We start from the raw sequence: 228,389 nt of genomic DNA, 5'->3' as shown, positions 1-228,389 counted from the left end.
CGGTTGCTGGCCACGCTGGCCGACCCGGCGCTGTTCGCCGGGGCCGTGCTGGCCCTGCTGGTGGCGTTGAACAAGGTCGAGAACGACCTGGTGCACGTCTCGCGGGGGCAGTACGGGATGACCGCCATGAAGGACGCCGAGGCCGTGCGGGTGCCCACGGTGGGACTCGTCCGGCGGCTACGGGGTATGGCCAAGATCGTGCCGTTCCACCGCGTGTTCCACTCCGTCGAGCTGTCCCTGCTGGTCCTGGCCGCCGCCGTCGTCGACCTGGCGCTCGGCTCGCACACCGCGACCCAGGTGCTGCTCGGCGGCCTGCTGGTCGCCGCGCTGGTGACGGTCGCGGGGCACCTGGCCGCGGTGCTGAACTCGGCGCGGCTGCGGTGAGCGGGGTGGACGAGGCCGTGGATCCCACCGGCACCGCCGAGGCGGCGCCGCCGCAGGTCGCCCGGTTCGGCGTCGTCGTCCTGACCCAGGGCAAGCGCCCCGACGACCTGCACCGCGCGCTCGAGTCGCTCCTCGCCCAGCGCGGCGTCGAGATCGACGCGGTCGTGGTCGGCAACGGCTGGGAACCGACCGGGCTGCCGCCGGGCGTACGTGGGCTGGGCCTGCCCGAGAACCTGGGCATCCCCGCCGGCCGCAACGCCGGCGTCCCGCACGTGCGCGGTGAACTGCTGTTCTTCCTGGACGACGACGCCTCGCTCCCGACCCCTGACACCCTGGCCCGGCTGGCCGCCAAGTTCGCGGCCGACTCGTCGCTGGGGCTGATCCAGCCCCGGGTGGAGGCCGCCGACGGCACGCCGGCCCCGCGCCGCTGGACGCCGCGGTTGCGGGTGGGTGACCCGGCCCGCAGCTCCGACGTGGTGGCCGTCTGGGAGGGCGGCGTGGCCATGCGCCGCTCGGTGTTCGACGCGACCGACGGCTGGCCCGGCGAGTTCTGGTACGCCCACGAGGGCATCGAGCTGGCCTGGCGGGTCTGGGACGCCGGGTACCGGGTCTTCTACGACGGCGACATCGTGGTGAACCACCCGGTGATCGCGCCGACCCGGCACGGCGAGTACTACCGGCTCTCGGCCCGCAACCGGGTCTGGTTGGCCCGGCGGAACCTGCCGTTCCCCGTGGGCGTGCTCTACGTGAGTGTGTGGGCGCTGATCACGGCCGTGCGGCTGCGCAAGCGGGCCGACGCGCGCGAGGTGGCCAAGGGCTACTGGGAGGGCGTCCGCGACGAGGCGGGCGGGCGACGGCGGATCAGCTGGCGCACCGTCTGGCGGATGACGCGCGCGGGCCGTCCCCCCGTCATCTAGTTCGTGATCAAGGAAAGTTCCAGTCTGACCCGAAGTGTTCGTCGTGGGGCGGGTGCCGTATCAGACTGGAACTTTCCTTGATCACGAACAGAGGTTCGTAACACGGCTGACCTGTGCGTTCGGCCATGATGAGCGCGTGCCCGAGCCGCTCAAGGACCACGTCATCGTGTGCGGGCTGCACGAGGAGGGGCTGCGCACGATCGAGCAGATGCACGGGTCGGGCGTACCGGTCGTCGTGGTCGACGACCACCCCGACCGGCGGCTGGTCCGGATCGTTCAGGGCTGGGACGTCCCGTGGCTGGAGCTCGACGCCCGGCTGCCCGAGACCCTGCGCGCCGCCGGGATCGAGACCGCGGTCGCGCTGATCTCCGTCGACAGCGACGACCTGCACACCCTCGAGACGACCCTGCTGGCCCGGGAGCTGCGCCCGGACCTGCGGATCGTCGTCCAGATCCGCAACCCGGCCGTGGGCCGGGCGGTCGCCGCGACCGGGGCCGCCGTGCTCGACGTGGCCCGGCTGTCGGCGCCGTCGCTGGTCGAGGCCTGCGTGCGCGGCGGCGCGCACGAGCTGGAGCTGGCCGGGCAGAGGTTCGTCGTGGCCACCGTGCGGCCGCCGCGGCGCGCCACCCTGCGCGAGCTGTACGGCGACCTCGCCCCCGTGGCGGTCGAACCGCGGGACGACGGTCCGCCCGTCCTCTGCCCCGGGCGCGACGTGTCGGTCGGCCCCGGTGATTCCGTCACCGTCCTCGGTTCGCCGGCGCAGCTGCGGGCGGCCGGCGTACGGGTGGCCCGGTTCGCCGAACCGGAGGAGCCGGCGGTCGGGACGACGGGGGCCCGGTACGGCGGGGCCGCGGCGGCCGCGCGCCGGGCCGAGAGCGATTCGTCCTCAGCCGGTTTCGGGGCGGTCCGGCAGTGGTTCGCGCAGTTGCAGCGGTCGGCGGCGCAGGCCCTCGACGCCCGGCTGCGGTGGATCCTCGTCGGGTTGGTCGCGCTGATCGCCCTGTCGACGACCGTCCTGCACCTCGGGTACCGCGAACCCGAGGGGGAGGGCATGTCGGTGCTCGACGCGCTCTACTTCACCGTCGAGACGATCGGCACCGTCGGCTACGGCGACTTCTACTTCCGCGACGAGCCGACCTGGCTGCGGATCTACGCGATCTGCCTGATGCTGGTCGGCGCGATGCTGGCCACGGTGTTCTTCGCGCTGATCACGAACGTGCTGGTCAGCCGGCAGATCCAGGAGTCGCTGGGCCGGTTGCGGGTGACCCGGCTGTCCGGGCACGTGGTGGTCGTGGGGCTCGGGGCGATCGGCATCCGGGTGGTCGAGCTGCTCGTCCGGCAGGACCTGAAGGTCGTGGTGGTCGAGTCCGACGAGGGCAACCGGTACCTCGCGCACGCGAAGGCGCTCGGGGTCCCGGTGGTGGCCGGCGACGCGACGCAGCCCGACACGCTGGCCGCGGTGCACCTCACCCACGCCCGGGCGGTCGCGGTGGTGACCAGCAACGACCTGGTCAACATCGAGACCGGGCTCGCGGTGAACGACGTGCTCGGTGACCGGCGCAGCGACGTGCCGCTCGTGCTGCGGCTCTTCGACCGCAACCTGGCCCGCACGGTGGAGCGCAGCTTCGGCTTCGACTCGGTGCGCTCGACCGCGGCGCTGGCCGCCCCCTGGTTCGTCGGGGCCGCGCTCGGTCTCGATGTGCAGAACACCTTCTACGTCGCCGATACCCCGATGCTGGTCGCCGCGTTGACCGTGGCGCCCGGCAGCGGTCTCGACGGGCTGGCCATGCGCGAGCTGGCGGCCAGCACGCGGGTGGTCGCGCTGGCCCGGGCCCACGGGGCGCTGGAGTACCCGCCGCGGCGCGACACCCGGTTCGCCGCCGGAGACGTCGCCTACCTGGTCGGCCCCTACGACGAGCTGCTCGCCGTCCTGCGTACGGACCGCTCCCGCGAAGCCTCCGCGCGCGCTAACCCCCGAGACCCAGGCCGCCGGCGACCTTGATGTTCTGGCCGGTGACGTAGCTCGCGCCGTCCGAGGCGAGGAACGCCACCACCTCGGCGATCTCACGTGGGGTGCCCAGGCGGTCGAACTGCTCGGGCAGTACCCGCCGGCCGAGGCGCTGCGCCGCTGGAACCACGACTTCGTGGACTGGGCCCGGACCAAGCACGGGATGACCGAGACCCTGCGCAGCCTGATGGCCGCCGGCCGGCTCGAGGCGGGGCCGATGCGCGCCAACCCGGTCCGCGTCGTCGAGCGGTTCCTCAGGGCCGGCGCTGTCGCGGGCGATCTGCGCCCCGACGTCCGTGCCGACGACGTCGCGGCGCTGCTGGCCGGGGTGATGGCGGTGGCCGCACCCGAGCACCGGGCCCAGGCGATCCGGCTCTGCGACCTCGTGACCGACGGGCTCCGCAGCACCTGACGCCGAAGATCACCGGGCCGGTGCACCGAACTCGAGTCGTACTCGCGATCGGCGCACTCGAACGGTGATCTTGGAGTGGGGTGGCAGGGTGGAGGAGTGAATCGCCTCGGGCAGTCCACCTCGCCGTACCTGCAGCAGCACCGGGACAACCCGGTCGACTGGTGGGAGTGGTCCGACGCGGCGTTCGAGGCCGCCCGCGAGCGGGACGTACCCGTCCTGCTCAGCATCGGGTACGCCGCCTGTCACTGGTGCCACGTGATGGCCCACGAGTCGTTCGAGGACGAGGCGACCGCGGCCCAGATGAACGCGTCGTTCGTCAACGTCAAGGTGGACCGGGAGGAACGACCGGACGTCGACGCGGTCTACATGGCGGCCACCCAGGCGCTGACCGGCCAGGGCGGCTGGCCGATGACGGTCTTCCTCACCCCCGAGGGCCGGCCGTTCTACGCGGGCACCTACTTCCCGAACCGGCCGCACCCGCAGCTGCCCTCGTTCCGGCAGCTGCTCACGGCGATCGAGGAGACCTGGCGCGACCGGCGCCCCGAGGTCCTCCAGGCCAGTGCGGGGATTGCGGAAGCGCTCGCCGAGCGGACGATTCCGACCCTGGACGGCGTCCCCTCGCCCGGGTTGCTGGCCGAGGCGGTGCGCATCCTGGCCGGGCAGGAGGACGCCGCGCGCGGCGGGTTCGGCGGAGCGCCCAAGTTTCCGCCGTCCATGGTGCTGGAGTTCCTGCTCCGGCACGCCGCGACACCGTCCGAAACAGCCTCCACCGCAGGCGGTATCGCCGACCGGACGCTGACCGCGATGGCCCGCGGCGGCATCTACGACCAGGTCGCGGGTGGGTTCGCCCGCTACAGCGTCGACGCCGCCTGGGTGGTGCCCCACTTCGAGAAGATGCTCTACGACAACGCCCAGCTGGCTCGCGTCTACCTGCACCACTGGCGGCTCACCGGCAGCCCGCAGAGCGCCCGGATCGCGCTCGAGACATGCGATTTCATCGTCCGCGACCTCAGCACCGCGCAGGGCGGGTTCGCCTCCTCGCTGGACGCCGACACGGACGGCGAGGAGGGCCTGACCTACGTCTGGACCCCCGAGCAACTGGTCGAGGTGCTCGGCCCGGACGACGGGGCCTGGGCGGCCGAGCTGCTCGCCGTCACCGGCCGGGGCACGTTCGAGAAGGGCACCTCCACGCTGCAACTCACCCGCCTGGTGGACGGCACGCCCGACGCCGACCGCTGGACCGATGCCCGCGCCCGCCTCGCCGCGCACCGGGCCGGCCGCCCGCAGCCCGGTCTTGACGACAAGGTGGTGGCCGCCTGGAACGGGCTGGCCGTCGCCGCGCTGGCCGAGACCGGCGTCCTGCTCGAGCGACCCGACCTGCTCGAGGCGGCGACCCGCGCCGCCGACCTGCTGCTCGGCGTCCACCTGGTCGACGACCGCCTGCGCCGGGTCAGTCGCGACGGCACCGTCGGCGCGCCGGCCGGTGTCCTGGAGGACTACGCCGACCTGGCCGAGGGCCTGCTCACGCTGCACGCGACGACCACCAGCGAGACCGGCGCCGCCCGGTGGCTCGCGGCGGCCGGAAGCCTGCTCGACGTCGTCCTGGCCCAGTTCCTCGACGCCGACGGCCTGCACGACACCCCCGCCGACGGCACGGACGCGGCGCTGGCCGCCGTCCGCCGCCCGGCCGACCCGTCCGACAACGCCTACCCGTCCGGGACGTCCGCGGCGGCCGGCGCCCTGCTCGCCTACGGCGCGCTGACCGGCTCGGCCCGGCACACCGAGGCGGGAGAGCGGGCGCTCGGGGTGACGAAGGCGCTGGCCGCCCGCTCACCCCAGGCCGTCGGCTGGGGGCTGGCGGTCGCTCAGGCCCTCGTCGCGGGGCCGCGGGAGGTGGCCGTCGCGGGCCCCGCGGGCCCGGGACGCGACGCGCTGCAGGGCGCCGCGCTGGCCTCCACCCGCCCGGGGCTCGTGATCAGTGCCGGGACGCCGGACGCGGCCGGGGTGCCGCTGCTCGCCGACCGGGGTGGCTCGGACGCGCCCCGGGCCTTCGTCTGCGAGAACTTCGCCTGCCGGCTGCCCGTGGGCACGGTGGCGGAGCTGACCGCCCAGCTCAGTTCGTGATCATGCAGAAACGTTGACGCCGGAGCGCGCGAGACCGGCCGGGCGTGTCCCAGCGCGTCAACGTTTCTGCATGATCACGAACCGGGGGGCTAGAGGCGTCAGCTGGGGACCGACCCCACGGCGATGGCCGCGCCCACCCAGTGGGCCAGGAACGCGGCCACGGTGAAGGCGTGGAACAGCTCGTGGAAGCCGAACCACCGCGGGCTCGGGTTGGGCCGCTTGGTGCCGTAGATGATCGCCCCCACGGTGTAGAAGAGGCCGCCCACCAGGATCAACGTGACGATGGCGACGGCGTGCCCGGGCGCGGCCCAGAACTCGGGCAGGTAGACGACGGCCACCCAGCCGAGCGCGATGTACACGGGCACGTACAGCCAGCGCGGGGCGCCGACCCACAGCACCCGGAAGGCGACCCCGGCCAGGGCGCCCGACCAGACGATCCACAGCAGCGTGCGGGCCGGGCCCGGGGCCAGGAGCAGCACGCTGAACGGCGTGTAGGTGCCGGCGATGATCAGGAAGATGTTCGCGTGGTCCATCCGCTTCAGCAGGCGGGTGGTCCGGGGGCTCCAGTGGCCGCGGTGGTACAGCGCGCTCACCCCGAAGAGCAGGGACGCCGTCACCGCGAACACCGCCGAGGCCACCCGGACGCGGCCCTCGGGGGAGACCAGCACCAGGACGGCGCCCAGGGTCACCGCCAGCGGGAAGGTGCCCGCGTGCAGCCAGCCCCGCAGCTTGGGTTTGACCAGTTCGGCCTTCTCGCGGACGGTCTGCTGGGCCAGTTCGGCCTTCTCGCGGACCTGATCCTTGACCTCGCGGACGGTCTGATGGGCCTGACCGAGACGGTCCTCGAGGCGCCCCACCAGCCGTTCCGGCGGGTTCTCACCCGTCCGTTCGTTCTCGCGCTCGACCTCGCCCATCCGCCCACGGTAGCGAGGTCTGCTGTGAGTGACATCCGGCGGAGGCGCCCCATCACTCGTTCGTCTGCCGATACCGTGGCCGACATGGGCCTGCGCCAGCTGCTGTACCGCGCCTACGAGCGCCGGATCACCGCGGTCCTGACCCCGTCGGCGGTCCCCCGGCACATCGGGGTCATCCTCGACGGCAACCGCCGCTGGGCCAAGCAGCTGGGCGCCGCGACCGCCGAGGGGCACCGGGCGGGCGGCGACAAGATCCTCGAGTTCCTCGGCTGGTGCGACGAGCTCGGGGTCGAGGTCGTCACCCTGTTCATGCTGTCCACCGACAACCTGGTCGGCCGCTCGCCCCGCGAGCTGACCGACATCCTGGGCATCAGCGAGGACGTGGCGGCCCGCATCGCCGGCACCGGCCGCTGGCACGTCCACCCCGTCGGCGCGCTCGACCTGCTGCCTGCGGCCACCGCCAGCCGGTTGAAGGAGCTGGAGGCGGGCAGCCGGGCCAACACCGGCGGGCACGTGAACATCGCCATCGGCTACGGCGGCCGGCGCGAGATCGCCGACGCCGTGCGCTCCCTGCTGCAGTCGCACGCCGCGCAGGGCACCTCGATCGAGGAGCTCGCCGAGATCCTCGACGTCGAGCACATCGCCGAGCACCTCTACACGCGCGGCCAGCCCGACCCCGACCTGGTCATCCGCACCTCGGGCGAGCAGCGGCTGTCGGGGTTCCTGCTCTGGCAGAGCGCGCACAGCGAGTTCTCGTTCGTCGAGGCCCTGTGGCCCGACTTCCGCCGGGTCGACTTCCTGCGCGCGCTGCGCAACTACGCGGAACGCGAACGCCGCTACGGCGCCTGAGTTCCCGGCTCCTCGTGCGGGGTGGACTTGTCGCCCTCCGGATGGCCGGTCATGGCCACCGCGAGCTCGCCGGGCACGACGTCGGGCCCGATGTGCGGCAGCCGGACGCCGACCGGCGAGTGCTGGCGGTGCGCCTCGACGGCGGTGCGGTGGTACTCCTCCAGCTCCTCGCGGACGCCCTCGGCCCGGTAGGGACGGCCGTCCACCAGCGGGCCCTGGGTGCCTTCGAGAACGGCGACGACGTCCTCGCCGGTGAGGGTCTTGTGGAACTCCAGCGCGTGCGTGAGAGCCAGCACCTGCAGGCGGTTCTCGGTCAGGATGGCGGCGGCCTGCTCGAGGTGCTTGTGCAGGTTCCGCTCGATCCGGGCGCCCAGCGCGCCGCCGCCCGGCTCCTCCTTCTTCGCCGCCTCGGCGTCCGGCCCGTCGCCCTCGGGGCCGCCTGGACCGCGGCCCGGTTCGGGGCCGCCGCCCCCGCCGCCGATGCCCAGTCGCTGCAGCGCGGGCAGCGAGCTGATGCCCGCGCCCATGCCCCAGTGCGACTCCATCAGGGCGGTGAGGTGCGTGGCGCTCTCGAGGTCGCCCGACACCCCCGAAGAACTGTCGCCGCCGAAGAACATCCGCTCGCCCGCCAGCGACGCGACGCTCACGAGGATGTCGCTCTCGTACTCCGACCGCCACCGGGTGAACAGTTCTTCGGACGGGATCGACTTCACCATGCCGAGGTAGTCGCTGCCCTTCTCGATGGTGGCGAGGTCGATGTCCAGGTGCCGGCGCGTGGCCCAGGCGAGCACGGCGTGGCAGGCCTCGTGCAGGGCCGTGGCGTGGCGTTCCCGCTCCACGTACTCGACGTCCTCGCCGGGCCCCAGGTCCTTCAGGTGCTTGGCCCGGATCACGTCCTTCCAGACGATCGTCTCCCGGCCGTCGCGGATGGCGCTGATCAACGCCTCGTTGACGAGGTCCTTGATGGTCGCGCCCGTGGCGTAGGGGGTGATCGTGGCGAGCTTGTCGATCTGCTCGTCGGTGAGTTCGTGCGTGGTCTTGTCGAAGTACCCCTGGTACGTGCGGATGCGCCCGGCCTTGCTCGGGTAACCGACCCGGTAGATGCGGTCGATGCGGCCCGGACGCAGCAGCGCCGGGTCGAGCGAATCCGGCTGGTTGCTGGCCATCATCACGAGGATCCGGTACTTCGGCGGCGGTTTGGGACGCATGCCCAGCGTGCGCCGGACGACGCGGTTCACGAAACCGCGCGGCTTCTTCAGCCCCGACAGTTCGCTCAGCAGGGCCTGCAGGGTGCCCATGTCGCCGCCGAAGCCGCCGCGACCGCCACCGCCGGGGACGACGAACCGCGACGAGCCCGGGCCCGTCGCGTTCGGGCTCATCCCGGCGCGGGCCAGGACCTCCTGGGCGTGGCCCGACAGATGACCGAATCCGTTGCAGCCGGCCGCGTCCCACGCCGCCGACTGTGCGCCCGCGGGGGTGGCGGTCGCGACCGCGCCGCCCCGGTTGCCCAGCGAGTCGGCCTCGTCGAAGAAGACGATGACGCCGCCGTAGCGCAGCGCCAGCTTCCGCAGCTTCCGGAACAGCGCCTTGACCTTCAGGATGCCGACGCCGAAGAACATGGCCTGGAACGCGCCCGGGTCGACGGCCACGTACGGCTTGCCCGTCTCACCCGCGACGGCCTCGGCCATCAGCGTCTTGCCGGTGCCGGGCGGGCCCCACAGCAAGATGCCCGACGGCACGTGGCCGCCGCGGTCCTCGATCGACTCGGGGTTCTCCAGCAGCAGCATGTTCTCCTGCACGCGAGCCACCACGTGGTCCTGGCCCCACACGTCGCTGAACCGGGTCTCGATGTCGTCGGGGAAGTGGGTCTCGACGCCGCCCCGCGACATGAACCAGAAGATGGCGACGAACTGCATGATCCCGAAGACCATGATGAACACGATCTGCGCGATCATCGGCATCGCCTGCCAGATGAGCGCCGGGGCCTGGAAGAGCGCCCCCACCGGTGAGGTGCCCAGGACCTTGCCGAGCACGATCGCGATGACCACGATCCAGAACACCCAGGTGATCGCCCGGGTGAGACGGAACCGGGTCCACGCCGTGAACCGACGCTGGGTCCACCTCTCGAAACCGGCGAAGACGCGCTCGGTCCAGAGCCGGTTGTAGGCCGGGTTCCGCTCGCTGATCAGGAAGTGCAGCTGTCGCACGGCCTCGAGGCCGAGCAGCCACAGCAGCCACTGCTGGCTCGCCGTCTCCTGCGCGAAGGCGTCGCCCCACGACCCGAGTGGCTCGATCTGCAGGTACTCGTTCCAGACCAGGACGCCGAACAGCGCCGCGATCAGCAACAGGAACTTGAATCGGTCGAACGGCGTCATCGGCTTGCGGGTGCCGCGCCGCTTCCAGTCCGGCTCCGGGCGGGTCTTCACTTCCCGCTGCGAACCGCTCAGCTGACTGGGGGTGCTCATCGGTTCCTCCGGAGGTGGCTGATGCGCTTCGGGGTGCGGTCGGCTGTGCTCACAGCTTCACCCGCAACGAGGACACGACCTGGTCGATCTCCCGGCCGCGGTCGCTGAAACACGCCTGCGAGCAGTGCACCATGACGATGTGGACGCGGCTCAGGCCCGGGTCGGTGACCGCGATCTTGTCGTAGATCTCGGTATGGCCCAGCAGGGTGCGGCTGAATACGAGGTGGACGCCGCGCTCGGTCGGCGTGGTGATGGTCTTGTAGCGCAGCAGCAACGACGTGACGTACGTGTCTCCCGTCGTCCCGCTCGTGGCCTCGGTGCCGTCGGTCGTCGCGGCACCGGTACTGGCACCGGCACCGGCACCGGCACTGGGGGTGGCGCCCGGCGCGGCCGTCGGTGTGGGGCCGGGGGAGCCGCTCGGGCTGGTGGCGGGTGTGGTGGCGGGTGTGGCGCCGGGGCTCGCCCCCGGGCTCGCGCTCGCGGAGGCGCCGGCCGCGGCCTTCTCCTTGGCCTGCTCCTGCTCGATCTGCTGCACGAGTTGCTGCGCGGCCTGCTGCTCGGCCGCGTCGGGGACCACCGGCACGATGACGTCGCGCAGGAAGTCACCGGTGAGCGACGAGCGTGCGTCGTCGGGGACCTGCAACGTCTGGGCGACCAGCACGGGATCGTCGGCGTACTGCCGGGCCACGTTGTCGATCGACGGCTGCTTCGAGGCGTCGAAGAAGGTCAGCCAGCTGGTCTCCTCGGACGCGGAGTCGCCCGAGGACTTGAGGACGTCGTCCGCGTTCACCTCGGTCCAGCCGGCGGGTAGGCGCATCACGCTGTCGTGCTTGGAGTCGCCGACGAATTGGTAGGCGGGCCGGGAGCAGCCGGCCAGCGCGAGCACGCCGACGCCCACCAGGACGCCGACCCGAACGACGGTCCGCACCGTCACCTCCAGCCTGAGCACAAGCCTGTCCGACGGCAACGGCCGTGCTCGAGCATCGACCGTTGTCGCACGTGAACTTAAGGGTCACTCGCAGGAGTCGATTTCGCACCCCCTCGGAAGACCTTATTCACGTGGACGTAATCCACCCACGTGACCGGCTTGGTGCGGCTGTGAATTGTCTGTTGCTCCGGATGGGTTGACGTCGGCCTGTCGCAATGGCGACGGTTGTGCCACCGCGTAGCGTCGTCGTACCGCCAGGTAACAGCGTCGTCGCCCGGCAGTGCGCTCGTCATCCTCCACCGAGGGGAGTCACCGTGACAGGTTCCGAGCAGAGATCCACCACCCAGGCAGACGCCACGGCCCAGGAGCCGGGCAGCCGGAGAACCTTCGTGCTCGACACGTCGGTCCTGCTGTCCGATCCGCGGGCCGTGCTTCGTTTTGCCGAGCACGAGGTGGTGCTACCGGTTGTCGTGATCATGGAGTTGGAGGGCAAGAGGAACCACCCCGAACTGGGGTACTTCGCCCGGCAGGCCCTGCGCCTGCTGGACGACCTGCGGCTCAAGCACGGCCGGTTGGACGCCCCGATGCCGGTGGGGGAGGTCGGCGGCACGGTCCAGGTCGAGCTGAACCACATCGACGCGACCGTCCTGCCGGCGGGTTTCCGCACCGGTGACCACGACAGCCGGATCCTCGCCGTGGCGCGGAACCTGGCCGACGAGGGGCGTCGGGTCACGCTGGTCAGCAAAGACCTGCCGATGCGGATCAAGGCCTCGTCCGCCGGGGTCGCCGCCGAGGAGTACGAGGCCGGGCAGGCCGTCGAGGTCGGCTGGACCGGCCTCGAAGAGCTGGAGCTCGGGGCGGAGGAGGTCGCCGCTCTCTACGCGGGGGAGTCGCTCGACCTGGACGCCGCCCGCGACCTTCCCTGCCACACCGGCCTGGTCCTGGTCTCACCCAACGGGTCGGCCCTGGGCCGGGTCACCCCGGAGAAGCGGGTCAAGCTGGTCCGCGGCGACCGGGACGTGTTCGGTCTGCACGGGCGCAGCGCCGAGCAGCGGATCGCGATCGACCTGCTGCTCGACTCCGACATCGGGATCGTCTCGCTCGGCGGTCGGGCCGGCACGGGCAAGTCCGCGCTCGCGTTGTGCGCGGGCCTGGAGGCCGTGCTGGAGCGCCGGCAGCACCGCAAGGTCGTGGTGTTCCGCCCGCTGTACGCGGTCGGCGGCCAGGACCTCGGGTACCTGCCGGGCAACGAGGCCGAGAAGATGAACCCGTGGGCCCAGGCGGTCTTCGACACCCTGGGCGCGCTGGTCTCGGAGGAGGTCGTCGACGAGGTCATGGACCGCGGCATGCTCGAGGTCCTGCCGCTGACCCACATCCGCGGGCGGTCCCTGCACGACGCCTTCGTGATCGTCGACGAGGCGCAGAGTCTGGAACGCAACGTCCTCCTGACGGTGCTCTCCCGGATCGGGCAGAACAGCCGCGTCGTGCTCACCCACGACGTCGCCCAGCGGGACAACCTCCGGGTCGGCCGGCACGACGGGGTGGCCGCCGTGATCGAGGCGCTGAAGGGGCACCCGCTGTTCGCCCACGTCACGCTCAACCGCTCGGAGCGCTCGCCGGTGGCGGCGCTGGTCACCGAACTGCTGGAGGGCTTCGTCCCCTGACGGCTGTTCGTGATCATGGAAGAAAGCGGCCCCGGTGGGTCGGCGAGTTCCCCTCGCCGCTCGCTGGGGCCGCTTTCTTCCATGATCACGAACAGGGTGACTGGTGACGCTCAGTGTCCGGATGTGTGCCGGTTGTGGCACTCCGGTCAGGTGGATGTAAAGAGTTCGCTAATCGCGCAGATTCCGGCTGTTTTCTCCGCATAGGACTTGTGTCCGGGTCACGAATTGGCCACCTTAGAGCGCGTGCCGACCGCCCTTCGTGACCGTGACGTGATCACGGAGAGTTGGTTGGCCACTGATGCGCTGCGGCTGGCCCACCTCCACGGTGCGGCCGCGGAGGAGCTCCCGGAGCTGACCGAGACCCGCGTCCAGCGTCCCGTCGCCGTCTACCCGAAGCGCTCTGAGCTGCGACGGGCCGAGGGTCGCTCCGGCGCCCGACGGCCCCGCCGTGACCCGGAGACGCGGGCCATCGCCAAGCCGTCCCCGCATCGCGACGAGGCGCCGGAGACCCGGGCCATCGGCGGCCTGCTGGGCCACGCGGTCGAGGAGTCCCCCGAGACCCGCGCGATCGGCATCCTCGGCAACCCGTACGACGCGGCCCTCGAGACCCGGGCGCTGCGCCTGCCGGTCGAGGTGCCCGCCGAGTCGGTCGCCGAGGGGCAGCAGCCCTACGCGCTGCGCCCGAGCGCCGCCGTCCTGCCGCTGCCGGGCGGGGTGGAGACGCACCCGACCGGGCTGCGGATGGCCCCGCGGCACGGGCCCAACGCCTTCCGGCCGGCGCCGTCCGAGCAGACCGTGCCGATCGCCGTCCCGGCCCCCGCCCGCGAGGCGCACTACGACCTCGACGAGGCGCCCGAGACCCGGGCGCTGGACGTACCGGGCTGGGGCGAGGGTCTCGCCGCGGACGGCGTGCAGGCCCCCGCGCCCGCCCCCGCCGGCCTGGCCGCCCATGACTACGGCAACCCGTACTACGACCCCCAGGGCGACGTGCCCGGCGGGCTGGCCGCCCAGCCGATGCGGGCCCCGGGGCGGGCCCGTCAGTCGGGTCGCCCGCGCACCGCGCAGGACCGCAAGAAGATCGGCGCCGCCCGGTTGCTGGTGCTGGCCATGGTCGTCAGCGCCGAGGGGGTCGCGCTCACCTCGATGGGGGGCACCCCCCACTTCGGTGGCAAGACCTCGAGCGAGCTGACCGGGTCGCTGTCGGCCAGCGCCGTGCTCGCCGACTCCGCCCAGCGCGAGGATGCGCAGCTCGCCGCCCAGCAGCAGGCCAGCCAGGTGGCCAGCCTCCAGCTCGCCTCGGGCGACAGCAAGGTCAACGCCGCGCTGGCCCAGGCCGAGGCGGCCGCCGAGCGGATCCGGCTCGCCGAGGAGCGCCGCGAGCGCGCCCTGCGGGACGCGCAGCGCAACCCCAAGGGCATCGCCAAGCTGCTGGCCGCCGACCGGGGCTGGGGCACCTCGCAGTTCTCCTGCCTCGACAAGCTGTGGACGCGCGAGTCGCAGTGGAACTACCGGGCCTACAACCCCTCCTCGGGCGCCTACGGCATCCCGCAGGCCCTGCCCGGCAGCAAGATGGGCAGCGTGGCCTCGGACTGGAAGACGAACCCGGTCACGCAGATCAAGTGGGGCCTCAGCTACATCGCCGACCGCTACGGCACCCCCTGCGGCGCCTGGGCGCACAGCGAATCCGTCGGCTGGTACTGAGTTCTCCCGGCCCGACCCCGGGTCAGGGGTGGGTCATCGTCGAGACGTCCAGCGCGGCGTCCAGCTGCTCCTCGGTCATCGCCCCGTCGGCCACCACGCCGGCGCGCAGCGCGGCCTCCTTCACGGTGATGCGTTCCGCCACCGCTGTTTTCGCGATCTTCGCCGCCGCCTCGTAGCCGATGGTCCGGTTCAGAGGGGTCACGATCGAGGGTGACGACTCGGCCAGCGTGCGGGCCCGTTCGACGTTCGGCTCGATCCCGGAGACCGTCCGGTCGGCCAGCAGGCGGGTGGCGGAGGCCAGCAGCTCGATCTGCTCCAGAAGAGCCTTCGACAGCACCGGGACCATCACGTTCAGCTCGAAGTTGCCGCTCGCCCCGGCCCACGCGATCGTCGCGTCGTGGCCCACGACCACCGCGCAGACCTGCAGGACCGCTTCCGGCACAACGGGATTCACCTTGCCCGGCATGATCGACGAGCCGGGCTGCAGGTCAGGCAGGTGCAGCTCGCCGAGCCCCGCGTTCGGGCCTGAACCCATCCAGCGCAGGTCGTTGCAGATCTTGGTCAGGCTGACCGCGACCACCCGCAGCGCCCCGGAGAGTTCCACCAGCGCGTCCCGGGCGCCGTGCGCCTCGAAGTGGTCGCGGGCCTCGGTCACCGGCAGGCCCGTGAGCTGGCCGAGCTCCTCAATCACGGCCGCCGCGAACCCCGGCGGCGTGTTGATGCCCGTGCCGACCGCCGTCCCGCCCAACGGCACCTCGGCGACCCGTGGCAGCGCGGCCTGCACCCGCTCGACCCCGCGACGCACCTGCGCCGCATAGCCGCCGAACTCCTGGCCGAGGGTCACCGGCGTCGCGTCCATCAGGTGGGTGCGCCCCGACTTCACCACGTCGGCGGTGCGCCCGGCCTGGTCCTCGAAGGCCTCGGCCAGGTGCTCCAGCGCCGGGACCAGGGACTCGGTCACGGCCAGGGCCGCGGCCAGGTGGACGGCGGTGGGCACGGTGTCGTTGCTCGACTGGGAGGCGTTCACATGGTCGTTCGGGTGCACGTCGCGGCCCAGGCGTCGCCCGGCCAGCGTGGCCACGACCTCGTTGACGTTCATGTTGGTCGAGGTGCCCGAGCCGGTCTGGAAGACGTCGATCGGGAACTGGTCGGCGTAGGCGCCGTTCGCGACCTCCCGGGCGGCCGCGACCACGGCTTCGGCGACGTCCTCGTCGAGGACGCCGAGGCGGCTGTTCACGGTCGCGGCGGCCAGCTTGATCAGGGCCAGGGCCCGGATCACGGCGGGGGCGATGCGCGTGCCGCTGATCGGGAAGTTCTCCACCGCCCGCTGGGTCTGGGCGCCGTAGAGCGCATCGGCGGGTACCCGGACCTCGCCCATCGTGTCGTGCAGGACCCGGAACCGCTCCTCAGCCATGGCTACATCGTCGTACCCGGCGCCCGGCTGCGCGACGCGGGGTACCGGCTTGCAGGCTGCCGCTGCCGGCTCAGCGGTTGAGGGCGTCCATCAGAGTCTGCATGCCGGTCGTGCTGACCTCCGCGAGCCGCCCGGCGGCGAGCATGCCCGCGACCCCGATCGAGATCAGGAGAGCCTGCCCGACGGCCTCGTGCCCGGCGTCGCTACGCTCGAGGTTTGAGGTTCGGGCCCGCAGGGAACTGATGATCTTGCGGAACATGTGGTCCTCCCCGAGTGCCGGCGCCGATTCCCCCGAGGTCTCGGCGGCCCGAGCCGACGACCTGAGCCCAGGGCGGGTCTCCGCAGGTCGTCGTCGGTCACCACGGTATGGGCGGGTAGGCCCGCCCGCGCCTGCCCCACGCCGGGCGTCGACCGAACGCGTCCGTGCCCATGGGCCGTCCGCAGGAGGCCGAACGGGGACGAAGCGTCAGCCGGACCCTTCCCGAGGCCCCGCCCGCCGATATGCTCACGCACGTGACGCCCCCTGACGCTCCCACGGACACGTCGACGGGCACGGCGCGCGGTGGGCGCCGCTCGTTCGCCGAGGTCTTCGCCGCCCTCTCCGACGTCCAGGGCTGGATGACCCAGGCCCAGGCCGAGCGGCTCTGGGCCGCCGCCAGCCGCCTGGGCGCGGGCGCCCGGATCGTCGAGATCGGCAGCTATCACGGCCGCTCGGCGATCGTCCTGTCCAGCGCCTCGGTGCCGGGGGTCGAGGTCTACGCGATCGACCCGCACGGCGGCAACGACCGCGGCCCGCAGCAGATCCACGGCGAATTCGCCGAGGGCCAGGCCGACCACGAGACCTTCATGGCCAACCTGGCCCGGGAGGGCGTCCGGGAGCGGGTCACCCACATCCGCAAGCCGTCCCAGGACGCGACCGACGACGTCCCGGGCCTGCTCGAGGTCGTCTACATCGACGGTGCCCACCGGTACGAGCCCGCCCGCGCCGACATCGTGCGCTGGGGCAGGAAGGTGGCCCCGGGCGGGACGTTGCTGATCCACGACTCGTTCAGCTCGATCGGCGTCACGCTGGCCCTGCTGACCACCCTCGTGTTCGGCGCGAAGTTCCGCTACGTCGGGCGCTCCGGGACGATGACGGAGTACCGGCGCGAGGACGTGCGGGGCCCGGCCTACCTCTCCAGCGTGCTGCGTCAGCTGGCCCAGCTGCCGTACTTCGCCCGCAACGTGTTCTTCAAGGTGCTGATCGTCCTGGGCCTGCGCCGGGTGACGAGGCTGCTCGGCCACGGCGGCGAGTGGCCCTACTAGACCTGCGGGGCATCCGCGTCCGTTTCGGTCGCCATGAGCGCGCCGACGGCTCGCGTGGCGACAGAAACGGACGCACTTGTACGGTCAGGCCAAGGCGGGGGCCTCGAGGACGCGGACCTCGCCGTCCGCGAGCCGGTAGGCCATCGGGACGACGGCCAGCGTGCCGTTCGCGACGCGCTTGGCGAGGGCGGGGGACCGCTCGACGAGCAGGTGCGCGGTCTGGACGGCGTGCTCGGCCACGATCTCGTCGATCTCCTCGATCCCGCGCCGTCGGGCGCTGATCAGGCTGGGCGTGACCAGCTCGACGATCTTGCGCAGGTACCCGCCCGGCATCTCGCCGCTGCTGTAGGCGTCGGCGGTCGCCTTCACGGCGCCGCAGCTGTCGTGCCCGAGGACGACGATCAGCGGCACCTCGAGCACCTCGACACCGAACTCGATCGAGCCCAGCACGCCGTCGTCCACCACGTGCCCGGCGGTGCGGACCATGAAGAGGTCGCCCAGCCCGCGGTCGAAGATGATCTCGGCGGCCACCCGGGAGTCGGAGCAGCCGAAGATGAGCGCGAACGGCTTCTGCCCCGACGCCAGCTCGGTGCGGCGGTGCGCGTCCTGGTTCGGGTGCGCGGGGCTGCCCGACAGGTAGCGGGCGTTGCCCAGCAGCAGCGTGTCGAGGGCCGTGTGCGCGGTCGTGATGGGCCCGGTCGCCGGTTCGCTCATGGGACTGATGATTCCAGCGGTGCCGCGGCGCCTGACAGGCCCCCGGATGTGACGCGCGTCCAAGCCCGTCGCCGTCGCCCGAACGGTCGACTTCGGTCGAACACGCCCGGATCAATGGCGACTATAAGCAGTCAATCAATTACCTTCGGTCACCAATGGACTGAGCCCGCTGAAAGGGGACGTGGTGGTTCCGGACACCGCACTCGCGACCGTACCGAGCATCGATGGCCGAACCGGGCATCAGGTCGACCGCCTGCGCCGGCAGGTCGAGGTGATGCTTGCGCACGCGCTCGACAAGGGGCTCACCCCGGCGCCGCAGGCGTGGATGTTCGACGCGGTGCGCGACCCGAACGCCATCGTCGACCTGGCCGCCGAGGGCTGGAACCCGACCACCACCGACGACGACCGGCGGCAGAACGTGGAGGCCCTGGTCCGGGCCCACCGCGACCTGTCCCGCCTGGTCGCACCCGCGCGCCCCGCGACGCTGGAGCTGCTGGCCGACTACCGCGAGCGGCGTCGTCCGGCCCGGCGCCTGCCGATCCCCCGGCAGAAGGGGGCCGCCGCGCCGACGCCGCCCAAGCCCGGTGGACGACGTCCGCGCACCCTGGGCACGTCCGTGCCCCTCGTGCGCTGGTTGCTGTTCGCGACCCTGGTCGCCCTGGTCGTGTTCGTCGGCTTCAGCGCCGTGCCCCAGGCGCGGGCCGCCAGCGCGGGAGTGGGCCTGGGAGAGGGGATCTCGGGGATCAGTGAGCTGAGCTTCGGCACCCTGCTGCTCCGTGAGCTGTTCCTGCTGGTGGGGGCCGGGCTGGGCGCGTGCCTCATCTCGCTGTACCGGGCCGGCAAGGAGGTCGGGCGCGGGACGTACGACCCGGAGTTCGACCACACGTACCTGCAGCGGATCCTGCTCGGGATGGCGACCGGGCTGATCCTGGCCGAGCTGCTGCCGCTGGGCAGCGGGTCGGACACGCCCCTGTCGGGTCTCGCGCGACCGGCGGTCGCCCTGCTGGGCGGCTTCGCGGCCGAGGTCGTGCACAGCGTGCTGAACCGGGTGATCGGTGCCCTGGAGGCCCTGTTCAACGGCGACGCCGAGGAGCAGGAGGAGGCCCGGCGCGAGCTGGCCCAGAAGCGGGCCGACGAGGTGCTGGCCCAGGCCGAGCGGGCCACGCTGACCAAGCTGCTCGAGATCCGGCGGATCGCCTCGTCGGGGGCGCCGGCCCGGGCCGTGATCGACGAGATCGACCGCGTGATCAGCCTCGTCTCGCCGTCCTGACCGAGCGTCTGAAGGCGGTCTGACGGCGTTACCCGGACCCGCTCCCCGAGCCTGCGCCCGCCCCTACACTCACGGCCGTGGTGAGCCAGGGAACTGCGGTGCGCACGAGGCCCGCCGGGGTCGCGCTGCCGGGCCTGGTCGACCGGCCGCGCAGTGTCCCGTCCACCATCGCCTGGCTGGTCCGGTTCAGTGCCGTGCTGGCCTTCCTGACCGAGGCCGCGCCCGGCCACGGTGTGGAAGGCGGCCCGTTCGACATCATCTCGGACGGGGTCGGCTTCGCGACCGCGATGGCCTCGGCGGCCGCCATGCTGCTGCTGGCCGGTGGACTGCGCCGGCGCAACCGTCGCGCCTGGCGGTTCGCCCTCGGGGTGGTCGCCGCGGGGGTGCTGGCGCACCTGCAGACCCAGCGGTTCGCCGTCGCGGCGGTCTACCTGGTCGTGCTGGTGGTGCTCGTCCACGGGCGCGACGAGTTCACCGCTCGCTCCCAGCGCCGCAGCCGGCTGGCGGCCATCCGGGTGTTCCTGGTGATGGGGGGCGGCTCGATGGTGGCCGGTCTGCTGCTGGCCTCGCGCACCGCGCCACACAGCGCCTTCGGCGACCGCGTGGTCGAGGTGTTCTTCGGCCTGCTCGGGTTTGCTCCGCAGTTGCGCTTCCGCGACTCCGGCCTCTCCGAGCTGACCGGAATCGCTCTGGGTACCCTCGGCGCCTTCACCGCCCTGTTCACCCTGGCCGCCATGCTCGCCCCGGTGCGCAAGCCGCCGGTGCGTACCGCGGACGACGAGCAGCGGCTGCGTGACCTCCTGGCCCGGTTCGGCCAGCACGACTCCCTCGGCTACTTCTGCCTTCGTTCGGACAAGTCGGTGATCTTCTCGGCGTCCGGCAAGGCGGCCGTGGCCTACCGGGTGCTCGGCGGGGTCAGCCTCGCCTCGGGGGACCCGATCGGTGACTACGAGGCCTGGCCCGGGGCGATCGAGGCGTGGCTGGCCGAGGCCGAGCTCTACGGCTGGGTACCCGGTGTGGTCGGTACCTCGGAGGCCGGGGCGCTGGTGCTCAAGCGGTACGGCTTGGACGCACTCGAACTCGGCGACGAGGCGGTCGTCGACCTGGCCGGGTTCACCCTCGAAGGGCGCGCGATGCGTGGCGTCCGGCAGGCCGTCAACCGGTGTGTCCGGGCGGGGTACACCTGCCGGGTGGACCGGCAGAAGGACCTGGCCCCCGCCGTCCTGTCCGAACTGGGCGCGGCGGCCGAGGCGTTCCGCGGCGAGGAGGTCGAGCGGGGTTTCTCGATGGCGCTGAGCCGCCTCGGCGACGTGGCCGCCGACCCCGACCTGGCCCTGGCCCAGGTGCGCGACGCCGACGGTCGGCTGGTCGCCGTTCTCGGGTTCGTCCCGTGGGGGGCCACCGGGTTGTCGCTCGACCTGATGCGCCGGGCCCGCGGCAGCGAGAACGGCACCGTCGAGTTCGCCGTGGCGCAGGTGGCCGAGGCGACCCGCGGCTGGGGCGTGAAGCGGATCTCCCTGAACTTCGCGGTCTTCCGGGCCGTCTTCGCCCGTGGGGCACGGGTGGGGGCCGGGCCGGTGCTGCGGCTGTGGCACCGGGTCTTGTTGCTGGTCTCCCGCTGGTTCCAGGTCGAGTCCCTGTACCGGGCCAATGCGAAGTACCACCCCGACTGGGTGCCGCGTTTCGTCTCCTTCCGGCGCAGCCTGGACCTGCCCCGGATCGCGCTCGCCGCGCTGGAGGCGGAGGCCTTCGTGGCCCGCCCGCACCTACCGCGCTGGCTTCACCCGCAGCGTGGACGCTGAGCTACCCTTCCAGCCGTGCCAACTGCCGACTTCGCGTACACCGATCTGCTGCCCGCCGCCAAGTTGCCCACCGAGTACCGGCTGCTCGGCACCGACGGCGTGCAGGTGGTTGAGGCCGCCGGCCGCCAGTTCCTCGAGGTGGCGCCCGAGGCGTTGTCGCTGCTGACCGACACGGCGATGCACGACATCGCGCACTACCTGCGCCCGGCCCACCTGGCGCAGCTGCGGCGCATCCTCGACGACCCCGAGGCCAGCCCCAACGACCGGTTCGTGGCGCTCGACCTGCTGCGCAACGCCAACGTCGCCGCGGGCGGCGTGCTGCCGATGTGCCAGGACACGGGCACGGCGATCGTGATGGGCAAGCGCGGGTCGCAGGTGCTCACCACGGGCGCGGTCAGCGACGAGGAGGCGGTCTCGCGGGGGGTGTTCGACGCCTACACGCGGCTGAACCTGCGCTACTCGCAGATGGCGCCGTTGACCATGTGGGAGGAGAAGAACACCGGCTCCAACCTGCCCGCCCAGGTCGAGATCTACGCCGACACCACGCCGGGCCACGAGTCGGAGTACCACTTCCTCTTCATGGCCAAAGGCGGCGGCAGCGCTAACAAGTCGTTCCTCTACCAGGAGACGAAGGCGGTGCTGAACCCGGCCGGGATGATGAAGTTCCTGGACGAGAAGCTGCGTTCGCTGGGCACCGCGGCCTGCCCGCCGTACCACCTGGCCATCGTCGTCGGCGGCACCAGCGCCGAGTACGCGCTGAAGACCGCGAAGTACGCCTCGGCGAAGTACCTGGACGGGCTGCCCACGTCGGGATCGCCTGCGGGGCAGGGCTTCCGGGACCTCGACCTAGAGCTCGAGGTGCTGGAGCTGACCCGGCAGTTCGGCATCGGCGCCCAGTTCGGCGGTAAGTACTTCTGCCACGACGTGCGGGTGGTGAGGCTGCCGCGCCACGGTGCCTCCTGCCCCGTGGCGATCGCCGTCTCGTGCAGTGCCGACCGGCAGGCGGTCGGGAAGATCACCGCGTCGGGCATCTGGCTGGAACAGCTGGAGACCGACCCGGCGCAGTACCTGCCCGAGACCACCGACGAGCACCTCGACGACGAGGTGGTGCGCATCGACCTGAACCGGCCGATGGCCGAGATCCGGGCCGAGCTGACGAAATACCCCGTGAAGACCCGGCTCTCGCTGACCGGGCCGCTCGTCGTGGCCCGCGACATCGCGCATGCCAAGATCAAGGAACGGCTGGACGCGGGCGAGGAGATGCCTCAGTACCTGCGGGACCACGCCGTCTACTACGCGGGCCCGGCCAAGACCCCGGAGGGCTACGCGAGCGGCTCGTTCGGGCCGACCACCGCGGGCCGGATGGACTCCTACGTCAAGCAGTTCCAGGCCGCCGGGGGCTCACTGGTGATGCTGGCCAAGGGCAACCGGTCGGGCCAGGTGACCGAGGCCTGCGCGGAGTTCGGCGGGTTCTACCTCGGTTCGATCGGCGGCCCGGCGGCGCGGCTGGCCCAGGACTGCATCAAGCACGTCGAGGTCGTCGAGTACGCCGAGCTCGGCATGGAGGCGGTCTGGAAGATCGAGGTCGAGGACTTCCCGGCCTTCGTCGTGGTCGACGACAAGGGCAACGACTTCTTCGCCAAGGTCGCCCCGCCCGTCGCGATGAGCATCCCCCGCCGACCGGGGCTGTAGCCCGGTCGGTGGCTAGGCGACGGCCTCTGCAGCGTCCGCCTGCGTCCCGGCCACCGGGACCTCGTGCGGGCGGATCAGCAGGAAGCTGATCACCGAACCGGCGAGGAAGATCGCCGCCGAGGTCAGGAACGCGACCTTGTACCCGTGGACGGCACCGGCCGCCTGGGCCAGGGCGGTGGCCGCGCCGTGGTCGGCCAGGTAGCCGGTGGTGGCGTGCGCGGCCACGGTGCTCAGCAGCGCCGTCCCGATCGAACCGCCCACCTGCTGCGAGGTGTTGACCAGGGCCGAGGCCACTCCGGCGTCCTGCGGCGCGACGTGCGAGGTCGCGGTGTTGAACACCGTGGCGAAGATCGCGCCCATGCCGAGACCGATGATCGGCAACGCCGGCAGGACGTGGCTGACGTAGCTGGAGTCCACCTCGACCCGCGACAGCAGGGTGAGCCCGGCGGCGGCCAGCAGCATGCCCCCGCTGATCAGCCCGCGCGCGCCGACGATCGGCAGCAGCCGGACGTTGGTCAGGATCGAGGAGATCAGCACGCACAGGATCATCGGTACGAACGCGAAGCCCGCCTTCAGCGGCGAGAAGCCGAGGATGACCTGCACGTAGTAGGTCAGGAAGAGGAACAGCCCGAACAGGGCGATCGCGCCGGTGGCCATGGCCAGGTAGGCGCCGCCGCGGGCGCGGCTCAGGACGATGCGCAGCGGCAGGAGCGGGTGCGCGACGCGGGTCTCGGTGAACACGAAGGCGGCGATCAGCAGAACGCCGACCGCCAGGCTGACCAGCGTGCCGGTGGCGCCCCAACCGTCCTGCTCGGCCCGGGACAGCCCGTACACCAGCATGAAGGCGCCCGAGGCGGCCAGTGCCGAGCCGAGCAGGTCGACCTTCGGCTTGTTCGGGTGCGGCTCGTTGCGCAGCAGCACCAGGGCGCCGACGGTGGCCACACCCGCGAAGATCAGGTTCACGAAGAAGCACCAGCGCCAGGTCGTGTACTCGGTCAGCGCGCCGCCGAGCAGCAGGCCGACGGCGCCCCCGCCGCCGGCCATCGCCCCGAAGATCCCGAAGGCCCGACCGCGTTCGGAGGGGTCGGTGAAGGTGTTGGCCAGCGTCGAGAGGGCGGCCGGGGCGAGCAGCGCACCGAACACGCCCTGCAGCGCCCGGGCGGCGACCAGGGTCTCGAAATTGGTTGCGGCGCCGCCGATCGCGGAGGCGACCGCGAAGCCGACGAGGCCCGCGACGAACGCCCACTTGCGGCCGAACAGGTCGCCCACCTTGCCGCCGAGGAGGAGCAGGCTGCCGAAGGCCAGGGCGTAGGCGGTGATGACCCACTGCCGCTGGTCGTCGGCGAAGTCGAGCGCGCTCTGCGCCGTGGGCAGCGCGATGTTCACGATCGTCGCGTCGAGGACGACCATCAGCTGGGCGACGGCGATGACGGCGAGAATGGCCCAGCGGTGCTCGTGGTGATGCCGCTGGGTGTCGGTCATGGTGGACATGGTGGACATGGACATCCCTTGTCTCGGAAGGATTCTGAACCGGTCAGCCCTGGGCGGGCGGCGGTTGAGGGTTCGCGTCCAGGTGTTCGTTCACCCGGGTGAGGATGCGGATCAGGTTCTGGAGGTCCTCGTCGGGCAGGTCGCCGAAGACCTGGTCCATGACGGTGCTGCGGACATGCGCGGCCCGGTCGTGGGCCTCGCGGCCGTCGTCGGTCAGGGTCACCCGGCGCACGCGCCGGTCGTCCGGGTCGGGTTGGCGCTCGACGTAGCCGGCCCGCTCCAGGCCGTCGACCAGTTCGGTCACGGTGCGCGGGGCCAGGTCGAAGTGCGCGGCCAGGGCGGCCTGCGGGCACCCCTCGTCGCCGAGGGCGCCCAGCACCTTGGCCCGGGGGAGGGTCAGCCCGTGCTCGGTCAGCGCGTCGTCGACCCGTCGGCGCATCCGCTTCATCACGCGCAGCAGCAGTTCGGCCGCCTGCACGCCCTGCTCAACGGATGACATTCCCTCATCATGAGGGCCCTCACTAAATCCCGTCAAGCGGGGGACCGCCGTCCGGGTGAGCCGGAACGAACCCCGTCAGCGGACGAAGGAGGCCAGCTGTCTGCGCGTCGGCGGGTCGGCGCCGGGCCGCGTGCACGTGTAGGCGGCGACCTTCACGGCGTGCGTCAGGATCGGCGCGAGCGCGCCGGGAACCAAGCCGTGCAACGCTTCTCGGCCGGACGGCTCGAGCAGGCCCCGCTGGGCCAGGGCGTCCAGCAGGCCGGACATGAAGGCGTCGCCCGCGCCCACCGTGTCGGCCACGGTGATCGGTGGCGCCCCCACCTCCACCACTCCGGACGACAGGACGCCGCTCGCCCCGCGCCCCCCACGCGTGACCACCACCAGGGCCGGACCGTCGGTGCGCCACTGCTCGGCCACGGCCAGCGGGTCCTGCCCGGGCAGCAACCAGGCCAGGTCCTCGTCGCTGACCTTGACGACGTCCGCAGTGCGGATCAGGCGCTGCATCGTGGCGAGCGTGCTCACCGGGTCGCCGACCGGGTCACCCATCAAGGCGGGCCGCGCGTTCGGGTCGTAGGTGATCACCGCACGACCGGCCGCCTCCTCGACGATCCGGGCGACGGCCTCGGCGCCCGGGCCCACGGCCGCCGCGATCGACCCCGTGTGCACGGCGTCCACGTCCCCGGCCCGCGCGTCGGGCGGCAGGTCCCAGAGCAGGTCGAACTCGTAGCTGGCGACGCCGTCCGGGTCGAGTCGGGCGGTCGCGGTGGAGGTTCGAGCGTCGACCACGGAACCGGGGGCCAGCCGGACGCCCGACCGCTCGAGGTGGGCGGCGACGTCCCGCCCGCGCTCGTCCTTCCCGATCCGGGTGAGGAGGTCGACGGACCGGCCGAGCCGGGCCAGGCCGAGGGCGACGTTGGCCGGGCTGCCGCCGGGGTGTTCGGCCACCGCGCCGTCGGGTGGGACGACCACGTCCACCAGGGCCTCGCCGATGACAAGGATGTCTTTCACGGCTGCCTCCTTGCGCCTCGGCTTCGTCGCCCCCCGGGTGACCCGGGGCGAGCATGCTATCCGGCCCCTGTCGGCGGCGCCTGGCACCATGGGGCGGGTGAGCGCAACCGCGTCGGCCGAGGCGACGCCTGCTGTCGCCGGGGGGCGGCGTGCCCTGGGCCTGGCCGCGCTGACGCTCGTGGTGCTCCTGGTGAGCGGGGTGGCCCTTCTCCTTCTGCCGAGGCCCAACGGGGTGCCGGTCGAAGGGGTCGACGTCGCGGCGGCGGCCGCCCGCGACCGCGCCGAACTGGGTTTCGCCCCGACCGTGCCGGCCGGGTTGGGCGCGGGCTGGGTGGTTCGAGGGACCGACGTCCAACGCGGCACCGACGGCCGGCCCACCTGGCACCTGACGTACGTGACGCCCAGCGGTGAGGTCGCGGGCCTCCAGCAGACCGTGGAGGCGACACCCGCCTGGGAGTCGCGGCAGGTCACCGACGGGCGGGACGTCGGGACGCGGCTGGTCGCGGGCGTCGCCTGGGTCGTCCGCAGCCGCGAGGACCGGGGCATCATCAGCCTCGTCCGGCGCCCGGAGCCGGGGGACCGGGCCGGGGCGACGACGGTCGTCAGTACCAGCGGCAGCCAGGCCGAGGCCGACGAACTCGCGACCGCCGTGGTGAGAGCCCAGGGAGGCTAAGGCATCTCGACGGTCTCCGCGCGGGTCAGCTCGGCGACGGCGACGTCCAGGTCGCGGGCCGCCTGCTCGGGGCCGGCGCCCAGTTCGGCCAGCAGCAGTACCGCGTGGACGGCGATCTGCGCGGCGGGTAGTTCGGGCTCCTCATCCGGGTCCTGCATTCCGAGGGCGCCGGTGACGGCGAGGACGAGAGCCGGTACCTCGACGTCCGGCAGCCAGGCCAGCCCCGAGCGCACGCACCGTTCCAGCAGGTCGCGGGCCACCTCCGAGTCGAGGCCCGCGGGATGCGCGCGTTCCAGGGCGACGCGGACGGCCCCGGCCAGGAGGACCCGCTGGAGTTCCGGGTCGGTGCGCGCCAGCAGGTCAGAGGCTTCGTCGAGCGCCGCCCGGTCCTGCGCGGCGACGGCGCGCGCGGCCGCGTCGACCGCCTCCTGGACGCGGCGTACCGGCGCGGGAGTACTCACTCGGCCGCGCTGCCGGTGGCCTCGTCGATGCGCTGGCGGGCCCCGTCGAGCCACGTCTCGCACCGCTTGGCCAGGGCCTCGCCCCGCTCCCAGAGGGCCAGCGACCCCTCGAGGCTCTCGGTGCCCGACTCCAGCCGGCGGACGACGTCCAGCAGTTCGTCACGCGCGGCCTCGTAGCTGAGCTCCGCGACGTCGGCGTTCGGGTCGTTCTTCGCCGTCGACGACGCTGTCTTCTTGGCGGCCGGGGTCACGGTGCCCACCCTAGAACTCGACAACGGGTGGATTCCGTCAGGTCGGAGCCTGCGCGATTCCACCCGGTCACGAGTCGTCCCCGGTCACGGCGGCCGTCAGCTCGCCGTCGGCCACCCTGACCCGCAGCCGGTCTCCGGGGGAGACCTGGCCCGGCGAGCGCAGTACGGCACCGTCGGGGCCCTGCACCACCGCATACCCGCGGGCCATCGTCGCGGCCGGCGACAGGGCCCGGACCCGTTCGCGCAGGTGGACGACGTCGGCGCCGGCGTGCTCCAGGCGCGCCCGCAGCGCGCGCCGGGCCCGGTCGCGGGCCAGCGAGACCCGCTCGTGCGCCTCGACCAGGCCCCGCGCCGGATCAGCCAGCACCGGACGTTGCCGCAGCTGGGCGACCAGCGCCGCCTCCCGGGCCAACCGCCCCTCCAGGGCGCTCAAGGACCGCGCCCGCACCTGTCGGATGCCGGCCAGTTCGGCCTCCATGTCGGGCACGATCCGCTTCCCGGCGTCGGTCGGCGTCGAGGCCCGCAGGTCGGCGACCAGGTCGAGCAGCGGGTTGTCGACCTCGTGCCCGATGGCGCTGACGATCGGGGTGCGGCAGGCCGCGACGATCCGCAGCAGCGCCTCGTTGCTGAACGGCAGCAGGTCCTCCACGGAACCACCGCCCCGGGCGACGACGATCACCTCGACGCCCGGGTCGGCGTCCAGCTCGCGCAGCGCCTCGGTCACCTCGGTGACCGCGGAGGTGCCCTGCACCGCCACCTCCCGGATCGCGAACCGGACCCCGGGCCAGCGTCGGGTCGCGTTCTCCACCACGTCCTTCTCGGCCGCGCTGGCCCGACCGCAGATCAACCCGACCAGGCCGGGCAGGAACGGCAGCGGCTTCTTACGGGTCGGGTCGAACAGGCCCTCCGCGGCCAGTACCCGACGCAACTCGTCGAGCCGGGCCAGCAGCGCACCGACGCCGACCGGGCGCAGCTGGTCGGCCTGCAGCGTGAGCTGCCCGCGCCGCGGCCACAGGGCGGCCCGCACGTGGACGACGACCCGGGAGCCGTCCGCGAGCGGCGCCCCGAGCCGGTCGAGCAGCATCGTGCTGACCGTGACCTGGAACGACAGGTCGGCGTCGGGGTCGCGCAGGGTCAGGTAGCAGGTGTTCTGGCCGGGCCGCCGGACCAGCTGCACGACCTGCCCCTCGACCCAGACGGCCGGCGCCTTATCGATGTAGTCGGCGAGCTTGGACGACAGGAGCCGCAGCGGCCACGGCTGCTCGGCCGACGTCTCCCCGGCGGTGGCGGGGATCGGCCGGCGGGCCGGTGGGCCGCCCGGTCGGGAGGTGGTCTCGCTCACGGCCTCACCGTAGCCAGGCTCACCGACAACCGGGCGCCACCTACGATGGAGGGCGTGACGGACAACAAGCGTGTGCTCCTGGCCGCGCCCCGCGGCTACTGCGCCGGCGTCGACCGGGCCGTGGTGGCCGTGGAGAAGGCGCTGGAGCTGCACGGCCCGCCGATCTACGTGCGCAAGGAGATCGTGCACAACCGGCACGTGGTCAGCTCGCTGCAGGCCAAGGGCGCGATCTTCGTCGACGAGACCGACGCCGTCCCCGAGGGCGCGACGGTCATCTTCTCGGCCCACGGCGTCTCCCCGGCGGTGCACGCGGCCGCCGAGCGCCGCATGCTGAAGACGATCGACGCGACGTGCCCGCTGGTCACCAAGGTGCACAAGGAGGCCGTCCGGTTCGCCTCCGACGACTACGACATCCTCCTCATCGGCCACCAGGGCCACGAGGAGGTCGAGGGCACGGCGGGTGAGGCGCCCGAGCACATCCAGCTCGTGGACGGGCCGTCCGACGTCGCCAACGTGACGGTGCGCGACCCCGAGAAGGTGGTCTGGCTGTCGCAGACCACGCTCTCGGTGGACGAGACCATGGAGACCGTCCGGCTGCTGCGGGAGAAGTTCCCCAAGCTCTACGACCCGCCGTCCGACGACATCTGCTACGCCACCCAGAACCGGCAGGTGGCGGTCAAGAAGATCGCGGCCGACAGCGACCTGGTGATCGTCGTCGGCTCCCAGAACTCCTCCAACAGCGTGCGTCTCGTCGAGGTGGCCCTCCAGCACGGGGCGGGCGCCTCGTACCGGGTGGACTACGCCGCGGAGATCGACGAGAGCTGGCTGGACGGCGTGGTCACCGTGGGCGTGACCTCGGGCGCCTCGGTGCCCGACGTGCTCGTCAAGGACGTCGTGGCGTGGCTCGCCGAGCGCGGGTACGGCGAGGTCGAGGAGGTCGTCACGGCCGAGGAGGACCTGCTCTTCTCGCTGCCCAAGGAGCTGCGGCGCGACATGAAGGCCAAGGCCGCTTCGTCGTCCTGAGGTCGGCCTGGTGGTCTGCCGCTAGTCCGTCGAGCGCCGCAGGCGCTTGGTCTCCGACCGCTGCTTCTTGCCCGCGATCCGGCGCTCGACCGAGCCCCGGGTGGGGCGGGTCGGACGACGGGTGCGCGGGGGCGGCGCCAGGGCCTCCCGGACGGCGGCCGCGAGCCGGGTCGACGCGGCCTCCCGGTTGCGCTTCTGCGAGCGGTACTCCGCGGCGGTCACGGTCAGGACGCCGTCGACCAGGCGGTTCCCCAAGCGGGTCGACAGGCGCTCACGCTGGACGTCGGTCAGGGCGGGGCTGTTCGCGACGTCCCAGCTCAGCTGCACGCGGCTGTCCGTCGTGTTCACGCCCTGGCCGCCGGGGCCGCCCGCCCTGGAGAACCGCCACTGCAGCTCGTCGGGCGCGATGACGAGGCTGTTCGTCACCTCGATCGCGCCGGCCATGGGGCCAGTCTGACGGAACCGCGCGCTCGGGCCGACCGGCCGAGAGGTGCATCAACGATCGTTGATGTGTCCGGGACGCGGCCGCCGCAGCCGGGAGCCAGGGGCGAGTGAGTCGGCTGACTAGTCAACGCTTGACGTCCACTGGCGCCATCCTCGATAGTCAAGGCATGACTGGTCGCGCCGTGACTCCCACGCCGTTGTACCTGCTCATCCTCGGCTCGCTGGACGAGGCACCCATGCATCCGTACGAGATCCAGCGCCTGGCCGTGGAGCGGGGCAAGACCGGCATTCATGGCGTGAAGCGGGGGTCGCTGTACCACGCGGTGGCCCGGCTGGAGGGGGCCGGGCTGATCGAGGCCGCCGAGACCAACCGCGAGGGCCGCCGCCCCGAACGCACCGTCTACCGGCTCACCGGGGAGGGGAGCGAGGTGGTCCGCGACTGGCTGGTCGGCCTGCTGCGTGACCCCTCCACCCGCGGGAGCGACCTGGTCGCCGCGCTGGAGTACATGGCCCTGCTCGAACCCGCCCAGGTGCAGAACGCCTTCCAGTACCGGGTGCTCCTGCTGGACGGCGAACTGGGCGCCCTGCGCGCGGCGGCGGAGTCGATCGGCGACCAGCTGCCCCGCATCTTCACCATCGAGTCGGAGCTGCAGACCGTGCTCCGGCAGGCCGAACGTGACTGGGCCGCAGGGGTTCTCGAAGACCTCAAGTCGGGCGCCTTCGCCTGGAGTCGGGCCGGGCTGCACGCCTGGGCGCAGCAGTCGCCGTTCGCCAACGGACGACGCCGCGACAGCGTCGAGGACGGGAGGACGACGTGAGCTGAGCCGACCTCGCCGGCTCCCTCGGAGGCCGGGCGGCGTGCGCCAACACGCCGCCCGACCGGGCCCGGCGTCCGATCTGTGAGTAGCCACCCGCAGCACGAAACCCCGAACCGACAAGGAGTCTCCCATGTCCACGCCCACCACTCCGGCGGCCGCGACACCCACGTCACCGCCCGGCGCCCGGACCGGCCCCGTGATCGCCGTCCTGGCCCTCGGGCTCTTCATGACGCTGCTCGACCTGACGATCGTCAACATCGCCATCCCGGACCTGGTCGACAGCCTCGGCTCGTCGCTCGACCAGGTGCTGTGGGTGCTGAACGCCTACAGCCTCCTGTACGCGGTCCTGCTGATCACGACCGGCCGGCTCGGCGACCTGATCGGGCCCAAGGCGATGTACCTGACCGGGATGGCGGTCTTCGTGGCCGCCTCGGCGGGGAGCGGATTCGCGCGCACCACAGCCGTTCTCATCGCCTGCCGGGCCCTGCAGGGGGTCGGCGCGGCGATGCTCGCCCCGCAGACGCTGGTGTTCATCACCGCGCTGCTGCCCCCGGACAAGCGGGCCGCCGGGTTCGCCGCGATCGGCGGGACGTCGGGGCTGGCCGTGCTGGCCGGGCCCACCCTGGGCGGGTTCATCGTCACCCACCTCGGCTGGGAGTGGATCTTCTTCGTCAACCTGCCGATCGGCCTGCTCACCATGGCGCTGTGCGTCCGGCTGGTGCCCGACGTCCGGCCCGGAATCCGGCACCGGCTCGACCTTCTCGGCGTTCTGTTGCTGACGGCCGGGTTGTTCGGGGTCGTGTTCGGGCTGATCGAGGGGGAGCGCTACGACTGGGCCACGATCACCGGTGCCCTCACGATCCCCGAGGTGATCGCGGCCGGCGTCGCGGTGCTCGTGCTGTTCGGCGTGCGGGAGGCGCGCCGCCAGGGTGGCGAGCCGCTGCTGCCCTTCGAGGTGTTCCGCAACCGCAACTTCACGCTGATGGCCGGCGTCCTGGCGATCATGGGGTTCGCCATGGTCGGTCTCTACCTGCCGCTGACCATCTACTTCCAGTCGGTGCTGGGCCTCTCGGCCGTCGCGGCCGGGCTGGCCATCGCCCCACAGCCGCTGGCCATGATGTTCTCGTCGATGCTCGGCGGGGCGTTGTCGGACCGGATCTTCGGGAAGTACCTGCTGGTGCCCGGCCTCGTGCTGTTCGGCGCCGGGTCGGCGTGGGTCGCCCTGGCGGCTCATGCCGACAGTGGACGGCTGGTGTTCGTGCCGGGGCTGGTGATCGCGGGGCTCGGCATGGGCTGGGTGTGGGTGCCGGTGTTCAGCCTCGCCACCCGCGACCTGCCGCCGCGGCTGGCCGGGGTGTCGTCGGGAGTGCTCGACACCGTGCAGGAGCTGGGTTCGGTGCTGGCCACGGCGGTGATCGGAGCGCTGCTGTCCAGCCGGTTGGCCAGTTCGCTGCATGACGAGGCGGTTTCCCGCTCGGCCGGGTTGCCCGACGGGGTGCGGTCGCGGTTCGTGGCGGGATTCGACCAGGCCGGGTCGTCGGGGTTGCAGGTCGGGGCCGGTTCGGGCTCCGGTGGCGGGACCGGCCGGTTGGCGCAGCTGGGGCACGACGTGTTCGCGCACGGGTTCGTGACCGCGATGCGGCCCACGATGCTGGTGCCGGTCGCGCTCATGGCGCTGGCCGCCTTCCTCGCGCTCGCCGTCCGGCGCCCGGCCGATGTGGCCGATGTGGCCGAGGTCGTCGAGGGGCGGACGGACGCCGAGCGGCCGATGGCCTAGTGGACGACCGCCGGCCCGTGCTCGCGGTTGAACTGCTCGACCCACACCGGGATCGGCATGCCCGCGCCACCGTCCGCCCGGGCCGCCGCCTTCGACAGCGCCATGGGCGCCTCGAGGGCGGCCGGCTCGGGCAGCGGTCGGCCGGGGCAGGTGGTGTCCTTGGCCGGCAGCCTGCCCTGCAGCAGGAAGGTGTTGGCGTAGCCGTCGGCGCAGTCGTCGCCGTAGGCGTAGATCGTGTGGTCCGGCTGATCCTTGACGACGACCAGCCGCGCGTTCGGCGTGTGGGCCCGGGCCAGCACGGCGTTGGCCAGCGGCGTCGCCGGGTCGTCGGTGTTGTTCAGCATCAGCAGCGGCGGGAGCTTCGCGCTGTTGATCTGTGAACCGGTAGTGGGCAGCGTGAAGAACGGGCAGGGGTAGGCGTTCCAGTTCGCGCCCGCCAGCGGGTACGCGGTACGGAAACGGTTCGTGTCGTCGACCACCCGGGCGTAGCTCGGCGACGGGGTGTCCTGGCACTCGGTGGCCCAGAAGACGTCGTCCCCGTTGCCGCCGTCGCTGCCGCTGCCGAACCAGTCGGCTACGACCTGCTTCTCGTCGTCCGTGGCGGTCGCGTAGCGCTCCAGGATGCTCAGCGGGGTGGCCACGCTGTCGTAGTAGCCGGTGTAGTAGAGCGCGCCGATGATGCCGCTGTCGTAGCCCGAGGCGGTGAGCGTGGAGCCGTCGGCCAGGGGCAAGGCGTGCTTGGCCAACTGAGCCCGGCGCTTCTCCAGCGTGGCGTGCACCGCCTTGGCGGTCGCCCCGAGACCGTAGACGCCGTCGTACTTCGCGATCCACGGCTCGAGGAACCGCTGATAGCTGTTCTGGAAGCCCAGGGGCTGCCGGATCGCGCTCGAGTACGAGGTCGAGGACGAGAAGTCGATGTTGCCGTCGAGGACGAACCGGTCGGTGCGGTCGGGGAAGACGCTGGCGTAGGAGGCGCCGATCCAGGTGCCGAAGCTGAACCCGACGTAGCTGATCTTCTTCTCGCCCAGGACGGCGCGGACCAGGTCGAAGTCGCGGACCGTCTGCGCCGTCGTGATGTACCGGGCCAGCGGGGTCTTCGAGCACTGGTTCGCGTAGTCGACGTCGAGGGTCCGGAACGCCTTCTGGTTCGCTGCCGACGTGTCCCGGCCGTCGAGGTCGTACAGGGCCCCGAGGGTCGAGCCGGCCCCGCAGTCCAGATTCGGCGTCGAGGCACCGACGCCCCGGGGGTCCAGGCCGATGACGTCGTAGGCGGCCGCGACGTCCGGCTCGTAGTACTCGATCGACAGGGGCAGGGCGATGCCCGAGCCGCCGGGACCGCCGGGGTTGGTGAAGAGGACGCCCCGGCGCTTCGCCGGGTCGGATGCGACGATCCGGGAGATGGCGACCGTGATCGTGGGGCCGTTCGGGCGGGCCCAGTCCTGCGGGGTCTTCACGGCGGCGCACAGCAGTTCGGGATAGCCGGCGTCGGGGTAGCACTCCGACCACGTCAGCTTCTGCTTCACCAGCGCCGGCGGGTACCCGCCGGTGGACGGGCTCGGTGCCGGGCCCGCCGCGGACGCCGGACCCGGGGCCACGGTCAGGAAACCACCGGCCAGCGCCGCGAGTGAGAGCGCGATCGCGCTCGCTCTGCCGAGGCTCATGAGTCGTCCCCTTCGTCCGGTCCGGCACTGCCGCAGCCGGCCCGAGTCGGCCGGTCGAGGGGACTGTGGCAGATCGTTGTGGGCAGCGGTGAAGGATTCGCCTAATTCCCGGCCGACCGGGCGCAGTCGATGCAGGTACGCGACTGCGGCCGGGCCTCCAGCCGTTCCGGGGCGATCGGCCGGCCGCAGCGTTCGCAGACGCCGTAGCGGCCGTCGGCGAGTTCGGCCAGGGCGGTGCGCAGCTCGTCGCCGGTCCGCCGGGTGCGCTCCAGGGCGGCCGTGAGCTGCTCGCGTTCGAACGCGATGGTCGAGCCCTCCGGGTCGTGCTCGTCGTCGGCGTTCGAGCCCTCGGCGGCCTCGACCATCCGCTCGTGCTCGCGTTCCAGGCGGGCCAGCTGCGCCTCGTTCTCAGCCAGCAGCCGCCTCAGCTGCTTCTCCACCCGCTCATACTCCCCGGAGCCGCCGCGTAGGGCCGTCGCAACCGTCCCCGGAGGTCGCCTCGGGGAGTATGAGCGCGTTCGGGTCGCCCGAATGGGCCGGCGCGCCCCGCTCGGGCCTGCGTCAGGCCCAGGCCACCGCACCGGCGACTATCGCCCAACCCCGATGGGCACGGTGTGACACCGCGCTCACCAGGCGGGCGCGGTGTCACACCGTGCCCATGTGACACGCTCGAAGTCATGGGGTCTGACTGGTACGGGGGAACGATCGTGGGCGGGGACGACGAGGGTGGCGGACGGGAACGGCCGACGTGGTCGGCGCCGGAGAACGAGGTGCCGGTCCCCGTCGACGTCTCAGCAGTGATCGGTCGGGCCGATGATCTGGCCATCTTCGTCGGCGGGTTCCGGGTCTACAGCAACGGCGTCGAGTTCACCGTGTCGTTGCGGCGGCGCCGGACTCCGACCCGGCGGCACGACGTGATGGACCTGTTCATGGGTCACTACGGCGAACTGACCGACCCGGAGGACCAGTTCCTGCTCGGGTTCGAGTTCGCCGACGGGACCCGGGTGACGTCCGGGGGCTTCGGGCGCCCGGAGCGCGGGCCGCAGCTGAACTCCCACGGTGGTGGCGGCGGGGGGCGCGGCTACGACAAGACGATGTGGCTGACTCCGCTCCCACCGCCCGGGGAGCTGCTGCTGGTGTGCACCTGGCTGCGCCTCGGCATCGAGGAGACCCGCACCGTGCTCGACGCGACGGCGTTCGTCACCGCGGCGGCCGGGGTCGAGGAGTTGTGGCCCTGGGAGCCGGAACCCGACGAGCAACCCGAGCCGCTCGCCGACGTGCCCGTCCTGCCGGGGTGGTTCGGTGAGACCTCAGGCTGACTCGCGGTCGACCGGGTCCAGCAGTTCGGCGGCCGTGAGCGGACGGGGCACCGCCTCGATCGGCGCCGGTGACGGGACCTCGCCGTCGGTCAGGTCGAGCTGTTCCATCCGGCGGGCGGTGACCAGCACCCGGCGCTCGAGCGTGCCGACCCACGAGTTGTAGTCCTCGACGGCCCGGTGCAGGGACCGGCCGACGCGGGTGGTGGCCTCCGAGAGCGTGCCGAGCCGCCCGTGCAGCTCGCGGCCCAACTCGAACAGCGCTCGTGCGTTGCCGGCGAGCGCCTCGGACTGCCAGGTCAGGGCCACCGTGCGCAGCAGGGCCAGCAACGTCGTCGGCGTCGCCAGCACGACGCGGCGGCCCATCGCGTGCTCCAGCAGGCTCGGGTCGGCCGAGCAGGCCGAGGCCAGGAACGCCTCGCCGGGCACGAAGCAGACCACCAGTTGCGGGCTGGGCTGGAACGCGGCCCAGTACTCCTTGGCCGCCAGCGCGTCGACGTGGGCCCGCAACGCCTTCGCGTGCAGCGCGGCCGCGCGCGAACTCTCGGTGCCGGGCTGTTCGCTGGCCTCGAGGAACGCGGCCAGCGGCGCCTTGGCGTCGACCACCAGGTGCTTCCCGCCCGGCAGGTGCACCACGAGGTCGGGGCGCACCCCCACGCCCTCGGGCGTCACCCCGCCGACCTGCGTGCTGAAGTCGACCCGGGCGAGCATGCCGGCGTGCTCGACGACGCGCCGCAGCTGCACCTCGCCCCAGGCCCCGCGGGCGGTCGGTGAGCGCAGGGCGCCGGCCAGCGCCGCCGTCTGCTGCCGCAGGGCCTCGCCCGACACCCGGACGGCGTTGAGCTGCTCGTCGAGGCGTGAGAACTGTTCCACTCGATCACGTTCCAGGGCGGCGACCTGGCGCTCGACCCGCTGCAGGGTCGACGACAGCGGCGACAGGGTGGCCACCAGCTCCGTCTCGGTGCCGGCCGCCGCCTCCAGGTCGGTGACCCGCTCGCGCAGCAGGTCCCGCTCCGCCGCCAGACCCGCCGCGCGGGCACGCGCCACCGCGCCGCCGACCACCCACGTCAACGCGGCGGCGACCACCGCCCCGAACAGCACCCCGAGCGCGAATCCCGTCATGCGGGACACGGTGCCAGTGACCACCGACAATCAGGGGTCGGCAAGCCCACGAGGCATGGGAGGCAGCAGATGTTCCTGCGACGCATCGACGAGTCGGAGGCCGAGGGCGACGCGGCGGCCTGGTACGCGAGCCAACGCCAGGCCTGGGGATACCTGCCGAACTACGCGCCCGCCTTCGCGACCCGCGGCGAGGTGGGTCTCGCCTGGACGAACCTCAACCTGACCGTGCGGGGCGGCATGGACCGCCGCCGGTTCGAGCTGGTCACCACCGCCGCGGCCCGGGCCCGCCGCAACACCTACTGCCTGGCCGCGCACGCCTCGTTCCTGCGGGACGTGGTCGGCGACGAGGCGGCGATGCGCGCCGTGGCGCTGGGCGACCTGGAGCGGCTGGACGACGTCGACCGGGCCCTGATCGCCTTCGCGGCCCGCATCGCGACCGACCCCGCCGCCACGCGGCAGGAGGACGTCGACGACCTGCGCGCCCTCGGCCTGAGCGACGCCGAGATCGCCGACGTGGTCTTCGCCGTCGCCGCACGGCTCTTCTTCGCGACCGTGCTCGACGCGACGGGTGCGCTCACCGACGCGCAACTCGGACAGACCTTCCCGGACGACGTCCGCGCGGGCCTGACGGCCGGCCGCCCCTTCGCCGAGAACTCCTGAGAGCGAAGGGAACTCAGGGTGGTGGGTCACCGTCGAGAGCCCGGTTCAGGAGGGCGGCCGCCGACCAGCGCATGAGGTGAGCGGCGTCGTCCCGACTCAGCCCGGCGACGTCCACCAGCCAGACGAAGGTCTCCACCCCGGTGGCCGAGCGGATCGCGACGGCCAGGCGGTCGACGTCCACCTGCCCCCGTAGGGGCGAGAGCGCGTCGGCGATCCAACCGATCGCCCGCCCGCCGCGCAGCGTCGGCGGCTCGGAGCCGGGTTCGAGCGACGCCCGTAAAGCCGCGCGCAGCTGGGGTTCCCAGGTGAGGGTCAGCTCGGTGAAGGCCTGCATCACGAGATCGAGACGCGCTCCGGTGTCGGACGGTGCGTCGTCGGGCAGGAGTGAGGTCTGCAGCGTCTGCGGGTGGGCCGCCAGTACGAGGCTCTGCCGGGTCGGGAAGTAGCGGTAGGCGGTCGTGCGCGACACCTTCGCCTCGGCCGCGGCCTCCTCGACGGTCGGCTCGTGACCGGACGTCAGGATCCGCCGGGCCGCCTCGAGCAGGGCCTCCCGGGTGCGGGCCTTCTGGTGGGTCCGCCCGGTCTGCTCGTAGGGGGTTGCCATCCGTTCATGGTACCTGCGTACTCTTATGGGACTGCAATCCCATGAAGGAGCCAATCATGAGCAGCGATCCCGTGGTGTGCTGCCCCGACCTGTACTCGGTGGTGTTCGAGAACGAGCGGGTCCGGGTGCTGGAGTACCGCGACGTCCCGGGTGACCGGACGGCCCCGCACCGGCACCCTGACTCCGTGATGGTGTCGCTGGCCGCGTTCTCGCGGCAGGTGAGCGCGGGCGGGCGCTCGGTGGACGTCGAGCTGGCCCCGGGGGAGGTGCGCTGGGTCGCGGCGCAGGAGCACGTGGGCGAGAACACGGGGACGACGCCGAGCTGGTCGGTCTTCGTCGAGCTCAAGGAGGGGGCGGGTGGGCTGAGCGACGCCCTGGGTCCAGACCCCCGATAACCTGGCGGGGTGGCACTCACCATCGGCATCGTCGGCCTGCCCAACGTCGGCAAGTCCACCCTGTTCAACGCCCTGACCAAGGCGGAGGTGCTCGCGGCGAACTACCCGTTCGCGACGATCGAGCCCAACGTCGGCGTGGTCCCGCTGCCCGACCCGCGGCTCGGCGAGCTGGCGAAGATCTTCGGCAGCGAGCGATTGGTGCCCGCCACGGTCTCGTTCGTCGACATCGCGGGCATCGTCAAGGGGGCGTCGGAGGGCGAGGGGCTGGGCAACAAGTTCCTCGCGAACATCCGCGAGGCCGACGCCATCTGCCAGGTCGTGCGGGCCTTCGTGGACGACGACGTGGTGCACGTCGCGGGGCGGGTCGACCCGGCCGACGACATCGAGATCGTCCACACCGAGCTGATTCTCGCCGACCTCCAGACGCTGGAGAAGGCGATCCCGCGGTTGGAGAAGGAGGTCAAGGGCAAGAAGGCCGACAAGGCCGTGCTCGACGCCGCCGTCGCCGCCAACACCCTGCTGGAGGCCGGGACGACGCTGGCCGCCGGGGCGGCCCAGGCCGGTGTCGACCTCGAGCTCCTGCGCGAGCTGTCGCTGATGACGGCCAAGCCGTTCATCTACGTGTTCAACGTCGACGAGGACGGCCTCACCGACGAGGCGCTGCAGGACAAGATGCGCTCCCTGGTGGCCCCCGCCGACTGCGTGTTCCTCAACGCCAAGCTGGAGTCGGAGCTGATCGAGCTGTCCGACGAGGAGGCCGCCGAGCTGCTGGAGTCGGTCGGGCAGACCCGCTCCGGGCTCGACCAACTGGCCGAGATCGGTTTCCACACCCTGGGTCTCCAGACGTACCTGACCGCCGGGCCCAAGGAGTCGCGGGCCTGGACGATCCGGCAGGGCTGGACGGCGCCCCAGGCCGCCGGGGTCATCCACACCGACTTCCAGCGAGGATTCATCAAGGCCGAGGTCATCGGTTTCGACGACCTGGTCGCGGCGGGGTCGATGGCCGAGGCCAAGGCCCACGGCAAGGTGCGCATCGAGGGCAAGGACTACGTGATGCGCGACGGCGACGTCGTGGAGTTCCGCTTCAACGTGTAGGTGCACCCGTTTCGGTTGCCATGGGCGGCGGATCGGTCGTTGTGGCAACGAAAACGGGGACGGATGTCGCGGGCGCTGACCTACGATCGCAGGCGTGCCCAGCATCCGGCTCACGACCGACGTCCCGGCGTCGCCGAAGGCCTGTTTCGCGCTCAGCCTGTCGGTCGACGCGCACACCGCCTCGATGCGCGATTCGGGGGAGCGGGCGGTCGCCGGCGTCACGTCCGGGGTGATGGAACTCGGGGACACCGTGACCTGGCGCGCCCGGCACTTCGGTGTCCCGTTCACGATGACCTCGCGGATCAGCGCCTACGACGCCCCTTTCCGGTTCGTCGACGAGCAGGTCTCGGGACCGTTCGGCCACTGGTACCACGAGCACCTCTTCGAGACGTCCGTGCAAGGCACCCGGATGGTGGACGTCGTCGACTTCTCGTCGCCCCTGGGGATGGTGGGCCGCTTGGTCGACCGGCTCTTCCTGACCCGCTACATGACGGGCCTGCTGGAGCAGCGGAACCGGTGGCTGGTGGAGGAACTCGCCCGAACCGAGGGGCGCTGACGTGGACGAGGAGACCGCGAGGAGTCGTGCCGACGCCGAGGTGGCGACCTGGCACCCGCACCGCACGGACCCGGACGACGAGGTGGTGGTCTGGAAGTTGGAGGAGCACTCCCGGGCGTGGGTCGCCTACTTCGCGACTCGCCGGTGGCTGCGGTCCCGGGACCGGCGCGACCAGCTGGTGGGCAGCTGCCCGCTCGTGATCGACAAGGTCACCGCCCACGTACACCGTTACGGTTCAGCGCCGGCTCAGTACGCCTTGTACGAGGCGTGGCTGGACGCGACGGACGATTGAGAAGTCCGGTGTCTCAGTCGGTCCAGGGGCCGACGCCACCGACCCGCTCGATGCGGTACCGGATGATGAACCCCGGGCCCTTCGGCGCCGGGAACGTGGCGTCGGGCGACATGTAGACCTTGGTCAGGCGGTCGAGCAGATCCCAGGCGGCGGTCTCCTCCGGCTCGACCGTGGCCTGGGCATAGACGACCGCGTACGGGTTCAGGACCTGGCTGGCGTCGCGCGGTGCCTCGAACGTCAGCACCACCCGGGGGTCACGTTCGACGTTGCGGACCTTGGCGTAGCGGGCCAGGTGGCCGGAGACGATGTCGTCGCCGTCGAGGCCGATCCAGATGACGCTCGCCTGCGGCGACCCGTCGGCGTTGAGCGTGGTGAGGTGGGCGAGCGGGCCGGCCTCGATGAGGCTGCGTAGTTCTTCGTTCACCTGATCAACCCTAGGAGCGCGGGACGACGTGACGCACGTAGATGCTGGCTTCGACGTCCGTGCCGCTCTCGTCGGCAGCCGTTCCGTGCGTCAGGTCAGGAGCCCCGCGGCGACGCCGATCTCGCGGTAGGCCGCCGCCAGGTCGTCGAGCGACGAGTGCGCGTTGAGGCCGCTCGGGTTGGGCGCCACCCACAGCTGCGCGCCGGCCAGGGTCTCCGGCTGCCGCCCGACCTGCGCCGACCGTCGTCCGAACGCCACCCGGTAGGCCGTCACCCCGAGCACCGCGACCACCCGTGGCCGCACCGCCGTCACGAGCGATTCGAGCCGCGCCGACCCGGCCCGCAGCTCGTCGTCCGACAGCTCGTCCGCCCGGGCCGTGGCCCGCGGCACCAGATTGCTGATCCCCAGGCCACTCTCGAGCAGTAGGGCCCGGTCCTGCGGGGCGTACCCGCCGGAGGCGTCGATGAGCCGGTCGACCAGCCCGGCCCGGAAGAGCGCGGGGTAGAACCGGTTTCCGCGCCGGGCGAAGTGGGCCTGGGTGGCCGCCGTCCACAGGCCAGGGTTGATGCCGACGAACAGCAGCCGCGTCGACGGGCCCACGAGGTCGGGAACCTCCGCGTCCCGGAACGACTCCAGCTCGGCCCGCGTGAACCGCGCCATCTACTCCACCAGCTGCATGATCTGGATGAGGTTGCCGCACGTGTCGTCCAGCACCGCGGTGACCACCGGTCCCATCTCGGTGGGTTCCTGCGTGAAGACCACGCCGAGCGCGCTGAGCCGTTCGTGCTCGGCGCGCACGTCGTCCACCGTGAACGAGGTGAACGGGATGCCGTCGTCGACCAGCGCCGCCTTGAACGGCCCCACGGCCGGGTGGGCATCGGGCTCGAGGACCAGCTCGACGCCGCCCGGATCCTGCGGCGAGACCACAGTGATCCAGCTGTGCTCACCGAGCGCCACGTTGGTCTTCTCCACGAAACCCAGTACGTCCGTGTAGAACTGCAGCGCCCTGGCCTGGTCGTCGACGAGCACGCTCGACAGGGTGATCCTCATGTCGGCCCCTTCCCGGGCGTCAGCCACCGCTCGACGATCGGTTCGAGCGGTGACGTGTCGATGTGGTGCAGCTTGTAGCGACCCTCGCGCCGGACCGAGAGCAGGCCCGCCGCCTCCAGCACGTCGAGGTGCTGCGAGATGGCCTGCCGCGACGACCCCAGCCCGTGCCGGGAGGCCAGCCGCGCGCAGATCTCGAACAGCGTCTGACCGTCCCGCTCCGTCAGCTCGTCGAGGATCGTGCGGCGGGTGGGGTCGGCCAGAGCCTTGAAGACGTCACCCACCGCGGCGACATTAGGCAAGTGACTGCTTGCATGTCAAGACCGGATGGTCGCCGTCCACCGGGCGGAACCGGTGCGCACGTCGACCTCCAGGTCACCGGCCGCCCGGTCCCAGGTGACCCGGCCGTCGTCACCGACCGGGTACAGGGAGAACGTGAGCCGCCGCGCGTCCGGGGGCAGGGGCCAGTCCCCGCGCGACCCGTGCGTGCTCGCCCCGCCCGCCGGGGAGGCGATCGCCCCGCCGTCCGTCGGCTCCCACGGCAACGTCACGTCCGCCGCGTAGGCGACCCCCACGAGATACGGGAAGATCGGGTCGCGCGGGTCCAGTGGCGGGAGGCCGGGGACCAGCTCGTACTCCAGCGAGAAGCCCGGGTAGGACCCGCGGTCGACGAACGGCAGGATGCGCTCGTACTCCCCGTCCGTCCCATCCCAGTCGGGCGGGATCGGCAGCTCGTAGGGCCCGCCCAGTCCGCGCGCGACGAAGCGGTGGCCCGGCAGGAGTTCGCCGCAATCGATGTCGAACGAGGCGATCAGGGCGCGGCCCTGCAGTGCGGGCCCCCGGGCCGGCAGTCGCTTCATGCGCCCATGATCGAGGCCTGCGCCGTAGGCGGGCGAGGCATTTTCGGGTCTTCGAGCCGCCGCATCCGTGATTGGCTGAGCCCGTGAGGATCGTCATCGCGGGCGGGCACGGGAAGATCGCGCTGCTGCTGGAACGGCTGCTGGCCGACGCCGGGCACACGCCCGTGGGGATCGTGCGCAACCCCGAGCACGCAGCAGACGTCGAAGCCGCGGGGGCCGCGGTCGTCGTCCTGGACCTGGAGTCCACCGACCCCGAGACCCTGGCCACGCAGCTGGAGGGGGCCGACGCGGTGGTCTTCGCCGCCGGAGGCGGCCCGGGCAGCGGGGCGGCGCGCAAGGTGACCGTCGACCGGGACGCCGCGGTCCTGCTCGCCGACGCCGCCGAACGCGCGGGGGTGCGCCGGTACGTGATGGTCAGCGCGATGCGCGCCGACGACTTCGTCGAGGGTTCCGACGACGTCTTCCAGATCTACCTGAAGGCGAAGGCCGAGGCCGACGCGAACGTCCGCGCGCGCCGCGGGCTGGACTGGACGATCGTGCGGCCCGGTGGTCTGACCGACCACGACCCCACCGGCCTCGTGCAGATCGGGGAGTCGGTGCAGCGCGGGAAGATCCCGCGGGCCGACGTGGCCGCCGTGCTGGCCGACGTCCTGACCCGGAACCGGTTCGTGGGCAAGCAGTTCGAGCTGATCGAGGGCAGCACCTCGATCGCCGACCTCGAACTCACCTGATCTCTCAGGGGCACAGGCTCACCGGGGCCCGGGATGTCCGGTCGAGCGGTCGAAGGCCCAGTACCGGGTGCCGCGCAGGGTGAGCCGCCCCCGGTCGCCGACGGTGAGCCGCCGCCACACCGACTCGGCGACCAGGGTCTCCACCTCGTCGCCGGAGTCGAACCGGAAGGTCAGGTAGTACAGCGTGCCGAGCGGGCGGGGGTCGCTCCCCTCCTGATGCTTGGCCACCAGCGTGGCCGGCGAGGTGACGGGGGACGACCGGTTGTTGCGGTGCCACTGGACCAGCCCCTCGACGAGGACGCCGAACGAGCCGACCACGAGGATCAGGGAGCCGGCCACGACGGCGATCACCAGGCCGACCAGGGCCACCTCTCGCATGATCCGGACTCAGGTGCCGGCTCAGCGGCTGCGGTCGAGCCGGTCCCGGATCGAGCGGTGCCCGATGTGCCAGCCCTTCGACTCGGGGCAGGCGTAGTAGCTCATGGCGCCCGGTTCCAGGCCCTCACGCACCTCGACGTCGCGCGCCGCGGCCAGGGCCGCGCCCTGCGTCCGGTACACGGACTTGCCGTGCGCCGGACAACTGAGCAGACCCTGGTTGGGGGCCGGCCGCCAGCGTTTCGCCATGCCCACGATTGTGCTGTATGAAGCGCGGACCGGTTCGGGGCGATGTCGCTACCTTGGCCCCATGAGTGAACCCGGGGGTCAGGTGCCGCAGCAGCCGCCCTACGGGCAGCCCCAGCCCTACGGGCAGCCCCAGCCCTACGGGCAGCCCCAGCCCTACGGCCAGCCCCAGCCCTACGGCCAGCCCCAGCAAGGGCCGCAGCCGCAGTACGGGCCGCAGTACGGCGCGCCCGTGCCGGTCGTCGGCAATCCCGGCCGCACCGCGGTCGTGGTCGGGCTCGTGCTGCTCCTGATCTCGGTCGTGGCCGGCGTCACGGCCGGCGTCGTGGGCGTCCGGTCGTTCGTGGGGCCGCTCAAAGAGGCGTTGACCACTCCGGTGCTGACCACCCCGGTGGACCGGACGCTGACCCTGCGGGCGGGTGAATACACCGTCTACCAGGAGAGAGTCGGTGGCGACTTCTCCGATTCGACGTCCGGCGACCCGTTCGACGACCCCTCGTTCGACGACCCCTCGTTCGACGACACGGGCTTCGAGAACGTCGCGACCGGACCGGTGCTCGACGTGACGGTCGCGGGGGCGGGCGGCCGCGTCCTGAAGATCCGCGAGCCCGGATCGGGCACCGAGACGCTCGACCGCAACGGCACGCGCTTCGTGGGGGTGGCCCGGTTCACGGTGACGGCACCCGGTGCCTACTCGGTGTCCGCACAGTCCGTCGGGGAACCGGCGCGTTTCGTCGTCGCGCCTTCGTTGACCGGTCTGATGAAGGACTCGGCGGGGTCCATAGCCGCCGCGGTGGGCCTCGGGTTCCTGAGCTTCGTGCTCTTCTGGGCAGGGCTGATCACGCTGATCGTGGGGTTGGTCAAGCGCAGCAAGGCGAAGCAGGCGCGGACCGCCCTGCTCTCGGCGCCCGGCGGTCTGGCGCCGCCGAGCGGCCCGGTGGTCGGCTAGCGCCCTCAGCCCGTGGCGCCGCCCACGAGCGTACCGACGAAGTAGGTCACACCCATGGCCAGCAGGCCGACGGCCACATTGCGGACGACGGCGGGCCGCCGGTGCGCCGACCCGAGCCAGGCACTGGTCGCGCCGGTGATCGCCAGGGCCACGGCGACGGCGCCCACGCACAGCCAGGCCCGCACCGACGGCGGCGGCAGCAGGATGACGATCAGCGGCAGCAGCGCCCCGACGGTGAACGACACCAGCGAGGCCCACGCCGCCTGCCAGGGGCTGGTCAGCGCGTCGGGGTCGATGCCGAGCTCGACCTCGGCGTGCGCCGACAGCGCGTCCTTGTCGGTCAGCTGACGGGCCACCTCACGCGCCAGCTCGGGGGTGAGACCGCGCTCCTCGTAGAGCTCGGCCAGCTCCTCGAGCTCCTGCTCCGGGAGGTGCTTCAGCTCCCAGCGTTCCTTCTCCAGCAGGGCCTGCTCGGTGTCGCGCTGGGTGCTCACCGACACGTACTCGCCCCCGGCCATCGAGAGGGCGCCCGCCACGAGGCCGGCCGCTCCGGCCGTGAAGATGGTCGTCCGGTCGCTCGTCGCACCCGCCACGCCCATCACGAGGCCGGCGGTCGAGACGATGCCGTCGTTGGCGCCCAGCACCCCGGCGCGCAGCCAGTTCAGCCGGCCGCCGACGTCCCCGTGGTGCTGCTCGCCGCGGTGCTCGGCGTTCTCCCCGGCCTCGGGGGATCCGGTCGATGTGTCGCTCACGGGGCCCATGGTGTCAGGGCACGCAGACGCACAGCTCATTGCCCTCCGGATCGGCGAGAACCCACCACCGCGGGGCGAACTCGTCGGTCACGAGCCGTCCTCCGGCCGCCACGACGGCGGCCACCCGCCCGGGGGCCTCGTCGGCCGTCACGTGGACGTCGAGGTGGAACCGGCCGCGCTCCGTGCGCGGTGGGTCCATGGTCTGGAACCACAGGACCGGGCCCTGGCCGCTCGGATGGTGCAGTTCGACGTCCCCGTCGGTGAGCTCGGCCACCACGTACCCGAGCCCGACGCGCCAGAACTCCTGCACCGCAGCCTGCTCGACGACGTCCAGTGCGATCTCGACCCGCCCGGGCGGGGGGACGACGGTCGCCCCCGCCGCGCCCGCGGCGTCCACGATGCGGCGGGCCAGGTCCAGGTCGAGGGTCGTGACGCCGCCCGCCGAGTGGGTCGCGAGCGTGAACGTGACCGTGCGCCAGCGGATGTCGATGTCGGGATGGTGGTTCAGCCTCTCCGCCGTCGCCCCGACGGCGGCCACGAGCTCGAGGGCGGCCGGGAAGGACGGCGCCTCGACCTGGAGCCGGATCTCGTCCACCCCGCCCCGGTGGACGCCGGGGAGCCCGGTCAGCGCGGCCGTCACCTGTTCGCCGTTGAGCCGTTCGGGTGTCTGATCAGGCATGCGTCCACCGTGGCCCGGCGATGCGCCGCGGGCAAACGCGGGCGCGTGTGGCACGCTCGTGATCCGTGACCGAGCCCCAGCTCGTGGTCGGCGCCGCGATCGTCGACGACCTGACCTCCCCGAACACCCTGCTGGCCGCCCGCCGGACCGAACCGCCGCGGCTGGCCGGCGGCTGGGAGTTGCCCGGCGGCAAGGTCGAACCCGGCGAGGCCCCCGTGGACGCCCTGCACCGGGAGATCGCCGAGGAGCTGGGCGTGAAGATCGAGCTCGGCGAGGAACTGGTCGGGCCCGTGGACGCCATGTGGCCGATGGCCTCCGGCTACCGGATGCGGGTCTGGCTGGCCCGGGTGACCGACGGCGTCCCGGCGCCGATCGAGGACCACGACGACGTCCGCGTGCTCGGCCCGGGGGAGTGGCTGGACGTCTCCTGGCTGCCCGCGGACATCCCGATCGTCCGGGCACTGCTCAACCGCCACTAGACTGTAGGCGTTCCCACCCCTTCTTCCGGAAGATCAGCCATGCCTACCCGCACCCGCGACGACCTGCGCAACGTCGCGATCGTCGCCCACGTCGACCACGGCAAGACCACCCTCGTGGACGCCATGCTCTGGCAGACCGGCTCCTTCGGCGAGCACCAGCACGTCGACGAGCGCGCCATGGACAGCAACGACCTGGAGCGTGAGAAGGGCATCACCATCCTGGCCAAGAACACGGCCGTGCGGTGGCAGGGGGCGGGGGCGCCCGAGGGCGGGGTGACCTTCAACATCATCGACACCCCCGGCCACGCCGACTTCGGCGGTGAGGTGGAGCGCGGGCTGTCCATGGTCGACGGCATCGCCCTGCTGGTCGACGCCTCCGAGGGCCCGCTGCCGCAGACCCGGTTCGTGCTGCGCAAGGCGCTGCAGGCGCACCTGCCCGTCATCCTGGTGGTGAACAAGGTCGACCGGCCCGACGCCCGGATCGCCGAGGTCGTCGACGAGGCCTACGAGCTGTTCATGGACCTGGTCGACGGCACCGGGGTCGACCCGGACACCGTCCTCGACTTCCCGATCGTCTACGCCTCGGCGAAGGCGGGCCGGGCCTCCCTGACCCGTCCGGCCGACGGCGAGCTGCCTGACAGCGAGAACCTCGAGCCGCTATTCCAGACGATCATGGACGCCGTCCCGGCGCCGTCCTACGACGACAAGATGCCGCTGCAGGCGCACGTCACGAACCTCGACGCCTCGCCGTTCCTGGGCCGGCTCGCGCTGTGCCGCGTGCACTCCGGCACGATCACCAAGGGCCAGCAGGTCGCCTGGTGTCGCAGCGACGGGTCGATCCAGCGGGTGAAGATCACCGAGCTGCTGGTCACCAAGGCCCTCGAGCGGCTGCCCGCCGAGGAGGCCGGGCCGGGCGACATCATCGCCGTGGCCGGCATCCCGGACATCACCATCGGCGAGACCCTGGCCGACCCGGAGGACCCGCACCCGCTGCCGCTGATCACGGTCGACGAGCCGGCCATCTCCATGACGATCGGCGCGAACTCCTCGCCCCTGGCCGGCAAGACGGTCAAGGGCACCAAGGTCACCGCGCGCCTGATCAAGGACCGGCTCGACCGGGAGCTGATCGGTAACGTCTCGATCCGGGTGCTGCCCACCGAGCGTCCGGACACGTGGGAGGTCCAGGGCCGTGGCGAGCTGGCGCTGGCCATCCTCGTCGAGACCATGCGCCGCGAGCAGTTCGAGCTGACCGTCGGCAAGCCGCAGGTGGTCACCCGGCAGGTGGACGGCAAGCTGCACGAGCCGTTCGAGCGCCTCACCATCGACGCGCCCGAGGAGTACCTCGGCGCGGTCACCCAGCTGCTCGCCGTCCGCAAGGGCCGGATGGAGCAGATGGTGAACCACGGCACCGGCTGGGTGCGGATGGAGTTCCTGGTTCCGTCGCGCGGCCTGATCGGGTTCCGCACCGAGTTCCTCACCGACACCCGCGGTACCGGCATCGCGCACGCCACGTTCGAGGGCTACGAGCCGTGGGCCGGCGAGATCAAGACCCGCCCGTCGGGTTCGCTGGTCGCCGACCGGGCCGGCGCCGTGACGGCCTTCGCGATCACCAACCTGCAGGAGCGCGGCACGCTGTTCGTCGAGCCGACGCAGACCGTGTACGAGGGCATGATCGTCGGCGAGAACTCCCGCTCGGACGACATGGACGTGAACATCACCAAGGAGAAGAAGCTCACCAACATGCGCTCGTCCACCTCGGACGAGTTCGAGCGGCTCATCCCGCCGCGCAAGCTCTCGCTGGAGCAGTCGCTCGAGTTCTGCCGGGACGACGAGTGCGTGGAGGTCACGCCGGTCGCCGTCCGGATCCGGAAGGTCGAGCTCGCTCAGGTCGACCGGGCCAAGGCGGCCGCGCGGGCCAAGCGGGGCTGATCTCCCGCACCCGCCAAGCACCCACCTCGATGCGCCCCGCGGTTCCCGCGGGGCGCATTGCATCTCCGTAACACCACGGGAACCGGCTTGCGCCGAGAGGTGGCGCACCGCTTTGCTGTTTCCCGCTCGGGGCGACTGCGGTCGACGACGGAGTCGATGGGGACAGCCGGTTCAGCCACTCGGGTACCGGCAGTCTCGATCCCCAAGTCGATCCCCAGGAGGATGCAGCGTGAGGAGCCCCCGCACCGGCCTGAGTGTGCTCGTCGCGGCGGTGCTCGCGCTCAGCGCCTGCACCAGCAGCGAGTCCGGGGGTGAACCCGCCGCCAGCACCGCCCCGGTCACCGTCACGTACGCGCACGAGCAGGAGTTCCAGTCCTACAACAACAACACGTCGGAGCAGTCCTCCGTGGGCAACGCCGTCGTGCTGAACCAGGTGCTGCGCGGCTTCTACTACTACAGCCCGCAGGGTGAGGTCGCACCGGACGACGAGTTCGGCACCTTCACCAAGGTGTCGGACAACCCGCTGACCGTGAAGTACACGGTCGACCCGAAGGCCGTGTGGTCCGACGGGGCGCCGATCGAGTGCTCCGACTTCGTCCTGACCTGGGCCGCGCAGAGCGGGAAGTGGCCGGCGTTCCAGGCCAACGGCAACGCCGGGTACGACCTGGCCCGCATGCCGCAGTGCAACCCGGGGGACAAGTCGTTCACGGTCGTCTTCAACACCCCGTTCGCCGACTGGAACTCCCTGTTCGGCGACGGGGAGGTGCTGCCCGCGCACGTCGTGGAACGCGAGTCCGGCGTCCCCGACCTGATCGCGGCCCTGAAGGCCGACGACGAGGCGAAGATCAAGAAGGTGGCCTCGTTCTGGTTCTCCGGCTGGGTCTTCAAGCCCGGCCAGTACGACGCCGCGGTCTCGCCGTCGGCCGGCCCCTACGAGGTCTCGGCCTGGGAGGCCGGGCAGTCGATCACGTTGACCGCCAACCCGAAGTGGTGGGGCACGCCGCCCCAGGCCAAGAACATCGTGATCCGGTTCATCCAGCAGGACCAGCAGGCGCAGGCGTTGCAGAACGGCGAGATCCAGGTGATGGACCCGCAGCCGAACCCCGAACTGCTCGGCCAGCTCGACAAACTCGGCGCCTCGGCGACCGTCACGACGAACGACCGGCTCGACTGGGAACACCTGGACGTGAACTACACCCGGATGTTCAAGGACGCGGCGGTGCGCGAGGCGTTCGCGAAGTGCATTCCCCGGCAGACGATCGTCGACAACCTGATCAAGCCGTTGAACCCGCAGGCCCAGGTCCTGGAGTCCCGGCAGCTGCTGCCCTTCCAGAAGGGCTACGCCACGCTCGCGGCCACCGGTGGGCAGGCTTACGACACGGTCGATATCCCGGGGGCGAAGAAGCTGCTCGCCGACGCGGGCCGCACCGGCCTCAAGGTGACCATCGGCTACCAGACGCCCAACCCGCGCCGGGCCTCCGAGGTCGACCTGATCCGGGACTCCTGCGCCAAGGCCGGTTTCACCATCAAGGACGGCGGCGCGCCCGACTTCTTCGACCACATGACCAAGGGCGACTTCGACGTGGCGCTCTTCGCCTGGTCGGGCACGGCGCTGGTCAGCCAGAACCAGTCGATCTACGCCGCGGACGGCGGGACGAACTTCACCGGCTACGACAACGCCGAGGTCACGGCCTGGCTGAAGCAGCTCAACGGCACGCTGGACGAGAGGCAGCAGCTGGCCCTGCAGCAGAAGATCGAGACCCAGCTCTGGAAGGACCTGGCGACCATCCCGCTGTTCGCCTTCCCCGGCGTCCTCGCCGTGGCCAAGAACGTGCAGGGCGTGCAGTTCAACGCCAGTAACAACGGCCTGACCTGGAACGCCGACCGGTGGAGCCTGGCGGGCTGAGCCCACGCGCGGTGGGACGGTAGACGGGTGTACATGCTGGCGTTCGTCGCGCGCCGGTTCGTCGTATCCGTCTTCACCCTGCTCGCCTCGACCCTGCTCGTCTACTTCCTGGTGGCCCGCGCGGGCAACCCGTTGACCCCGCTCTACACCGACCGGTCCGCCCAGCGCGACGCGAAGATCGCCGAACGCATCCAGGTGATGCACCTCGACCAGCCGCTGCTGGAGCGCTGGGCCGGATGGCTGTGGCGGGCGAGCGGGTGTGTGCTGCCCGGCCGGGCGTGCGACCTGGGCCGCACCGCCGACGGGCAGGACGTGCTGGCCCTCCTGCGTCTGGCGCTGGGCTCGACCGTCCGGCTGGTGCTCGTCGCGGCCGTGCTCGCCGCGGTCCTGGGGGTCGCCGCCGGCGTGGTGTCGGCGTTGCGCCAGTACTCGGGGGTCGACCACGCGGTCACCTTCGCCGCGTTCCTGTTCTTCTCGTTGCCGGTGTTCTGGGTGGCGGTGCTGCTGAAGCAGTTCCTGGCCGTGGAGTTCAACGACTGGCTGGTCGAACCGCACATCGGGCTGCCGACCAGCCTCGTCCTGAGCGCGGTCTCGGCGCTCACCTGGAGCGCCCTGCTGGTGGGGCGCCGGGACGACGCCCGGCGCCGACGATGGGTCGTGCGCGGCGTCGCGTTCGGGTCGAGTCTGGCCGTGCTGCAGTACCTCTCGGCGGTGGAGTGGTTCCGTCGGCCCGGCCTCGGCGCCGGGGTGGTCCTGCTGCTGGCCCTGGCCTCCGCGGCCGGGGCGGCGGTGCTGTTCGACGGCTTGCGGCGCGGTCGCCTGCTGTACGCCTGCCTGGCCACGGCGGCGGTCGGGGGACTGGTGCAGTTCGGCCTGGGCCCGGTGCTGCGCGACCCGAGTTGGTTCACGCTCTTCCTGTTGCTGGTCGCAGCCTGGGCCGTGGGGGCCGCGATCGGGTGGGTGGCCGGTGCTGCGGATCGGGCCCGGGCGGTGCGGGCCTGCGTCCTGACCGCCTCGATGACCGCGCTGTGGGTCTTCACCGACCACGTGTTCGCGGCCGTACCCGCCTACTCCCGCCTGGTGAACGGCCGGCTCGTGGCCACGATCGGTTCCGGCACACCCAATTTCGCGGGCGACTTCTGGGAGACGTTCCTGGACGACGCCACGCACCTGCTGCTGCCGACGGTCGCGCTCATGCTGGTCTCGTTCGCCGGGTACAGCCGGTTCGCCCGCGCCGGGCTGCTCGACGTCCTGGACCAGGACTACGTGCGCACGGCCCGGGCGATCGGACTGAGCGAGCGGGCGGTCGTCGTCCGGCACGCGCTGCGCAGCGCGCTGATCCCGGTCACGACCGTGCTGGCGCTCGACCTGGGGACCCTGATCGGTGGGGCGGTCATCACCGAGACCGTCTTCGGGTGGCGGGGGATGGGGGCGTTCTTCGTCGAGGGGCTGGCGCTGCCCGACCCGAACCAGGTGATGGCCTTCTACCTGGTCACGGCGGTCGCCGTGGTGGCCTTCACCACGGTGGCCGACATCGCGTACGCCTACCTCGACCCGAGGGTGCGGCTGTGAGCGCGCTCGGGCCGGCCGGCGCCGTCCAGCCGGTGGCGTTGCGGGGGTCGGCATACCTGGTGCGGCGCAGGTTCTTCCGGCACCGCGCCGCCCTCGCCGGGCTGGTCGTGCTGGCCGGGGTGGTGCTGCTGGCCTTCAGTTCGATCGGCTTCGGACCGGTGCCCGGCTGGTGGGGGCTCGACTACTCCTCGACGGGGCTGGTGGTCGACCGCGGACGGATGTCCCTGGACGTGCTGCCCCCGTTCCTGGACGGTGACTGGTTCGCGTTCGGCCCGCACCCGTTCGGCCAGTCCAACACGGGCGCGGACTATTTCGCCCTGACCATGCGCGGCACCCAGCAGAGTCTGGTGATCGCCTTCACCGTCGGCGCCCTGTCCACCGCGCTGGGGGTGCTGGTCGGGGTCGTGGCCGGCTACTTCCGCGGCTGGGTGGAGACGGTCCTGATGCGCCTGACCGACGTCGTCCTGACCGTCCCCCTGTTCGTCATCGGTGCCGTGCTCGCCCGCAGCGTGGCCGGTCGGGGCGTCTTCGCCCTCGCCCTGGCCCTCGGCCTGCTGCAGTGGTACCAGCTGGCCCGGATGCTGCGGGCCGAGATCCTCTCCCTGCGGGAGCAGGAGTTCGTGCTGGCGGCCGTCGGGCTGGGCGCCTCGCCCGCCCGGATCATGACCCGTGAGCTGCTCCCGAACACGGTGGGTACCGTGGTGGTCAACGCGACCCTGATCACGGCGACGGCCATCCTCCTCGAAACCACGCTCAGCTTCCTGGGTCTCGGGGTCAGACCACCGGACACCTCGCTGGGCCAGCTGGTCAGCGTGTACCAGGACGCCTCGCAGACCCGGCCCTGGCTGTTCTGGTGGCCGGGCCTGTTCATCGTGGCGATCACGCTGTCCGTCAACTTCGTGGGCGACGGCCTGCGCGACGCGTTCGACCCGAGATCCGGCCGCGCGGGCGCGGCCCGGAAGGAGATCAGGTGAGTGGGTTGCTGGTGGTGCATGCGCACCCGGACGACGAGACCATCACCCAGGGTGCGACTCTCGCGCTGCACGCCGCGGCCGGCGCCGGCGTGACGGTGGTGACGTGCACGCGCGGTGAGCAGGGCGAGGTGATCCCGCCCGAGCTGGCCCACCTGTTCGGCTCGCCCGAGCTCGGCGCCTGGCGGGTGGGGGAGCTGCACGCAGCTCTGGCCGCCCTGGGGGTGCGCGACCACCGGTTCCTCGACGGTGACCGCCCGCCCCTGTACGTCGACTCCGGGATGGCCTACGCCGCGGACGGTTCCGTCGTCCCGGTGCCCTCGCCGCCCGACGGCGCCTTCGCACTGGCCGACCTCGAGGCGGCCGCCCTGCGGCTGGCCGCCGTGCTGCGCGACGCCGAGCCCGACGCCGTCGTCACGTACGACCCGGTCGGCGGGTACGGCCACCCCGACCACGTGCGCGCGCATCACGTGACCATGCGGGCGGTCGAGCTCGTACCGGTGCCCCGCGTGTACTGGATCGTCGACGAGGCCCGCGCCACGACGAGCGTCGACGGGACGGCGTTCGTGGCCGCCAAGGTCGCCGCGCTGCGGGCCCACGCCACCCAGGTCACCGTGGCCGACGACGAGCAGACCTTCGCGCTGAGCAACGCCGTCCCACACCCCCTGAGCGCCGTCGAGCACTACCGCCTGGTCCGGGGCACCCCCGTCCCCGGCCCCCTGCTGTGACCCGTGCCAGTCGTTTACGAGGCGGTTTCGGCTGGCTATGGCATTCGAGATTGCCTCGTCGATGCGCGCGCCGGTGCTTCAGGTGAGGGTCATGACGAGGGAAGACAAGTCGCATGTCGGTCCGCAGGGGGTGCCCCAACCGTTCCACCCGTGCGCCCGGAGGATCTGGCAGACCTGGAGAGCGCTCAGGCACGGTGTACCGACCACCTCGGGCCACCCGAGCCTGAGCGTCGTCTCGCGAGCGATGGTGGCCAGGTTGTCCCGCCGTCGGTCCCGTGCGCGGAACTCACCCGGATGAGCATCGCGGCCGTCCAGCTCGACCAGCGTGTTCCAGGGGCGATAGCGCACGTCCCGGTAGACCGAGCGACCGAGCGCGTCCTTCTCGGGCTCGTTGCGCTCGCCGACCGGGAGGCCGTGTCGACGTTCCACGTCGATGAGATAACGCCTTTCGAGCTCGGATACGACGCCTGCCTCGGCGTCGGCGAGCAGGCCGGCCATCACGACCCGCCACCTGATGCGCAGCCGTCGCTCGAGGGCGGCCCGCAACCGTGCGGGTGTCGTCAGCCGACGTTGGAGCGCGGCGAAGACCGTGGTGATCACGGCCTGAACGTCGTGACAGGCGTCGCACGCGTCCAGCACCGCCTCTTCGAACCGGGTGATCGGCAGGCCGCCGCGGGTGTGTACGAGCGGCTCCAGGCCGCGGCGCCGATGGACAGTCATCCAGGCTGGGGTTCGTAGCTGACGATCGTTGGGTATCGAGACGTGAACCGTCGGTGGAGGTTCCGCGTGCATTCCGGCCAACCAGAGGGCCGTCCCATGGCTGGCGGCGGCGCCGTTTCCGGAATACAGCACGGCCGCCCAGGTCCGGGTGATCGGTGGGATCGGCCCCGTGAACGTCACGTAGACGCCCCGCAGAAGAGCGCGCCATCGCTCGGTGACCACGTCGTTGCGGGCCTGAGTACCGGACATTCCGAGCCCGATGAGCTGGCGGCGTGTGACGACGCCGGCCTGCGCCTCGGCCAGCGCGGCGATTCGCGCCTGCAATTCGTCACTGCGCACGGGGAAATCCTTGCGCCATCCAGGGCGTCCCTCTGATGTGCCTGTGGATAACCCGCCTTCGTTCGTCGACGAGGCGATCTCAGCTGGAAATGGCACCTGAGATCGCCTCGTCGACGATCGAAAGGAAGCCCCGACGACTCAGAGTCACGACGTGCAACTCCTCGTCAGAGGCACGTCCAAGTGGGTGCCGCCGACGGGGTGGACGGAGCGTGACGGGGAAACACAGCTCAGCCGCGAGAGGTGTGCTGGTCGGGTGCAGCCAGACTTCCGCGTGGACGCCATGCTCAACGACGTCGCCCTGCCCACCGGCGCCGGTGGCCCGCTGAGGGTCCGCACCGTGGCGGAGGCCCGCGAGGTCCGCCGCCAGGCCCGGCTGCGCCGCATCGCGTTGTTCGGCCTGCTGGTCAACGCCTACCTCTGGTACCGGGTCGCCCAAGGGCTGCCGCTGCCGCGACCCCAGCTGCCGTACGTCGACCCGCTGTACCTGATGACCGGCATCTTCTTCGGCGTGATGCTGGTCGTGCTGCTCGGCACCAGCTGGTTCGCCGGCCGCTCGCCGCACCTGACGTTCCGCCCCGAGCAGCTCGACGTGACGCTCGACGACGTGAAGGGCCTCGGCCCGGTCACCGACGAGGTCCGCCGCACGATCGACCTGTTCCTGGCCGGTCGCACGTTCCGGCACGAGATGGGCGGCCGCCCCCGCCGCGGCCTGTTGTTCGAGGGCCCGCCCGGCACCGGCAAGACGTACATGGCCAAGGCGATGGCGGCGGAGGCGGGCGTCCCGTTCCTGTTCGTCAGCGCCACGTCGTTCCAGTCGATGTACTACGGCGCGACCGCGCGCAAGATCCGTTCGTACTTCAACGCCCTGCGCAAGGCGGCTCGTGCGGAGGGTGGTGCGATCGCCTTCATCGAGGAGATCGACGCGATCGCCACCACCCGCGGCGGGATGGGCGGTCCGGCGTTCGCCAGCACTCCGACGACCCTCGCCTGCGGCGGGCTCGAAGGGCTCAGTGCCGGGACGACGAGCGCGGCGTCCCGGCCGGTCGTCCAGAACGCGGTGAGCACCGAGGGCGTCGGTGGCGTGGTGAACGAGCTGCTCGTGCAGATGCAGTCGTTCGACACCCCCACCCTGGGCGAACGCCTGCGCGGCTGGGCGGTCGAGACCGTCAACACGGTGCTGCCCGCGAACCGGCGGATCCCGAAACCGCGCCCGGTGAGCCCCGACGTCCTGGTGATCGCCGCGACCAACCGCGCCGAAGCGCTCGACCCGGCCCTGCTGCGCCCCGGCCGGTTCGACCGGCGCCTCGGCTTCGAGCTGCCCGACAAGGCGGCCCGGCGCGAGCTGATCGACTTCTTCCTCGAGCGCAAGGCGCACGAGCGGGTGCTGGACGACGTCGAGCACCGCGACGCCCTCGCGGGCGTCACGCAGGGGTACTCGCCCGTGATGATCGAGCACCTGCTGGACGAGGCGCTGGTGAACGCCGTCCGGCGGCAGGCGCGGGGGATGTCGTGGGCCGACGTCGAGCAGGCGCGGCTCGTGGTCGAGGTCGGCCTGGGGCATCCCGTGGGCTACACGGCGCACGAGGAGCGGTTGATCGCCACCCACGAGGCCGGTCACGCGGTCACCGCCTGGCTGGTCGCCCCGCAGCGCCGGCTGGAGATCCTGACCATCGTGAAGCGGGCCGGGTCGCTCGGCCTGTTGGCGCACGGCGACCGGGAGGACGTCTACACCCGCTCGCGGTCCGAGCTGGAGGGCATGATCCAGATCGCCTTCGGCGGCCAGGTGGCCGAGGAGCTGTTCTTCGGCGACGTGTCGACCGGACCGGCCTCCGACCTGGCCTACGCGACCGGGGTGGCCGCGCAGATGGTCGGCTCGGCCGGGATGGACGACTCGCTCGTGTCGTTCGCGGCGGGGTCGGCCGGTGCGCTGGGCGGCGACATCGTGTCCCGGGTGCTCGGCGACCAGGACGCGCGGGCCCAGGTCGAGGCGTTGCTGGGCCGGCAGAAGGCCCAGGTGCGCACGCTGCTGGCGACCAACCGGCACCTCGTCGAAGCCCTGCGCGACGCGCTGCTGGAGCGGCACGAGCTGATCGGCCGCGAGATCGAGCGGGTCCTGCTCGACGCGGGCGGCCGCCCTGACGCGGCGGCGGACTCGGCCTCCGCTTAGTCTGGCGCCGTGCCTGAGGACGGAGTCGAGGTCGGGGCCGGTGCGGAGGTCGGTGTCGAGGTCGGTGCCTATCGCCGGGCCGTCGGCCGGTTCGCCACCGGTATCTGCGTGATCACCACCCGCGCCGGCGAGCAGGATCACGCGATGACCGTGAACACGTTCACGTCGGTCTCGCTCGAGCCCGTGCTCTGCCTGGTCAGCGTCGAGACCGAGGCCCGCTTCCACGACGCCGTGCTGGCCGCCGGGTTCTGGGGGGTCAGCGTGCTCGACGGCACGGCCCGGGCGACCGCCGCCTGGCTGGCCACCCGTGGACGGCCGCTGCACGGGCAGCTCGACCGGGTGCCGTTCCACCGCGGCCCGGTCACCGGCACCGCGCTGCTCGACGCCTCGCTGGCCACGCTCGAGTGCCGGACCTGGGCGGTGCACCCGGCGGGCGACCACAGCATCGTGGTGGGGGAGGTGGTCGGCGTGCACGAGTACGACCCGGCGCCCGGCGCGCTGGTCTATCACCGGGGCGACTACCTGCGCCTCGAGTAGAGCGGCCTCAGGCCCCTCTCATAACCACCTCTTAGGATTCGGCTCATGCCGAGCGTTTCTGTCCCCCGTCGGGTGTGGTTGATCGCGGGGGCGGTCGCCGGGACGGCGGTGGTCGCCTACGGGGCGGCCGCGCTCGCCGTCGCAGGCAAGGTGCCGAAGGGGACGACGGTCGCCGGGCTGGACGTCGGCGGCCTCAGCCGGGCGCAGGCCCAGACCAAGCTCGCCGCCGCCCACCGCGAACTGCGGGGAACCCTGCCGGTGAAGGTGGGGGAGTCAGCCGAGAGTCTCGACCTGGCCAGGTCCGGGCTGGGCCTGGACGCCGAGGCCACCACCGGGCAGTTCAGCGGCTTCTCGCTCAACCCGGCCCGGGTGGTCACGCACGTCACGGGGGGCCGCGCGCACGAGGCGCTGCCCCGGGCGCCGTTCGCCGCTCTCGACACCGCGCTGCGCCCGCTGGCCGCCGACGTGCTCGAACCGGCCACCGAGGCGGGGGTCGCGTTCAAGGCCGGGAAGGCCAAACTCGTCGAAGGGGCCCCGGGTCTGCGCCTGGCCCCGGACGCGACGTCGGTGCTGCGCTCCTCCTGGCTCGGCCCGGCCCACCCGGTCACGTTGCCGACCGCGCCGCTGGCCCCGAAGATCACCCGTGAGACCGCGGAGCAGGCGCTGGAAACCGTTGCGGAGAAAGCAGTCTCGGGCCCCCTGACGCTGGCCGTCGGCTCGCACGAGACGGTGCTGGCGCCGGCTGCCTTCACGAAGGCGCTGTCCATGACGCCCGACGCGCAGGGCGACCTGCAGCTCGCGGTCGACGGCGAGGTGCTGCGTGACGCGATCCTGAAGCAGGATCCCGAGATCGGTACCGCCCCGAAGGACGCGACCTTCAAGCTCCAGGGCGGCCGGCCCGTCGTCGTCCCCGGCGTGAACGGCGTGACGATCGACCCGAAGTCGCTGTCGGCGTCCGTCGTCCCGGCCCTGACCGGTCCGGAGCGGAAGGCGAGCGTCGAAACCGCCGTCGAGGAGCCGGAACTCAGCACCGCCGAGGCGCGCAAGCTGGGGGTCAAGGAACGCATCTCGACGTTCTCGACGATCCTGACGGCGGACAGCAAGCGCACCGAGAACCTGCGGATCGCCGCGCGCACGGTGAACGGCACGGTGGTCCTGCCCGGCGAGACCTTCAGCCTGAACGGGGTTCTCGGCAAGCGCACGCCGGAGAAGGGGTACAACGAGGCGCCGGCCATCCTCGGGGGCCGGTTGATCAAGGACTACGGCGGGGGCGTCTCGCAGATGGCCACCACGATCTTCAACAACGTCTTCTTCTCCGGCCTGCAGGACGTCTACCACAAGCCGCACTCGTTCTACATCTCCCGCTACCCCGAGGGGCGCGAGGCCACCGTGAACTACCCGACGGTGGACATGAAGTGGCGCAACGACTCCAAGTACGCGGTGCTGATCCAGGCGAACGTGACGGACACGGTCAACGTCAGCTTCTGGAGCACCAAGGTCTGGAAGGTCACGGCCACCAAGGGCGATCGCACGAACCAGCGGGCGCCCAAGACGATCTACGACGACAAGGACGGGTGCGTGGCGCAGGCCGCCAACCCGGGCTTCGACGTCACGGTGACCCGCACGATGCGCCGGGTGTCGAACCCCGGCGACGTGCGCAAGCAGACGTGGAAGACCACGTACATCGCCGAGGACAAGGTGGTCTGCGGCCCCCAACCCTGACAGTGATCATGCGCAAACGCAGCATGCGTACGACCAGGTGAGGGCCCTCACGAAGCCGGCCTGCTGCGTTCGCGCATGATCAACGGGGGAGGGGCTACCAGGCGGACTCGGCGACCTGGGTGCGCGTGGCCTCGTCGATCTTGGCCAGCAGGGCCGAGGCCACGAAGGGCTTGGTCAGGTACAAGGCGCCGAGGCTGTGACCCGCTTGGATGTCCTCGGGGGTGACCCGGGCCGAGAGGAAGATCACGGGAATGCTCTGGAGCGCCTCGGTCTGGCGCAGTCGCCGGGCGAGCTCGAGGCCGTCCATGTCGGGCATGGAGACGTCGGCCACGACCACGTCGGGGGCGCCCTTGGTCTGCATGATCTCCAGCGCCTCCGTGCCGGAACCGGCCCCGATCACGCGGTGCCCCCGCTCGCGCAGTCGGAATGTCACGATCCGCACCATGTCGGGATCGTCGTCCACGACCAGAACACGTGTCATGTCGCCTGACCCCCTTCGCCTCGTCGTCAACCGTCGGACCCTGGCTTCTCGGCAGGCTCCCCGCCCGACTTGAGTCCCGATGCGACGGGGGGCCCGGCTTCATCGGGGGCGATCGCGTGCCGATGGGGGGACGTGGCCCGCGTCCTTGCCCGGAACCCCACCCCGATCGGCCGGTGGAGCCGGCTCGTCGCCGCCCAGCTGCTGTTCACCGTCGCGGTGGGTGCGGCCGTGGGCGGGGTCTCGCTCGCCTACAACCAGATGGTCCGCCGTGAGGCGCACGAGCAAATGGTCGACACCGCCGAGCTGGCCTCCGTGTTCCTGCGTCAGGAGATCGCCCAGAACGGCGAGGTGTTGAGCCGGCTGGGGGAGGACCCGGCGCTGGTGCGGGCCCTGGAGCGCCCCGGTCGGGCCGGGGCGCAGGCCACCCTGGACCGCGCCGTCCGGGGCATGCTGCTGTCCGACACGGTGGTGAAATCGGCGGCGATCCTGGACGTCGACGGCACGGTCCGGGCGAGCAGCGACCACGTCTTGCCGATCGGCTTCGACGCCCACACCGTGAGCTGGTTCCAGGAGGCCGTCGCGCACCCTGCGACGGCCGGCCTCTCGCCGGTCTTCGAGAGCGTGACGGCCCCGGGCACCCCGGTGGTGGCCTTGTCGGTGGCGGTGCGCAGCGGGTACCGGACCGTCGGGGTGCTCAGCGTCGAGCAGGACCTCACCTGGTACGAGGGCCTGGTCTCCGGGTACGGCCACGCCCAGCGGGTCAACCTGGCCGTCGTCGACCAGACCGGTGGCGTGGTGGCCGACGGCGGTAACCGGGTGCTGGAGACGGCGAGCCTGCCGCGTCGGGCCCAGGTCGGGCGCCTCCTGCTCGGCGAGCCGGACGGCATGATCCGGGCCGTCTCGGCGGCCGACACGAACGGGTCGCCGGCCCAGCGGTGGCAGGTGGTCAGCGAGATCCCCGAAGCGATCGTGATGCGCCCGGCCCGGCTCTTCGACCTGGTGGCCGGGATCCTGGGGCTGGCGGTGGTCCTGGGCGTGAACCTGCTGCTGTGGCTGCGGCACCGGGAGCGGCGCGAGCGCGACCGCGCCACGCGGCGGATCGAGGAGAGCACCCGGCGGCTGCGCGAGATCGCCGACACCAGCGCGGACATGCTGTTCCGGATGGAGGTCGACGGCACGGTCCGACTGGCCTCGCGGGCCAGCGAGACCCTGCTCGGGGTGACTCCCGAGGCCCTTGCCGGTACCGATCTGGTCTCGCGGCTGGAGGTCCCCGGTGAGGTCGACCTGCGGCAGTTGCTGGCCGAGGTGGACCGCACGGACGAACCGCTATCGATCGAGGTGCGCTCCGGTGAGCTCGGCCGGCGACGCATCCTGGAGCTCGAGGTCCGCGCCGGGCTGCCCGGTCGAGGTGGCCGCCTGATCGGTCTGTTGCGCGACGTCACCGAACGGCGCAGCGCCCAGGACCAGGTCGAGCAGCTGTTCCAGCTGACCGAGCAGTTCATGGCCGTCATCGACTTCGAGGGCCGGTTGGTGCAGATCAACCCGGTCTGGGAGTCGCTGCTGCAGCGCAGCTCCCGTGAACTGATCGGCCGCTCGTGGTTCGAGTTCTTCCGGTTCGACGACCCGGGCCGGGTGGCGGCCGAGTTCGCCCGCAAGAGCCGGGACGGCACGGTCCTGGCGGTCGAGAACCGGTTCGTGCCGCTCGACGCCCCCGACAACGCCCGCTCGCTGTTGTGGACCATGGCCGCCGACCTCGACCGGCGCCTGGTCTACGCCGTCGGGCACGACATCACCCGGCACAAGGACCTCGAGGCGGCGCTGGCCGCCGCCCGCGACGAGGCCGTCGCCGCCTCGCGGATGAAGTCGGACTTCGTGGCCACCATGAGCCACGAGATCCGGACGCCGATGAACGGTGTCATCGGCCTCACCGATCTGCTGAACGGCACCCCGCTCGACTCGACGCAGAAGCGGTACGTCGCCGGCGTGCGGGCGGCCGGCGAGGCGCTGCTGTCGGTGATCAACGACATCCTCGACTTCTCCAAGATCGAGGCCGGGCGGATGCAGCTGGAGCAGGTCGACTTCGCGCCGCGCGAGGTCCTCGACGAGGTACTCACGCTCGTCTCCCAGTCGGCGTCCGAGAAGGGCCTGGAGCTGGAACTCCTCGTGGATCCGGGCGTCCCCCAGGTGGTCAACGGCGATCCCGGCCGGCTGCGGCAGCTGCTGCTGAACCTCGCGCACAACGCCGTGAAGTTCACCGCCGAGGGCGGCATCACGCTGCGGGCGATGCCCGGCCGGGCGGGCCCGGGCAACCGGTTCCCGATCACGTTAGACGTGATCGACTCCGGCATCGGGATCGACGCCGACCGTCTGGAGCACATCTTCGAACCGTTCGCCCAGGCGGACGCGGGCACCAACCGGGCCTTCGGGGGCACCGGGCTGGGCCTGTCGATCTGCCGCCGGCTGGCCGAGCTGATGTCCGGGGTCCTGACCGTGGCCAGTGCCCCGGGCGAGGGCACCACGTTCAGCGCCGCCCTGGTCTTCGACCCGCCGAGCGACGAGATCGTCACCGCGGGAACGGATTCCCGGAGCCTGACGGTTCTGATCGTCGACCCGTCGGCCGAGGGGCGCGACGCGACCTCCCGCCAGCTCGCCGACTGGAACATGCGCCCGATCGCGGTGTCCAGCGCCGACGAGGCCGTGATGGCGTTGGCCTGGGCCGGACCGGCGTTCGGCGCGATCGATCTGGCCATCGTGTTCCTGCCGTCGCCGCGCCGCGCGGCTCCCGGCGAGGCGCCCGACGAGTCCGGGCCGCTGCTGGTCCGGCAGTTGCGCACGGTCGAGGGGCTGGGTGCCGTGCCGTTCGTCGTGGTTGCCGAGCCCGACCGCCAGGAGTGGCTCGAGACCCACCGCGAGCGGCTCGGCATCACGGCCGTGTTGACCCGGCCGGTGCAGCCGTCGGCCGTCTTCGACGCGTTGACCCGGGTGACGGTCCCGGTCCCGGTCGACGTCCTGCCGCGGGTCGATCAGAAGCGGGAACTCGAGCCGCGCGACGACGTCCGGATCCTGCTGGTCGAGGACAACGAGATCAACCGGATGGTGGCCCTCGGCATGCTCGGCCGCCTCGGGTACCACGTGGACGTCGCCGAGGACGGTCTCGAGGCGTTGCACGAGGCGGCCCGGATGCAGTTCGACGTGATCCTGATGGACTGCCAGATGCCGCGTCTCGACGGCTACGCCACCACCCGGGCGCTGCGCAGCCAGTCGAAGAACCAGCCCAATCGGCACACCCCGATCGTGGCCATGACCGCCGCCACGATGGAGGAGGACCGCCGCCGGTGCGAGGAGGCCGGGATGAACGACTTCATCGCCAAACCGATCCGGTTCCAGGCGTTGCAGGAGGCCCTGACCCGGTGGCTGCCGGACGAGCGGCGGACCGATACCGACGGCGTGACCGATGTCGACGTACTGGAGGACGTGGTGGACGACTGGGGCCTGGACGACGAACCGCGGGCGACCGCCGTCCCCGCGCCGGCGCCGGTGCGCGAGGTACCGGGCCCGCGGCCCGCGGCCGAGATCGTCCCGGCCGCCCCGGCCGACGGTGCCGACGGTGCCGTGACGATCGAGGAGAACCTGCTCGGGGTGACCACGGACGAGCTGTTCGACGAGCTCCGCGAGCGGATGAGCGAGTTGCTCGGCGGGGCGTCGGCCGCGGAGCAGGACCTGGTCCGCGACATCGCCGACTCCTTCGTCGCCCGGGCGCCGCAGCTGGCGCTCGACGTGGCCGCGGCGGTGGCCGGCGGGGACGCCCCGACGGTGGCCCTGCACGCGCACGCCCTGGCCGGGGCCGCTCTCAACGTCGGGGCGCTGACCATCGCGCGGGCGGCCCGGGCGATCGAGAACCAGGCCCGGACCGGTGAGGTCGAACCGCTGCCCGCGTTGGTGCTGCACCTGGAGCCGGCCGTCATCCGGGACCTGCTGGCGCTCGCCGAGATCACCCAGGGCATGCTGACCACATAAAGTGGACCAGTTCAGTTGACAATTGGAACGCGCAGCGCTGCAATGACTCCTGTGTCCACCCCCGAGCGCCCCGGCCTGTTCGACAGGCTGTTCAGGTGGCGTCGCGGTCGTGACGAGCTGATGCTCTCCGACCTCGAGGACGACGCCGTCTACTACCAGGACCCCTGCTCGTGATCATGGACGAATGCGGCCACACCTTCTTCCATGATCACGGGGAGGTGGGGGTGAGGTAGGCGTAGGTGTGGTGGGTCTCGAAGCCCGCGGCGCCGTAGAGCGCGAAGCCCGCCTCGTTGCCCTCGCCGACCTGCACGTAGACCGCCGCCGCCCGGTGCTGCCAGGCCCACTCGCCGAGCCGGGCCACCAGCGCCGCACCCAGCCCGCGGCGTCGGTAGGCGGGGTCGACCTCGACGGCCGTGACCCCCGCCCAGCGCCGGGCGAGCGAGCCGCGGGCGACGGCGACCGTCGTCCCGCCGTCCCGGACCGCCGCGAACACCTGCTCCGGCGCCGAGGCCAGGAGCTCGCGCCCGACGGGCGGCACGGCCTCGCCGCGGTAGTGGTACCGGGCCAGCCAGGCGGCGTCCGGGGCCTCCAGCAGGTCCAGGGTCAGCCCGGCGGGCAGGTCGCGCGGCGCCCGGACCTCACCGGTCGGGGCGGTCAGCACGGTGGCGCCGGCCCCGGGCACCTCCTGCCAGCCCGCCGCCCGGAAGGCCTCGGCCGCGGCCAGCAGCTGCCCGGCGTCCTCCTCGTCGATCGTCGGGTGCGGGGTGGCGGCCAGCGGCGTCATGCCCCGGTCGGAGTACCAGTCGGTGACCTCCAGGACGGCCACGTCGAGCGGCATCCCGGGTTCGCCGACGGCCAGGGCCGAGTTGGCCCGGCGGGTGAAGCCGCCCGCGGCCCGCAGCAGCCAACCGCCCAGCCAGTCGGTCTCGGGGGCCCGCCAGTGGTCGGCCATCACCACCTCGAGGTCGCCCACGGACAGCGCCCGGTGCGGCGGGGCGGCCCGGGACGGCGCGGGCGGCACGGGGCCTCCGGCGATCACGTTGGCCCGTGGCACCTGGCGCTCGCCACGCTTCGTGACGATGCGCAACAGATCGTCATCGGCGCCGATCAGGTCGCCGAGCACGTCGTAGAGCCCGTTGGGGCTGCGCACCCGGGCCACGACCCGAGTGCCGACGAGGGCGTTCCAGTCGGTGCTCACGCCCGCCGATGGTAGGCCGTGTCCGGACCGGGGGGAGTATCAGGGATACTTGCCTCCGGGCAGCCCGAACCCCTGCTCGTGAGCGGATCTACGGAGGATCGTCGTGACGTACGTGATCGCGCAGCCGTGCGTGGACCTGAAGGACAAGGCCTGCATCGAGGAGTGCCCCGTCGACTGCATCTACGAAGGGGAGCGGATGCTGTACATCCACCCCGACGAATGCGTCGACTGCGGAGCCTGTGAGCCGGTCTGCCCGGTCGAGGCGATCTACTACGAGGACGACACTCCCGAGGAGTGGACGGACTACTACAAGGCGAACGTCGAGTTCTTCGAGGACCTCGGCTCGCCCGGTGGCGCGGCCAAGCTGGGCCTGATCCCCAAGGACCACCCGCTGATCAGCGCTCTGCCTCCGCAAGCCGCGGAGTGATACCCACGGGCGCGAACTCGGCCCGCCTCGCCGCCCTGCCCGACTTCCCCTGGAACCGGCTGGCTCCGTACGGCGAACGCGCCCGCGCCCATCCGGGCGGGATCGTCGACCTGTCGGTGGGGACGCCGGTCGACCCGACGCCCTCGGTGGTCGCCGACGCGTTGCGCGGTGCCGCGAACGCGCCGGGGTACCCGCAGACGTACGGGACGCCCGCCCTGCGTGAGGCCGTCTCGGGCTGGTTCGCGCGCCGCCGCGGCGTCCCGGCGCTCGACCCGGACGGCGTGCTGCCCACCGTCGGCTCCAAGGAGCTGGTCGCGTGGCTGCCGACGCTGCTCGGGCTGGGCCCGGGGGACGACGTGGTGTTCCCGACCGTCGCCTACCCGACCTACGACGTCGGGGCCCGGCTGGCCGGGGCGAACCCGGTCCCCGCCGACGGCACGGTGTCGGTCGGTCCGGCCGCGGGGCGGGTGAAGCTGGTGTGGGTGAACTCGCCGAGCAACCCGACCGGGCGGGTGCTCGGCGTCGACCACCTGCGCAAGGTCGTGTCGTGGGCGCGGTCGATCGGGGCCGTGGTCGCCTCCGACGAGTGCTACGCCGAGCTGTCGTGGACCGCCCAGCCGGTGCCCTCGATCCTCGACCCCGAGGTGTGCGGCGGTTCGCACGAGGGTTTGTTGGCGGTGTACTCGCTGAGCAAGCAGTCCAACCTGGCCGGTTACCGGGCCGCGTTCGTGGCCGGGGACGTGGCGCTGGTCCGCTCGCTGCTGGAGCTGCGCAAGCACGCCGGGATGATCGTCCCGTGGCCGGTGCAGGAGGCGCTGCGCGTCGCACTCTCGGACGACGAGCACGTCGCCGCCCAGCGCGAGCTGTACCGCGCACGGCGCGAGGTGGCGCGGAAGGCGTTGACCGGCGCGGGGTTCCGGATCGACCACTCGGACGCCGGGCTGTACCTGTGGTCGACCCGGGACGAGCCGGCCCTGGACACGGTGGCCTGGCTGGCCGAGCGGGGCGTGCTGGTGGCGCCGGGGGACTTCTACGGGACGGCGGGCGCCCGGCACGTGCGGGTGGCCCTGACGGCCACCGACGAACGGATCCACGCCCTGGCTTCCCGCCTGAGCTGACCCGCTCCGGCCGGAGTGCGGAACTCTCGTCGATCATGCGCAAACGCATGATGCGTTTGCGCATGATCGACGCGAGAGTCATGCATTTGTGCATGATCACGGCGGGGGTTAGCTGGGTTCGTGGGCGGGGGTGGCCTTGCCGCAGGTGACGCCCGTGGCGGCCACCACGTCGGTCGATGTCGGTTTGAGTGTCGTTCCGAGGGTGGTCTTCTCGCCGTTGGTCGCCTTGGCGCCGCCGGCGGTCAGGTCGACCGTCGTGCGGGTGACCCGGTAGCTGGCCCCGGTGTCCGTCTCCGCCAGGTAGCCCGCGAGACGCGGCGTGCCGCCCACACTCGGGCAACCCACCCCGGTGCCGTACCCGGTGAAACCGCGGTCGAACGTGTACTGCTCACCCTGTGCGTTGCGGCTCTCCACCAGCCGGCAGTCGACGACGGCGTACAGGGCGACCGAGCGGCCGGTGTCGAGCAGCACGACGGCGTCGGTGCCCGGCCCGGTACCCGTCCCGACCCGGGCGGCCAGGGCCGTCGCGGTCTGCGGGGCGGCGCTGGTGAACGTCCTGCTGAACCCGGCCCCGCTCGCCGTCCGGACCCCGAGGGTGCGCTTCCCGTCGATGTCGGCCAGCCAGACCCGGTCCGCGCGGCCGTCGCCGTCCAGGTCGGCGCTCTTCGCCGTCCCAGCGCCCGACGGTACGGCCGCACCGCCCGGCGGGCACCCGTCGTCCGAACCGGCCGCGGAGGTGACCACGGCGGCGGGTGTGGTCGCGGCGCTCGTCGCGGTCGTCGGCCCGGCGGTGACGGAGGGTGAGCCGCCGGAACAGCCGCCCAGGACGGCGGCGAGGGCCACCACGCTGATCGTCACCTCGGCGCGGGACCTGCTCCTCCTCATGCCACCGACGGTGGCACCGACCGGCGGCGGATGCATCCCGACCGCCTCTCTTGGATCACGAACAGAAGGACAGCGGAGCGAAAAAGTGATCTCCGTGGCAGGGGTGCCGGATGGCAGAGGGTAATCGCGGCGGGGTAGTTTCGTCGTGAGCCGAGAGCGACACACCCGTCGCCCGCGCGAACACGCATCCCATCACCAGCAGGAGCGTTCATGTCTGACGGAACGGACCGTTCGGAGCAGGTAACCCTCACGTACGCCGGTGGCGAGCCATTGCCGCTGAACGTGATCCCGGCCACTGACGGCAACTCGGGCCTGAACATCTCGCCGCTGCTGTCCAAGACCGGTTTCGTGACCCTCGACTCGGGTTTCGTGAACACGGCGTCGTGCACCTCCGCGGTCACCTACATCGACGGCGACGCGGGCATCCTGCGCTACCGCGGTTACCCGATCGAGCAGTTGGCGGCGAGCAGCACCTTCGTCGAGGTCTCGTACCTGCTGATCTACGGCGAGCTGCCCACGCCGGCCCAGCTGGCCGACTTCGAGGACCGGATCCGCCGGCACACGCTGCTGCACGAGGACCTGAAGCTGTTCTTCAACGGCTTCCCGCGCGACGCTCACCCGATGCCGGTGCTCTCCTCGGCGGTCTCGGCGCTGTCGACCTTCTACCAGGACAGCCTGAACCCGTTCGACGCCGAGCAGGTCGAGATCTCCACGGTCCGACTGCTGGCCAAGCTGCCGACGATCGCGGCCTACGCCTACAAGAAGTCGATCGGGCAGCCGTTCCTCTACCCGGACAACTCGCTCACCCTGGTGCAGAACTTCCTGCGGATGACGTTCGGGCTGCCGGCCGAGAACTACGAGCCCGACCCGGCGATGGTCAAGGCGCTCGACCTCCTGTTCATCCTGCACGCCGACCACGAGCAGAACTGTTCGACGTCGACCGTGCGCCTGGTCGGTTCGTCGCAGGCCAACCTGTTCGCGTCGGTCTCGGCCGGCATCAACGCGCTGTTCGGCCCGCTGCACGGCGGCGCCAACCAGGCGGTGCTGGAGATGCTGGAGAAGATCGCCCGCGGCGACGACACGGCCGACACCTTCATGGAGAAGGTGAAGAACAAGCAGGACGGCGTGCGCCTGATGGGCTTCGGCCACCGGGTCTACAAGAACTACGACCCGCGCGCGGCGATCATCAAGAAGACGGCCGACGAGATCCTGCGCGGGGTGGGTGGTACCGCCGGCGACGAGCTGCTGGAGATCGCGCTGCGGCTCGAGGAGATCGCGCTGTCCGACGACTACTTCATCGAGCGCAAGCTGTACCCGAACGTCGACTTCTACACGGGCCTCATCTACAAGGCGATGGGTTTCCCGACCAAGATGTTCACGGTGCTCTTCGCGCTGGGCCGCATCCCCGGCTGGATCGCCCAGTGGCGCGAGATGATCGAGGACAAGGACACCAAGATCGGTCGCCCGCGCCAGGTCTACATCGGCGCCACCGAGCGGGACTACGTCTCCATCGGCGACCGCTGAGGTATCCCCTTCCGGTCGTGATCATGCAGAAAGGCCCCCGGGCAACGGTTCTCGCGTGATGCGGGAGGTTCGCCCGGGGGCCTTCTGCATGCCGGCGCACACTGCGAGAGGTGGTCTGAGGCATGAACTCCCCGGTGCTGATCACGGTTTCCGAGCTGGCGGCGGAGCTGGTCGGGCCCGGCGCCCCGCTGGTGCTCGACGTCCGGTGGGCGCTGAACGGCCCGCCCGGGCGGGAGTCGTTCGCGGCCGGGCACATCGCCGGCGCGGTCTTCGCCGACCTCGACGAGGAGCTGTCCGCGCCCGCCGGGCCCGGCGTCGGCCGGCACCCGCTGCCCGACCTCGCCGACCTGCAGGCCGCCGCTCGTGCGTGGGGGCTGCGCTCCGGGCAGCCGGTCGTCGCCTACGACGCGACCGGAAACCTCGCGGCGGCCCGCGCCTGGTGGCTGCTGCGCTGGGCGGGGGTCTCCGACGTCCGGTTGCTGGACGGCGGGCTGCCGGCCTGGGAGGCGGCGGGTGGGCCGGTCGAGACGGGGGACGGCGCCCCGCCCGAACCGGGCGACGTCACCCTGGTCGGGGGGCGGCTGCCGGTGCTCGACCCGGACGGCGTGGAGCAGTTCGTGCGCTCCGGAGGCCTGCTGCTCGACGCTCGGGCCGCCGAGCGGTACCGCGGCGAGGAGAACCCGGTCGACCCGAAGTTCGGTCACGTACCGGGAGCCGTGTCGGCACCGACCACGCTCAACCTGGCGGCGGACAGCACTTTCCGGTCGGTCGACGAGTTGGTCGAGCAGTTCGGGACGCTCGGCGTGGGCGACGGGCGGCCGGTGGCCGTGTACTGCGGGTCGGGCGTGACGGCGGCCCACGAGATCGCCGCGCTGGCCCTGGCTGGTCACGACGCGGTGCTCTACCCGGGGTCCTGGTCGCAGTGGGCCACGCTGCCGGAGCGGCCGGTGGTCACCGGCACCGAGCCGGGCGAGTTCCCACCACGCGCTGTTGAGGCCCGAGCAGACCGTGAGGCCGGCGGTGGCGGCGGCCGAACTGCTCGACATCCGCGGCCGGCGTGGAAGGACGCCGGGTTGCCCGCCGAGGCGCCCGCGGCAGGATCAGCGTCATGAGCAGGCGCGTGGTGGCGGCCGCGTACGGCGGCCCGGAGAACCTCGAGGTGCAGACCTACGACCCCGGCGCGCCCGGCGCCGGGCAGGTGCTGCTGGACGTGCGGGCGGCCGGGGTGAACCCGATCGACGTGAAGCTCTACCAGGCGGTGGCCGACCGGCCCCAGCCGCCGCTGCCGGTGCCGCTGGGGTTCGAGGTGAGCGGCGTCGTCCGGGCGGTCGGTCCCGAGGTCGCCGGCGTCGCCGTGGGCGACGAGGTGATCGCCTACCGGGTCACCGGCGGGTACGCCGCCGCGTTGGTCGCGCCCGCCCCGGACGTCGTGCCCAAGCCCGCCACGCTCTCGTTCGAGCAGGCCGCCGGGCTGCTGCTGACCGGGGCGACCGCCGTCCACGGGCTGTCCGTGATCGGTATCGACGCGCTCGGGAAGAGCTCCGGCGCGGGCGATGTCGTGCTCGTCCATGCGGCGGCCGGCGGCGTCGGGCAGCTGGCCGTGCAGCTCGCCGTGCGCGCCGGGGCCCGGGTGATCGGGACGGCGAGCGAGCGCAACCACGACCTGCTGCGGCGCCTGGGCGCCGAGCCCGTGACCTACGGACCGGGGCTGGCCGACCGGGTGCGGGCCCTCGCGCCCGGTGGGGTGGACGCCGCGTTCGACGGCATCGGCGGCGACGAGCCGATCGACGTGTCGCTCGAACTGCTCGGCGACAAGGAGCGTTTCGTGACGATCGTCGTGGGCCCGCGGTCGACGGAGCTCGGCCTCAAGCGCATCGGCGGCGCGCCGGGCGCCGACCCGGGCACGGAGATCCGTAACGCCGCGCGGGCCCCGCTGGCCGAGCTGGCCGGGGCCGGCGAGCTGGAAGTCGTTCTGGCCGGTAGCTTCCCGCTGGACCGGGCGGACGAGGCCCACCGCCAGATCCTCACCCGGCACACGGTCGGGAAGCTGGTCCTCATCCCCTGACCGCACCTGGGATCAGAGGTTCCGGGCCAGCACGGCGTCCGTGATCCGCGGGTCGGTCGAGACGGTCGGCGTGCCGTTGCGCACCCACGGGTCGCCGCCGAAGTAGCGGGTCATGATGCGTTCCGCGGCGCGGGTCGCGAGGGCCTGGGTCGTCAGGGTCGGGTTCGCCCCGCCCAGGCTGTTGGGCAGAGCGGAGTTGTCCGCGACGAAGAGTCCGGTCACGAAACGCGACTCGGACCACTCGTCGAGCACGGAGTCCGACGGGTCGTGCCCCATCCGCATGCTGGAGTGGATGTGCAGCAGCAGTGGCGGCCAGTCGGCGCGGTACACCTTCCGCGCCCCCGCGGCCCGCAGCAGCTCGACCGCCTTGCGGGCCAGGAACTCCCGGTTGCGTCGCGTGCGGGCCGAACGCTGCCGGTGCTTCACCGTGATCCGTGGCGGCGTGCCCTTCGGGTCGTGCGGCATGGCCGGGGACAGCTGCACCCGGTTCTCGGCCTCCACGTCGTCGTCCGTGATGACGAGGCAGTTCAGCACCCGGTCGATGTTCGACACCGACTCCAGCAGCTGCGCGCCGACCAGCCGCCCGACCGCGTCGGCCCCGGCGTCGCCGGCCGGTGAGCCGTTGGTGTAGACGCCGTGCGTGCCGTGGTCGCTGTACGTCGCCGAGAAGGCCTCGAACGCCGGTGGTAGACCGGTGTTCTCGATCCCGCCGTAGCCGGGGAAGTCGATCCGGGCGCTCGAGCTGGCCCCTTTCGAGGAGCCGGTGTAGTCGTCGAAGATGCCGTGCACCCAGTCCAGGTGGTGGTCGGTGAGCCCACGGCCCACCCAGCCGTTCGGGTTCGGCAGACCGGAATCCAGCCACAGCCGCGGAGTCTCGACCGCGCCCGCGGCCAGCACCACGACCTTGGCATCCACCCGGTGCCGCGCGCCGCCCGCGTCCTCGTACGTCACCCCGGTGGCCCGCGTCGCCGCGTCGCGGCCCTCGGTGTGCACCCTGACGACGGTCGCCCCGGTGACCAGCTCGGCGGGTCGGCCGCCGGGTGCCCAGACGTCGGCGGTGAGCATCATGGGCACGTACGAGTTGTCCGTCGACCGCTTGGCGGTCAGATTGCGGGGCGCGCCGCGTGGCGCGGAACAACCCTGCAGACAGTGACCGCAGAACGTGCAGCCGCTCGCCTGCGGGAAGCTCGGGTCGGGCGCGAGACCCGCGGTGCCGCCCGGTTGGAGGATGCAGTTCTCCTGCGGCCGGAACGACGCCTCGGTCGGCTCCTTGGTGTCACAGACCGGCAGCCCCGTGGCGGCCGCGGCCCGCAGGAAGCGTTCCTCCTTGGTGCCCATCGCCGCGGTCTGGACGGGCAGCGTGGCCTCCACCCACCGGTAGTAGGGGCGCAACTGCGCCATCGTGAACGGGAACCGGTGGGTGGTGTCGTACTCGCCGGCGTCCGGGCCGTCGTAGCCCGCGAACACGCCCCGCGCGGCCCGGGGGCAGTTGCCGTAGTAGTGCAGGGTCGTGCCGCCCACCCCGGCCACCTGCCAGACGAACATGTCTTCCGGAAGGTCCCGGCTCCAGGCCGGTTTCGACCGGTCGCCCGGCCCGGCCCGGAAGTACCCGGTCAACGGGTTGTTCGCGTCGTTCTCCAGCCGGCTCCAGTCCCGGCGTGGGTCGGCGAAGCGCGGCCCCGCCTCCAGCACCAGGACGTCGAGTCCCCAGCGGGCCAGCTCCGTCGCCACCACAGGCCCCCCGCCGCCGCAGCCGACGATCACCACGTCCCGCATCAGGCCTCCTCACCCACGTCGCGCACGGCTCGCCGGCCCGCCCAGTAGCCCCGCAGTTCGGGGTGACCGTCGCTGACTCCCGCGTAGCCGGTCAGCTGCCATCCGAGCGGCCGGGCCGTGAGCCGGCCGTCGCGGTAGACCGCCCGCTCACCGAAGGCGCCGAAGGCGGCCAGCGTGATGATCGTGTTGAAGCCGAAACCGAGCGGGAGGGCCTGCAGCGCGGCGTCCGTGTCGATGTCGGCCAGCACCCGGGCCTTGGCGGCGTGCGCGAGGTTGGCGAAGGGATGCGCGAACGGCCCGACCGACTTCAGCGGATACCGCTTGCGCGAGTACAGGTCCAGCAACGCCGCGATCCCGCCGGCGCCGGGAGCGTGCACGCCGAGGTGGGGGGCCACGGAGATCTGCACAGCGTGGTCGTAGGTCTCCTTCAGCATGCCCGCCGTCCCGGCCGCCACGCCGCCGGCCCGTGGTGCGGTGACGGCCTGTCGTCGGGAGTAGGCGTCGTCGCCGGGCAGCACGTAGGCCGCGAGGGCGTGGAAGCCCTGGTCGACGTAGTCGTCGGCGACCGCCGGTCGGGCGGTCAGCACGACGGCGGCGGAGGCGGGCAGGCCGGCCAGCAGGGCACGGCGGGACAGGGATGGCATCGCGGCTCCCGTCAGGGTGGGATTCGAGGCGACGCCACTTTCGGGGCGTTTGTCCGGTTCCGCGAGTCCAGACGACCCCCGACGGCCTCGCCCTAGCCGACCTGGACCCGGACGCGGCCCGTGGGCAGGGCCTCGTCGGAGTCGACCTTCTGCCAGCCCTTGGTGGACTCGTCCCGTGACCAGTACTGGTCGGCCACGGCGACCCGCACGACGTCCAGCCCGTCGGCGCGCCCGACGGCCCAGGCGGCGACCGCCCACGCCTGCCGCGTCGTCCCGGTGTCGTAGCGCAGTGTCTTGCCGCTCGCGCTGACCCCGGCGTGCCGTTGGCCGAGCTCCTTGGAGGAGGCCTCGTCCACCGCGCTCGCGCGCTCGGTGAGGCCGCTGTCGTCCGGCTTCTGTTCGCTCAGATCGGTGAGAGTGCGCAGCTCGCAGGTGAATCCGGCGGGGGAGTAGCCGCTCAGCCCCGACGCGATGATGCGGGCCTCCGGCTCGTGGTCGGCGTACGCGCTGGGGAACGCGGAGCGCTGGACCTTCTGCGCGACGTCGGTGATCGGCATGGTCGCGAAGCCGTCGATCTTCGAGAGCACGTCGTAGAAGGCGTTCGTGGCGTAGACCGGGTCCTGCAACTGCTTCTTCGTGCCCCAGCCCTGCGAGGGCCGCTGCTGGAACAGGCCCACCGAGTCGCGGTCGCCGTAGTCGATGTTGCGCAGTTTCGACTCCTGCATGGCCGTCGCGATGCCGATCGAGGCGGCCCGGGCCGGCAGCCCCCGCTTGCTCGCGATGCCCGCGATGATCGCCGCGTTGCCCGCCTGCTCGGGGTCGAGTTCCGCGCTGCCGCCGTCGGCCGTGCCGGTGCAGTGCGGGCGGATCGTCACCGAACCCACGCTGCCCTGCCACCAGGCCCAGGCGCCGACGCCGATCGTGACGACCAGCAGCCCGACGAACAGGGTGGCCCCCGAACCGCGCCCGGCCCGGCCGGAGCCGCGCCGGGGCGTGCCCGGACGGGTCGGCAGGGGCAGGGTCGACGCGGGCACTGCGGGACTCCTCAGCTGTTGGCGTGCAGTTCCGGGTTCAGCGCGAAGCTGCGCCCCGGGCGGGGCAGGGCCTCGACCGCCCCCGTGGTCGAGTTGCGCCGGAACAGCAGGCCGTTCGCGCCCGACAGCTCCAGCGCCTTGCGACTAGTCGTACCGGACTCCTCGATCAACTGCACCTTCGTGCCGGCCGTGACGTAGCAGCCGGCCTCCACGATGCAGTCGTCGCCGAGGCTGATCCCGATGCCCGCGTTCGCGCCCAGCAGGGTGCGCTCACCGATCGAGATCTGCTGCGTCCCACCGCCGGACAGCGTGCCCATGATCGAGGCGCCGCCGCCGATGTCCGACCCGTCGCCGACGACGACACCCGCGCTGATCCGGCCCTCGACCATCGAGTGCCCGAGGGTGCCGGCGTTGAAGTTCACGAAACCCTCGTGCATGACGGTGGTTCCGGTCGCGAGGTGGGCACCGAGGCGCACCCGGTCGGCGTCGGCGATGCGCACTCCGTCCGGCACGACGTAGTCGGTCATCCGCGGGAACTTGTCGACGCCGAACACCTCGACCCGCGCACCCCGGTTCGCCGCGCGCAGCCGCAGTCGGGTCTCCTCGAAGTCGTCCACCGCGCACGGCCCGAAGTTCGTCCACACCACGTTGGCCAGCAGGCCGAACTGGCCGGTCAGGTTGACCTCGCGCGGCTTGACCAGGCGGTGCGACAACAGGTGCAGGCGCAGGTAGACGTCGCTGGCGTCGGCGGGGTCGGCGTCCAGGTCGACGACCGTGCGGACGACGGTCGTGCGCACCCGGCGGGCCGGGTCGGCCCCTTCCAGGGCGGCCAGGTCGGCCGGGACGGCGTGCGGCCCGGCGTCCGGACCCGGCTCGCCGAGCGTCGGGCTCGGGTACCAGGTGTCCAGGACGACGCCCGCCTCGGTCACCGTGGCCAAACCGAAGCCCCACGCCGGACGGACCCGGGGGTTCGCGGTGGTGGTGTCGGGCTGCGCATCCGTGGCCTGGGTCATGGGTCGGATTCTATGGGGCCTGCCTGTGCTGGCTACTGTCGCGGCATGACCGCTGGGCCCGTGGCACTGGATCTGGAGTCGGACGTCGTCGAGCTGACCCGGACGATCTGTGACATTCCGTCCGTCAGCGGCTCCGAGGCGCCGCTGGCGGACGCCGTCGAGTCGGCGTTGCGCGGCTACGGGCACCTGGACGTGCTGCGGGACGGCGACGCCGTGGTGGCCCGGACGTCGCTCGGGCGTGCCTCGCGGGTCGTGATCGCCGGACACCTGGACACGGTGCCCATCGCGTCGAACCTGCCGGTGCGGGTCGTCGGCTCGGGGGCGGACGCCGTGCTGCACGGCCGTGGGACCGTCGACATGAAGGGCGGAGTGGCCGTGCAACTGCACCTCGCGGCCACGGTGCCTGCGCCCGTGCACGACGTGACGTGGGTGTTCTACGACAACGAAGAGGTCGAGGCCGTGCGCAACGGACTCGGCCGGCTCGCCCGCGAACGGCCCGAGCTGCTGGCGGGCGACTTCGCCGTGCTCTGCGAGCCGTCGAACGCCGCGGTCGAGGGCGGGTGCCAGGGGACGCTGCGGGTCGAGGTGTCCGTGCCCGGCGTCGCGGCGCACTCGGCGCGCTCGTGGAAGGGGGTCAACGCGATCCACGGCGCCGCCGAGGTACTGCAGCGACTGGTGGCTTACGAGGCGGCGGAGGTGCCGGTCGACGGGCTCGTGTACCGGGAGGGCCTGAACGCCGTGGGTGTTCGCGGCGGGATCGCGGGCAACGTGATCCCCGATTCCTGCGTGGTGACGGTCAACTACCGGTTCGCGCCCGACAAGAGCCTGGCGGACGCCGAAGCGCACGTCCGGTCGGTGTTCTCGGGTTTCGCTCTCGAGGTGGTCGACGCCTCGCCGGCCGCGCGCCCCGGCCTGGACCGGCCCGCTGCCGCCGCCTTCGTGCGCGCCGTCGGGGGCGAGCCGAAGCCCAAGTTCGGCTGGACGGACGTCGCACGGTTCGCCGAGATCGGCGTCCCGGCAGTGAATTTCGGGCCCGGTGACCCCGAGCTGGCCCACACCGACGACGAACACTGCCCGGCGTCGTCCATCACGGCCTGCGAGCGCGCCCTGCGCGCCTGGCTCACCGGACGGGCCGGGTGAACCAGGCGCGCCGGTGAACCGTCAGACCCGGGCCACGCGCCGCTCGGGGTAGAACATCAGCACAATGGCGGCGATGGTCCCGACGACGGTGAGCCCCGCGTCGATGCGCATCCAGGTCGCGACGTCGGCCACGAACAGGCCGGGCGCCGCCAGCAGGGCGTTGAGGGCCAGCAGCACGGTCGCGATCCGCCTGGGCCGCCGGCGGCCGGTGACCCACGACCGGGCCAGCAGCCCCACGATGGACAGCGCCATCACCGCGATGACGACGAGCACCGGCCAGGGCGTGGGTTCGTCGGCGTTCGCCTCGGTGACCAGGGTGGTGAACATGTCGAGGCCGACGAGCGCGCCGATCACGTGACCGGCCTTCTGCCGCGCCGTCAGCTGCGTCTCGCCGTCCGCCGTGTCGCCCGTCGTGCCGTCCGTCGGGGTGTCCGCCCGAGTCACCATCTGGATCTCCTCCATCAGCGGTCGCCCGGTGCGGCCGACACCACGACCCTGTGGTGAGCGGTTGTCCCGCCACAATGCCCGGCCTACCCGCAGGTCGAGGCGACCCGCCGGATCCGGGTCGCGTTGCCCGGGACGGCGGTGCTCATGCTCACCATGTTCGACGACGATGCGACCGTCTTCGCGGCGATGCGGGCCGGTGCGCAGGGGTACCTGCTCAAGGACGCGGAACCCGAGGACGTCGCGGGTGGCATCCGCGCGGTGACCGCCGGGCAGGCCATCTTCGGGCCCGGGATCGCGCAACGGATGCTGACGTTCCTCTCCACGTCGCAGCCGGCCGTGGACTACCCGTTCCCCGAGCTGACCGATCGGGAACGGCTGATCCTCGAACGGCTGGCGGCCGGTCGACGCACCGGGGACATCGCGACCGAGCTGTTCCTCGCCCCCAAGACCGTGAGCAACCAGCTGACGTCGGTGTTCGCGAAGCTGGGGGTCGCCGACCGGGCCGAGGCGGTGTTAAAGGCGCGCGAGAGCGGCCTCGGCGGGTGACGACCCTCGCCGCGTCGGCCTTCGTCGGAGGCGGCCTCGTCACGCTGCTGGGAACGTTGCTCGCCCTGCGCACGCCCGCCCGCGCGTCGGGTGTCCTGTTCGCCCCGGCCGGCGTCGTGATGGGCGCGACCGGGGCGTGGACGGCCCACGGGGTCTCCGGCACCCAGGTGGCGATCGCGACGATGCAAGTCGCCGCCCTGGCCGCGATGGCCTACCCCCGGCTCGACTTCCCCGACCCCGCCACGTGGGCGGCGGCGCTGGTGGTGGTGGCCGTGCCCCCCGTCGCGCTCGCCGTCGGGGGCGCCTCGGCCACGACCGCCTGGCTGTGCGTGGTGCTCCTGCCCGCGACGCAGGTCTGGTGGCGGCTGGAGGCCGGGCAGCAGACTCGGCCCCTGCTGTGGTTGCTGACCCCCATGGTCGTGCTGACGCTGGCCGGCGGGCTCGTGGTCCTGCTCGGCTCGGACCGGGCCCTGGCGGTCTTCCTCCCCGCCGTCGCCCTCCTCCCGTTGGCCGCGTGGGTCGGCCTGGCTCAACCGCAGGTCGTCGACCTGCGCGGCGTCGCGTCGATGCTCGCCGTCAACATCACGGCCGCGCTCGGCTTCTTCGCCGCCCTCAGCCTCGTCTCGACCCTCTGGGCGGCGACCACCGGCTCGGCGATGACCCTGGTGGAGCTGGCCGTCGTGGCTGTGGGCGGGTCGTTCCTGCTCGAGCCCCTGCGCCGGCAGCTGCGCCTGGTCGGCGACGACCTGCTGTTCGGCACCCGGCCCGACCCGTTGTCGGCGGCCGGTTCCCTGGCCGGCGACATCGGCGCGGACCCGGTCGACGCGGTCGAGGCGGTGCGCTCCTCCCTCGTCCTGCCCTACGTGGCGCTGACCGTCGAGGGCGCGCCGGTGACCGAGTCGGGGCAGCTCACCGACCACCTCACCTCGCTGCCGCTGAGCCTCGACGGCCAGCCGGTGGGGGAACTCGTCGTCGGACTGCGCGCCGGCGACCTGCGCCTGCCGGCCGCCGACGTGAAGGTCCTGCAGCTGACCGGGCCGCTGCTCGCCCAGACGGCCCGGGCCCACGCCCTCGCGCGGCACCTGCAGGAGGCCCGCGAAGCCGCCGCCACCGCCCGCGAGGACGAGCGGTTCCGGCTGCGGCGCGACCTGCACGACGGGCTCGGACCGCGGCTGGCGGCCATCGCGTTCCGGGTCGGGGCCGCGCAGCTGAAACTGGCCCCCGAGGAGTCGCGGGTGGCCGAGCACCTCGCCCGGGTCCGGGCCGAGGCGGTGGCCGCCATCCGCGAGATCCGGGAACTGGTCTACGGCATGCGGCCGCCGGCCCTCGACGAGGTCGGCCTGCTGGAGGCGATCCGGCTGCGGGCCGACGAGTTGCGCACTCCCGGCGGTGACCCGCTGCGGGTGGAGCTGGTGGCCGCCGACCTCGGCGACCTGCCCGCCGCGGTCGAGGTGGCGGCCTACCGGATCGTCGTCGAGGCCCTCACCAACGCGGCCCGGCACAGCGGGTGCGACCACGCGTCGGCGAGGCTGGTGCGCCACGCCGCCGCGCTCGTCCTCGAGGTGCGCGACGGCGGTACCGAGGCCGGGGAGGTCGGCGAGTGGCGGCCCGGGGTCGGGATCGCCTCCATGCGGGAGCGGGCGCAGGAGCTGGGTGGCACGTTCAGTGCCGCGGACGGCGTGGTGCGCGCCGAACTCCCGCTCGCCTCCTGAGGCTCGTACTCCCGGAAACCACTGCTGGCGAGGATATTTGGACGCCACGACGGTGGACTTCGGGAGTACGAGCACGTGGCGGGCCCTAAATGGGATGACACCGACCCGGTGGTGCCACCACCCTCGGCCTCATGCGTAGCCGGCGGCAGACGATGGCGGAGATGCTCGAAGAGCTCCGAGCGCAGCCGCCGGCCCCGGTCGTCGAGCGCTCGATCGAGCCGTTCGACCTGCGGTACGGCGTCGACCTGCTCGGACCCGACGGGACCTGGTTCGACCGGGTGGAGAACGAGATCTCGCCAGGACGGGCCGTGGAACTGCTGACGTCCGGTGCCCAGGTCGCGTGGGACGCCTGCGGGTGCGGCGGGTTCTGCGGGTTCATCTGGCTGGACGACGACAGCCGGGCCCGGTTGCGGAAGGCCGGTCGCCCGCAGATCGGGGGCCGGGTCAAGAGAGGGCAGTGGGGCGTCATGTCGCACTGGCGATCGGCGGCGGGGGCCGACCTGATCGTGGCCGAGGCCTACGTGCGCTGGGGCGCCGAACTCGCCTGATCCCTGAGCCGAACGGGGACAACGGGTGGATCCGCGCGGCCCAGGGCATGCGCAGATCCACCCGTTGAGGGACGTCGCATGGCGGAGGTTCCGGCCAGTCTGCGTCAGCGGTTGGTGCGCTTGCGAGCGCTCAGGTCGATGATCGCCTGGCGCATGGTGGGCGGACCGAAGGGGTCGCGGCGGGGGCGGGTGGCGGCCTCGGCGGGCTCACCGCGCACGTCGACGGCCTCCTGCTCCGCCGTGGGGGTGCCGTCCTTCGGCGTCTCGGCCGCGGCCTGCTGGGCCCACGGCGTCGACCACGAGCGGGCCGGCGTCACGGGGGCGGGCTCCAACGGGGTGCGCTCGTGGCCGGGTTCGTAGCTGGACTCGTACGACGACTCGAACGTGGGGGACGGCTCGAACCGGGCGACCGGCTCGGGCTCCGGCAACGGCGCGGGCACGCCGAGCGGGTCGTCGCCGTAGTCGGGCGTGTAGCCCTGGTCGGGCTGGTAGTTGCTGGACGGGAAGTCGGGCTGACCGTAGCCACCGGGATAGCCGTACCCGGGCTCGCCGTACCCCTGTTCGTAGCTGCGGTCGTACTCGGGCTCGGGCGCCCGGTCCGACAGCAGGTCGGGCAGGTCGATGGCCCGCGTCTCGGGAGCGCGTTCCGCGGCGTAGGCCGCGGCAGCGTACTCGGCGGGCGTCTCCGCGACTTCCCCGGCGGTCGGCTCCAGCGGCGTCTCCGCCGCGGGGGGCGGGACGGCGGGCAGCACCGTCTCGGCCCGCCGCGCGCGCCGCCCGTGACCGCCGTACACCTGCTCGGCGTCCTGCGCCGGGATCGTCGACATCTCGCCCGTGTACGGGTCGGGGTTGAACACGGTGCGCGGGCGGGGCCGGCCCGGGTGGTCGCCGGCGGACAGCAACGTCCCCGCGGGCAGCGACTCCCCGGCGTCGGCGGCGGCCACCGGCTCGACCACGGGCGGCGGGGCGTCGTCCACCGGCTCGGGCCGGACCGGCTCCGGCGAACCGGCCGGCTCCAGCGACGGCGTCGAGAAACCCTGCCCGCGACGTTCGACGATCGGCTCCTGCGGGAGCACCGCCCGCGCGGGCGGTTCGCTGACCGTGCCCCGGCCGCGCCCGTCGTCCCCCCGCCGGCGCTTGCCGTCGAGCAGCCGCTCGTCGGCCCGCCGGAAGAGCTTCTCGGCGTCAGCGTCGGGCCGGCGGCCCGACAGCGACCACACGGCCGCGCAGCCCATCGTCACGGTGACCACGAGCCCGTCGGCGAGCTCCTGCCACGGGCGGGACGCGACGGCCGCGGCCATGCGCTCGGCGACCGCGTTCGCCTCCTCGTCGCCGGTGGCGGGCAGCAGGACGACGAACTCGTCACCGCCGTAGCGCAGCAGCTGGTCGTCGGCGCGCAGCTGCGAGGCCAGGGAGGCGGCGACCCGGCGCAGCACCTCGTCGCCGACGACGTGGGTGAACCGGTCGTTCACCTCCTTGAAGTGGTCGATGTCGACGAGGATCAGCGCGAGCGGCAGCGGCCCGAACCGCAGCAGCTGCCGCATCTCCTCGTCGAGCGCGCGGCGGTTCCCGACCCCGGTCAGGGCGTCGGTGCGGCTCTCGGTGCGCAGCGCCTGGTGCTCCAGGGCCTGGCGGGCCGTGTCGGCGACCAGGTCCATGCCGCGCCAGCCGAGCCGGACGAGCAGTTCGGTCATCCGGTGCAGCACCGGGATCACGTCGCCGCCGGCGTACGTCTCCAACCAGAGCCGTTCGCGGGTCCGGCAGACCTCCAGCACCAGGTTCGGCAACGTCGCGGGCGGGGCCGCGGCGGCGTCGTCCAGCGAGCGCGCGGTGGCCAGCGACCCGACCAGCGCGTGCGCGCGCATGGCGGCCAGCGAGACGATCTGCCGTTCGACGAGCGGGAGGTCACCGACGGTGCCGAAGGCGTCGGGGCCGAGCAGCCGCAGGGCCTCCGACGGGCGGCCGCGGTAGGCGGCGGCCAGCGCGCGCACGCCGCGCGCCCCCCGGCGCAGCGTGGCCGGCACCTCGGCCTCAGGCAGGTCGTCGAGCCGCGCGGCCACCTCGACCGCCCGGCCCATCAGGTCGTGCTGCGGTTCGGGGGCGCCGCCGGCCAGCGGTTCCATCGCGCGGGCGGCCAGTTCGCCGGCCCAGCCGGACCACTGCTGCGCCTGCTCCAACACCGGGCGGGAGCCGATGGTCCGTTCGATCCGCTGGCGCATGCCGTCGGCGCGGTCGTGCAACCGCAGCCCGGCGTAGACCAGGGCCAGGCCGTCCAGCAGCCGGTACTCGGCCTCGGTCTTCGGGTCCTCCTCCATGACCTGCGCCTCGGCGCGGGCCAGGTCGGCGGTCGCCCCGCCGATGTCGCCGGCGTCGACCCGGAACCGGGCCCGCAGGGCGCAGCCGACGGCCACCCAGACCTCGGCCTGCCGCTCGTGCGCGGCGCGTTCCAGCACGTCGCAGGCCGCGATCGCGTTCTGGGTGCCGGCGCCGAGCTGGCGCAGGATGAGGGCCCGGCCGTGCAGGGCCAGCATCAGGGTCTCGGCGTCGCCGGCCCCGGCCAGCCCCGGGATGATCGCCTCGAGTCGGCGCAGCGCGAGGTCGGCGCGCCCGTAGCGGCCCTCGACGACCAGTCTCTCGACGTCCGCTAGCGGGGACACGCCGTCTCGAGTCACCTCGTCCGGCAGACCACGCACCCCCGTGACTGTACTGGTGATCGCCCGAAGTGTTCAGTCCCGAACGATGGGCAACCTGTCCGGCTCACGCGCGTTGCGGATGGATGCTTCCGCTGAGCTGGCATACCGTCGCTCGACGTGACAACGAACACTGACGATCCGGGCGATCGCGGCGAGTACCAGCGCGGCCCGACGACCCTGCGCGGGGACATGGTGCCGGGGTCGACCACCGACCAGCGGCTGCTCGACAGCCGCGGCCCCAGCGACTGGGTGCACACCGACCCGTGGCGGGTCATGCGGATCCAGGCCGAGTTCGTCGAGGGGTTCGGCTCGCTCGCCGAACTCGGCCCGGCGATCAGCGTCTTCGGCTCGGCCCGCACCCGGCCCGAGCACCCCGACTATCAGCTGGCCTGCGACCTGGGCCGGGCGCTGGTCGAGGCCGGGTTCGCGGTGATCACCGGCGGTGGTCCCGGGGCGATGGCCGGCGCCAACCAGGGCGCCCACGAAGCCGGCGGGGTGAGCGTCGGGCTGGGCATCGAGCTGCCGTTCGAGCAGGGCATGAACGAGTGGGTCGACCTGGGCATCAACTTCCGCTACTTCTTCGCGCGCAAGACCATGTTCGTGAAGTACGCGCAAGGGTTCGCGGTGCTGCCCGGCGGGTTCGGCACCTTCGACGAGCTCTTCGAGGCGCTGGTCCTGGTGCAGACCCGCAAGGTCACGTCGTTCCCGATCGCCCTGCTGGGACGCGACTACTGGCAGGGCATGCTCGACTGGATCGCCGGGCCGGTGCTCGAGCGCGGCATGATCAAGCGTGAGGACGTCGACCTGCTGCACGTCACCGACGACGTCGAGGAGGTCGTGGAACTCATGGTGGCCGCCCGTCGCGGTCACGCCCTCCGGCCGACCCCGCACGCGGCCGAATAGACGGGGAGTAGGCCAGAATCGCGCCATGGCCCGGGTCTGCGTCTTCTGCTCGTCGTCCACCGTGATCGCGCCGCACTACGTCGACCTGGCCGCCGAGGTCGGCGCGGCGCTCGCGGCGCGCGGTCACGACCTCGTCTCCGGCGGCGGCCGGGTGTCGATGATGGGGGCGGTCGCGCAGGCGGTGCGGGACGGCGGGGGCCACACCCTCGGGGTGATCCCACAGGCGCTGGTCGACCTGGAGGTCGCCGACCACGACGCCGACGAACTGGTCGTCACGACCGACATGCGCGCGCGCAAGGGCGCGATGGACGCGGCGGCCGACGCCTTCCTGACCCTGCCGGGCGGGCTCGGCACGCTCGAGGAGCTCACCGAGGTGTGGGTCGCGGCGAGCCTCGGGATGCACGACAAACCGGTGGTCGTGCTCGACCCCGACGGGTTGTTCGCGCCGCTGCGGGACCTCGTGGACGGCCTGGCGACGACCGGGTTCGTGCGGGCCGAGGCGGTGGCGACCATCCGGTGGACGGCGACGGTCGCCGAGGCGCTCGAAGCCCTCGGTGAGCTTCCAGCCGGGCGTCCCGTCGTCCCACCGGCCACCGACGCGCTGGAGGCGGCGCCGTGACCGTGCCCCCCGCCGCCCCCGACCTGCGCCTGGGGGCCACGACGTTCCCGGCCGGACGGGCGGTCGTGATGGCCGTGCTGAACCGCACCACCGACTCGTTCTACGCCCCCGCCCGTCTCCTGGACGACGGGGCCGCCGACGCCGCGGTCGCGCGGGCGGTCGAGGAGGGCGCCGACATCCTCGACGTCGGCGGGGTGCGGGCCGGACCCGGTGCGGAGGTGAGCGTCGAGGAGGAGATCGCGCGCGTCGTCCCGGTGATCGAACGGGTCCGTTCGGCCCACCCCGGGCTGGTGATCAGCGTCGACACGTGGCGCGGCGCCGTGGCCCGCGAGGCCTGCCGGGCCGGGGCGGCGCTGGTGAACGACACCTGGGCCGGGCACGACCCGACCCTCGTGGAGGTCGCGGCCGAGCACGGCGCCGGGGTGGTCTGCTCGCACACCGGCGGCGCGCAGCCGCGCACGCTGCCGCGCCGGGTGGCGTACGGGACGACGACGGACGGGGTGGTCGACGCGGTGCTCGCGTCGTTGCTGGCCGCCGCCCGGCACGCGGAGGGCTGCGGGGTGCCGAAGGAGTCGATCCTGATCGACCCGACGATCGACTTCGGCAAGAACACCTGGCACGGGCTGGCGTTGCTGCGCCGGTTGGAGATGTTCACCGGCTTCGGGTACCCGGTGCTGATGGCGCTGTCGCGCAAGGACCTGATCGGCGAGAGCCTCGGGCTGGACGTCGATCAGCGGCTGGAGGGGACGCTCGCCGCCACCGCGGTGTCGGCCTGGCAGGGCGTGCGGGTCTTCCGGGTGCACGACGTGCGCGCCACCCGGCGGGTGCTGGACCTGGTGTCGATGATCCGTGGGGAGCTGCCGCCGCGGGCGCCGTTGCGTGGGCTCACGTAGTCCTCGTGCCGGTCCTCCGTGCTGGTTGCGTGCTGGTCCTGGCGTCCACAGGTGGTTCCGTCCACAGGGTGGCGGCGGGCGCCGCGGACTGTCGGTGCGGCGTGACAGCATCGGGGACGTGCCGAATCTGCTGCTGCTCCTGCTGACCCTGGGTGTCGTCGCCGCCGTGGTCGCGCTGGCCACGGGCTTCCTGTCCGGCGGCTCGCTCGAGGAGGTGCCGGGCACGGTGCCCGAGCGCGCCCTGCCGCCGCGCCCGCTCACCGGGCAGGACGTGGAGGCCGTGCGCTTCGTGCCCGCGCTGCGCGGCTACCGGATGGACCAGGTCGACGCCGCGATGGACCGGCTGGGCGCCGAGATCGACGGGCTGCGGGCCCGGCTGCAGGCGGCGGGGCTCGACCCGGACGACGGGGCGCCCGGCGCGCCGGTGGCCGCCGGGCGCGTACTGCCCGCGGTCCCACCCGGGCCCGACGTCGACCTGGATGCCGGCGGCGGCCCCGACGCCGGGGCGTAGAGCGATGGTCGCCCGTTTCACCGCCACGGTGACGACCCGCGTACCCGCCGAGGCGGTCTGGGCCCGGGTCACCGACTGGCCGGCCCACGGTCGCTGGGTGCCGCTGACGGAGGTCGTCGTCCTCACCCCGCAGTCGACGGGAGTGGGGGCGCGGTTCGTCGGGCGTACCCGATTGCCTCTGCTGGGCCTGGGTTTCGACGACCCGATGGAGATCACGCGGTGGGGGCCGCCGCGCGCGGGGGAGCCGGGCCGGTGCTCGGTGGTCAAGCAGGGCCGGGTGCTCCACGGCACCGCGGACATCGTGGTCGAGCAGGTGCCGGGCGGCGGCTGCACGGTCAGCTGGCGGGAGGATGTCGAGCTGTCGCCGCTACGGCTGACCCGGGCGGTGGCGCCGGTCTTCGACCCCGTGCTCGCCGCCTTCATGCGCGCCGGGTTCGCCCGCACGCTGCGGCTCATGGTCGGCGAACTGGAGAGGGAGACGCAGGGATGACGGAGGCACGGGTATGACCACGGGGATGACGGAGACCCTGGCCGAGGCGACGCCGGGGCTGACCCGGGGGGACGACGGCCTGCTGCGCTGCGCCTGGGGGACGTCGGCGCCCGACTACGTCGCCTACCACGACGAGGAGTGGGGGCGGCCGGTGCACGGCGAGACCGCGCTCTACGAACGGTTCACGCTCGAGGCCTTCCAGTCGGGGCTGTCGTGGCTGACCATCCTGCGCAAACGCGAGGGCTTCCGGGCGGCGTTCGCGGGCTTCGACGCCGAGCAGGTCGCCCGGTTCTCCGAGGCCGACGTCGAGCGGCTCCTGCTGGACGCGTCGATCGTCCGGAACCGGAAGAAGATCGAGGTGGCCATCTCGAACGCCCGGGCCGTGCTCGAGCTCCGGGAGTCGGTCGAGGGCGGTCTCGACGGGCTGGTCTGGTCGTTCGCCCCGCCCGCGAAGCCGGCGCCGCGTCCCGGGGAGGTGCCCGCCACCACGCCGGAGTCGAAGGCGCTGGCCAAGGCGCTGAAGGCCCACGGCTTCCGGTTCGTCGGCCCGACCACCGCCTACGCGGCGATGCAGGCCTGCGGTCTCGTCGACGATCACGTGATGGGCTGTCACGTTCGGTCATGAATTAGCCCGGCCGATGGACCGTGGAACCTCCCGGCTACCCCCACCGGACGCGCCGTTTCCCGGACCACGTTTCGTGGTGGCGGTGGGACGCGGGATAATGCTCGGGATCACTCTCCGTGCCGGACGCGGGAAGGGTGATGGGCAGTGGGCCCGAACGGCACGGACGGTTCGACCGGACGGGCGCACGAAACTCAGGAAGGGGATGCCACATGGCGGCCATGAAGCCGAGGACCGGCGACGGCCCGCTGGAGGTCACCAAGGAGGGTCGCGGCATCGTGATGCGCGTTCCCCTGGAAGGTGGCGGCCGGCTGGTCGTCGAGATGTCGGCTCCGGAGGCCAGCGAGCTCGGAGACGCGCTGAAGGCCGTCGGCGGCTGATCCCCCTCCTGTGAGTGGCCCCACCACGCTGGTCGCCGCGGCCCGGACCCGCGTCCGCGCGCACCCGTCGTCCCTTCCCGATGCCCTGGGCGACTCTGCTCTGACGCGTCCGGCCGCGGCCGTCGCGGTACCGGTGGCGCCCGCCGTGGCCCGCGCCGAGGCGTCGGTGCCGCGGGAGGTGGCGGCCGTCGCCCGGGCCTACGGCGTCGACCTGGGCCGCGTGTTCGAGGCCGAGCGGTTCCGTGGCGGGGCCGGTGAGGTGCTGCGGGTCCCCGTGCAGGCCCCCGACGGGCTGCCGAACCGGCTGCTCCTCGTCGGGGTGGGGGGCGCCGCTCCGGCCGACCTGCGCCGGTCGGGCGCCGCGCTGGCCCGGGCCGTGCGCGGGTCGTCGTCGGTGCTCACCAGTCTGGGCGCCGGCGCCGGTCGGGACGGCGTGGCGGCGGCCGTCGAGGGGCTGGTGCTCGGCGGATACGAACCGCCGAGCGCCGGGCAGCGCAACCGGAAGGACGCGGCCGCCGTGGGCGAGGTGGTGCTGGCCAGCGGGCGCGCCACCGGCTACCCGGCGGCGGCCGTGGAGGCCGGGTTGACGGCCGCGCAGGCGGCGGTGACCGCCCGCGACCTGGCCCAGACCCCGTCGTCCGTGAAGTCTCCGCAGTGGCTGGCCACGCAGGCCCGGCGACTGGCCGAGAAGGCGGGGCTCGACGTCGAGGTGTGGGACGAGAAGCGCCTCGCCGCCGAGGGTTTCGGTGGCGTGCTTGCGGTCGGCGCGGGTTCGGCCACGCCGCCGCGCTTCGTCCGGATCGACTACCGGCCGCGTGGCACCGCCCGGCAGCAGCCGGTGGTCCTGGTCGGCAAGGGCATCACGTACGACACCGGGGGGCTGTCGATCAAACCGCGTGAGTCGATGGTCCCGATGAAGACCGACATGTCGGGGGCCGCCGCGGTGCTGGCCGCCGTCGTCGGGGCGCCGGCCGCCGGGGTCACCCGCCCGGTCACCGCGCTGCTGCCCATGGCCGAGAACGCCTTCGGCGGGTCGTCGTACCGGCCGGCCGACGTCGTCACGGTCCGCGGCGGGACGACCGTCGAGATCCTGAACACCGACGCCGAGGGGCGGATGGTGCTGGCCGACGCGCTCGCCTACGCCGACGACTCGCTCGACCCGGACACGGTGCTCGACCTGGCCACCCTGACCGGGGCCGCGTCCCTCGGTCTGGGCAAGCGGCACGCCGCTCTGTATGCGACCGACGCCCGGCTGGCCGCGTCGCTGGTGGCCGCGGGAACCGCTGCGGGGGAGGGGGTCTGGGAGTTACCGCTGGCCGAGGACTACCGCTCGGCGCTCGACTCCCCGATCGCCGACCTCCGGCACGTGCCCGGCCCCGGACAGTCCGTGGGCGGCGGCTCCATCACCGCCGCGCTGTTCCTGCGCGAGTTCACCGGGGGCCGGCGCTGGGCCCACCTGGACATCGCCGGGCCGGCCCGCAGCGACCGCGACGAGTATGAGATCTGCCGGGGCGGAACCGGTTTCGGTGCCCGCCTGGTGCTGCGCTGGCTCCAGCGCTGAGGTAGGCGCCGAGGTCTCAGCCCGACAGGCGTGACAGCTGGCCCGCGTGCAGGCCGGCCACCCACTCCCAGCCGGCCCGGGCCCGGGCGTCGATCCGCGGGTCGTCGAACGGGCCGCCGCCGCGCAGGGCGTCGACGTAGGCCCGGTCCCGGTCGAGCCGGACCCGCAGCTCGGCGGCGTCGCCGACCGTCCCGTGCCCGGGGACGAACACGTCGACGTCGTCCGCCACGGCGTCGAGGGCCGCCAGCCCGGTGAGGTAGTCGCCGACCGGGTCGGTGGCGGCCGCGTCGAGCATCGGGACCAGGACGTCGGAGAGCAGGTCGCCGACGACGAGCGCCCCGGCGTCCGGGATCAGCAGTGCGGCGTGGCCCGCGGCGTGGGCCTGGTGCTCGATGATCCGGACCTCGGGCCCGTCCCACGGGATGCGCGTCGCGTCCGCGGGCAGGCCGGTGACGGCGCCGAGCAGGTCGTCGAGCGGTACCCGGCCGACGAGCTCGGGCGGCAGCATGCCGGTGACGCGGGCGCGCGCCGCGGCATCCGGCAGCTTGGCCCGGACGGTGGCGGCGCAGTGGGCCGTGCCGTAACGCGGTGCGGTGCCGAGCCTCTCGTGCCAGAGCAGGTGGTCCCAGTGCGGGTGTGTGGAGAAGCCCGCCGCCACGACGTGTCCCGCACCGGCGAGGTCGTCGGCCAGGTGGGCCAGTTCGTCGCCGGTCACCCCGGCGTCGATCAGCAGCACGCCGTCCCGCCCCTGCACGACCACGGCGTTGCTCAGCATGAACTCGCTGACGTGCACGGACACGCCGTCCGCGACCTGCTTCAGCACGGTTTCACCTCTCGAACGGCGTAGTGGTGCATGGTCACTCCCGAGGCGAACGTCCGCTGCGCCAGCAGGTCGAGGTCGACCGGCCGGTCGTAGTCGTCGAACAGCGGCCGGCCGAAACCGAGGACCGTCGGGTGGGTGGCGAGCAGCAACTCGTCGAGCAGCCCGGCGCGCAGCAGCTGGGTGGCGAGGTTCGCGCCGCCCACACCGATGGCGCCGTCGGTGGACGCGCGCAGGGCGGCGAGCTGCTCGATCACCCCGTCCCCGCTCAGGATGCGGGTGTTGAAGTCGGCGCTCGTGCGGGTGTTGGAGACCAGGACCTTCGGCGCGGCCGTCCAGATCTCGGCGTACTCGCGCATGTAGCCGGGTAGCTCCTCGTCGGTGCGGCCGCGTGGCCAGTACGTCTCCATGATCTCGTGCATCACCCGGCCCGTGACCGTCAGCGCGAGGGATCGGGCGTGCTCGTTGAACGCGCGGTGCAGTTCCTCGTCGATGCGCAGCCACTCGCCGGCGCCGTCGTCCCCGGGGACCTGCTCGATGCGCAGGTCGAGCGAGACGTTCATCGAGTACACGAAGCGGCCCATGGACTTCTCACCCCTAGTGGTTGCGATCTGCAACCACTATTCTGGAGCGACGGAAGCACTGTCAAGGAGGGTTCGTGGAGCCACGGTCGGGGTGCCCGATCAACGCCGCCGTCGAGGTGCTCGGCGACCGCTGGTCGATGCTCGTGCTGCGCGACGTCGTCTTCGGCGACCGCCGGTACTTCCGGGCCCTGCTGACCAACTCCATCGAGGGGATCGCGTCGAACATCCTGGCCGACCGCCTGGTGAAGCTGGTCGAGGCCGGGCTGCTGACGCGGGGCACCGCCGCGCGCGGGCAACGGGCCCGGTACAGCCTGACCGAGGCCGGCATCCGGACGCTGCCGGTCATGGTGGCCCTCGGCAACTGGGGTCTCGACCACCGCCCGGGCACGGAGGAGCTGCGGGTCCGGCAGCAGCTGATGCGCGACGAGGGTCCGGACTTCGTCGAGGAACTCATGGCCGAGCTACGGGTCCGGCACCTCGGTGAGCCACCCGTCGAACGTGACGGTCCTGGCCCGTTCGAACGGCTGGCGGCTGCCTACGAGGGGGCCCGGGCGCATGCTGCGTTTGCGCATGATCACGACTGAAATGCTGCGTTTGCGCATGATCACGGCGGAAGGTCAGGTGGCGACGACGCGCCAGGTGGTGACGAAGTCGGGGTCGACGACGACCTCACCCGAACCGGACAACGTGTACGAGCCCGGTTTGGCGACCTCGTAGGCGTCGGCGTCCGCAGGCAGCACGGCCGGCTCCCCGTCGCCCGGCCGCTCGACGACCACCACGCCGTCCCCGACGTCCAGCACCCGACCGCAGAACTGCTGCCGGGACAGCGTCTCGCCCGCGGTGTCGACGTAGGTGATGCCGACCAGCAGCCGCCGCCCGACCAGGTCGGCCAGCCGCTCGGCGCCGCGCACCAGCCGCCGCGGCGGCACCGGCCGGCTGGGGTCGACGACGTGGTCGGGCGCGTGCTCGCTCAGCGGGTCACCGCTTCACGGCGACCAGCAGCCCGTCACCGCAGGGGAGCATCGCGGGGACCAGGCGCTCGTCGTCGCGGACCAGCTTGCCCAGCTCGCGCACGGCCGTCGTCCGCGGGTCACGCTGCGCCGGGTCCGCGACCCGGTCGTGCCACAGCGCGTTGTCGACCGCGAGCAGGCCACCGGGGCGCAACAGGCGCAGCGCCTGGTCGAGGTAGGCCTGGTACTCCTCCTTGTCGGCATCCAGCAGCACCAGGTCGTAGGCGCCGTCGGTGAGCCGGGGCAGGACGTCGAGCGCGCGGCCGGGAATCAGCCGGGTGCGGTTCGTGCGGATGCCCGCCTCGCCGAACGCCTCCCGTGCGGCCCGCTGGTTCTCCACCTCGATGTCGATGGTGGTCAGGACGCCGTCGTCGGGCATGCCGCGCAACAGGTGCAGACCGGACACCCCCGCCCCGGTGCCGATCTCCACGACGGCGCGCGCGCCGATCGCCGCGGCCAGCACCTCCAGGGCCGCGCCGGCGCCGGGCAGGACCGGGGTGCACCCCAGCTCGTCGGCCCGCGCCCGGGCCCGCTCGAGGATGTCGTCCTCGGGCACGAAGGTCTCCGCGTACGCCCAGGTGGCCGGGCTCGGCGCTCTGATCGTCAGTCACCTCTTCCGAAGTGCCGCCAGCTCCCCGATGCAGGGAATTCCCAGCAGAGCCTAGTGGGATGCACCGCATGAGCGGCAGCGCGCACGACGACGGTCGAGGTGACGGTTCGGGAACCCCCGGGCCGATTCCTCCGTTGGCGCCTGTAGGTGGACCGATACGACCCACACGGCCGCTCCTCGCCCCGCCGCACTGGCGGGCGGGTCAGGTCCTGGGTCAGGATGGAGTCAGGGTGTCGACATACGCGGTACCCGCGGGGGGCTTTCCGTTCCGGCTGGGCGGGCGTACGACGCCTGCACCGAAGGTCGAGCAGCCCGTCGCCCGGTTCGCCACGTCGAATGAGGTGGACGCTTCTGTGAGCGAGGCGGCCTGGACGCCCCCCACGTGGGAGGAGATCGTCCGGGACCACTCTGCCCGCGTCTACCGCCTGGCCTACCGCCTGACCGGCAACCCGCACGACGCCGAGGACCTCACGCAGGAGGTCTTCGTGCGGGTGTTCCGCTCGCTCTCGTCCTACACGCCGGGCACGTTCGAGGGCTGGCTGCACCGCATCACCACGAACCTCTTCCTCGACCAGGCGCGCCGCAAGCAGCGCATCCGGTTCGACGCCCTGCCGGAGGACGCCGGGGAGCGGCTGCCCGGGCGCGAGCCCGGCCCCGAGGGGGCCTGGGAGCACAACAACCTCGACTACGACGTCCAGGCGGCCCTGGCGACCCTGCCCGCGGAGTTCCGCGCGGCCGTCGTGCTGTGCGACATCGAGGGCCTCTCCTACGAGGAGATCGCCGCGACGCTGGACGTGAAGCTGGGCACCGTCCGCTCGCGCATCCACCGGGGGCGGGCGCTGCTGCGCGAGCAGCTGGCCCACCGCCGTCCGAACCGGGTCGAGCTGGGCGAGGCGCGCGCCGGTGAAGAGGTCGTGCGGTGAGCCTGAGCCATTTGGGTGAACGCGCCACCGAACTCGTCGACGGCCGGTTGTCGGCCGCCGAGGCGGAGCGCGCCACGATCCACCTGGCCTCCTGCCGGGAGTGCCGGGACGCGGTCGAGCTGGAGCGGCTGACCAAGCAGAGCCTGTCCCGGCTCGCCGACCCGGCCCGCGAGCCGGTGCCCAGCGCGGCGTTCATGCTGCAGCTGGTCGCCATGGGCGGTCCGGGTGAGGCGGTCAAGGAACAGGCCTTGCCCGCCCCGGCCGCCGACACCTTCGTCTTCGACGCGGGGATGGCCCCGCCGATGGCGCCCGTCCCGGTCGCCGCCTACGACCTGCCTGTCCAGCGTCAGCGGGTCCGTCCGCGGCCGCGCCTGGTCGCCGCGATGGTCGCCGCGGCCTGCGTGGTGGGCGCCGGTGCGGCGGTCGGGGGCGTGGCCTCGGGGTCGAGCGCGGCCCGGCCGAACGTCGTCCCGCCCGTCGACACGTTCGTCGCCGAGCACGGCGCCACCGCGGCGACCCTGCCGTTCACCGACCAGAGCGTGGTCTGGGGCGCGCCCACGAACAAGCGGCGATGAGCCGGGCACGGCCGACCACCGCGGTCGCCGTGCTGGTCGGGCTGGCCGGCCTGGTCGCGCTCGTCCTGCTGCTGCCCAGCGGCTGGTCACCCGTCGACCGGGCCTCGGCCGACGTGGACGTCGACACGGTCGACGCCGTCGGACCGTCCGGGGCCGCCGTGGTCGCGGCCGGGTCCAGCGCCGCCGCCGTGACCCTGCTGCGCCGGGCCGCCGACGCGGAGGACGGCGTCGAGTACCAGGGCGACCAGGAGATCACCACGTGGCACGACGGCCGCGCCGCCACCCGCACCGTCACGGTCACCGAGGCGGGGGAGAGTACGGCCACCGCGAACGGCGTCCGCGCGCTCACCGACCGGACCGTGGAGGCGCTGCTGGCGGCCTACGTCGTCAGGGTCGAGGGCGCGGGGACGGTGCTCGACCGGCCCGCCCACGTGGTCACCGCGACGCAGGACGGCGTGCTCGCCGCCCGGATGTGGCTGGACGACGGCACGGGGCTGATGCTCCGGCAGGACGTCGTCGGCGCGGCCGGGGAGCCCCGCCGCTCCGCGGCGTTCGTGTCGCTCACGCTGGGCGGGAAGGCGACGACGTCCGCCGGCTCCCCGTCGTCCGGGCCCTCTTTCGCCCCGTCGTCCCCCTCGAGTGCCGGCCCCAGCGGGTGGACGGTGCTCCCGCTGACCGACCTGGCCCGGTGGGGCGCCGAGGGCTGGCCGGTACGCCAGAGCCTGCCCGGCGGGATGCGCCTGCTCGACGCGCGCCGCGGCACCCTGCCCGGGGACGCGCCCGTCCTGCAGCTCACCTACGGCGACGGCATCTGCGCCATCTCGGTGTTCGCCCAGCGCGGCGAGCTGGCCGACGAGCTGTCCGGCTGGCAGCGCCAGGACTGGGACGACGGGACCGCCCTGGTGCGGGACAGCTGGCCGGAGACCATGACCTGGCAGGGCGGTGACCTGGTGATCACGGCCGTGGGGGACCTCGAGCTGGACGAGCTGCAGGACCGCCTCGCCGACCTGCCGCACGACGACCGGCCCGGCGTGATGACCCGGTTCGCCCGGTCGGCGCTCAGTTGGCTGCCGGGCTAGGCCCCTCGCAGGCCCCGGCATAAGGTGACGGGGTGTTCGGTATCAGCGCGCCCGAGTTGCTGGTCCTGGTGGTGGTCGCGGCCATCTTCCTGGGCCCGGAGCGGCTGCCCGACTACGCCCAGAGCCTGGCCCGCCTGATCAAGGAGCTGCGGCGCATGGCGGCCGGTGCGACCGAGCAGGTCAAGGCCGAGATGGGCCCCGAGTTCGACGACATCGACTGGCGCAAGCTCGACCCGCGCCAGTACGACCCGCGGCGCATCGTCCGGGAGGCGCTCAGCGACGCCTTCGACCCCGACGACCCGCTGGGCATGAAGCAGACCACGCAGGACGTGCGCGACACCCTGACCGGCGCGGCCCGGCCGGCGGCGCAGGGGCCGACCGACGTCCAACGCGAGGCGGAGCAGGCCGCCAACCTGGCCGCCGTCCAGCAGGCGCAGCGGGTGGCCGAGGCCAAGGCCCGCGCGGCCCGCACCGGCGAGGCGCCGGAGGCCGCCGCCGGGCCCGACTACGACCCCGACGCCACCTAGATCAACTGAACTGGCGGCCGACCACCGCGAGAAGCTCCAGCCGACGGTAGCTCTCGCTGCCCGGGGTGGCGGTGAAGACCAGCAGCGACTGCGCCCGGTTCTCGGTCAGCAGGACCTGGCAGTCCACCTCGATCTCGCCCAGCTCCGGGTGCACGATCGTCTTGCGCGCATCGGTCAGCTCGCCGACCTCGTGCAACTCCCACAGGGCACGGAACTCGCTGCTGGCGGCCAGGAGTCGGCTCACGAGTTCGCGGGCGCGCGGGTCGCCACCGGCCCGGGTGGACGCCGCCCGCAGCCGGGCCACCTGCACGTGGGCCTGGTGGTCGTGGTCCCGTTCCGGATAGATCGCCCGCGAGGCCGGATCGGTGAACCACCGGTAGGTCTGGCTGCGCTCGATGCCCTCCCCACCGGTCTGCGGCCCGAGCAGGGCGACCGCCATCGGGTTCTGCACGAGCGTCTCGCCGAGGTCGGAGACCACCTGGGCCGGGGTGTCGTGCAGCCGGTCGAGGACCCGCAGCAGGGCCGGCGCCACGTGGTCGGACCGGTTCACCCGCGCCGGTGCCTGGTGCCCGGCCAGCCGGAACAGGTGCTCCCGCTCGTCGAGCCGCAACCGCAGGGCCCGGGCCAGCGAGGCCACGATCTGCTCCGACGGCTGCGGGCCCCGCTCCTGCTCCAGGCGGGCGTAGTAGTCCGTGGACATCTCGGCCAGCGCGGCGACCTCCTCGCGTCGCAGCCCCGGGGCGCGGCGGCGCACCCCCGGCGGCAGGCCGACGTCCGCGGGCTGCATGGCCTCCCGGCGGGTGCGGAGGAAGTCGGCCAGTCCGGGACGGTCCATGACCTCAGTGTCACCCCCTCGTGGCCTCGCATCCACGGACCGACGATCCCTGGTTGAGCCGTCCCTTCACCCGCCCCGTGGGTCGCCGCAGCCTGGAAGCCCCATCACCCCAGCGCTATTCAGGAGGAACCACGATGAGCAGCACCGTCCTGATCACCGGCGTCGGCCGCGGACTGGGCCGCAGCGCCGCCCTGCACCTGGCCCGGGCCGGGTTCGACGTGATCGGCACCTACCGCAGCAGCAAGGCCGAGGCTGAGGCGCTCGCCGAGGCGGTCCGAGCCCTGGGGCGCCGGGCCGCGCTGCTGCCCCTGGACGTCGCCGACGCGAGCGCCTTCGGCGACTTCGTGGACGACGTCCGCCGGGTCCTCGAGGCCGAGTTCGGCGGGGCGCGGCTGCAGGCCTTGGTGAACAACGCCGGGTTCGGGGTGCACGCGCCGTACGCCACGACCTCCGAGGCGGACTTCGACGAGCTGGTCCGGGTGCAGTTCAAGGCCCCGTACTTCCTGACCCAGGCGCTGCTGCCGCTGATCGCGGACGGCGGCCGGGTGCTGAACGTCTCGACCGGGCTGGCCCGGTTCACGCTGCCCGGCTACAGCGCGTACGCCGCGGCCAAGGGGGCCGTCGAGGTGTTGACCCGTTACCAGGCGCTGGAACTCGGCGAGCGGGGGATCCGGGTCAACGTGGTCGCCCCCGGCGCGGTCGCGACCGACTTCGGGGGCGGCGTGGTGCGCGACGTCGCCGCGGTGAACACCCACGTGGCCGCCTCGACGGCGCTGGGCCGCGTCGGGCAGCCCGACGACATCGGCGCGGGGATCGCGGCCATCCTGTCGGACGGTTTCGGCTGGGCGAACGGCACCCGGATCGAGTTGTCCGGCGGCCAGAGCCTCTAACCCCCCAAATGCTCGTGATCAAGGAAACTTCTACTCTTCTCGGCCCGGTCGGCCCACCCGGCGGCCAGAGCCGAGAGTAGAAGTTTCCTTGATCACGAACCGCCGCGGGGTCAGCGACCCGCGGGGGTGAGGCCCAGGGAGCGGCCGGCCAGGCCGCGGGCCCGCTTGGTCAGCTGGCGGGCCACCGAACGCAGCGCGACCGACGCGGCGCTGTCGGGCCGGGCCAGGACGACGGGGAGCCCGGCGTCCCCACCCGCGCGCAGGTCGACGTCCAGCGGGACCTGACCCAGCAGCGGCACGGGCGCGCCGATCGAACGGCCCAGCGAGTCGGCGACCGCCTGGCCGCCGCCGGCCCCGAACAGCTCCAGCTTCGACCCGTCGGGCTGCTCCAGCCACGACATGTTCTCGACGACGCCGACGATCTGCTGTTTGGTCTGCAGGGCGATCGACCCGGCCCGCTCGGCCACCTCGGCGGCGGCCTGCTGCGGCGTCGTGACGACCAGGATCTCCGCGGTCGGCAGCAGCTGCGCGGTGGAGATCGCGATGTCGCCCGTGCCCGGGGGCAGGTCGAGCAGCAGGACGTCGAGGTCGCCCCAGAACACGTCGGACAGGAACTGCTCGAGCGCTCGGTGCAGCATGGGCCCGCGCCACACGACGGGCTGGTTGCCGGGCACGAACATGCCGATCGAGATGACCTTCACGTCGTGCGCGACCGGCGGCAGGATCATGTCGTCGACCCGGGTCGGCGCGTTGTCGACGCCGAGCATGCGGGGCACGGAGAAGCCGTAGACGTCGGCGTCGACGACACCGACCGACAGGCCCTCGGCGGCCATCGCGGCGGCCAGGTTGACCGTGATGCTCGACTTGCCGACGCCGCCCTTGCCGGAGGCGACCGCGTAGATGCGGGTCAGCGAACCGGGCTTGCCGAACGGGATCTCCTTCGACGAGCCGCCGCCGCGCAGCTTGTCCTTCAGGCCCGCGCGCTGCTCGTCGGACATGACGCCGAGCGTGACCTCGACGACCTCGACCCCCTCGACCGCGCCGACGGCCGCCTTCACGTCGCCGGTGAGCTTGTCCTTCATCGGGCAGCCGGCGACGGTGAGCGACACCTCCACGGCGACGGTGCTGCCGGTGATGTCCACCGACTTGACCATGTCGAGGTCGGTGATGGGCCGCCGGATCTCGGGGTCGTTCACCGTGGCCAGGGCGGCCTGGACGGCTTCCAGGGTAGGTGCTGCGGACATGGGACGATCCTAAGCCCGCGTCCGGGCCGCTCCGGACCGCCGGGGTGTGTGCGGGGCCACTCGGGCCCCGGACGGCCGGTGCGCGGGCGAGATGCCCCGTCGCGCGCCGTCCGGACGGCGCATCCAGGGCGGAAATCAGCCGACATCCTGTGATCCAGTCGGCTTCGACATGCGCCGATCAAGAAAATGGTTGAAGGTGTCAGCACGTCCCTGGCGGGCCGTCGGGCCGCCGTGGGTGGCTCGGACCATGGGCAGGAGGCTGCGTGAGCGACACGATCGTCCCCGCGACGACCGCCTCGACACGTCCGTCGAACCCGTTGCCGCTGGTCATGCCCCTGCCCCAGGCGCCCGTCGACTCCCTCGACGCCTTCGCCCGCCGGGTGGCCACCGAGCTCGAGTCGCCCGTGGCGCTGGTGTCGCTGGTGGACGCCGAGGGCCAGTTCTTCCCGGGGGCCGTGGGCCTGCCCGAACCGATGGCCACCGAACGCTGGACGCCGCTGTCGCACTCGTTCTGCCAGCACGTCGTCACGTCGCAGGCGCCGCTCGTCGTGGGCAACGCGCACGACGACCCGCTCGTGCGGCACAACGGGGCCGTGCAGGACCTCGGGGTGATCGCCTACGCCGGGGCCCCGGTCGTGCTGGACGGGATGGTCGTCGGAGCGGTGTGCGCCATCGACCACCGGCCGCGCACGTGGAGCGCCGAGCAGGTCGCCCGGCTCGGGGAGCTGGCCCGCGAGTGCTCCCTCGCCCTGGGGCAGCTCGCCTCCTAGCGTCGAACGCGATCGCGCCCGGAAACCGACACGAACCTGTCGGTTTCCGGGCGCAATCGCGTCAGGACTGCCGGCGGAACTCCTGCTCGGGGTACCGCTCGGGCTGGGGCGGGTTGGCCGGGGGCGGTGCCTGGACCGGTGCCTGGACCGGTGCCTGGACCGGTGCCGGCCGGCGCGGGGGCGCCTGCTGAGGCGCCTGGACGGGAGCCGGTGCCTGGGCGGGCGCCGGCGGACGCGGCGGCGCCTGGGCGGGAGCGGGGGCCGCCGTCGGAGCGGGCGCCTGGACGGCGGGAGCCGCGGCAGGCGCGGCAGGTGCGCCCGGCGCCGTCCCGGCGTTCGGCCCACCCGCCGTCCCGGCGTTCGGCCCACCCGCCGTCCGGGTCGTGACCGGCGCCGCCGGGCGCCGGGGGTCCGCCGCGACCGGCGTCCGGCAGTACGGGCAGACGTGCCAGGCCGGGTCGAGGCCGCGGTTGCAGGACAGGCAGCTGCCCTCGTCGAGCCGCGTGCCGCACCACGGGCAGGCGCTCATGGCCTCCTCGACCTGGCCCTTGCAGCTCGGGCAGGAGTGGTCGCCACCGGAGTCGGTGTAGGTGACCCGGATCGCCTCTTCGTACGTGGTCTCGCCGCGCCGGGCCTTGTTCAGGGCCGACGCACGCAGGGTCTGCATGCCGCTCTTGCGGGCCTGGGCCGCGACCGAGGTCTCGGTCGGGTCCTTCATCAGCACCTGGCGCAGCGCGGAGTCGACGGTGAGCAGCTCGTAGACGGCGGTCCGGCCCTTGTATCCGGTGCCACCGCACTCGGGGCAGCCGGTGCCCCGCATCGGGGTCGCCCCCTGCAGGTCGTCGCGGGTCAGGCCCAGCTTGGCGAGGGTGTCGTCGTCCGGGACGTACGGGGCCACGCAGTTCGAGCACGGCTTGCGGACCAGCCGCTGGGCGATCGCCGCGGTCAGCGACGAGGCGACCAGGAACGGTTCGGCGCCCATGTCGACCAGCCGGGTCAGGGCGGCCACGGCCGAGTTGGTGTGCAGCGTGGTCAGCACCAGGTGGCCCGTGAGCGACGCGGTGAGCGCCAGCTCGGCGGTCTCGGCGTCGCGGACCTCACCGACGAGGACGATGTCGGGGTCCTGGCGCAGGATCGAGCGCAGGCCGGCCGAGAACGTCATCCCGGTCTTCACGTTCACGCCGACCTGGGTGATGCCGGGCAGCTGGACCTCGACCGGGTCCTCGAGCGTGACGATGTTCTTGTCGGGCGTGCGGATCGACGCGATCGCCGAGTACAGCGTGTTCGTCTTACCGGAACCCGTCGGACCGGTGATCAGGATCAGCCCCTGGGGCACCGCCAGGGAACCCTCGAACTCGGACAGCTGCCGGGACTCGAACCCGAGCGCGGACAGCGGCGGGATGTCGTCGCCGCGGGTCAGCAGCCGGATGACGACCTTCTCGCCGTGCAGTGCGGGGAGGGTGCTGATCCGGCAGTCGATCGCGGTGTTGTCGACCATGATCCGGGTCCGGCCGTCCTGCGGGATGCGCCGCTCGGCGATGTCCAGACCGGAAATGATCTTGATGCGGCTGATCACCGCGGTCGAGATGCGCTTGGGCGCGGTCATCACGTCGCGCAGCAGGCCGTCGACGCGGAACCGGACGCGCAGCACCTCGCGCTCCACCTCGACGTGGATGTCGGAGGCCCGCAGCCGGACGGCGTCCGACAGCACCCGGTTGACCAGCTTGACGATCGGGGCGTCCTCCTCGCCCGTCCCGCCGAGGTCGGCGGGGTCGATCGCCTCCTCTTCGGTGTTCTCGATGATCTCCGAGACCTGCGTGTTGTCCTGGCCGAGCGACCAGGCCCGGGCCAGCTGGTCCCGGATCTGGCTGTCCGTGGCGACGAAGATCTGCAGCTCGGGGGAGCGGGTGTAGAGCTTGACGTCGTCCAGCGCGAGCACGTTGGTGGGGTCGGCGGTGGCGATCACCAGGCCGCGGGCGTTGCGGTCCAGGATCAGCACCCGGGTGCGTTCGGCGACCGCGCGGGGCAGCAGGCGGACGACGTCCGGCGCCGGCAGCTGCTTCGACAGGTCGATCAGTTGCAGGCCGAGCAGGTTGGCCAGGGCCTCGGCGACGTCCTTCTCGGTGGCGAAGCCCAGGTCGGACACGACCTGCCCGAGCCGGCGACGCGGCCCGTCGCCCCGGCGCTGCTCGGCCAGGGCCTGCTCCAGCTGCGGCTGGTTGATCAGTCCCGATTCGACCAGGACGTCCCCCAGGCGCTTGCGCGACGCCCCCCGCATCGACGCGGTCGTACGGGTCGGAGCGGCGGGCCCGGCGGGCGCGCCCGGAGCCTGGCGCGGGAGGGCGGGCCGCTTCTGGTCGGAGGACGTCACCTACTCACGGTCGGAACGCGGGGCCCTCAGCTTGACCCGGACGAGGTGTCCCGCTGCTGCGACTTGTCCTCGGACTGCTGCTGGGCCATCTCCTCCAGCAGCGAGCGCAGCTCCGACCGGACGAAGTCGCGGGTCGCGACGTCCCCCATCGCGATCCGCAGAGCCGCGATCTCCCGGGTCAGGTACTCCGTGTCGGCCAGCCCCCGTTCGGCCTGCCCGCGGTCGTGCTCGAAGGCCACCCGGTCGCGGTCGTCCTGCCGGTTCTGGGCCAGCAGGATGAGCGGGGCCGCGTAGGAGGCCTGCAGGCTCAGGATGAGCGTGAGCAGGGTGAAGTTCAGGGTCTTCGGGTCGAACTGCCACGCCGGCGGCGCCATCGTGTTCCAGAGCAGCCAGCCGACCACGAACACGGTCATCCCGACGATGAACCAGGCCGTGCCCATGAACCGGGCGAACCGCTCCGACCAGCGGCCGAACGTCTCGGGGTCGACGCTGGGGCCGCGCAGGCCGCGGCCCCGTCCGAGCGGGCTGTCCAGGCGGTCGGAGCGGGTGCCGATGCGGTCCCGGCGGCCGCCCCGCCGGTCGGGCTTCCGGTCGGTCCTCCGGTCGGTCTTCCGGTCCGGACGACGGTCAGCGGGCACGGGGGATCTCGCCGGTGACGTCGCCCAGCCCGCCGAGACCGTCGAGCCCGCCCAGGTCGTCGCCCAGGTCGTCGTCCATCTCGCGCCAGTGGTCGGGCAGCAGGTGGTCGAGCACGTCGTCGACGGTGACGGCGCCGACCAGCCGCCCGACGTCGTCCACCACGGGGACCGAGACCAGGTTGTACGTGGCCAGGTGCCGCGCCACCCGGGGCAGCCCGGTGGACGTGTGCAGCGGCTCGACGTCCTTGTCGGCGACCGCGCCGACCGCGCGGTGCGGCGGTTCGCGCAGCATCCGCTGGATGTGGGCCATGCCGAGGTATCGGCCGGTCGGGGCCTCGAGCGGAGGGCGGCAGACGAACACGGCCGCGGCCAGGGACGGCGACAGCTCGGCCCGCCGGACCCGGGCCAGGGCCTCGGCGATGGTGTCTTCGGGGGAGAGGATCACCGGCTCGGGGGTCATCAGCCCGCCGGCGGTGTCGTCGCCGTAGGCCAGCAGGCGCCGGACGTCGGCCGCCTCGCCCGGGTCCATCAGCGCCAGGAGGCGCTCGGCCTGCTCGGGCGGCAGTTCCGAGAGGAGGTCGGCGGCGTCGTCGGGCTGCATGGCCTCGAGGACGTCGGCCGCGCGTTCCCCACCCAGCTCGGTGAGGATCTCGACCTGGTCCTCCTCCGGGAGCTCCTCGAGGACGTCGGCGAGCTTCTCGTCGTCCAGTGCCGAAGCCACCTCGAGCCGCCGCTTAGGAGCCAGCTCGTTGATCACCTCGGCCAGGTCGGGCGCCTTCATCTCCTCGATCGCGGCCAGCAGGTTCGCGGCCCCCTGCCGCTGCTCCACGACCCCGAGGTCGCCGAGCTGCTCGATGCCGACGACGAACGCCTGGCCGCGCCGCCCGAGCCGCCCGGGCAGCCGGCTGGGGTGCCCGCGGTGCACGTAGGCCTTGGCCAGGTACCACTCGCGCTTGGCGTTCATCTCGATCGCGACGTCGACGATGGTCACGTCGCCGGTGCCGTCGACCAGCGGGACGACGCGGTCCAGCAGCTCGCCCAGCACCCGGGTCTCGGTGGGCCGCTGCTCGAAGCGGCGCATGTTGACCAGCCCGGTGGTGATCACCTGACCGGCGTCGATGCTCGTCACCCGGGTCATCGGCACGAACACCCGGCGCCGGCCCGGTACCTCGACGACCATGCCGACCGCGCGGTCGGGCGCGCGGCCCGGGCGGATCGTGACGACGACGTCGCGGACCTTGCCGACCTGGTCGCCGAGCGGATCGAAGACGGCCAGTCCGGCCATCCGCGCCACGAAGACCCGGCTCGCGCTCACGAGGTCAGATTAGGCCAGCGACCGGCCGCGGCCCGCCGGAAGGGACCCGGACGCCCCGGGAGATCGGTCTCACTCCGGCTTTTCGTGATCCCGGCGGCGGGTGCCGACGAGCAGCAGCGCGGTGACCAGCAGGGAGGCGGCCAGGGCCAGGGCGAGGCCGAGCCGGTAGTCGCGGTTCAGGAGCCCCGGGACGGCGCCCGCGGCCGGGCTGAGCAGCGGCGGCAGGGCGAGCAGCAGGGCGGTGGCGGCGCAGACGAGACCCACGACGGCCGGCCCCCAGGCGCGGCGGGGCAGCACCCGCCGTCCCAGCCAGGCCAGTGCGAGCGTGGCGGGCACGAGCACGGCGTCGTGCAGAACCAGGGGAACGCCCGCCCACAGCAGCACGAGCGGCACCCGGCCGGGCACCGAGAACAGGGACACCACGCCGAAGACCATCGCGGCGCCGCCGAGTGCGCCCAGCGCGATCCGGGCCCGCACGTCAGATCACCTCGATCCGGGACAACCACTTGGTCTGCAGGACCCCCGGGCGGCTCGGGGCGATCAACCGGGCCGGGTAGCCGTGGTCGAGCGCCAGCGGTTCTCCGCCCACCCGCAGCGCCACGAGCGATTCGGCGGCGCGCACGTGCCGGGCGGGCAGCTCGCTGACCCGGTAGCCGCCCGACGCCTGCAGCGAGGTGAAGCGCAGGCTCGCGTCGGGCCCGGCGCCCACGGCGTCGGCCAGGTCGCGGACCCGGACGCCGGTCCAGGTCGCGACCGCGCTCCACCCCTCGACGCAGGCGATCGGGAGGTCGACGTCGTGCTGCGGAAGGGCCGTCAGGTCGGCCAGCGACAGGCTCCGGGTGCCGCCCGGCCCGGTCACCGTGAGCCGCCAGCCCGGGTCGGTCGCGGCCGTGAGAACCCCTGCGCCCCGGGCCGTCTTGTTCACCGGGACGCCTTGAGGTCCCTCGCCGGTGCGGACCGCCAGCACTGACACCCACCGCAGCCAGGACACCGTCTGGCCGGCGGTGGCCAGCACGGCTCCGGCCGCCCCGGCCAGCGCGGCGCCGAGCAGCCAGCGTCGCGACGGGCCCTCCGGTGGGGGACCTTCTGCATGATCACCAAGGGGTTGGAGCGGGCGGGACAGGCCGAGCCGGATGGCCGGCAGCTGCACCGCCACGTGCACCGCGATCGCCCCGATCGAGACCCAGGCCAGCGCGTAGTGCACCGGCGGGAACGAGAATCCCCACGGGTACCAGTGCGCGATGTTCTGCAGGCCGGTCAGCAGTTGGAACAGGGCCGAGGCCACGAGCGCCGCGACGGAGGCGCGTTCCAGCATCCGCACCGGGCCACCGAGGCGCGGCACCCCGAACAGTCGCGGGTAGACCGTCCACAGCTTGACCAACAGCAGCGGGACGGCGGCGATGCCGGTCAGCACGTGCAGGCCCTGCGTGTACCGGTACAGGGACGCCGGGTGCGCCGGCCAGACGAACCACGGCTGCGGGTGCTGGACGAAGTGGCTCAGCAGCCCGGTGACGAAGCAGACGGTGAAGCACGTCCCGAGCGCCGCCCCGATCCGCGCGGCCACCCGTTCGTCGTGCCAGCGACTGGTGAAATCCGTTGTCCGGGGGCCGGTCTCGTCGATCTTCGTGCGGAGCCGGTCGAGGAGGCCGTCGAGGGCGTTCACGGCCGACCCCAGGTCGCGACCCACCGGCGGGTGCGGGCCCCGGGCACCGGTCGCAGGTCGCTCAGCGCGAGACCGCAGGCCGCCCCCAGCTCCGCCGCCGCGTCGGCCCCCACCCACGCCCACGGCACCGCGCCGCCGATGGGATCACCGGCGACGTCGACGGACTCGATCCAGGCGGGCCCCCGCGCGATGCCTCCGCCCGCTCGTACGTCCGCGACGATCCGCCCGCCGGGGGCCAGCAGGGGGACCAGCCGGTTCAGCAGGCGGGCGGGGTCCCCGCCGATGCCGAGGTTGCCGTCGGCCAGCAGCACGCGGTCCCACCCGTGGCGCCAGGCGTCCGGGAGGGGGCCCAGGACGTCGGCCCGGTGCACGCGGGCGCCCCGGGACCGGGCCAGCCGGACGGCGGTGGGTGAGGAGTCCACCCCCAGGGCCTGGGCCCCCCGGCCCAGCAACGCGACCGTGAGCCGGCCTGCGCCACAACCGATGTCGAGGACCCGGGGTCGCGCTCCGGTGCCCGACAGGACGGCCGTGAGCAGCCCGTCGTCCCGGGCGTCGACCTCGCCCGCCCAGCGGTGCACGGGCAGCGCGCGACGACCGTCCCCGGAGCGCACCCAGACCGGCGCCCCACCCAGCCCCGCCTCGTAGGCGGCCAGCGCGGTCATCGCGCACCGACCTCGGAGGCGGGTCGGACCGCCTCGGCCCGGCCCGGGCCGGCGAGGGCCACCGCGAACCGGGTCATCGGCGCGAGATCGGCCACCGCCCAGGCATCCTCGGCCGTGTCGACGTCCCGCAGCGGGGGAGCCTCCGCCACGCTCAGACCGCCGCGGCGCAGCGCCGCGGCGGTGGCCGCGCCGGTCTCGGGCGTCGACATCGGCACCCCGACCAGTCGCATCGCCTCCCGTGCGTCCCGCAGCGCGAGCATCCACCAGCCGCCGTCCTCGGCCGCTCCGAGCGCCGCGTCGGCCCGCGTGAGCGCGTCGGCGCACTCCATCAGCAGCTCGGCCGTCACCTGCGGGGTGTCCATCCCGATCTGCACGACGGGACCGGCTCCCGCAGCGTCGACGTGGGCGTGGGCCAGGCGCTCGTCGAAGCCGTCACCGCGCTGGGGGACGACGGTGCACCGGGCCAGCGCCGCCCGCACGTGATCGGCCCGGGCGGCAGCTGTCAGGTCGCCGGTCAGGGCGACCACCGGTCGGACACCGAGCGCCCGACCGGCGGCCGTCGCGGCGTCCAGAGTGTCGAGCAGGGCGGCGGCGGCCACCTCGGCGGCGCCCCGCGGGCCCAGGGCGGGTACCAGCCGGGTCTTGGCCAGTCCCGGCACCGGCGCCTTGGCCACCACCAACACGGTGGCCCTCACGGCCGTCGTCCCGTCGCCTCGGCCAGCACCCGGCGGAAATCCATTCCGGCGGTGAGGGTTCCGCGCAGCGATCCGCTCACTTTGGACCGGGTGCCGGCCGCGCGCGGCCGGTAGGCCACGTCCTGCTCGACGATGCGCCAGCCGGCCGACGCGGCTCGCAGCAGCAGCTCCAGCGGATACCCGGAGCGGCGGTCCGCGATGCCGAGGTCGAGCAGGGCGTCGCGGTCGAACACGCGCATCGGGGCGATGTCGTGCACCGGGATGCCGCGTCGTCTCAACCGGGCCGCGACCAGGGCGTTCCCGGCCCGCGCGTGCAGCGGCCACGTGCCGCGCCCGACCGGGCGGCGCCGGCCCACCGCCAGGTCGGCCCGGCCCTCGGCCACCAGGTCGACCAGCGGTGCGAGGTCGAGCGGGTCGAGCGAGTCGTCGCCGTCCAGCACGGCGACCAGGCCCGGCCGGGCGGCCTCGATGCCCGCCTGCACCGCGCTGCCGTAGCCGGGCGCGGGCTGCTGGACGACGAGCGCGCCGAGCGCGCGGGCAACGGCGGCGGTCGCGTCGCGAGAACCGTTGTCGACGACGACCGCCCGGTAGTGCGTGGGCATCCGGGGGAGCAGGAGGGCCAGCGCCGCGGCCTCGTCGCGGCACGGCAGGACGACGTCCACCTGGGCTGTCATGCCTCGAGCCTTCTGCGCGGGGCCGGTCCGCGACGAGAACGAGCGCCTTACGACCGGATGACCGCGCCGGCCGAATGCCGACCGACTGCTTACGAGCCGATGACGTCGCGGTGTGCGGCGGCGGGTCGCCGCGCACGGGGTGCCAGGCTCGGCCCGTGAGCGCGCCGAGGAGACCGCCGTCGAACGGGCGCCGCCCGGACGGCACCGGCGCGGACGTCGCCGCGGCCGCAGCGGCGGTCGCCCTGGTGACCGTGGCCGCCGTGGTCGGCGGCCTCCTCGTCGGCCGGGGCGTTCCGGTGCTGGCGGGCGCGGCACCGCTGTTCGCCCGCATCGAGCCCGTGCTCGGCCCAGGGGTGCTCCTGCCGGTGGCGGTGGGGGCCCTGCTGGTCGTCGTCCTGCCCCCGCTCGCGGAACGGGTCGTCTGGCGGGCGGTTGCGCCGCTCGCCTTCGCCGGCGCCCTCGCCTGGACCGTGGCCCTCGCGCTGAGCCGCGGCGTCGGCGGCGTGCGCGACCCGCTGACCACACGGCACGAGTACCTGGTCGACGTGCCCCGCATCCGGGCCGGGTCGTGGCACGACTTCCTCACCGGCTTCGCGGTGAGCATCCCGGCCGGTGCGCCGCAGCCGTGGGCGACGCACGTGTCCGGGCACCCGCCGGGCATGACCGCGATCTTCGTCGCCCTGGACGCCGCCGGGCTGACCGGCCCCTGGCCGGCGTCCCTCGCCTGCCTCCTGGGGTGGGCCGTCGCGGTGGTCGCGGTCACGGCGACGCTGCGCCGGGTCGTGGGCGAAGCGCTCGCCCGGCAGGCGCTGCCGTACCTGGTGCTGTCGCCCGCCGTGGTCTGGGCCGGTGTGAGTGCCGACGCGCTGCTGGCCGGGTTCGGGGCCCTCGGGGTGTACCTGCTGGCCCGGGCTGCGACCGGGGCCCTCGCCTGGGCGGTGCCCGCGGGACTCGTGCTCGGCTGGTGCTGCTTCCTCTCCTACGGCGCACCGCTGGTGGCCGTGCCCGCGCTGGCCGTCCTGGTGGTCGGTGCCCGGCGGGTCGGACCGTCGACGCGGTCGTCGCGGCGGGTCGCGGCGGCGGTCGTCCTCGCGGCGGGGGCGGCCGTGGTCGTCGTCGGTGCGTTCGCGCTGGCCGGGTTCGCCTGGTGGGACGGGTACTCCGCAGTCCGGGGGCGCTACCTGGCCGGCTTCGGCGGGCTGCGGCCCTACGGGTACTGGGTCTGGGCGGACTTCGGCGCGCTCGCGGTGGCGGCCGGGCCGGCGGTGGCCGCGGGGTTGGCGCGCGCCGGGCGGCTCGTGGCATCGCGCGGCCCGGGCGAGCCGGGACGACGGGCGCTGGCCCTGGTCGCCGTCGCGGCCTTCGGGGCGGTGCTGCTGGCCGCGCTCAGCGGGATGAGCAAGGCCGAAGTGGAACGCATCTGGCTGCCCTGGACCGTGTGGCTGACCGCGGTGGGCGCTCTCCTGCCGCCCCGACGGGTGCGGTGGTGGCTGCTCGCGCAGTGGGTGCTCGCCCTGGCGGTGGAGCAACTCCTCCACACCCCCTGGTAGCTCCCGCGGTGATCATGCACAAACGCATCCTCCAAGCGCTGATCATGCGCAAACGCATCATGCGTTTGCGCATGATCACCGCAGGAGGGGGAGGGTGGCGCTGAACTCGGCGGCGAGTTCGGCGAGCCCGTCGGCGAACTCGACCCGCGGCCGCCAGCCGAGCTCCCGGGTGATCCGCTCCGTCCCCGCGGTCACGTGCCGGACGTCGCCGGCCCGGTACCGCCCGCTGACCACCGGCTGCGGCCCGCCCACGACGCGGGCCAGCCCGGCGGCCAGGTCGAGGACGGTGCGCGGCGTCCCGGACGCGACGTTGTACGCCCGAGCCCCGGTTCCGGCCGCCAGCACCGACTCGAGAGCGGCGACGTTGGCGGCCGCGACGTCGTCCACGTGCACGAAGTCTCGACGCTGGCCGCCGTCCTCGAACACCTCGGGCGCCCGCCCGGCCAGCAGGGCCGACAGGAAGATCGCGGCCACGCCCGCGTAGGGGGTGTCGCGCGGCAGGCCCGGCCCGTACACGTTGTGGTACCTCAGCAGGGCGGCTCGCCCGCCGGACTCGCGGGCCCAGACCGTGGTCAGCAGTTCCTGGGCCAGCTTGGTCACCGCGTACACCGAGCGGGGGTCGGCGGGGGCGTCCTCCTGCACCAGGCCCGGCGCGAGCTGCGCCCCGCACACCGGGCAGGGTGGCTCGAAAAGACCCGCGGCCAGCTCGTTCTCGCGGCGCGGAGCGGGTGCGACCGGGCCGTGTGCGGCGCAGGCGTACGCCCCCTCGCCGTACACCACCATGGACGAGGCCAGCACCAACGCCCGGACGCCGGCCGCGTGCATCCCGGCCAGCAGCACGGCCGTCCCGAGGTCGTTGTGCCCGGCGTAGCGGGGCAGGTCGGACAGGTCGAGGCCCATGCCCACGGTGGCGGCGTGATGGTCGACGGCGTCGACCCCCACCAGGGCCGCGCGCACGTCGTCCGGGTCGCGCACGTCGCCCAGCACCAGTTCCACCCCGGGCGCCGGTGACGACGGGGGCACCAGGTCCAGGACCCGTACCTCGTGCCCGGCCGCCGTCAGGGCCCGCACCACCCGGCTACCGATGAAACCCGACCCGCCCGTCACCAGAACCCTCGCCATGCACCCACACTGGCCGATCCGGCCCACCCGGCGGCAGGGGTGCGGACGCGATGTCACGGTCTCGTCAGATCTCGGGCGCCCCGTGCCGCCCGGCCCCGACCTATCGTGGTGGGGTGGTGTCCGTGCTGGTGGTGGACGACGACCCGACCGTCTCCGAGGTGGTGCGGGGGTATCTGGAGCGGGCCGGGTTCGACGTCCGGCACGCGGAGGACGGCAACCAGGCGCTGGAGCTGGCCGATCACGAGGCTCCCGACCTCGTCGTCCTCGACGTGATGCTGCCCGGCCTCGACGGCATCGAGGTCTGCCGGCGCCTGCGCAGCCGTGGGGACGTGCCGATCGTCATGCTCACCGCACTCGGCTCGGAGGTCGACCGGGTCCTCGGCCTCGAAGTCGGGGCCGACGACTACCTGACCAAACCGTTCAGCCCGCGTGAGCTCGTGCTGCGGGTGCAGTCGGTGCTCCGGCGGGCGGGTCGGGTCGGCTCGGCACCCGCGGGGGGGCCTCCGGGCACGCCGGCCGGGGTGGGGGTGCCCGACGCGGAGGGGGCACCGGGCGCGGAGGGGCGGCCCGAGCGCGTGGTGGTCGACGGTGACCTGCGGGTCGACCTCGCCGCGCACCGGGTCACCATGGCCGGCCGCGACCTCACCCTGACGGTGCGGGAGTTCGACCTGCTCGCCCACCTGGTGACCCATCCGGGCGTCGCGTTCACCCGGGAGCAGCTCATGAACGCCGTGTGGGGGTGGGAGTTCGGCGACCTGTCGACCGTGACCGTGCACGTCCGGCGGGTCCGCGCCAAGGTCGAGGTCGACCCGGCCCGGCCCGCCCGGCTGAGCACGGTCTGGGGCGTCGGCTACCGCTGGGACCCGACGACGGTGGCCGTCCCGTGAGCCCCCTCCTGGCGGTGCTCGTGGTGGTCGGGGTGGCGGCCGGCTTCGCGGCGTTGGTCGCCGTCGCCGTGCTCGCCCTGATGAGCCGGGGGTCGCTGCGCCGGGCCGTGCTCGTGCCGCCGGTGACCGTCGTCCTGGCGATGCTGCTGGGCACGGTGGTCGCGGTCCGGCTGATGGTGTTCACCGCCCGCGACGCCGGGGTGATGGTCGCCACCTCCCTGGCCGCGGGTGTGGTCGCGGCGGCGGTCGGCACCTGGTTGGCCGCGCGGGTGGCCGAGCTGGAGGTCACGGCCACCCGGTCCCGGGCCGAGCAGGACGTCCGGGAGCAGGCCGAGGTGGCCCGGCGGGAGCTGGTCGCCGGCTTGTCCCACGACCTGCGCACGCCGCTGGCCGGACTGCGGGCGATGGCTGAGGCGTTGGAGGACGGGATCGCCGAGGACCCGCAGCGCTACCTGAAGCAGATGCGGGCCGAGGTCGACCGGCTGAGCGACATGGTCACCGACCTGTTCGAGATCTCCCGGCTGAACGCGGGCGGCATCGGACTGAGCCCGGAGCGCCTGGCCCTGTCCGACGTCCTGGCCGAGGCCGTGGCCGTGGTCGAGCCCCTGGCCCGGGAGCGGGGCGTTCGCGTGCAGGCCGACGTCGGGACCGACGCACCGGTCGAGGTCGACGCCCGAGCCATGACCCGGGCCGTGGCGAATGTCCTGGTCAACGCCGTCCGGCACACCGCGGACGGCGGCGCCGTGCGGGTCCGGACCGGCGCCGCCCACGACGAGGCGGTGGTCTCCGTGGTCGACGGGTGCGGGGGGATCGCCGAGGTCGACCTGCCGCGCGTCTTCGATCTCGGCTGGCAGGCCGAGGCGGCCCGGACGCCGGGCGCGGGTTCGGGGGCCGGGCTCGGCCTGGCCATCGTGCGGGGAATCATGCTGGCGCACCGGGGCACGGCGAGCGTGTCCAACGTGCCCGGTGGCTGCCGGTTCGAACTGCGCCTGCCGGTCGCCGACCCGCGCTGACCGCCGCTGACCCGGGGCGGGCGCGACGCCAACATGGGGATCCGCTCCCGATGCCCGGGGGGTGCCCGCCGACGGAACCTGATGTCACCGCCGGGGGCACAGGGTTCCCGGCGCGACACCGAAGGAGCAACACCATGAAGCGGTTCCTGATCGAGCGCGAGATCGAGGGTGCCTCGCAGCTCTCCGTCGACCAGCTCGTCGCCATCGCCCAGACCTCGAACGCGGCCGTCGACTCGCTCGGCGTCCCCTACACCTGGGTGACCAGCTACGTCGCGGGCAACAAGATCTACTGCATCCACGAGGCCGAGGACGCCGAGACGATCCTCGAGCACGCCCGGCGCGGCGGCTTCCCCGCCGACCTGGTCAACGTGGTGGCCGCGGAGTTCGGCCCGCACACCGCCGACCGCAACCCCGTGGTCGCGACCGCGGGCTGACCCGTTCATGACGGTTCAGTCCCGAGCCGTGCGCTCCTATCCTGATCAAGTGGATCTCGTGGAGCGCGAGCACGAGCTCGGGGTTCTTCACTCGGCGGTCGCCGCAGCAGCCGCCGGCGAGGGCGGCGTGGTCGCCCTCGCCGGCGATGCCGGCACGGGCAAGACCGCCCTCCTGCGGGCCGTCGTCCGCTCGAGCACCGGCCGGACGGCTGCGCCGGACGGGCCGCAAGGTGGCCCGCACGTGCTGCTCGGCAGTTGCGACCCGCTCAGCACCCCGCGCCCGCTCGGCCCGTTGCGGGACATGGCGGCCCGGGCCGGTTCCGCCTGGCCCGACCTCGAAGGGGACCTGACCCCGGCCGGGGTCTGCGACCGGCTGTACGCCGCGTTGCGGGAACGGCCCACGGTGCTGGTGGTCGAGGACCTGCACTGGGTCGACGAGGCGACCGCCGACGTCCTGCGCTTCCTGGTCCGCCGGATCGACACGCTGCCGCTCACGGTGCTGCTCAGCTACCGCGACGTCGAGATCGGGCCCGACCACACGGCCCGCCTGCTGCTCGGCGACCTGGCCCGCACCGAGCAGGCGAGAACGCTCACGTTGCAGCCCCTCTCGGCCGACGGCGTGGCCGCGCTGCTGGGTGGGACGCGGCTCGACCCGGCCCGCGTGCACGGTGTCACGGGCGGCAACCCGTTCTTCGTCACCGAGATCGCCAAGGAGCCCGAGCGGCCGCTGCCCACCTCGGTGCGCGACGCCGTCCTGGCCCGGGCGGCCGCCGTGTCCGTCGACGACCTGCAGGTGCTGCAGCTGGTGGCCACGGCCCCCGACCGGCTCGACGACCGCGTCCTGCCGCACCTGGGTGTCGACCTGCCGACCCTGCGCCGGCTCGACGCCACCGGGCTGCTGGTCCGCGAGCGCGGCGGCCTGGTGTTCCGGCACGAACTGGCCCGCCGCGCGCTGGAGAGCACGGTGCCGCCGGGTGGCGCGCACGGGCTGCACCGGGCCCTGCTCGACGCGCTCGAGCAGGTCGACCCGACCGGCCACGCCGTCCTCACCCACCACGCGGTGGCCGCTCGTGACTCCGCCCGCGCCGCCCGGCACGCCCGGGCCGCCGCCGACGAGGCGACGCTGGCCGGGTCGCACTCGGAGGCCGCCGCCTTCCTGGAGATCGCGCTGAAGCACCTGGACGACGTCCCGCTCGCCGAACGCGCGGAACTGCTGCGCCGGCTCAGCGTCGAGCAGTACATGACGAGCCGGCTGGGCCGGGCGATCGACACGGTGAAGGCGACGTTCCCTCTGTGGCAGCGGGCCGGGGACCCGGTCGGGCTGGCCACGGCGTACGACTCGTGCGCCGTCTTCGAGTACTACAACGCCCGCCGGGCCGAGGCCGAGGAACACGTCGAGCGGGCCACCGCGGCGGTCGCGCCCCCCGACGCCCCGGACGGGACGGACGGCGAGGCCGCCTACGCCGGGGCCCGCACCACCCGCGCCTACCTGGCCCTGATGGGCAGCGAGCTCGACCTGGCCGCCGCGTACCTCGACGAGGCGACCGGCATCGCCGACCGGCGCGGCGACGACCGGCTGGCCCTGCGAGCCGGGCTGTTCGCGGCCACCGCCCGGCTCGGGCGCGGCGAGTTGGCGGCCCGCGCCGACCTGGTCGACCACCTCGAGCGGGCCCGCGGGATCGCCTGGGACGAGCTGGCCTCCACCGCCTACTCGCAGCTGGCCCACCTCGACGTGGAGCAGCGCCGGCTGCGCGACGCGGAGGCCGTGCTCGAGGAGGGGCTGCCGTTCTCGACGTCGCGCGACATCCCGATCTGCAGCCACTGGCAGACGGCGATGCGCTCGAGGCTGCGGCTGACCGAGGGGCGCTGGCAGGCCGCGCTCGAGGACGCGGGGGACGTGCTGGGCCGCGACGGCATGCCCCTGGCCCGGCTCTGGCCGCACCTGGTGGTCGCCCTGGTCGGGCTGCGCACCGGCGAGGCGTCGGCGCCGCACCCGGACCTCGACGCGGGGTGGGAGCTGGCCGGGCGGGTCGACGAGCCGTTGCGCTGGACCGCCGTGACGGCCGCGCTCGCCGAACAGGAGTGGTTGTCCGGTCGCGAGGACCCGCGGGTGCGCGACGGGGTTGCGTTGCTGCACCGGGTCGCCGGCACGCCGGGCGCCGAGTGGGGGGTCGGCGAGCTGGCCACCTGGCTGGTCCGGCTCGGGCTGCTGAAGCCCGACGAGGTGCCCGAGCCGGTCGCGCCGCCGTTCGCCGCCGCGCTGGCCGGGCGGTACGCCGAGGCCGTCGACGCCTGGCGCCGGATCGGTGACCCCTTCACGGCCGCGCTGGTGGCCGCCGACTCCGACGAGGTGGACCGGCAGGTGGCCGCCGTCGAGGCGCTCGATGCGGCCGGCGCCTGGGCGAGCGCCGACCGGGTACGGGTCGACCTGCGCCGCGGTGGTGCGCTGAAGGTCCCGGGCCGGGCCCGCGCGGCCACCCGGGCCAACCCCGGCGGCCTGACCAACCGGCAGCTCGACGTCGCCCGCCTGGTCGCCCGCGGCCACACCAACGCCGAGATCGCCGCCCGGCTGTACATCTCGACGAAGACCGCCGACCACCACGTGTCGGCCGTGCTCGCGAAACTGGGCGTCGAGAACCGCCGGGCGCTCGTCGTCCGGGCCGAGGACCTCGGGCTGGCCTGAGCCCGACGAACCTCCGCGTCGATCATGCGCAAACGCAGGATTCAGGCGCCCGCGGCGACGGTGTCCATCGTCCAGCGGGCCTGCGGGGCCAGGGCGTCGACCGCCCGCCGCAACTGCTTGCCGCGCCGGGCCTCGACGACGACCTCCAGCACGGAGACCGCGCCCGCCGCCGCGCGTCCCTCGTAGGCGATCACCGGCCAGCCCTGCGCCCGCAGCCGGGCCTCGAGCGTCGCGTCGACGGTGACCAGGTTGAGCCGCACGTCCTGGGTGGTGAACCGGGCCGCGACCACGACCCCCATCAGCACGCCGCCCCCGACCCCCGCCGCGTAGGCGGCCACGGTCAGCGGGTCGTTCAGGTTGTCGACCACCTGCGCGATGGCCGTCACCTGCAGGACGGCGCCGAGCACCCCGAGCAGCGCGGGCGCGGCCCGGCGGCCGCGGGCGGTCAGCAGGACCCGCCACTGCCACAGGCCGACCTCGGTCAGCACGAGCAGCAGGATGACGACGGGCCGGGCGGCGGGATGGTCGGCGTACACGATGTTCTCCGGGATGAGGGGTCTGCGGTGCGAACCCCTTCAGCACACCGCTTCGGCGTCCCCCACGGATCGGGAGCGAATACCCATCTTTCGGGTCAGGCCGTCGTGCGGGTCAGGCGGCCGACGATTCGTCGTTCAGTGCCGATGCGGGACGGCCGAGCTGGGCCAGCTGACCGAAGAAGCCGTCGATGGCCTGCAGGGCGCTCTCCAACTGCGAGAACTCGACCGGCTTGGCGACGTAGGCGTTCGCGTACCGGCTCAGGCAGGCGTCGACGTCACTGTCCGCGGTCGACGTGGAGAAGACGACGACCGGGATGGTGCGCAGCGCCGGGGCGGCCTTGATGGCGGTCAGCGTCTCGCGCCCGTCCATCCGGGGCATGTTGAGGTCGAGCAGGATGACGTCGGGGCGGGGGGCGTCGGCGTAACGGCCCACCCGGCGCAGGAAGTCGAGCGCCTCCCGGCCGTCACCGACGGAATGCACCACGCGGGAGCCGGCCAGGGACTCGAGGATGTCGGCGATCATCATGATGTCGCCCGGGTCGTCGTCGACGATCAGGTAGGTCAGGGCGGCGGGTCGTCCGGGAGGCAGCGACACGTCGCGCTCGCAATCCACCGAGGCGGTGCCGAAACGCGACGGAATGTCTGATGAGCCCCACCCTGAGCTGGTCTGTCTGTGCACTCCGGGGGTTCGGGGCCGGCCCCCTGAGCATGACACGTCCGGCCGCCCCTGCCTACGGGCTCAGCCGTTCGACATCCGCCGGGCGCGTCGCCGGCGTCGGCCCAGGTGGAACGGGCGTCGGGTGAGCGTCGTCCCCGGGCCTCCCGGCGGGGGGAGGCGCCCGTCGTCCTCGTCCTCCTCGCCGAACACGGCGGTGGTCAGCGCGACCGGGCGGAACGAGTGGATCAGCGACTGCGACACCCAGCGCTCGACCTGGTCGGCGGCGACGGCCCCGGCCGCATTCAGCCGGGCCGCGGCCAGCTTGTCCGCCACCTCGTGCCAGCGCTTCGACCCGTTCGGCAGCGTCTCGGTCTGGGCCAGGAAGGTGAGCAGCCGGGCCCGCGTCTCCTTGCTCGGCACGATCACCTCGACCACCCCGCCCAGCCCGGGGCGGACGACGGCCGACAGGTCCTGCTCGCCACCGCGGTCGACGACGTGCACGGCGTCGCCGTCCCACACGTGCCAGGCGGCCACCGCGCGGGCGTCCTCGACGGGGCGCAGCCAGACGACGTCGCTCTTGCTGCAGGCCTCGACGACCAGGGCCGCCTCGATCGGGGTGAGCGGGCGGTGCACCAGGCGGTCGGTCGGCGGGGGGGCCGCGGGCTGGGTCACGCGTCGAAGTCTGTCAGACGTGTGCCACAGTGCAGGACGATGACCACGACCGGCGGTTCCGTGACCTGGGCGATGCTCACGCTGGCCGTGTTCGGCATCTCCACCTCCGCGCCCCTCTCCGTGGTGACGGCCGCCCCGGTGGTGGCGATCTCCTTCTGGCGCAACGTGTTCGGCGCCCTGGTCAGCGGCGTGTGGTTGCTGGTGCGGCGCGAGCCGGTCGGGTTCCGCTGGACGTCGGTGTTCGCCGGCCTGCTGCTGGCCGTGCACTTCACCACGTGGCTGACCGGGCTCCGGATGACCAGCGTCACGGCCGCGACCGCGCTCGTGTGCACCACCCCGGTCTGGACCGTGGCCCTCGACCTGGTGCGCCGGGTGCCCGTGCCGCGGGCCGTCCTGCTCGGCGTCGGGGTGGCGATCGTGGGGGTGTTCGCGATCACCGGGGTGGACGCCGCCGCCTCGGGCCGGGCGCTGACCGGCGACCTGCTGTCGGTGGTCGGTGCGATCACCGCCGCCGGGTACGTCGCGCTGGGCGCCGTCGCGCTCGGCGCGGGAGAGCGGGAGGGGACGACGACCGCCGGGCACACGTTCGTCGCCTACGGCACGTGCGCCGCGGCCCTGCTCCCGGTCGCGTTCCTCGGGGACGTGCAACTGGTCGGGTTCTCCGCCGTCACCTGGTTCCAGCTCGGGGTGGTGACGGTGGGCGCCCAGCTGTTCGGGCACACCATGCTGAACGCCCTGCTGCCCCGGGTCGGCGTGACCACCGTCGCGCTGGCCACGCTGCTCGAGGTGCCCGGCGCCACGCTGGTGGCCTGGGCGATCACCGGCGACGCGCCGCCGTTCGCCGTCCTGCCCGGCACCGCGCTGATGCTGCTCGGCCTGGTGCTCGTCGTCCGGGCCGCCCCCGAGGCCCAACCCGAGTACGCCGCCCCCGACTAGATCCTGCGTTTGCGCATGATCAACGCCATCTCGCGTCGATCATGCGCAAACGCAGGATCGCGGGGTTCAGCCGAGCTGGGCGATGGCCTCACTGACGGCGATGATCCGCTTCGCGTTCTCGACGTGCAGGTTCTCGATCATGCGGCCGTTGACCGTCGCGACGCCCTTGCCCTCGGCCAGCGCCTCGTCCCAGGCGGCCAGGATCGCGCGGCTCTCCTCGACCTGCGCCTCGGTCGGCGCGAACACCGCGTTGCACGGGTCGACCTGGCCGGGGTGGATCAGCGTCTTGCCGTCGAAACCCATCTGCCGGCCCTGGACGCACTCGGCCTCGAAGCCCTCGAGGTTCTTCACGTCGTTGTAGACGCCGTCGAGGATGACCTTGCCCGCGGCCCGGGCGGCCAGCAGCGCCAGGCCCAGCCCGGTCAGCAGCGGCGCGCGCCCCGGGACGTGCTCGGCGTGCAGTTCCTTGGCCAGGTCGTTCGTGCCCATCACGAGCACGTTCAGCCGCTCCGACGCGGACGCGATCTCCTGCGCCCGGAAGAACGCGTCCGGCGTCTCGACCATCGCCCAGATCTTCGTGTGGTCGGGGGCGCCGCCCGCCTCGAGAGCCTTCTCCACGGCGTGCACGTCGGAGGCGGAGCCGATCTTCGGGACCACGACGGCGGCCGGGCCGGCCGCGGCGGCCGCGCGGACGTCGTCCGCGTGCCACTGCGTGTCGAGCCCGTTCACCCGGATGGTGACCTCCCGCAGTCCGTACTCCCCGGACGACGCGGCCGCGCAGACGCGCTCGCGGGCGGCGGGTTTCGCGTCGGGGGCGACGGCGTCCTCGAGGTCGAGGATGAGCGCGTCGGCGGGGATGGTCTTGGCCTTCTCCAGCGCGCGCTCGTTGGCGCCCGGCATGTAGAGGACCGAGCGGCGCGGTCGCAGCGTCACGTCGAGGGCGGAGTCGGTCATCAGTCCTCCTTCGAGAAGCCGTACAGGTCGGCCAGTTCCGGGTCGCGCTCGGCCAGTGCCTTCGCCGTCTCCAGCATCACGCGGCACTGCTTGACGGAGGCGTCGTCCTCCATCTTGCCGTCGAGCATGATGGCGCCGGTGCCGTCGCCCATCGCCTCGATGACTCGCTGCGCGTGCGCGACGTCCTTCGGGTCGGGGCTGAAGACCTTCTTGGCGATGCCGATCTGGACCGGGTGCAGGCTCCACGCGCCGACGCAGCCGAGCAGGAAGGCGTTGCGGAACTGGTCCTCGCAGGCCTGCACGTCCTTGATGTCACCGAACGGCCCGTAGTACGGGAAGATCCCGTTGCTGACGCAGGCGTCGACCATGCGGGCGATCGTGTAGTGCCACAGATCCTGCTGGTACGTGGCCCGAGGCGCCTCGAGGTCGCCACCCTCCGGGTCGGCCCGCACCAGGTAGCCGGGGTGACCGCCGCCGACGCGGGTGGTCTTCATCCGGCGGTTGGCGGCCAGGTCGGCCGGGCCGAGCGACAGGCCCTGCATGCGGGGGCTGGCCGCGCAGATCTCCTCGACCCGGGCCACCCCGGCCGCGGTCTCGAGGATCGCGTGCACCAGGATCGGCCTGTCCAGGCCGGCCTTCGCCTCCAGCTGGGCCAGCAGCCGGTCCACGTAGTGGATGTCCTCGGGGCCCTCGACCTTGGGGACCATGACGACGTCGAGCACGTCACCGATCTCCAGCACGGCGGCCTGCAGGTCGTCCAGCGCCCACGGCGAGTCGAGCGAGTTGATCCGGGTCCAGAACTGGGTGTCCGGCGTCGACCACTTCTTGCCGACCTCGATCAGGCCCGCCCGCGCGGCCTCCTTGTCGGTGGCGGGGACGCCGTCCTCCAGGTTGCCCAGCAGCACGTCGACCGTCGGCGCGATGTCGGGGACCTTGGCCACCATCTTCGCGTTGCTCGGCGGGAAGAAGTGGATCATCCGGGACGGGTTGGCCGGGACCTCCCGCAGCGGTGCGGGGGCGCCCACGGCCAGGGGGCGGAAGAAGTCCTTCGGGCTGCGCATACGCGCGAGCCTAGAAGGTTCACCGGCGCTGGGGGCGCGGTGGAGCATGGCGCAGGCCACACCCGCGCTCAGCCGGGCTCAGCCGAGGAAGGACTCCAGCGCCGGCAGCAGGAGGTCCACCCGGCGCGGGACGCCCATATGGGTCGTTCCGGGCAGGATGAGCAGCTGTGACCCGGGGATCAGGGTCTTCATCAGGGCGGCGTGCTCGTTGGTCGCGAAGTCGTTGTCGCCCTGCACGATCAGGGTCGAGGCGGTGACCCCGGCCAACTGCTCGTCGGTCCAGCCCGCGAATCCGGCGTCCGAGGTCGACATGTAGGCGAAGAACTCGTCGAACCGTTCCGGGTGCGGCGAGAGGCGCTCGTAGCCCTCCCGCATGGCCGCCAGGTCGGCCTCGGTCGGGAGCTTGTCGGCGTACCGCTCGAAGGCGCCCGGTTCGCTGAAGTCGACCATGCCGTCGGCTCGGACGCTGCCGCTCAACGGGACGGCCCTCAGTACCCGGTCGCCGTGGGCGGTGATCAGCTCCAGCACGGTGCCGGCGCCCGTGCTGTGCCCCATCACGTGGGCCGCGTCGATGCCGAGGTGGTCGAGCAGGGCGACGACGTCGGCCGCCAGGTTGACGTAGGTGATCGGCCGGTCGATGTTCGCCGTCCGCCCGTGCCCCTGGGCCTCGACTCCGATGACGCGGAACCGCTGCGCCAGGGCCGGGATCAGCGGAGCGAAGCTGGCCTCGATCGTCATCATCCCGGCGTGCAGCAGCACCAGCGGCGGGCCCTCGCCGTACGTCTCGTAGTAGAGGTGCAACCCGTTGACGTCGGCGTACCCCGTGGTGTCCGGCTCCATGTCAGATGCCTACCGGTACTTCGCGGCCTGCGCGAGTACGGCGTCGAGCATGGGCTCGGTCAGGCGCCGGGTGAAGGTGTTCTGCTGGCTCACGTGGTAGCAGCCGACCAGGTGGACGGCGCCCGCCCCCGGTCGCTCGAACGTCGCCTCCGCGCCGTGCCCGAACCTCGGTCGCGGGCGCGCGACGGCCCAGCGCTGGCGGGTCGCGAGGGCGAGGGCGGCGTCCCAGGCGAAGGCGCCGAGCGCGACGATCGCCTTCAGCGAGGCGCCGGTGAGTTCGAGCTCGCGGTCGGCCCAGGGTGCGCAGGCGTCGCGTTCGGCCGGCGTCGGTTTGTTGGCCGGGGGAGCGCACTTCACCGGGGCGATGATCCGGGTGCCGATCAGCCCCTGCCCGTCGCCCGCGTGCCCGCTCGTGGCCTGGGTGGCCAGGCCGGCGCGGTGCAGGGCGGCGAAGATCCAGTCGCCGGACCGGTCACCGGTGAAGACACGCCCGGTCCGGTTGCCGCCGTGCGCCGCCGGGGCGAGCCCGAGGACGAGCAGCCAGGCGTCGTCGTCCACGGGCCCCAGGCTCGGCACCGGCCGGCCCCAGTAGGGCTGGCCCGCGTAGGCGCGACGGCCGGTGGCCGCGACCTCCTCGCGCCACTCCACGAGGCGCGGGCAGGCCCGGCAGACGGACGCGCGGGCCTGGAGCTCGCGCTCGGACGACGCCCCGCGGGCCAGTCTCCGGACGCTCGCCGGGGTCTTCGCGACGGGAGTGTCCGAGGCGGCCGGGTCCTCGGGCCAGCCGGTACCGGGCGGCACCGGCGACGCGAAGGGCTGCCCGGTCAGCGGGTGCGGGAGCGGTTCCACCCGCCGAGTGTGACGCTCATGCGCAGGAATCGCGGTCCAGGGGTCGAGTGCTGTGCCTGCGCCTCACACTCGGCGCGCGTTCAGATGGCGACCGTGCCCCGGACGACCGTCACGGCGCGGCCCCCGACCCGGATCGCGTCGGCGTCCACGGAGACGGCCAGGTGCCCGTCCCGACCTCGGTGCGAGCCCTGGCGGGAGGCGTACGCGCCGGTGAACCCGGCGGTGGCCCGGCGGTGCGCCGCGACGGCCACGTTGCCCGACCCGCACACCGGGTCCTCCACGAGGGCGTCGGTCGGGAAGAACGAGCGCACGTGGACGACGTCGTCGGCATCCACCGCGTACAGCGTCAGGTCCCAGCCGTGCTCGGCGAAAAGCCTTAGCAGCAGGCCGGAATCGATGGTCAGCGAGTCGAGCTCGGCCGGCGTCACGCGGGCGGTCAACCAGGGCGGGCCGGCGTTGACCAGCGTCGGGGCGTGCGGTCGGACCCCGCTCAACGCCTCGGCCAGTTCGTCGAGACCGCCCGGCTCGGGCCGGATCTCGGCCACGGGCGCGGTGAACGTCACCACCCCGTCGGTCACCGTGAGGGGAACCAGGCCCGCCGCGCACTCCTGCGTCACGGCGCCGTCGGTCGGCTTGACCAGCCCGGCGTCGAGCACCGCCCAGCAGGTGCCGATCGTCGGATGCCCGGCGAACGGCAGCTCGGAGGTCGGGGTGAAGATGCGGACGCGGTAGTCGGCCTCACCCGAAGGTGGCAGCACGAACGTCGTCTCGGACAGGTTGGTCCAGGCGGCGAACCGCTGCATGGCCTCCGTCGACAACCCCGAACCGTCGAGCACGACGGCCACCGGATTGCCCAGGCCGGGCTCGGTGGTGAAGACGTCTACCTGCGCAAAGGACCTCATGCGCTCAAGGGTGGGGCCGGGTGCAACCCGCGTCGACGGCCAATCCGACGCAAGTGGTCGTGATCAAGGACTTGGGACGCGCCTCCTCCCAAGTCCTCGATCACGACCAGCTTGCTCAGATGGCGTAGTGGATCCCGCACTCGGTCTTGGCCCGGCCCGCCCAGCGCCCGGCCCGCGCGTCCTCACCGGGCTGCACGGCCCGGGTGCAGGGCGCGCAGCCGACCGACGTGTAGCCGACCTGCAGCAGCGGGTTGGTCAGCATGTCGGGGTGGGCATCGGCGTAGGCCGCGACGTCGTCGTCCGTCCAGGTGGCGATCGGCGCGAGCTTCAGCATGCCGCGCTTCTCGACCCACTGGACGGTCGGGGTGTCGGCGCGCTCGGGGGAGTCGTCGCGGCGCAGCCCGGTGGCCCAGGCCCGGTAGCCGGCCAGCGCCCGGTTCAGCGGCTCGACCTTGCGCAGCGCGCAGCACCGGTCGGGGTCGGTCTCGTGCAGCTTGCCCCACTCGGCCTCGTGGTCGGCGACCGACTGCTTGGGCGTGATCGAGAGCATCCGCACCGGGTACGAGGCCTCGACGGCCTTCACGGTGCCGATGGTCTCGGCGAAGTGGTAGCCGGTGTCGACGAACAGGACGTCGGTGCCCGGGACGGCGCGCGAGGTGAGGTGCGCGAGCACCGTGTCACCCATCGCGGCGGTGACGACGAAGCTCTTGCCGAACGCACGCCCGGCCCAGCCGAGGACGGTCAGCGGGTCGGCGCCCTCGAGCACCTGGTTGGCGTGGGCGGCGAAGGCGACGGGGTCGGCATCCAGTGCGGCGGCGACGTCCTCGGGGCGACTGATCAGCGAACCGATCATGATCTTTCACTCTCCAAAGTCTTTATTCCGTAAAAGGTCAGGCTGAAGGCGCGCAGACAGCTGCGACAGTGCCAGCCACCCTCTTCGCGGGGCCGCAGGTCCTCCTCCGCGCAGAACGGGCAGAAGTACGGGACCGCCCGCTGCGTCGTACCGGCCGGCTGCGCGGCGCCCTCAGCCGCGCTCACCGGATGGCCTCGTCGTCCGCCCGCAGCACCCACGACGCGAAGGTCTCCTCGCCGTCGCGCTCCTTCAGCCAGCGCCGCACGACCCGCTCGACGTAGTCGGGCAGGTCGGCCGAGCTCGTCTTCAACCCGCGCAGCTTGCGGCCGAATCCGGCGTGCACGCCGAGCCCGCCGCCCAGGTGGATCTGGAAGCCCTCGACCGTCGGGCCCTGCGGGTCGTCCGGGTTCGGGACCTGGATGCCCTTCAGACCGATGTCCGCGATCTGCGCGCGGGCGCACGAGTTCGGGCAGCCGTTCATGTTGATGGTCAGCGAGGGGCCGTCGAGCGTGAACAGCTCGGGGACGTCGGCCAGCCGGGTCTCCAGCTCGTTCACCAGGGTCGTGGCGGTCGACTTGGTGGCCGTGATGGCCAGCTTGCAGAACTCGATGCCGGTGCAGGCCATCGTCCCGCGGCGGAAGATCGACGGGCGGGCCGTGAGGCCGATCGTGTCCAGGTCGTCGAGCAGGTCGGCGACCCGCTTGGCGGTCACGTCGAGCACCACGAGCTTCTGCTGCGGGGTGAACCGCAGCCGGTTCGAACCGGCCTTCTCCATCGCGTCCGCGAGCCCCTCGAGGACCGAGCCGCTGATCCGCCCGACGACGGGCGTGGCCCCGACGTAGAACTTGCCGTTCTTCTGCCGGTGCACGCCGACGTGGTCGTGCTTGGTGGTCGGCAGCACCGGCGCCGGGCCGTCGAGGAGCGGACGCTTCAGGTACTCGTCCTCCAGCACCTGGCGGAACTTCTCCGGCCCCCAGTCGGCCATCAGGAACTTCAGCCGGGCCCGGGTCCGCAGCCGCCGGTAGCCGTAGTCGCGGAAGATCTGGATGACGCCGTGCCACACCTCGGGCACCTCGTCGAGCGGCACCCAGGTGCCCAGCCGCTGCGCGAGCATCGGGTTGGTCGACAGGCCACCGCCCACCCAGAGGTCGAAGCCCGGGCCGTGCTCGGGGTGGTTCACGCCGACGAAGGCGATGTCGTGGATCTCGTGCGCGACGTCCTGGTGCGGGCTGCCGCTGACGGCCGTCTTGAACTTCCGGGGCAGGTTGGCCAGCGTCGGGTCGCCCACCCACTGCTTCACGATGGCCTTGATCGCGGGTGTGCCGTCGATGATCTCGTCGGCGGCGATGCCGGCCAGGGGCGAGCCGAGGACGACGCGCGGGGTGTCCCCGCAGGCCTCGGTGGTCGACAGCCGGGCGGCGGCCAGCAGGTCCCAGATCTCGGGCATGTCCTCGACCCGGATCCAGTGGTACTGGATGTTCTGCCGGTCGGTGATGTCGGCCGTGCCGCGGGCGAACCGCTGCGAGATCTCGGCCAAGGTGCGCAGCTGGGCCACGGTCACGGCGCCACCGTCGATGCGGACGCGGAGCATGAAGTACTCGTCGTCCAGCTCGTGCGGCTCCAGCGAGGCGGTGCGGCCGCCGTCGATCCCGGGCTTGCGCTGCGTGTACAGGCCCCACCAGCGCATCCGGCCGCGCAGGTCCTCGCCGGGGATGCTGGCGAAGCCCTGCTCGGCGTACGTGGACAGGATGCGCTCGCGGACGGCGAGCCCGCCCTCCCGGGCCTTCCAGGCCTCGTTCTCGTTCAGCGGCTCGCGCTCACCCAGCGCCCACTGCCCCTCGGGCCGCTTCGGGCGCGCGGCGGCGCCCTTCGCGGCGGGGGTCTTGGCCGGGGTCTCGGTGCTCACGGAACTGCTCACGGATCCTTTGCGGGTTCGGACGACGGGTGCGTGCGCGCGCTCGAACCGCGCCCGGGCGGGCGCGGTGCAGTGGTGCGGGTTCGGCTGGGCTCAGCCGGCGCAGACGCCGGCCAGACACGCCGCGCTGGCGGTCCGCAGAAGATCCACGTAGGCACGCTTGGTCAGCGGCGGGGTCTTCGGTGCCGGGGTCATGTCTGCTCCCATCGTTCCTGGCGGAAGCACCTGCCCCAGTCGGGGTGGTTGCTGCGACGTCTACGAGCCAGGTCTCTCGGTCGCTCTGGATGGCTTCAACGAAGGTACGGCGCGCTCTCTTTCAGCGTCAAAGTGATGTCCATCATGTGGACTCCTCTGCCCGGTTTTGGGGCCGGACCTCACCTGACCAGCGCATTGCCGATAAATCCGATCGACTTCGGTGCCTTTGCGAGCCAGTAGCGGTTCGTGTGGACGCCGTCCCCGAAGTCGGTCTCGGGCGCCGTCCCGGTGGCCTTCCCCAGGTCCTGCGCGTACGTGCGGGCGGCCCACCAGAACGGGTCGGCGCGACCGCAGTCGATCTTGACCCGCACGCCCGTCAGCGCCCGCAGCCGGGCGCGGGTGAAGACGTCGTTGCGCTCGAAGTCCTCGCGGTCGTCGAAGGCCCCGGCCGCGCTGTCTCCCGGCTCCAGCCACAGGGCGGGGGACTCGGCGACTACCCCGGCCACCCGTTCGGACCCCAGCCGGGCGGCCAGCAGCAGCGCGCCGTACCCGCCCATCGACCAGCCGAGCACCCCGATCCGGTCGTTCTCCGACGCCTGCAGCCCCCGCCGGGCCAGCAGCGGCAGGAACTCCTCCAGCAGCATCCCTTGGGCGTCGCCGTCCCGCCGCGGGTGCCAGTACGTCTCCCCGCCGTCGACGGCGGCCAGCGCGAACGGGGGCACCCCGGCCGCCACGGCCGCCGAGAGCACCTGGGGGTAGCCGATCTCCTGCATCCCCGCGGCACTGGCCCCCCGCCCGTGGAGCACCAGACAGACCGGCAGGCGGGCGTCGTCCTCGAACCCCCGGGGGTAGGAGACGGCCCAGTTCACGTCCACCCCGCGCCGGTGGGAACGGAACCGGCCGGAGGCCGACGGCCCGGTCGGGACGGCGGGGACGGCGCCGGCCGGGCCGGTCAGGCCCAGCCACTTCAGGGCGGCCACGCGGCCGGGCAGGACGTCCTCGTAGACCAGGGCGCCCGCCGTCCCGATCAGGCCCAGCCCGCCCAGCACGCCGGCGGCCAGGATCGCGCGGCGGGCGGGTCCCCCGGTGGTGACGGTCACACCGAGCCAGGGTGCTTTGCCTCTGGCAGGCTGTCCATACTCCGAACACCACCACTGAACTGATGCAACTGATGCAAAGGAGCGCGACGGCTCATGGGTCGCCTGCAGAACACTGAAGGTCTCACCGACGACCAGCGGGAGATCCTCAAGGCCGTCAAGACCTTCGTGGATGAGCAGATCATCCCGGTCGCCAACGAGCTGGAGCACAAGGACGAGTACCCGACGGCGATCGTCGAGGGCATGAAGGAGATGGGGATCTTCGGCCTGATGATCCCCGAGGAGTACGGCGGCCTGGGCGAGTCCCTGCTGACCTACGCCCTCTGCGTCGAGGAGATCGCCCGGGGCTGGATGAGCGTCTCGGGCATCATCAACACCCACTTCATCGTCGCCCACATGCTGATCCACCACGGCACCGAGGAGCAGAAGCAGAAGTACCTGCCCCGGATGGCCGCCGGCGAGCTGCGCGGCGCCTTCTCGATGAGCGAGCCGCACACCGGCTCCGACGTCTCCGCCATCAAGGTCAAGGCGACCAAGGGTGAGCCGACGGCCGACGGGGTGGACACCTGGACCATCAACGGCGAGAAGATGTGGCTGACCAACGGCGGTTCCTCGTCGCTGGTCGCGGTCCTCACGAAGACCGAGCTGGGCGAGAAGTCGGTCTACAAGAACATGACCACCTTCCTGGTCGAGAAGGAACCGGGCATTGGCAAGGTCGGCAAGGGCCTCGAGGTCCCGGCCAAGATCGAGAAGATGGGCTACAAGGGCGTCGACACCACGCCGCTGGTCTTCGACGGCTACGAGACCACGAGCGCCGAGATCCTCGGTGGTGAGCCCGGCAAGGGCTTCTACCAGATGATGGACGGCGTCGAGGTCGGCCGTGTGAACGTCGCCGCCCGCGCGTGCGGCCTGGCGATGCGCGCCTTCGAGGTCGGCATCGAGTACGCCCAGCAGCGCGAGACCTTCGGCAAGCCGATCGCCGAGCACCAGGCCGTGCAGTTCCGCCTGGCGGAGATGGCCACCAAGGTCGAGGCCGCCCATCAGATGATGATCATGGCCGCCCGCAAGAAGGACTCGGGTGAGCGCAACGACCTCGAGGCCGGCATGGCCAAGTACCTGGCCTCGGAGTACTGCGCGCAGGTCGTGGAGGACTCGTTCCGCATCCACGGCGGCTACGGCTACTCGAAGGAGTACGAGATCGAGCGGCTCTACCGCGAGGCGCCGATGCTGCTGATCGGGGAGGGCACCGCCGACATCCAGCGCATGATCGTCGGGCGTCGCCTGCTGGAGCTGTACAAGAGCAAGAGCTGAGCGGCTAGCACGTGATCGAGGGCCGCGCACACGCAAAGGGTGCGCGGCCCTTGACATCTCAAGGTGCGGTCAGTACAAGGCGCTCCTATCGTCGGGGGTATGACCACCACGACTGACGCACCCAGCAGCAAGGCCCCCTCGTTCGACAAGCCGTCGTACACCGTGCCCGGTCTGAGCCTCGACACGGGCCGGAAGGTGGCCGAGATTCTCCAGCAGCGCCTCAACGCGCTGAACGACCTGCACCTGACCCTGAAGCACGCCCACTGGAACGTGGTGGGCCCGCACTTCATCTCGGTGCACCAGATGATCGACCCGCAGGTGGACGTCGTGCGCGAGTTCGCCGACGCCGTTGCCGAGCGCATCGCGACCCTCGGCGCCTCGCCGGACGGGACGCCGGGCGCGATCGTCAAGCAGCGCACCTGGGACGACTACTCGGTCGGCCGGGCGGGCGCGATCCAGCACCTGGCCGCGCTCGACATCGTCTACACCGGGGTCATCACCGACCACCGCAAGGCGGCCCAGGAGACCGAGGACCTCGACGACGTCACCAACGACCTGCTCGTGGGTCAGCTGCACCAGCTGGAGCTGTTCCACTGGTTCGTGCGCGCCCACCTGGAGAACGCGGGCGGGGAACTGAGCACCTCGGGCCTCTCGTCCGAGGGTGAGGCCGCGGCCAACGCCGACCGGGCCGGCACCCAGTAATCTCCCAGTCGATTCGCAGGCGGCTCCGGTTGCGGGGCCGCCTGCGGTGCGGGGGAGAATGATCACATGTCGAACCTCGGTCCCACCGGCGCCGCCCGTCCCGGCCTGCCCACCCCGCCCCGCGGCGACACGATCGCGTCGTACCGCACCTACGTGGAGGCGCAGCGGGCCGTCGACTACCTGTCGGACCAGCACTTCCCGGTGCAGTCGGTGACCATCGTCGGCGTCGACCTGCAGATGGTCGAGCGGGTCACCGGCCGGCTCACCTACCCGCGGGTGGCGATGTCGGGTCTCTTCTCGGGCGCCTACTTCGGCGCGATGATCGGGTTCCTGCTGCTGATCATCGGGGCGGGCAAGGACGGCTCGTGGCTGGCGGCGATCCCGCTCGGCGCCGCCTTCGGCCTGGCCTACGCGCTGCTGGCCTACTCGCTGACCGGCGGCCGGCGTGACTTCAGCTCGACCTCGCAGATCGTGGCCACCGAGTACCGGGTGCTGTGCCTGCCCGAACAGGCGGGCCGGGCGATGAACCTGCTCCGCCAGCTGGAGGGCGGCACCGGGCTCGGGGCGAGCACGCCGCAGCCGTACCCGCCGCCCCCGCCCACCCAGGTGCCGGCCGGGGGCTGGGGCACCCCGCCGTCCGCGCCGGCTCCGCAGTCGCCCGCCGACGAGACGCCGGCCCCCGCTCCGACGGGCCCGACGTACGGCGAGATGATCGAGAAGAAGCGGCGCGAGGAGCGGGAGGCGGCCGAACGCGCGGCCCGCGGCGAGGGCTGACGCTTCATGATCACCGGTACGGTGCGCCGATCGGTAGTGCAGCTACCGATCGGTGCATGCACGCGGTGATCTTGGTCAGCTGAGCGCGAGCGCCCGCCGGACGCCGGCCACGAACGCCTCCGGCCGCTCCCAGGCCGCGAAGTGCCCGCCCGACGCCTCGATCTCCCAGGACCGCACGGCGTACCAGCGCTCGGCGAACTCCCGGGGCGCCTTCACCAGGTCGTGCTCGAACTGGGTCACCGCCAGCGGCGTCGCCAGTCTCTCGAGCACCGCGGGCGGGCGCTCGACGTAGGCCGCGAACGACGAGCCGATGGTGCCGGTGACCCAGTAGAGCGTCAGCCAGGTGAGCAGGTCCTCGCGGCCGAAGGCGGTCTCGACGTCGCCGCCGCAGTCGCTCCAGCTGCGCAGCTTCTCGAGGATCCACGCGGCCAGCCCGGCCGGTGAGTCACCGAGCCCGACCGCCAGGGTGTGCGGCTTGGTGGCCTGCTGCTGGAGGTACGCGCCCTCGGTGCGGGACCACTCCTGCGCCCCCGCGACGTATCGCCGTTCGGCCTCGGTCAGCTCCGCCGGTGGCACGCTGGCCAGCCGGTTCAGCGGTATGTCGGTCAGGTGCAGCGCGGCCACCGTTGTGGGCGCCTCCCGGGCCATCGCCTCCGCGACCCCGGTGCCGATGTCGCCGCCGGCCACCACGCAACGCTCGTGGCCGAGCTCGGCCAGCAGGGCCAGCACCCGGGTGCCCATCGCCGGGCGCGCGCCGGACCCCGGCTCGGTCGTCGCGGGCCCGAACGGGTAGCCGGGCAGGGCGGGGACGACGACGTTGACGTCGGGCAGCAACGGCAGCACCCGCTCGAACCGCAGGAACGAGTCGGGCCAGCCGTGCAGCAGGACGACGGTCGGCGCCCCGGCGTGCTCGGCCCGCTGGTGGATGGCGAACCCGTCGTCGAACGGCACCCACGGCAGGCTCAGGATGCGCTGCTCGTGCGGTCGCCAGTCGTAGTCCTCGGCCCAGTAGGTGAGCAGGCCCGACAGGTAGTCGGGGTCGGTGCCGCGGTCCCACCCCGTGCCGCGCGTGAGCGCGACCCGCCGGGTGGCGCGCAACCGGCTACGCAGGTCGTCGAGCACCGCGTCGTCGACGGCTTCGGGAAGTCTCATGCGAGGGACGCTAGTCCCGGCCCCCGACGGTCAGGTACCGCCGCCCATCGTCGACGCGGCGATCTCGGGTGCTATTTCCATCCGAGATCGCCGCGTCGACGATTAGGCGCTCTCCAGGACGGCGTCGAGGACGGCCAGCAGGACGGCGTCCGCGGCGGCCGCCTGCAGCATCAGCAGTTCCAGCCCCTGCACGTCGACCTCGCCGGTGGCCAGCCCGAACACGGTGTCGCCGTCGACCAGCAGGTGGGCGGGGTTCACCCCGCGGGCGATGCCGTCCTGGGCACCCGCGGCCAGCCGCGTCACCTGGGCCGGGTCGAGCCGGGCGTTGGTGGCGACGACGGCGAGCGTGGTGTTGGTCGCGGGCGGCACGAAGATCCCGGCGTCGCCGGAGGGCACGCGCGGGCGTCGGTGCGCCAGCAGTTCGTCCCGGTCGACGTCGGCGGGGACGAACGCCGTCCCGAGCAGCGCGTCCGTGGCCGGGTCGTACGGGCTGCCCGCGGCGTTGAGCACCACGAACGCCCCGACCTCGACGCCCTCCGGGCCGCCGACGGGCACGTGCCGGGACGACGTCCCCACCCCACCCGGCCGCCTCGCACCGTCGATCCGGGCTCCGGTCCCGGCGCCGACGGCCCCGCGCGGGGGTGGTGTGGCCCCCGACGCGCGGGCGGCGTCCAGGCCCATCCCGGCGTCGGGCCGGGCGGCGAGGTCCCCGCCCCGGCCCAGGTCGAAGATCGCGGCCGCCGGCACGATCGGCACCCGGATCGAGGTCGGGTCCTCCGGCGGCCCGGCCGGGAAGCCGAGGCCCTGCTCCTCGCACCAGCGTTGCACGCCACCCGCCGCTGCGAGCCCGAAAGCGCTTCCGCCGCAAAGGGTCACGGCGTCCACGGTGGGTACGAGGGTGGTCGGGTGGAGGGCGTCCGTCTCGTGCGTGCCGGGGCCGCCGCCGCGCACGTCGACCCCGCCGACCGTGCCCGGGGGCGGGACGACGACGCTCACCCCGGTGAGCCAGCCGCCACCCGTGCGCTGCACCTGCCCGACGCGCACGCCCGGCACGTCGGTGATCGAACCGAACCGGGTCATGGCGCCGACCCTAGTTGCGGTTACGCGCTGGTACGACCGGAAGAGCGCGCGGACCAGCGCGTAACCGCAGGGGTCAGAGCCAGCCGTTGCGCTTGAAGCCGCGCCACAGGAACAGGCAGACGCCGGCCATGGCCACCATCAGCGACGGGTAGCCCCACGGCGAGCTCTGGCCGGGCATGTGCTGGAAGTTCATCCCGTAGATGCCGGCGATCATCGTCGGCACCGCGGCGATCGCGACCCACGCCGAGATCTTGCGCATGTCCTCGTTCTCGGCGACGGCCACCCGGGCCAGGCCGGCCTGCAGCATCGAGGTCAGCAGCTCGTCGAACGCGGCGATCTGCTCGTGCACGCGGGCCAGGTGGTCGTCGACGTCGCGGAAGTACTCGCGGATGTCGGGGTGGATCATCCGGCGCGGGCGCTCGGCCAGTTCGCGCAGCGGGGCCGCGAGCGGCCAGACCGTCCGCTTGGCCTCGATGATGTCCCGCTTCAGCTGGTAGATCCGCTCGATGTCGGTGCCGCCGCGGGGCGCGAAGACCTGGCGCTCCAGCTCCTCGATGTCCTCCTGGATCGCGTCGACCACGGCCAGGTAGTCGTCGACAACCTTGTCGGTGACGGCGTGCAGGACGGCCGAGGGGCCCAGCGCCAGCTGGTCCTCGTTCTGCTCCAGCCGGCGGCGCAGCCCCGACATCGAGGCGTGCCGGCCGTGCCGGATGGTGACCACGAACCAGTCGCCGACGAACACCATGATCGTGCCGGTCTCGACCAGGTCACCGCCGTCGTGCCGCTCGACGCTGTCGACGTAGGCGAGCGTGCGGATGGCCACGAAGATGTCGCTCTCGTGCCGCTCGACCTTGGGCCGCTGGTTGGGCGAGGCGGCGTCCTCCAGAGCCAGCGGGTGCAGGTTGAACACCGCGCCGAGCTCGTCGAGCTGCTCGGTGGACGGCTCGTGCAGGCCCAGCCAGACGAAGCCCTCGCCCTCGCGGGCGACCTTCACGGCCTGCTCGAAGTCGTCGGGGTACTCGCGCAGGCCGTCGCGGTAGAGCGCCCAGTCGACGGCGGCGTCGAGCAGGGCGTCGGTCTTGGGCACCTCGACGACGGCCTTCGAGCTGACGGCGGCCTTGCGGGCCTGCGCGGCGGGGCGGAGGACCGCCAGCGGCATGGGCAGCGAGGGACGGGTCGAGGGGTACAGCGGGTTCAGCGGGTTCCGGGCCATGGCGGCTCACCTCCAGGGAGGGTGGCCGCGAGCGGGCGCTCGGCCTCAGCTGCGCGTCAGTGCGTCACCGGGTCGAGCGTTCGTCGCGGAGGGACGTCGGGACTGTGAGAGGTGCTATTTGAGGGCACCCGAGTCACCTCCTCCGGTAGGCAGACGCTCAACCGTCGCCAGCCTACGCCTGGATGATCAAGCACCCCGGCCCAAGCGGACGACCCTCACCCAATCGGCAGAACATCCGCGGGTGTTACACCTGTCACCGGATGTGACGCCGGACACCGTGGCTCGCCGGCGCCGCCCGGTCCGTGAGGGGCCCGTGATGGGCACGGTGTCACACAGTGCTCACCCGGTGGGCGCGGTGTCACACCGTGCTCAGGGCTCAGCGGGTCTCGTTGGCGAGTTGTCGGTGCCGGGCGGCAGGATGCGTCCCAGGGGTTCGGAGCGAGCAGGGACGGCGGGTGGCGGCGACGTGCTGACGGTGCACCGGTCGCGCACGGGGGAGGCGCTCGTGGCGGGCCTGGCGGGCGTGCTCTCCGCGGCTCCGGCCGACCCGTTCACCCCCGACGTCGTGGCGGTGCCCGCCAAGGGGGTCGAGCGCTGGATCGCGCAGCGCCTGTCGCTGCACCTGGGCGCCGGCCGGGCGGGGGACGGGGTCTGCGCGAACGTCGAGTTCCCCTGGCCGCGGGTGCTGCTCGACGACGCCGTGAAGGCGGTCTCGGCCGAGCACGCCACGTCGGTCGAACGCTGGGCCCCGGCCGCCGCCCGCTGGCCGCTGCTCGAGCTGCTCGACGAGAACCTCGACGCCGGGTGGGCCGCGACCCTGGCCCGGTACCTGGGCGAGGCGGCCGGTGAGCACGGCCGGCGGATGGGCATCGCGACCCGGCTGGCCTCCTTCTACGACGCCTACGGGCGGGCCCGGCCGCAGATGCTGAGGTCGTGGGCCGAGGGCCGGTTCGAGACGGGGGCCGGCGAGCGGGTTCCCGAGGACCTGCTCTGGCAGCCCGAGCTGTGGCGGCTGCTGCGCGAACGGCTCGGCCCGGCGCCCGCCGAACTGCTCGGCGACGCGTGCGCACGGCTGCGGGTCGAACCGGAGCGGGTGGCGCTGCCCGACCGCTTCTCGGTGTTCGGGGCCAGCCGCCTGGCCCCCGGCCACCTGGCGGTACTGGCCGCGCTGGCCGAGCAGCGCGACGTCCACCTGTGGCTGCACCATCCGTCACCCGCGCTGTGGGACGGCGTGGCCGCCTCACCGCTGCTCGCCGCGGGTGGGGTGCGCCGTCGGGTCGAACCGCCGGCCCGCAACGCCTTCCTGGCCTCGATGGCCCGCGACCTGATCGAGCTGCAGCGGTTGCTGGCGGTACACGCGCCCGCGGCTCACCAGGTACTGCACACCGGGCCCGAGCCGCCGCCCACCCTGCTGGGGCGGTTGCAGGGGGCGCTGGCCGCCGACGAGCCGGACGCCGGGGCCCCCGAGGCCGTGTTCACGGTGCCGCCGGGCGACCGCAGCGTGCAGGTGCACGCCTGCCACGGCCGCAGCCGGCAGGTCGAGGTGCTGCGCGAGGTGGTGCTCGGGCTGCTGGCGGCCGACCCCACGCTGGAGCCGCGCGACGTCCTCGTGATGTGCCCCGACGTCGAGACGTTCGCCCCGCTCGTGGCGGCCGCGTTCTCGCTCGGCCCGGAGAGCCCGCAGGCCCACCCGGCCACCCGGCTGCGGGTCCGGGTGGCCGACCGGGCGCCCGCGCAGCTCAACCCGCTGCTCGAGGTACTGGCCCGGGTGTTGGAGCTCGGCACCGCGCGGGTCACGTCGGCCGAGGTGCTCGACCTGTGCGGGGCGGACGCCGTGAGCCGCCGGTTCGGCTTCGACGACGACGGCCTCGAACGGCTGCGCGGCTGGGTCGCCGACTCGGGGGTCCGGTGGGGCATGGACGACGCCCACCGGTCGCGCTGGCAGCTCGACCGGATCGCGCAGGGCACCTGGCGGGCGGGCCTCGACCGCCTGCTGCTCGGCGTGGCCACCGGTGGCGGCCCGTTCGGCGACGTGCTGCCGCTGGACGAGGTCGACAGCTCCGACATCGACCTGGCCGGCCGGTTCGCCGAACTGCTCGACCGGCTGGGCGAGGCCGTCGAACTGATGTCCGCCACCCACCCGGCCGCCGACTGGCGGGCCGGGTTGGAGCGGGCCGTGCTGGCCCTGGCGGACGTCGACGACCGGTCCGCCTGGCAACGGGTGCAGTTGCGCGACCTCCTGGAGGAGGCGTTCGCGGGCGGGGGCGAGGCGCCGCTCGGGCTGGCCGACGTGCGGAACCTGTTGTCCGACGAGCTGTCCGGGCGGCCCACCCGCGCCGGGTTCCGCACCGGCACCCTGACCGTGTGCACCCTGGTGCCCATGCGCTCGGTGCCGCACCGGGTGATCTGCCTGATCGGACTGGACGACGGCAGCTTCCCCCGCCAGTCGGTGCGCGACGGTGACGACCTCCTGGCCCGGGATCCGTGGATCGGGGAGCGCGACCCGCGCAGCGAGGACCGCCAGCTGCTGCTCGATGCGGTCTGCGCCGCCCAGCAGCACCTCGTCGTCACCTACGCGGGGATGGACGAGCGCACCGGGGCCCGGGTGCCACCGGCCGTCCCGCTGGGCGAACTGCTCGACGAGATCGACCGGGTGGCGACGACCTCCGATGGTCGCCCCGTGCGCGACCTGGTCACGACCCGGCACCCGCTGCAGCCGTTCGACCCGCGCAACTTCGGGGCGGACGGCGGGGCGCCGGTCAGCTTCGACGTCGCCGCGCTGGAGGCGGCCCGGGCCCTGGAGGCCGAGCGGGAGGGGGTGCGGCCCTTCCTGCCCGGGCCGCTCGCGACCGTCGGCCCCCTCGGCGAGGTCGAGCTGAAGGACCTGCGCGACCTGCTGCTCCATCCGGCCCGGGGCTTCCTCGCCCAGCGGCTGCAGGTGCGGGTCACGCGCCCCGAGGACGAGCCGTCCGAGGTGCTGCCCGTGGCGCCGGACGCGTTGGAGAAGTGGGCGCTGGGGGAGCGGCTGCTGACCGCCCGGCTGGCGGGCGTCGACGTCCAGGAGTGCCTGACCGTCGAGCTGCTGCGCGGGGCGGTGCCGCCCGGCCCGCTCGGGGTGGAGCTGGTGCGTGAGGTCGGGCGGCTCGCGGAACCGATCGTCCGGGCCTCGGCACCGGAGCGGTCGCAGCCGGCCGAGTCGCGGGACGTCGACGTGGCGCTGCCGGGCGGTATCCGGCTGACGGGCACCGTGCGCGGCCTGCGCGGTGACGTGCTGCTGTCCACCACGTACTCCAGACTCGGCCCCCGGCAACGGCTCTCGGCCTGGGTCGACCTGCTGGCCCTGACCGCGTCGGAACCCGGGCGGCCTTGGCGCGCCGTCGCGGTCGGTCGCGGTGAGCGGGGCGCGGCCGCCCGCAGCGAGCTCGGCCCGGTGGCCCCCGACGACGCGCGGGCCGCGGTGGCGGAACTGCTCGAGGTGTACCGGGCCGGGCTGCGGGCTCCGCTGCCCCTGCCGCTGAAGACCGCCAGCGTCTACGCGGCGTCCCGGCACCGGGACCGGCGGCGTGCGTCGGCGCTCTACCAGGCGGGCGGGTTCTGGAAGGACACCCGCGACTTCCCCGGCGAGCGCTCGGACGACGAGCACGTGCTCGTGCACGGTCGCGGGGCGCCGCTGGAGGTGCTGCTCGACGAGGCGCCCTGGCCCGGGGAGGGAACCGGGCCCGGGTGGGCGACCGACGAGGAGGACCGGTTCGGCCTGCTCGCGCGGCGGGTCTGGGGCCGGTTGCTCGATGCGGAGCGGACCGTATGAGCGCACCGACGTCCGCCCGGCAGACCGCGCTGTCCATCGTCCCGGCGCCGCCCGCACGCTTCGACCTGATCGGCCCGCTGCCCGAGGGCACGGCCGTGCTCGAGGCCAGCGCCGGCACCGGCAAGACCTTCACCATCGCCGCCCTCGTGGCCCGCTACGTCGCCGAGGGCGTGGCCGAGATGGACCAGCTGCTGGTCGTCAGCTTCAGTCGCGAGTCCACCCGCGAGCTGCGCGAACGGGTCCGGGAACGGCTGGTCCAGGCCCGCGACGCACTCCTCGACCCGGGCGCGGAACCCGCGGACGACGTCCTGCGGCACCTGCTCGACGCCGACGGGACGGAGGTCGAACGGCGGGCCCGCCGGCTCACGGTCGCGTTGGCGTCGTTCGACGCCGCCACCGTCACCACGACGCACGGGTTCTGCCAGCAGGTGCTGCTCGCGCTGGGCACGGCCGGCGACTACGACCTGGGCGACGAACTGGTCGAGGACATCGGCGACCTGGCCCGCGAGGTCGCCGACGACCTCTACCTGCGCAAGTGGGGGACGCCGGGGGCGCCCGCACCCGACCTGACCCGCGAACAGTTCCACGCACTCGCGCTGGCCGTCGCGCGCGACCCGGCCACCGCGCTGCTGCCCGACCCGGCGACCCCCGACCTGCCGGGCCTGCGGGCCCGGGTGGCGACCGCCGTCCGGCGCGAGCTCGACGTCCGCAAGCGGCGCCTCGGCATCGTCGACTACGACGACATGCTGCTGCGGCTGGCCCGGTTGCTGCGGGACCCGGACCGCGGCCGGCACGCCTGCGCGCGGCTGCGCGACCGGTACCGGGTCGTGCTGGTCGACGAGTTCCAGGACACCGACCCGGTGCAGTGGGACATCCTGCGCTCGGCGTTCCACGGGGTCCGCACGATGGTGCTGATCGGTGACCCCAAGCAGTCGATCTATGCGTTCCGCGGCGCCGACGTGCACGCCTACCTCGACGCCGTGTCGGTCGCCGCGTCCCGGCACACGCTGCCGACCAGCTACCGCAGCGACGCCGCGCTGCTGGCCGGGTTGGGGGCGGTGTTCCGCGGGGCGGCCCTGGGTGACCCGGCGATCCGGGTGGTCCCCGTCGACGCCACCCACACCGGCCGGATGGTCGCGACCGGGGGAGCGCCCGTGCGGCTGCGTGTCGTCGGCCGCGACGGGCTGCGCGCCAGCAACCAGGGGCTGGTCTACGCGTCCGAGGGCCGTGAGTCGGTGGCCCGCGACGTGGCGGGCGAGATCGTGGCTCTGCTGTCCGACCCGGCGGCCCGGGTGCATCCGCGCGACGGCGGCCCGGACCGGCCCGTGCAGCCCGGGGACGTCGCGGTCCTGGTGCGGACCAACGAGCAGGCCCGGCTGATCGCCGAGGAACTCGTCGCCGCGCGCGTGCCGATGGTGCTGACCGGGCGGCGCAGCGTCTTCACCACCACGGCCGCCCAGGAGTGGCAGCTGCTGCTGGAGGCGCTCGAGCAGCCGCACCGGCCCACCCGGGTCAATCGGCTCGCGCTGGGCTGTTTCGTCGGGGCGAGCGCCGCCGATCTGGCCGCGGCCGGCGGTGACCGGTTGACCTCGCAGCTCGGGCTCGACCTGCGGGCGTGGGCCCGGGTCCTGGCCGAACGCGGGGTGGCCGCGCTGTTCGAGACCCTGAGCCAGGAGCGGGCGGTGCAGCAGCGGTTGCTGCGGGCCGAGGGCGGCGAACGGCTGCTCACCGACCTGCGGCACATCGCGCAGACCCTGCACGAGGCCGGGCAACGCGACCGGCTCGGCCTGACCGCGTTGCTCACCTGGCTGCGCCGCCGCCGGGTGGAGGCGGCTCGCGACGGCGGCCTGGAGCGCAGCCGGCGGCTGGAGTCCGACGCGGCGGCCGTGCAGGTGATGACCGTGCACGCCAGCAAGGGCCTGGAGTTCCCGGTCACGATGGTCCCGTTCGGCTGGGACCTGTGGGTGCAGGACCGGCCCAGCACCGCCGTCTTCCACGAGAACGGGCGCCGTCTCCGGGACGTCGGCGGGCCGGGCGGCCCCGACTGGGCGGCCCACGCCGCAGCGCACGTCGTCGAGGAGACCGACGACGAGTTGCGGCTGGCCTACGTCGCCCTGACCCGCGCGCAGTCGCAGTTGGTGCTCTGGTGGCTGCCGGGCACCACCACGTCGCGTGCCCCGCTGCACCGCCTGCTGATGCACGAGAACCCGGACGGCCTGGCCCCGCAGAACGTCCCGGTGCCGTCGGACGCCGAGGCGCTGGCCGTGCTGCGCGCGCGGGCCGAGGCCGCATCGGGTGCCCTGGCCGTCGAACCGGTCGTGCACCGGTCCCCGACCCGCTGGACCCCGCCCGCCGTGCCCGCCGCGGCCCTGTCGGCCGCCGTGTTCGACCGCGAGCTCGACCTGGAGTGGCGCCGCACCTCGTACAGCTCGTGGACGGCGGCCGCGCACGAGCAGCCGCCCGGTGCCTCGATGGCGGCCTCGATCGGCAGCGAGCCGGAGGCCGGGCAGCGCGACGACGAGTCCGACGAGGTGGAACCCGACGCGGTGCATCCCGGCGACCCCGACGCGGGGTTGGACGACGTCGCCTCGGCCTGGGACGACCTGCCGGGTGGGCCGCGGTTCGGCACCGTCGTGCACGGGGTCCTCGAGCTGCTGCGCGACCCGGGCGACGACGAGCAGCTGCACGCCGCGGTGCGCGCGGAGACCGGCCGGTCCGCGCCCTGGCTGGACGCCGAACGCCTCACCGACGCGCTGCGGGCGTCGCTGGCCACCCCCCTCGGGCCGCTGGCCGGTGGCGTGACGCTGGCCGGGATCGACGCTCGGAACCGGTTGCCGGAGCTGGAGTTCGAGTTCGCCCTCGGCGGCGGCGACACCCCGGTCCCGGCCGCGGGCGTGCTGCACGACCTGGCCCCCCTGTGGCGGCGGCTCTGCCCCGACGGGCCGCTGGCGGGCTACGCCGACGTGCTCGAACAGCTCGACCCGGCGCCCCTGCGCGGCTTCCTGACCGGCAGCGTCGACGCCGTCCTGCGCCTGCCCGTGGACGGCCAGAATCGTTATCTGGTGGTCGATTACAAGACGAACCGGTTGGGTGGGGTCGACCGACCGCTGACCGCGTGGAACTACCGGCCGGCGGCCATGGCCGAGGCCATGATCGAGGCGCACTACCCGCTGCAGGCCCTGCTGTACGACGTCGCGCTGCACCGGTACCTGCGCTGGCGGCTGCCCGGCTACGACCCGGCCCGCCACCTCGGTGGCGTGTTGTACCTGTTCCTGCGCGGGATGACCGGCCCGCAGCCCCGGTGCGCCGACGGGTCGGTGCCCGGCGTGTTCAGCTGGCACCCTCCGCACGAACTGGTGCTCGCGACGTCCGACCTGCTGGCGGGGGTGACGGGCCCGTGACCGGGCCGGCCACCCGGGCCCGGGACGGGCTCGGCGCCGAGGTCGCGGCCCGGGCGAGCGGCCTGCTGGCCGCGTTCAACGACGCCGGGCTGATCACCGCCGCGGACGTGCAGGTCGCCACCCGGCTGGGAGCGATCGCGGGGGAGACCGACGAGACGGTCCAACTGGCCGTGGCGCTGGTCGTCCGGTCGACCCGTCACGGGTCCGTCGTCCTCGACCTGCGTACCGCCCAGCAGACGGTCACGGCGGACGACGTCGAGGCGCTCGCCGACCTGTCGAGCGCGGAGCCGGCGGCGGAGACGCTCGAGTGGCCGGAGCCCGAGGCGTGGGTGGCCCGGTGTGCGGCGTCGTCCCTGGTCGGGCCCGAGGCGCCGCTGCGTATGGAGGGCGGCCGGCTGTGGCTGGCCCGCTACCGGGAGCAGGAGGAGTTGGTGGCCCGGGAGCTGCTGGCCCGGGTCGCCGAAGCCCCGACCGACCTGGACCTCGCGGTGCTCGAGACGGGTTTGGACCGGCTCTTCGCCCCCGCGGACGCCGACCAGCGCGAGGCCGCGAGAATCGTCGCCACGCACCGGGTCAGCGTGCTGGCCGGTGGTCCCGGCACCGGGAAGACCACGACGGTTTCGCGGCTACTGGCCCTGCTGCGCGAACAGCGGCCCGACGCCCGCATCGCGCTGGCCGCGCCCACCGGCAAGGCCGCGGCCCGGCTCGAGGAGGCGGTGCGCTCGTCGTCCGCGCGCCTGGCGGCCGCCGACCGCGATCGGCTCGGCGAGCTGCCCGCCGTCACGTTGCACCGGTTGCTGGGCTGGCGCCCCGGCGGCGGCCGCCCCCGGCACGACGCTGCGAACCGGCTGCCGCGTGAGGTGGTCGTCGTGGACGAGGCCTCGATGGTGTCGCTGACCCAGATGGCCCGGCTGCTCGAGGCGCTGCGGCCGAGCACCCGGCTGGTGCTGGTCGGCGACCCGGAGCAGCTGGCGTCCGTCGAGGCCGGCGCCGTCCTGGGTGACCTGGTCGCGGCCGAGGGGGGTCCGGCCGTCGCCCGGCTCACGACGAACCGCCGGTTCGGGGGCGTCGGCGTGCTGCCCGACCTGGCCGCCGCCATCACCACGGGCGACGCCGACCGGGCCCTCGCCCTGCTGCGGTCCGGCGCCCCCGAGGTCGAGTTCGTCGAGGTCGAGGAGGGGGTCGTCGCGCAGGAGGCGGCCCTGGCCGGGGTGCGCGGCGACGTCGAGACGACGGGCGCCCGGTTGCACGCGGCGGCCGAGACCGGTGACGCCGCAAGGGCGCTCGAGGCCCTCGAGGAGCACCGGGTGCTGTGCGCGCACCGGCTCGGCCCGCGGGGCGTGCAGTACTGGGGTCAGCTGGCGGCCGGCTGGGTCGCCGCGACCCACCCGCTTCGCCCCGGCGGCCCCCTCATGGGTGGCCACTACCCCGGACAACCCCTACTGGTCACCGAGAACGACTACGAGGCCGGGCTGTACAACGGCGACACGGGGGTCGTGGTCCGCGTCGGGGGCGAGTTGGTCGCCATGTTCGGCCGCGGCGCCGACCCGATCCCGGTGCCCCTCGGCCGCCTCGGCGCGGTGCGCGACGTGCACGCGATGACCGTGCACCGCAGCCAGGGCAGCCAGTTCGACCGGGTCACCGTCGTCCTGCCGCCCGCCGACTCACCGCTCGGCACCCGGCAGACCCTCTACACCGCGGTCACCCGGGCCCGGCGCTTCGTCCGGGTGATCGGGTCGGCCGACTCGTTCGCGGCCGCGGTCGAGCGCCTGGCCTCCCGCGCCACGGGCCTGCGCGAACACCTCCAAAGTTGATCATGCAGAAACCTCGCGGTTGCACAGGGTCTGGTGGGCGGCCCGCCTGACCGGATCGCGAGGTTTCTGCATGATCAACTTCTAGAGGGAGCGCATCCAGGCCTCGACGGCGTCCGGGTCGCGGGGGAGCGCGGCCGAGAGGTTCTCGACGCCGTCCTCCGTCACGAGCACGTCGTCCTCGATCCGCACCCCGATCCCCCGCAGCTCCGCAGGCGCCAGCAGGTCGGTCGGGCCGAAGTACAGACCGGGTTCGATCGTGAACACCATCCCGGGCCGCAGGGGGGCGTCCAGGTACATCTCCCGCCGGGCCTGTGAGCAGTCGTGCACGTCGAGGCCCAGGTGGTGGCTCGTGCCGTGCACCATCCAGCGCCGGTGGAACTGCCCGTCGCTCGACAGGGACTCCTCGACCGTCCCCGGCAGCAGCCCCCACTCGTGCAGCCGCTCGGCGATCACCTGCATCGCCGCCGCGTGCACGTCGCGGAACAGCACCCCCGGCTTCGCCACGGCGAACGCGGCGTCGGCGGCGTCCAGCACCGCCTGGTACACCCGGCGCTGCGGCTCGGTGAACGAACCCGTGACCGGCAGCGTGCGGGTGATGTCGGCCGTGTAGAGGCTGTCCACCTCGACGCCCGCGTCGACCAGCACGAGATCACCCGACGAGACGGGCCCGTCGTTGCGGATCCAGTGCAGCGTGCAGGCGTGCGGCCCCGACGCGGCGATCGTGTCGTAGCCGACGGCGTTGCCCTCACGCCGGGCCCGCGACTCGAAAACCGTTTCCACGACCCGCTCCCCGCGCACCGCGGCCACCGCCTCGGGCAGCGCGCGGACGATGTCGGCGAACCCGTCCGCGGTCACGGCGATCGCCAGCCGCATCTGCTCGACCTCGTACTCGTCCTTCACCAGCCGCAGCTCGGAGAGCACCCGCGCCAGCTCGGCGTCCCCCTCGCGCCCCGCCTCGGTGCCCTGACCCGCGGCCGCGCGGGCGTCGTCCACCAGCGCGTCGACCGCCGGGTCCGCGTCGCGGACGACCCGCACGGGCACGGTGCCGACGTCCTTGGCGACGGCCTCGGCCAGCTCGTCCAGGTGCCGGACGTCGAGGCCGGTCTCGGCCGCCACCTCCTCCAGGCTCGGCCGCACCCCGACCCACAGCTCGCCGTAGCGCGGGTTGGCGTAGAACTCCTCGGAGTCGCGTTCCGCGCGGGGGCGGAAGAACAGGACCGCCGAGCCGTCGGGCTCGAGCACGAGGACGGCGTCCGGCTCGCGGTCCGTGCCCAGCCCGGTGAGGTGGGCGAAGGCCGAGTGCGGCCGGAAGCGGTAGTCGGTGTCGTTGCTGCGGGTGCGCAGCACCCCGGCCGGGACGACCAGCCGGTCGCCCGGCAGTGCGGAGCTGACCTGCTCGCGCCGGGCCCGGGCCCAGGCGGACGACGGCAGCGGTGCCGGGAGCGCGTCGGGCCGGGGGCCCCAGCCGGAGGCGATGAACTTCCGGAACGCGGGGGACGACGGGCGCTGCCGGTGCTCGACCTCCGGCTCGGCGGTGGGTTCCTCGGCTTCGGCGGGAAGGTCGGTCATCCCTCCATTGTGCCTCGGGTGAGGAAGGCCACGCCGTGTCGGCTGCCCGCGGGTGGGCCCGGGGGGCAGCATGGCGGGCGGTTCACCCGTGACTAGAGAGGCCAGGGCACATGCAGTTCGGACGCAGCTACGAGGAGTTCGAGGTCGGCGCGACCTACAAGCACTGGCCCGGCAAGACGGTCACCGAGTACGACGACCACCTGTTCTGCCTGCTCACGATGAACCACCACCCGCTCCACATGGACGTGAACTACGCGGAGAACACCACGCAGTTCAAGAAGAACGTGGTGGTCGGCAACTACATCTACTCGCTGCTGCTGGGCATGTCGGTTCCGGACGTTTCGGGCAAGGCGATCGCCAACCTGGAGATCGAGTCGCTGCGCCACGTGGCGCCGACCTTCCACGGCGACACCATCTACGGCGAGACGAAGGTCCTGGACAAGTGGGAGTCCAAGTCCAAGGACGACCGCGGCGTGGTCTACGTCGAGACCATCGGCTACAACCAGGACGGCAAGATCGTCTGCATCTTCCGGCGCAAGGTCATGGTGCCGAAGGAGAACTACCTGGCCGAGCGCGGCGGGGAGCAGCCGGGCCGTCCCACCCCGGTGCCGGACAAGAACTGGGAGGGCTGAGCAGGCTGGGCGTGCCCGCTTGACTGCTCTGCGTACCGAGGCCACGGTTTCCGGGTGAGCACGCTGCGAACCTGCCCGCGCTGCGGTCGGGTCGTGCGCCCGCCGTCCCTGGCCACCGGTGTCTGGACCTGCTCCGAGCACGGTGGCGTGGTGCCGGTGACGCCGGCCCAGGCCGCCAGCGCCGCCCTCATCACCCGGGTGGGTGAGCAGTCGCGGGTGCCGATCTGGCTGCCGCGGCCGCTGGCCGCCGACTGGGTGGTCAGCGGCCTGGCCTGGGCCGGGGACGACCCCGGCGGCGTGGTGGCGACCGTGCTGGCCGTGTCGGGGCCGCACCCCATCCCCGAGGCCGCGGACGGTGACCCGGCCGCCGACCTGTTGCTGATCGCCGAGACCCCGGGTGTCGGGCTGGGTGCGCACCTGGCCGGTCTGTCCTCGGTGGACGCCGGGCCGATGCTGCGCGACAAGGTCGAACACGAGCGGGCCGAGGCGCACGTCGTGGTCGAGGGCGCCGAGGGCGGGCACGAGGTCCCGCTCTGGTCGGTGCTGCTGGACGACGGGCTCGGCTACGTCGGGGAGGCCGCCGGGGTGTGGCTGTGGCTGCTGGCCTGGCCGGCCACGACGGCCGCGGTCCTGCTGGACGGGTTCACCCTGGTCGACGCCCGCGACCCGGAGCAGCTGTTCGACGTCCCGATGGGAGCGCTCACGCCCCGGCTGCGGTGACGGCCCGCAGGGCGGTGCCGAGCCAGCGCGAGTGTCCGCGGCGGGGCAGCGCGGACAACCGTCCGGCGAGCGCGGGGAGCCGGTGGGTGGCGCGCGCGACGGCCGCGGCGGCGATGTCCAGGGCGGCCAGCTGGTGACCGTCGAGGGCGCTGTGCCCGGTGTCGCGCAGGGGGACCAGCACGGCGTCGGGGGCGAGCCCGGCGGCCCGCTCGGCCACCGCGCGCGGGGTGCGCAGGTCGCGCTCGCCGGACACCACGACGAGCGGGACGGCGAGCGCGCGCAGGTGTGCGGGCAGGTCGTAGGGCTCGCCCCGGAAGGCCGGCCGGTCCGGTGCCGGGGCCCGCAGCTGCGGGTCGAGCGGGGAGCCGTCGGGGGGCAGGCCGAAACCCAGCTGCCCGCAAGCGATCCCGGCGACCAGATCGGGTTCCACGAGGTACGGGACGCCGCTCGACGAGTCGGCGTCGAACCGGTCGAGCAGGCGCCAGGTCCGGCGCAGGCGCCCGGCGCGGCGGGCGCGCAGGAGGCGGAGCAGCACCTCGGGGCCGGCGAACTCGTAGGCCACCTCGACGACGTGGGCCAGTTCGGGCGGCGGGACGACGTCGGCCAGGTCGCGTACGGCGGCCGCCATCGGGGCGAGGGCCGGCTCGGCGCCGTCCCAGAACAGGCGACGTCGGTTCGCGCGGATGACGGCCAGGTCGTCGACCACGGACAGCACCGGCGAGTCGAGCACCAGGGCGGCCAGCCGGTGCGGGTGCCGGACGGCGAAGACCTGGGCCAGGTAGCTGCCGTACGAGCTGCCGTAGACCACGGCCCGCTCGGTGCCGGTGGCGTCGAGGACGGCGGCCAGGTCGTCGGCCGCCGCCTCCACGGTGACGGCCTCCAGGGGCAGGTCGCGGCCGTGCCCGTCCCGGCGGGACAGGCCGACGCCCCGGTGCTCGACCATGATCAGGTCCAGCCCGCGCCGGGTCGCCGCGGCCCGCAGGCCGCGGAACGGCAGGACGGACGCGAGACCGGGCCCGCCGGGCACCACGAGCACCGGGACCCGGCCGGCCGGGCCGGTGCGGACGGCGGTCAGCGGGAACGTCCCGCCGCCCGGCAGCGGTCGGGGCACGACGAGGCCGGGCCTGCGGGCCACCAGGCGCGCTGCTGCACCCGTCACCCGTGCGGGGAGGTTCACCCGTCGGCGCCCTGGCGCTGCCGGTGTTCCGCGCTCGGGCGTGGCCGTGGAATACCCGGTGCGGCAGCGGTTTCCGGTGACCATGGGGTGGACGGCGTCGCGATCGGCGCGGGCGTGGCCGCCGGGCGCGACCGGCTCAACGGCGCGTGCAGGGCCGGCACCAGCCCCCGGAAACCGCCCGCCACCAGCGCCGCCACGTCGATCATCATGACCGGGAAGGCGGGCCCGGCGTGCGAGGCCACGTAGCGCGGCTCCCACTGCGGGTCGAACCGGTCCTTGAACCGGCGCAGCCCGCGGAAGTTGTAGAAGTGCTCCCCGTAGGTCCAGACCAGGTTCCCGACCCGCTCCCAGAACGGCCCGTCGGTGCGCAGCCCGGACAGCGGCGTCATGCCGATGTTGAAGGTGTCGAAACCGCGTTCCTGCGCCCAGAGCATGGCCTCGACGAACAGGTGGGTCATCACCGTGCGCGGCGCCTCGGACCGGCGGCGCATCAGGTCGACCTTGATCTCGTGCTTGGCCCCGCTGGCCCACAGCGTGGCGAAGGCGACCACCTGGCCGTCGATGCGGGCCACGGCCACCGGGTAGCGGGCCACGAACTCGTCGTCGAAATGTCCCAGGGAGAAAGACTTCTCGCGCGTCTTGCGATCGTCCAGCCAGAGGTCCGAGACCTCGCGCAGGGCGGGCAGGACGGCGCGTACGGCGTCCCCCTCGAGCACCTCGACCTCGACCCCGGCCTTGGTGCTGGCCCGGCACTCGCTGCGCAGCTTGGCCCGCTTCGACCCCGTCATGGTGAAGTCGGTCAGCGGGATCATCGCCTCCTCGCCGAGTTTCACCATGACCAGCCCGCGCCGCTCGTAGAGCGCGGCGAGGTCGTCGCGCACGCAGTAGAGCACCGGGCGGCCGCACCGGCTGCGGCACAGGTCGAGGAAGTCGTCGATCAGGCCCTCGAACTCGCGCTCGTCGCCCACCGGGTCGCCCATCACCACCCAGCTGCGGCCCGCCACCTGGTACATCAGCAGCGCCTGGCCCCCGGCCGAGAACAGGACCCGCTTGTCGCCGCTCCACAGCAGCGAGGCGTTGCCCTGCGTCGCCCGGGCCATCACCGGCCCGGCCCGGTCTAGCTCGGCGTCGCTCGCCAGGTGCGGTCCGCTGACCGGTAGCTGCAACCGGGTGCCGACCACCACCAGCGCGGCCACCAGCAGGACCGGGCCGATGCGCCCGGGCCACGACCCGGCGCCGGTGAGCGCGGCCCACCACGTCCGGTCACCGTGGGCGGGGACCAGCCAGGTCTCGTTCCACCAGACCAGCGCGGCGGCCAGCGCGACGGCGAGCGCCGTCCACACGGCGGCCCAGCGGGTCCGCAGGACGGACGTCGTCCGGTAGAAGCCCGGCCGGGCCAGGCCGAGCAGGACCACGAGCACCACTGCCGGGAGGACGGGCTCCGGCCCGGCGGCGGAGAGCAGGGCCACGGTGAGCACGGTCAGCGCCCAGGCGCCGTGCAGCCGCCGGTAGATGCCCCGGGCCAGGACAAGCAGCGCCGTCCCGGCCAGCCCGCCGACGAACGGGCCGTGGCCCAGGGACTGCCCGTCGGGCAGTTCCCCGGTGAAGATCAGCCGCAGGCCGGTCACGATCAGCGGCACCGCGAGTAGGGAGGGGACCAGCGAGCGGCCGAGCCGGGCCGCGCCGGCCGCCCGGTCGGGGGAACGCCGGGCCTCCAGCACGGCCAGCACGACCGCGGCGAGGGCGAGCGGGACGAGGTAGTAGACCAGCCGGTACGCCACCAGCGCGGTGACCAGCCCGGTGGACGGCACGGTGTCGGCCAGGGCCACGACCAGCACGGCCTCCACCACCCCGAGGCCGCCCGGCACGTTGCTGAGCAGGCCGAGCGTGGTGGCCAGCACGAACAGGACGGCGAACGGGACGAAGGCCAGGCCGTGCCCGGCCGGCAGCAGCACGTAGAGCACCACGGCCATGGTCAGCCACTCGACCACGGAGACAGTCACCTGCGTGACGGCCATGGTCCTCGTCGGCCGGTCGACCCGGTGCCCGCGCACGGTGACCGGAGGTCTCGTCCGGCCGCACCAGCGCACGTACCCGCCGACCCCGGCCAGCAGGACCGCCGCCGCCAGCACCGAGACGGGCCGGTTCACCGGCAGCCAGGCCAGCACCGCGGGGGGCGCCCAGGCCAGCCCGGCGGCCACCAGTACGGAACTGCCCAGGCTCAGGGTGACCAGGTTGAACGCCGCCACCCGGGCGATCGCCGCGCCGGGCAACCCCCAGGCGGAGTAGAGCCGGGCCCGCAGGGCGGCCCCGACGAACGCCGAGGCGCCCAGGCTGTTGCCGAACGCGGTGGCCACGAACGAGGCGGCCGCGTACCGGCGGTGCGGCATGGAGTGGTCGACGTAGGACAGGGCCAGGGCGTCGTAGCCGACCATGATCGCGTAGGACGCGGCGGTGGCCAGCAGGGCCAGGGCGAGCGGTCCGGGGCCGATGGCGCTCAGGTCGTCGCCGAGCCGGTGCCAGGGGTACCCGGACAGACGGTGCTTCAGCACCCAGCCGGCGGCCCCGATCGCGCCCAGGACGGCGGCGTGGGCGAGCAGCTGGCGGTAGGCCCGGGCCCGAGGGGCGCCGGCCGGCCGGTCCCCGGAATCAGACATGGTCCCACCGTCATCGGCGTCCGGGCGCCGCTCTTGAGGGCACTGTCGGGGGACATGCCTAGGGTGGGGACGTGCGCATCGACCTCCACGCCCACTCGACGGCCTCCGACGGCACGGAGTCGCCGGCCCGGGTGGTGGAGGTGGCGCATGCGGCCGGGCTCGACGTCCTGGCCCTCACCGACCACGACACCACCGAGGGCTGGGCCGAGGCCTCGCGGGCGGCGTGCCGGGTCGGGGTCACGCTCGTCCCGGGGGCCGAGATCTCCACGCAGGTGAGGGGAATCGGCGTCCACCTGCTGTCCTACCTGCACGACCCGCTGGCCCCCGGGCTGCGCGCCGAACTGGAGGGCACCCGGGCCGACCGGGTGGACCGGGCCCGGCGGATGGTCCGGGCGATGAGCGCCGACCTGGGCATCACCTGGTCGGACGTGCTGGCTCAGGTGCACGGCGACGCCACGGTCGGGCGGCCGCACATCGCCGACGCCCTGGTCGCGGCCCGGGTGGTCGCCGACCGGGACGAGGCCTTCGCGACCGTGCTGCACGCCGGGTCGCCCTACTACCTGCCGCACTACGCGCCGCCGGCCGCGACGATCGTCGGGCTGGTCCGGGAGGCCGGGGGCGTGCCGGTCCTCGCACACCCGCGGGCCGGCAAGCGGGGCCGGGTGCTGTCGGACGACGAGATCGCGCGGCTGGCCGAGGCCGGCCTCGGTGGGCTCGAGATCGACCATCGCGACCACGACGCGCGCGAGCGGGCGCACCTCGCCGGGCTGGCCGCCGAGCTGGGGTTGCTGCGCACCGGGTCGAGCGACTACCACGGCACCGGCAAGCTCAATGCGATCGGTGAGAACGTCACGGCCCCGGAGGTTCTCGAGGCCATCCTGGAGCAGGGGAACCGCGACCGGCTGGTCGTGCCGTGAGCGTCGTGCCGTGACCCGGTCATGAACGAGCAGTTCGAGCTGCCGGGCATGCCGGCCCGCCTCTACCCCTGTACCCCGACCCGGTTGACGACGTGGCGGGCCTGCCCGCGCCGCTACCGATTCACGTACCTCGACCGCCCGCCACCGCCCAAGGGCCCGCCCTGGGCGCACAACAGCGTCGGTGCCGCGGTGCATTCGGCGCTGGCCGACTGGTGGCAGCTGGCGCCGGCCCGCCGCCGCGATCCGGCGCTGCCCGAACGGCTGGTCCGGCGGCGCTGGTTGACCGAGGGGTTCCGGGACGAGCTGCAGGCGGTCCGGGCCGCCGACCGGGCGGTGCACTGGGTGCGCGACTACCTCGCCACACAGGCCCCGGACGACGTCCCCGCCGGGGTCGAGCGCACCGTCTCGGCGCGCACGGCCTCGCTCGTGCTGTCGGGGCGGGCCGACCGGATCGACGCGCGCCTTCGGGTCAGCCCCGATGGGGCGGGGGACCGGGCGGAGCTGGTCATCGTCGACTACAAGACCGGGCGCTGGGTGCCGGACGAGGCCGACGCCGCGGCCAGCCTCGCGCTCGCCACGTACGCGGTCGCGGCCGAACGCACGCTGCGCCGTCCGTGTGTCCGGGTCGAGCTGCACCACCTGCCGACGAACAGCGTCGCCGCGCACGAGCACACCCCCGCGAGCCTGGCCACGGCGGTCGCCGAGGCGGAGGCGCTGGCCGCGGGGGCGTCGTCCGCCGACGAGGCGCACGCCCGGGGCCGGGACGGGGACGACGTCTTCCCGCCGAGCCCGGGCGACCAGTGCTCCTGGTGCGACTTCCGCCGGCACTGCCCCGAAGGGCGGTCCGCCGCCCCCGACCGCGACCCCTGGTCCGGCCTCGCCAGTTTGTGCATGATCACGAACGGTCCTCGACCAAGGCCAGGGCCTGGGTGACGGCGTCGGCCGGGGTGTCGACGTAGTGCAGGCCGTCCACGGCGGACCCGTCGGGTTGGACCACGCGCCAGCCGTCGAGCACGACCACCGGCACGTTCCCGCGCCGCTGCGCGAGGGCGACCTCCGAGAGCGTGCCCCACGAGCCGCCGATCGCGATCACGGCGTCGGCGCTCCAGACGATGACGGCGTTACGGGCCTCGCCGAGATTGGTCACGATGGTCACCGACAGGTCGGGCGAGGCGCCTTCCTTGTCGTCACCGGGCCGGATGCCGACCACCAGCCCGCCCGCCGACCGGGCGCCGGCCGCCACCGCCGCCATCACGCCGGTCCCGCCGCCGCAGATCACGACCGCGCCCGCCTTGGCGAGCAGGACGCCCACCTGCCGGGCGTAGTCGGCCTGGTCCGGCGTGCACACGCGGGGCCCACATACGGCTACCTGCAGTGATGACTCGCTCGGACGGCGGGCCGAGGGGACCGGTCCCGCCGCTGCTGCCACCTCGTCTACCCCCGCGCCGGCCAGGCGGGTACCACCGGCCGGCCCGGGATCGGACCGGCTCGACACGGGGGCGCCGCTTCGCCGGATCAGTCTGACTCCTCCGGAAAATCGCGCTGAGCAGGATAAGCCCGAAATAGGGCGATCTCATCCCTGAGACTCGTCGCCAGACCCGAATGGGCGAACCGGTCAGCTTTGAGTGACGCCCCGGCACTCTTCACGCGCCCGACTATGGGTTGGGTGCGGCTCTCCACGGGCAGGGTCAGGACGGTCCGCAGCTGCTCCTCGGCGCCGTCCAGGTCGTCCAGTGCGAGCCGGGCGTTGGCCAGGTCGAGTTGGGCCGCGGCCACGAACTCGGGGGAGCGTTGCGCCTCGGGTGCCTCGCCGAACAGCCGCAGCGACTCCTCGGCCGCCTCGACCGCGCGCTCGGCGTTCGAGCGCCCGCCCAGTGCCAGGCGCACCTCGCTCGCGTAGTAGGCCGCCTTGCCCGGGTCGAACCGGAAGACGCCGGCCGAGTCGTCGGGAGTGGCGGCGTCGCGGGTGGTCATGGTCACCGACAGGGCCCGCTCCACCTCGGCGGTCTGGCCGCAGGCGGCCCACGCCCGGGCCTCCTGGCTGGCCAGCCGCAACATGTTGCTGCTGCCCTGGGCCGCGAACTGCTGGCCGCTCTGGGCGATGGTCGCCGCCTGGCGGTAGTCGCCCTCCCAGAACGCGACGTTCGACTGCACCCACCGGATGTAGGAGCGCAGACCGTCGTCGTCGGCGAGGTCGGCGCACAGCCATGCGGTGCGGGTGTGGGTGTCCGCGGCGTACGTCTGGCCGAGGTCGGCGCTCGCGTGCGCGAGCAGGGCACACAGCCGTCCGGCCACGGAGTACAGCGGCGGCAGCACCGCCGGCCGCTGCCGGCGTTCCAGCATCTCGAACACCTCGGCGCGCAACCGCGACAGCGGGCGGAAGATCACCAGCGGCGGTTTCACCAGGTAGTCGGTCGCGAGCTGACGCACGTCGGCGGTCAGCTGGTCCAGGACGTCACTGTCGACGCCCCCGCGAGCAGCGCGCACGAACTGCGCGGATTGCTCGGTGGTCATGGCCATCTCCTCGGGGAGTGAGGTGTTTGCCGGGTGATGAGGGGCCGGGTTCTTCAGCCCGGAAAGCCCGCCCGTGGGGCGGTCGAGGAGGCCGGTGGGCACCTCGCCGGTCAGGTCGATGTACGTGGACGGCGGCTGCGCGCCGGCGTCGTCGTCCGTCCGTCCGGTGGGGGTCTCCACGCTGGTCTCGGGACGGCGCAGGCTGAGGCCCAGCGACGAGGTGAGCGATGGGCGACGGGCGGTCGGTACGAGCGAGGGTGTCATCCGTGCGTTCGCCGCCGTCGCGTCGGGGGCGGTGAACAGTTCGTCCACGGTCAGGCCGGGAAACATCGTCTCCAGCACCCGGCAGTGGTCGGGATGCGGCAGGCCCTTGATGTCCCCGCTCAGCCAGCGGGCGAACTGGCCCCGGCTGGGCCAGTGGCCGATCAAGGTGGGGTCGACCTGCTGAGCCGCTGCGTCGTACTGCCGGCAGAACGTCGCATAGGTCTGCCAATGCCGTTGTCGCAGCAGCTTTTTGAGCATCGTCGAACGTTTCGGCATGCCGTCCGCCTTGTCGTAGCTCGCTGGGGAAGGGAGCGCTACGCACATAACGTAGCGGTCTGATCACGCTTAAACATCCTTCTTTTGGACGGAGGGTGAACGCATGAGTACGTCATGCGACACAGACGCGACACAGAAGCTTTGGACGAGTGTCCAAAGCTGGTGTGGCGAACGTGAGCGCTCCCCCAGACTCGGGTAGGAGCAGCCCCAGGGGGCGAGACGTACCTCGTCCCTCCCGCTCGGGCGCCTAGCGACGAATGCATTCCGTGCCTAGGAGGTCACCCAATGCCATCATCTGCGGTCGGTCGAGGCGTTCCTGCCCTGCGTTACCGGCGGGCCCTGGCCCGCGCGGCGGTGCGGGCCGCGGCGGCGGGGCTGCCCGTCGTCCCGGGGGCCTGGTGGTCGACCGCGGAACGGCGCTTCGAGTGCGACGTCGCCGGCTGCACCCGCACCGGGCCGCACCCCGTCGTGCCCGCGGCCTACGGCGGCCTCGGCGCGATCGCCGGTGAGGGGCTCGCCGCTCACGCCATCCGGCACCCCGCCGCCGTGACCGCGCGCTGGCGCCGCGCGCCCTACGCGGTGCTCGTACCGACGGGGGAGACGTGCGACGTCGTCGACGTCCCGGCCTCGACCGGACGCACGCTGGCCCTGCGGCTCGACGCCCGCTCCGAGCTCGGCCCGGTGATCGCCGCGGGGGCGCGCTGGTTCTTCCTGACCGCACCCGGCGGCCGGCTCCCCGCGTGGGGCGGCGACACCCTGGTGCACGGTCTGGGCTCGTGGATCATGCTGCCGCCCAGCCTCGGTCCCGGTGGAGAACCCGCGGGCTGGCTGGTCCGCCCGGGGCGCACCGGGTGGTACCTGCCGACCCGTGACGCGGTCCTGCGCGAACTCGACGGTCCCGCGGTCCCGAGCCAGCGCCGCTACGACGAGGCCCTCCGCCCCGCCTAACCCCCGCGTTGATCATGCGCAAACGCACCCTCTAGATGTCGATCATGCGCAAACGCAGCATGCGTTTGCGCATGATCGACGGGGGAGTCATGCGTTTGCGCATGATCAACGCGGGGTTAGAGGGTGCGGAGGCTGTCGCGCAGGGTGTGCAGCGCGATGGTCGCCGCAGACGGGCTGAGGGCCGCGGGGCTGCCCTCGGGGGGCGGCCCGTACAACGAGCGGGCCCAGTGCGGCAACGTCGGGAACACCAATCCCGCGATGGGCGCCCAGCTCGGCCGGTTCCGCTGGGCGGCCAGCATGGCGGCGGGCAGCGCGGGAGACACGATCTCCTGCATGAACTCCCGGGCCTCACGAGTCACCCGCAGCTGCGAGCGGTCCGCCTTCAGGGCCCGCAGCAGCTCGGCCCGGCTCCTCGGCACCTCCTCGGGCTCCAGCCCGGTCACCGCGGCAGCCCGCGCCTGTTCGCGCAGGTACTGATTGCAGGAGGCGTCGCTGAGCTCGAGGCCGCACCGGGCCGTCACCTCCAGGGCCGAGTCCACCTGGCAGGCGTGCAGCCAGCGCAGCACGTCGACGTCGTCCCCGCGGAAGTGACGCCCGTCGGGCAGTGATCCCGTGACCTGCATCCGCACGGAACGCTCGCGGGCCCCCATGATCGCCGCCTCGGCCGCATCGCCGAAGGTCATCGTGCCCAGCACCTGGACGCTGTGGTGCAGCCGCTCCCACGGGTCGTCCAGTCGGCGGGCGGTGGCGAACACGACCGACATCGCGGGCACGTGCAGGACCTGCATCATCAGCGCTCGCAGGACCGCCAGCGGATAGGTCGGGTCCGAATGCACCCGCCAGGTCACGCTGCCCGGGCCGAACAGGCCGTCGCGCGCCGTCGTCCCGGCCAGGTCGCCCGGTGCGGGTCTGACCTCGCCCGCGGCTCCACCGTGGCTGGGGGTCACCCTCAGCAGGGTGGCGGCAAACGCCGCTGATCGCAGGTCGAAACCTCTGATCGGGACCGGCCCGACCGGCCGGTAGGGTGATTTCACTCCAGGAGAGAAGGTGCAATGGGTCGCATCGTCTGCGTGGCCAACCAGAAGGGTGGCGTCGCCAAGACCACCAGCGTGGTCTCCCTCGGGGCGGCCCTCGCCGAGACCGGGCTCAAGGTCCTCCTGGTCGACCTCGACCCGCAGTCGTCCCTGACCTTCGCGCTCGGCATCGACCCGGACGACGTCGAGATCTCGGTCACGGACGTCCTCACCGTGGGGGCCGAGGTCGAGTCCGCCGTGCTGCCCGCCCCCGAGAAGCTCGAGGTGCTGCCCGCGACCCTCGACCTGGCCGGCGCCGAGTCGATGCTGTTGCCGGTGGAGAACCGCGAGTTCGTGCTGCGCCAGGCGCTGGAACAGGTCGGGTCCCGCTACGACGTCGTCATCCTCGACTGCTCGCCGTCGTTGGGGCTGCTCACGATCAACGCGCTCGCGGCCGCCGACGAACTGGTCGTGCCGCTGCAGGCCGAGATGCTCAGCCACCGCGGCGTCGGCCAGCTGCTCGACACCGTGGCCGACGTGAACCGGCTGCTCAACCCCCGGCTGATCGTCCGGGGCCTGCTGCCCACGATGTACGACGGGCGCTCCACGCACGCCCGGGCCGTGCTGGCCGACATCGGTGAACGCTACGAGCTGCCGGTGCTGGGGCCCGTCCCGCGGTCCGTCCGGTTCGCCGAGGCGCCGGGTCTGGGCGGCTCGATCCTGGTCACGTCGCCGCGCTCGGCCGGGGCGAAGGCCTACCGGGACGTCGCCGCGGCCCTGATGAAGGCCTGGCGGGTCGCGGCGCCGGCCGTGAAGAAGGCGACGCGCAAGGCGCCGGTCACGAAGAAGGCGGCCGAGAAGTCAGCGGCCGAGAAGTCAGCGGCCGAGAAGGCAGCGGCAGAGAAGACAGTGGCAGAGAAGACAGTGGCCGAGAAGGCAGCGCGCAAGGCGCCGGTCACGAAGAAGACGGCGGCCAAGAAGACGGCGGCCAAGACCGCGGCCAAGACCGCGGCCAAGACCGCGGCCAAGACCGCGGCCAAGACCGCGGCCAAGCCTGTCGAGGCGAAAGCCGTTCCGGCGTCGAAGAAGTCGACGGCCACGAGAGCGACGAAGAGGGCCGCGGCGCCGAAGTAGCACCGGCCGGGCCTCCTGGTGAAGGCAGGCCTGGTGACAGCTTGTGTGCCGGTTCCGGCGACGAACGCTGCCACCACGGCTGTCACCAGGTGGGCGGTCGGCCGAGCCGACTCGGCGGAGCCGTACGCGGAGCTGACTGAAGGATCAGGCCGTCAGGACTGCACGCCCACCGCAGTCAGCTCCGCACCTCGAAAGATGTCAGCCCTCGGACGACTCGCTCGCGGCGACCGGCGTCTGGCTCTCGCCGCCACCTCCGCCGGAACCACCGCGCCGACGACGCCGCCGCCGCGGCCGGCCTGCACCGTCACCGGCCGGCGCGGAACCGGAATCGCTCGAAACCTCGCTGGAGACGGTGTTCTCGCTGCCCGCACCCTCGATCGGCTGGCCACCGCGCGTGCGGCGCCGGTTGCGGGACCGGCGCGGGCGGTCCTCGGAACCCGACCCGGCGTCGTCCGACCGGTTCTCCGAACGCGACCCGCCGCGCCCGCCGTCCCGCGAACCGCCGTCCCGCGAACCCGAGCGCCCGTCCCGCGAACCCGAGCGCCCGCCGCGCGAACCCCCGCGCCCGCCGTCCCGGCCGGCCGGCTTGCGACCGGTCTCGCCGAGGTCCTCGATCTCCTCGGCCCCCAGCCCGGCGCGGGTCTGCGCCGCCTTGGGCAGCCGGCCCTTCGTGCCCGCCGGGATGTGCAGGTCGGTGAAGAAGTGCTCGGAGCTCGAGTAGGTCTCGGCCGGTTCCGGGTAGCCCAGGTCGAGCGCCTTGTTGATCAGCGCCCATCGGTGCAGGTCGTCCCAGTCGACGAACGTGACTGCGGTACCGGTGTTCCCGGCCCGGCCGGTACGCCCGATGCGGTGCAGGTACGTCTTCTCGTCCTCGGGGCACTGGTAGTTGACGACGTGCGTGACGTCGTCGACGTCGATGCCGCGCGCGGCGACGTCGGTGGCCACCAGCACGTCGACCTTGCCGGAACGGAACGCCCGCAGCGCCTGCTCGCGGGCGCCCTGGCCCAGGTCGCCGTGGATCGAGGCGGCCGCGAAGCCGCGCTCGACCAGTTCGTCGGCGACCTTGGCGGCGGTGCGCTTGGTCCGGCTGAAGATGATGCACAGCCCGCGGCCCTCGGCCTGCAGGAGCCGGGCGATCATCTCGACCTTGTCGAGCGCGTGGGCACGGTAGACGAACTGGGCGATCGCCTTGACGGTCGTGCCGGTGTCGTCGGGGTCGGCGGCGCGGATGTGCGTCGGCTGCGTCATGTACCGCCGGGCCAGGGCCACGACCGCGGCCGGCATGGTGGCCGAGAACAGCATGGTCTGGCGGCCGTCGGGGGTCTGCGAGATCAGCTTCTCGACGTCGGGCAGGAAGCCCAGGTCGAGCATCTCGTCGGCCTCGTCGAGCACCAGGGCCCGGCAGTGGCCGAGGGTCAGGTGGCCCTGCTGGGCCAGGTCGAGCAGGCGGCCGGGGGTACCGACCACGACCTCGACGCCCTTCTTCAGGGCCTCGACCTGCGGCTCGTAGGCCCGCCCGCCGTACACCGTGAGCACGCGCGCGCTGATCAGCTTGCCGGCCACGGTGAGGTCGCCGGCCACCTGGACGGCCAGCTCACGGGTGGGGACGACGATCAGCGCCTGGGGCTTGCCCGGCGCCTCCAGCTCGTCGAAGCCGGGGTCGGCGGGGCCGACCACCCGGTGCATGACCGGGATGCCGAAGCCGAGGGTCTTCCCGGTGCCGGTCTTGGCCTGGCCGATGATGTCGTGCCCGTCGAGCGCGACCGGCAGGGTCATCGCCTGGATCGGGAACGGAGCGGTGATGCCGTCGTTCTTCAGTGCCTCGACGATGCGGGAGTCGACTCCCAGCTCGGCGAAGTCGGCGTGCGGTGCTGACAAGCGATGCCTACCCAGGGGGTGATGGTGAGCCTCCAGGCCTGGCCTCCAGCCCGGGACATTCCGGGCGGCCGGCCGGCCGCAGAGACGGCCACGCGCGGTCGGAGCCGACCGTGAGTGAGCGACCGGGCATCCGTGAACAGGGCCACTCTACCCTGCCGGCCTGCCCGGCTACCCTCTCGCGCATGGACGCGCCGGAAGCAGAGCCGCAGGAAGCCGCCCCTCAGGACGTCCCGAGCCTGGACGACCCGGACTACCGGGCGGGCGTCGTCGACCTCCTGGGCACCCTGGCCTACGGCGAGCTGAGCGCGTTCCTGCGCCTGGCGGCCGACGCCGAGCTGGCCCCGACCCTGCAGGCCAAGGGTCGGGTGGCGGCGCTGGCGGCGATCGAGTTCCACCATCACCGGCAACTGGTCGAGCGGCTGGTCGAGCTCGGCCAGGACCCCGAGACCGCGATGGCTCCGTTCGTCGCGGCCCTCGACGACTTCCACACCCGGACCAGCCCGTCGGACTGGCTCGAGGGCCTGGTGAAGTACCACGTCGGCGACGGCATCGCCGGGGACTTCTACCGCGAGATCAGCACCTACCTCGACCCGGAGACCCGCGAGCTGGTGCTCTCCTCGCTGGACACGCAGAAGCACGCCGCGTTCGTCGTCCAGGAGGTGCGCACCGCGATCGCCGAGGACCCGAAGCTGGGTAGCCGGCTGGCCCTGTGGGGGCGTCGCCTGGTGGGCGAGGCCCTCAGCCAGGGCCAGCGGGTGGCGGCCGACCGGGAGGCGTTCTCGGTGCTGCTGGTCGGGGCGGGCGGGACGACGGGGATGGGCCTGGTCGGGATCGTCGAGATGTTCGGCCGCATCACCGAACGGCACACCCAGCGGATGGCCGAACTCGGGCTCTCGAGCTGAGGGCCCGAGAACTCAGAGCGTCCCGAAGCCGACCCGCCGGGTCTCGGCGGCCCCGATCTCGACGTAGGCGATCAGCCCGCCCGGCACGACGGTGAGCTTGCCCTTCTCGTCGGTCAGCCGCAGCAGCGTGCCGGACGCGACCGCCGACTCCACCGCGGCCACGACGTTGTCGGGCGTCGAGTCGGACTCCAGCACGATCTCCCGGGGAACGTCCCGGACGCCGATCTTGACCTCCACGGTCACGACCTTCCTGTCGGTTCTGCTGCTGCGATCAGACTGCAATCGCAGGCTAACTCACCGCACAGGGGTAGATCGCGTTCAGGGCGCCGCGTCCGCCACGGGCGAAACCGCCTCGGCGAGCCGGATGTCCACCGAGTGCCCGTCCCTCACGTTTCCGGGTCGGACCTGGAGGACGTCGGCTCCGTTCTCGTCGACACGGGGAAACCCGGCGATCCCGCGCCAGACCAGGGTCGCCACCAGGCGGATCGCCTCCTCGCGGGGCATCGTCCGGAGGCTGCGCAGCCAGAACCGGGCCGACGTGTGGGCCATCCCGACCAGCGCCATGCCCAGCAGGAAGGCCTCGTCCGTGGGCAGGCTGGTCTCCTCGATGATCAGCTCGGCGACCATCTGCGCGCACTGCTCGTGCACGGCCTCGACGCGGCTGCGGACCTCCGGGTCGTTCAGGTCGGACTCGAAGATCAGCCGGAACGACTCGTCCTCGCTGTCGACCAGGTCGAAGAACGCGCTGATCGCGCCGAGGCCGCGCAGCCGGTTGTCGCGGCTGGCCGACAGGCCCTGGCGGACGTCGTCGATGACCTCGACCGCGTAGTGGTCCAGCAGGGCCATGTACAGCTCGTGCTTGCCTGGGAAGTGTTGGTACAGAACGGGTTTGCTGACGCCGGCCCGTTCGGCGATCTCATCCATGGCTGCGGCGTGGTAGCCCTGGGCGACGAAGACTTCGCGAGCGGCCTGGAGCAGCTGGCTGCGTCGAGCGGTGCGCGGCAATCGCGTTCCGCGACGTCTGATGTCTGTCACGGTCGCTGTCCTTCCTCGAGGGCGGATAGTCGTAGCCTCGCCGCGTGGCAGGACCCTTGGCGCCCCCACCAGCACTCAGTAAGTCTACCGCTACGACCAGTTACAGCTAGCTCGCCTTGCACCTGATCAACTTCTAGTCCGGAGCCCCGCAACCCCGAAGGGATACGTTCTGGCGTGATTGTCACCACGTTTGATCGAACCGTACCGGAAAAGGGGTACTCGCGCGTACCTCTCCGGGGGAACTGAGTGAGGACGAAAGTTTTTCGGGCTGAGCGCCGATTCTACCGCAGATCGTACGGGGACGCTTACTCTGGGCAACGCCTTTTGATCATGCTGTGCGCGGGCCTCGGGTTCGCCGCGGCACTCGGTGCCTGCTCGTCCTCGTCCTCCGGTGGGTCGTCCGCCCCGCCGGCCGTCGCCGCGCCGTCCGCGGGCCCGACCGTGAGCCCGACGATGAGCCCGACGATGAGCCCGACGGCGTCCCCCAGCCTGTCCGCGCGGGAGAAGGCCGACCGACGGGCCGGCCTCCGGTCGCGCACGGTCGTCTGGCAGGCCAAGGGCACGCTGCGCACGGTGGCCGGCGACACGAGACCGCCGAAGGGCTCGAGCGGGCGGCTCTACCGGGTGCGGGTCGAGGTGGAGCGCGGGCTGGACGTCGACGGGCGGGCGTTCGCGGACTTCGTGCTCGACACGCTCAACGACGACCGGTCGTGGTCGCACGACGGTGCCAAGCGGTTCGCGCGCACCGACGGCGCCTACGACGTCCGCGTGGTGCTGGCCAGCCCCGCCACCTCGGCGCGCCTGTGCCGGCCGCTGGTCACCTACGGGAAGCTCTCCTGCGGCAGCGGCACGACCGCCGTGCTCACGATGTACCGCTGGGTGAAGGGGATCCCGGAGTATTCGAAAGACCTGACCGGTTACCGTCACTACGTGGTCAACCACGAGGTCGGCCACACCCTCGGGCACGGGCACGAGTACTGCGCCGGGAAGGGCAAGGTGGCTCCCGTGATGATGCAGCAGACCAAGGGCCTGAAGGGGTGCCGGCCGAGCCCCTGGCCGTACCCGTGAAGCCGCTCGTCGAACCCGGTCCGCCGCTGACACCCGCGCAGTTGCAGCGGTATGCGCGGCATCTCGTGCTGCCGGACCTCGGGGGTGACGGTCAGCGCCGGCTGCTCGCGGCCCGCGTCCTGGTGGTGGGTGCGGGTGGGCTCGGCTCGCCGGTGCTGCAGTACCTGGCCGCCGCCGGGGTGGGCACCCTCGGTGTGGTGGACGCCGACACGGTCGACGTCACCAACCTGCAGCGGCAGGTGGTGCACGGGGTGGACGACGTCGGCCGGCTCAAGGTCGACAGTGCGGCCTCCGCTCTGGCCCGGGTGAATCCGGAGGTGCGCGTCGTCCGGCACGCCGAACGGCTGAGCTCGGCCAACGCGCTCGAGGTGCTGCGCGGGTACGACCTCGTGGTGGACGGCGCCGACAACTTCCCGACCCGGTACCTGGTCTCGGACGCCTGTGAGGTGCTGAACCTGCCGTGCGTGTGGGGCTCGATCTTCCGCTACGACGGCCAGGTCTCGGTGTTCTGGGCGCACCCGCACGACGGGACGCCGGGTGTCACCTACCGCGACCTGCACCCGTCGCCGCCCGCCCCGGGGGCGGTGCCCTCGTGCGAGCAGGCCGGGGTGTTCGGTGCGGTCTGCGGGACGATCGGGTCCGCGATGGCGTTCGAGGTGCTGAAACTCCTCGCTGGGGTGGGTGATTCGCTGCTCGGCCGGTTGACGGTGTTCGACGGGCAGCGCTTCTCGTGGCGGACGATCGACGTGCGCGCCGACCCCTCCCGGGTGCCGGTGACCTCGCTCGAGGCTCCCGCCGCGGCGGTCGAGGCGCCGGCGGCCGGTGAGCTCACGCCGTCCGAGCTGGCCACGATGCTGCGCGAACGTGACTCGGGGGAGCGGGATTTCGTGCTCGTCGACGTCCGGGAGGAGTGGGAGGCGCAGATCTGCGCAGTCCCCGGTAGTTCGCTCGTGCCGATGGCCCACTGGGCCGACCCCGCGCAGACGGTGCGGGCGGTCTCGGCCGGGCGGCCCGTCGTCCTGTACTGCAAGAGCGGGGCCCGGTCGGGCCGGCTGCTCGACGCCCTGCGGGCGGCGGATGTGGACGGCGTCACGCACCTGCGCGGCGGCGTCCTGGCCTGGATCGACGAGATCGACCCGGCCCAACCCCGGTACTGATGCGTTTGCGCATGATCAACGCAGGGGCGGTGATCATGCACAAACGCATCATCGGGGTCAGCGGCGGCGGCGCGAGGTGAGGCGCGCGGTACTCGTGTAGAAGCCGGCCAGGTGCAACGCGATGCACAGCAGCCCGGCGAACATCAGCGTCTGCGGGGTGAACGCGTCACCCAGGCTCTCGCCCGCCCAGTCGAGGATCAGGGCGAACGCGAAGATGACGGCGGCGGCGACGGCGAACATGGGTGGTCCCTTCTCGGTGATCGCTTTCGGGTGTCAGCGATCATGGAGTGGCCGGTCGATATGCGCATTTCCACATGACGCCGCGGGCCGCTGGCCAGGTGCGTCCCGAATGGTCGCCATGACGGTCGCCGCGCGGCTCACGGCGACACTTCCGGGCGCAGATCTGAGGGAGCCGACCGGTGTCGACCTGACAGGATCGCGGGATGCCGTTCACCGGAAGCCATCCCGCCGCCGTGGTCCCGCTGCTGGTCAGCGGGCGGTTCCGGGGGTGGTTGGCCCCGACCGCGCTGGTGATCGGCAGCATGAGCCCCGACCTGCCGTACTACCTGCCGCCCCCCGCCCACGAGGTCCCGGTCGCCTGGACCCACTCCGGGGCCGGCGTCGTCGGCCTCGACCTGGTGACCGGGCTGCTCTGCGTGGCGCTCTGGCACGGGCTGCTCGACCCGGGCGGGGTGCCACGCCGTCAGGCGCGCGCCGCGTGGTGCGCGGTGGCTCTCGCGTCGGCCCTGGGGGCCGTGGCCGGGGCCGTCCACGCGGCGGACGACGGGCCGCGCCGGGTGCTGTTCGCGATCGCCACCTGGGGCGGTGGGGTCGCGGCCGCGGTCGCCGTACTGGCTGCGGTGGCGCTCACGGTCGCGCGTCCGAGCCGCGAGCAGGCGCCGACATAGCGGCCGCGAGCCCGGTGTGGACGGGAGTACCCGGTTCGAGCCAGCCGGCCCGGGCCGGCCACCCGCGTTGCACGGACTCGATGATCAGCCGGTCGAAGTCGGGCAGGCTGCCGTCGCGGACCGCGGTCGTGAAGTCGTCGTAGTGCATCACCGTGAGCTTGCTGAAGTACGGCGCGAGCTCGAGTTCCGCGCGGGAGAAGAACGAGTCGTTGATGACCAGCGTCCGGCCGGTGACCATCGGGACCTTCGCATCGCTCGAGTCGTCCACCGTGGCCGTGTAGCTGACCAGCCCGCGCCCGGACGCCGTCGGCGTCACCTTCGTCGTGACGCTCACGTGCTTGCGGGTCACCTTGTAGACGGGCAGGGTCTCGACCCGGTCGACGCCCATCATCCGGTAGAGGTCGCCGGGCAGGGTCGCGTCGTCGACGTGCTTCGCGACCGGGTCTCCCCGCAGGGCCGCCGGGGCCTGCCCGGCGTCGACCAGCGACGCGACCAGGGCCTGGGCGAACGTCAGGGCGCCCAGCGTCGTCCAGTGCGTGTCGCCGTACTGGTAGATCTTGCCGGGGTGGGCCTTCTCGGCCGCCGCGACCTGGTCCCAGACCGTCAGCACCTGGGTGCCCGAACCCGCCGGCCACCGGGCCAGGGTGCGGCGCCGGACGTCGTCGGAGCAGCTCATCAGGGCCGGGCCGCGCCGCCCGAGCCCGTCGGTGAGGATCGACGACTTGTCCGGGGCGATCGCCACCGAGATCGTCCGACCGGTGCGTGACCCCAGGGCCTGCAACGCGCGTAGACCCGCGTCGGTCGCGGCGGGGTCGAAGTCGACGTCGCAGGGGGCGGTGAAATCCTCGGCCAGGAAGGGCATCCCGCCGTCCCCGACGACGACGCGCGGGCTCAGGCTGCCCGCCTCGCCACTGCTCGCCTCGCCGACCGCCTCGGCGACGTAGCGGCGCAGCGCGAGCCGGTCGCGCAGCGCGGCGTCGGTGTCGCGGTACTGCTGGCCGTCGAGGAGCCGGTCCGCCAGCCCCGACGCGGAGCTGGCCCAGGCCGGGAACGCGCTCTCGCGCCGGTTCTCGTCGCCACCGGTCAGCGGGGGATGGACCAGCCAGACCGACAGCAGCCCGAACGCGATGGACGCGGTGACCACTCGGGCGGCCGCGACACTGCGCCGACGGCGCAGTTCGGCCCGGAACCCCGCCAGGAGCAACGGTTCCCGAGCCCGGGGAAGGGGCTCGGCGTCGTCCCGCGGGGGGTCCGGCGGTTCACGCCGCGGCCCGGGCATCCGGGTGCGTTCAGGGGCCAGCAGCGTCACGGTCACCCAGCATGACAGAGCGAATCATGATCAGAACTGGAAGTAGAGGAAGGGGCTGAAGTCGAGCCACAACATGGACACCACCGCCACCACCAGCAACGCCGGCGCCACCAGAACCGCGCGTCCGTAACGGAATCCGCTCAGATCGGGTGGGCAGAGACCGTGCACCCACTGGAATCCGGTCCGCTCGCGCGGCCCGACGGCGGCCAGGCCGCCGAGGCCGAGGGCGAGCAGGCTCCACGGCGTCAACGTCAGGAGCACCTGCGGCGAGGGCGCCCCGAACCCGCCGGCGACCATGCCGTGCCAGATCTCGACGGCCCGGTGCAGGGTGGGGGCCCGGAACGGCACCCAGGCCAGGACGACGAACGCCACCGTGAGCGCCCGGCGGGCGGCCAGCGCGCGGGTGTCCTCGCGCAGCCCGGTGACGCGCTCGAGCAGGAGGGCCGCGCTGTGCAGGGCGCCCCACACGAGGAACGTCCAGGCGGCGCCGTGCCACAACGCGGTCGCGGTGAAAGTGATCACCAGGGCGAGGTATTCGCGTCGGACGCCGTGCCGGTTGCCGCCCAGGGGGATGTACAGGTAGTCACGGAACCAGCGGGACAGGGTCATGTGCCACCGCCGCCAGAAGTCCGCCGGCCCGATCGCGCGGTAGGGGTTGGCGAAGTTCTCCGGGAACCGGAAGCCGAACATCGCGGCCAGCCCGACGGCCATGTCGGTGTACCCGCTGAAGTCGAAGTAGATCTGGATCGCGTAGGCGAGGGCGCCGAGCCAGGCGGTGGCCAGGTTCGGGGTGCCCTGTCCGGCGAACGCGGCGTCGGCCACGACTCCCGCCGAGTCGGCCACGAACGCCTTCTTGGCCAGCCCCCAGGTGAAGCGCGAGCAGCCGTAGGTCAGGTTGCCGAGGGTGACGTCGCGGCGGTCCTTCAGCTCGGTGACGATCTCCCGGTACCGGACGATCGGCCCGGCGATCTGGTGCGGGAACAGGAACAGGTACAGCAGAAGGTCTTTCGTGGACCGTTCGGGCTCGATCCGGCGCTGGTGCACGTCGACGACGTAGCTGATCGCGTGGAAGGTGAAGAACGAGATGCCCAGCGGCAGCGCCCAGGCGGGGGCGTGGCCGAGGCTGAGCTGAGCCAGCGGCGGCAGGTACTTGAAGAAGGCCAACGGGGTGAGCAGCAGCACGACGAGGGCTGCGAGGATGCGACGCGAACGGTCGTGCGCCACCAGGCGCCCGCCGATCAGCGCGACCAGGGCGACGTACAGCAGCACCGCGACGGCCGCGCCCGCTCCCCAGACGTAGAAGACGACAGAGGCCAGCAGCAGGACGGCGTTGCGCCACCGGGCCGGCACGGCGACGTAGCCGAGCAGCGTGACCGGCAGGAAGAGGAACAGGAAGGTGGGGGAGGAGAAGACCATGGCCGGGCCGAGCATACGTTCTGTGATGGTTCGAGTGCGGACAGTTCGAAGGATGAGGGATGGACGACGCATACATCGGTGACGTGCTCGAGCTCGTCGCCGCGATCCCGCCGGGACGGGTGATGGCCTACTCGGACATCGCGCGCGAGGTCGGCGGCGGCCCGCGCCAGGTCGGGTCGGTGATGTCGCACTGGGGCTCCGACGTGCCCTGGTGGCGGGTGGTGCGCGCCGACGGGCGTCCGGCGACCGGCCATGAGGAGCGCGCGTTGGTGCACTTCGCGAAGGAACGCACCCCGATGCGCCCGGGCGGCGAGCGCGTCGACCTGCGCGAGGCCCGCTGGGAACCGCCTTCCATTCGTTCGTGATCATGCAGAAACCTCGCGCCAGCCGCGCGGGAGTCTCGCGTCGGGCCCCTACGGGCTCGAGGTTTCTGCATGATCACGAACAGAAGAGTCGGTGGGACGTGATGGGATCTGCCGGTGCCCTCCTCCGTCCGCCTCCTGCCGCCACCCCCGGTGGCGGGTGACCGGCTCGAGCTGGACGACGACCAGCGGCTCGTCGTCGACCGTCGCCAGGGCTCGGGGCCCGTCGTGCTGCTGGGCGCCCCCGGCACCGGGAAGACGACCACGCTGGTCGAGGCCGCGGCCGCGCGGGTGGTGCGCGACGGCGTCCAGCCCGGGTCGGTCCTCGCCCTGGCCCCCACCCGGCAGGCCGCCGCACGGTTGCGTGACCTGCTGTCGGCGCGCATCGGGGGCACGGTCCGCGAACCGGTCGCGCGCACCCCGCACTCGTACGCGTTCGGCGTGCTGCGGCGCGCCCGCGTGCTGGCCGGTGAGCCGCCGCCCCAGCTGATCTCCGGCCCCGAGCAGGACCGGATGCTCGCCGAGCTGCTGGCCGGTCACGCCGACGGCGCCGTGCCCGGGCCGCGCTGGCCCGACCCGGTCGACGAGCACGTGCTGACCCTGCGCGGGTTCCGCGGCGAGCTGCGCGACCTGATGATGCGGGCCGTCGAGCGCGGCATCACCCCCGAGGGCCTGGCCGACCTGGGCCGGCGGTTCGGCCGCCCCGACTGGCCGGCCGCGGCCCAGGTGCTGGCCGAGTACCTCGACGTCACGGCGCTGGCCACGCCCGGCGCGTACGACCCGGCGGGCATCGTCGACGAGGCGGCCGCGCTGCTGGCCGCCGACCGCGAGCTGCTGCACGCCGAGCTGGCCGAGCGGCAGCTGATCGTGGTCGACGACGCGCAGGAACTGACCGCCGCCACGGTCCGGTTGCTGCGGCTGCTCGCCGGGGGCGGGCGGGACCTGCTGCTGGCCGGTGACCCGGACGCCGCGACGCAGGGGTTCCGTGGGGCGAGCCCCCGGTTCCTCGGCGACGCCCCCGAGCTCTTCTCGGTGGACGGCGAACCGGCGCCGGTCGTCGGGCTGGGTTCGGGCACGGGGCACCGACAGGGTCCGGTGCTGCGGGCCGTGGCCCGGCGCGTCGCCGAGCGCATCGCCAGCGCCGGGGCCGTCCGGCACCGGGCGGCAGCACCCGATCCGGAGGTCTGCGACGAGCGTTGCGCAGTGAGGATTCTCGCGTCCCCGGCCCGGGAGGCGGCCTACATCGCGCAGTACCTGCGCCGGGCGCACCTGGAACGGGGCGTGGGTTGGGCCCGGATGGCGGTGATCGCCCGGTCCACGAAGGACACGGCGCCCGTGCGGCGCGCGCTGGCCGCGGCCGGCGTCCCGGTGGCGTTGCCGCCGACCGAGGTGCCGGTCCGCGACGAGCCGGCGGTCGTCCCGCTGCGGCACACCCTGCGCGCCGTGCTGCATCCCGCCACGCTCGACCCGGACACGGCCGCCGAACTGCTCGCCGGCCCGTTCGGCGGGGCCGACGCGATCGCCATGCGCCGGCTGCGCCAGGCGTTGCGGGCCCGCGAGCTGGCCCGCGGCGGGGAGCGCGGCAGCGACCCGCTGCTCGTCGAATCGATTCTCGCCACCGCCGCCGACGCGGACTCCCTCGACGACGACCCGATGCTCGACCCCGTGCTCGCCCCGGTCCGCCGGGTGGCCGCGGTCCTGGCCGCGGGGCAGGCCGCGCTCGGTCCGGGGGCGTCCGCGGAGACGGTGCTCTGGGCGTTGTGGTCGGCCACCGGGCTGGCCGAACCGTGGCAGCGGCTCGCGTTGTCCGGGGGCGTCGCGGGGCGGCGGGCCGACCGGGACCTGGACGCCGTGATGGCCCTCTTCGAGGCCGCCTCCCGGTTCGTCGACCGGTTCCCGAAGGCGGGGCCCGCGCCGTTCCTGGAGTACCTCGAGGGGCAGGAGGTCCCGGCCGACACCCTCGCCGACCGGGCCCCCGCCGGTCAGGCCGTCGCCCTGCTCACCGCGCAGGCCGCGGCCGGGCTGGAGTGGGACGTCGTCGTGGTGACCGGCGTGCACGAGGGGGCGTGGCCGGACCTGCGGTTGCGCGGGTCGCTGCTCGGGGCGCAACGGCTCGTCGACGTCAGCGACGGTCGCGGCGGTCCCTCGACGCCGGGCGCGGAGGACTTCGTGGCCCAGCGCCGCGCGGTGCTGGACGACGAGCTGCGGCTCTTCCACGTGGCCGTCAGCCGGGCCCGGCGCGAGCTGCTGGTGACCGCCGTCCGCTCCGACGACCTGATGCCCTCGCCGTTCGTCGACCTGGTCGACCCCGACGGCGCCGACGACGACCTGCGCCCGCTGGCCGACGTCCCCGACGGGCTCACCCTGCCCGCGCTGGTCGCCCGGCTGCGCGCGGTGGTGGTGGACGACGACGCCTCCGACCGCCGCCGGGGTGCGGCCGCGCGGCAGCTGGCCCGGTTGGCCGCGGCCGGGGTGCCGGGTGCGGACCCGCAGGACTGGTGGGGGCTGGCGCCGTTGACGGTGGACGCGCCGCTGCGGGGCCCGGGTGAGCAGGTGTCGATCTCCCCGTCGCAGGTGGAGCAGTACCAGCGGTGCGCGCTGCGCTGGCTGCTCGAGCAGTCGGGCGGGCGGCGGCCGTCGTCGTCGGCGCAGGAGCTCGGCAACCTCGTGCACGAGCTGGCCGAGGAGGTGCCGGACGGCGACCGCGCGACGCTGCTCGCGCTGCTCGAGGAACGCTTCGACCGGCTCGGGCTGGGCAGCGGGTGGGTGGCCGACGCCGAGAAGGCCCGGGCCCGGCAGATGGTCGAGAAGCTCGCGCAGTACGTGGCCAAGTCGAAGGCCGCCGGGCGCGAGCTGGTCGCGACCGAACGCGCCGTGCAGGTCGACGTGGGCCGCGCCCGGATCAACGGGCTGGTCGACCGGCTCGAACGCGACCCCGAGGGTCTGCTCGTCGTGGTCGACCTGAAGACCGGCAAGAGCGCGCCGACCAAGGCCGAGGTGGCCCGGCACGCCCAGCTCGGCGTGTACCAGTTGGCCGTCGAGGAGGGCGGTTTCGAGCTGCTGCCCGGTGAGGCCGACAGTGGGGGCGCGGCCCTGGTCCAGCTGGGCGGCAGCCAGAAGTCCGTCTCCGTGCAGGAGCAGCCGCCGCTCACCCGTGACCCCGACCCCGGCTGGGCCCGCGACCTGGTGCTCGAGGTCGCCGACGGGATGGCCGGTTCGCAGTTCGCCGCGCGGAACAACTCGATGTGCCGGGTCTGCTCGCTGCGGCGGGCCTGCCCGGTGCAGACCGAGGGCCGGCAGGTGACGGAGTGACGCGGCGCAGTGCCGGCTCCGTCGGCGAGGACCAGCTGGCGCTCGACCTGCCCGACGTGCCGGTCGTCGTGCGGCGGTCGAGGTCGCGCCCGGCGAAGGTCGTCCCGACGGAGGACCCGGCGCCGCGGATCAGCGCCGACGAGATCGCCGCCCGTCTGGGCCGGCCACGCCCGACGGCCGAGCAGGCCCGGGTGATCGAGGCCCCCCTGGAACCGCAACTGGTGATCGCGGGGGCCGGGTCGGGCAAGACCGAGACGATGGCGGCCCGCGTGGTGTGGCTGGTTGCCAACGGGGTCGTCGCGCCCGACCAGGTGCTGGGCCTGACGTTCACCCGCAAGGCGGCGGGCGAGCTGGCCGAGCGGGTCCGGTCGCGGTTGCGGGCGTTGGAGCGCGCAGGGCTCGGCCCGGGCGGCCCGGGCGGCCCGGGCGGGACGTCGAGAGGCTCCACGAGTGGTCCGGTGAGCGTGCAGACCTACCACTCGTACGCGGCCGGGGTGCTCGGTGACCACAGCCTGCGGCTCGGGATCGAGCCCGGGGCCAGGCTGCTCGGCGAGGCCGGGGCCTGGCAGCTGGTCGACGACCTGGTGGAGAGCTGGGACGGCGACATGTCCGGCGTCGACTCGGCGCGGGCCACCGTCGTCGAGGCGGTGCTGCGGTTGGCCGGTGAATGTGCCGAGCACCTGGCCGATCTCGGCGCCGTCGAGGCCCTGTGCGCGAGCCTGGCCGAGCGGCTCGAGACGCTGCCCGCGCAGGTGGGGGACGCCGTCCCGGGCCCGATGAAGGCCGACGTCCGCGCGGTGCACGCGCGGCTGGCCGCCCGGGCGCGCCTGGTGCCGATCGTGCGCCGTTACGTCGAGCTGAAGCGCGAGCGCGAACTGCTCGACTTCGGCGACCAGGTGGCGCTGGCCGCGCAGCTGGCCCGCGACGCGGCGGAGGTCGGCGAGGGCGAGCGACAGCGCTACCGCGTGGTGCTGCTCGACGAGTACCAGGACACGAGCCACGCCCAGGTCGTGCTGCTGCAGAACCTGTTCGGGGCGGGGCATCCCGTGACCGCGGTGGGCGACCCGCACCAGTCGATCTACGCCTGGCGCGGGGCGTCGGCCGGGAACCTGCAGCGGTTCGGTGCGGACTTCCCGACCGCCGACGGACGTCCGGCCGCGGTGGCGCAGCTGTCCACGAGCTGGCGCAACGACCACGCCGTGCTGTCGGTCGCCAACGCCGTCGCCGGCCCGCTGCGGGTACCGGCGCCGTGGAGCGACCCGGCCGCGCGCGTCGAGGTGGGCGCGCTGAGCGCCGGGCCGGCCGCGGGCGCCGGCGAGGTGCGGGCCGAGTGGCACGAGACGCTCGAGGCCGAGACCGGCGCGGTGGCCGACTGGGCGGCGGCGCTGTGGGCCGAGGGGTCCGACGGCGGGCGGCCGAGCGTCGCCGTGCTGTGCCGGGCCCGGTCGCAGTTCCCGGCGGTCGAGGCGGAGCTGCGCAAGCGCGGCCTGCCGGTCGAGGTGATCGGCCTCGGCGGTCTGCTGCACGTGCCCGAGATCGCCGACCTGCGAGCCGCTCTCGAGGTCGTGCACGACCCGGGTCGCGGCGACTCGCTGGCCCGGTTGGTCGCCGGGGCGTCGTGCCGGCTCGGCCCGGCCGACCTGGAGGCGCTGGGCGCCTGGTCGAAGCAGAGTCACCGCGAGCGCACCCGCGACCGGGCCCGGCGCAGCCGCGCGCAGGTCGACGCCGTCGACGAGCCGTCGGTGATCGAGGCCCTCGACCAGCTGCCCCCGTCCGACTGGACCGGACCGGCCGGGCAGCAGCTGTCCCAGCCGGGCCGGCACCGGCTCGAACGCCTGGCCGGCACCCTGCGTGGGTTGCGGGCCCGGCTGTCCCTGCCGCTGCCCGACCTCGTGCAGGAGACCGAGCGGGCGCTGCTGCTCGACGTCGAGGTCGCAGCCCGCCCCGGCGTCGACCCGGCCGCCGCGCGCGCCCACCTCGACGCGTTCGTCGACGTGGCCGCCGCGTTCGAGGAGAACGGCGAGCGGCCGACGCTCGGGTCCTTCCTGTCCTGGCTGTCGGCCGCCGAGCAGCAGGAACGGGGCCTCGACACCGGGGCGGTCGAGCAGCCCGAGACCGCCGTCCAGCTGCTCACCGTGCACGGGGCGAAGGGGCTGGAGTGGGACGCCGTCGCCGTCACCGGGCTCTGTGAGGGCACCTTCCCGGCCGGGTCGAACGGACGCCCACCGGTGCGGTCGAACGCCTGGCTGACCGAGCTCGGTGCGCTGCCCTACCCGTTGCGCGGTGACGCCCTCGGCCTGCCGCAGTGGCACCCCGAGGCCGACGGCAGCCAGGAGGAGCTGGCCGCCTCGCTGAACGCCTACCGGTACACGGCGGCCGAGCAGGAGGTCGCCGAGGAGCGCCGCCTGGCCTACGTCGCGGTCACCCGGGCCCGGCACCGGCTGCTGCTGACCGGCGCCCTGTGGGGCGACGGCAAGGGGGCGCGGGAGCCGTCGCGGTTCCTCAGCCAGGTCGCGGAGCTGGCCGGGCAGCTGCCCGGGGTGAGCGCCGGCAGCTGGGCCGAGGCCGTCGACGAGGGCGCCGTGAACCCGCGTGAGCTCGACGGGGCCCCGACGCCATGGCCCGTCGACCCGTTGGCCGGTCGCCGGCAGGGCGTCGAGGAGGGCGCCGCACTCGTGGTGGCCGCGATCGGTGAGATCGCCGGCGGCGCCAGGCTTCCCGCGCCCGTGGCGGACGACGACGAGGGCCTCGAGGAACTGGGCTGGTCGAGGGAGGTCGACCTGCTGCTGGCCGAGCGGGACGCGGCCCGCGACGCCCGGGCCGCGGTGTCCCTGCCCACCCACCTGTCGGCGTCCCGGCTGGTGGCCCTGGCCGCGGACCCGGCCGCGTTGGCCCTCACCCTGCGCCGCCCGATGCCCGCCGAACCCAGCCCGGAGGCCCGTCGCGGCAGCCGGTTCCACGCCTGGCTGGAACGCCGGTTCGGTGCCGCCGCGCTGCTCGACGTGGAGGAGATGCCCGGCGCCGGGGACGACGAGATCGACGTGGGCGACGCCGAACTCGCCCGGTTGCAGCAGAACTTCCTCGCCTCGCAGTGGGCGGGCCGGATGGCCGAGGCCGTCGAGGTGTCGGTCGAGACCCCGGTGGGCGGCGTCGTCCTGCGCGGGCGCATCGACGCGGTGTTCCGGAACCCGGACGGGAGTTGGGACGTCGTCGACTGGAAGACCGGCGCGAAGCCCGTGGGGGAGCGGGCGGAGGCGCTCGCCGTCCAGCTGGCGGTGTACCGGTTGGCCTGGTCACGGCTGACGAACACCCCCCTGGACCAGGTGCGGGCGTCGTTCTTCTACGCCGGTAGCGGTGAGACGGTGCGCCCGGTGGACCTGCTCGACGAACCCGCGCTGCGCGCGCTGCTCGAATCCGCCCTCACCCGCTGATGCTGTTCATATGTACATTCCCGCGGTTCAAAACGGCCGTGGGAGTGTGCATTTCGACAGCATGAGCGGTCAGGCGCGGGGGCGGCCCAGCGCGCGGTACGTCCAGCCGCCCGCGCGCCACGTGGCCGGGTCGAGGGCGTTGCGGCCGTCGATGACGTGCGGCTGCCGGACGAGGGCGGCCAGGGACGTCGGGTCGAGGCTCTTGTACTGCTTCCACTCGGTCAGCAGCAGCACGACGTCGGCGCCGCTGACCGTCACGTCGATCTTGTCCTCGAACGACAGCTCGGGCCACACCCGGCGGGCGTTCTCGAGCGCGGCCGGGTCGGTCACGACGACCTCGGCGCCCTGCAGCTTGATCTGCGCGGCGACGTTGAGCGCGGGGGAGTCGCGGATGTCGTCGCTCTCGGGCTTGAACGCGGCCCCGAGCACGGCGACCTTCTTGCCCAGGAACGAGCCGCCCAGCGCCTCGCGGGTCATGTCGACCATGCGGGAGCGGCGGCGCATGTTGATGTCGTCGACCTCCCGCAGGAACGTCAGGGCCTGGTCGGCGCCGAGCTCGCCGGCGCGGGCCATGAACGCGCGGATGTCCTTGGGCAGGCAGCCGCCACCGAAACCCAGCCCGGCGCCGAGGAACTTGGGGCCGATCCGGTCGTCGTGGCCGATGGCGTTGGCCAGGGCGGTGACGTCGGCACCGGCGGCCTCGCAGACCTCGGCCATCGCGTTGATGAACGAGATCTTCGTGGCCAGGAAGGCGTTCGCCGCGGTCTTGACCAGCTCCGCGGTGGGGTGGTCGCACGTGATCAGCGGGACCCCGTCGTCGAGCGGGATGGCGTAGACGGCGTCGAGGGCGGCCTTGCCGTGGGCGGCCAACTCCTCCTCGGGGGGCAGACCGTAGACGATGCGGTCCGGACGCTGCGTGTCGTCCACCGCGTGGCCCTCGCGCAGGAACTCCGGGTTCCAGATCAGCGGGACGTCGGGCTGCACGGCCTTGATCTGCTCCGCCAGCCGGGCGGCGGTGCCGACCGGGACGGTGGACTTGCCGACCACCACGTCACCGGGGCGCAGGTGGGGCAGCAGGCCGGTCACGGCGGCGTCGACGTAGCTGGTGTCCGCGGCGTACTCGCCCTTGCGCTGCGGGGTGCCCACGCACACGAAGTGGACGGTCGGCTGCTCGTCACCGGCGGGCCGGGCGGCCTCGGCCAGGTCGGTGGTGAACCGCAGCCGGCCGGTCTCCATGGCCCGGGTCAGCAGCTCCGGCAAACCAGGCTCGAAGAACGGGGCCTTGGCCGCGGCCAGGTCGGCGACCTTGCGTTCGTCGACATCGATGCCCACGACCTGGTGGCCGAAGTCGGCCATGCACGCCGCGTGGACCGCGCCGAGGTAGCCGCAACCGATGACCGTGATACGCATGGGCGCGAGCCTAGCCTTGCCATCGACCCCGGTCGCCCCCTACCGTTCGAGCGTGCTCACGCTCACAAGTCTTCGCTGGTGGGCCGCCTGACGGCGGCCGACCCGGAACTGAGCACACCCCGGAACCCGAAGAAAACGGCCGTCTCGTCGAGACGGCCGTTCCGCATGTGCGGGCCCTCTCGGCGGGCGGCTCCGACCCTGGAGACCCGCGATGGCGCCCCTCGAAGAACCCCTGGCCGACCTCCTCACGACTCTCGCCGGCCCCCGGCCGCCCGCGTTCGCCGTCCTGCACCGGCCGCAGGCCCACCCGGGCGCGTGCGAGGTGCTGCTCGGCGAGGTCAGCATCCCGGCGACGGTCGGTGACCTGCCGCTGGAACCCGGCGGGCCCGACGTCCTGGCCGTGCTGCCGTTCCGGCAGCTCGTCGAACGGGGCATGGACGTGGTGGACGACGGGAGCCCGCTGCTCGCGCTCCGGGTGACCGGACGGCGGCTGGTCGCCTCCCGCGACCTGCTCGACCTGGTCCCGGACGGGCCGCACGGGTTCGTCGAGACCGGGTACGACGTGCCCGACGCCGAGTACGAGCGGATCGTGGCGGCCGTGCTGGACGACGAGATCGCCGGGGGCGAGGGCTCGAACGTCGTCGTGCACCGCAGCCTGACCGGGCACGTCCCCGGGCCGCCGGCGGCCGCCGGGCTGGGCGCCTTCGCCCGGCTGCTGCGCCGGGAACGGCACGCCTACTGGACGTTCCTGGTGCATGTGCCGGGAACGCCGGAGCGGGAGGGGATCACGTTCGTCGGCGCCAGCCCCGAGCGGCACGTCAGCGTGCACGGCGGCGTGGTGACCATGAACCCGATCAGCGGCACCCTGCGCTATCCCGCCGGCGGGTACCCCTCCGCCGACGCCGCGCTCGACGGCACGCTGCGGTTCCTGGCCGACGCCAAGGAACGCGACGAGCTGGCCATGGTGGTCGACGAGGAACTGAAGATGATGGCCGCCGTCTGCCCGGCCGGAGGGCGGGTGCACGGGCCGCACCTGAAGGAGATGGCCCACCTCGCGCACACCGAGTACGTGCTGTCCGGGCACACCGCGCTGGATGTCCGGGACGTGCTGCGCGAGACCATGTTCGCGCCGACCGTCACCGGCAGTCCGATCCGCAACGCGTGCCGGATGATCGCCCGCCACGAGGGCCGCGGGCGCGGCTACTACGGGGGCGCACTCGCGCTGCTCTCGCACGGCGCGGCCGGGCAGTCGCTGGACGCGCCGATCCTGATCCGGACCGCGACGATCGCGGACGACGGGCGCGTGGCGATCGCCTCGGGTGCCACCCTCGTGCGGGGCTCGCGCCCGGCGTCCGAGCTGGCCGAGACCCGGGCCAAGGCGGCGGCCGTGGTCGCGGCCTTCACCACCGCGGAGCCCGAAAGTGTTCCCTCGGCAAGGCATCACCCGGTGGCGAACCATCCGCAGGTGGTGTCCGCGCTCGCCGGGCGCAACGAGCGGCTGGCCGACTTCTGGCTGCAGGAGCAGGGGAGCGGCGGGGGGCGCCGACCGGCCGGCGGCGTCCCGGTGACCATCCTGCACGCCGAGGACGACTTCACCGCGATGCTCGCCCACCTGCTGCGCAGCCTCGGGCATCCGGTCCGGGTCGTCGAGCACACCGAGCCCGGCGCCCGCGAGACCTGCCGGGACGCCGAGCTTCTCGTGCTCGGCCCCGGACCGGGCGACCCACGGCACTTCGCGGTGCCCCGCATCCGGGCGCTGCACGTGGCGGCCGGTGACCGGCTGGCGAGCGGGGCTCCCGTGCTCGGGGTGTGTCTCGGGCACCAGGTGCTGTCGCTGCGGCTCGGTCTGGCCGTCGAGCGGCTGCCCGCGCCCGACCAGGGTGTGCAACGGCGGATCCGGCTGTTCGGGCACGACACCCGGGTCGGGTTCTACAACAGCTACGCCGCGTTCGCGCGGGAGTCGCACCCCGGGGCGGTCCCCGGGGTCGAGCTGGCGGCGGACGGGCGGACCGGACGGGTGCACGCCCTGCGCGGGAAGTCGTTCGCCGGCCTGCAGTTCCACCTGGAGTCGGTGCTCACCACCGACGGCCCGCGCATCCTGACGGACACCCTCGCCCACCTCCTCCGGTGATCATGCGCAAACGCAGCACTTCCCCGTCGATCATGCGCAAACGCAGCATGTGTTTGCGCATGATCACGGTGCCGATCATGCGTTTGCGCATGATCAACGCGCGGAACATGCGTTTGCGCATGATCGACGGGGGGGGGGTGGGGTCAGGACTCGTCGTCGGGGGCGGCGGTGCCGAGGAGTTCGTCGGTGAGGGGCGTGTCGCGGGGGGCCGGGATCTTCGGCATCGGGTTGGTCGGCGGTGCCTCGGCGTTGCCCGGGGACGTCCCGGTCTCTTCGAGCCGCCCTTCGTTCTCCGCCACGTCCTGTGCCTCGGCGTCGGCCTCAGGGTCGGCGTCCTCGGCGAGCCCGTGCGCGAGGGGCTCCGTGGGCGCCTCCGGCGCGGGTCGGGCAGCCGGTTCGGCCGTCGGTTCGGCCGTCGGTTCGGCCGTCGGTTCGGCCGTCGGTTCGGTGGTGGCGTCGAACGTCGGGGACGCCGTCTCACCGAACCAGCCGCCCTCGGGTGGGGTCAGCGGCTCGGGATCGGGCGCGGGGGCGGCCCGGTGCCGGGACCGCTGGGCCGGCGACCCCTTGCGCGCCATCGGGCCGACCGGGCGCTCGTCGGCGGGCGAGCGGTCGCGGTCCCGCCGCCGCTGCAGCGGGACGGTCGGCGGCTCGGCCTGCTGGTCCTCCGCGGTCCCCGGCGTGGACAGCTCCGACGCGGCCTGGGTGAAGGGGTCCGCCGACGCCTCCGGAACCCCCGACACCCCCGCGGGTTCGGGCGCCGGGACGTCGGACAGGACGGTGTAGAGGTACAGCGCGGTCTCGTCGTCGACCATGAAGCTGTGCTCGGACCCGGCGTGCCGGTGGACGACGAACCGGTCGTAGCGCTCCGCGATGCGGACCAGGTCGCCGATCGAGTCCAGCGTCAGCACGGTGCGCGAGGAGGGGATGAGCGCGGCCTGGGCCTCCACGATCCGCCCGCGGTGCCGGCGCAGGGTCGCGTCCGCCTCGTCGCCGCCGCCCGACTGCCGGGCGACGGTGACGGCCCCGGCGGCGCCCAGCAGGGTCAGCAGCCCGAGGGCGAGCCCGACCAGTTGCAGGTGCCGCAGCGTGAACGGGTGGCCGAGCAGGGTGACCTGACGCGGCGAGCCGACGAGGGCGACCACCGGCAGCGACGACCTGGACTCCAGTTGCGCCTGCCTCGCCGAGGCCGCGTTCGCCGGCCCGATCTGGGTGTCTGTGAGGGTGAGTGGCAGCTGGGTGGTGACCAGGTCCTTCACCGGCTGCCCGGCCACGGTGCCGGCCACCTCGACCCGCACGGTGACCGTGACGTCGTAGGTGCCGCGCGACGTCCCGGTGGCGTCGGTCAGCTTGCCGATCACCCGGTCGAACTGGTCGAGGTCGAGCTCGCCGGTGGCCGAGACGGTGCGGCCCTCGGCGGGAGCGTCGCCCCTCCAGTCGAAGTCCTTGCCGTCCAGGGCGGAGAACGTGCGCCGCCAGCCGTTGGGCGCGGTCAGCTCGGCGTCGACCGACAACGTGCCGGACAGTCGGCTGCCCACCGGCAGCCGGGCCCAGTAGCTGACCGGGACGTCGAGGGTGTCGGCGAGCCGGGTGTAGACGGGCTGCGGCATGCTCACCCGCCCGTCGGGGTAGACGGTCTTGTTCTGGACGTCGGCGGCGTATGACACGGTCAGGGCCTGCGGCTGCCCCTGCACCTGGCGTGTGACCCGCTCACCGGAGACGGCGTACCCGGCCAGACTGACCAGCACGAGGGCCAGGCCGACGGGGGCGGCCAGCTGGGCCGCCAGCAACCCGCGGTCGCCGACCGTCAGCGCGCCCCGCGAGCCCGCGTCCGTCCGCACCGAGCTCACCGGCCCGCCGGAACCGGCGCGCGTGCGCCTGCCGCGCCTCGTACGCGTCCGGCCGCCGCTGACGATCACAAGCCCTCCGAGAAACCCGAGCACGCCGGGACTGCTCGCCCACCCGAGCACCCGACCCCCCTGCGGGATGCGCACCCACAGCCGCCCGAGGATATCCGCCTGTGACGGTCGGTACTGGCCCCGCCACCAGGTGTTGTCAGCGCGAAAGAGGAAACCGCTGTTCTCTTCCGCGACGATTCCCCGACGATTCGCCACAAGACGGTCGGGCGGGACTCGGCGTCGCGGGGGCCGGGCGCCGATCGCGTGAGGGACACGCCGCCCGGCGAAACGCCCCAATCCCGTCGTCGGCGGTGATCAGGGCCCGATACTGGCGCGATGTCGTCGCGGCCCACCTCCCGTGGCGCCCCGGTGCGGCCGCGCACTCCCGGCTCCCCGGGCGCCCGGGGCCTGCGCACGCCCGCCCGTGGCCCCGCCCGCTCCCCGGGCCGCCCCGAGCTCGAGGTGCGCCGGCCCGCGGGCCAGGCGGGCGGCGTCCCCGGGCAGCGCGTCACGGCGACCCCCCGCCCCGCCGGCGACCCCCGCGTCCGCCGGGCCTGGACCCTGCTCGGGCTCGGCGTCCTGGCCCCCGGCTCCGCCCAGCTGGTCGCCGGGAACCAGGGCCTCGGTCGGATCGCGACCCGGGTCTGGCTGGGGCTGCTCGGGGTGGCCAGCCTGCTCGTACTGCTGTGGCTGGTGCACCGGGAGATCGTGCTCTGGTTGTTCACCCAGCCCCTGCTGCTGCGCCTGCTCGCCCTCGTGCTGTTCGTGCTGGCCCTCGCCTGGCCCGTGCTGCTGCTCGACGCCTGGCGGCTCGGCCGCCCGCCGACCCTGCCGCTGACCGCTCGCCGGTGGACGGCGGGGGCGACGGCGCTGCTCGCGATCCTCTCGTTCCTGGTCCCGCTCGCCGCGGGCCGCCGGGCCTGGTCGGCGGCTGACCTGATCACCGGGGTGTTCGGCGACGGGCAGACCTCGGCCGCGGTGGACGGCCGGTACAACGTGCTCCTGCTCGGAGGGGACGCCGGGGCCGACCGGGTCGGGCTGCGCCCCGACAGTGTCACGCTGGCGAGCATCGACGAGAAGGACGGGCGCACGGTCCTGTTCAGCTTCCCCCGCAACCTGCAGAACATCCCGTTCCCGCCGGGCACGCCCGCGGCCAAGGCGCTGCCCAACGGCTGGTCCTGCGGTGACGAGTGCCTGCTGAACGCCATCTACACCTGGGGGGCCGCGCACCGGGAGCTGTTCCCGGGGGTGAGCGACCCGGGGGCGGAGGCGATGAAGCAGGCGGTCCAGGGCATCACCGGCCTGCCGGTGAACTACTACGTGCTGATCGACCTGAAGGGCTTCAAGTCGTTGATCGATGCGGTCGGCGGCATCGATATCGTGGCGTCGACCCGGGTGCCGATCGGGGGCGGCACGTCGCGCATCTACGGCTGGATCGAGCCCGGCCGGCAGCACATGGACGGGTTCCACGCCCTCTGGTACGCCCGCTCCCGCGAGGGGGCCAGCGACTACGCGCGGATGCAGCGCCAGCGGTGCGTCATGACGGCGATGGTCAACCAGCTCGACCCCACCACCCTGTTGCGCAGGTTCCAGAAGATCGCCGCGGCCGGCAAGCAGGTCGTGAAGACCGACATCCCCAACGGTCAGCTGCCTGCGTTCCTGACGCTCGGCGAGGAGGCCAAGGGCCACAAGATCGAGAGCGTGCAGTTCCTGCCGCCGTTGATCGTGCCCAAGCATCCCGACTACACGACCATCCGTCAGCGGGTCGACGCCGCCATCACGGCCAACGAGCACGGGCCCGCCACACCGGTGACGGTGCAGCCCACCACGGGTGCCGCCGGCGGGTCGGCCCGGCCGAGCACGAGCGCTTCGCGCGGTGTGACCCCCGGTGCCACGCCCGGTGCGACCTCGGGTGCCGACGCCGACCAGGGCGGCGCCGCACCCGCAGTCGACGTCAGGCAGGTCTGCCAGGCGGCCTGACCGTCGAGGCATGGCCCCCGGCTCCGCGCCTACTGCGCGTTGTTCGGCGGGCACTGCGCGGCGTTCTCGTCGCCCCCCATGGCTCCGCTCTGAAGGGCTCCTCGGCCGTCCGGAGTACTCCGCCGAACAATGCTCGCTACGGCACGGAGCCGGGGGGCCATGCCTTAGTGTGTCCACCAAATGGACGGTCAGGCACCCGAGGCGAAAGGCCCGGAGAGGCTGCCTGCCGACGTGGCGGTCAGCATCGTGCTGTGCGTGCTGAACGAGCAGAAGCACGTCGAGCAGGCGGTTCAGCATGCCCTCGACCAGGACCACCCGGGCGACCTGGAGCTGGTCATCGCGCTCGGCCCGTCGAAGGACCGCACCGACGCGATCGTCGCCGAGCTGGCCGAGACCGACAAGCGGGTCAGCTGGGTCCGCAACCCCGACCCGGCCGGCAGCACCCCCGCCGGGCTGAACGCGGCCATCGCCGCGACGAAGGCCCCCGTCGTCTGCCGCATCGACGGCCACGCGCTCCTCCCGCGCGACTACGTGCGCACCGCCGTCGAGACGATGCGGGCCACCGGCGCCGACAACGTCGGCGGCGTGATGGCCGCCGAGGGTGTCACGCCGTTCGAGCAGGCCGTCGCCCGGGCCATGACCAGCCGCTTCGGCGTCGGCAACGCCAGCTTCCACACCGGCGGCGAGGCCGGCCCCGCCGACACCGTCTACCTCGGCGTGTTCCGACGCAGCGCACTCGACCGGGTCGGCGGCTACGACGAGAGTTTCCTGCGCGCGCAGGACTGGGAGATGAACCTGCGCATCCGGCGCAGCGGGGGCCAGGTCTGGTTCCAGCCCAAGCTGCGGGTCTCGTACCGGCCGCGCTCGACCATGAAGGCCCTGTCCCGCCAGTACTTCCACTACGGCCGCTGGCGTCGCGTGGTGATGCGCCGGCACGAGGGCACCGTGAACCTGCGCTACCTGGCGCCGCCGCTGGCGCTGACGGGCGTGGTCGCCGGGACGGTGGCCGCGTTGGCCGGGTTCCGGCCCGCCGCCGTCCTGCCCATCGGGTACGCCGCCACGGTGCTGCTCGCCTCGGCCGTCGAGGGCCGGGGGCTGCCGGCCAAGGCCCGCGCCTGGTTGCCGGTGACCACCGCGACGATGCACCTCACGTGGGGGGCCGGGTTCCTGTCCAGCCCGCGCAAACTGGCCGAACCCACTACTCCGGGGCCGGGTTCCAGCCACTCGGGGCCGAAGGTCGTCCCCAGTCGCTGAGCAGTTCCGCGAACCGCCGTCCGTCCACCCGCCAGTCCAGGTCGCGCACGGCCGCGGCCCGCCCGGCCGCACCCAGTTCCGTGCGGCGCCGCGCGTCGCCCCGCAGGCCCAGCACCGCCTCGACCGCCGCCGTCGGGTCACCGAACGGGACGACGAGCCCGCTGCCGTAGCGGCGCACCAGGTCCGCCGAGGCCGGGTTGGGCGTGGTCACGACGGGGACCCCGAGCGCCATGTACTCCATCACCTTGGTCGGCCGGGACCGGGCGTAGTTCGGCTGGTCGTGCAGCATGGCCAGCCCGGCCAGCGCCCCCCGCAGCATCGGCAGCGCGGCCCGGTTCGGCACGAACCCGTGATGGGTGACCCAGCCCCGGTCGTGGGCCTGCGCGAGGTCGTCCCGCACGTCGGCGTCGGCCGGTCCGATCAGCTCGACCTGCACCTCCCCGTCGCTTCGCCCGCTCAGCAACCGGCCGAGCTCGATCATCTCCCGCACCCCGCGCGCGGCGGTCAGCCGGCCCAGGTACACGACGCGCCGGTCGCCCGGCGGCGGCGGGTCGTCGTCCGGCACCAGCACGCTGTTGGGCACCACCGGGTGCTCGCGCCGGAACCGGTCGCGGTAGCTCTCCTCGGCCAGCAGCAGGCGGTGGCGGCCCTCCGCCCAGCGCTCGGCCGCCCGCACCGCCCAGCCGGCGGCCGGGCGCAGCGCCGAGGGCACCCAGCGCTTCATCCGCAGCGCGGCGCCGGTGTTCTCGTGCACGTCCCACACCACGGTCGGTCGCGCACCGGGCGCGGCCCGGCGTTGCGCCGGCACGGCGAGCAGCAGCTCCGGGTCGTGCAGCAGGACGACGTCGTGCAGCGGGCCCTCGCGGGCCAGCACCCGCCGGGCCGCCAGCAGGGCCGCGGTCCGGTGCCGCCCGGCGGCGCGAGGCAGGTCGACCGGCTCCACGTCGTCCGGCGGGGTCCGGCCGTAGGCCGTGAAGGGTGCGGCGAACGTGACGCGTGCGCCGGCCTCGAGGAGGCTGGCGAGCTGCCGGTAGCGGATCCGGGCGTCGTCGGGATCGTGGACGACGGTGACGACCAGGATCCGGAGTCTCACGCGGCTCAGCCCGTGAACTCCGTGTAGGCCTCCAGGACCTCGTCGACCGGGCCGTCCATCCGCAGCAGCCCCTCCTCGACCCACAGCACGCGGTTGCAGGTCTTCTGGATCGGCGGCAGGGAGTGGCTGACCAGGAAGACCGTGCCGGCCTTCTCCCGCAGTTCGCGGATGCGCTGCTCGCTGCGCTTCTGGAAACCCTTGTCGCCCACGGCCAGGGCCTCGTCGACCATCAGCACCCGGTGCTCGACGCTGGCGGCGATGGCGAAGCGCAGCCGCGCGGCCATGCCCGAGGAGTACGTCCGCATCGGCAGGTCGAGGAAGCGGGGCTTCAGGCCCGAGAAGGCGACGATGTCGTCGTACTTGCGCAGCACCTCCTCGCGGGACATGCCGAGGGCCAGACCACCGAGGATGACGTTCCGCTCGCCCGAGAGGTCGTTGATGATCGCCGCGTTGACGCCCAGCAGGGTGGGGTTGTCCTCGGCGTAGATGGCGCCCTGGTTCGCCGGGATGAGACCGGCGATCGCCTTGAGCAGGGTCGACTTGCCGGACCCGTTGCTGCCGACCACGCCGATCGCGTCGCCCTCGTAGGCGGTGAAGCTGATGCCCCGCACGGCGTGGACGTACTCGGCCCGGCGCATCGACGGGGAACGCCGCTTCAGCAGGCCGTGGCCGCCGGCGGAGTCGCCCGCGTTCGCCTTCCGGCCGGTCGCATAGACCTTGTACGTGATGTGCACGTCGTCGACGATCACGGTCGGCTTCCGCGGCGGCTGCACCGGGCTGGGCACGGCGTCGGAACGGGTGTCAGTCACGGCCGTACAACCCCTCGGCGCGCCAGAAGAAGTAGAAGCCCACCACGAACACGACCACACCGTAGACGACGCCCAGCTGCCACTGCAGCGCCGTGGCGTGCACACCCCTCATGTGGCGGTCCTGGCTGAGCAGCGCGTCGCGGGCCAGGGTCAGGTAGACGTTCAGCGGGTTGGCGGTCAGCACCTGGCTGAGGATCTTGCCCAGGGTGCTCGCGTCGGGGCCCGTCTTGCCGTACCGCTCGGCGACGACGAAGAAGATGCCGCTGGTGTAGAAGAGCAGCCGGTTCACGAACGGGATGATCTGGGTGATGTCGCGGATGTGGACCGTGAGCCGCGCCGCGACGAAGGCCACGCCCGAGCAGAACAGGGTCATCATCAGGTAGACGGGGATGATCAGGAGCCAGCGGTAGGTGATCGGCTCGCCGGACACGACGATCACCAGGAACATCACCACCAGTTGCGCGCCCAGGGTCATCAGCTGCTGGATGACCACCGACAGCGGCAGCACGGCGCGCGGGAAGTGCAGCGTGCGAACCAGCCCCCGGTTCTTGGCGATCGACTTGGCGCCCTCCACGAAGCACCCGGTGAAGAACCCGAAGGTGAAGATGCCGACGGTCAGGAACGACAGGAAGTGGTCCGGCCGGGTGCTGCTCCGGCTCTTGACCAGGAGGCCGAACACCAGCCAGTAGACGCCGATGTTGATCAGGGGCAGCAGGAGCACCCAGAGGATGCCGAGCTGGTACTCCTCGTTCTGGGCCCGGAACCGGGACCTCGCCAGCGCCAGGGTGAAGTGCCGGCGGTCCCACAGCTGGGCCAGGTACCCGCCGACGCCGGGGCGACCGCCGAGCTTGGGCAGGCCGTAGCGCGCGGCGAGGGTTGCCGCCGGGGTCTGCTCGAGGTCCGTCACAGTCGCTCCACAGTCGCAGATGGTCGCATCACGCCACGAGTGTCCAGCACGAGGGGGGCCTGGTGGGCCACCGCGTCCAGGTCGTAACCGCGATGGTGCTGCAGCAGCACGGTCACGTCCGACTTGGCCACGGCCTCCTCCAGGCGGTCGGCGCGTTCGGCGCCGGCCTCGTCACCCAGCGGCCAGTGGGTGACGAACGGATCGTGCCAGGTCACGTGGGCGCCCTTGGCCAGCAGTTCCAGCGCGATCGGCAGGGCGGGGCTCTCCCGCTGGTCGCTGACGTCGGCCTTGTACGTGACGCCGAGCAGCAGCACGCGTGACCCCCGCAAGGGCTTGGCCGCCTCGTTGAGCAGGTCGGCGACCCGGCGCACCACGTAGCCCGGCATCCCGTGGTTGATCTCCTGCGCCAGCTCGACGAACCGGAACGGGTACCCGAGCGCGGCCCGGACCCGGTGGGACAGGTAGTTCGGGTCGATCGGGATGCAGTGCCCGCCGACCCCCGGGCCGGGCTTGAAGGCCTGGAAGCCGAACGGTTTGGTCGACGCCGCGGAGATCACGTCCCACAGGTCGATGTCGAGCTCGTGGCAGAACCGCGCCATCTCGTTGACCAACGCGATGTTCACGTGCCGGTACGTGTTCTCCAGCAGCTTCGCCATCTCGGCCTCCCGCGCCCCCCGGGTGCGGACCACCTCGTCGACCAGCTGCCCGTACAGCGCCACCGCCCGGTCGGCGCAGGCCTCGGTGACGCCGCCCACCACCTTGGGCGTGTTCCGGAACCCGAACTCCCGGTTGCCCGGGTCGATCCGCTCGGGGGAGAAGGCCAGGAAGAGGTCGCGGCCGACGACCCGCCCGTCGCGTTCCAGGACCGGGCGGACCACCTCGTCGGTGGTCCCGGGGTAGGTCGTCGACTCCAGGACGACGAGCGTCCCCTCGCGCACGGACGTCGCCACCCGCTCGGCGGCGGCCAGCACCGCGGTCAGGTCGGGGCCGCCACTCTCCGACAACGGGGTCGGCACGCAGATGACCACGGCGGCCGCCCGGCTCAGCGCCTGCGCCGCGGCGTCGTCGTCCATCCGTTCGGCCCGGAACCCGGCCTCGAGCATCGCGGCGACGGCCGCGTCGTCCAGGTCGTCGACGTGGGAACGGCCCGCGTTCAGGCCCGTGACGACCTCGGGTGAGATGTCCAGCCCGACCACCGACAGCCCGGCCCGGCACGCCTCCTGCGCCACGGGCAGGCCGACGTAGCCCAACCCGATGAGGGCGAGGTCGAGCGGCACGGGCGCGGAGTCCTTCCGTGGGCAACTGCTGCGGAAAAGTGTGGCACGAACGGCCCGGGCCGGGGCCGGATCAGACCTCGGGTCGATCTTCGTCCGAACCGGCCGCCCAGCCGAGCCGGGCCCAGGCCTGCGCCCGCTCGCCGACGGGCGCCGCGGTCGGGCGCAACCGGTAGTGCTCCGCCGCGATCCGGGCCCGTTCGGCCACGTAGGCGTCGGACGCCCCCGGCAGCAGGTGCTCGACCCGGCGCTTCTCGAACAGGCCGGGCAGCAGGGCGTCCGTGACCACCAGGTGCTGCGGGTCGACCGGCGGCAGTCGCAGGCCGGTCGTGGGCCGGGCGGGGTCGGGGGCGGGCAGGAGCTGCGGGCTCAGGCTCAGCGGGGCCCCGCGCAGTAAACCGGTGCGTCCCATCCGGGTGGCGACCGAGTCGGGCAGCGCCCGGCCCAGGGTGCGCCGGGCCAGCCGCTGCGCGTTCAGCGCCCCCCACTCGACCCGCTCGGCGGTCTCCACCCGGCCCCCCGCGGCCAGGCCGATCACCGCGCGGGCGGCCTCCGTGGCCCCCGTCGGCGGGGGCAGGTCGCGGCACGCGTCCCGCAACCGGCCGCGGACCCGCTCGTCCAGCAGCCGGTCGAGTGCGGCCTCGAACTCCGTGGGCCGCTCGGGATCGGCCGCCAGGGCCAGGTTCTGGCCCGCCACGACCCGGGCCCGGGTGTCCTGGTCGTCGACCGAGGCGTCGTTGGGTACCAGCAGAGTCGGTACCGCCGACAGCAGCAGCTCGTGCACCACGTTGTAGCCGGACGCGGTGACCGCGGCGTCGAAGGCGGACAGGTACTTCACCAGCGGGTAGACCGAGATCATCACCGGTTCCCCCGGCCGCCGGGTGCCGTGCCCGTCGCCCGCGATCAACGACGACGTGACCGCCACCTGCCAGCCCTCGGCGGCGAACCGCTCGACCGTGCGGCCGTAGGCGGCGTACAGGTCGGAGCGCCGCGTGCTGCCCAGCGTGATCAGCACCGCCGGCCGGTCGGGGTCCAGCCCCAGGGCCTCGCGAGCGGCGGCGCGACCCAACGGGCGCACCAGACCGGCCAGCGTCACGGGACCGACCCGGCGGGCGTCGTCCAGCTCGGCCGTGCGCCCGGCGTCGCCGGAGGAGGCGAGGTCACCGGGCTCGATCACGGCGGCGAACAGCCGCCGGTAGCGCAGGGCGCGGGCCCCCGCGCCGGGCTTCCACATGCCGCGCCGGGACCAGATGAACGGGACGTCGGGCAGCCGGCGCAGGGCGCGCAGCACCCCGTCGTAGGGGTAGACGCCGTCGAACACGAACGCGCTGGCGTTGACCTCCTGGATCAGCGCCATGATGCGTTCGGCCAGGTAGAAGTCCCAGTAGCGGCGCGGCACCTGCCCGCGCAGGGGCCCCGGGGCGAACTCGGCGCGCATGTCGAACTGTCCGGCCACGGCGACCGCGGAGGACATCGAGAAGATCACCGGGTCCATCCCGCCGAGGGAGGCCAGCGCCAGCGCCATCTGCCGGGAGAGGTGGCCCATGCCGCGGCCGTTCGTGGTGGCGAGCACCACCGTGGGCGGTCCGCTGGGCATCTGTCCAACATAGTGCCCGGCCGCGTTCGGGAGAGGCCGGGTCGCGCGATGCGGCAGACTGCTTCGCATGGCGACACCGTCCGGCGGAGTGCTGGGGCGGCTCGGGCGGCTGCTGAGACGGCAGGCGCGAGCCCTGCCCCGGCGGACCCGAACCGCGCGGGCCCTGGCGGTCTCGGTGGCCCAGGGCGAAGCGGCGTCGCTGCTGGCCCGCCGCTCCGGTGAGGAGCGGGCCCTCGAGCTGCTGGCCGCGGCCACCCTGCGCTCGCCGCACGACCTGGCGCTGGCGCGGTCCCGGGCCCAGCTGCTGAACCGGACCGGGCGACTGTCCGAGGCCGTGGCGGAGGCGTCGCGGCTGGCGGTGGCCGGGCCGAAGCCCGGCAACCGGCGGATGCAGCGCTCGCTGCAGGGCCGGCTGGTCGAGACCGACCCGGGCTGGCTGCCCGCGGTGCCCGGGTCGTTCGACGGGGGTGCGCCGGAGCCCGGGCGGGTGCTGTACCTGGCCAAGGAATCGATGCCCCACCGGAACAACGGGTACTGCACCCGCACCCACGAGACGCTGCTGGCGGTGCGCGCGGCCGGGCGGGACCCGGTGGCGGTCACGCTGCCCGGCTTCGGTTCCGGGGCCTCCTCGGTCGTGGACGGCATCGAGTACCGGCACGTGATGCCCGGTGCCGCAGACCTTTTCGGAGCGCTCACGGCCGAGGAGTTCGTGCAGCTGACCACGACCGCCTTCGCCCGGCAGCTGCTCGCGCTGCGGCCCGCGGTGCTGCACGCCGGATCGGGGCACCGCGGGTTCGACCTGGCGCTGCCCGGTCTGGCGCTGGCCCGGTGGGCCGGCTTGCCGTGGATCTACGAGGTCCGCTCGTTCTTCGAGACCACCTGGACCAAGGACGCGCGCTACGCCGAGGGGAGCGAGTACTACCACCGCCGGTTCGCCGCCGAGACCCGGGCGATGCGGGCCGCCGACCTGGTGGTGACGCTGAGCGGGCCGATGCGCGACGAGATCGTGCACGGGCACGGCGTTCGGGAGTCCTCGGTGGTCGTGGTGCCCAACGCCGTGGACCTGGACCGGTTCGTGCCCGTCCCCGCCGCGGGCCGGGATCCGCGGCTGGCGGGCGGTTTCGTGCTCGGGTACGTGTCCAACCTCGACCACCACCGGGAGGGGCAGGAGGTGCTCCTGGACGCCGCCGCCCGGCTTCGGGCCTCGGGTCACGACGTGCGGGTGCTGCTGGTCGGGGACGGACGGCGCCGGGCCGAGCTCGAGGCCCGGGCCCGGGCGCTGGGGCTGGGGTCCGCCACGGTGTTCACGGGGTCGGTGCCGTTCGACGAGGTGCCCGGCTGGTACGCGCAGATCGACCTGTTCGTGGTGCCGCGCGTGCCCGAGCGGGCGGCCCGGATGGTCTCGCCCATGAAGCCTTTCGAGGCCATGGCCATGCGGGTGCCCGTGCTCCTCAGCGATCTGCCGGCCCTGGTCGAGATCGCCGGGGACGACGAGGAGCGGGCCTTCGTGTTCCCCGCGTCGTCCGCCGAGGGACTAGCGGCGAAGGTCGCGGCCCTGATGGCCGCGCCGGAGGCGCTGGCGGCCCGCGTGGACCGGGCCGAGGCCTGGGTGCGCGCCGAGCGGACCTGGGCGGCCAATGGCAAGGCGTTCGACCGGGTCTACGCGCAGGCGGCCGACCGGGCCGCGGAAAGGCTTTCCGGAGTGGGGGATTCGTGCTGACCGTGCTGCCCGGCCGGGACGTGACCGGCGACGCCTGGATCGGGGAGACGTTCGCGGCGGTCTCGCGGGTGCCCGTGGGCTCGCGTGGTCCGGTCGTCTGGCCGTTCACGCCCTACTACTCCGGCAACCCCTTTCAAGCCGTGCTGTACGGCGGGTTCGCGGACCGGTCGATGGTCGCGGCCCCGGCGTTCCGGGTCGGCGACCTGCTCCGCGGCACCGACGGCTGGCCCGCCGACCTGCCGCTCGTCGTCCACCTGCACTGGCTGAACCAGGTGCTCGCGGGGGCGTCCTCGGCGGCGGCGGCCGGTGCGGCGGTCGACGAGCACTCGCGGCTGCTCGACACGTTGACGGCCCGCGGGGCGAAGCTGGTCTGGACCGTGCACAACGCGCTGCCCCACGACACCGCCTTCGAGGCCCAGGAGGTCCGGCTGCGGGAGGAGGTGCTGGCCCGGGCCGACCTGGTGCACGTGATGAGTCCCCTTACGGCGGAACTGGTCTCGCCGTGGTTCACGCTGCCCGCCGACCGGACGTACCGGTGTGACCACCCCGGCTACCAGGGTGTGTACCCCGACTGGGTCTCGGCGCTCGAGGCGCGCTCGCGGCTGCGCATCCCGGAGGGGTCGGTGGCGCTGCTGGTCACGGGCGCGTTGAAGCCGTACAAGGGTCTGCTCGACCTGCTGGACGCCGTGGACGTCGTGAACGCCGCCGCGCCGCAGGGCATCGTGCTGGTCGTGGCCGGCGCGTCCGACGGGGCGCCCGAGACCGAGAGGTTCCTGGCGAGGGCCTACCTGCACCCGGCGGTGCGCGTGCTGCCGGGCAAGGTGGCCGAGTCCGACTTCCAGGTGCTGCTACGCGGCACCGACGTCGTGGCCCTGCCGTACCGGCGGTCGCTGAACTCCGGGGTACTGGCGCTGGCCCTGACGTTCGGGAAACCCGTTCTGCTACCGAGTGGTTCGGGTTCGGCGCCGGTGGTCGCCGCGGACCCGGGCGCGGCGTTCCTGTACGACGCCGAGGCCGGGCCGGAGGCGCTGGTGGCGGCGCTGCGGTCGCTGCTGGGCGCCGACCTGGCCGCGGCGCAGGTGGCGGCGGCCGCGGCGGGGCGGCGCATCGACCGGGCGACGGTGGCGGGCCGGTTCGCCGACGACCTGCGTGGCTGGGCCGACACCGGCCACCTCCCTCGTGATCATGCAGAAGCGCTCCCTGTCGACGAGCCGCCGTCGTGATCGTGCACGTGACCGGCGCCCGGCCGAACTTCCCGAAGGCGGCTCCGGTGATCGCCGCGCTGGCCGCCCGCGGCGTCGAGCAGAGGCTCGTGCACACCGGGCAGCACTACGACGACAAGCTCAGCCGGGTGTTCTTCACCGAGCTGGAGCTGCCCGAACCCGACGTGAACCTCGGCGTCGGGTCCGGCTCGCACGGCACCCAGACCGCGGCCGTGCTGATCGGCCTCGAGGCGCTGTTCGAGCGCGAGAAGCCTTCCTTGGTCGTGGTGTACGGCGACGTGAACTCGACGCTGGCGGCGGCGTTGGCGGCCGTGAAGCTGGGCATCCCGGTGGCGCACGTCGAGGCCGGGCTGCGCAGCTTCGACGACACCATGCCCGAGGAGATCAACCGCCGGCTGACCGACCAGATCTGCGAGCTGCTGTTCGTGACCAGCGCCGACGCGGTGGCGCACCTGACCCGGGAGGGCGTGGCGACGTCCCGCGTGCACCTGGTCGGCAACCCGATGATCGACACGCTGCTCCGGCACCTGTCCGCCCTCGACGCGCGGGCCCTGCGGGCCTCGCGGCCGGAGCTGGCCGGGCGGTTCGCGGTGGCCACGCTGCACCGGCCGTCCAACGTCGACGACCCGGCGACCGCCGCGCGGCTCGTCGAGGTGCTGCGCGGGGTCGCCGAGCGGCTGCCCGTCGTCATCCCGGTGCACCCGCGGGGGCGGGCGGCGCTGGCCGCGGCGGGCCTGGAGTCGCCGGGCATCGTGGTGGTCGAGCCGCTGCCCTACACGACGTTCCTCGGGCTGGTCGCGGAATCGGCCGTGGTGGTGACCGATTCGGGCGGCGTGCAGGAGGAGACCACGGTGCTCGGGGTGCCGTGCCTGACCATGCGGCCCAACACCGAACGTCCGGTCACGATCACGCACGGGACCAACCGGCTGGTCACCCCCGAGTCGGTCCTGTCCGCGCTCGACGAGGTGCTGGCCGCGCCCGCCGCGCCGCGCCCGGCCCCCGAGCCCGCCCGGCCCCCGTTGTGGGACGGCGCCGCGGGCGAGCGCATCGCCGACGTCATCGTCGACTGGCTGTCCGCACGTAATCCGTGATCATGCACAAACGCAGTACTTCAGCGGTGATCATGCGCAAACGCATTATGCGTTTGCGCATGATCACGGGGTCGAGGATGCGTTTGCGCATGATCACGGCGGGGGTGCGTCATTCACAGGCGGCCAGCGCGCGCCGTTGACTCTCTGCAAGGTACGGTGACTGTCCGTACTGACGTGGTTTGAGTTGATCATGAACAGGGTGGTGGCGTGCTGTCTCGGCGCAGGACTCCGGTCGTCGTTCTCGGGCTCTCGCTGGTGGTCGGAGGACTGGCCGCCCCCGCGGTCGCCCAGCCGAGCCCGAACACCGAGGTCCCGTCGTCCCTCACCCACGCGCCGGGCGGCACGAGCGCGCACGCGGTCGACCCGTCGGTCACGTCGCTGGCCATCCGGCCCACGATCACGGCGGCCGCCGCCACGCGCGCGGCGCCCACTGCCACGGTCACCGCCCCGATCGGCAGCCGGACGTTCCAGACGGTCGGCGTCACGTGGAAGCGCGGGTCCGCGTCCGGAGCGGTCGCCGTGCGGGTCCGCACCCACGGTGCGAAGGGCTGGACCGCTTGGCAGCCCCTCGACGTCGACGAGGACACGCTGACCGACGCCGCCGAGAGCTCGAACCGGGCGGCCGACGTCCGCGACGGCACCGCCAGCCTCTACGTCGGGCCGAGCGACGGCGCCCAGGCCGAGGTCACGCTGAACACCGCCAAGGCGAAGCGGTTCCCGAGCGATCTGCAGTTCGAACTGGTCGACGGCGGCACGTCCGGTCACGACGCCGACGCCTCCGCCGACACCACCCTCTCCGCGCTGGCCGCGAGCTCGGGGGTCGCCAAGCCGAAGGTCTACAGCCGGGCCGAGTGGGGCGCCGACGAGAAGCTGGTCAAGGACAGCCCGACGTACATGAGCACGGTGAGAGCCGCGGTGCTGCATCACACCGCGGGACCGAACGGGTACAGCAAGGCCGAGGTGCCCTCGATCATCCGCGGTGACTACGCCTACCACGTGAAGACCCGGGGCTGGACTGACATCGGCTACAACGCGCTCATCGACCGCTTCGGGCGCATCTGGGAGGGCCGGGCCGGCGGCCTCGACAAGAACGTGATGGGCGCCCATGCGGGCGGTTTCAACACCGACACGTTCGGCGTGGCCGCGATCGGCAGCTACCAGTACGCACATCCGTCGAACGCCCTGATCACCAGCGCGGGCAAGCTGTTCGCCTGGAAGCTCGACCTGAACCACCGCAACCCCCGGGGGACGACGAGACTCACCTCCTCGGGCGGCGGCACCGCCCGGTACCGGGCCGGGACGACCCACACCTTCAACACGATCAGCGGGCACCGGAACACCGGCTACACCGAATGCCCGGGTGGAAACCTCTACGCGAAGCTCGGTTCCGTGCGGAAGGTCGCCTACGACGCGGTGAAGGCGGAGCTGATCGACCCGGGCCTCTCCGTGAACTCGGTCGCCACGGGCAAGGGGGCGAGCGTCACCGCCACGGCCCTGCGCGCCCAGTCGTGGAAGTTGACGGTCACGGCGCCGTGCGGCGCCGGCACGGTCGACACGGTGACCGGAAAGACCTCGGCCGGTAAGAAGATCACCGCCACGTGGGACGGGAAGACGTCGGGCGGCGCGGTCGCCCCCGCGGGCCGGTACACGCTCACGCTCACGTCGTCCTCCAGCCGGGGCGCCGCGCGGCCGGTGACCCGCTCGTTGCTGGTCACCCCGCCGGCCCTTACGCCCGAGACCCCGAACACGCCGCTGACCGGCACCGGGGGTTACGTCCCGCTCAGCACCCCGGTGAAGATCTTCGACTCCACGGCGAGCGGCAAGCAGCCCGCGGGCCCCAACGGCCGCGTCGCGTTCCCGGTGCTCGGCCAGGGCGGCGTGCCCGGCAGCGGCGTGAGCGCCGTCGTCCTGAACCTGACCGCGACCTGCGTCAGCGACGACACGTCGCTGACCGTCTGGCCGACCGGCGGCCCCCGCAGCAGCCTGGCCCTCCAAGGGGCGAACGCGGGCACCACCCGCTCGGCGCTGGTGACGGTGCCGGTCGGCGCCACCGGCCAGGTCAGCGTCGGCAACCTGACCGGCGTCACCCAACTGCGCGCCGACGTCGTCGGCTACTACGCCGTCGGCGGAGGCGCTCCGCTGCGGGCGGTCACCGCCACGCGCATCTACTCCTCGGGCGCCGACCCGCTGGACGACGACGAGACCCGCACCGTCACGCTGCCCGCCACCGTCGGCGGCGTGGCCAGCAGTGCGGTGAGCGCCGTCCTGGTCGACGTCGGCGGCTCGACCACCGACGCCCAGGGCCGCGGCACGCTGACCGCCCACAAGGTCGGCACCTCACCCGTGCGCGGCACCCAGTTCAGCGGGAAGTGGGCCGACAACCTGGCCGTCGTCCCCGTCGTGAACGGGCAGTTCGCGCTGACCGCCACCGGCGGTCCGGTCAACGCCTACCTCGACCTGGAGGGCGTCGTCGTCAGCCCGGCCACCGGCGGCCAGCGGCTGACCAGCCTCACCCCCAAGCGTCTGCTCAGCGCGAACGTCCCTGCCCGAGCCACCCGAAAGGTCGTCGTGACCGGCGGTACCACCGGGGTCCCGGCGAACGCGACCGCTGTCCTGGTGCAGGTGAGCGGCGTGGCTCCCGCCAAGAACACCACGCTGCGGGCCTACGGGTTCGGGGCCGCCGACCCGGGTGCGGTGGTGGGCGTCCGGCTGCCGAAGGGGCAGACCCGCGGCAACCTCGCGCTGGTCCCGGTGGGGAGCGGGGCGATCACGGTCGCGGCGTCCAGCGGCGGGGTCGACGCTCGGGTGGACGTGTACGGCTACCTGTCCTGAACGACCACGGGTGGTTCGGTCCGCGCGGCGGCCGCGTACTCGTGGATCTTCCGTGACGAGGCCCGCCACCCGACGACCCGCTCCTCGTGCTGCAGCGGCCCCCGGATCAGGAACCGGCGGCCCGGGCCGAAGACCTCGATGGTCCACGGCCGGCGCAGCGCGATCCGGGCCAGGACGGCCAGCGGCAGCAGGGCCAGCAGCAGGCCCAGCTCGAGCAGCAGACCGGCGAAGACGACGAGGAACGGCAGCACCAGGATCGTCACGATCACCAGCAGGACGACGCCGATCACCGCGCTGATCGGGTCGTCGCCCAGGTCCACGCTCGGCAGGTCGATGCCGTAGTCCGGAACGTCCCGGATCCGGCGCCGCCAGGGCAACCAACGTCGACGGATCCGCCACGTCCGGCCGGCGGGGTCGACTGCGTGCATCCGGACATGATGCATGCCCCGACCGGGCTATTGCGGCCGAACCCGAAAGCCCGGAACCGGCTTCAGCGGTGCACCCGGGTGGCCGAGGACAGGGTTGCAGCAAGCCGCCGGGCGAGCGTCACCCGCACGGGTGCGCCGGCGGGTCCCGGATCACCGGACGTGATTCCGGCGTGCTCCGCGCGCCGGTCTCTAGGCCAGCCGGAGCACGGAACCACGGACGATCTTGTCCGGTTCCGGGCCCCGCCGACGGGAGTTCCATGGGCCGTTGCGTTCCGCGCCGGCCCGCCGCGTGCCAGGACGGTGCGGGGGACCCGACGTGAGGAGCTCGACCGAATGATCCGCCCCAGCTTCACCGGCCTGCTCACGGCCGCCGTCCTGGCCACCACGGCCGGGGCCGCGATCAGCGCGCCGAGCGATTCTGCGGACGCTTCCACCGCGCTGAACCCGGCCGTCGCCGTGGCGAACAGCTGCCCCTCGGCGGGCGGCGCCAAGGTCGCCGACGCGGCCGACCCGAGCGGTGCGATCAAGATCTACGGCCACGGATGGGGCCACGGCATGGGGATGAGCCAGTACGGCGCGCAGGGGGCCGCCAAGCTCGGCTGCGGCTACCGGACCATCCTCGCCACGTACTACAGGAACACCGACCTGGTCTCGAAGTCGATGAGCACGAGCGTCACGCTCTCGCTCGCCTCGTCGTCGAAGCGCTCCACGGTGCTGGCCGAGAACGGTCCGGTCACCTGGCTCGCCGACCGCACCGCCGTCCAGCCGAAGGGCTCGACGTGGACCGTCACGCCCACGGTGAGCAACGGCGTGCGCGGCATCGCCGTGACCGACGCCGCCGACGCCGTCCAGCTGTTCGCCCCGACCGGCAGCCTGCTGCGGGCCCGCACCGGCGGAACCGTCGTCCGGGTGAAGGCCACCGGCAGCGGCTCGGGCCTGCGCACGAGCTGGGGCACCACGCGCTTCACCGGCACCGGGTCCGGTATCAAGGTCAGCCACGTGATCGGCAGCAGCAGCAAGCTCACCGCGGTGCAGAAGTACCTGTACGGCCTGGGCGAGGTCCCGGCCGGCTGGCCGGTCGAGGCGCTGAAGGCGCAGGTCGTCGCGGCCCGCACGTACCTGGCCTCGAAGTACAGCAGCGACCGCAACTCGTACGTGCTCAGTACCGGCACGGCCGACCAGGTGTACCTCGGCTACGACCGCGAGGCCGCCGATGCCCGCCTCGGCGGCAAGTGGAAGGCGGCCGTGAACGCCACCGCCGGCCAGGTGCTGGTCGACGGGAGCGGTCGGATCATCTCGGCGATGTACTCGTCCTCGATGGGCGGGCACACCGAGAACCGGCAGTACGTCTACGGCCGCTACGGGATCAGTTACCTGAAGGCCGTCGACGACTCCCGCTGGGACAACGCCTCCGACAACCCGTACCGCAAGTGGGCCGTCGGCTTCAGCAGGGCGACCTTCGCGAGCAAGCTCGGCTTCACGTCGGTCACGACGTGGAAGGTGGCCGAGCGCGGCGACGACAAGCGCCTCGACGGCATCACCGTGACCGGCGTGAAGGGCGGCAGGACCGTCACCGTGCACTTCACCGGCAGCGAGGCCCGCGGCAAGCTCGGGCTGCGCTCGCCCGGGTTCGTGTTCGGCGGGACGACGTCCGACGGCGAGACCGGCAACGGCTGACCTCAGCTCGTGATCATGCAGAAACCTCGCGCCGGAGGAAGCGGACGTGAGGTTTCTGCATGATCACCGCAGGGTGGGTCAGAGCTGGGTGCTCCTGCTGATCTGGCCCACGGAGGCGACCGTGGTGCCGTCGGCCTTCGGCACCGTCGCCGTGAGGGTCGTGGAGTTGCAGCTCAGGGTGACCGCCTCGACCGCGCTGCCGTTGGCGTCCGCGCGCTGCGCCAGATCGCTGATCACGCAGTTCTCGAGCTTGTACTGGGCGATGCGGGTGGCCGCCCCCGCGCCGGCGCGGGAGCTGACCGACACCTCGACGGCGGGCAGCCGCAGGCCCTTGCCGGCGGCAGCGACCAACGAGGTGCTGCCCTGACCGAACGGTCGGGTGATCTTGAGGTTCTGCGCACCGATCCGGGCGTTGGCGGAGCCCACGGAGGTACTCGCGTTCGTGAGGGGCGCGACCCAGTCGAAGCCCTGCACGGCGAACGTGGAGCCCGTGTCACCGGCCAGGGCGCCCGTGGTGGCGCGGATCGTCATGGTGATGTCGCTGGTGGGCGTCGGGGCGGCGTCGGCCCCGGAGGTCATCAGCACCGACGCCCCGGCGACCCCGGTGACGAGCAGTGCGGCGGCCGGCAGCAGACGGCGCGAGCGGGTGGATCGGACGGCGGCGTCCATCGGAACTCCCTGGCGTCAGGCCCGCCACCTTCGCCGGCGGGTCACGAGGTCGCCGAGGCTAGGAAGGGCGCCCATGAACCCATAAGAGTGATCACCTGGTACTGCTGTGAGCAGCAGGTCACGCTCCGTGCGAGTCAGTCGAGCGCGAGCACCTCGGTCACGCCCTCCTGCCCGATCAGATGCTGCAACGCCTCGGGGTCGAGGCCGGCCAGGTCGTGGTGCAGCACCACCGACCCGCCGGTGAGCAGCGGTTCCAGATAAGCCTGCACCGCGTACTCGGGCCCCGCTCCGGACAGTTGGCGCACCGCCCCGGCCGTCGGTACTCCGGTCGGCCGGTCGAGCAGCCGACCGTACGGCAGCGTGATCGCGTGCCCGCCACCCCCGGTCACGCTGAACGCGGGGGAGTCGGGCCCCGGGCGCTCGGTCGGCCCCAGGACGTCGGGCTGCAGCCGCACCTCGGTGGCCGCGTCGATCACTCCCGGGAGCAGTTCGCCGCCGTAGCGGGTGGCCAGTGCGGGCAGGGCCACCGCCACGACGGCGCCGGCCACCACCTGCGGCGGCGCGGCCACGTGGGTGGTGACCACCGCGTCCAGCCGGTCCACGCCGTCCGGGACCAGCGCCTCGGCCGGGACGACGGCGTGCGCGCCGACCGTCCACACCGACAGCAGCCAGACGACGCTGCGCCAGTGCACGGGCAGGTCGATGCCGATCGTCGTCCCCGGCCCCGCCTCGAGCTCCTCGACCAGCAGGTTCGACGTCTTCGAGACCCAGTTGAGCAGGGTCTTCGCCGACAGTTCGACGCGCTCGTGGTCGGGCCCGTACCAGGTCACCCGGGGCCGGCCCGGGTCCTCGGCCAGGAGGTTCTGGAACAGTCCGCGTACGTCGCTGATCTGGGGCGCCACCCGCACGAGGCTACTGCGGTCGCTAGCCTCTCTCGGCGTGGCGGACGTCCAGATCGAAGAGCTGAACAGCGGGGACGGCGTCCGCCCGCCTCGGGCGGGGAATCTCGCCGGGGCGGTGCTCGCCCGGGGCGGGGTGGCGCTGGCCGGCGTCGTCGTCCTCATCGATCTGCTCGCGGCGGTGCTGGTGCCGGTCCACGGGTGGCGGCCGCCGTTGGTCGTACCGCTGGTGCTGCTGCTCGTCGCGTTCTCGGCTCCGCTCGTACGCCGCGTACCCGCGGTCGCCGTGCCGAGTTGGACGACGCTCGCCTGCGTCGCGATCGCCGTCGGCCACGGGGTGTGGGCGGGGTTGACCCACGCGGAGCACGTCGTGCTGCGCCGTGACGCCGGCTCCTACGCGCTGTACACCCAGTGGATCTCGACCCACCACGGTCTCCAGATCCCCTCCCAGCTGGACGCTTTCGGTGGGGCGGCCGCGCTGGCCGACCCGGCCTTCCGGCTCGGCAGCCCGGCCTTCTTCCAGGTCACGACGGGTGGCGGCGCCGAGATCGTGCCGCAGTTCTTCCTCGGCGCCCCCGCGGTCTACTCGCTCGGCTGGTGGACGACGGGTGGGTTCGCCGGAGTCTTCGTGATGCCCGCGATCGCCTCCGCCGCAGCGCTTCTGGCCCTCGCCGGGCTGGCCGCGCGACTGGTCGGCCCCCGCTGGGCGGTGCTGGCGACGGCCGCCCTGGCGATCTGCCAGCCGATGCTGCACGCCGCGCGCTCCACGTACTCGGAACCCGTGGCGCTACTCGTCGTCGCGGCCGCCGCCGCGCTGCTCGTCGACGCCACGCGGGCCACCGGTCGTGCGGCGGTGTCGCTCGGCTGGGCGGCGGGTCTCGGGTTCGGGTTCGCCGGCCTGATCCGGGTCGACGCGCTGCGCGAGGTGTCGCTGTTGCTGCCCGTCTGCGCGGTGCTCGCGCTGCGGAAACACCCGGCGGCCCGGCCGATCGCGTTCGGGGCGTTGTTCGGGACCGCGATCGCCGTCGTGCCGGCGGTGCTGCTGTCGCGGCCGTACCTGGGCAACATCGGGGGCAGTCTGGTGCCCTTGGTCGGACTGACCGTGGTGCTCGGCGCCGGGGCCTGGGTCGCGGCCCGGTGGGGGACGGCGATCGGCCGCCGGCTGCCGACCATCGCCCGACTGCCCGAGCTGACCGCCGGACTCGTACTGCTGGTCGGAGTCGTCCTGGCCGCGCGCCCGCTGTTCATGACCGTTCACCAGAGCGCGGCCGACCCGGGCTCGAAAGTGGTTGCGGGGCTGCAACTCCGGCAAGGGCTGACGGTCGACGGGGGGCGCACCTACGCCGAACACTCGGTGCAGTGGCTCAGCTGGTACGTCGGCCCGCTCGTGCTGGTCGCGGCGCTGCTGACCTTCGCCGGGTTGGCCGGGCTGTCCGTCCGTTGGTGGCGTTCGGACGAGACCGAGGTGCCCGGCTGGCTCGGCCCGGCCGTCGTGGCGCTCGGCTCGATCGTGCTCACCCTGTACCGGCCGGGCATCACCCCCGACCATCCGTGGGCCGACCGGCGGATGGTCCCGATCGTCTTCCCGGCCGTGATCATCGCCGCCGTGGCCTTCCTGGCCTGGCTGGTGCGCCGGATGCGGACCGGCCCCGCGCTCAAGGTGACCGTCGCGACCGTGGGGGCGGTCGCCGTCCTGCTGCCCACGTGGGCGGCGACGGCCCCGGTGGCGGGCGCCGCCGGCCGCACCGAGGTGGGGGAAGTGGCTGCAGCGCAGAAGGTGTGCGCGCAGCTCGACCCGTCCCTCGACGCGGTCGTCGCGCTCGACGCGCGCTCGGCCAACGAGTGGCCGCAGCTGATCCGCGGCCTGTGCGGCGTGCCCGCGAGCTCGGTGAAGATCGCCGACCCCGACCGGGGCGCCGACGCCGTGCGCGGGATCGTCGCGCGGATCACCGAGGCCGACCGGCGTCCGGTGCTGATCGCCGCCCAGGACGAGGGCCGCACCTTGATGAAGCAGGTCGACGTCTCGCAGGAGCCGCAGGTCGTCGCCGACCTGGCCACCCGCGAGGACCAGCGCTACCTCGAACGCCGCCCCGACGGCACCGACCCGCTGGGCGTCCAGCTCTGGATGATCCGGCTCTGATGCGCGTCATCCACAGCCTCCCCATCGACCGTCGGATCGCGGGCTGGCGCGAGTAGCCTGGGCCGCATGTCGATGGCCCTGCCCCTGCCGCAGCCCGAGCAGAACCCGCGGGCGATTCGCGAGGCGCTCTTGCCGGACGACCGGGTGGCCTTCGACGCGCAGTACCGGCGGTTGATGCGTCAGGCCACAGACACTCTTGATCTCAATCCTGTCCTGCAGATGCTCGAGCAGTGGCGCGTTGTCGCCTGGTCGAGCCAGGACCCGGCGGCGCACCGGCGCATGCTCGACACGGTTCAGCGTCTGGACGCGGGCGAAGACGTACCTACCGAGGCGTGGCCTGACACGAAGAGGCGTCTGGGTCTCTAAGACTCAGCACGGAGTGGGGTGTGTTCTCGGTAGAAGCGACCGAGGAAGTCCTCGCGACACTGGAGGGCGCTTCCACGTGCGGCTCTGGTCTCGTACGCTGAAGTGTTGACGGTTCTCGAAACCACGCCTCTGAGTGGGCGTTTGACCAGTCCCGACAAGCCGTGGGCCAACTTCAGGGCCATGCCCTTCGGGGCTGGCTGGGCCGGAATGGTCATCTACTTCGTGCTGGAGGATCAGCGACGGGTGGTCGTCGTCCGGGTGTTGTGGGCGGGGTGAGCCCGCTCTTGCCGTTACGAAGCAGATGCTTTCCGGGCCCGGTAGGCGGCGACGTTCAGGCGGTTGCCGCAGTTGCCCGTGTCGCAGAACCGACGGGACCGGTTGCGGGACAGGTCGACCAGCACGGCCTCGCAGTCGGGGGCTTCGCAGATGCGCAGGCGTTGCAGGTCGTCGGCCCGGATCAGGTCGGCCACGGCCATCGCCGCCTCGGCGCCCATCTGCTCGGCCAGCGGCTGGGTGGGGTCGGTGACGTGCAGGTGCCAGTCCCACTCGTCGTGACGCGACAGGTAGGGCCGGGCGTTCGTCGCGCGCAGCAGGTCGTTCACGACGGCGACGGCCGCGTCCTTGTCGGCCGCCGTCCAGAGGGCGTGCACGCGCGGACGCATGGCCCGCACCTCGCGCAGCTCGCGGTCGTCCCCGTCGATGCGGGCCGAGTAGGGGTACTCCGTCAGGAAGGCGTCGAGCCCGGCACGCGTGGCCAGCGGGTCGTGATCGTCCCGTTCGGCGGAGACCAGCGTGTTCACCAGGGCTGCCGCGGCCACCAGGGCGACCTCGGTGTCATGAGCGTAAGCCACGTTGACTCCTGACCTGGCGCGCCACTACCGTCATGAGCGTTCAGTGTAATGACTCGTGACAAGGAGCGTGGCCGATGAACCCGCAGGCGCTGGCCGGGCTGTGGATCGCGCTCACCTCCGCGGCCGCCTTCGGCTTCTCCGGCCCGATGGCCAAGGCCATGCTCGAGGCCGGCTGGTCACCCGGCGCGACCGTCCTGGTGCGCATCGGGGCGGCCGCGCTGGTCCTGGCCGTGCCCGCCGTCCGGCAGCTGCGCAGCCGCCCCCGCATGTCGCCCGCCGCGCTGCGCACCCTCGTGCTGTTCGGGGCGTTCGCCGTGGCCGGCGTGCAGCTGGCCTTCTTCAACGCCGTGCAGACGCTGGACGTCGGGGTCGCCCTGCTCCTGGAGTACCTCGGCACCGTGCTGGTCGTCGGCTACGTCTGGGCCCGCACCCGGAAACGCCCGTCGGCCGCGGTGGGCCTCGGGGTCGCCCTGTCGCTCGCCGGGCTGGTGTTCGTGCTCGACCTGACCGGCGCCACCATGCCCGACCCGGTCGGGGTCGGCTGGGGCCTGCTGGCCGCCGTCGGCCTGGCCGCCTACTTCGTGATCGGCGGGCAGGCGGACGACGACCTCCCACCGTTCGTGCTGGCCGCCGGTGGTCTCGGCGTCGGGGCCGTCACGCTGGGGCTTGCCGGGCTGGTCGGCGCGGTCGACCTGACCTTCACCACCCACCGGACGACGCTGGCCGGCTGGGGCGTGCCGTGGTGGCTCCCGCTCACGATCCTCGTGCTGGTCCCGACCGTGCTGGCCTACGTGACCGGGGTGGCGGCGTCCGGCCGGCTCGGCGCCCGGCTGGCCTCGGTGACCGGGCTGACCGAGGTGCTGTTCGCCGTCCTGGCCTCCTGGGCCCTGCTCGACCAGTGGCCCGGCCCGATGCAGCTGATCGGCGGCGTGCTGATCGTCGCCGGGGTGGTCGTGATCCGGCGCTACGAGAGCTCAGAGCAGGCGCATCCCGAGAGTCTTGGCGGCATGCTGGTCGAAGGTGACCGTCTCGGAGCACCCGGCCTCGCGAGCCAGCAGGTGAATGACCGCGTCGGCGAAGTCCGCGCCTGACCGGTCGCACTGATCGAGCGCTGCCCGCGCGAGCGACGAATTCTGGATGACCAGTTCTGAGACGTCGAGGAGACTCCGGACGACGTTCCGGACGGCGCGCGCCGGGTAGCGGAACGTGCGGCGAAGCACCCAGACCGTCTCCACCAGCACGACCAGACTGACGAAGGCGGGTTCCTCAGGCGTCCGCCGCGACATGAAGGCGGTCGCACGTTCACCCTGCTCGGCATCGTCCTGGACGAGGAAGCGGACGAGGACGTTGGTGTCGAGGGCGATCACTCCGCGTCGAGCCCAGACTCGCCGTAGACGGCGCCCTCGGCTATCCCCTCTTCCATCTGCGCCAGGGTCACCGGTTCCGCGGGCGCGGGAAGGATGCCGCGCAGGCTCATGATGCTCCGGGTCACGGGGACGATCTCGATGACCCCGTCCTCGCGCTCCACGAAGTTCACCCGTGACCCCCGCTTCAGGCCCAGCTTCTTGCGTACGTCAGCAGGAATCGTGACCTGACCCTTGCTCGTGACCGTGGCCCAGCTCATCGCCCCACCCTCCGTCGATTCCTTACCTCAGGGTAAGGCAGACCGGGATGCGGCTCAATCAGGGCGAGTTGGGTAGCCTCACCCGCACCATGACCAGCGCACCGTTCAACGACCCCGCCCCGTTCGGCCAGCCGGCACCTGCCCCGGGGCCCGCCCCGGTGGCCGCTCCGGTGAGCCCGTACGAGCCCACGCAGCCGGTGGCCTACGAGCAGCCCGTGGCCTACCAGCAGCCGGTCGCTCACGAGCAGCCCCAGCCCCCCGCCGAGCCGCAGCCGCGCAAGGTCGTGGCGACCGTCGTCCTGCCCTGCTACAACGAGCAGGACCACGTCCTGGCCGAGCTGGAGCGCATCACGGCCGCGCTCGACGCCTCGCGCATCCCGTACGAGATCCTGGCCATCGACGACGCCAGCACCGACGGCACGCTCGCCGTGCTGCAGCAGGCGGCCAAGGTGATGCCGAACCTCGAGGTGCTGGCGTTCCGGCGCAACGGCGGGTCGGGCACCGCCCGGCGGATCGGCACGCTGCGGGCGCGGGGCGAGATCGTGGTCTGGACCGACGCGGACATGACCTACCCCAACGAGCGCATCCCCGAGCTGGTCCAGATGCTGCTCGAGGACCCGAGCTACGACCAGGTGGTGGGCGCCCGGCTGACGGAGGAGGGCACCCACAAGTGGCTGCGGGTGCCGGCCAAGTGGCTGATCCGCAAGATCGCCGAGCGGCTGTCCAACCAGAAGATCCCCGACCTGAACTCAGGGCTGCGGGCCTTCCGGCGCAGCGTGTCGCTGCCCTACCTGCGGCTGCTGCCCCCCGGCTTCTCCTGCGTCACCACGATCACGCTGGCCTTCCTCTCCAACCAGCACGACATCCGCTACGTGCCGATCGACTACGCGAAGCGGGCCGGGACGTCGAAGTTCCACTTCGTACGCGATGCCTACCGCTACATCCTCCAGGTGCTGCGGATGGTCATGTACTTCGACCCGCTCAAGGTGCTCATGCCGATCGCCCTGTGGCTGCTGGTGATCGGGGGGGTCAAGGCCGTCGTCGACCAGTTCCGGCACCTGTTCTACCTGCCGGCGAACACCGTGCTGCTGGTGATGGCGGCCCTGCTGATCGGCAGCATGGCCCTGCTGGCCGACCTGATCGTGCGCTCGCGCGGGGACTCGGCGCTCGACCCGGGCGTCCAGGTGATGGCCGGGCGGCCCGCCGAGTAGGCGGCCAACCCCGTGCGCATCGCCCTCGTCGGTCCGACCCACCCGTTCAAGGGTGGGGTGGCCGCCCACACCACGGAGACGGCCCGGCACCTGGCCGACGCCGGGCACGACGTCGTGCTCGTGTCCTGGTCGCGGATGTACCCGCAGGCCCTCTACCCGGGCGACCCGGTCGTCCCCGGCGAACAGCCCGACCTCCCGCCCTTCTCGCCCGTGGAGCGGCCGCTGCGCTGGGACCGGCCCTGGTCGTGGTGGTCGACGGGCACATCGCTGCACACCTTCGACCTGGTCGTACTGGTCGTCGTCGTGCCGGTGCAGGTCCCGGCCCTGCTGACCGTGGCGGCCGGCGCCCGCCGGGGGCGCACGACCGGGGTGGCGCACATCGTGCCCACCAACCACCGGCCCGCGGTGGCCGCGATCGTGCACAACGTCGTCCCGCACGAGACGCACCCGGGGGGCGAGTGGCTGATGAACCGGTTGCTGCGCTCGATGGACGGCGTGCTGGTGCACTCTCCGGAACAGGCCTCGCTGGCCCGCGCGCACGGGGCGCGCTCGGTGCTCACCGAACCGCTGCCCCCGCACCTGCCCGGCGGCCTGCCGCACCCCGCCGGTCGAGCTGCCGCGGCCGCCCGCCCGCCCCGGGCCGACGCACCGCTGCGCGTGCTCGCGCTCGGAATGGTGCGCGAGTACAAGGGTTTCGACCTCCTGCTCGAGGCTGCGGACGGCGTCCCGGACGTCCTCGTGACCGTGGCGGGGGAGCAGTGGGGGGCGGCCGGGGAACGCCTGCGCGAGCTGGCCGCGGACCCGCGCCTGGACGGGCGGGTGAGCCTGCGCGCGGGGTACGTGCCGGGGGTCGAGGTACCGGAACTGCTGGCCGCGCACGACGTCCTGGCCCTGCCGTACCGGCACGCGACCGCCTCGCAGAACGCCTTCCTCGGGCACGCGCACGGCCTGCCCGTGCTGGCGACCACGGTCGGCACGTTCGCCGACGACGTCCGCGACGGGGTGGACGGGCTGCTCGTCCCGCCCGGTGACGTGCCGGCGCTGCGCGCGGCGCTGACCGAGCTGGCCGCGCCCGGCCGGCTGGACGCGCTGCGCGCCGGGTTGCCCGAGGTGGACGTCGAGAAGCCCTGGGAGAGATACGTCCAGGCGGTCACGGAGCTGGGGGTCGCGCGGTGAAGGGACTGATGGCCCTGGCCGGGCGCGGCCTCGCCGTGAGCCGGACCCGGGCGTTCCGGGTCGGTTTCGGTCTGCTGCTCGTCGCGCTCGCGGTGTGGGCGGTGGTGTCGGAACGGCAGGCGGTCACCGACGCGGCGGCCAAGCTGTCGCCGGGCTGGCTCGCGCTGGCCTTCCTGGCCACCCTGATGAACGTCGCGCTGGCCGGGATGGTCTGGCGCACCCTGCTTTCCGACCTCGGCTCGCGACTGCCGCTGCCCGTGGCCGGCCGCATCTTCTTCGTCGGTCAGCTCGGCAAGTACCTACCGGGCAGCGTCTGGCCGGTCGTGATGCAGACGGAACTCGGTCGCGACCACAAGGTCCCGCGGGCCCGGACCGCGACGGCCACCGTCGTGGCCATGCTCCTGTCGGTGGCCAGCGCGCTGATCGTCGTGCTGATCGCCCTCCCGCTGGCGCCCAAGGCGCTCCCCGACGGGTTCGGCTGGGCGGTGCTGCTCGTCGTCCCCCTGGTCGTGGTGCTGCACCCGGCGGTCCTGGCCCGGGGCGTGAACCTGGCCCTGCGCCTCGTCGGTCGCGAACCCCTGCAGCAGCGGACGACGGTCGGCGGCACCCTGGCCGCCACGGCCTGGGCGATCGGCTCGTGGACCGGTGCGGGGCTGCAGGTCTGGTGCCTGGCCATCCCGCTGGGAGCGCCCGCCGACCTGCGCAACGCCGTCCTGTTGATCGGCGGCTACGCGCTGGCCTGGGCGGTCGGCTTCGTGGTGATCATCGCACCGGCCGGGGCCGGGGCCCGCGAGGTGGCGTTGGCCGCGGTGCTCGCCCAGGTGGTCGACCGCGGATCGGTGGTGGTCGTCGTCCTGCTGTCGCGCGTGCTGTTCACGGTCGCCGACCTCGGGGCCGCCGGTCTCGGGGTGCTCGCCGCCCGGCGGCACGGTGACCGGCCCGCCGACGCGCTCCAGTCCTGACCTCCCTCCGGCCGGCGGCACCGTCCGGTTGGGCCCGGTTCGGCACGGGCGGTTCGGGCGAAGCTGTGTCACCCGTTCTGGCCACCCGTGCGTGAGACATGATCTTCTGAGCGCGTACACATTCTGTGTGTGGCCATAGAGTCCCCTCTACCGGCGCCGAATCTCTCTGCGCCCTGAGTTGGGGGGATGCCATGGCGGCAAGTCCAGGTCGAGGAAAGTCTCTGCACCGCAAGGTCTTTCCGATGGTTTGCGCTGTCTCTACGGCGCTGCTCACGGCCGTCGGAGGGGTTGGTTCGGCGCAGGCGTCCAGTCACCGGGAGGCGCCGCTGACGTCCGGCGACCCCCGGATCGACAACACGGACGTGTATGCGTTCGTCGCGCCCGACGCGACCGACAGCGTCACCCTGATCGCCAACTGGATCCCCTTCGAGGAGCCCAACGGCGGCCCGAACTTCTACCCCTTCCAGGACGGCGCCTGGTACGACATCCGCATCGACAACAACGGCGACGCCAAGCCGGACATCATCTACCGCTGGGTGTTCAAGAGCGTCGACAAGCGCGGGACCAGCACGTTCCTGGCCAACAACGGCCCGGTGACCTCGCTGGACGACGAGAACCTGCTCTACAAGCAGACCTGGACGCTGACGAAGATCACCACCGGCACGAAGGTGACCTACAAGGAGATCGGCCACGGCACCGCCGCGCCGTCCTTCGCCGGGGAGAAGTCGATCCCCAGTTACGCGGACCTGCGCGACGAGGCCGTCACCAGCATCACCGGTGGTGGGAAGACGTACGCCGGTCAGGCCGACGACCCCTTCTTCCTCGACCTGCGCGTCTTCGACCTGCTGTACGGCGGTGACCTCTCCGAGACGGGGACGGACACGCTCAAGGGGTACAACGTCAACACGATCGCCCTGCAGGTGCCGAAGTCGGAGGTGTCCCTGAAGGGCGACGCCACCAAGAACCCGGTGATCGGCATCTGGAGCACCACGTCGAAGCGGCCCATGAACCTGGCCACCGGGAAGGTCGTCCCCAAGACCTCGAACGTCCAGGTCTCCCGGCTCGGCAACCCCCTGGTGAACGAGGTGGTCATGCCGGCCGGCCTGAAGAACGCCTTCAACTCGGTCAAGCCGGTCGCCGACGCAGGCATCGCGCCGGTGGTCAAGGCCGTCACGAACCCCGAACTGCCCGGCCTGCTGAAGGCGATCTACAACATCGACGCCCCGCCGACCCCGCGCAACGACCTGGTGGAGATTTACCTGACCGGGATCGCCAAGAAGGCCCCGACGCTCGACGGCAGCACCGCACCGATCCAGGCCGACCTCAACTCGCAGGTCCTCAACGGCGACGTCAAGGCGTCCTCGTTCCGCCCGGCCGAGGAACTGCGACTCAACACCAGCATCGCCCCGGCCGGTTCGCCGAACCGGCTGGGCGTCATCGGCGGCGACTTCCAGGGCTTCCCGAACGGTCGCCGGCTGACCGACGACGTCATCGACATCTCCCTGCAGGCCGTCGAGGGGGCCGCGGCCAGCGGACATCTCGTGTCGGCCCTGGCCGAGGGGGACGGCGTGGACGCGAACGACAACCCGTTCGATTCGAGCTTCCCCTACGTCGCGCTGCCGAACACGACCGCGGTGAACAGCGCCGCGTCCGTCCTGCCGCTGGGTGCGCCGAACGGGCGCGGCGGTGACGGCCCGGCCGCCTGGCGGGCCCCCGTCGCCGACGGGTTGCTCGCGACGACGATGGCCCTCGCCCTGGTCGGGGGTCTGACGCTGGTCCGTCGCCGCCGGCGGGGCGTGCTCGCCTGAGCACGACCTGACGTGCGCAGTCGATACCTCGCCGTCCTGGCGGTCTCTGCGCTGACCTGTGTCGGGGCCGCCGCACTGGTCGGGACGGGTTCCTCCATAACCCATCTCGCCGGTGCGGCGGCTCCTTCGGGGTCATCCGGCCCGGTCGACCGGACGTCGACGGCGGGGGCGATCCGGGCCGCGCAACTGCGGTTGGACAGGGTGCCCGCGGACGACCGGACATGGGCCCAGCTCGGAGCCGCCTACGTGCAGCAGGGCCGGATCACGGCCGATCCGACCTTTTACCCGAAGGCCGAAGGGGCCCTGGCGCGGTCGTTGCGGCTGCGGCCCGAGGGCAACGTCGACGCCTACGTCGGCGAGGGGGCGCTGGCCAACGCGCGGCACGAGTTCGCCGAGGCTGTGCGCTGGGGGCGACGGGCCGCGTCGGCGGATCCGTACGACGCGGCCGCTCTGGGCGTGCTGACCGACGCGTACACCCAGCTCGGCCGGTTCGACGACGCGGACTCAGCCTTGCAGCGCATGCTCGACCTGCAGCCCGGCCTGTCCTCCTTCAGCCGGGCCTCCTACGCCTTCGAGCAGCGTGGCGACGTCCCGGCCGCCCGCGCGGCCCTGACCCGTGCCCTGGCCGAGGCGGTCGATCCGGCCGACGTCGCCTTCTGCCGCTACTACCTGGGCCAGCTCGACTTCACCACCGGCGCGCCCGCCGCGGCCCTCGAGCAGTACCGGCTCGGCCTGCTCGCCCAACCCGGTGCGCCGATGCTGGTCGCCGGGCGGGCGGCGGCCGCGGCGGCCGCGGGTCGCACCGACGAGGCCTTGCGTGACTACGCCGACGTGACGGCGCGGCTGCCGCTGCCGGAGTACCTGCTGGAGTACGCGCAGCTGCTCGTCTCCCTCGGGCGCGACGCCGACGCGGACGCACTGTACGTCGTCCTGGCCGGTGAGCAGCAGCTCTTCGCCGCCAACGGCGTCCAGGACGACCTGACCGCAGCGGTGGTCGAGGCCGACCACGGCGATCCCGCGGACGCCGTCCGGCACGCGCGGCTGGAGTGGGACCGCCGACAGCATCCCCTGGTGGCGGACGCCCTGGCCTGGGCCCTGCACCGCGCCGGCCGCGACGCCGAGGCCCGGGAGTTCGCCGACCGGGCGGCGGGGACGGGCTGGCGCAACGCGATCTTCGCCTACCACCGGGGGATGATCGAGAAGTCTCTGGGCCACGACGATTCCGCCCGTCGCGAGCTGACCCGGGCACTCGACATCAACCCGTACTTCTCCCCGACCCAGGCGCCGGTCGCCCGCCGGGCGCTGGCCGAACTGGGCGGGCACCCGTGAGCGCCCGGTCGCGGACCCGGCGGCGGTCGGTCGCCGGGCTGCTGGGCGCCGCGCTGCTGGGAACCGCCCTGCTGCTGACCGGCGCGAGTCCCGCCGCCGCCCACCCGCTCGGCAACTTCACCGTCAACCACTACGACGGGCTGAGCCTGTTGCCGCACCGGATCGACGACTTCGCCGTCGTCGACTCGGCCGAGATTCCTACCCTGCAGGACTTCTCGGCCGTCGACACCGACGCTGACGGGGTCGCGAGCCTGGCCGAACGGGCTCGCCACGCGACAACCCGGTGCGGCCTGCTCGCCGCGGCGCTCTCGGTCTCGATCGACGGGCGGCCTCTGCGGTTCACCGTTCAGGAGAGCGCGTTCGGCTACCGGGCGGGTGTCGCCAACCTGCGGGTGAGCCGGTTGGAGTGCCGGTTGTCGGCGCCCTGGGCGGTGACCCGGTCCGGTCGGATGAGCTTCACCGACGGCTATCTGGGCGACCGCCTCGGCTGGCGCGAGATCACCGCCCGGGGCTCGGGTGTCCAACTGGTGGAGTCGCCGGTTCCGGTCGCGAGCCCCAGCGACGAACTGCGTTCCTACCCGGACGATCTGCTGAGCTCGCCGCTGGACGTGCGCTCGGTCGAGGTCGACATCCGGCCCGGGGCGGGGGCTTCGACCGTCGGTGAGGTCGCGTCCCTGCCGGTGGCGGGACCGGTGGCCCGGGCCGTGAACCGGCTGTCGGCCCGGTTCGACGCCGTGGTCGCCCGGGACGACATCACCGTCGGGGTCGGTCTCCTGGCGATCCTGCTGGCGCTGCTGCTGGGCGCCTCGCACGCGGCGATGCCGGGCCACGGCAAGACGGTGATCGCGGCCTACATCGCGGGCCGGAGCGGGTCGGTCCGCGACGCCCTCACCGTGGGCGCAACGGTCACCGTGACGCACACCGCGGGCGTGATCGTCCTGGGGCTCCTGCTCAGTGCCGTCGCGACGCTGGCCGGTGATGTCGTGCTGGCCCTGCTCGGGGTCGTGAGCGGTCTGCTCATCGCGGTGGTCGGTGCTTGGTTGCTACGCGGTGCGCTGCGTGGGGGTGAGTCCTCAGTCATCGACGTGCGGGAGGGGCTGGAGCCGGAGGCATTGGAGCCGGAGGCCCGGATGCCGGAGGCCCGGATGCCGGAGGCCCGGATGCTGGAAGCCCGGATGCTGGATGCGTCGGTGCCCGCGGTGGCGAAGGCCTCGCCGGTGACGTCACCGGTGCACGACTTCCTCCCACCCGACACCGTTCCCGCAGCAGACCACGGCCATGGCCACGGCCACGGCCATGGCCACGGCTACGGGGTCGGACTCCTTCAGCGGGCGGGCGCCGAGGAGAGCAGGGTGCGTCGGGCCGGTCTGATCGGGATGGGGGTGGCGGGCGGGCTGGTGCCGAGCCCCTCGGCGCTCATCGTCCTCCTGGGCGCGATCAGCCTGGGACGTACGGCCTTCGGTGTCCTGCTGGTGCTCTGCTACGGCGTCGGGATGGCGGGAACGCTCACCGCGGTCGGCCTGCTGCTGGTCCGGCTGAGAGACCGGCTGGACCGGGGCTCGGGTCGGGCGGCGAGGCTGGCCCGGCGGTACGCGGACGTCGTCCCGCTGGCGACCGCCGTCCTCGTTCTCGTGGTCGGCCTGGGGCTGACCCTGCGCGGCGCGTACCCGCTGTTGTAGCCGGCGGGTCCGACCTCTCCGCAGGCCGGACCCGCCGCGCGATCACTGGCCGTTCGGCTCCGGGGCGTCGGTCGACGGGTACTTCTTCACGAAGTCCTGCACCACGGTGCCCGAGACCCCGGCGCAGATCTGGCGGTGCCCCTGCTTGGCACCCCAGTGGGCCAGGGCGATCTTCTTGCCGTCCGGCAGGGAGCCCCGGGTGGTGTCGAGCGGCGCCACGATGAACTTGTCGCCGGCCACCTTGGGCTTGCGGGCCAGCGTGGCGATCTTCTCCAGCTCGGCCTTCTGTGCGGCGGTCACCGACGGGTCGTACCAGAGCACCGTGTAGCCGTGCTCCTGGTTGTGCACCAGGGTCTCGACCGCGGGCCGGTCGGTGGTGTCGTAGAACGCGCGGGCCGGCACCTCCGGGGAGGCGAAGTGCTCACCGGACGTCGGGGGCACGGTGCTGTACTTCACGCTCGTCACGTTCGGCTGGTTGGTGCCGACGCCGACGTGGTTCCCGCTGCCGCTGGTCGGGTCGCTCGTCGGCGCGCTGCAGTTCGCCGCGGCCGCGGTCAGCCCGACCTTGGTGATGTCGCTCGCGGCGATCTGGTTGCGGATCACCACGAACACGGCCCCCACCAGGACCAGCACGAGCACGCCCGCCGTACCCAGCACGAGCAGGGTCCGGCGGCGTTCGACGGCCTGCTGCTCACGGCGGATCTGCTCCAGCCGCGCCTTGCGGTCGGCAGCCTCTTTCTTGCCCACGTCGACTCCATTTCGATGAGGCACAGCGGCGCCCCGTCCTGGTCTGCGGGAGCGGCCCGGCTGAGCAGTGTATGAGAGTCACCGGGACACGCCGCGACACGCCGGGACTTCCGCAACGATCCCGCGTCCTGCCGCCCACCGGGCACGACAGGGGGCACTATGTGGATCGTGACTCCAGCGCCGGCCCCGCAGCCCTTCGGCTCACGGCCGCGCACGGTCCCGTTCCTGCCGGCCCAGGCCGCCCGCGCTCGGGCCGGGGCGCGGGCCGACGGGAGTGCCGCCCGGCGGGTCGAGCGCCCCGCCGGCAGCCCGGGGGACGGCGGTCGCGTCCGGGTCTGGTCGCCGTCGCGGCCGCTGTCGGTGGCCAGCACGCTCTCGTCGCTGCGCCGCGGCAGCACCGACCCGTGCATGCGTTTCGAGCCGGGCGAACTGGTCTGGTGGGCCACCCGAACCCCGGACGGTCCGGCCCTGCTGCGCCTGTGGCCGCGCCCGCGGCTCGGCGAGGTGGAGGCCACCGCGTGGGGCGAGGGTGCCGACTGGGTGCTCGACGGCGTCCCCGAACTGCTCGGCGAGCACGACGACCCCTCAAGCTTCGAACCCCGGCCCGAGCACCAGCGGCTCGTCGAGGCGCTGCGTGCGCGGCCCGGTTGGCGGGTGCCCCGCACCCGGGCCGTGTTCGAGGCGCTCGTCCCGGCGGCCCTGGAGCAGCGGGTCACCGGCCGCGAGGCCCGGCGCTCGTGGCGCACGCTGGTCGTGAAGTACGGCGAGCCCGCGCCCGGCCCGGGTCACGCCGCCGGCCTGTACGTGCCGCCGGCCGCGGGGGTGTGGCGGCAGATCCCGTCGTGGGTGTGGTTGAAGGCGGGCGTCGACGAGGCCCGGCGCCGGGCGATCATCTCGGCCAGCCAGGTCGCGGGCCGGCTCGAGGAGACGCTCGACCTGCCGCACGCCGAGGCCGCCAACCGGCTGCGCACCCTGCCCGGCGTCGGCATCTGGACCGCCGCGGAGATCCGGCAGCGGGCCCACGGTGACGCCGACGCCTTCTCGTGGGGCGATTTCCACGTCGCGCGCAACGTCTCGTTCGCGCTCACCGGCCGGGTGCTCGACGACGTCGGCTGCGCCGAGGTGATCGAGTGCTACCGCGGGCACCGGTACCGCGTGCAGCGCCTCCTGGAGATGGCCTCGGCGGGCCGCCCCCGGCGCGCCCCCCGCATGACCCTGCCGTCGCACCTCCCACGCTGACCAAGATCACCGGCTTGGTGCACCGACTGCGAGTCGGACTTCCGATCAGTGCCCACTCACGGCGATCTTCGTTCCCGGTCGGCGCAGTTCATGATCAATGAATGCGTGGCTGAAGGAAACGTGCACCCAGAGCAGCCAGGTTATTCATTGATCAATGCAGCCACGAGCGACAGGCAGCCGCCGTCGACGCGCATCGCGTGAACCGCGAGGTCCTCGCTCCACAGCGCCGCGGCGATGCGCTGGGCCAGTGCGCCGATGCTGAAGTCGTCGGCGTGAGTCGTGGTCACGACGGCCCGATCGCCGTCGTACGACACGTCGGCCTCGAGCGGTGGCGCGGGCCACGGATCCCGGGCCGCCAGGGCGATCGTCACCGCGCGCCGCAGCCGTGTCTCGACGTCCTCGCGTGGGACGGCGGGCGGTTCGTGCGCGTCGGGCGCAACGCCGAGGGCGGCGCGGACCGCCTCGACCTGACCGAACCGGAACCAGTCCTCACCCGCGGGCCGCAGGAGGGCCGCGGCGCCCGGCCCGTCGTCGTCCGTCACCAGCTCGGGCACCCCGCGGACGACGGCCGCCGGTACCCCGCTCGTCTTCCCCTTCACGAGGTCCCCGGCGGCCGCGACCTCGTCCACCAGGGCGCGGACCGTCACCTCGAGCGGCTGGCCGTACGTGTCGGTGCCGCCGCGCAGGTCCTCCGTGATGCGTATCCCGGCGGCGCCGAGCGCGAAGTCGACCTGGCCGTCCCGCCAGGCCCGGCCCGCGGTGTCGGACAGCACGACGCCCACCGGCGGGGCGCCGAGCGCGGTCAGCCGGGCGCGCAGGGCCCGCGCGGAGGCGTCCGGGTCGACCGGCAGCAGCAGCGCCGAGCCCGGTTCGACGTTCGACAGGTCGACCCCCGCCGCGGCCATCACCGGCCCGGCCTGGGCCTGCACGACCTGCGCGAGACCGTTGGGCGTGCGCCGCCGCGCCACGAGCCGCACGGTCTCGGCGGCCACGAGCGCGTCGCGCGTCGTCGCGGGGACCGCGCGACCCTCGGCCTTGGACACCACCTTGCTGGAGACCACGAGGACGTCGCCGGCCGCCAGCGCCGTGCCGGCGGCCGCGAGCGCGTCGAGCAGGTCGGCGGCCAGGTCGGCGCCCGCGCGGACCTCACCGACCCCCGGGATGCCGAAGACCTGCAACCGGGTCACCGTAGCGATTCGGCGAGTTCCAGCGCCTGCCGGGCGATCTCGGCGGTCGCGTCGACGTCGCTCATGAGTAGCGGCACCGCGCGCACGGAGAGGCCGGCCGCGTACCGGGCCGGCGTCGTCCTCGGGTCGTCCTCGGGGGCGACGAGCCAGCCGCGCAGGAAGTCGGCGTACAACCCGGCCACGGCCGGGGCGGAGGTCTCCACGCCGATCGCGGTCAGGCAGGCGTCGGCCATCCCGCGCACGGGGGAACCGCCGATGATCGGTGAGACGCCGACGACGGGGGCGCGGGTACCGCGCATCGCCTCCCGCACGCCCGGCACCGCGAGCACCATGCCGATCGAGACCACGGGGTTGCTCGGCGGCAGCAGCACCACGTCGGCGTCGCGGATCGCGGCCAGCACGCCGGGGGCGGGCTCGGCCTTGTCGATGCCGACGGCCAGGATCTTGCGGGCCGGGACCGCAGCGTGCATCCGGACCCACCACTCCTGGAAGTGCACGGCGCGCGGTCCGTCGTCCGGGTGGTCGTCGGGAGGGCCGACGACGACGTGGGTCTCGACGGGGTCGTCGGTCATCGGCAGCAGCTCGACACCCAGCTCGGGCAGCTTCCACCGTTCGGCCAGCGCCGCGGTGACCCGGCTCAACGGGTACCCGTGGTTCAGCATCCGGGTGCGCACGATGTGGGTGGCGAAGTCCTTGTCGCCGAGGGTGAACCAGCTCGGCTCGGAACCCAGCTCCTTCAGCTCGGCGGCCACGGAGAACGTCTCGTCCACGCGGCCCCAGCCCTGGCCCTCGTGCACGCCGCCGCCCAGCGTGTACATGAGGGTGTCGAGGTCGGGGCAGACCCGCAGGCCGTGCATCGTCACGTCGTCGGCGGTGTTGCCGATCACCGTGACCCGGTGCGGTTCGGCGCCGGGGGCCACCGGGACGGTCTCGAGGTGGCGCAGCAGGCCGCGGACGAACCGCGCGCCGCCGATGCCGCCGGCCAGAGCGGTGATGCGCATGGGGGCGATCCTTTCATGGCGGCGGGGGCCCCGATCCCGCCCGGTCCGGGGGCCGCTGCATCCCCCGAGGCCCGCCGGTGGAGCGGAACGCGCCAACCTGGTTCAGGCAAGTCGGCCGAACGGGCCGGGCGGTGCCTCGCCTGCCCGGGTCGACTCGAGGTCGACTCGAGAAAGTTTCGGTCGCGGTCCGTAGTGAGGAAGGTCGCAACCCGCCCGGAAGGTGCCCGTTGTGTGAACGCCGCGACGACCGAGGTGTCTGGATAGCGCGTCTCGTGGCGATTGGCTCCCGGTGCGGAAGGGGCGAATGAGGCAAGGAGATATTGCCGACCGGCTGGTCCGGATATCAGAACTCTGCTTGACTGACTCCGTACGACACGCATGTAATTCCATTGGTGTCATCGGCAGGTCATCACCTAACGTATGCGCGCCAACACGCTAAGTCCCAGGGGGTTGGCCCCAACCGAAGGTCGAGGGAGGCGCCAGGTGCACGAGCTCATGGCGGTCAGTGATGAAGTCGTCGTCGATCTGGTCGTTCAGCGAACGGTCGATCCGGCGGCCGAGCTGCGCGTCGAGCTGGAGGTTCTGCCGGGGGAGGAGCAGCCGGTCGTGAGCCCGGCGCCGGAGGTGGGCCTCGGGCTCTCTCTCCTGGACGCCGTCGGCACGGGTCTGCCGCCCGAGCTGGCCTGGCAGGAACGCTCGCTGTGCGCGCAGACCGACCCCGAGGCGTTCTTCCCCGAGAAGGGCGGCTCCACCCGCGAGGCCAAGCGGGTCTGCATGGCGTGCGAGGTGCGCGCCGAGTGCCTCGAGTACGCACTGGCCAAGGACGAGCGGTTCGGCATCTGGGGTGGGCTGTCCGAGCGCGAGCGTCGCCGGGTCAAGAAGCGCGCCGTCTGAGCGGCGGGGGGTTCGACCGCCGGTGTCCCTGGACGTGGAGCACGAGCCGCGGGATGCGCCCGGCTCGCGCTCCGGCGTGAGCGCGCCCGCGCTGATCACCGCTGAGCCGGGCGATCTGGCGCCCGTGGTGCTGCCCGAGGGCTGGCGCCCGCCGGTCCCCGCACAGCCGAGCGTGCGCGTCACCGCTGTCCTCGTCGCCCACGACGGGGTGGCGTTCCTGCCCCGCACGCTCGACGCCCTCGATGCGCAGACCCGTCGGCCCGACGTCCTGGTGGCCGTCGACGCCGGGTCGCACGACAACGGCCCCGACCTGCTGCGGCTGGCCACCGACCACCTCCTCCGGCTGGAGCGCGACACGTCGTTCGGTGACGCCGTGCAGGCCGCGCTGGCCGTCCGGGACGGGCTGGCGATGCAGCCGCAGGCCGACCCGCGGCCCGACGACAGCGCCCCGGCTCCGGATGAGAAGCCTTCCACGACAGTAGTTTCCGACGAGTGGTTGTGGCTGCTGCACGACGACTCGGCGCCGGCCCCCGACTGCCTGGCCCAGCTGCTCGACGCGGTGGACAGCGGCCCGTCGATCGGCATCGCCGGCTGCAAGCAGGTCAGCTGGGACGACCCCCGCCGGTTGCTCGACGTCGGCTTCACCACCTCCCGGCTGGGCACCCGCGTCACCGGGGTCGACCGCGACGACCTCGACCAGGGCCAGCTCGACCACCGCAGCGACGTGATGGCCGTGAACACCGCGGGAATGCTGATCCGGCGCGAACTCTGGGACGCCCTGGGCGGTCCCGACCCGGCGCTCGGGCACGCCCGCGGAGACCTCGACCTGTGCCGGCGCGCGCACCTGTCCGGGGCGCGTGTGGTCGTCGTGCCCGACGCGGTCGTCGCGCACGCCGAGGCCGCCGCCACGGGACGGCGCGGAGCAGGCGCGGGGCACTGGGCCCGGCACGACCGCCGCGCGGCCGTCCACCTGCGGCTGGCGGCGGCCCCGCGCTGGGCGGTGCCGTGCCTGCTGATCTGGCTGGGGCTGGCCGCCGTCGCCCGGGCGCTGGGGCGGCTCGCGCTCAAGCAGCCCGACCGCGCCTTCGGCGAGCTGAGCGCCTACTGCCTGGCCGTCGTCCACCCGATCGCGTGGTTGCGCCCGCGGCGCGGGCCGCGGGTGCCGCGGCGTGAGTTCCGCCGGCTGCTCGCCGGGCCCCGTGAGATCGGCCGGCAGCGGCGTGAAGAGGTCAGCGCGTACCTGCGCCGTTCGGACGAGCGGGCCGACGAGCGGGCGGACGACGCCGCTCCCGCGGGTGCGCCCCTCACCTCTCCCGCGGGTTCCGTGAGTTCCCTTCCGGCGCCGACGGTCTCGCCCGACTCGGGGCCGATCGACCTGTCCGCGGACGAGGCCCGGCCCGACGCCGAGCCGGGCTCCGAGCTCGAACTGCTCGAGGTCGACGAGGACGGCGTGCCCTCGCCCGCGCACGCCGTCGAGGCGGCCGCGCAGGATCTGATCCGCCGGCGCCGCCGTGGGCCTCGCACGTCCCGGGTGCTGGGCGGGGTACTGCTGCTGTGCGCCGTCGGCGGCCTGGCCGGCCTGCGCGGGTTGCTGGTCGGTAGTGGGGCCGTGATCGGTCCGGCGCTGTCGCCCGTTCCCGAAAGCGTCTCGCAGCTGTGGAGTCTCGGCAGCAGTGCCTGGCGGGGCGTCGGCCTCGGGCGGTCGGCGGTGGGTGACCCGCTGACCCAGCTGCTCGCCGTCCTGGCGTGGCCCTTCGGCGTGCTCGCCACGCCGGCCGGGGTCGTCCGGTGCCTGCTGCTGTTCGCGCTGCCGTTGGCCGCGGGCCTGGCCTGGTGGGCCGCTGGCGCGCTGACGGTCTCCCGGTCCCTGCGGGCGTGGGCCGCGGTCGGCTGGGCGGTGATGCCGTCGCTGCTGGTGGCCGTCGCCACCGGCCGGGTCGGCGCGGTGCTGGCCCACCTGCTGCTGCCCCCGACCGCCCTCGCCGTGGCCCGGGCCGTGGGTGCGCCGCGGCCGACCCGGCACGGCCTGTCCGGCGAGCCGCGGTCCGGGCGCCGTCCGGGTTCGCTGGCCGCGGCGTCGGCGGGTGGCCTGCTGGTCACGGCGTTGCTCGCGGCGGCCCCGTCGCTGGCGGTCCCCGCGGTGCTCGGGCTCGTCCTGGCCTTCGTGCTGGCTCGCTCCGGCACCCGGCTGCGGCTGCTGTGGGCGGCCGTGGTGCCGTCCGTCCTGCTGCTGCCCTGGTGGCTCGCGGTCGCCGCGACGCCGCGGTTGCTGCTGGCCGAACCGGGCGGGGCGTCGGCGCCCGCCGCGGTCCTGGACGGCGGTCACGGCGTGCCCGGTGACGTCTGGCGCGCGTTGCTGTGGCCCGCCGACCCGGTCGGGCTGACCGCCGGGCCGGTCCATCGCCTGGCCGAGATCCTCTCCGGGGTGGTCGGTCTCGGTGACGACACCCAGCTCGTGCAGGCCGGGGCGGTGGCGGCCGCGGTGCCGGTCCTGCTGCTCGGGCTGCTGGCCCTGAACCGCGACGGGCGGCGCGGCGTCGTGGCCCGCGGCCTGTGGCTGCTCGGCCTGGCCGGACTGCTCGTCGCCCTGGCCGCTCCGTTGGTCGACCGGCGCGTCGACGGTGGTCAGGTGCTGCTCGGCTGGCCGGGCCCCGGGACGTCGCTGCTCGGCTTCGCCGTACTCGCCGCCGCCGTCACCGGTCTGGACGGGGCCGCCGACCGGCTGCGGGCCCGTTCGGTCGGCTGGCGACACCCGATGAGCGTCCTGCTCGGCGCGGTCGCGGTCGTCGTCCCGGTGGTCGTCCTCCTCGCGTGGACGGTGACCGGCTGGACCGTGCCCGACCGGGCCTCGACCGCCGGTCGTGAGGCCTGGGTGCACCGCGGGGACGCCGACGTGATGCCCGCGGTCGCCGCGGCCGAGGCCGAGGGGCCGGCGGCGACCCGCACCCTGGTCCTGAGCGTGAGGGCCGCGAAGGCCGGCGCGCCGCAGCAGGTCTCGTGGTCGTTGCTGCGGGACGGCGGTCCGCGGCTGGGGGTCGACAGTGCGGCGGCCGCCGCGTTGCCCGCCCGGCAGCAGGCCGCGCAGGACCCGAGAGTGCTGGCCCTGATCAGCGGGTTGCTGTCCGACGGGGCCGCCGACCAGCGCGACGGCCTGGCCGACGCCGGGATCGGGTCCGTCCTGCTCCTGCGCGGCAGCACCAGCGAGGCGACGCTCGCGCTCGACACGGCGCCCGGCCTGGTCCGGGTCGCGCGCACCCGCGGCGCCGTGCTGTGGCGGGTCGAGATGGACGGTGCTCCGGGCGGTCCCACGCGGCCCGCGCGGGCCCGGATCGTCGGGGCGGACGGCGAGGTGCAGCAGACGCTCGCCTCGCGTCGGGAGTCGGTGGACGCCCAGGTCCCGGCCGGCGCGTCGGGCCGGTTGCTGGTGCTCGCGGAACACGCGGACGACGGGTGGACGGCCACGCTGAACGGCCGGCGGCTCGGGGCCGGCACGTACAAGGGGTGGGCGCAGGCCTTCTCGCTGCCGGCCGGTGGTGGACACCTGGTCGTGCGCTACGCCGACCCGCTGCCGCAGGTCAGCGAGCTGGGCCGGCTCGGGGTGGCGGGTCTGGCCGTGCTGGTCGCGCTGCCCCTGCCGCGCCGCCGCCGGCGCCGGCCCGTGAGCCGCCGCCCCGCGATGGTCGTCGAGCCGCAGCGGCGTCCCGCCGGGCGGCGCCGGGCCGAACCGACGGGCGCCATCCCGGTGGTCGCCGCCGAGCCCGAGGTCGAGCCGCAGATCGAACCCGGCCCCGTCACGAGTGGAACGAAACGCCCCGAATCCGGGCCGGAGGCAGCGGTTTCCGGGGCAGAACTTTCCACTCGCGGTGACGAGGCGGCCCGCGACGGGACCGTGGTGGCAGACGTGGTGGCAGACGACGCACCGCTGTCCGGTGCGGACGCTGCCACCAGCCCTGCCGCCACGAACGAGGTGACCGGCGAGGTCGGTGACGAGGCCGCTGAGACTGACGTGCGTGACGAGGTGTCGGTAGAGAGCGCCGAAGAAGTCGTGGACGACGGCGAGTCCACCGGCGTGGACGTCAGCGACGAGGTGGCTGACGTCATCGACGAATCCATCGACGGCACCACGGGCGAAGCCGCCGATGACACCACCCACGACACCACCGACGGCGTGAGCGACGAGGTCGCCGACGGCGTGAGCGACGAGGTCGCCGACGAAGTCGTGGACGGCGGCGAGGTAAGCGACGAGGTCACCGACGGCGTGAGCGACGAGGTCACCAACGGCGTGAGCGACGAGGTCACGGACGACATCGCCGAGGAGATCACGGACGAGGCACCCGACGAGACGTCTGACGAGACGGACGAGGACAAGCCATGAGCCGGATGACGGGCTCCCTCACGGCGCTCGGCGCGATCGCCGTTGCCGCGGCCCTCACGGTCTGCGCCACGCAGATCGGGTCCCTGACGCACACGGCCCCGGCCACGTCGTCCCTGCCGACCACTCTGGGCGACCCGGCCCTCACCTGTCCCGGCCCGGAGACGCTCGAGGTGCCCGAGGGTGGCAGCGCGGTCAACCCGGGAGGCGCCGTCGTCGTCTCGGCGGTGATGGCCGGTACGCAGGCGGCCAGCGGCACGATCGACGTGGCGGGGGAGGCGTCGTCCCTGGCCGGGGCGGCCGCCAAGCTGCTGCCGAGCAGCTCGCTGAAGCCCAAGGCCGGCCGCTCCCTGGACCTGTCGCTCAAGCCGCAGGTCGGGACGACGGTCGGCGCGGAGGTCGGGGCCCTCGCCGTCAGCGGCCTGGGCCCGGTGCGGATCGAGGCCGCCGCAGGAACCGGACAGGTCTCGAAAACCGTTGCCTCGAGCGCGGACTCGCCACTGCTGGCCGCCGTCCAGTCGACCGTCTCGGCCAGTGGGGACCTGCGCGGGCTGACCGTCGCCCAGTGCGGTGAGTCGTCGGCGGACACCTGGCTGGTGGGCGGCGGCACGAAACCCGGCCAGCGGCTGCGGCTGATGCTCACCAACGACGCAGCGACCCCGGCGGTCGCCGACGTCGACGTCTACGGCCCCGAGGGCCGGGTCGAGGCGCCCGCCGGCGACGGCGTCGCGGTGCCCGCCCACGGTCAGGTGCCGCTGTTCGTCGACGCGCTCGCCCCCGACCTGTCCCGCGTCGTCGTGCACGTCACGGCCCGCACCGGGCGGGTCCGGGCGGTCATGCACGACTCGCTGATGCGCGGCCTGTACCCGGGCGGGGTCGACGACGTGTCGGGGTCGGCGGCCCCCGCGAAACGCCAGCTCATCCCGGGGGTCTCGCTCCTGGCGGGACAGCAGTGGAAGGCGGGCGACGCGACGTCCGCGGGCTCCTCGTTCGTGCGGGTCGCCGTCCCGGGCAGCGAGGAGGCCGTCGTCAAGGTGAGCCTCCGCGACGCCAGCGGCCAGGTGCAGCTGCCCGCGAAGGCGGTGCAGAACGTGCGGGCCGGGTCGGTGGTCGACATCCCGCTCGACGGGGTGCCCGCCGGGTACTACACCGCCGAGGTGGACGCCGACGTCCCGGTGGTCGCGTCGGCCCAGGTCGGGCGGCGGGGCGGGACCGGCAAGTACCTGGCCTCGGAGTTCGGCTGGGCCCCCGCCACCGACCCGCTGTCCGGTGAGGGCGTCGTGGCGCTGCCGGCCGGCCCCCAGGTCACGCTGTCCGTCGCCTCGGTCGGGGAGGCCGGATCGCTGACGGTGGAGGCGATCACCGCGGACGGGAAGTTCCTGCAGCCCAAGACCATCCAGGTCGCGCGCGGGGCGACGGTGGCAGCAGGCGTCCCCGCGGGCAGCGTCGGCCTGCGGTTCACGGCCTTCGAGGGCGGCAAGCTGGTCGCCTCGACGGTCTCGACGGTGAACTCCCAGCGCGGCCAGATGGTCAGCGTCGTCCCGGTGAAGGTGACCGCCGCCTCGAGCACCCGGTCGGTGGCCGCCGTCTCCGAACGCCTCGGCCTGCGCTGAGCGTCAGTCGGGCCGGCCGTAGCGCCGGTCGACCTGCTCCGGTGACAGTCCCAGCAGGTGTGCGACCTGCTCGATGACGACGTCCTGGGCCAGGGCGGCCACCTCGGCGGGCTCGACGGCCCGGGTCTCGACCGGCCGGCGGTAGACCACGATCCGCGGCGGCAGCTCCCCCTCGGCGGGGAAGAACCGGCCCAGCGGCACGTCGCCGTGCTCCCAGGGCGACGGGTCCGACGGCGGCACGTCCTCCACGCCGAACTCGACCCCGTCGAGTTCCTTCGCCCACCGGCGCTCGAGGCTCTCGACGGCGTCCAGCACCAGTTCGTCGAAGGCCTCGGACCGGCTCCGCCAAGCCGGCAGGCCCTGCGGGATCAGGGACCCGCGCAGGCCGCGGCCGTGCCGGTCGCGGCGGCGTCTGGGACCCGTGCTCACGGGTCCCAGCCTACGGCGGCCGGGTCCGGTCGGCGGCCGCGCCCGACCGGACGTATCGGACACGGCCGTGTACGCACACCGCATCGGCGCGCCGACCCCGGAACACCGCGTGCGAGGGATACGGTGACGGGCGTGAGTGGAGTTCGACGGTGTTCGCGCACGGCCTGCGGCCGGTCGGCCGTGGCCACGCTCACCTACGTCTACTCCGACTCCACCGCGGTGCTGGGCCCGCTGGCGACCTACGCCGAACCGCACTGCTACGACCTCTGCGACGTGCACGCCGAGCGGCTCACCGCCCCCCGGGGCTGGGAGATCGTCCGGCTCTCGCCGGAGTTCGAGGTCCCCGCACCCTCGCACGACGACCTGCTCGCCCTGGCCGACGCCGTCCGGGAGGCGGCCCGGCCCGAGCCGCAGGTGGCCACGGACGGCGTGCTCGACGTCGAGGGGGAGCTGTCGGGGCTCGAGGTGGGCCGGCGCGGCCACCTGCGGGTCCTGCGCGACCCCCTGACCGAGCCGGTGCGTGACCCGCTGGGCTGACCTGCTGGTCCGCCGGGGTGAGCCCCGCTCAAGGTTCGCCCTGCACGTGCCGACACATCGGGTGCTCCTGCACCCGCACCCGTAACCCGTTCGGCGCAATCATCCCGAGGTCATCCTTCCCATGCCTGCATCGCGTGCCACCAACGACGACGCCCCCTCCGTGACCACCAAGGACGGGTCGAAGGCGAGTTCCCCGACACCCCCCGCGCAGCGCCGCCGGCGCGGCCGCACCGAGCCCGCCGTCCCGCTGGGCTCGCTGACCCAGCGTGAGCACCAGACCGAGATCGTGTGCGCCCAGTGCGGCAGCAACCGGGTCACCCGGCTCGCGTTGAACCTGACCGACGGCACCCCGGTCAACTTCATCTCCTGCCACCGGTGCGAGCACAAGACCTGGGACCACGAGGGCACCCCGCTCAGCGTGGACACCGTGCTTGAGCGCACACGCCGCGACTGACCTGCGCGATCGTCCCCGGTGACCCCTCCGGGACGTTAACCTTCCGCGGTGGCCGTGCTGAACGACATCGTCAAGGCGAACGACATCCGTGGGCTCGTGGGCGAGCAGCTCGACGCCTCCGTCGTGCGTGCCCTCGGGGCGGCGTTCGCCCGGGTGATCCTCAACGACGACTCCCCGGAGGTGGTCGTCGGGCACGACATGCGCGACTCGTCGCCGGAACTGGTGGCGGCCTTCGCCGACGGGGTGACGGGCGAGGGGCGCGACGTCGTCCTGATCGGCCTGTGCAGCACCGACGGCCTCTACTACGCCAGCGGGGCACTCGACGAGCCGGGCGTGATGTTCACGGCCAGCCACAACCCGGCCACCTACAACGGGCTGAAGCTGTGCCGTTCCGGCGCCCGCCCGATCGGGCTGGACAGCGGCCTGGCGGGCATCCGCGACCTGGCCCAGGCCCTGCTCGACCAGCCCAGCTGGCGGGACACCGAGCCGGACCCGGCGGGCCGCGGCAAGGTCCGCGAGGAGAACCTGCTGCAGGGCTACGCCCAGCACCTGCGCGGCCTGGTCCAGCTGCCCACCCGGCGCCGGTTGAAGATCGTCGTGGACGCCGGGAACGGGATGGCCGGGCTGACCGTGCCGGCCGTGCTGGGCGGCGGGACGGGGCTGCCCGGCCTGCCGCTCGAGGTCGTCCCCATGTACTTCGAGCTGGACGGCACCTTCCCGAACCACGAGGCCAACCCGCTCGACCCGGAGAACCTGCGTGACCTGCAGGCCGCCGTCCCGCAGCACGGCGCCGACCTGGGCCTGGCCTTCGACGGCGACGCCGACCGCTGCTTCGTCGTCGACGAGCGCGGTGAGCCGGTCAGCCCCAGCGCGATCGCCGCCCTGGTCGCCTCCCGCGAGATCGCCAAGGACCGGCAGAACCGGGCCAAGCCGGTCGTGATCCACAACCTGATCACCTCCCAGACGGTGCCCGAGGTGATCGCCGAGAGCGGCGGCGAGGCGGTACGCACCCGGGTCGGGCACGCCTTCATCAAGGTCGAGATGGCCAACACCGACGCGGTGTTCGGCGGCGAGCACTCGGCGCACTACTACTTCCGCGACTTCTGGTTCGCCGACACCGGCATGCTCGCGGCGTTGCACGTGCTGGCGGCCCTCGGCGAACAGGACGGCCCGCTCTCGGAGCTGGTCGCCGCCTACGACCGGTACACCGCCAGCGGCGAGATCAACAGCAAGGTGGACGACGTCGCGGCCGTGACCGCGCGGGTCGCCGAGGTCTTCGGGCAGCGCACGGGCGTGGTGGTCGACGACCTGGACGGGCTGACCGTCACGCACCCGGCCGGCGCCGAGATCGCGGACGACGAGCCGGGCGGGATGTGGTGGTTCAACCTGCGCCCGAGCAACACCGAACCGCTGCTGCGGCTCAACGCCGAGGCGGCCGAGCCCGCCGTGATGGAACTGATCCGGGACGAGGTGCTGGCGCTCGTCCGGGCGCCGCTGCCGCAGTCGGACGCCGAATAGGCCAGGATGGTCTCGTGAGCGCCACTATCGAACCCTGGCTGCGGGAGATCCTCCGCTGCCCGTCCTGCCACTCCGAGCTGCTCGACGGCACGTCCCCCGAGGGCGGGCCCGAACTGCAGTGCACCGGCTGCACGCTGGCCTACCGGGTGGACGACGGCATCCCCGTGCTGCTCGTGGACGAGGCCCGAACGAGGTCCTGATGCTGGACGAACAGCTTCTGGACGACGAGTCGGGGCTGATCGCGGCCGACCCGTCGGGCAGCCTGCGGGCGCTCGCCGGGGCGGGCGCGCAGGTCCGGATGGCCATGCAGGCCACGGCCGAGGCCGGGATCAACCGGATCGTCGCCGACGGCCGCCCCCGGGCCGTGGTGGTGGCCAGTCTCGGCGGTTCCGCGGTGGTCGGCGACGTGCTCACGCTGCTGGCCGGAGCCGGTGCGCCCGTGCCGGTCTCGGTGCGCCGTGGGATGCCGCTGCCGGGCTGGGTCGGCCCCCTCGACATGGTCGTGGCCGTCTCGATGTCCGGGCGGGCCCCCGGCCCCCTGGGGCTGGCCGCCGAGGCCGCCCGGCGCGGCTGCCGGCTGCTGACCGTCGGCCAGGCCCGGTCGCCGCTGGCCGAGGTCGCCGAACGCACCGGTGGTGTGCACGTCCCGGTGCCGCCGGCTCAGAACGCCGCCGCGCGCGCCTCCCGGATGGCGCTGTGGGCGCTGGCCGTGCCCGTGGTCCGGGTCGCCTTCGAGCTGGGGCTGACCGATGCGTCCACCCAGGTCCTGGAGCGGGTCGCCGACCGTCTCGACGCCCAGGCCGATCTCTTCCGCCCGTCGTCCGAGGCGTTCGTGAACCCGGCCAAGTCGTTGGCGCTCGAGCTGTCCGGGTCGGTGCCCGTCGTCCTCGGTGACGGCGACGTCACCGGGGTGGCCGGCGCGCGCGCCGTCTCGATGCTGGCCCGCACGGCCCGCGTGCCCGCGATGCGCGGGGCCCTGCCCGACGACGCGGGCGACGTCGTCGCCACGTTCGACGGCCCCCTGGCCGCCCGGCCCGACGACATCTTCGCCGACCCCGAGTTCGACGACCCGGTCGGGACCCGCCTCCGGTTGCTCCTGCTGCGCGACGCGGCTCCCACCCCGGACCGGCCCGACGGCTCGTGGCTGGAGACCAGCCGCACCGCCGACGCCGTCAAGATGACCGCCGAGGACGCCGGCGTCCGGGTCACCGAGGTGTCGGCGGAACCCGGGCACCCGCTCGAGCGTTTGGCCGGGCTGGTCGCCCTCACCGACTTCGCCGCGGTCTACATGGCGTTGGCCGGCGGGATCGACCCCCTGACATCACCTCACGTCGCGGACCTGCGGGACCGCACGCACTAGACCCCTGGGAGGGGCCATGTCCGCCGAAGGCGGAACCAAGGCGATTCTGGCTGCGCTGGGCGCGAACCTGGGCATCGCCGCCACCAAGTTCGTCGCGTTCGGGTTCACCCGGTCCAGCTCGATGCTGGCCGAGGGCATCCACTCGGTCGCCGACTCGGGCAACCAGGTGCTGCTCCTGGTGGGCGGCAAGCGGGCCCAGCGCGCGGCCACCGAGGAGCACCCGTTCGGGTTCGGCCGCTCGCGCTACCTGTACGCCTTCATCGTGTCGGTGGTGCTGTTCACCGTCGGTGGCCTCTTCGCGCTCTACGAGGCGTACCACAAGTGGGAGGACCCGCACGGTATCGACGAGCACGCCTGGCTGCCGGTCGCCGTTCTCGTGATCGCGATCCTGCTGGAGTCGTTCTCGCTGCGGACGGCGGTCGGCGAGGCGAACCCGTTGCGCAAGGAACGCTCGTGGTGGCGCTTCATCCGGGAGACCAAGTCCCCGGAGCTGCCCGTCGTCCTGCTGGAGGACACCGCGGCGCTGCTCGGCCTGATGTTCGCGCTGTTCGGCGTGGGGATGACGATCGTGACCGGCGACGGGCACTGGGACGCCGTGGGCACCGCGATGATCGGCCTGCTGCTGGTCGTCGTGGCCGTCATCCTGGCCATCGAGACGTCGTCCCAGCTGCTCGGCGAGGGGGCCTCACCGGCCGCACTCGCGCAGATCCGTCAGGCCCTGGTCGGGCCCGGCGTGGGCAGCGTGATCCACCTGCGGACGATGTACGTCGGGCCGGACGAACTGCTGGTGGCCGCGAAGATCGGGGTCGAGGCGACCGAGTCCGCGGCCCAGGTGGCCACCGCCATCGACGAGGCCGAGGTGCGGGTGCGCTCCGTCGTCCCGCAGGCGTCGCTGATCTTCCTCGAACCCGACATCAAGCGCTGAGCCGGGCTACCAGTCCTCGCTGCCCTCCAACTGGCTGGGCCGCGGGTCGTAGCCCAGTTCCTTCTGGGCTCGGCTGATGTCGAACGTGCGCTCGCGGCCGAGGTGCTCGACCGAGTAGCGCGTGACCCGCGGGCTGAACGGCGTCCCGGTGAACCGGGTCCGGGCCCGGCCGGCCAGTTCGGCGGCCACCGCGACGGGGTACAGCGCCCGCACCGGCAGGGGCTGGACGCGCGGGGCCGGCCCGCCCGGCGGGGTGGCCAGCAACCGGACGGCGTCGGCCAGCACGATCGGCTCCGGGTCGGCGATGTTGTAGACGCCGCCCGGGGCCGTGGGCCCGCAGGCCAGCCGGCAGGCCTCGACGAAGTTCTCCACCCAGGTGATCGAGTGCTTCTGCGTCCCCGGTCCGGGCAGCGGCATCACCCCGCGCCGCACGGCTGCGCGGATCCGGGGCATCAGGGTGGTGTCGCCCGCACCGTACACCGCGTGCGGGCGCAGGATCACGGCGTCGGGGCGGGCCCGCAGCAGCCAGCGTTCGGCCTCCGACTTGGTCAGGCCGTAGGCGTTCGTCCACCGCACGGACGACGGGTCGGGAGCCTCGTCCTCCGTCGCCATCACCTGCGGGTGCCACGGGTCGTAGACGCTGCAGGTGCTCACGTGCACCAGCCGGGCGTCGCCGAAGGTCGCCGAGACGTTCTGCGTGCCGCCCACGTTCACCCGGCGGGCCATCGGCACCGGGGCGGTCTCGTGCACGAGCGCGGCGGTGTGCACGACGGCGTCCACCTCGGGCGCCCCGGCCAGCGGACCGGCCGCCACGTCCCACACCCGCACCGGCCCGGACAACCCCGAGGCGGGCCGCAGCCCGAACCCGTGCACGGTCCAGCCGAGTTCCCGGAACCGCTTGCTCAGCGTCCGTCCGATGAAGCCCGACGCCCCCGTGATCGCGACCCGCATCCGTGCTCTCCGCTCCGGGCGCCGGCTCGTCGGCCGCCCCTCCGATGGGTCGGGAGGCTACCGATAGCGTGTTACGTGTGGAACTGGTGCATCAGGGCAAGGTCCGGGACGTGTACGCCGACGGGGACGACCTGATCCTGGTCGCCTCCGACCGGGTGTCCGTCTTCGATGTCATCCTGCCCACCCCGATCCCCGACAAGGGCCGGGTGCTGACCGCCCTGTCGCTGTGGTGGTTCGACCAGCTGGCCGACCTCGTGCCCAACCACGTGGTCTCGGCGACCGACGTGCCGGTCGAGTTCGCCGGCCGGGCCGTCCGGGTGCGCCGGCTGGAGATGCTGAAGGTCGAGGCGATCGCCCGCGGGTACCTGACCGGGTCCGGCTACGCCGAGTACGCGGCGACCGGTCAGCTGTGCGGCATCCAGCTGCCCGCCGGGCTGCTCGACGGGGCGCAGCTGTCCGAGCCGCTCTTCACGCCGACCACCAAGGCGCCGCTCGGTGAGCACGACGAGTTCATCGACTTCGCCGAGGTCGAGAAGACGGTCGGGGCCGAGACCGCCGGGGCCGTGCGGGATCTCACGCTCGCCGTCTACCGTCGGGGTGCCGAGCTGGCCGCCGAACGCGGCATCGTCGTCGCCGACACCAAGGTCGAGTTCGGCCACACGCCCGACGGCACCCTGATGCTGGCCGACGAGGTGCTCACGCCCGACTCCTCACGCTTCTGGCCCGCGGATCAGTGGAAGCCCGGTGGCCCGCACTTCTCGTTCGACAAGCAGTACGTGCGCGACTGGGCCAAGGGCTCCGGCTGGGACAAGACCGACCCCGGCCCCGAGCTCCCGGCCGAGGTGGTCGAGGTCACCCGGCAGCGGTACGTCGACGTCTACGAGCGGATCACCGGCCTCACCTGGGCGTGACGGGCGCGGTTTTGTTCGGAATCACGCGATCGAGTGCGTGATTCCGAGCAAAACTCGATGGCCCTCGCCGGGCCCGAGCGGCACCATGATCGCTCGTGACTGACGTCGGCCCCGCTCTCCTCGCCGGCCTGGTGGCCGGGCTCGCGGTAGCCATGCCGCTCGGCGCGATCGGCGTCCTGCTGCTGCACGAGGGGATGAACCGGGGCTGGCGCCCGGCCGCCGGGGGCGCGACGGGCGTCGCGCTGGTCGACCTCACCTACGCGGGCGTGGCCGTGCTGATCGGCACGGCGGTCAGCCGGGCGCTGTCCGGCTGGGAGCACCCGATCCACCTGGTCGGCGCCGGGGTCCTGGTGCTGATCGCCCTGCGCGGGCTGCTGGCCGACCTCCGCCGGCCCGAGGCACCGGGGGACGACGGGAGCCCGGCCCTCGTGACCGGCTCACCCTGGCGGGTGATGGCCCGGTTCGTCGCGCTGACCGCCATCAACCCCCTGACCGCCGTCTACTTCGTGGCTCTGGCCGCCGGGCTGGGCGACACCCTGGCCACGCGGGAAGCCGGGGTGGCCTTCGTGCTGGCGGTGTTCGTGGCCTCGCTGGCCTGGCAGCTGACCCTGGCCGGATTCGGCGCGCTGGCCGGTGCGCGGCTGCCCGCCGGGGCCCGGCGGGCGACCGGCGTGGCCGGGCACCTCGTCGTCCTGGCCTACGCGGCCCGCCTCGCCCTTATGCGGTGATCATGCAGAAACGTCCCGGGCCGTGGGGGGGGGGGCCCCCGCCCGGGGGGCGGGGGGGGGGGGCGCCCCCCCGGGGGGGGGGGGGGGGTGGGGGGGGGGCGGGCGGGGGTTCGGGGGGCCCGCCGGGGCGGGGCGGGGGGGGGAGGGGCCAAACCCCC

208 protein-coding genes, 2 pseudogenes and 1 riboswitch (1 of these 211 running past the window's edge) are annotated in these 228,389 nt (G+C 73.2%); of the genes and pseudogenes, 113 read left to right on the top strand and 97 right to left on the bottom strand.

The features are described from left to right. The 3 genes from ACIB24_RS16105 to ACIB24_RS16095 all read left to right on the top strand — a co-directional run. On the top strand, window positions 1-384 hold the final stretch of the coding sequence (locus ACIB24_RS16105; RefSeq protein ID WP_398282456.1) for a CDP-alcohol phosphatidyltransferase family protein. The gene continues 504 nt to the left of window position 1, outside the view; only the last 384 of its 888 coding nucleotides appear in the window; its start codon lies beyond the left edge, outside the window; its stop codon occupies window positions 382-384. Window positions 385-389: 5 nt separating this feature from the next. Continuing rightward, complete coding sequence (locus ACIB24_RS16100) at window positions 390-1,301, top strand: glycosyltransferase family 2 protein (RefSeq protein WP_398282454.1); 912 nt, start codon at window positions 390-392, stop codon at window positions 1,299-1,301. Between the two features lie 136 nt (window positions 1,302-1,437). Further along, window positions 1,438-3,303: an NAD-binding protein gene (locus ACIB24_RS16095; RefSeq protein ID WP_398282452.1), complete on the top strand. Its 1,866-nt coding sequence runs from the start codon at window positions 1,438-1,440 to the stop codon at window positions 3,301-3,303. Here the strand turns inward: ACIB24_RS16095 and ACIB24_RS16090 are convergent. Continuing rightward, window positions 3,269-3,439, bottom strand: a complete 171-nt coding sequence (locus ACIB24_RS16090; RefSeq protein ID WP_398282450.1) for an SDR family oxidoreductase — start codon at window positions 3,437-3,439, stop codon at window positions 3,269-3,271. The genes ACIB24_RS16095 and ACIB24_RS16090 overlap by 35 nt on opposite strands. Before the next feature lie 6 nt (window positions 3,440-3,445). Here ACIB24_RS16090 and ACIB24_RS16085 point away from each other — a divergent pair, with 6 nt between their 5' ends. Together ACIB24_RS16085 and ACIB24_RS16080 are read left to right on the top strand one after the other, a co-directional pair. After that, a complete protein-coding gene (locus tag ACIB24_RS16085; RefSeq protein ID WP_398282448.1) occupies window positions 3,446-3,721 on the top strand; it encodes an SbtR family transcriptional regulator in 276 nt (91 codons plus the stop codon). A gap of 96 nt (window positions 3,722-3,817) precedes the next feature. Further along, a complete protein-coding gene (locus ACIB24_RS16080; protein ID WP_398282446.1) occupies window positions 3,818-5,845 on the top strand; it encodes a thioredoxin domain-containing protein in 2,028 nt (675 codons plus the stop codon). A 98-nt stretch (window positions 5,846-5,943) separates the two neighbouring features. On the opposite strand, the gene trhA is transcribed toward ACIB24_RS16080, so the two are convergent. After that, window positions 5,944-6,759: a PAQR family membrane homeostasis protein TrhA gene (gene trhA / locus ACIB24_RS16075; RefSeq protein WP_398282444.1), complete on the bottom strand. Its 816-nt coding sequence runs from the start codon at window positions 6,757-6,759 to the stop codon at window positions 5,944-5,946. Between the two features lie 84 nt (window positions 6,760-6,843). Here trhA and ACIB24_RS16070 point away from each other — a divergent pair, with 84 nt between their 5' ends. Beyond that, window positions 6,844-7,608, top strand: a complete 765-nt coding sequence (locus ACIB24_RS16070) for an isoprenyl transferase (RefSeq protein WP_398282442.1) — start codon at window positions 6,844-6,846, stop codon at window positions 7,606-7,608. On the opposite strand, the gene ACIB24_RS16065 is transcribed toward ACIB24_RS16070, so the two are convergent. Beyond that, window positions 7,596-10,073 (bottom strand): AAA family ATPase, encoded by a 2,478-nt coding sequence (locus ACIB24_RS16065; protein WP_398282440.1) that lies wholly within the window; start codon window positions 10,071-10,073, stop codon window positions 7,596-7,598. The two genes, ACIB24_RS16070 and ACIB24_RS16065, sit on opposite strands and share 13 nt — an antisense overlap. Window positions 10,074-10,122: 49 nt before the next feature. Continuing rightward, window positions 10,123-11,001 (bottom strand): hypothetical protein, encoded by an 879-nt coding sequence (locus tag ACIB24_RS16060; protein ID WP_398282439.1) that lies wholly within the window; start codon window positions 10,999-11,001, stop codon window positions 10,123-10,125. Between the two features lie 389 nt (window positions 11,002-11,390). Here ACIB24_RS16060 and ACIB24_RS16055 point away from each other — a divergent pair, with 389 nt between their 5' ends. Both ACIB24_RS16055 and ACIB24_RS16050 read left to right on the top strand, forming a co-directional pair. Next, window positions 11,391-12,665, top strand: coding sequence for a PhoH family protein (locus ACIB24_RS16055; protein ID WP_398282876.1), 1,275 nt, complete (start codon window positions 11,391-11,393; stop codon window positions 12,663-12,665). Window positions 12,666-12,953: 288 nt separating this feature from the next. Continuing rightward, window positions 12,954-14,366 carry an aggregation-promoting factor C-terminal-like domain-containing protein gene (locus tag ACIB24_RS16050; protein ID WP_398282437.1) on the top strand — a complete coding sequence of 471 codons (1,413 nt, stop codon included), beginning with the start codon at window positions 12,954-12,956 and terminating at the stop codon, window positions 14,364-14,366. Between the two features lie 22 nt (window positions 14,367-14,388). On the opposite strand, the gene ACIB24_RS16045 is transcribed toward ACIB24_RS16050, so the two are convergent. Together ACIB24_RS16045 and ACIB24_RS16040 are read right to left on the bottom strand one after the other, a co-directional pair. Next, window positions 14,389-15,780, bottom strand: a complete 1,392-nt coding sequence (locus ACIB24_RS16045; protein WP_398282435.1) for a class II fumarate hydratase — start codon at window positions 15,778-15,780, stop codon at window positions 14,389-14,391. Between the two features lie 70 nt (window positions 15,781-15,850). After that, entirely contained in the window at window positions 15,851-16,039 is a 189-nt protein-coding gene (locus ACIB24_RS16040; RefSeq protein ID WP_398282433.1) for a hypothetical protein, read from the bottom strand. Window positions 16,040-16,293: 254 nt separating this feature from the next. Between ACIB24_RS16040 and ACIB24_RS16035 the strand changes: the two genes are divergently transcribed. After that, window positions 16,294-17,085 carry a class I SAM-dependent methyltransferase gene (locus ACIB24_RS16035; RefSeq protein ID WP_398282432.1) on the top strand — a complete coding sequence of 264 codons (792 nt, stop codon included), beginning with the start codon at window positions 16,294-16,296 and terminating at the stop codon, window positions 17,083-17,085. Between the two features lie 84 nt (window positions 17,086-17,169). Here the strand turns inward: ACIB24_RS16035 and ACIB24_RS16030 are convergent, their stop codons facing one another. Then, window positions 17,170-17,799: a carbonic anhydrase gene (locus tag ACIB24_RS16030; RefSeq protein WP_398282430.1), complete on the bottom strand. Its 630-nt coding sequence runs from the start codon at window positions 17,797-17,799 to the stop codon at window positions 17,170-17,172. 184 nt (window positions 17,800-17,983) lie between these two features. Between ACIB24_RS16030 and ACIB24_RS16025 the strand changes: the two genes are divergently transcribed. From ACIB24_RS16025 to ACIB24_RS16015, 3 genes are all read left to right on the top strand, one after another. Next, a complete protein-coding gene (locus ACIB24_RS16025; protein WP_398282428.1) occupies window positions 17,984-19,069 on the top strand; it encodes a hypothetical protein in 1,086 nt (361 codons plus the stop codon). A gap of 77 nt (window positions 19,070-19,146) precedes the next feature. Further along, the gene (locus tag ACIB24_RS16020) at window positions 19,147-20,871 is read left to right on the top strand and encodes a phosphatidylglycerol lysyltransferase domain-containing protein (protein ID WP_398282426.1); all 1,725 of its coding nucleotides are present in this window, start codon (window positions 19,147-19,149) and stop codon (window positions 20,869-20,871) included. A 15-nt stretch (window positions 20,872-20,886) separates the two neighbouring features. Next, a complete protein-coding gene (locus tag ACIB24_RS16015) occupies window positions 20,887-22,563 on the top strand; it encodes a fumarate hydratase (protein WP_398282424.1) in 1,677 nt (558 codons plus the stop codon). 12 nt (window positions 22,564-22,575) lie between these two features. Here ACIB24_RS16015 and ACIB24_RS16010 read toward each other — a convergent pair whose 3' ends face one another. The 3 genes from ACIB24_RS16010 to ACIB24_RS16000 form a co-directional block, all read right to left on the bottom strand. After that, window positions 22,576-24,054, bottom strand: coding sequence for an MFS transporter (locus tag ACIB24_RS16010; protein ID WP_398282874.1), 1,479 nt, complete (start codon window positions 24,052-24,054; stop codon window positions 22,576-22,578). Window positions 24,055-24,097: 43 nt separating this feature from the next. Continuing rightward, window positions 24,098-24,553, bottom strand: coding sequence for a MarR family winged helix-turn-helix transcriptional regulator (locus ACIB24_RS16005; protein ID WP_398282422.1), 456 nt, complete (start codon window positions 24,551-24,553; stop codon window positions 24,098-24,100). A gap of 75 nt (window positions 24,554-24,628) precedes the next feature. After that, window positions 24,629-25,561 carry a carbohydrate kinase gene (locus ACIB24_RS16000; RefSeq protein ID WP_398282420.1) on the bottom strand — a complete coding sequence of 311 codons (933 nt, stop codon included), beginning with the start codon at window positions 25,559-25,561 and terminating at the stop codon, window positions 24,629-24,631. Window positions 25,562-25,658: 97 nt separating this feature from the next. Here ACIB24_RS16000 and ACIB24_RS15995 point away from each other — a divergent pair, with 97 nt between their 5' ends. Beyond that, on the top strand, window positions 25,659-26,234 hold the full coding sequence (locus ACIB24_RS15995; protein WP_398282418.1) for a DUF4245 family protein: 576 nt from the start codon (window positions 25,659-25,661) through the stop codon (window positions 26,232-26,234). On the opposite strand, the gene ACIB24_RS15990 is transcribed toward ACIB24_RS15995, so the two are convergent. The 3 genes from ACIB24_RS15990 to xseA form a co-directional block, all read right to left on the bottom strand. Then, complete coding sequence (locus ACIB24_RS15990; protein WP_398282416.1) at window positions 26,231-26,695, bottom strand: hypothetical protein; 465 nt, start codon at window positions 26,693-26,695, stop codon at window positions 26,231-26,233. The two genes, ACIB24_RS15995 and ACIB24_RS15990, sit on opposite strands and share 4 nt — an antisense overlap. Beyond that, window positions 26,692-26,946 (bottom strand): exodeoxyribonuclease VII small subunit, encoded by a 255-nt coding sequence (locus tag ACIB24_RS15985; protein ID WP_398282414.1) that lies wholly within the window; start codon window positions 26,944-26,946, stop codon window positions 26,692-26,694. Before ACIB24_RS15985 ends, ACIB24_RS15990 begins: the two co-directional genes overlap by 4 nt. 67 nt (window positions 26,947-27,013) lie before the next feature. Further along, window positions 27,014-28,288, bottom strand: coding sequence for an exodeoxyribonuclease VII large subunit (gene xseA, locus ACIB24_RS15980; RefSeq protein ID WP_398282412.1), 1,275 nt, complete (start codon window positions 28,286-28,288; stop codon window positions 27,014-27,016). Between the two features lie 45 nt (window positions 28,289-28,333). Here xseA and ACIB24_RS15975 point away from each other — a divergent pair, with 45 nt between their 5' ends. Beyond that, window positions 28,334-29,311, top strand: a complete 978-nt coding sequence (locus ACIB24_RS15975) for a 4-hydroxy-3-methylbut-2-enyl diphosphate reductase (protein ID WP_398282410.1) — start codon at window positions 28,334-28,336, stop codon at window positions 29,309-29,311. Between the two features lie 21 nt (window positions 29,312-29,332). Here ACIB24_RS15975 and arfB read toward each other — a convergent pair whose 3' ends face one another. After that, window positions 29,333-29,755: an alternative ribosome rescue aminoacyl-tRNA hydrolase ArfB gene (arfB, locus tag ACIB24_RS15970; protein WP_398282408.1), complete on the bottom strand. Its 423-nt coding sequence runs from the start codon at window positions 29,753-29,755 to the stop codon at window positions 29,333-29,335. A 167-nt stretch (window positions 29,756-29,922) separates the two neighbouring features. On the opposite strand from arfB, the gene ACIB24_RS15965 reads away from it, so the two are divergent. Beyond that, the gene (locus ACIB24_RS15965; protein ID WP_398282406.1) at window positions 29,923-30,573 is read left to right on the top strand and encodes a PadR family transcriptional regulator; all 651 of its coding nucleotides are present in this window, start codon (window positions 29,923-29,925) and stop codon (window positions 30,571-30,573) included. Between the two features lie 130 nt (window positions 30,574-30,703). After that, window positions 30,704-32,350, top strand: a complete 1,647-nt coding sequence (locus tag ACIB24_RS15960) for an MFS transporter (RefSeq protein ID WP_398282404.1) — start codon at window positions 30,704-30,706, stop codon at window positions 32,348-32,350. Here the strand turns inward: ACIB24_RS15960 and ACIB24_RS15955 are convergent. After that, a complete protein-coding gene (locus tag ACIB24_RS15955) occupies window positions 32,347-34,011 on the bottom strand; it encodes an alpha/beta fold hydrolase (protein WP_398282402.1) in 1,665 nt (554 codons plus the stop codon). The genes ACIB24_RS15960 and ACIB24_RS15955 overlap by 4 nt on opposite strands. A gap of 101 nt (window positions 34,012-34,112) precedes the next feature. After that, entirely contained in the window at window positions 34,113-34,451 is a 339-nt protein-coding gene (locus ACIB24_RS15950; RefSeq protein ID WP_398282400.1) for a TraR/DksA family transcriptional regulator, read from the bottom strand. Window positions 34,452-34,688: 237 nt separating this feature from the next. Here ACIB24_RS15950 and ACIB24_RS15945 point away from each other — a divergent pair, with 237 nt between their 5' ends. Continuing rightward, window positions 34,689-35,330, top strand: a complete 642-nt coding sequence (locus ACIB24_RS15945; protein WP_398282398.1) for a hypothetical protein — start codon at window positions 34,689-34,691, stop codon at window positions 35,328-35,330. On the opposite strand, the gene ACIB24_RS15940 is transcribed toward ACIB24_RS15945, so the two are convergent. Then, window positions 35,322-36,449, bottom strand: coding sequence for a DNA recombination protein RmuC (locus tag ACIB24_RS15940; RefSeq protein ID WP_398282396.1), 1,128 nt, complete (start codon window positions 36,447-36,449; stop codon window positions 35,322-35,324). The two genes, ACIB24_RS15945 and ACIB24_RS15940, sit on opposite strands and share 9 nt — an antisense overlap. 69 nt (window positions 36,450-36,518) lie before the next feature. Between ACIB24_RS15940 and ACIB24_RS15935 the strand changes: the two genes are divergently transcribed. Next, window positions 36,519-37,109, top strand: a complete 591-nt coding sequence (locus ACIB24_RS15935; RefSeq protein WP_398282394.1) for a carboxymuconolactone decarboxylase family protein — start codon at window positions 36,519-36,521, stop codon at window positions 37,107-37,109. Between the two features lie 13 nt (window positions 37,110-37,122). Here ACIB24_RS15935 and ACIB24_RS15930 read toward each other — a convergent pair whose 3' ends face one another. Continuing rightward, window positions 37,123-37,713 carry a TetR/AcrR family transcriptional regulator gene (locus ACIB24_RS15930; protein ID WP_398282392.1) on the bottom strand — a complete coding sequence of 197 codons (591 nt, stop codon included), beginning with the start codon at window positions 37,711-37,713 and terminating at the stop codon, window positions 37,123-37,125. Between the two features lie 56 nt (window positions 37,714-37,769). Here ACIB24_RS15930 and ACIB24_RS15925 point away from each other — a divergent pair, with 56 nt between their 5' ends. The 4 genes from ACIB24_RS15925 (at window position 37,770) to ACIB24_RS15910 (ending at window position 40,051) form a co-directional block, all read left to right on the top strand. Continuing rightward, window positions 37,770-38,108, top strand: coding sequence for a cytoplasmic protein (locus tag ACIB24_RS15925; protein WP_398282390.1), 339 nt, complete (start codon window positions 37,770-37,772; stop codon window positions 38,106-38,108). 9 nt (window positions 38,109-38,117) lie between these two features. After that, window positions 38,118-39,203, top strand: coding sequence for a redox-regulated ATPase YchF (gene ychF, locus ACIB24_RS15920; RefSeq protein WP_398282388.1), 1,086 nt, complete (start codon window positions 38,118-38,120; stop codon window positions 39,201-39,203). 94 nt (window positions 39,204-39,297) lie between these two features. Beyond that, the gene (locus ACIB24_RS15915) at window positions 39,298-39,759 is read left to right on the top strand and encodes a cyclase (RefSeq protein ID WP_398282386.1); all 462 of its coding nucleotides are present in this window, start codon (window positions 39,298-39,300) and stop codon (window positions 39,757-39,759) included. 1 nt (window position 39,760) lies between these two features. Then, window positions 39,761-40,051, top strand: a complete 291-nt coding sequence (locus tag ACIB24_RS15910) for a YrhB domain-containing protein (protein WP_398282384.1) — start codon at window positions 39,761-39,763, stop codon at window positions 40,049-40,051. A gap of 13 nt (window positions 40,052-40,064) precedes the next feature. On the opposite strand, the gene ACIB24_RS15905 is transcribed toward ACIB24_RS15910, so the two are convergent. The 5 genes from ACIB24_RS15905 to ACIB24_RS15885 form a co-directional block, all read right to left on the bottom strand. Next, on the bottom strand, window positions 40,065-40,475 hold the full coding sequence (locus ACIB24_RS15905) for a PPOX class F420-dependent oxidoreductase (protein ID WP_398282382.1): 411 nt from the start codon (window positions 40,473-40,475) through the stop codon (window positions 40,065-40,067). A gap of 90 nt (window positions 40,476-40,565) precedes the next feature. Then, on the bottom strand, window positions 40,566-41,135 hold the full coding sequence (locus tag ACIB24_RS15900; RefSeq protein WP_398282380.1) for a mismatch-specific DNA-glycosylase: 570 nt from the start codon (window positions 41,133-41,135) through the stop codon (window positions 40,566-40,568). After that, a complete protein-coding gene (locus ACIB24_RS15895) occupies window positions 41,136-41,525 on the bottom strand; it encodes a VOC family protein (RefSeq protein WP_398282378.1) in 390 nt (129 codons plus the stop codon). Next, window positions 41,522-41,806, bottom strand: coding sequence for an ArsR/SmtB family transcription factor (locus ACIB24_RS15890; protein ID WP_398282376.1), 285 nt, complete (start codon window positions 41,804-41,806; stop codon window positions 41,522-41,524). Before ACIB24_RS15890 ends, ACIB24_RS15895 begins: the two co-directional genes overlap by 4 nt. A gap of 33 nt (window positions 41,807-41,839) precedes the next feature. Next, entirely contained in the window at window positions 41,840-42,382 is a 543-nt protein-coding gene (locus tag ACIB24_RS15885) for a hypothetical protein (protein WP_398282374.1), read from the bottom strand. A gap of 83 nt (window positions 42,383-42,465) precedes the next feature. Between ACIB24_RS15885 and ACIB24_RS15880 the strand changes: the two genes are divergently transcribed. Then, window positions 42,466-43,113: an NAD(P)-binding oxidoreductase gene (locus tag ACIB24_RS15880; protein ID WP_398282372.1), complete on the top strand. Its 648-nt coding sequence runs from the start codon at window positions 42,466-42,468 to the stop codon at window positions 43,111-43,113. 18 nt (window positions 43,114-43,131) lie between these two features. Here ACIB24_RS15880 and ACIB24_RS15875 read toward each other — a convergent pair whose 3' ends face one another. Together ACIB24_RS15875 and ACIB24_RS15870 are read right to left on the bottom strand one after the other, a co-directional pair. Then, complete coding sequence (locus ACIB24_RS15875; RefSeq protein ID WP_398282370.1) at window positions 43,132-43,491, bottom strand: DUF2500 domain-containing protein; 360 nt, start codon at window positions 43,489-43,491, stop codon at window positions 43,132-43,134. A gap of 21 nt (window positions 43,492-43,512) precedes the next feature. Then, the gene (locus ACIB24_RS15870) at window positions 43,513-43,737 is read right to left on the bottom strand and encodes a hypothetical protein (RefSeq protein WP_398282368.1); all 225 of its coding nucleotides are present in this window, start codon (window positions 43,735-43,737) and stop codon (window positions 43,513-43,515) included. 61 nt (window positions 43,738-43,798) lie between these two features. Between ACIB24_RS15870 and ACIB24_RS15865 the strand changes: the two genes are divergently transcribed. After that, window positions 43,799-44,683 carry a hypothetical protein gene (locus ACIB24_RS15865; protein WP_398282366.1) on the top strand — a complete coding sequence of 295 codons (885 nt, stop codon included), beginning with the start codon at window positions 43,799-43,801 and terminating at the stop codon, window positions 44,681-44,683. Between the two features lie 5 nt (window positions 44,684-44,688). Here ACIB24_RS15865 and ACIB24_RS15860 read toward each other — a convergent pair whose 3' ends face one another. Continuing rightward, window positions 44,689-45,444: a VIT family protein gene (locus ACIB24_RS15860; protein ID WP_398282364.1), complete on the bottom strand. Its 756-nt coding sequence runs from the start codon at window positions 45,442-45,444 to the stop codon at window positions 44,689-44,691. 4 nt (window positions 45,445-45,448) lie between these two features. Continuing rightward, complete coding sequence (locus ACIB24_RS15855) at window positions 45,449-46,114, bottom strand: 4a-hydroxytetrahydrobiopterin dehydratase (protein WP_398282362.1); 666 nt, start codon at window positions 46,112-46,114, stop codon at window positions 45,449-45,451. Window positions 46,115-46,179: 65 nt separating this feature from the next. Between ACIB24_RS15855 and ACIB24_RS15850 the strand changes: the two genes are divergently transcribed. From ACIB24_RS15850 to ACIB24_RS15825, 6 genes are all read left to right on the top strand, one after another. Continuing rightward, window positions 46,180-46,593: a (deoxy)nucleoside triphosphate pyrophosphohydrolase gene (locus tag ACIB24_RS15850; RefSeq protein WP_398282360.1), complete on the top strand. Its 414-nt coding sequence runs from the start codon at window positions 46,180-46,182 to the stop codon at window positions 46,591-46,593. Window positions 46,594-46,632: 39 nt separating this feature from the next. Then, window positions 46,633-48,522, top strand: coding sequence for a translational GTPase TypA (typA, locus tag ACIB24_RS15845; protein ID WP_398282358.1), 1,890 nt, complete (start codon window positions 46,633-46,635; stop codon window positions 48,520-48,522). Window positions 48,523-48,751: 229 nt separating this feature from the next. Further along, window positions 48,752-50,428 (top strand): ABC transporter family substrate-binding protein, encoded by a 1,677-nt coding sequence (locus ACIB24_RS15840; RefSeq protein ID WP_398282357.1) that lies wholly within the window; start codon window positions 48,752-48,754, stop codon window positions 50,426-50,428. A 33-nt stretch (window positions 50,429-50,461) separates the two neighbouring features. Beyond that, entirely contained in the window at window positions 50,462-52,000 is a 1,539-nt protein-coding gene (locus ACIB24_RS15835; protein ID WP_398282872.1) for an ABC transporter permease, read from the top strand. Further along, the gene (locus ACIB24_RS15830) at window positions 51,997-52,974 is read left to right on the top strand and encodes an ABC transporter permease (protein ID WP_398282355.1); all 978 of its coding nucleotides are present in this window, start codon (window positions 51,997-51,999) and stop codon (window positions 52,972-52,974) included. Before ACIB24_RS15835 ends, ACIB24_RS15830 begins: the two co-directional genes overlap by 4 nt. Continuing rightward, window positions 52,971-53,699: a PIG-L family deacetylase gene (locus ACIB24_RS15825; RefSeq protein ID WP_398282353.1), complete on the top strand. Its 729-nt coding sequence runs from the start codon at window positions 52,971-52,973 to the stop codon at window positions 53,697-53,699. Before ACIB24_RS15830 ends, ACIB24_RS15825 begins: the two co-directional genes overlap by 4 nt. Before the next feature lie 78 nt (window positions 53,700-53,777). On the opposite strand, the gene ACIB24_RS15820 is transcribed toward ACIB24_RS15825, so the two are convergent. Then, complete coding sequence (locus ACIB24_RS15820) at window positions 53,778-54,758, bottom strand: hypothetical protein (protein WP_398282351.1); 981 nt, start codon at window positions 54,756-54,758, stop codon at window positions 53,778-53,780. A 253-nt stretch (window positions 54,759-55,011) separates the two neighbouring features. Between ACIB24_RS15820 and ACIB24_RS15815 the strand changes: the two genes are divergently transcribed. From ACIB24_RS15815 to ACIB24_RS15805, 3 genes are read left to right on the top strand one after another with little or no spacing between them, the layout of a single operon-like run. After that, the gene (locus tag ACIB24_RS15815) at window positions 55,012-56,925 is read left to right on the top strand and encodes an AAA family ATPase (RefSeq protein WP_398282349.1); all 1,914 of its coding nucleotides are present in this window, start codon (window positions 55,012-55,014) and stop codon (window positions 56,923-56,925) included. Between the two features lie 9 nt (window positions 56,926-56,934). Further along, entirely contained in the window at window positions 56,935-57,462 is a 528-nt protein-coding gene (locus ACIB24_RS15810; RefSeq protein WP_398282347.1) for a flavin reductase family protein, read from the top strand. Window positions 57,463-57,507: 45 nt separating this feature from the next. Continuing rightward, a complete protein-coding gene (locus tag ACIB24_RS15805; RefSeq protein WP_398282344.1) occupies window positions 57,508-59,184 on the top strand; it encodes a VanW family protein in 1,677 nt (558 codons plus the stop codon). A 94-nt stretch (window positions 59,185-59,278) separates the two neighbouring features. Here ACIB24_RS15805 and ACIB24_RS15800 read toward each other — a convergent pair whose 3' ends face one another. Beyond that, a complete protein-coding gene (locus ACIB24_RS15800) occupies window positions 59,279-59,665 on the bottom strand; it encodes a PleD family two-component system response regulator (protein ID WP_398282342.1) in 387 nt (128 codons plus the stop codon). Between the two features lie 132 nt (window positions 59,666-59,797). On the opposite strand from ACIB24_RS15800, the gene ACIB24_RS15795 reads away from it, so the two are divergent. Then, the gene (locus ACIB24_RS15795) at window positions 59,798-63,682 is read left to right on the top strand and encodes a response regulator (RefSeq protein ID WP_398282339.1); all 3,885 of its coding nucleotides are present in this window, start codon (window positions 59,798-59,800) and stop codon (window positions 63,680-63,682) included. A 51-nt stretch (window positions 63,683-63,733) separates the two neighbouring features. After that, window positions 63,734-63,856, top strand: a complete 123-nt coding sequence (locus ACIB24_RS15790) for a hypothetical protein (protein ID WP_398282336.1) — start codon at window positions 63,734-63,736, stop codon at window positions 63,854-63,856. A gap of 34 nt (window positions 63,857-63,890) precedes the next feature. Here ACIB24_RS15790 and ACIB24_RS15785 read toward each other — a convergent pair whose 3' ends face one another. Continuing rightward, complete coding sequence (locus tag ACIB24_RS15785) at window positions 63,891-64,880, bottom strand: GNAT family N-acetyltransferase (protein WP_398282333.1); 990 nt, start codon at window positions 64,878-64,880, stop codon at window positions 63,891-63,893. 103 nt (window positions 64,881-64,983) lie between these two features. Between ACIB24_RS15785 and fdxA the strand changes: the two genes are divergently transcribed. Together fdxA and dapC are read left to right on the top strand one after the other, a co-directional pair. Continuing rightward, window positions 64,984-65,307, top strand: coding sequence for a ferredoxin (gene fdxA / locus ACIB24_RS15780; protein ID WP_398282330.1), 324 nt, complete (start codon window positions 64,984-64,986; stop codon window positions 65,305-65,307). After that, the gene (gene dapC, locus ACIB24_RS15775) at window positions 65,304-66,425 is read left to right on the top strand and encodes a succinyldiaminopimelate transaminase (RefSeq protein WP_398282327.1); all 1,122 of its coding nucleotides are present in this window, start codon (window positions 65,304-65,306) and stop codon (window positions 66,423-66,425) included. The genes fdxA and dapC overlap by 4 nt, the downstream gene beginning before the upstream one ends. Window positions 66,426-66,533: 108 nt before the next feature. Here dapC and ACIB24_RS15770 read toward each other — a convergent pair whose 3' ends face one another. Further along, window positions 66,534-67,310: a hypothetical protein gene (locus tag ACIB24_RS15770; protein WP_398282324.1), complete on the bottom strand. Its 777-nt coding sequence runs from the start codon at window positions 67,308-67,310 to the stop codon at window positions 66,534-66,536. A gap of 210 nt (window positions 67,311-67,520) precedes the next feature. Between ACIB24_RS15770 and ACIB24_RS15765 the strand changes: the two genes are divergently transcribed. The 3 genes and pseudogenes from ACIB24_RS15765 (at window position 67,521) to ACIB24_RS15755 (ending at window position 70,899) form a co-directional block, all read left to right on the top strand. After that, window positions 67,521-68,834 (top strand): citrate synthase, encoded by a 1,314-nt coding sequence (locus ACIB24_RS15765; protein WP_398282321.1) that lies wholly within the window; start codon window positions 67,521-67,523, stop codon window positions 68,832-68,834. Between the two features lie 122 nt (window positions 68,835-68,956). Then, window positions 68,957-69,802, top strand: a pseudogene (locus ACIB24_RS15760) (sulfurtransferase); the annotation flags it as partial. A gap of 140 nt (window positions 69,803-69,942) precedes the next feature. Further along, window positions 69,943-70,899: an NADP-dependent oxidoreductase gene (locus tag ACIB24_RS15755; RefSeq protein ID WP_398282318.1), complete on the top strand. Its 957-nt coding sequence runs from the start codon at window positions 69,943-69,945 to the stop codon at window positions 70,897-70,899. 12 nt (window positions 70,900-70,911) lie between these two features. Here the strand turns inward: ACIB24_RS15755 and ACIB24_RS15750 are convergent, their stop codons facing one another. The 4 genes from ACIB24_RS15750 to dapD form a co-directional block, all read right to left on the bottom strand. Next, window positions 70,912-72,675 (bottom strand): GMC family oxidoreductase N-terminal domain-containing protein, encoded by a 1,764-nt coding sequence (locus ACIB24_RS15750; protein WP_398282315.1) that lies wholly within the window; start codon window positions 72,673-72,675, stop codon window positions 70,912-70,914. Further along, a complete protein-coding gene (locus ACIB24_RS15745) occupies window positions 72,675-73,319 on the bottom strand; it encodes a hypothetical protein (RefSeq protein WP_398282313.1) in 645 nt (214 codons plus the stop codon). Before ACIB24_RS15745 ends, ACIB24_RS15750 begins: the two co-directional genes overlap by 1 nt. 92 nt (window positions 73,320-73,411) lie before the next feature. Next, on the bottom strand, window positions 73,412-74,353 hold the full coding sequence (locus ACIB24_RS15740; RefSeq protein ID WP_398282310.1) for a hypothetical protein: 942 nt from the start codon (window positions 74,351-74,353) through the stop codon (window positions 73,412-73,414). An 11-nt stretch (window positions 74,354-74,364) separates the two neighbouring features. Continuing rightward, entirely contained in the window at window positions 74,365-75,366 is a 1,002-nt protein-coding gene (gene dapD / locus ACIB24_RS15735) for a 2,3,4,5-tetrahydropyridine-2,6-dicarboxylate N-succinyltransferase (protein ID WP_398282307.1), read from the bottom strand. A 45-nt stretch (window positions 75,367-75,411) separates the two neighbouring features. Here dapD and dapE point away from each other — a divergent pair, with 45 nt between their 5' ends. After that, complete coding sequence (gene dapE / locus ACIB24_RS15730; RefSeq protein WP_398282305.1) at window positions 75,412-76,506, top strand: succinyl-diaminopimelate desuccinylase; 1,095 nt, start codon at window positions 75,412-75,414, stop codon at window positions 76,504-76,506. A gap of 21 nt (window positions 76,507-76,527) precedes the next feature. On the opposite strand, the gene ACIB24_RS15725 is transcribed toward dapE, so the two are convergent. Continuing rightward, entirely contained in the window at window positions 76,528-76,953 is a 426-nt protein-coding gene (locus ACIB24_RS15725; protein WP_398282302.1) for a hypothetical protein, read from the bottom strand. Window positions 76,954-77,106: 153 nt separating this feature from the next. On the opposite strand from ACIB24_RS15725, the gene ACIB24_RS15720 reads away from it, so the two are divergent. The 3 genes from ACIB24_RS15720 to ACIB24_RS15710 all read left to right on the top strand — a co-directional run bounded on the left by ACIB24_RS15720 (window position 77,107) and on the right by ACIB24_RS15710 (window position 79,759). Next, window positions 77,107-77,499, top strand: coding sequence for a LuxR C-terminal-related transcriptional regulator (locus tag ACIB24_RS15720; protein ID WP_398282299.1), 393 nt, complete (start codon window positions 77,107-77,109; stop codon window positions 77,497-77,499). After that, the gene (locus ACIB24_RS15715; protein ID WP_398282296.1) at window positions 77,496-79,211 is read left to right on the top strand and encodes a sensor histidine kinase; all 1,716 of its coding nucleotides are present in this window, start codon (window positions 77,496-77,498) and stop codon (window positions 79,209-79,211) included. The genes ACIB24_RS15720 and ACIB24_RS15715 overlap by 4 nt, the downstream gene beginning before the upstream one ends. A 161-nt stretch (window positions 79,212-79,372) precedes the next feature. After that, complete coding sequence (locus ACIB24_RS15710; protein ID WP_398282293.1) at window positions 79,373-79,759, top strand: hypothetical protein; 387 nt, start codon at window positions 79,373-79,375, stop codon at window positions 79,757-79,759. 104 nt (window positions 79,760-79,863) lie between these two features. Here ACIB24_RS15710 and ACIB24_RS15705 read toward each other — a convergent pair whose 3' ends face one another. Beyond that, entirely contained in the window at window positions 79,864-82,416 is a 2,553-nt protein-coding gene (locus ACIB24_RS15705) for a diguanylate cyclase (protein WP_398282290.1), read from the bottom strand. A gap of 225 nt (window positions 82,417-82,641) precedes the next feature. Here ACIB24_RS15705 and ACIB24_RS15700 point away from each other — a divergent pair, with 225 nt between their 5' ends. The 8 genes from ACIB24_RS15700 to ACIB24_RS15665 all read left to right on the top strand — a co-directional run bounded on the left by ACIB24_RS15700 (window position 82,642) and on the right by ACIB24_RS15665 (window position 88,431). Then, window positions 82,642-83,355 (top strand): TIGR00730 family Rossman fold protein, encoded by a 714-nt coding sequence (locus tag ACIB24_RS15700; RefSeq protein WP_398282870.1) that lies wholly within the window; start codon window positions 82,642-82,644, stop codon window positions 83,353-83,355. A 25-nt stretch (window positions 83,356-83,380) separates the two neighbouring features. Beyond that, window positions 83,381-83,974 (top strand): TIGR00730 family Rossman fold protein, encoded by a 594-nt coding sequence (locus ACIB24_RS15695; protein ID WP_398282287.1) that lies wholly within the window; start codon window positions 83,381-83,383, stop codon window positions 83,972-83,974. A gap of 68 nt (window positions 83,975-84,042) precedes the next feature. Next, the gene (gene folP / locus ACIB24_RS15690; RefSeq protein ID WP_398282868.1) at window positions 84,043-84,867 is read left to right on the top strand and encodes a dihydropteroate synthase; all 825 of its coding nucleotides are present in this window, start codon (window positions 84,043-84,045) and stop codon (window positions 84,865-84,867) included. 118 nt (window positions 84,868-84,985) lie between these two features. Then, window positions 84,986-85,378 (top strand): DivIVA domain-containing protein, encoded by a 393-nt coding sequence (locus tag ACIB24_RS15685; protein WP_398282284.1) that lies wholly within the window; start codon window positions 84,986-84,988, stop codon window positions 85,376-85,378. A gap of 4 nt (window positions 85,379-85,382) precedes the next feature. Next, a complete protein-coding gene (locus ACIB24_RS15680) occupies window positions 85,383-85,868 on the top strand; it encodes an SRPBCC family protein (RefSeq protein ID WP_398282281.1) in 486 nt (161 codons plus the stop codon). Between the two features lie 25 nt (window positions 85,869-85,893). Further along, window positions 85,894-86,493 (top strand): DNA-3-methyladenine glycosylase I, encoded by a 600-nt coding sequence (locus tag ACIB24_RS15675; protein ID WP_398282278.1) that lies wholly within the window; start codon window positions 85,894-85,896, stop codon window positions 86,491-86,493. A gap of 209 nt (window positions 86,494-86,702) precedes the next feature. Continuing rightward, entirely contained in the window at window positions 86,703-86,870 is a 168-nt protein-coding gene (locus ACIB24_RS15670) for a DUF3117 domain-containing protein (RefSeq protein ID WP_398282275.1), read from the top strand. Window positions 86,871-86,880: 10 nt separating this feature from the next. Continuing rightward, entirely contained in the window at window positions 86,881-88,431 is a 1,551-nt protein-coding gene (locus ACIB24_RS15665; protein WP_398282272.1) for a leucyl aminopeptidase family protein, read from the top strand. 16 nt (window positions 88,432-88,447) lie between these two features. Here ACIB24_RS15665 and ACIB24_RS15660 read toward each other — a convergent pair whose 3' ends face one another. Then, window positions 88,448-89,254 carry an MBL fold metallo-hydrolase gene (locus ACIB24_RS15660; protein WP_398282269.1) on the bottom strand — a complete coding sequence of 269 codons (807 nt, stop codon included), beginning with the start codon at window positions 89,252-89,254 and terminating at the stop codon, window positions 88,448-88,450. Next, the gene (locus ACIB24_RS15655) at window positions 89,248-89,835 is read right to left on the bottom strand and encodes a dihydrofolate reductase family protein (protein ID WP_398282266.1); all 588 of its coding nucleotides are present in this window, start codon (window positions 89,833-89,835) and stop codon (window positions 89,248-89,250) included. Before ACIB24_RS15655 ends, ACIB24_RS15660 begins: the two co-directional genes overlap by 7 nt. Before the next feature lie 74 nt (window positions 89,836-89,909). On the opposite strand from ACIB24_RS15655, the gene ACIB24_RS15650 reads away from it, so the two are divergent. Further along, window positions 89,910-90,419, top strand: a complete 510-nt coding sequence (locus tag ACIB24_RS15650; protein WP_398282264.1) for a winged helix-turn-helix transcriptional regulator — start codon at window positions 89,910-89,912, stop codon at window positions 90,417-90,419. Between the two features lie 33 nt (window positions 90,420-90,452). Here the strand turns inward: ACIB24_RS15650 and ACIB24_RS15645 are convergent, their stop codons facing one another. Together ACIB24_RS15645 and ACIB24_RS15640 are read right to left on the bottom strand one after the other, a co-directional pair. Then, on the bottom strand, window positions 90,453-90,764 hold the full coding sequence (locus ACIB24_RS15645; protein WP_398282261.1) for a hypothetical protein: 312 nt from the start codon (window positions 90,762-90,764) through the stop codon (window positions 90,453-90,455). A gap of 49 nt (window positions 90,765-90,813) precedes the next feature. Continuing rightward, a complete protein-coding gene (locus ACIB24_RS15640) occupies window positions 90,814-91,401 on the bottom strand; it encodes an O-methyltransferase (RefSeq protein WP_398282258.1) in 588 nt (195 codons plus the stop codon). Window positions 91,402-91,796: 395 nt separating this feature from the next. Between ACIB24_RS15640 and sigE the strand changes: the two genes are divergently transcribed. Genes sigE through ACIB24_RS15620 form a run of 4 tightly spaced genes read left to right on the top strand, consistent with a single transcriptional unit; the run spans window position 91,797 to window position 94,559 of the window. Further along, the gene (sigE, locus tag ACIB24_RS15635) at window positions 91,797-92,378 is read left to right on the top strand and encodes an RNA polymerase sigma factor SigE (RefSeq protein ID WP_398282866.1); all 582 of its coding nucleotides are present in this window, start codon (window positions 91,797-91,799) and stop codon (window positions 92,376-92,378) included. Then, a complete protein-coding gene (locus ACIB24_RS15630; RefSeq protein ID WP_398282255.1) occupies window positions 92,375-92,953 on the top strand; it encodes an anti-sigma factor family protein in 579 nt (192 codons plus the stop codon). The genes sigE and ACIB24_RS15630 overlap by 4 nt, the downstream gene beginning before the upstream one ends. After that, window positions 92,950-94,032 (top strand): sigma-E factor regulatory protein RseB domain-containing protein, encoded by a 1,083-nt coding sequence (locus ACIB24_RS15625; protein WP_398282252.1) that lies wholly within the window; start codon window positions 92,950-92,952, stop codon window positions 94,030-94,032. The genes ACIB24_RS15630 and ACIB24_RS15625 overlap by 4 nt, the downstream gene beginning before the upstream one ends. A 32-nt stretch (window positions 94,033-94,064) precedes the next feature. Then, window positions 94,065-94,559 carry a twin-arginine translocase TatA/TatE family subunit gene (locus ACIB24_RS15620; protein ID WP_398282249.1) on the top strand — a complete coding sequence of 165 codons (495 nt, stop codon included), beginning with the start codon at window positions 94,065-94,067 and terminating at the stop codon, window positions 94,557-94,559. 1 nt (window position 94,560) lies between these two features. On the opposite strand, the gene ACIB24_RS15615 is transcribed toward ACIB24_RS15620, so the two are convergent. Further along, the gene (locus ACIB24_RS15615) at window positions 94,561-95,394 is read right to left on the bottom strand and encodes a helix-turn-helix transcriptional regulator (RefSeq protein ID WP_398282246.1); all 834 of its coding nucleotides are present in this window, start codon (window positions 95,392-95,394) and stop codon (window positions 94,561-94,563) included. A gap of 134 nt (window positions 95,395-95,528) precedes the next feature. Between ACIB24_RS15615 and ACIB24_RS15610 the strand changes: the two genes are divergently transcribed. After that, entirely contained in the window at window positions 95,529-96,284 is a 756-nt protein-coding gene (locus ACIB24_RS15610) for an SDR family NAD(P)-dependent oxidoreductase (protein WP_398282243.1), read from the top strand. 110 nt (window positions 96,285-96,394) lie between these two features. Here ACIB24_RS15610 and ACIB24_RS15605 read toward each other — a convergent pair whose 3' ends face one another. Beyond that, complete coding sequence (locus ACIB24_RS15605) at window positions 96,395-97,528, bottom strand: Mrp/NBP35 family ATP-binding protein (RefSeq protein WP_398282240.1); 1,134 nt, start codon at window positions 97,526-97,528, stop codon at window positions 96,395-96,397. A 263-nt stretch (window positions 97,529-97,791) separates the two neighbouring features. On the opposite strand from ACIB24_RS15605, the gene ACIB24_RS15600 reads away from it, so the two are divergent. Continuing rightward, the gene (locus ACIB24_RS15600) at window positions 97,792-98,298 is read left to right on the top strand and encodes a GAF domain-containing protein (protein ID WP_398282237.1); all 507 of its coding nucleotides are present in this window, start codon (window positions 97,792-97,794) and stop codon (window positions 98,296-98,298) included. Between the two features lie 61 nt (window positions 98,299-98,359). On the opposite strand, the gene ACIB24_RS15595 is transcribed toward ACIB24_RS15600, so the two are convergent. From ACIB24_RS15595 to ACIB24_RS15560, 8 genes are all read right to left on the bottom strand, one after another. Beyond that, on the bottom strand, window positions 98,360-100,669 hold the full coding sequence (locus ACIB24_RS15595) for an ATPase, T2SS/T4P/T4SS family (protein ID WP_398282233.1): 2,310 nt from the start codon (window positions 100,667-100,669) through the stop codon (window positions 98,360-98,362). A 26-nt stretch (window positions 100,670-100,695) separates the two neighbouring features. Further along, complete coding sequence (locus ACIB24_RS15590; protein WP_398282230.1) at window positions 100,696-101,307, bottom strand: DUF1003 domain-containing protein; 612 nt, start codon at window positions 101,305-101,307, stop codon at window positions 100,696-100,698. Further along, complete coding sequence (locus tag ACIB24_RS15585; RefSeq protein WP_398282864.1) at window positions 101,297-102,592, bottom strand: magnesium transporter MgtE N-terminal domain-containing protein; 1,296 nt, start codon at window positions 102,590-102,592, stop codon at window positions 101,297-101,299. The genes ACIB24_RS15590 and ACIB24_RS15585 overlap by 11 nt, the downstream gene beginning before the upstream one ends. A 99-nt stretch (window positions 102,593-102,691) precedes the next feature. Further along, on the bottom strand, window positions 102,692-103,099 hold the full coding sequence (locus tag ACIB24_RS15580; protein ID WP_398282227.1) for a hypothetical protein: 408 nt from the start codon (window positions 103,097-103,099) through the stop codon (window positions 102,692-102,694). Between the two features lies 1 nt (window position 103,100). Beyond that, a complete protein-coding gene (locus ACIB24_RS15575; RefSeq protein WP_398282224.1) occupies window positions 103,101-104,309 on the bottom strand; it encodes a molybdopterin-dependent oxidoreductase in 1,209 nt (402 codons plus the stop codon). Next, window positions 104,282-104,947 (bottom strand): class I SAM-dependent DNA methyltransferase, encoded by a 666-nt coding sequence (locus tag ACIB24_RS15570; protein WP_398282221.1) that lies wholly within the window; start codon window positions 104,945-104,947, stop codon window positions 104,282-104,284. Before ACIB24_RS15570 ends, ACIB24_RS15575 begins: the two co-directional genes overlap by 28 nt. Beyond that, window positions 104,944-105,642, bottom strand: coding sequence for a TIGR04282 family arsenosugar biosynthesis glycosyltransferase (locus ACIB24_RS15565; RefSeq protein WP_398282218.1), 699 nt, complete (start codon window positions 105,640-105,642; stop codon window positions 104,944-104,946). Before ACIB24_RS15565 ends, ACIB24_RS15570 begins: the two co-directional genes overlap by 4 nt. Continuing rightward, window positions 105,639-106,316 carry a glycosyltransferase family 2 protein gene (locus ACIB24_RS15560; protein ID WP_398282215.1) on the bottom strand — a complete coding sequence of 226 codons (678 nt, stop codon included), beginning with the start codon at window positions 106,314-106,316 and terminating at the stop codon, window positions 105,639-105,641. The genes ACIB24_RS15565 and ACIB24_RS15560 overlap by 4 nt, the downstream gene beginning before the upstream one ends. Before the next feature lie 155 nt (window positions 106,317-106,471). On the opposite strand from ACIB24_RS15560, the gene ACIB24_RS15555 reads away from it, so the two are divergent. Then, entirely contained in the window at window positions 106,472-107,866 is a 1,395-nt protein-coding gene (locus ACIB24_RS15555) for a hypothetical protein (protein ID WP_398282212.1), read from the top strand. Between the two features lie 75 nt (window positions 107,867-107,941). Here the strand turns inward: ACIB24_RS15555 and ACIB24_RS15550 are convergent, their stop codons facing one another. Further along, on the bottom strand, window positions 107,942-108,988 hold the full coding sequence (locus ACIB24_RS15550; protein WP_398282209.1) for an NAD-dependent epimerase/dehydratase family protein: 1,047 nt from the start codon (window positions 108,986-108,988) through the stop codon (window positions 107,942-107,944). Between the two features lie 116 nt (window positions 108,989-109,104). On the opposite strand from ACIB24_RS15550, the gene ACIB24_RS15545 reads away from it, so the two are divergent. The 4 genes from ACIB24_RS15545 (at window position 109,105) to ACIB24_RS15530 (ending at window position 114,005) form a co-directional block, all read left to right on the top strand. Further along, window positions 109,105-109,875: a response regulator transcription factor gene (locus ACIB24_RS15545; RefSeq protein WP_398282862.1), complete on the top strand. Its 771-nt coding sequence runs from the start codon at window positions 109,105-109,107 to the stop codon at window positions 109,873-109,875. Next, window positions 109,872-110,888 carry a sensor histidine kinase gene (locus tag ACIB24_RS15540; RefSeq protein ID WP_398282206.1) on the top strand — a complete coding sequence of 339 codons (1,017 nt, stop codon included), beginning with the start codon at window positions 109,872-109,874 and terminating at the stop codon, window positions 110,886-110,888. The genes ACIB24_RS15545 and ACIB24_RS15540 overlap by 4 nt, the downstream gene beginning before the upstream one ends. Before the next feature lie 134 nt (window positions 110,889-111,022). Continuing rightward, on the top strand, window positions 111,023-111,322 hold the full coding sequence (locus ACIB24_RS15535) for a DUF4242 domain-containing protein (protein WP_398282203.1): 300 nt from the start codon (window positions 111,023-111,025) through the stop codon (window positions 111,320-111,322). A gap of 49 nt (window positions 111,323-111,371) precedes the next feature. After that, the gene (locus tag ACIB24_RS15530; RefSeq protein ID WP_398282200.1) at window positions 111,372-114,005 is read left to right on the top strand and encodes an ATP-binding protein; all 2,634 of its coding nucleotides are present in this window, start codon (window positions 111,372-111,374) and stop codon (window positions 114,003-114,005) included. 41 nt (window positions 114,006-114,046) lie between these two features. Here ACIB24_RS15530 and ACIB24_RS15525 read toward each other — a convergent pair whose 3' ends face one another. The 3 genes from ACIB24_RS15525 to ACIB24_RS15515 all read right to left on the bottom strand — a co-directional run bounded on the left by ACIB24_RS15525 (window position 114,047) and on the right by ACIB24_RS15515 (window position 115,871). Then, entirely contained in the window at window positions 114,047-114,541 is a 495-nt protein-coding gene (locus ACIB24_RS15525; protein WP_398282197.1) for a DUF5698 domain-containing protein, read from the bottom strand. A 112-nt stretch (window positions 114,542-114,653) separates the two neighbouring features. After that, entirely contained in the window at window positions 114,654-115,136 is a 483-nt protein-coding gene (locus ACIB24_RS15520; RefSeq protein ID WP_398282194.1) for a response regulator, read from the bottom strand. A gap of 144 nt (window positions 115,137-115,280) precedes the next feature. Further along, window positions 115,281-115,871 carry a hypothetical protein gene (locus tag ACIB24_RS15515; RefSeq protein WP_398282191.1) on the bottom strand — a complete coding sequence of 197 codons (591 nt, stop codon included), beginning with the start codon at window positions 115,869-115,871 and terminating at the stop codon, window positions 115,281-115,283. 39 nt (window positions 115,872-115,910) lie between these two features. Here ACIB24_RS15515 and ACIB24_RS15510 point away from each other — a divergent pair, with 39 nt between their 5' ends. Then, window positions 115,911-116,807 (top strand): DMT family transporter, encoded by an 897-nt coding sequence (locus ACIB24_RS15510; RefSeq protein WP_398282188.1) that lies wholly within the window; start codon window positions 115,911-115,913, stop codon window positions 116,805-116,807. A gap of 66 nt (window positions 116,808-116,873) precedes the next feature. Here the strand turns inward: ACIB24_RS15510 and ACIB24_RS15505 are convergent, their stop codons facing one another. The 9 genes from ACIB24_RS15505 to ACIB24_RS15465 form a co-directional block, all read right to left on the bottom strand. Continuing rightward, window positions 116,874-117,761: an HpcH/HpaI aldolase/citrate lyase family protein gene (locus tag ACIB24_RS15505; protein WP_398282185.1), complete on the bottom strand. Its 888-nt coding sequence runs from the start codon at window positions 117,759-117,761 to the stop codon at window positions 116,874-116,876. Further along, entirely contained in the window at window positions 117,761-118,822 is a 1,062-nt protein-coding gene (locus tag ACIB24_RS15500; protein ID WP_398282182.1) for an HpcH/HpaI aldolase/citrate lyase family protein, read from the bottom strand. Before ACIB24_RS15500 ends, ACIB24_RS15505 begins: the two co-directional genes overlap by 1 nt. A 78-nt stretch (window positions 118,823-118,900) precedes the next feature. Further along, window positions 118,901-119,662: an alpha/beta fold hydrolase gene (locus tag ACIB24_RS15495; protein WP_398282179.1), complete on the bottom strand. Its 762-nt coding sequence runs from the start codon at window positions 119,660-119,662 to the stop codon at window positions 118,901-118,903. A 9-nt stretch (window positions 119,663-119,671) separates the two neighbouring features. Next, complete coding sequence (locus ACIB24_RS15490) at window positions 119,672-120,511, bottom strand: uracil-DNA glycosylase (protein ID WP_398282176.1); 840 nt, start codon at window positions 120,509-120,511, stop codon at window positions 119,672-119,674. Between the two features lie 80 nt (window positions 120,512-120,591). After that, a complete protein-coding gene (locus tag ACIB24_RS15485; protein WP_398282173.1) occupies window positions 120,592-121,413 on the bottom strand; it encodes a PhzF family phenazine biosynthesis protein in 822 nt (273 codons plus the stop codon). Between the two features lie 115 nt (window positions 121,414-121,528). Further along, entirely contained in the window at window positions 121,529-122,266 is a 738-nt protein-coding gene (locus ACIB24_RS15480) for a phosphoadenylyl-sulfate reductase (RefSeq protein ID WP_398282170.1), read from the bottom strand. A 181-nt stretch (window positions 122,267-122,447) separates the two neighbouring features. Further along, entirely contained in the window at window positions 122,448-124,172 is a 1,725-nt protein-coding gene (locus tag ACIB24_RS15475) for a nitrite/sulfite reductase (protein ID WP_398282167.1), read from the bottom strand. 102 nt (window positions 124,173-124,274) lie between these two features. Then, window positions 124,275-124,376 (bottom strand): putative leader peptide, encoded by a 102-nt coding sequence (locus ACIB24_RS15470; RefSeq protein ID WP_398282164.1) that lies wholly within the window; start codon window positions 124,374-124,376, stop codon window positions 124,275-124,277. A 5-nt stretch (window positions 124,377-124,381) separates the two neighbouring features. Next, a riboswitch (SAM riboswitch) is annotated at window positions 124,382-124,472 on the bottom strand. 83 nt (window positions 124,473-124,555) lie between these two features. Further along, entirely contained in the window at window positions 124,556-125,476 is a 921-nt protein-coding gene (locus tag ACIB24_RS15465) for an alpha/beta hydrolase (RefSeq protein WP_398282161.1), read from the bottom strand. A 93-nt stretch (window positions 125,477-125,569) separates the two neighbouring features. Here ACIB24_RS15465 and ACIB24_RS15460 point away from each other — a divergent pair, with 93 nt between their 5' ends. The 3 genes from ACIB24_RS15460 (at window position 125,570) to ACIB24_RS15450 (ending at window position 128,260) form a co-directional block, all read left to right on the top strand. After that, a complete protein-coding gene (locus ACIB24_RS15460; protein ID WP_398282158.1) occupies window positions 125,570-126,784 on the top strand; it encodes an acyl-CoA dehydrogenase family protein in 1,215 nt (404 codons plus the stop codon). A 99-nt stretch (window positions 126,785-126,883) separates the two neighbouring features. Next, window positions 126,884-127,486 (top strand): Dps family protein, encoded by a 603-nt coding sequence (locus tag ACIB24_RS15455; RefSeq protein WP_398282156.1) that lies wholly within the window; start codon window positions 126,884-126,886, stop codon window positions 127,484-127,486. Window positions 127,487-127,552: 66 nt separating this feature from the next. Continuing rightward, window positions 127,553-128,260: a general stress protein gene (locus ACIB24_RS15450; RefSeq protein ID WP_398282153.1), complete on the top strand. Its 708-nt coding sequence runs from the start codon at window positions 127,553-127,555 to the stop codon at window positions 128,258-128,260. A gap of 75 nt (window positions 128,261-128,335) precedes the next feature. Here the strand turns inward: ACIB24_RS15450 and ACIB24_RS15445 are convergent, their stop codons facing one another. The 3 genes from ACIB24_RS15445 to ACIB24_RS15435 all read right to left on the bottom strand — a co-directional run bounded on the left by ACIB24_RS15445 (window position 128,336) and on the right by ACIB24_RS15435 (window position 131,705). After that, on the bottom strand, window positions 128,336-129,412 hold the full coding sequence (locus tag ACIB24_RS15445) for an epoxide hydrolase family protein (protein ID WP_398282150.1): 1,077 nt from the start codon (window positions 129,410-129,412) through the stop codon (window positions 128,336-128,338). Window positions 129,413-129,514: 102 nt separating this feature from the next. Next, a complete protein-coding gene (locus ACIB24_RS15440; protein ID WP_398282148.1) occupies window positions 129,515-130,492 on the bottom strand; it encodes a P1 family peptidase in 978 nt (325 codons plus the stop codon). Window positions 130,493-130,565: 73 nt separating this feature from the next. Next, window positions 130,566-131,705 (bottom strand): magnesium and cobalt transport protein CorA, encoded by a 1,140-nt coding sequence (locus tag ACIB24_RS15435; RefSeq protein WP_398282145.1) that lies wholly within the window; start codon window positions 131,703-131,705, stop codon window positions 130,566-130,568. A 466-nt stretch (window positions 131,706-132,171) separates the two neighbouring features. Here ACIB24_RS15435 and recC point away from each other — a divergent pair, with 466 nt between their 5' ends. The 3 genes from recC to recD are packed head-to-tail and all read left to right on the top strand — an operon-like array spanning window position 132,172 to window position 140,728. Next, window positions 132,172-135,513, top strand: coding sequence for an exodeoxyribonuclease V subunit gamma (recC, locus tag ACIB24_RS15430; protein ID WP_398282143.1), 3,342 nt, complete (start codon window positions 132,172-132,174; stop codon window positions 135,511-135,513). After that, the gene (locus tag ACIB24_RS15425; RefSeq protein ID WP_398282140.1) at window positions 135,510-138,914 is read left to right on the top strand and encodes a UvrD-helicase domain-containing protein; all 3,405 of its coding nucleotides are present in this window, start codon (window positions 135,510-135,512) and stop codon (window positions 138,912-138,914) included. The genes recC and ACIB24_RS15425 overlap by 4 nt, the downstream gene beginning before the upstream one ends. Next, window positions 138,911-140,728: an exodeoxyribonuclease V subunit alpha gene (recD, locus tag ACIB24_RS15420; protein WP_398282137.1), complete on the top strand. Its 1,818-nt coding sequence runs from the start codon at window positions 138,911-138,913 to the stop codon at window positions 140,726-140,728. The genes ACIB24_RS15425 and recD overlap by 4 nt, the downstream gene beginning before the upstream one ends. 81 nt (window positions 140,729-140,809) lie before the next feature. Here the strand turns inward: recD and ACIB24_RS15415 are convergent, their stop codons facing one another. Next, window positions 140,810-142,297 carry an aminopeptidase P family protein gene (locus tag ACIB24_RS15415; protein WP_398282134.1) on the bottom strand — a complete coding sequence of 496 codons (1,488 nt, stop codon included), beginning with the start codon at window positions 142,295-142,297 and terminating at the stop codon, window positions 140,810-140,812. Between the two features lie 104 nt (window positions 142,298-142,401). Between ACIB24_RS15415 and ACIB24_RS15410 the strand changes: the two are divergent. Beyond that, window positions 142,402-142,929: pseudogene (locus tag ACIB24_RS15410) on the top strand (MaoC family dehydratase); the annotation flags it as partial. 54 nt (window positions 142,930-142,983) lie between these two features. After that, complete coding sequence (locus ACIB24_RS15405; RefSeq protein WP_398282131.1) at window positions 142,984-143,649, top strand: DUF6758 family protein; 666 nt, start codon at window positions 142,984-142,986, stop codon at window positions 143,647-143,649. Here the strand turns inward: ACIB24_RS15405 and ACIB24_RS15400 are convergent. Together ACIB24_RS15400 and mprF are read right to left on the bottom strand one after the other, a co-directional pair. Continuing rightward, window positions 143,630-144,808, bottom strand: a complete 1,179-nt coding sequence (locus ACIB24_RS15400; RefSeq protein WP_398282128.1) for an alpha/beta fold hydrolase — start codon at window positions 144,806-144,808, stop codon at window positions 143,630-143,632. The genes ACIB24_RS15405 and ACIB24_RS15400 overlap by 20 nt on opposite strands. 14 nt (window positions 144,809-144,822) lie before the next feature. Continuing rightward, window positions 144,823-147,483, bottom strand: a complete 2,661-nt coding sequence (mprF, locus tag ACIB24_RS15395) for a bifunctional lysylphosphatidylglycerol flippase/synthetase MprF (RefSeq protein WP_398282125.1) — start codon at window positions 147,481-147,483, stop codon at window positions 144,823-144,825. Window positions 147,484-147,554: 71 nt separating this feature from the next. Between mprF and ACIB24_RS15390 the strand changes: the two genes are divergently transcribed. Next, a complete protein-coding gene (locus ACIB24_RS15390; protein WP_398282122.1) occupies window positions 147,555-148,400 on the top strand; it encodes a PHP domain-containing protein in 846 nt (281 codons plus the stop codon). A gap of 21 nt (window positions 148,401-148,421) precedes the next feature. Next, window positions 148,422-149,333: a RecB family exonuclease gene (locus tag ACIB24_RS15385; protein ID WP_398282119.1), complete on the top strand. Its 912-nt coding sequence runs from the start codon at window positions 148,422-148,424 to the stop codon at window positions 149,331-149,333. Here the strand turns inward: ACIB24_RS15385 and ACIB24_RS15380 are convergent. Together ACIB24_RS15380 and ACIB24_RS15375 are read right to left on the bottom strand one after the other, a co-directional pair. Then, window positions 149,296-149,829, bottom strand: a complete 534-nt coding sequence (locus tag ACIB24_RS15380) for a TIGR00725 family protein (protein ID WP_398282116.1) — start codon at window positions 149,827-149,829, stop codon at window positions 149,296-149,298. The two genes, ACIB24_RS15385 and ACIB24_RS15380, sit on opposite strands and share 38 nt — an antisense overlap. A gap of 86 nt (window positions 149,830-149,915) precedes the next feature. Next, on the bottom strand, window positions 149,916-151,454 hold the full coding sequence (locus tag ACIB24_RS15375) for a hypothetical protein (RefSeq protein WP_398282113.1): 1,539 nt from the start codon (window positions 151,452-151,454) through the stop codon (window positions 149,916-149,918). A gap of 285 nt (window positions 151,455-151,739) precedes the next feature. Here ACIB24_RS15375 and ACIB24_RS15370 point away from each other — a divergent pair, with 285 nt between their 5' ends. Further along, window positions 151,740-152,402 carry a bifunctional DNA primase/polymerase gene (locus tag ACIB24_RS15370; RefSeq protein ID WP_398282110.1) on the top strand — a complete coding sequence of 221 codons (663 nt, stop codon included), beginning with the start codon at window positions 151,740-151,742 and terminating at the stop codon, window positions 152,400-152,402. 116 nt (window positions 152,403-152,518) lie between these two features. Here the strand turns inward: ACIB24_RS15370 and ACIB24_RS15365 are convergent, their stop codons facing one another. Continuing rightward, entirely contained in the window at window positions 152,519-153,349 is an 831-nt protein-coding gene (locus ACIB24_RS15365) for an oxygenase MpaB family protein (protein WP_398282107.1), read from the bottom strand. A 105-nt stretch (window positions 153,350-153,454) separates the two neighbouring features. Here ACIB24_RS15365 and ACIB24_RS15360 point away from each other — a divergent pair, with 105 nt between their 5' ends. Further along, window positions 153,455-154,549: a ParA family protein gene (locus ACIB24_RS15360; protein ID WP_398282104.1), complete on the top strand. Its 1,095-nt coding sequence runs from the start codon at window positions 153,455-153,457 to the stop codon at window positions 154,547-154,549. 198 nt (window positions 154,550-154,747) lie between these two features. Here the strand turns inward: ACIB24_RS15360 and ACIB24_RS15355 are convergent, their stop codons facing one another. Then, a complete protein-coding gene (locus ACIB24_RS15355; RefSeq protein WP_398282860.1) occupies window positions 154,748-156,463 on the bottom strand; it encodes a DEAD/DEAH box helicase in 1,716 nt (571 codons plus the stop codon). Window positions 156,464-156,609: 146 nt separating this feature from the next. On the opposite strand from ACIB24_RS15355, the gene ACIB24_RS15350 reads away from it, so the two are divergent. Next, the gene (locus ACIB24_RS15350; RefSeq protein WP_398282100.1) at window positions 156,610-157,329 is read left to right on the top strand and encodes a ferritin-like fold-containing protein; all 720 of its coding nucleotides are present in this window, start codon (window positions 156,610-156,612) and stop codon (window positions 157,327-157,329) included. 12 nt (window positions 157,330-157,341) lie between these two features. Here ACIB24_RS15350 and ACIB24_RS15345 read toward each other — a convergent pair whose 3' ends face one another. Further along, window positions 157,342-157,566 (bottom strand): DUF3107 domain-containing protein, encoded by a 225-nt coding sequence (locus tag ACIB24_RS15345; RefSeq protein WP_398282097.1) that lies wholly within the window; start codon window positions 157,564-157,566, stop codon window positions 157,342-157,344. Window positions 157,567-157,647: 81 nt separating this feature from the next. Beyond that, the gene (locus ACIB24_RS15340; RefSeq protein WP_398282094.1) at window positions 157,648-158,364 is read right to left on the bottom strand and encodes a TetR/AcrR family transcriptional regulator; all 717 of its coding nucleotides are present in this window, start codon (window positions 158,362-158,364) and stop codon (window positions 157,648-157,650) included. A 330-nt stretch (window positions 158,365-158,694) separates the two neighbouring features. Here ACIB24_RS15340 and ACIB24_RS15335 point away from each other — a divergent pair, with 330 nt between their 5' ends. After that, the gene (locus ACIB24_RS15335) at window positions 158,695-159,432 is read left to right on the top strand and encodes a DUF3152 domain-containing protein (RefSeq protein WP_398282091.1); all 738 of its coding nucleotides are present in this window, start codon (window positions 158,695-158,697) and stop codon (window positions 159,430-159,432) included. Further along, entirely contained in the window at window positions 159,402-160,589 is a 1,188-nt protein-coding gene (locus ACIB24_RS15330; RefSeq protein ID WP_398282088.1) for a ThiF family adenylyltransferase, read from the top strand. The genes ACIB24_RS15335 and ACIB24_RS15330 overlap by 31 nt, the downstream gene beginning before the upstream one ends. Before the next feature lie 57 nt (window positions 160,590-160,646). On the opposite strand, the gene ACIB24_RS15325 is transcribed toward ACIB24_RS15330, so the two are convergent. Beyond that, the gene (locus tag ACIB24_RS15325; RefSeq protein WP_398282085.1) at window positions 160,647-160,829 is read right to left on the bottom strand and encodes a hypothetical protein; all 183 of its coding nucleotides are present in this window, start codon (window positions 160,827-160,829) and stop codon (window positions 160,647-160,649) included. 203 nt (window positions 160,830-161,032) lie between these two features. Here ACIB24_RS15325 and ACIB24_RS15320 point away from each other — a divergent pair, with 203 nt between their 5' ends. After that, on the top strand, window positions 161,033-161,497 hold the full coding sequence (locus ACIB24_RS15320) for a DUF4184 family protein (RefSeq protein WP_398282082.1): 465 nt from the start codon (window positions 161,033-161,035) through the stop codon (window positions 161,495-161,497). On the opposite strand, the gene ACIB24_RS15315 is transcribed toward ACIB24_RS15320, so the two are convergent. After that, complete coding sequence (locus ACIB24_RS15315; RefSeq protein WP_398282079.1) at window positions 161,457-162,806, bottom strand: alginate O-acetyltransferase AlgX-related protein; 1,350 nt, start codon at window positions 162,804-162,806, stop codon at window positions 161,457-161,459. The two genes, ACIB24_RS15320 and ACIB24_RS15315, sit on opposite strands and share 41 nt — an antisense overlap. A gap of 30 nt (window positions 162,807-162,836) precedes the next feature. Continuing rightward, on the bottom strand, window positions 162,837-164,237 hold the full coding sequence (locus ACIB24_RS15310) for an MBOAT family O-acyltransferase (RefSeq protein ID WP_398282076.1): 1,401 nt from the start codon (window positions 164,235-164,237) through the stop codon (window positions 162,837-162,839). A 44-nt stretch (window positions 164,238-164,281) separates the two neighbouring features. On the opposite strand from ACIB24_RS15310, the gene ACIB24_RS15305 reads away from it, so the two are divergent. From ACIB24_RS15305 to ACIB24_RS15295, 3 genes are all read left to right on the top strand, one after another. Then, entirely contained in the window at window positions 164,282-164,587 is a 306-nt protein-coding gene (locus ACIB24_RS15305; protein WP_398282075.1) for an MGMT family protein, read from the top strand. 114 nt (window positions 164,588-164,701) lie between these two features. Next, window positions 164,702-167,896 (top strand): ATP-dependent helicase, encoded by a 3,195-nt coding sequence (locus ACIB24_RS15300; RefSeq protein ID WP_398282072.1) that lies wholly within the window; start codon window positions 164,702-164,704, stop codon window positions 167,894-167,896. Continuing rightward, a complete protein-coding gene (locus tag ACIB24_RS15295; RefSeq protein WP_398282069.1) occupies window positions 167,893-171,327 on the top strand; it encodes an ATP-dependent helicase in 3,435 nt (1,144 codons plus the stop codon). The genes ACIB24_RS15300 and ACIB24_RS15295 overlap by 4 nt, the downstream gene beginning before the upstream one ends. Before the next feature lie 69 nt (window positions 171,328-171,396). On the opposite strand, the gene ACIB24_RS15290 is transcribed toward ACIB24_RS15295, so the two are convergent. Further along, a complete protein-coding gene (locus tag ACIB24_RS15290; protein WP_398282066.1) occupies window positions 171,397-172,737 on the bottom strand; it encodes a UDP-glucose dehydrogenase family protein in 1,341 nt (446 codons plus the stop codon). Between the two features lie 211 nt (window positions 172,738-172,948). Here ACIB24_RS15290 and ACIB24_RS15285 point away from each other — a divergent pair, with 211 nt between their 5' ends. Then, complete coding sequence (locus ACIB24_RS15285) at window positions 172,949-174,868, top strand: anthranilate synthase family protein (RefSeq protein ID WP_398282063.1); 1,920 nt, start codon at window positions 172,949-172,951, stop codon at window positions 174,866-174,868. Window positions 174,869-175,011: 143 nt separating this feature from the next. Here the strand turns inward: ACIB24_RS15285 and ACIB24_RS15280 are convergent, their stop codons facing one another. Continuing rightward, complete coding sequence (locus ACIB24_RS15280; RefSeq protein WP_398282060.1) at window positions 175,012-176,709, bottom strand: DUF5305 family protein; 1,698 nt, start codon at window positions 176,707-176,709, stop codon at window positions 175,012-175,014. 393 nt (window positions 176,710-177,102) lie between these two features. Here ACIB24_RS15280 and ACIB24_RS15275 point away from each other — a divergent pair, with 393 nt between their 5' ends. Both ACIB24_RS15275 and ACIB24_RS15270 read left to right on the top strand, forming a co-directional pair. Next, window positions 177,103-178,746, top strand: coding sequence for an LCP family protein (locus ACIB24_RS15275; protein ID WP_398282057.1), 1,644 nt, complete (start codon window positions 177,103-177,105; stop codon window positions 178,744-178,746). A 180-nt stretch (window positions 178,747-178,926) separates the two neighbouring features. Next, window positions 178,927-180,000, top strand: coding sequence for a glycosyltransferase family 2 protein (locus ACIB24_RS15270; protein ID WP_398282054.1), 1,074 nt, complete (start codon window positions 178,927-178,929; stop codon window positions 179,998-180,000). Here ACIB24_RS15270 and ACIB24_RS15265 read toward each other — a convergent pair. From ACIB24_RS15265 to ACIB24_RS15245, 5 genes are all read right to left on the bottom strand, one after another. Next, window positions 179,945-181,093, bottom strand: coding sequence for a glycosyltransferase family 4 protein (locus ACIB24_RS15265; RefSeq protein WP_398282051.1), 1,149 nt, complete (start codon window positions 181,091-181,093; stop codon window positions 179,945-179,947). The two genes, ACIB24_RS15270 and ACIB24_RS15265, sit on opposite strands and share 56 nt — an antisense overlap. A 5-nt stretch (window positions 181,094-181,098) precedes the next feature. Beyond that, window positions 181,099-181,902, bottom strand: coding sequence for an ABC transporter ATP-binding protein (locus ACIB24_RS15260; protein WP_398282048.1), 804 nt, complete (start codon window positions 181,900-181,902; stop codon window positions 181,099-181,101). Next, window positions 181,895-182,809 (bottom strand): ABC transporter permease, encoded by a 915-nt coding sequence (locus ACIB24_RS15255; protein WP_398282045.1) that lies wholly within the window; start codon window positions 182,807-182,809, stop codon window positions 181,895-181,897. Before ACIB24_RS15255 ends, ACIB24_RS15260 begins: the two co-directional genes overlap by 8 nt. Then, entirely contained in the window at window positions 182,806-184,086 is a 1,281-nt protein-coding gene (locus tag ACIB24_RS15250; RefSeq protein WP_398282042.1) for a nucleotide sugar dehydrogenase, read from the bottom strand. The genes ACIB24_RS15255 and ACIB24_RS15250 overlap by 4 nt, the downstream gene beginning before the upstream one ends. 70 nt (window positions 184,087-184,156) lie before the next feature. After that, window positions 184,157-185,680 (bottom strand): glycosyltransferase, encoded by a 1,524-nt coding sequence (locus tag ACIB24_RS15245; RefSeq protein WP_398282040.1) that lies wholly within the window; start codon window positions 185,678-185,680, stop codon window positions 184,157-184,159. Between the two features lie 67 nt (window positions 185,681-185,747). On the opposite strand from ACIB24_RS15245, the gene ACIB24_RS15240 reads away from it, so the two are divergent. From ACIB24_RS15240 to ACIB24_RS15225, 4 genes are all read left to right on the top strand, one after another. After that, window positions 185,748-187,400 (top strand): glycosyltransferase family 4 protein, encoded by a 1,653-nt coding sequence (locus ACIB24_RS15240; RefSeq protein WP_398282037.1) that lies wholly within the window; start codon window positions 185,748-185,750, stop codon window positions 187,398-187,400. After that, entirely contained in the window at window positions 187,394-188,623 is a 1,230-nt protein-coding gene (locus tag ACIB24_RS15235; RefSeq protein WP_398282034.1) for a glycosyltransferase, read from the top strand. Before ACIB24_RS15240 ends, ACIB24_RS15235 begins: the two co-directional genes overlap by 7 nt. Before the next feature lie 2 nt (window positions 188,624-188,625). Beyond that, complete coding sequence (gene wecB / locus ACIB24_RS15230; protein ID WP_398282858.1) at window positions 188,626-189,714, top strand: non-hydrolyzing UDP-N-acetylglucosamine 2-epimerase; 1,089 nt, start codon at window positions 188,626-188,628, stop codon at window positions 189,712-189,714. A gap of 207 nt (window positions 189,715-189,921) precedes the next feature. Then, window positions 189,922-192,546, top strand: a complete 2,625-nt coding sequence (locus tag ACIB24_RS15225) for an N-acetylmuramoyl-L-alanine amidase (RefSeq protein ID WP_398282031.1) — start codon at window positions 189,922-189,924, stop codon at window positions 192,544-192,546. Here ACIB24_RS15225 and ACIB24_RS15220 read toward each other — a convergent pair. Next, window positions 192,534-192,974, bottom strand: a complete 441-nt coding sequence (locus ACIB24_RS15220; RefSeq protein ID WP_398282028.1) for a hypothetical protein — start codon at window positions 192,972-192,974, stop codon at window positions 192,534-192,536. The two genes, ACIB24_RS15225 and ACIB24_RS15220, sit on opposite strands and share 13 nt — an antisense overlap. Before the next feature lie 333 nt (window positions 192,975-193,307). On the opposite strand from ACIB24_RS15220, the gene ACIB24_RS15215 reads away from it, so the two are divergent. Further along, window positions 193,308-194,651 carry a SpoIID/LytB domain-containing protein gene (locus ACIB24_RS15215; RefSeq protein ID WP_398282025.1) on the top strand — a complete coding sequence of 448 codons (1,344 nt, stop codon included), beginning with the start codon at window positions 193,308-193,310 and terminating at the stop codon, window positions 194,649-194,651. 78 nt (window positions 194,652-194,729) lie between these two features. On the opposite strand, the gene ACIB24_RS15210 is transcribed toward ACIB24_RS15215, so the two are convergent. Continuing rightward, on the bottom strand, window positions 194,730-195,320 hold the full coding sequence (locus ACIB24_RS15210) for a type VI secretion system tube protein Hcp (protein WP_398282022.1): 591 nt from the start codon (window positions 195,318-195,320) through the stop codon (window positions 194,730-194,732). A gap of 134 nt (window positions 195,321-195,454) precedes the next feature. Beyond that, entirely contained in the window at window positions 195,455-196,222 is a 768-nt protein-coding gene (locus ACIB24_RS15205) for a TIGR03089 family protein (RefSeq protein ID WP_398282020.1), read from the bottom strand. Between the two features lie 37 nt (window positions 196,223-196,259). Between ACIB24_RS15205 and ACIB24_RS15200 the strand changes: the two genes are divergently transcribed. Together ACIB24_RS15200 and ACIB24_RS15195 are read left to right on the top strand one after the other, a co-directional pair. Then, the gene (locus ACIB24_RS15200; protein WP_398282017.1) at window positions 196,260-198,359 is read left to right on the top strand and encodes a hypothetical protein; all 2,100 of its coding nucleotides are present in this window, start codon (window positions 196,260-196,262) and stop codon (window positions 198,357-198,359) included. 66 nt (window positions 198,360-198,425) lie between these two features. Continuing rightward, complete coding sequence (locus tag ACIB24_RS15195) at window positions 198,426-198,725, top strand: DUF6247 family protein (protein WP_398282014.1); 300 nt, start codon at window positions 198,426-198,428, stop codon at window positions 198,723-198,725. A 290-nt stretch (window positions 198,726-199,015) separates the two neighbouring features. Here the strand turns inward: ACIB24_RS15195 and ACIB24_RS15190 are convergent, their stop codons facing one another. Further along, window positions 199,016-199,576, bottom strand: a complete 561-nt coding sequence (locus ACIB24_RS15190) for a CGNR zinc finger domain-containing protein (RefSeq protein WP_398282011.1) — start codon at window positions 199,574-199,576, stop codon at window positions 199,016-199,018. Window positions 199,577-199,650: 74 nt separating this feature from the next. Here ACIB24_RS15190 and ACIB24_RS15185 point away from each other — a divergent pair, with 74 nt between their 5' ends. After that, the gene (locus tag ACIB24_RS15185) at window positions 199,651-200,667 is read left to right on the top strand and encodes an EamA family transporter (protein ID WP_398282008.1); all 1,017 of its coding nucleotides are present in this window, start codon (window positions 199,651-199,653) and stop codon (window positions 200,665-200,667) included. Here ACIB24_RS15185 and ACIB24_RS15180 read toward each other — a convergent pair. Both ACIB24_RS15180 and ACIB24_RS15175 read right to left on the bottom strand, forming a co-directional pair. Then, window positions 200,551-200,943 carry a PIN domain-containing protein gene (locus ACIB24_RS15180; protein ID WP_398282005.1) on the bottom strand — a complete coding sequence of 131 codons (393 nt, stop codon included), beginning with the start codon at window positions 200,941-200,943 and terminating at the stop codon, window positions 200,551-200,553. The genes ACIB24_RS15185 and ACIB24_RS15180 overlap by 117 nt on opposite strands. Continuing rightward, the gene (locus tag ACIB24_RS15175; RefSeq protein WP_398282002.1) at window positions 200,940-201,200 is read right to left on the bottom strand and encodes an AbrB/MazE/SpoVT family DNA-binding domain-containing protein; all 261 of its coding nucleotides are present in this window, start codon (window positions 201,198-201,200) and stop codon (window positions 200,940-200,942) included. The genes ACIB24_RS15180 and ACIB24_RS15175 overlap by 4 nt, the downstream gene beginning before the upstream one ends. A gap of 89 nt (window positions 201,201-201,289) precedes the next feature. Between ACIB24_RS15175 and ACIB24_RS15170 the strand changes: the two genes are divergently transcribed. The 6 genes from ACIB24_RS15170 (at window position 201,290) to ACIB24_RS15145 (ending at window position 209,365) form a co-directional block, all read left to right on the top strand. After that, on the top strand, window positions 201,290-202,411 hold the full coding sequence (locus ACIB24_RS15170) for a glycosyltransferase family 2 protein (protein WP_398282000.1): 1,122 nt from the start codon (window positions 201,290-201,292) through the stop codon (window positions 202,409-202,411). 12 nt (window positions 202,412-202,423) lie between these two features. Then, entirely contained in the window at window positions 202,424-203,587 is a 1,164-nt protein-coding gene (locus ACIB24_RS15165) for a glycosyltransferase family 4 protein (protein ID WP_398281997.1), read from the top strand. Then, window positions 203,584-204,549, top strand: a complete 966-nt coding sequence (locus ACIB24_RS15160; RefSeq protein WP_398281994.1) for a lysylphosphatidylglycerol synthase domain-containing protein — start codon at window positions 203,584-203,586, stop codon at window positions 204,547-204,549. Before ACIB24_RS15165 ends, ACIB24_RS15160 begins: the two co-directional genes overlap by 4 nt. Before the next feature lie 242 nt (window positions 204,550-204,791). Then, window positions 204,792-206,357, top strand: a complete 1,566-nt coding sequence (locus tag ACIB24_RS15155; protein ID WP_398281991.1) for a DUF4331 domain-containing protein — start codon at window positions 204,792-204,794, stop codon at window positions 206,355-206,357. Between the two features lie 12 nt (window positions 206,358-206,369). Further along, entirely contained in the window at window positions 206,370-207,686 is a 1,317-nt protein-coding gene (locus ACIB24_RS15150; protein WP_398281988.1) for a hypothetical protein, read from the top strand. After that, on the top strand, window positions 207,683-209,365 hold the full coding sequence (locus tag ACIB24_RS15145; protein ID WP_398281985.1) for a High-affinity nickel-transporter: 1,683 nt from the start codon (window positions 207,683-207,685) through the stop codon (window positions 209,363-209,365). Before ACIB24_RS15150 ends, ACIB24_RS15145 begins: the two co-directional genes overlap by 4 nt. A gap of 42 nt (window positions 209,366-209,407) precedes the next feature. Here ACIB24_RS15145 and ACIB24_RS15140 read toward each other — a convergent pair whose 3' ends face one another. Beyond that, on the bottom strand, window positions 209,408-210,112 hold the full coding sequence (locus ACIB24_RS15140; RefSeq protein ID WP_398281983.1) for a DUF3105 domain-containing protein: 705 nt from the start codon (window positions 210,110-210,112) through the stop codon (window positions 209,408-209,410). Window positions 210,113-210,280: 168 nt separating this feature from the next. Here ACIB24_RS15140 and ACIB24_RS15135 point away from each other — a divergent pair, with 168 nt between their 5' ends. After that, the gene (locus tag ACIB24_RS15135) at window positions 210,281-211,351 is read left to right on the top strand and encodes a DNA-3-methyladenine glycosylase family protein (protein WP_398281980.1); all 1,071 of its coding nucleotides are present in this window, start codon (window positions 210,281-210,283) and stop codon (window positions 211,349-211,351) included. A 140-nt stretch (window positions 211,352-211,491) separates the two neighbouring features. On the opposite strand, the gene cofE is transcribed toward ACIB24_RS15135, so the two are convergent. Together cofE and cofD are read right to left on the bottom strand one after the other, a co-directional pair. Next, window positions 211,492-212,538 carry a coenzyme F420-0:L-glutamate ligase gene (gene cofE, locus ACIB24_RS15130; RefSeq protein WP_398281977.1) on the bottom strand — a complete coding sequence of 349 codons (1,047 nt, stop codon included), beginning with the start codon at window positions 212,536-212,538 and terminating at the stop codon, window positions 211,492-211,494. Continuing rightward, window positions 212,535-213,539: a 2-phospho-L-lactate transferase gene (cofD, locus tag ACIB24_RS15125; protein ID WP_398281974.1), complete on the bottom strand. Its 1,005-nt coding sequence runs from the start codon at window positions 213,537-213,539 to the stop codon at window positions 212,535-212,537. Before cofD ends, cofE begins: the two co-directional genes overlap by 4 nt. A gap of 645 nt (window positions 213,540-214,184) precedes the next feature. Between cofD and ACIB24_RS15120 the strand changes: the two genes are divergently transcribed. Genes ACIB24_RS15120 through ACIB24_RS15110 form a run of 3 tightly spaced genes read left to right on the top strand, consistent with a single transcriptional unit; the run spans window position 214,185 to window position 220,418 of the window. Further along, the gene (locus ACIB24_RS15120) at window positions 214,185-214,433 is read left to right on the top strand and encodes a WhiB family transcriptional regulator (protein ID WP_398282856.1); all 249 of its coding nucleotides are present in this window, start codon (window positions 214,185-214,187) and stop codon (window positions 214,431-214,433) included. Window positions 214,434-214,455: 22 nt separating this feature from the next. Further along, a complete protein-coding gene (locus ACIB24_RS15115; RefSeq protein WP_398281971.1) occupies window positions 214,456-218,808 on the top strand; it encodes a glycosyltransferase in 4,353 nt (1,450 codons plus the stop codon). Beyond that, on the top strand, window positions 218,805-220,418 hold the full coding sequence (locus ACIB24_RS15110) for a DUF5719 family protein (protein ID WP_398281969.1): 1,614 nt from the start codon (window positions 218,805-218,807) through the stop codon (window positions 220,416-220,418). The genes ACIB24_RS15115 and ACIB24_RS15110 overlap by 4 nt, the downstream gene beginning before the upstream one ends. Window positions 220,419-220,421: 3 nt before the next feature. Here ACIB24_RS15110 and ACIB24_RS15105 read toward each other — a convergent pair whose 3' ends face one another. After that, window positions 220,422-220,931 carry a metallopeptidase family protein gene (locus ACIB24_RS15105; protein ID WP_398281966.1) on the bottom strand — a complete coding sequence of 170 codons (510 nt, stop codon included), beginning with the start codon at window positions 220,929-220,931 and terminating at the stop codon, window positions 220,422-220,424. 48 nt (window positions 220,932-220,979) lie between these two features. On the opposite strand from ACIB24_RS15105, the gene ACIB24_RS15100 reads away from it, so the two are divergent. The 6 genes from ACIB24_RS15100 to ACIB24_RS15075 all read left to right on the top strand — a co-directional run bounded on the left by ACIB24_RS15100 (window position 220,980) and on the right by ACIB24_RS15075 (window position 225,641). Further along, window positions 220,980-221,384 carry a DUF3499 domain-containing protein gene (locus ACIB24_RS15100; protein WP_398281963.1) on the top strand — a complete coding sequence of 135 codons (405 nt, stop codon included), beginning with the start codon at window positions 220,980-220,982 and terminating at the stop codon, window positions 221,382-221,384. A 121-nt stretch (window positions 221,385-221,505) separates the two neighbouring features. Further along, window positions 221,506-221,838 carry a hypothetical protein gene (locus tag ACIB24_RS15095; protein ID WP_398281960.1) on the top strand — a complete coding sequence of 111 codons (333 nt, stop codon included), beginning with the start codon at window positions 221,506-221,508 and terminating at the stop codon, window positions 221,836-221,838. Window positions 221,839-221,886: 48 nt separating this feature from the next. Continuing rightward, entirely contained in the window at window positions 221,887-223,356 is a 1,470-nt protein-coding gene (locus ACIB24_RS15090; RefSeq protein WP_398281957.1) for a phosphomannomutase/phosphoglucomutase, read from the top strand. A gap of 14 nt (window positions 223,357-223,370) precedes the next feature. Continuing rightward, entirely contained in the window at window positions 223,371-223,556 is a 186-nt protein-coding gene (locus ACIB24_RS15085; protein WP_398281954.1) for a Trm112 family protein, read from the top strand. After that, complete coding sequence (locus tag ACIB24_RS15080; RefSeq protein ID WP_398281951.1) at window positions 223,556-224,716, top strand: SIS domain-containing protein; 1,161 nt, start codon at window positions 223,556-223,558, stop codon at window positions 224,714-224,716. The genes ACIB24_RS15085 and ACIB24_RS15080 overlap by 1 nt, the downstream gene beginning before the upstream one ends. Window positions 224,717-224,732: 16 nt before the next feature. After that, window positions 224,733-225,641 (top strand): cation diffusion facilitator family transporter, encoded by a 909-nt coding sequence (locus ACIB24_RS15075; RefSeq protein WP_398281948.1) that lies wholly within the window; start codon window positions 224,733-224,735, stop codon window positions 225,639-225,641. Between the two features lie 6 nt (window positions 225,642-225,647). Here ACIB24_RS15075 and ACIB24_RS15070 read toward each other — a convergent pair whose 3' ends face one another. After that, window positions 225,648-226,592, bottom strand: a complete 945-nt coding sequence (locus ACIB24_RS15070; protein ID WP_398281945.1) for an NAD-dependent epimerase/dehydratase family protein — start codon at window positions 226,590-226,592, stop codon at window positions 225,648-225,650. Window positions 226,593-226,669: 77 nt separating this feature from the next. Between ACIB24_RS15070 and ACIB24_RS15065 the strand changes: the two genes are divergently transcribed. Together ACIB24_RS15065 and ACIB24_RS15060 are read left to right on the top strand one after the other, a co-directional pair. Further along, window positions 226,670-227,503 carry a phosphoribosylaminoimidazolesuccinocarboxamide synthase gene (locus ACIB24_RS15065; RefSeq protein ID WP_398281942.1) on the top strand — a complete coding sequence of 278 codons (834 nt, stop codon included), beginning with the start codon at window positions 226,670-226,672 and terminating at the stop codon, window positions 227,501-227,503. 95 nt (window positions 227,504-227,598) lie between these two features. Continuing rightward, complete coding sequence (locus ACIB24_RS15060; protein WP_398281939.1) at window positions 227,599-228,231, top strand: LysE family transporter; 633 nt, start codon at window positions 227,599-227,601, stop codon at window positions 228,229-228,231. Window positions 228,232-228,389 lie beyond the last annotated feature (158 nt).

Origin of the sequence: Spongisporangium articulatum, from assembly GCF_044465595.1 — a bacterium.
In the GTDB taxonomy this organism is placed as follows: domain Bacteria; phylum Actinomycetota; class Actinomycetes; order Actinomycetales; family Kineosporiaceae; genus Spongisporangium; species Spongisporangium articulatum.
Note: the sequence above shows the minus strand (reverse complement) of the source record. Positions and strands in the feature narration are given on the sequence as shown.

Bases quoted from the DNA above. Each gene is read 5' to 3' on its own strand.
- ACIB24_RS15170 (WP_398282000.1), top strand. From the start codon at position 201,290: ATGACCAGCGCACCGTTCAACGACCCCGCCCCGTTCGGCCAGCCGGCA.
- ACIB24_RS15415 (WP_398282134.1), bottom strand. From the start codon at position 142,297: ATGACCGACCTTCCCGCCGAAGCCGAGGAACCCACCGCCGAGCCGGAG.
- ACIB24_RS15945 (WP_398282398.1), top strand. From the start codon at position 34,689: ATGGGGTCTGACTGGTACGGGGGAACGATCGTGGGCGGGGACGACGAG.
- ACIB24_RS15500 (WP_398282182.1), bottom strand. From the start codon at position 118,822: ATGCGCAGCCCGAAGGACTTCTTCCGCCCCCTGGCCGTGGGCGCCCCC.
- ACIB24_RS15455 (WP_398282156.1), top strand. From the start codon at position 126,884: ATGACCACCACGACTGACGCACCCAGCAGCAAGGCCCCCTCGTTCGAC.
- ACIB24_RS15110 (WP_398281969.1), top strand. From the start codon at position 218,805: ATGAGCCGGATGACGGGCTCCCTCACGGCGCTCGGCGCGATCGCCGTT.
- ACIB24_RS15655 (WP_398282266.1), bottom strand. From the start codon at position 89,835: ATGGGCCGCTTCGTGTACTCGATGAACGTCTCGCTCGACCTGCGCATC.
- ACIB24_RS15285 (WP_398282063.1), top strand. From the start codon at position 172,949: ATGGCGCCCCTCGAAGAACCCCTGGCCGACCTCCTCACGACTCTCGCC.
- ACIB24_RS15485 (WP_398282173.1), bottom strand. From the start codon at position 121,413: ATGAGGTCCTTTGCGCAGGTAGACGTCTTCACCACCGAGCCCGGCCTG.
- ACIB24_RS15210 (WP_398282022.1), bottom strand. From the start codon at position 195,320: ATGGACGCCGCCGTCCGATCCACCCGCTCGCGCCGTCTGCTGCCGGCC.
- ACIB24_RS15680 (WP_398282281.1), top strand. From the start codon at position 85,383: ATGGTCGCCCGTTTCACCGCCACGGTGACGACCCGCGTACCCGCCGAG.
- ACIB24_RS15195 (WP_398282014.1), top strand. From the start codon at position 198,426: ATGTCGATGGCCCTGCCCCTGCCGCAGCCCGAGCAGAACCCGCGGGCG.
- ACIB24_RS16030 (WP_398282430.1), bottom strand. From the start codon at position 17,799: ATGAGCGAACCGGCGACCGGGCCCATCACGACCGCGCACACGGCCCTC.
- ACIB24_RS15095 (WP_398281960.1), top strand. From the start codon at position 221,506: ATGCCTGCATCGCGTGCCACCAACGACGACGCCCCCTCCGTGACCACC.
- ACIB24_RS16040 (WP_398282433.1), bottom strand. From the start codon at position 16,039: ATGTTCCGCAAGATCATCAGTTCCCTGCGGGCCCGAACCTCAAACCTC.
- ACIB24_RS15800 (WP_398282342.1), bottom strand. From the start codon at position 59,665: ATGACACGTGTTCTGGTCGTGGACGACGATCCCGACATGGTGCGGATC.
- ACIB24_RS15305 (WP_398282075.1), top strand. From the start codon at position 164,282: ATGGACGACGCATACATCGGTGACGTGCTCGAGCTCGTCGCCGCGATC.
- ACIB24_RS15700 (WP_398282870.1), top strand. From the start codon at position 82,642: ATGGTGCCGGGGTCGACCACCGACCAGCGGCTGCTCGACAGCCGCGGC.
- ACIB24_RS15310 (WP_398282076.1), bottom strand. From the start codon at position 164,237: ATGCTCGGCCCGGCCATGGTCTTCTCCTCCCCCACCTTCCTGTTCCTC.
- ACIB24_RS15450 (WP_398282153.1), top strand. From the start codon at position 127,553: ATGTCGAACCTCGGTCCCACCGGCGCCGCCCGTCCCGGCCTGCCCACC.
- ACIB24_RS15965 (WP_398282406.1), top strand. From the start codon at position 29,923: ATGACTGGTCGCGCCGTGACTCCCACGCCGTTGTACCTGCTCATCCTC.
- ACIB24_RS15885 (WP_398282374.1), bottom strand. From the start codon at position 42,382: ATGAAGCGACTGCCGGCCCGGGGGCCCGCACTGCAGGGCCGCGCCCTG.
- ACIB24_RS15480 (WP_398282170.1), bottom strand. From the start codon at position 122,266: ATGATCGGTTCGCTGATCAGTCGCCCCGAGGACGTCGCCGCCGCACTG.
- ACIB24_RS15080 (WP_398281951.1), top strand. From the start codon at position 223,556: ATGCTGGACGAACAGCTTCTGGACGACGAGTCGGGGCTGATCGCGGCC.
- ACIB24_RS15155 (WP_398281991.1), top strand. From the start codon at position 204,792: ATGGTTTGCGCTGTCTCTACGGCGCTGCTCACGGCCGTCGGAGGGGTT.
- ACIB24_RS15470 (WP_398282164.1), bottom strand. From the start codon at position 124,376: ATGACCCCGGCACCGAAGACCCCGCCGCTGACCAAGCGTGCCTACGTG.
- ACIB24_RS16045 (WP_398282435.1), bottom strand. From the start codon at position 15,780: ATGGCTGAGGAGCGGTTCCGGGTCCTGCACGACACGATGGGCGAGGTC.
- ACIB24_RS15560 (WP_398282215.1), bottom strand. From the start codon at position 106,316: ATGACAGCCCAGGTGGACGTCGTCCTGCCGTGCCGCGACGAGGCCGCG.
- ACIB24_RS15070 (WP_398281945.1), bottom strand. From the start codon at position 226,592: ATGCGGGTCGCGATCACGGGGGCGTCGGGCTTCATCGGACGGACGCTG.
- ACIB24_RS15615 (WP_398282246.1), bottom strand. From the start codon at position 95,394: ATGGACCGTCCCGGACTGGCCGACTTCCTCCGCACCCGCCGGGAGGCC.
- ACIB24_RS15370 (WP_398282110.1), top strand. From the start codon at position 151,740: ATGCCATCATCTGCGGTCGGTCGAGGCGTTCCTGCCCTGCGTTACCGG.
- ACIB24_RS15425 (WP_398282140.1), top strand. From the start codon at position 135,510: ATGAGCGCACCGACGTCCGCCCGGCAGACCGCGCTGTCCATCGTCCCG.
- ACIB24_RS16065 (WP_398282440.1), bottom strand. From the start codon at position 10,073: ATGAGCACCCCCAGTCAGCTGAGCGGTTCGCAGCGGGAAGTGAAGACC.
- ACIB24_RS15245 (WP_398282040.1), bottom strand. From the start codon at position 185,680: ATGCCCAGCGGACCGCCCACGGTGGTGCTCGCCACCACGAACGGCCGC.
- ACIB24_RS15770 (WP_398282324.1), bottom strand. From the start codon at position 67,310: ATGAGGAGGAGCAGGTCCCGCGCCGAGGTGACGATCAGCGTGGTGGCC.
- ACIB24_RS15535 (WP_398282203.1), top strand. From the start codon at position 111,023: ATGAAGCGGTTCCTGATCGAGCGCGAGATCGAGGGTGCCTCGCAGCTC.
- ACIB24_RS15220 (WP_398282028.1), bottom strand. From the start codon at position 192,974: ATGCACGCAGTCGACCCCGCCGGCCGGACGTGGCGGATCCGTCGACGT.
- ACIB24_RS15860 (WP_398282364.1), bottom strand. From the start codon at position 45,444: ATGGGCCCCGTGAGCGACACATCGACCGGATCCCCCGAGGCCGGGGAG.
- folP (WP_398282868.1), top strand. From the start codon at position 84,043: ATGGCCGTGCTGAACCGCACCACCGACTCGTTCTACGCCCCCGCCCGT.
- ACIB24_RS15360 (WP_398282104.1), top strand. From the start codon at position 153,455: ATGGGTCGCATCGTCTGCGTGGCCAACCAGAAGGGTGGCGTCGCCAAG.
- ACIB24_RS15290 (WP_398282066.1), bottom strand. From the start codon at position 172,737: ATGCGTATCACGGTCATCGGTTGCGGCTACCTCGGCGCGGTCCACGCG.
- ACIB24_RS15495 (WP_398282179.1), bottom strand. From the start codon at position 119,662: ATGGAGCCGGACACCACGGGGTACGCCGACGTCAACGGGTTGCACCTC.
- ACIB24_RS15675 (WP_398282278.1), top strand. From the start codon at position 85,894: ATGACGGAGACCCTGGCCGAGGCGACGCCGGGGCTGACCCGGGGGGAC.
- ACIB24_RS15975 (WP_398282410.1), top strand. From the start codon at position 28,334: ATGGAGGGCGTGACGGACAACAAGCGTGTGCTCCTGGCCGCGCCCCGC.
- ACIB24_RS15075 (WP_398281948.1), top strand. From the start codon at position 224,733: ATGTCCGCCGAAGGCGGAACCAAGGCGATTCTGGCTGCGCTGGGCGCG.
- cofD (WP_398281974.1), bottom strand. From the start codon at position 213,539: ATGCGCATCACCGCTCTGGCCGGCGGCATCGGCGGCGCGCGGTTCGTC.
- ACIB24_RS15510 (WP_398282188.1), top strand. From the start codon at position 115,911: ATGACCACGACCGGCGGTTCCGTGACCTGGGCGATGCTCACGCTGGCC.
- typA (WP_398282358.1), top strand. From the start codon at position 46,633: ATGCCTACCCGCACCCGCGACGACCTGCGCAACGTCGCGATCGTCGCC.
- ACIB24_RS15350 (WP_398282100.1), top strand. From the start codon at position 156,610: ATGGACGCGCCGGAAGCAGAGCCGCAGGAAGCCGCCCCTCAGGACGTC.
- ACIB24_RS15955 (WP_398282402.1), bottom strand. From the start codon at position 34,011: ATGAGCCTCGGCAGAGCGAGCGCGATCGCGCTCTCACTCGCGGCGCTG.
- ACIB24_RS15105 (WP_398281966.1), bottom strand. From the start codon at position 220,931: ATGCGGTGTGCGTACACGGCCGTGTCCGATACGTCCGGTCGGGCGCGG.
- ACIB24_RS15935 (WP_398282394.1), top strand. From the start codon at position 36,519: ATGTTCCTGCGACGCATCGACGAGTCGGAGGCCGAGGGCGACGCGGCG.
- ACIB24_RS15865 (WP_398282366.1), top strand. From the start codon at position 43,799: ATGAGTGAACCCGGGGGTCAGGTGCCGCAGCAGCCGCCCTACGGGCAG.
- ACIB24_RS15240 (WP_398282037.1), top strand. From the start codon at position 185,748: ATGGCGACACCGTCCGGCGGAGTGCTGGGGCGGCTCGGGCGGCTGCTG.
- ACIB24_RS15625 (WP_398282252.1), top strand. From the start codon at position 92,950: ATGAGCCGGGCACGGCCGACCACCGCGGTCGCCGTGCTGGTCGGGCTG.
- ACIB24_RS16005 (WP_398282422.1), bottom strand. From the start codon at position 24,553: ATGTCATCCGTTGAGCAGGGCGTGCAGGCGGCCGAACTGCTGCTGCGC.
- ACIB24_RS15900 (WP_398282380.1), bottom strand. From the start codon at position 41,135: ATGGCGCGGTTCACGCGGGCCGAGCTGGAGTCGTTCCGGGACGCGGAG.
- ACIB24_RS15765 (WP_398282321.1), top strand. From the start codon at position 67,521: ATGTCTGACGGAACGGACCGTTCGGAGCAGGTAACCCTCACGTACGCC.
- ACIB24_RS15570 (WP_398282221.1), bottom strand. From the start codon at position 104,947: ATGACCGCGCTGGCCGCCTACGAGGCGGGGCTGGGTGGGGCGCCGGTC.
- ACIB24_RS15445 (WP_398282150.1), bottom strand. From the start codon at position 129,412: ATGAGACTTCCCGAAGCCGTCGACGACGCGGTGCTCGACGACCTGCGT.
- ACIB24_RS15895 (WP_398282378.1), bottom strand. From the start codon at position 41,525: ATGAGGATCACCCTGTCGAGCGTGCTCGTCGACGACCAGGCCAGGGCG.
- ACIB24_RS15275 (WP_398282057.1), top strand. From the start codon at position 177,103: ATGTCGTCGCGGCCCACCTCCCGTGGCGCCCCGGTGCGGCCGCGCACT.
- trhA (WP_398282444.1), bottom strand. From the start codon at position 6,759: ATGGGCGAGGTCGAGCGCGAGAACGAACGGACGGGTGAGAACCCGCCG.
- ACIB24_RS15215 (WP_398282025.1), top strand. From the start codon at position 193,308: ATGATCCGCCCCAGCTTCACCGGCCTGCTCACGGCCGCCGTCCTGGCC.
- ACIB24_RS15855 (WP_398282362.1), bottom strand. From the start codon at position 46,114: ATGCCTGATCAGACACCCGAACGGCTCAACGGCGAACAGGTGACGGCC.
- ACIB24_RS15175 (WP_398282002.1), bottom strand. From the start codon at position 201,200: ATGAGCTGGGCCACGGTCACGAGCAAGGGTCAGGTCACGATTCCTGCT.
- ACIB24_RS16070 (WP_398282442.1), top strand. From the start codon at position 6,844: ATGGGCCTGCGCCAGCTGCTGTACCGCGCCTACGAGCGCCGGATCACC.
- ACIB24_RS15755 (WP_398282318.1), top strand. From the start codon at position 69,943: ATGAGCAGGCGCGTGGTGGCGGCCGCGTACGGCGGCCCGGAGAACCTC.
- mprF (WP_398282125.1), bottom strand. From the start codon at position 147,483: ATGTCTGATTCCGGGGACCGGCCGGCCGGCGCCCCTCGGGCCCGGGCC.
- arfB (WP_398282408.1), bottom strand. From the start codon at position 29,755: ATGGCCGGCGCGATCGAGGTGACGAACAGCCTCGTCATCGCGCCCGAC.
- ACIB24_RS15585 (WP_398282864.1), bottom strand. From the start codon at position 102,592: ATGGCCGGACTGGCCGTCTTCGATCCGCTCGGCGACCAGGTCGGCAAG.
- ACIB24_RS15750 (WP_398282315.1), bottom strand. From the start codon at position 72,675: ATGCGGGACGTGGTGATCGTCGGCTGCGGCGGCGGGGGGCCTGTGGTG.
- ACIB24_RS15435 (WP_398282145.1), bottom strand. From the start codon at position 131,705: ATGGCCCGGAACCCGCTGAACCCGCTGTACCCCTCGACCCGTCCCTCG.
- ACIB24_RS15460 (WP_398282158.1), top strand. From the start codon at position 125,570: ATGGGTCGCCTGCAGAACACTGAAGGTCTCACCGACGACCAGCGGGAG.
- ACIB24_RS15835 (WP_398282872.1), top strand. From the start codon at position 50,462: ATGCTGGCGTTCGTCGCGCGCCGGTTCGTCGTATCCGTCTTCACCCTG.
- ACIB24_RS15385 (WP_398282119.1), top strand. From the start codon at position 148,422: ATGAACGAGCAGTTCGAGCTGCCGGGCATGCCGGCCCGCCTCTACCCC.
- ACIB24_RS15710 (WP_398282293.1), top strand. From the start codon at position 79,373: ATGCTCGAAGAGCTCCGAGCGCAGCCGCCGGCCCCGGTCGTCGAGCGC.
- ACIB24_RS15605 (WP_398282240.1), bottom strand. From the start codon at position 97,528: ATGTCCGCAGCACCTACCCTGGAAGCCGTCCAGGCCGCCCTGGCCACG.
- ACIB24_RS15375 (WP_398282113.1), bottom strand. From the start codon at position 151,454: ATGCCGAAACGTTCGACGATGCTCAAAAAGCTGCTGCGACAACGGCAT.
- ACIB24_RS15960 (WP_398282404.1), top strand. From the start codon at position 30,704: ATGTCCACGCCCACCACTCCGGCGGCCGCGACACCCACGTCACCGCCC.
- dapE (WP_398282305.1), top strand. From the start codon at position 75,412: ATGACCGCTGGGCCCGTGGCACTGGATCTGGAGTCGGACGTCGTCGAG.
- ACIB24_RS16010 (WP_398282874.1), bottom strand. From the start codon at position 24,054: ATGTCCACCATGACCGACACCCAGCGGCATCACCACGAGCACCGCTGG.
- ACIB24_RS15925 (WP_398282390.1), top strand. From the start codon at position 37,770: ATGAGCAGCGATCCCGTGGTGTGCTGCCCCGACCTGTACTCGGTGGTG.
- ACIB24_RS15325 (WP_398282085.1), bottom strand. From the start codon at position 160,829: ATGTTCGCCGTCGCCGCCGCCGTCATCTTCGCGTTCGCCCTGATCCTC.
- ACIB24_RS15440 (WP_398282148.1), bottom strand. From the start codon at position 130,492: ATGACCCGGTTCGGTTCGATCACCGACGTGCCGGGCGTGCGCGTCGGG.
- ACIB24_RS15670 (WP_398282275.1), top strand. From the start codon at position 86,703: ATGGCGGCCATGAAGCCGAGGACCGGCGACGGCCCGCTGGAGGTCACC.
- ACIB24_RS15725 (WP_398282302.1), bottom strand. From the start codon at position 76,953: ATGGTGACTCGGGCGGACACCCCGACGGACGGCACGACGGGCGACACG.
- ACIB24_RS15940 (WP_398282396.1), bottom strand. From the start codon at position 36,449: ATGACGGGATTCGCGCTCGGGGTGCTGTTCGGGGCGGTGGTCGCCGCC.
- ACIB24_RS15695 (WP_398282287.1), top strand. From the start codon at position 83,381: ATGGCCCGGGTCTGCGTCTTCTGCTCGTCGTCCACCGTGATCGCGCCG.
- ACIB24_RS15185 (WP_398282008.1), top strand. From the start codon at position 199,651: ATGAACCCGCAGGCGCTGGCCGGGCTGTGGATCGCGCTCACCTCCGCG.
- ACIB24_RS15610 (WP_398282243.1), top strand. From the start codon at position 95,529: ATGAGCAGCACCGTCCTGATCACCGGCGTCGGCCGCGGACTGGGCCGC.
- ACIB24_RS15550 (WP_398282209.1), bottom strand. From the start codon at position 108,988: ATGGCGAGGGTTCTGGTGACGGGCGGGTCGGGTTTCATCGGTAGCCGG.
- ACIB24_RS15805 (WP_398282344.1), top strand. From the start codon at position 57,508: ATGCCGAGCGTTTCTGTCCCCCGTCGGGTGTGGTTGATCGCGGGGGCG.
- ACIB24_RS15930 (WP_398282392.1), bottom strand. From the start codon at position 37,713: ATGGCAACCCCCTACGAGCAGACCGGGCGGACCCACCAGAAGGCCCGC.
- ACIB24_RS15320 (WP_398282082.1), top strand. From the start codon at position 161,033: ATGCCGTTCACCGGAAGCCATCCCGCCGCCGTGGTCCCGCTGCTGGTC.
- ACIB24_RS15335 (WP_398282091.1), top strand. From the start codon at position 158,695: ATGCTGTGCGCGGGCCTCGGGTTCGCCGCGGCACTCGGTGCCTGCTCG.
- ACIB24_RS15875 (WP_398282370.1), bottom strand. From the start codon at position 43,491: ATGCGAGAGGTGGCCCTGGTCGGCCTGGTGATCGCCGTCGTGGCCGGC.
- ACIB24_RS15270 (WP_398282054.1), top strand. From the start codon at position 178,927: ATGGACGGTCAGGCACCCGAGGCGAAAGGCCCGGAGAGGCTGCCTGCC.
- dapD (WP_398282307.1), bottom strand. From the start codon at position 75,366: ATGACCCAGGCCACGGATGCGCAGCCCGACACCACCACCGCGAACCCC.
- ACIB24_RS15505 (WP_398282185.1), bottom strand. From the start codon at position 117,761: ATGACCGACTCCGCCCTCGACGTGACGCTGCGACCGCGCCGCTCGGTC.
- ACIB24_RS15720 (WP_398282299.1), top strand. From the start codon at position 77,107: ATGTTCGACGACGATGCGACCGTCTTCGCGGCGATGCGGGCCGGTGCG.
- ACIB24_RS15745 (WP_398282313.1), bottom strand. From the start codon at position 73,319: ATGCCATCCCTGTCCCGCCGTGCCCTGCTGGCCGGCCTGCCCGCCTCC.
- ACIB24_RS15870 (WP_398282368.1), bottom strand. From the start codon at position 43,737: ATGGCGAAACGCTGGCGGCCGGCCCCCAACCAGGGTCTGCTCAGTTGT.